188 protein-coding genes, 1 tRNA gene, 2 rRNA genes, 1 other RNA gene, 8 pseudogenes and 1 CRISPR repeat array (2 of these 201 running past the window's edge) are annotated in these 230,686 nt (G+C 64.2%); of the genes and pseudogenes, 98 read left to right on the top strand and 102 right to left on the bottom strand.

Translation table 11 applies throughout. The features are described 5' to 3' along the window. The 18 genes from rnpB to lpxC form a co-directional block, all read left to right on the top strand. Positions 1-249: RNase P RNA component class A (rnpB, locus tag RRU_RS05010), an RNA gene on the top strand (it extends 180 nt beyond the left edge of the window). 314 nt (positions 250-563) lie between these two features. Beyond that, a complete protein-coding gene (locus tag RRU_RS05005; protein ID WP_011388714.1) occupies positions 564-1,031 on the top strand; it encodes a division/cell wall cluster transcriptional repressor MraZ in 468 nt (155 codons plus the stop codon). Next, entirely contained in the window at positions 1,028-2,008 is a 981-nt protein-coding gene (gene rsmH / locus RRU_RS05000; protein WP_011388713.1) for a 16S rRNA (cytosine(1402)-N(4))-methyltransferase RsmH, read from the top strand. The genes RRU_RS05005 and rsmH overlap by 4 nt, the downstream gene beginning before the upstream one ends. After that, entirely contained in the window at positions 2,005-2,475 is a 471-nt protein-coding gene (gene ftsL, locus RRU_RS04995) for a cell division protein FtsL (RefSeq protein WP_011388712.1), read from the top strand. Before rsmH ends, ftsL begins: the two co-directional genes overlap by 4 nt. Continuing rightward, entirely contained in the window at positions 2,472-4,271 is a 1,800-nt protein-coding gene (locus RRU_RS04990; protein WP_011388711.1) for a peptidoglycan D,D-transpeptidase FtsI family protein, read from the top strand. The genes ftsL and RRU_RS04990 overlap by 4 nt, the downstream gene beginning before the upstream one ends. Beyond that, positions 4,258-5,739 (top strand): UDP-N-acetylmuramoyl-L-alanyl-D-glutamate--2,6-diaminopimelate ligase, encoded by a 1,482-nt coding sequence (locus RRU_RS04985; protein WP_011388710.1) that lies wholly within the window; start codon positions 4,258-4,260, stop codon positions 5,737-5,739. Before RRU_RS04990 ends, RRU_RS04985 begins: the two co-directional genes overlap by 14 nt. Beyond that, entirely contained in the window at positions 5,736-7,202 is a 1,467-nt protein-coding gene (locus RRU_RS04980; RefSeq protein WP_011388709.1) for a UDP-N-acetylmuramoyl-tripeptide--D-alanyl-D-alanine ligase, read from the top strand. Before RRU_RS04985 ends, RRU_RS04980 begins: the two co-directional genes overlap by 4 nt. 33 nt (positions 7,203-7,235) lie before the next feature. Then, complete coding sequence (gene mraY, locus RRU_RS04975; RefSeq protein WP_011388708.1) at positions 7,236-8,318, top strand: phospho-N-acetylmuramoyl-pentapeptide-transferase; 1,083 nt, start codon at positions 7,236-7,238, stop codon at positions 8,316-8,318. A 10-nt stretch (positions 8,319-8,328) separates the two neighbouring features. Further along, positions 8,329-9,762, top strand: a complete 1,434-nt coding sequence (gene murD / locus RRU_RS04970) for a UDP-N-acetylmuramoyl-L-alanine--D-glutamate ligase (RefSeq protein ID WP_011388707.1) — start codon at positions 8,329-8,331, stop codon at positions 9,760-9,762. Next, positions 9,759-10,937, top strand: a complete 1,179-nt coding sequence (locus RRU_RS04965; protein ID WP_011388706.1) for an FtsW/RodA/SpoVE family cell cycle protein — start codon at positions 9,759-9,761, stop codon at positions 10,935-10,937. Before murD ends, RRU_RS04965 begins: the two co-directional genes overlap by 4 nt. Next, on the top strand, positions 10,937-12,100 hold the full coding sequence (murG, locus tag RRU_RS04960; protein WP_011388705.1) for an undecaprenyldiphospho-muramoylpentapeptide beta-N-acetylglucosaminyltransferase: 1,164 nt from the start codon (positions 10,937-10,939) through the stop codon (positions 12,098-12,100). Before RRU_RS04965 ends, murG begins: the two co-directional genes overlap by 1 nt. Further along, a complete protein-coding gene (gene murC / locus RRU_RS04955) occupies positions 12,097-13,542 on the top strand; it encodes a UDP-N-acetylmuramate--L-alanine ligase (protein WP_011388704.1) in 1,446 nt (481 codons plus the stop codon). Before murG ends, murC begins: the two co-directional genes overlap by 4 nt. Further along, on the top strand, positions 13,539-14,498 hold the full coding sequence (gene murB, locus RRU_RS04950) for a UDP-N-acetylmuramate dehydrogenase (protein WP_011388703.1): 960 nt from the start codon (positions 13,539-13,541) through the stop codon (positions 14,496-14,498). Before murC ends, murB begins: the two co-directional genes overlap by 4 nt. Beyond that, complete coding sequence (locus tag RRU_RS04945; RefSeq protein WP_011388702.1) at positions 14,495-15,403, top strand: D-alanine--D-alanine ligase; 909 nt, start codon at positions 14,495-14,497, stop codon at positions 15,401-15,403. The genes murB and RRU_RS04945 overlap by 4 nt, the downstream gene beginning before the upstream one ends. Continuing rightward, positions 15,391-16,386 carry a cell division protein FtsQ/DivIB gene (locus tag RRU_RS04940; RefSeq protein ID WP_011388701.1) on the top strand — a complete coding sequence of 332 codons (996 nt, stop codon included), beginning with the start codon at positions 15,391-15,393 and terminating at the stop codon, positions 16,384-16,386. The genes RRU_RS04945 and RRU_RS04940 overlap by 13 nt, the downstream gene beginning before the upstream one ends. Then, on the top strand, positions 16,379-17,701 hold the full coding sequence (gene ftsA, locus RRU_RS04935; RefSeq protein WP_011388700.1) for a cell division protein FtsA: 1,323 nt from the start codon (positions 16,379-16,381) through the stop codon (positions 17,699-17,701). The genes RRU_RS04940 and ftsA overlap by 8 nt, the downstream gene beginning before the upstream one ends. 144 nt (positions 17,702-17,845) lie before the next feature. Next, positions 17,846-19,843: a cell division protein FtsZ gene (gene ftsZ, locus RRU_RS04930; RefSeq protein ID WP_011388699.1), complete on the top strand. Its 1,998-nt coding sequence runs from the start codon at positions 17,846-17,848 to the stop codon at positions 19,841-19,843. A 505-nt stretch (positions 19,844-20,348) separates the two neighbouring features. Next, positions 20,349-21,392 carry a UDP-3-O-acyl-N-acetylglucosamine deacetylase gene (gene lpxC, locus RRU_RS04925; protein ID WP_011388698.1) on the top strand — a complete coding sequence of 348 codons (1,044 nt, stop codon included), beginning with the start codon at positions 20,349-20,351 and terminating at the stop codon, positions 21,390-21,392. Positions 21,393-21,499: 107 nt separating this feature from the next. Here the strand turns inward: lpxC and rnk are convergent, their stop codons facing one another. Further along, positions 21,500-21,910, bottom strand: a complete 411-nt coding sequence (gene rnk / locus RRU_RS04920; protein WP_011388697.1) for a nucleoside diphosphate kinase regulator — start codon at positions 21,908-21,910, stop codon at positions 21,500-21,502. Between the two features lie 347 nt (positions 21,911-22,257). Between rnk and RRU_RS04915 the strand changes: the two genes are divergently transcribed. The 5 genes from RRU_RS04915 (at position 22,258) to RRU_RS04895 (ending at position 29,583) form a co-directional block, all read left to right on the top strand. Next, on the top strand, positions 22,258-23,136 hold the full coding sequence (locus tag RRU_RS04915; RefSeq protein ID WP_011388696.1) for an outer membrane protein assembly factor BamD: 879 nt from the start codon (positions 22,258-22,260) through the stop codon (positions 23,134-23,136). A 13-nt stretch (positions 23,137-23,149) separates the two neighbouring features. Further along, a complete protein-coding gene (gene recN, locus RRU_RS04910) occupies positions 23,150-24,883 on the top strand; it encodes a DNA repair protein RecN (RefSeq protein WP_011388695.1) in 1,734 nt (577 codons plus the stop codon). A gap of 42 nt (positions 24,884-24,925) precedes the next feature. Then, positions 24,926-27,022 (top strand): NAD-dependent DNA ligase LigA, encoded by a 2,097-nt coding sequence (gene ligA / locus RRU_RS04905; RefSeq protein WP_011388694.1) that lies wholly within the window; start codon positions 24,926-24,928, stop codon positions 27,020-27,022. A 215-nt stretch (positions 27,023-27,237) separates the two neighbouring features. After that, entirely contained in the window at positions 27,238-28,191 is a 954-nt protein-coding gene (locus RRU_RS04900) for a glycosyltransferase family 2 protein (RefSeq protein ID WP_011388693.1), read from the top strand. 159 nt (positions 28,192-28,350) lie between these two features. After that, complete coding sequence (locus RRU_RS04895) at positions 28,351-29,583, top strand: Coenzyme F420 hydrogenase/dehydrogenase, beta subunit C-terminal domain (protein WP_011388692.1); 1,233 nt, start codon at positions 28,351-28,353, stop codon at positions 29,581-29,583. On the opposite strand, the gene RRU_RS04890 is transcribed toward RRU_RS04895, so the two are convergent. From RRU_RS04890 to RRU_RS04870, 5 genes are all read right to left on the bottom strand, one after another. Next, complete coding sequence (locus RRU_RS04890) at positions 29,563-30,672, bottom strand: CgeB family protein (RefSeq protein WP_011388691.1); 1,110 nt, start codon at positions 30,670-30,672, stop codon at positions 29,563-29,565. The genes RRU_RS04895 and RRU_RS04890 overlap by 21 nt on opposite strands. Before the next feature lie 13 nt (positions 30,673-30,685). Beyond that, on the bottom strand, positions 30,686-31,678 hold the full coding sequence (locus RRU_RS04885) for an NAD-dependent epimerase/dehydratase family protein (RefSeq protein ID WP_014626066.1): 993 nt from the start codon (positions 31,676-31,678) through the stop codon (positions 30,686-30,688). After that, positions 31,662-33,383 carry a hypothetical protein gene (locus tag RRU_RS04880; RefSeq protein WP_011388689.1) on the bottom strand — a complete coding sequence of 574 codons (1,722 nt, stop codon included), beginning with the start codon at positions 33,381-33,383 and terminating at the stop codon, positions 31,662-31,664. The genes RRU_RS04885 and RRU_RS04880 overlap by 17 nt, the downstream gene beginning before the upstream one ends. Before the next feature lie 12 nt (positions 33,384-33,395). Further along, positions 33,396-34,526 carry a DegT/DnrJ/EryC1/StrS family aminotransferase gene (locus RRU_RS04875; protein WP_011388688.1) on the bottom strand — a complete coding sequence of 377 codons (1,131 nt, stop codon included), beginning with the start codon at positions 34,524-34,526 and terminating at the stop codon, positions 33,396-33,398. Positions 34,527-34,685: 159 nt separating this feature from the next. After that, on the bottom strand, positions 34,686-36,647 hold the full coding sequence (locus RRU_RS04870; RefSeq protein ID WP_011388687.1) for a sigma-54-dependent Fis family transcriptional regulator: 1,962 nt from the start codon (positions 36,645-36,647) through the stop codon (positions 34,686-34,688). 293 nt (positions 36,648-36,940) lie between these two features. Here RRU_RS04870 and adh point away from each other — a divergent pair, with 293 nt between their 5' ends. After that, entirely contained in the window at positions 36,941-38,461 is a 1,521-nt protein-coding gene (adh, locus tag RRU_RS04865) for an aldehyde dehydrogenase (RefSeq protein ID WP_011388686.1), read from the top strand. Positions 38,462-38,514: 53 nt separating this feature from the next. After that, entirely contained in the window at positions 38,515-39,666 is a 1,152-nt protein-coding gene (gene yiaY, locus RRU_RS04860) for an L-threonine dehydrogenase (protein ID WP_011388685.1), read from the top strand. 193 nt (positions 39,667-39,859) lie between these two features. Here yiaY and RRU_RS04855 read toward each other — a convergent pair whose 3' ends face one another. Next, entirely contained in the window at positions 39,860-40,261 is a 402-nt protein-coding gene (locus tag RRU_RS04855) for a DUF6481 family protein (protein WP_011388684.1), read from the bottom strand. A gap of 486 nt (positions 40,262-40,747) precedes the next feature. On the opposite strand from RRU_RS04855, the gene hypA reads away from it, so the two are divergent. Both hypA and RRU_RS04845 read left to right on the top strand, forming a co-directional pair. Continuing rightward, a complete protein-coding gene (gene hypA, locus RRU_RS04850) occupies positions 40,748-41,134 on the top strand; it encodes a hydrogenase maturation nickel metallochaperone HypA (protein ID WP_011388683.1) in 387 nt (128 codons plus the stop codon). 107 nt (positions 41,135-41,241) lie between these two features. Beyond that, positions 41,242-42,243 (top strand): LLM class flavin-dependent oxidoreductase, encoded by a 1,002-nt coding sequence (locus RRU_RS04845; RefSeq protein WP_011388682.1) that lies wholly within the window; start codon positions 41,242-41,244, stop codon positions 42,241-42,243. On the opposite strand, the gene RRU_RS04840 is transcribed toward RRU_RS04845, so the two are convergent. The 3 genes from RRU_RS04840 to RRU_RS04830 form a co-directional block, all read right to left on the bottom strand. After that, positions 42,240-43,541, bottom strand: a complete 1,302-nt coding sequence (locus RRU_RS04840; protein WP_011388681.1) for a glycoside hydrolase family 130 protein — start codon at positions 43,539-43,541, stop codon at positions 42,240-42,242. The two genes, RRU_RS04845 and RRU_RS04840, sit on opposite strands and share 4 nt — an antisense overlap. A 124-nt stretch (positions 43,542-43,665) precedes the next feature. Beyond that, positions 43,666-45,951, bottom strand: a complete 2,286-nt coding sequence (locus RRU_RS04835) for a glycosyltransferase (protein WP_011388680.1) — start codon at positions 45,949-45,951, stop codon at positions 43,666-43,668. Next, a complete protein-coding gene (locus RRU_RS04830) occupies positions 45,948-46,871 on the bottom strand; it encodes a class I mannose-6-phosphate isomerase (RefSeq protein ID WP_011388679.1) in 924 nt (307 codons plus the stop codon). Before RRU_RS04830 ends, RRU_RS04835 begins: the two co-directional genes overlap by 4 nt. Before the next feature lie 885 nt (positions 46,872-47,756). Between RRU_RS04830 and RRU_RS04825 the strand changes: the two genes are divergently transcribed. From RRU_RS04825 to RRU_RS04815, 3 genes are all read left to right on the top strand, one after another. Further along, on the top strand, positions 47,757-48,668 hold the full coding sequence (locus RRU_RS04825) for a hypothetical protein (protein ID WP_011388678.1): 912 nt from the start codon (positions 47,757-47,759) through the stop codon (positions 48,666-48,668). Between the two features lie 360 nt (positions 48,669-49,028). Next, the gene (locus RRU_RS04820; RefSeq protein WP_011388677.1) at positions 49,029-49,412 is read left to right on the top strand and encodes a type II toxin-antitoxin system RelE/ParE family toxin; all 384 of its coding nucleotides are present in this window, start codon (positions 49,029-49,031) and stop codon (positions 49,410-49,412) included. Next, positions 49,396-49,698, top strand: coding sequence for a helix-turn-helix domain-containing protein (locus tag RRU_RS04815; RefSeq protein WP_014626063.1), 303 nt, complete (start codon positions 49,396-49,398; stop codon positions 49,696-49,698). The genes RRU_RS04820 and RRU_RS04815 overlap by 17 nt, the downstream gene beginning before the upstream one ends. Positions 49,699-49,803: 105 nt before the next feature. On the opposite strand, the gene RRU_RS04810 is transcribed toward RRU_RS04815, so the two are convergent. The 19 genes from RRU_RS04810 to RRU_RS04720 all read right to left on the bottom strand — a co-directional run bounded on the left by RRU_RS04810 (position 49,804) and on the right by RRU_RS04720 (position 68,089). Then, the gene (locus RRU_RS04810) at positions 49,804-51,048 is read right to left on the bottom strand and encodes an acetate/propionate family kinase (protein ID WP_011388675.1); all 1,245 of its coding nucleotides are present in this window, start codon (positions 51,046-51,048) and stop codon (positions 49,804-49,806) included. A gap of 341 nt (positions 51,049-51,389) precedes the next feature. Then, positions 51,390-52,460 (bottom strand): response regulator transcription factor, encoded by a 1,071-nt coding sequence (locus tag RRU_RS04805; protein ID WP_011388674.1) that lies wholly within the window; start codon positions 52,458-52,460, stop codon positions 51,390-51,392. Then, positions 52,397-53,728 carry a sensor histidine kinase gene (locus RRU_RS04800; RefSeq protein WP_011388673.1) on the bottom strand — a complete coding sequence of 444 codons (1,332 nt, stop codon included), beginning with the start codon at positions 53,726-53,728 and terminating at the stop codon, positions 52,397-52,399. Before RRU_RS04800 ends, RRU_RS04805 begins: the two co-directional genes overlap by 64 nt. A gap of 61 nt (positions 53,729-53,789) precedes the next feature. Next, positions 53,790-54,941 (bottom strand): methionine adenosyltransferase, encoded by a 1,152-nt coding sequence (metK, locus tag RRU_RS04795; RefSeq protein ID WP_011388672.1) that lies wholly within the window; start codon positions 54,939-54,941, stop codon positions 53,790-53,792. Positions 54,942-54,989: 48 nt separating this feature from the next. After that, the gene (locus RRU_RS04790; RefSeq protein WP_011388671.1) at positions 54,990-55,910 is read right to left on the bottom strand and encodes a glycyl-radical enzyme activating protein; all 921 of its coding nucleotides are present in this window, start codon (positions 55,908-55,910) and stop codon (positions 54,990-54,992) included. A gap of 64 nt (positions 55,911-55,974) precedes the next feature. Continuing rightward, positions 55,975-56,274 carry a BMC domain-containing protein gene (locus tag RRU_RS04785; RefSeq protein ID WP_011388670.1) on the bottom strand — a complete coding sequence of 100 codons (300 nt, stop codon included), beginning with the start codon at positions 56,272-56,274 and terminating at the stop codon, positions 55,975-55,977. A gap of 182 nt (positions 56,275-56,456) precedes the next feature. Further along, complete coding sequence (locus tag RRU_RS04780) at positions 56,457-58,046, bottom strand: aldehyde dehydrogenase family protein (protein WP_011388669.1); 1,590 nt, start codon at positions 58,044-58,046, stop codon at positions 56,457-56,459. After that, positions 58,046-58,567, bottom strand: a complete 522-nt coding sequence (locus RRU_RS04775; RefSeq protein ID WP_011388668.1) for a GlcG/HbpS family heme-binding protein — start codon at positions 58,565-58,567, stop codon at positions 58,046-58,048. Before RRU_RS04775 ends, RRU_RS04780 begins: the two co-directional genes overlap by 1 nt. 10 nt (positions 58,568-58,577) lie before the next feature. Next, positions 58,578-58,847: a microcompartment shell vertex protein GrpN gene (locus tag RRU_RS04770; protein ID WP_011388667.1), complete on the bottom strand. Its 270-nt coding sequence runs from the start codon at positions 58,845-58,847 to the stop codon at positions 58,578-58,580. Between the two features lie 13 nt (positions 58,848-58,860). Next, positions 58,861-59,703, bottom strand: coding sequence for a hypothetical protein (locus RRU_RS04765; RefSeq protein ID WP_011388666.1), 843 nt, complete (start codon positions 59,701-59,703; stop codon positions 58,861-58,863). After that, entirely contained in the window at positions 59,700-60,551 is an 852-nt protein-coding gene (gene eutJ / locus RRU_RS04760; RefSeq protein ID WP_011388665.1) for an ethanolamine utilization protein EutJ, read from the bottom strand. Before eutJ ends, RRU_RS04765 begins: the two co-directional genes overlap by 4 nt. A 40-nt stretch (positions 60,552-60,591) precedes the next feature. Further along, positions 60,592-61,320 (bottom strand): phosphate propanoyltransferase, encoded by a 729-nt coding sequence (locus RRU_RS04755; RefSeq protein ID WP_011388664.1) that lies wholly within the window; start codon positions 61,318-61,320, stop codon positions 60,592-60,594. Positions 61,321-61,412: 92 nt separating this feature from the next. Next, positions 61,413-61,691, bottom strand: a complete 279-nt coding sequence (locus RRU_RS04750; protein WP_011388663.1) for a BMC domain-containing protein — start codon at positions 61,689-61,691, stop codon at positions 61,413-61,415. A gap of 13 nt (positions 61,692-61,704) precedes the next feature. Further along, positions 61,705-62,367 carry a BMC domain-containing protein gene (locus RRU_RS20180; RefSeq protein WP_011388662.1) on the bottom strand — a complete coding sequence of 221 codons (663 nt, stop codon included), beginning with the start codon at positions 62,365-62,367 and terminating at the stop codon, positions 61,705-61,707. Between the two features lie 21 nt (positions 62,368-62,388). Then, positions 62,389-63,231: a propanediol utilization microcompartment protein PduB gene (gene pduB, locus RRU_RS04740; protein ID WP_011388661.1), complete on the bottom strand. Its 843-nt coding sequence runs from the start codon at positions 63,229-63,231 to the stop codon at positions 62,389-62,391. A 30-nt stretch (positions 63,232-63,261) separates the two neighbouring features. After that, a complete protein-coding gene (pduA, locus tag RRU_RS04735) occupies positions 63,262-63,558 on the bottom strand; it encodes a propanediol utilization microcompartment protein PduA (protein ID WP_011388660.1) in 297 nt (98 codons plus the stop codon). A 73-nt stretch (positions 63,559-63,631) separates the two neighbouring features. Further along, a complete protein-coding gene (locus tag RRU_RS04730) occupies positions 63,632-64,771 on the bottom strand; it encodes a 1-propanol dehydrogenase PduQ (RefSeq protein ID WP_014626060.1) in 1,140 nt (379 codons plus the stop codon). A 134-nt stretch (positions 64,772-64,905) separates the two neighbouring features. Continuing rightward, positions 64,906-67,446, bottom strand: coding sequence for a glycyl radical protein (locus RRU_RS04725; protein ID WP_011388658.1), 2,541 nt, complete (start codon positions 67,444-67,446; stop codon positions 64,906-64,908). 67 nt (positions 67,447-67,513) lie between these two features. Beyond that, positions 67,514-68,089, bottom strand: a complete 576-nt coding sequence (locus tag RRU_RS04720) for a DJ-1/PfpI family protein (RefSeq protein WP_011388657.1) — start codon at positions 68,087-68,089, stop codon at positions 67,514-67,516. Positions 68,090-68,628: 539 nt separating this feature from the next. Between RRU_RS04720 and RRU_RS04715 the strand changes: the two genes are divergently transcribed. Genes RRU_RS04715 through RRU_RS04700 form a run of 4 tightly spaced genes read left to right on the top strand, consistent with a single transcriptional unit; the run spans position 68,629 to position 72,567 of the window. Further along, positions 68,629-69,789, top strand: coding sequence for a phosphoribosyltransferase domain-containing protein (locus RRU_RS04715; RefSeq protein ID WP_011388656.1), 1,161 nt, complete (start codon positions 68,629-68,631; stop codon positions 69,787-69,789). Next, positions 69,786-70,550, top strand: a complete 765-nt coding sequence (locus RRU_RS04710; protein ID WP_011388655.1) for a hypothetical protein — start codon at positions 69,786-69,788, stop codon at positions 70,548-70,550. Before RRU_RS04715 ends, RRU_RS04710 begins: the two co-directional genes overlap by 4 nt. Beyond that, positions 70,547-71,641: a cysteine protease StiP family protein gene (locus tag RRU_RS04705; protein ID WP_011388654.1), complete on the top strand. Its 1,095-nt coding sequence runs from the start codon at positions 70,547-70,549 to the stop codon at positions 71,639-71,641. Before RRU_RS04710 ends, RRU_RS04705 begins: the two co-directional genes overlap by 4 nt. After that, positions 71,638-72,567: an HpcH/HpaI aldolase/citrate lyase family protein gene (locus RRU_RS04700; RefSeq protein WP_011388653.1), complete on the top strand. Its 930-nt coding sequence runs from the start codon at positions 71,638-71,640 to the stop codon at positions 72,565-72,567. Before RRU_RS04705 ends, RRU_RS04700 begins: the two co-directional genes overlap by 4 nt. A gap of 30 nt (positions 72,568-72,597) precedes the next feature. Here the strand turns inward: RRU_RS04700 and RRU_RS04695 are convergent, their stop codons facing one another. Together RRU_RS04695 and RRU_RS04690 are read right to left on the bottom strand one after the other, a co-directional pair. Further along, on the bottom strand, positions 72,598-72,822 hold the full coding sequence (locus RRU_RS04695; RefSeq protein WP_011388652.1) for an antitoxin MazE family protein: 225 nt from the start codon (positions 72,820-72,822) through the stop codon (positions 72,598-72,600). 90 nt (positions 72,823-72,912) lie between these two features. Then, the gene (locus RRU_RS04690) at positions 72,913-73,920 is read right to left on the bottom strand and encodes an ATP-grasp domain-containing protein (protein ID WP_011388651.1); all 1,008 of its coding nucleotides are present in this window, start codon (positions 73,918-73,920) and stop codon (positions 72,913-72,915) included. Between the two features lie 275 nt (positions 73,921-74,195). Between RRU_RS04690 and RRU_RS04685 the strand changes: the two genes are divergently transcribed. From RRU_RS04685 to RRU_RS04660, 6 genes are all read left to right on the top strand, one after another. Further along, entirely contained in the window at positions 74,196-74,489 is a 294-nt protein-coding gene (locus tag RRU_RS04685; RefSeq protein WP_237703834.1) for an XRE family transcriptional regulator, read from the top strand. Between the two features lie 315 nt (positions 74,490-74,804). Beyond that, entirely contained in the window at positions 74,805-75,383 is a 579-nt protein-coding gene (locus tag RRU_RS04680) for a TerD family protein (RefSeq protein ID WP_011388649.1), read from the top strand. Between the two features lie 96 nt (positions 75,384-75,479). Continuing rightward, positions 75,480-76,064, top strand: a complete 585-nt coding sequence (locus tag RRU_RS04675; RefSeq protein ID WP_011388648.1) for a TerD family protein — start codon at positions 75,480-75,482, stop codon at positions 76,062-76,064. A 51-nt stretch (positions 76,065-76,115) separates the two neighbouring features. After that, positions 76,116-77,372: a TerD family protein gene (locus RRU_RS04670; protein WP_011388647.1), complete on the top strand. Its 1,257-nt coding sequence runs from the start codon at positions 76,116-76,118 to the stop codon at positions 77,370-77,372. Between the two features lie 32 nt (positions 77,373-77,404). Next, positions 77,405-77,857 (top strand): tellurite resistance TerB family protein, encoded by a 453-nt coding sequence (locus RRU_RS04665; protein WP_011388646.1) that lies wholly within the window; start codon positions 77,405-77,407, stop codon positions 77,855-77,857. 139 nt (positions 77,858-77,996) lie between these two features. Then, positions 77,997-79,013 carry a TerC/Alx family metal homeostasis membrane protein gene (locus RRU_RS04660; RefSeq protein ID WP_011388645.1) on the top strand — a complete coding sequence of 339 codons (1,017 nt, stop codon included), beginning with the start codon at positions 77,997-77,999 and terminating at the stop codon, positions 79,011-79,013. A gap of 86 nt (positions 79,014-79,099) precedes the next feature. On the opposite strand, the gene RRU_RS04655 is transcribed toward RRU_RS04660, so the two are convergent. Further along, positions 79,100-79,462: a hypothetical protein gene (locus tag RRU_RS04655; RefSeq protein ID WP_011388644.1), complete on the bottom strand. Its 363-nt coding sequence runs from the start codon at positions 79,460-79,462 to the stop codon at positions 79,100-79,102. A 192-nt stretch (positions 79,463-79,654) separates the two neighbouring features. Here RRU_RS04655 and RRU_RS04650 point away from each other — a divergent pair, with 192 nt between their 5' ends. From RRU_RS04650 to RRU_RS04640, 3 genes are all read left to right on the top strand, one after another. Beyond that, positions 79,655-80,266, top strand: a complete 612-nt coding sequence (locus RRU_RS04650) for a TetR/AcrR family transcriptional regulator (protein ID WP_011388643.1) — start codon at positions 79,655-79,657, stop codon at positions 80,264-80,266. A gap of 216 nt (positions 80,267-80,482) precedes the next feature. Continuing rightward, positions 80,483-81,679 carry an efflux RND transporter periplasmic adaptor subunit gene (locus RRU_RS04645; RefSeq protein ID WP_011388642.1) on the top strand — a complete coding sequence of 399 codons (1,197 nt, stop codon included), beginning with the start codon at positions 80,483-80,485 and terminating at the stop codon, positions 81,677-81,679. Positions 81,680-81,717: 38 nt separating this feature from the next. Next, entirely contained in the window at positions 81,718-84,876 is a 3,159-nt protein-coding gene (locus tag RRU_RS04640) for an efflux RND transporter permease subunit (RefSeq protein WP_011388641.1), read from the top strand. A 59-nt stretch (positions 84,877-84,935) separates the two neighbouring features. On the opposite strand, the gene RRU_RS04635 is transcribed toward RRU_RS04640, so the two are convergent. From RRU_RS04635 to RRU_RS04600, 8 genes are all read right to left on the bottom strand, one after another. After that, positions 84,936-87,332 (bottom strand): TonB-dependent siderophore receptor, encoded by a 2,397-nt coding sequence (locus RRU_RS04635; protein ID WP_237703833.1) that lies wholly within the window; start codon positions 87,330-87,332, stop codon positions 84,936-84,938. A 107-nt stretch (positions 87,333-87,439) separates the two neighbouring features. Further along, positions 87,440-88,396: a FecR family protein gene (locus RRU_RS04630; RefSeq protein WP_011388639.1), complete on the bottom strand. Its 957-nt coding sequence runs from the start codon at positions 88,394-88,396 to the stop codon at positions 87,440-87,442. A gap of 6 nt (positions 88,397-88,402) precedes the next feature. Further along, complete coding sequence (locus tag RRU_RS04625) at positions 88,403-88,918, bottom strand: sigma-70 family RNA polymerase sigma factor (RefSeq protein WP_011388638.1); 516 nt, start codon at positions 88,916-88,918, stop codon at positions 88,403-88,405. A gap of 136 nt (positions 88,919-89,054) precedes the next feature. Next, positions 89,055-90,833 carry an ABC transporter ATP-binding protein gene (locus tag RRU_RS04620; RefSeq protein WP_011388637.1) on the bottom strand — a complete coding sequence of 593 codons (1,779 nt, stop codon included), beginning with the start codon at positions 90,831-90,833 and terminating at the stop codon, positions 89,055-89,057. Next, a complete protein-coding gene (locus tag RRU_RS04615) occupies positions 90,830-92,599 on the bottom strand; it encodes an ABC transporter ATP-binding protein (protein WP_011388636.1) in 1,770 nt (589 codons plus the stop codon). Before RRU_RS04615 ends, RRU_RS04620 begins: the two co-directional genes overlap by 4 nt. A gap of 44 nt (positions 92,600-92,643) precedes the next feature. Then, positions 92,644-94,626, bottom strand: coding sequence for a TonB-dependent receptor (locus RRU_RS04610; protein WP_242519982.1), 1,983 nt, complete (start codon positions 94,624-94,626; stop codon positions 92,644-92,646). A gap of 214 nt (positions 94,627-94,840) precedes the next feature. Then, positions 94,841-95,884, bottom strand: coding sequence for a helix-turn-helix transcriptional regulator (locus RRU_RS04605; RefSeq protein ID WP_011388634.1), 1,044 nt, complete (start codon positions 95,882-95,884; stop codon positions 94,841-94,843). A 126-nt stretch (positions 95,885-96,010) separates the two neighbouring features. After that, complete coding sequence (locus RRU_RS04600) at positions 96,011-97,633, bottom strand: ABC-F family ATP-binding cassette domain-containing protein (protein ID WP_011388633.1); 1,623 nt, start codon at positions 97,631-97,633, stop codon at positions 96,011-96,013. A 25-nt stretch (positions 97,634-97,658) separates the two neighbouring features. Here RRU_RS04600 and RRU_RS04595 point away from each other — a divergent pair, with 25 nt between their 5' ends. Further along, positions 97,659-98,861 carry an alpha/beta hydrolase family protein gene (locus tag RRU_RS04595; protein ID WP_201215921.1) on the top strand — a complete coding sequence of 401 codons (1,203 nt, stop codon included), beginning with the start codon at positions 97,659-97,661 and terminating at the stop codon, positions 98,859-98,861. A gap of 402 nt (positions 98,862-99,263) precedes the next feature. On the opposite strand, the gene RRU_RS19895 is transcribed toward RRU_RS04595, so the two are convergent. After that, complete coding sequence (locus tag RRU_RS19895; RefSeq protein WP_193384999.1) at positions 99,264-99,728, bottom strand: hypothetical protein; 465 nt, start codon at positions 99,726-99,728, stop codon at positions 99,264-99,266. A gap of 64 nt (positions 99,729-99,792) precedes the next feature. Between RRU_RS19895 and RRU_RS04585 the strand changes: the two genes are divergently transcribed. From RRU_RS04585 to RRU_RS04545, 9 genes are all read left to right on the top strand, one after another. Continuing rightward, complete coding sequence (locus RRU_RS04585) at positions 99,793-100,116, top strand: hypothetical protein (protein WP_011388630.1); 324 nt, start codon at positions 99,793-99,795, stop codon at positions 100,114-100,116. A gap of 82 nt (positions 100,117-100,198) precedes the next feature. Next, positions 100,199-100,501, top strand: coding sequence for a hypothetical protein (locus tag RRU_RS04580; RefSeq protein ID WP_011388629.1), 303 nt, complete (start codon positions 100,199-100,201; stop codon positions 100,499-100,501). Then, positions 100,393-102,093, top strand: coding sequence for a DUF4384 domain-containing protein (locus RRU_RS04575; RefSeq protein ID WP_237703831.1), 1,701 nt, complete (start codon positions 100,393-100,395; stop codon positions 102,091-102,093). The genes RRU_RS04580 and RRU_RS04575 overlap by 109 nt, the downstream gene beginning before the upstream one ends. A gap of 181 nt (positions 102,094-102,274) precedes the next feature. Beyond that, the gene (locus tag RRU_RS04570; RefSeq protein ID WP_242601296.1) at positions 102,275-102,739 is read left to right on the top strand and encodes a hypothetical protein; all 465 of its coding nucleotides are present in this window, start codon (positions 102,275-102,277) and stop codon (positions 102,737-102,739) included. Between the two features lie 25 nt (positions 102,740-102,764). Then, positions 102,765-103,385: a hypothetical protein gene (locus RRU_RS04565; RefSeq protein ID WP_011388626.1), complete on the top strand. Its 621-nt coding sequence runs from the start codon at positions 102,765-102,767 to the stop codon at positions 103,383-103,385. Between the two features lie 71 nt (positions 103,386-103,456). Continuing rightward, the gene (locus RRU_RS04560) at positions 103,457-104,119 is read left to right on the top strand and encodes an OmpA family protein (protein ID WP_011388625.1); all 663 of its coding nucleotides are present in this window, start codon (positions 103,457-103,459) and stop codon (positions 104,117-104,119) included. 166 nt (positions 104,120-104,285) lie between these two features. Beyond that, entirely contained in the window at positions 104,286-105,107 is an 822-nt protein-coding gene (locus RRU_RS04555; RefSeq protein WP_011388624.1) for a hypothetical protein, read from the top strand. Positions 105,108-105,204: 97 nt separating this feature from the next. Beyond that, positions 105,205-108,459, top strand: a complete 3,255-nt coding sequence (locus tag RRU_RS04550) for a caspase family protein (protein ID WP_014626057.1) — start codon at positions 105,205-105,207, stop codon at positions 108,457-108,459. Continuing rightward, positions 108,456-109,931, top strand: coding sequence for a DUF4384 domain-containing protein (locus RRU_RS04545; protein WP_011388622.1), 1,476 nt, complete (start codon positions 108,456-108,458; stop codon positions 109,929-109,931). The genes RRU_RS04550 and RRU_RS04545 overlap by 4 nt, the downstream gene beginning before the upstream one ends. A 46-nt stretch (positions 109,932-109,977) precedes the next feature. On the opposite strand, the gene RRU_RS04540 is transcribed toward RRU_RS04545, so the two are convergent. Both RRU_RS04540 and RRU_RS04535 read right to left on the bottom strand, forming a co-directional pair. After that, positions 109,978-111,219: an MFS transporter gene (locus RRU_RS04540; protein WP_011388621.1), complete on the bottom strand. Its 1,242-nt coding sequence runs from the start codon at positions 111,217-111,219 to the stop codon at positions 109,978-109,980. A gap of 2 nt (positions 111,220-111,221) precedes the next feature. After that, positions 111,222-113,306, bottom strand: a complete 2,085-nt coding sequence (locus RRU_RS04535; protein WP_014626055.1) for a TonB-dependent receptor — start codon at positions 113,304-113,306, stop codon at positions 111,222-111,224. A gap of 451 nt (positions 113,307-113,757) precedes the next feature. Here RRU_RS04535 and RRU_RS04530 point away from each other — a divergent pair, with 451 nt between their 5' ends. Together RRU_RS04530 and RRU_RS04525 are read left to right on the top strand one after the other, a co-directional pair. Then, positions 113,758-115,569 carry an ABC transporter ATP-binding protein gene (locus RRU_RS04530; protein ID WP_011388619.1) on the top strand — a complete coding sequence of 604 codons (1,812 nt, stop codon included), beginning with the start codon at positions 113,758-113,760 and terminating at the stop codon, positions 115,567-115,569. Beyond that, positions 115,553-117,271 carry an ABC transporter ATP-binding protein gene (locus RRU_RS04525; protein WP_014626054.1) on the top strand — a complete coding sequence of 573 codons (1,719 nt, stop codon included), beginning with the start codon at positions 115,553-115,555 and terminating at the stop codon, positions 117,269-117,271. The genes RRU_RS04530 and RRU_RS04525 overlap by 17 nt, the downstream gene beginning before the upstream one ends. Before the next feature lie 21 nt (positions 117,272-117,292). On the opposite strand, the gene RRU_RS04520 is transcribed toward RRU_RS04525, so the two are convergent. Next, the gene (locus RRU_RS04520) at positions 117,293-118,066 is read right to left on the bottom strand and encodes a helix-turn-helix transcriptional regulator (RefSeq protein ID WP_237703830.1); all 774 of its coding nucleotides are present in this window, start codon (positions 118,064-118,066) and stop codon (positions 117,293-117,295) included. 353 nt (positions 118,067-118,419) lie between these two features. On the opposite strand from RRU_RS04520, the gene RRU_RS04515 reads away from it, so the two are divergent. From RRU_RS04515 to RRU_RS04495, 5 genes are all read left to right on the top strand, one after another. Then, positions 118,420-118,893 (top strand): MarR family winged helix-turn-helix transcriptional regulator, encoded by a 474-nt coding sequence (locus RRU_RS04515; protein ID WP_011388616.1) that lies wholly within the window; start codon positions 118,420-118,422, stop codon positions 118,891-118,893. A gap of 66 nt (positions 118,894-118,959) precedes the next feature. After that, the gene (locus RRU_RS04510) at positions 118,960-120,432 is read left to right on the top strand and encodes an efflux transporter outer membrane subunit (RefSeq protein ID WP_011388615.1); all 1,473 of its coding nucleotides are present in this window, start codon (positions 118,960-118,962) and stop codon (positions 120,430-120,432) included. 72 nt (positions 120,433-120,504) lie between these two features. Beyond that, positions 120,505-121,713: an HlyD family efflux transporter periplasmic adaptor subunit gene (locus RRU_RS04505; protein WP_011388614.1), complete on the top strand. Its 1,209-nt coding sequence runs from the start codon at positions 120,505-120,507 to the stop codon at positions 121,711-121,713. Positions 121,714-121,739: 26 nt separating this feature from the next. Further along, a complete protein-coding gene (locus tag RRU_RS04500) occupies positions 121,740-123,287 on the top strand; it encodes a DHA2 family efflux MFS transporter permease subunit (RefSeq protein WP_011388613.1) in 1,548 nt (515 codons plus the stop codon). 478 nt (positions 123,288-123,765) lie between these two features. Then, complete coding sequence (locus RRU_RS04495; protein ID WP_011388612.1) at positions 123,766-124,635, top strand: sulfotransferase domain-containing protein; 870 nt, start codon at positions 123,766-123,768, stop codon at positions 124,633-124,635. Between the two features lie 59 nt (positions 124,636-124,694). On the opposite strand, the gene RRU_RS04490 is transcribed toward RRU_RS04495, so the two are convergent. After that, on the bottom strand, positions 124,695-125,600 hold the full coding sequence (locus RRU_RS04490; RefSeq protein WP_011388611.1) for a hypothetical protein: 906 nt from the start codon (positions 125,598-125,600) through the stop codon (positions 124,695-124,697). A 148-nt stretch (positions 125,601-125,748) separates the two neighbouring features. Here RRU_RS04490 and RRU_RS04485 point away from each other — a divergent pair, with 148 nt between their 5' ends. Further along, positions 125,749-127,683: an asparagine synthetase B family protein gene (locus RRU_RS04485; protein ID WP_011388610.1), complete on the top strand. Its 1,935-nt coding sequence runs from the start codon at positions 125,749-125,751 to the stop codon at positions 127,681-127,683. Positions 127,684-127,705: 22 nt separating this feature from the next. Here RRU_RS04485 and RRU_RS04480 read toward each other — a convergent pair whose 3' ends face one another. After that, positions 127,706-128,560, bottom strand: coding sequence for a sulfotransferase domain-containing protein (locus RRU_RS04480; protein ID WP_207187398.1), 855 nt, complete (start codon positions 128,558-128,560; stop codon positions 127,706-127,708). Positions 128,561-128,704: 144 nt separating this feature from the next. Beyond that, the gene (locus RRU_RS04475) at positions 128,705-129,670 is read right to left on the bottom strand and encodes a hypothetical protein (protein WP_014626051.1); all 966 of its coding nucleotides are present in this window, start codon (positions 129,668-129,670) and stop codon (positions 128,705-128,707) included. Positions 129,671-129,788: 118 nt separating this feature from the next. On the opposite strand from RRU_RS04475, the gene RRU_RS04470 reads away from it, so the two are divergent. Genes RRU_RS04470 through RRU_RS04455 form a run of 4 tightly spaced genes read left to right on the top strand, consistent with a single transcriptional unit; the run spans position 129,789 to position 131,814 of the window. Next, the gene (locus RRU_RS04470; RefSeq protein WP_011388607.1) at positions 129,789-130,076 is read left to right on the top strand and encodes a PqqD family protein; all 288 of its coding nucleotides are present in this window, start codon (positions 129,789-129,791) and stop codon (positions 130,074-130,076) included. Beyond that, positions 130,073-130,507: a lasso peptide biosynthesis B2 protein gene (locus RRU_RS04465; protein WP_014626050.1), complete on the top strand. Its 435-nt coding sequence runs from the start codon at positions 130,073-130,075 to the stop codon at positions 130,505-130,507. Before RRU_RS04470 ends, RRU_RS04465 begins: the two co-directional genes overlap by 4 nt. Before the next feature lie 4 nt (positions 130,508-130,511). After that, positions 130,512-131,450, top strand: a complete 939-nt coding sequence (locus RRU_RS04460; RefSeq protein WP_014626049.1) for an HPr kinase — start codon at positions 130,512-130,514, stop codon at positions 131,448-131,450. 16 nt (positions 131,451-131,466) lie between these two features. Next, on the top strand, positions 131,467-131,814 hold the full coding sequence (locus tag RRU_RS04455) for a hypothetical protein (RefSeq protein WP_011388605.1): 348 nt from the start codon (positions 131,467-131,469) through the stop codon (positions 131,812-131,814). Here the strand turns inward: RRU_RS04455 and RRU_RS04450 are convergent. Beyond that, positions 131,773-132,915: a hypothetical protein gene (locus RRU_RS04450; RefSeq protein ID WP_014626047.1), complete on the bottom strand. Its 1,143-nt coding sequence runs from the start codon at positions 132,913-132,915 to the stop codon at positions 131,773-131,775. The genes RRU_RS04455 and RRU_RS04450 overlap by 42 nt on opposite strands. Before the next feature lie 686 nt (positions 132,916-133,601). Continuing rightward, positions 133,602-133,754, bottom strand: coding sequence for a hypothetical protein (locus tag RRU_RS19980; RefSeq protein ID WP_014626046.1), 153 nt, complete (start codon positions 133,752-133,754; stop codon positions 133,602-133,604). Between the two features lie 127 nt (positions 133,755-133,881). Here RRU_RS19980 and RRU_RS19975 point away from each other — a divergent pair, with 127 nt between their 5' ends. Next, on the top strand, positions 133,882-134,097 hold the full coding sequence (locus RRU_RS19975) for a hypothetical protein (RefSeq protein WP_014626045.1): 216 nt from the start codon (positions 133,882-133,884) through the stop codon (positions 134,095-134,097). Positions 134,098-134,208: 111 nt separating this feature from the next. On the opposite strand, the gene RRU_RS04440 is transcribed toward RRU_RS19975, so the two are convergent. The 10 genes from RRU_RS04440 to RRU_RS04395 all read right to left on the bottom strand — a co-directional run bounded on the left by RRU_RS04440 (position 134,209) and on the right by RRU_RS04395 (position 147,139). Continuing rightward, positions 134,209-135,450 carry a RhtX/FptX family siderophore transporter gene (locus tag RRU_RS04440; protein ID WP_011388603.1) on the bottom strand — a complete coding sequence of 414 codons (1,242 nt, stop codon included), beginning with the start codon at positions 135,448-135,450 and terminating at the stop codon, positions 134,209-134,211. Next, a complete protein-coding gene (locus RRU_RS04435) occupies positions 135,443-136,960 on the bottom strand; it encodes a PepSY-associated TM helix domain-containing protein (RefSeq protein ID WP_011388602.1) in 1,518 nt (505 codons plus the stop codon). The genes RRU_RS04440 and RRU_RS04435 overlap by 8 nt, the downstream gene beginning before the upstream one ends. Continuing rightward, complete coding sequence (locus RRU_RS04430; RefSeq protein ID WP_011388601.1) at positions 136,961-137,245, bottom strand: hypothetical protein; 285 nt, start codon at positions 137,243-137,245, stop codon at positions 136,961-136,963. It abuts the gene before it with no gap. Further along, entirely contained in the window at positions 137,245-139,443 is a 2,199-nt protein-coding gene (locus tag RRU_RS04425) for a TonB-dependent siderophore receptor (protein WP_042440066.1), read from the bottom strand. The genes RRU_RS04430 and RRU_RS04425 overlap by 1 nt, the downstream gene beginning before the upstream one ends. A gap of 109 nt (positions 139,444-139,552) precedes the next feature. After that, complete coding sequence (locus tag RRU_RS04420; protein WP_011388599.1) at positions 139,553-141,262, bottom strand: ABC transporter ATP-binding protein; 1,710 nt, start codon at positions 141,260-141,262, stop codon at positions 139,553-139,555. After that, positions 141,259-142,992 (bottom strand): ABC transporter ATP-binding protein, encoded by a 1,734-nt coding sequence (locus RRU_RS04415; protein WP_011388598.1) that lies wholly within the window; start codon positions 142,990-142,992, stop codon positions 141,259-141,261. Before RRU_RS04415 ends, RRU_RS04420 begins: the two co-directional genes overlap by 4 nt. Beyond that, positions 142,989-143,246 carry a hypothetical protein gene (locus tag RRU_RS04410; RefSeq protein WP_011388597.1) on the bottom strand — a complete coding sequence of 86 codons (258 nt, stop codon included), beginning with the start codon at positions 143,244-143,246 and terminating at the stop codon, positions 142,989-142,991. The genes RRU_RS04415 and RRU_RS04410 overlap by 4 nt, the downstream gene beginning before the upstream one ends. 198 nt (positions 143,247-143,444) lie before the next feature. Further along, positions 143,445-144,272, bottom strand: a complete 828-nt coding sequence (locus RRU_RS04405) for a helix-turn-helix transcriptional regulator (RefSeq protein WP_269147140.1) — start codon at positions 144,270-144,272, stop codon at positions 143,445-143,447. Positions 144,273-144,586: 314 nt separating this feature from the next. Then, entirely contained in the window at positions 144,587-145,906 is a 1,320-nt protein-coding gene (locus RRU_RS04400) for an MFS transporter (RefSeq protein ID WP_011388595.1), read from the bottom strand. A gap of 249 nt (positions 145,907-146,155) precedes the next feature. Then, positions 146,156-147,139: a helix-turn-helix transcriptional regulator gene (locus RRU_RS04395; RefSeq protein WP_011388594.1), complete on the bottom strand. Its 984-nt coding sequence runs from the start codon at positions 147,137-147,139 to the stop codon at positions 146,156-146,158. Between the two features lie 194 nt (positions 147,140-147,333). Between RRU_RS04395 and RRU_RS04390 the strand changes: the two genes are divergently transcribed. From RRU_RS04390 to RRU_RS04380, 3 genes are all read left to right on the top strand, one after another. After that, on the top strand, positions 147,334-149,316 hold the full coding sequence (locus tag RRU_RS04390) for a TonB-dependent receptor (protein WP_014626043.1): 1,983 nt from the start codon (positions 147,334-147,336) through the stop codon (positions 149,314-149,316). A gap of 311 nt (positions 149,317-149,627) precedes the next feature. After that, positions 149,628-152,885 carry a leucine-rich repeat domain-containing protein gene (locus RRU_RS04385; protein WP_011388592.1) on the top strand — a complete coding sequence of 1,086 codons (3,258 nt, stop codon included), beginning with the start codon at positions 149,628-149,630 and terminating at the stop codon, positions 152,883-152,885. Further along, positions 152,878-153,306 carry a hypothetical protein gene (locus RRU_RS04380; RefSeq protein ID WP_011388591.1) on the top strand — a complete coding sequence of 143 codons (429 nt, stop codon included), beginning with the start codon at positions 152,878-152,880 and terminating at the stop codon, positions 153,304-153,306. The genes RRU_RS04385 and RRU_RS04380 overlap by 8 nt, the downstream gene beginning before the upstream one ends. Positions 153,307-153,479: 173 nt before the next feature. On the opposite strand, the pseudogene RRU_RS19970 reads toward RRU_RS04380, so the two are convergent. From RRU_RS19970 to RRU_RS04335, 10 genes and pseudogenes are all read right to left on the bottom strand, one after another. Then, a pseudogene (locus tag RRU_RS19970) lies at positions 153,480-153,671 on the bottom strand (hypothetical protein); the annotation flags it as partial. A 168-nt stretch (positions 153,672-153,839) separates the two neighbouring features. Then, positions 153,840-156,305: direct repeats of the CRISPR family, unit length 32 nt; unit sequence GTTTCGATCCACGCCCCCGTGAAGGGGGCGAC. 204 nt (positions 156,306-156,509) lie between these two features. Next, a complete protein-coding gene (gene cas2, locus RRU_RS04375; protein WP_014626042.1) occupies positions 156,510-156,800 on the bottom strand; it encodes a CRISPR-associated endonuclease Cas2 in 291 nt (96 codons plus the stop codon). Positions 156,801-156,812: 12 nt separating this feature from the next. After that, positions 156,813-157,847: a type I-C CRISPR-associated endonuclease Cas1c gene (gene cas1c / locus RRU_RS04370; RefSeq protein ID WP_011388588.1), complete on the bottom strand. Its 1,035-nt coding sequence runs from the start codon at positions 157,845-157,847 to the stop codon at positions 156,813-156,815. Then, positions 157,844-158,530 carry a CRISPR-associated protein Cas4 gene (cas4, locus tag RRU_RS04365; RefSeq protein ID WP_011388587.1) on the bottom strand — a complete coding sequence of 229 codons (687 nt, stop codon included), beginning with the start codon at positions 158,528-158,530 and terminating at the stop codon, positions 157,844-157,846. The genes cas1c and cas4 overlap by 4 nt, the downstream gene beginning before the upstream one ends. A 20-nt stretch (positions 158,531-158,550) precedes the next feature. Continuing rightward, entirely contained in the window at positions 158,551-159,504 is a 954-nt protein-coding gene (cas7c, locus tag RRU_RS04360; protein WP_011388586.1) for a type I-C CRISPR-associated protein Cas7/Csd2, read from the bottom strand. Then, positions 159,501-161,324 carry a type I-C CRISPR-associated protein Cas8c/Csd1 gene (gene cas8c, locus RRU_RS04355; RefSeq protein WP_011388585.1) on the bottom strand — a complete coding sequence of 608 codons (1,824 nt, stop codon included), beginning with the start codon at positions 161,322-161,324 and terminating at the stop codon, positions 159,501-159,503. Before cas8c ends, cas7c begins: the two co-directional genes overlap by 4 nt. Beyond that, on the bottom strand, positions 161,321-161,986 hold the full coding sequence (gene cas5c, locus RRU_RS04350; protein ID WP_011388584.1) for a type I-C CRISPR-associated protein Cas5c: 666 nt from the start codon (positions 161,984-161,986) through the stop codon (positions 161,321-161,323). Before cas5c ends, cas8c begins: the two co-directional genes overlap by 4 nt. 11 nt (positions 161,987-161,997) lie before the next feature. After that, the gene (locus tag RRU_RS04345; protein ID WP_011388583.1) at positions 161,998-164,256 is read right to left on the bottom strand and encodes a CRISPR-associated helicase/endonuclease Cas3; all 2,259 of its coding nucleotides are present in this window, start codon (positions 164,254-164,256) and stop codon (positions 161,998-162,000) included. A 248-nt stretch (positions 164,257-164,504) separates the two neighbouring features. Continuing rightward, a complete protein-coding gene (locus RRU_RS04340; RefSeq protein ID WP_014626041.1) occupies positions 164,505-164,714 on the bottom strand; it encodes a hypothetical protein in 210 nt (69 codons plus the stop codon). Positions 164,715-164,865: 151 nt separating this feature from the next. Then, a pseudogene (locus tag RRU_RS04335) lies at positions 164,866-165,451 on the bottom strand (transposase); the annotation flags it as partial. 63 nt (positions 165,452-165,514) lie between these two features. Between RRU_RS04335 and RRU_RS04330 the strand changes: the two are divergent. Next, positions 165,515-165,815 (top strand): annotated as a pseudogene (locus tag RRU_RS04330) (transposase); the annotation flags it as partial. 193 nt (positions 165,816-166,008) lie between these two features. On the opposite strand, the gene RRU_RS04325 reads toward RRU_RS04330, so the two are convergent. Next, positions 166,009-166,914 carry a JmjC domain-containing protein gene (locus tag RRU_RS04325; protein WP_011388579.1) on the bottom strand — a complete coding sequence of 302 codons (906 nt, stop codon included), beginning with the start codon at positions 166,912-166,914 and terminating at the stop codon, positions 166,009-166,011. A gap of 218 nt (positions 166,915-167,132) precedes the next feature. On the opposite strand from RRU_RS04325, the gene RRU_RS04320 reads away from it, so the two are divergent. From RRU_RS04320 to RRU_RS04310, 3 genes are read left to right on the top strand one after another with little or no spacing between them, the layout of a single operon-like run. After that, entirely contained in the window at positions 167,133-167,411 is a 279-nt protein-coding gene (locus tag RRU_RS04320; RefSeq protein WP_011388578.1) for a PqqD family peptide modification chaperone, read from the top strand. Then, positions 167,408-167,866, top strand: a complete 459-nt coding sequence (locus RRU_RS04315) for a lasso peptide biosynthesis B2 protein (RefSeq protein ID WP_011388577.1) — start codon at positions 167,408-167,410, stop codon at positions 167,864-167,866. The genes RRU_RS04320 and RRU_RS04315 overlap by 4 nt, the downstream gene beginning before the upstream one ends. Further along, the gene (locus RRU_RS04310) at positions 167,866-168,771 is read left to right on the top strand and encodes an HPr kinase/phosphatase C-terminal domain-containing protein (RefSeq protein ID WP_011388576.1); all 906 of its coding nucleotides are present in this window, start codon (positions 167,866-167,868) and stop codon (positions 168,769-168,771) included. Before RRU_RS04315 ends, RRU_RS04310 begins: the two co-directional genes overlap by 1 nt. Positions 168,772-168,789: 18 nt before the next feature. Here the strand turns inward: RRU_RS04310 and RRU_RS04305 are convergent, their stop codons facing one another. Both RRU_RS04305 and RRU_RS04300 read right to left on the bottom strand, forming a co-directional pair. Further along, positions 168,790-170,751, bottom strand: a complete 1,962-nt coding sequence (locus RRU_RS04305) for an asparagine synthetase B family protein (protein ID WP_011388575.1) — start codon at positions 170,749-170,751, stop codon at positions 168,790-168,792. A 48-nt stretch (positions 170,752-170,799) separates the two neighbouring features. Next, entirely contained in the window at positions 170,800-170,952 is a 153-nt protein-coding gene (locus tag RRU_RS04300) for a hypothetical protein (RefSeq protein ID WP_158308117.1), read from the bottom strand. A 509-nt stretch (positions 170,953-171,461) separates the two neighbouring features. Between RRU_RS04300 and RRU_RS04295 the strand changes: the two are divergent. Beyond that, a pseudogene (locus tag RRU_RS04295) lies at positions 171,462-171,683 on the top strand (transposase family protein); the annotation flags it as partial. 43 nt (positions 171,684-171,726) lie between these two features. Here RRU_RS04295 and RRU_RS04290 read toward each other — a convergent pair. Further along, positions 171,727-172,527: pseudogene (locus RRU_RS04290) on the bottom strand (IS256 family transposase); the annotation flags it as partial. 471 nt (positions 172,528-172,998) lie between these two features. Between RRU_RS04290 and RRU_RS04285 the strand changes: the two are divergent. From RRU_RS04285 to RRU_RS04265, 5 genes and pseudogenes are all read left to right on the top strand, one after another. Beyond that, complete coding sequence (locus tag RRU_RS04285) at positions 172,999-174,756, top strand: relaxase/mobilization nuclease domain-containing protein (RefSeq protein WP_014626034.1); 1,758 nt, start codon at positions 172,999-173,001, stop codon at positions 174,754-174,756. A gap of 126 nt (positions 174,757-174,882) precedes the next feature. Then, positions 174,883-175,254 (top strand): antitoxin Xre/MbcA/ParS toxin-binding domain-containing protein, encoded by a 372-nt coding sequence (locus RRU_RS04280; protein WP_011388571.1) that lies wholly within the window; start codon positions 174,883-174,885, stop codon positions 175,252-175,254. Further along, positions 175,251-175,775, top strand: a complete 525-nt coding sequence (locus RRU_RS04275; RefSeq protein WP_011388570.1) for an RES family NAD+ phosphorylase — start codon at positions 175,251-175,253, stop codon at positions 175,773-175,775. The genes RRU_RS04280 and RRU_RS04275 overlap by 4 nt, the downstream gene beginning before the upstream one ends. Before the next feature lie 225 nt (positions 175,776-176,000). After that, positions 176,001-177,992 (top strand): annotated as a pseudogene (locus RRU_RS04270) (conjugal transfer protein TraG). A 7-nt stretch (positions 177,993-177,999) separates the two neighbouring features. Continuing rightward, positions 178,000-178,470, top strand: coding sequence for a CopG family transcriptional regulator (locus tag RRU_RS04265; protein ID WP_011388569.1), 471 nt, complete (start codon positions 178,000-178,002; stop codon positions 178,468-178,470). A gap of 283 nt (positions 178,471-178,753) precedes the next feature. Here RRU_RS04265 and RRU_RS04260 read toward each other — a convergent pair whose 3' ends face one another. From RRU_RS04260 to RRU_RS04245, 4 genes are read right to left on the bottom strand one after another with little or no spacing between them, the layout of a single operon-like run. Then, the gene (locus RRU_RS04260) at positions 178,754-179,044 is read right to left on the bottom strand and encodes a DCL family protein (protein ID WP_011388568.1); all 291 of its coding nucleotides are present in this window, start codon (positions 179,042-179,044) and stop codon (positions 178,754-178,756) included. A gap of 15 nt (positions 179,045-179,059) precedes the next feature. After that, complete coding sequence (locus tag RRU_RS04255; protein WP_011388567.1) at positions 179,060-181,000, bottom strand: ATP-binding protein; 1,941 nt, start codon at positions 180,998-181,000, stop codon at positions 179,060-179,062. Then, positions 180,987-181,508, bottom strand: a complete 522-nt coding sequence (locus RRU_RS04250) for an ABC-three component system middle component 5 (RefSeq protein ID WP_014626030.1) — start codon at positions 181,506-181,508, stop codon at positions 180,987-180,989. The genes RRU_RS04255 and RRU_RS04250 overlap by 14 nt, the downstream gene beginning before the upstream one ends. Continuing rightward, entirely contained in the window at positions 181,505-182,086 is a 582-nt protein-coding gene (locus RRU_RS04245) for an ABC-three component system protein (RefSeq protein ID WP_014626029.1), read from the bottom strand. Before RRU_RS04245 ends, RRU_RS04250 begins: the two co-directional genes overlap by 4 nt. 656 nt (positions 182,087-182,742) lie before the next feature. Between RRU_RS04245 and trbB the strand changes: the two genes are divergently transcribed. The 6 genes and pseudogenes from trbB to RRU_RS04215 all read left to right on the top strand — a co-directional run bounded on the left by trbB (position 182,743) and on the right by RRU_RS04215 (position 186,361). After that, positions 182,743-183,723: a P-type conjugative transfer ATPase TrbB gene (trbB, locus tag RRU_RS04240; RefSeq protein WP_011388566.1), complete on the top strand. Its 981-nt coding sequence runs from the start codon at positions 182,743-182,745 to the stop codon at positions 183,721-183,723. Further along, positions 183,720-184,052 (top strand): TrbC/VirB2 family protein, encoded by a 333-nt coding sequence (locus RRU_RS04235; RefSeq protein ID WP_011388565.1) that lies wholly within the window; start codon positions 183,720-183,722, stop codon positions 184,050-184,052. The genes trbB and RRU_RS04235 overlap by 4 nt, the downstream gene beginning before the upstream one ends. Next, a complete protein-coding gene (locus tag RRU_RS04230) occupies positions 184,052-184,321 on the top strand; it encodes a VirB3 family type IV secretion system protein (protein ID WP_011388564.1) in 270 nt (89 codons plus the stop codon). The genes RRU_RS04235 and RRU_RS04230 overlap by 1 nt, the downstream gene beginning before the upstream one ends. A 3-nt stretch (positions 184,322-184,324) precedes the next feature. After that, positions 184,325-185,071: pseudogene (locus RRU_RS04225) on the top strand (conjugal transfer protein); the annotation flags it as partial. Further along, positions 185,071-185,346: pseudogene (locus tag RRU_RS04220) on the top strand (TrbG/VirB9 family P-type conjugative transfer protein); the annotation flags it as partial. The pseudogenes RRU_RS04225 and RRU_RS04220, both read left to right, overlap by 1 nt. A gap of 49 nt (positions 185,347-185,395) precedes the next feature. Next, positions 185,396-186,361: a LysR family transcriptional regulator gene (locus tag RRU_RS04215; RefSeq protein ID WP_011388562.1), complete on the top strand. Its 966-nt coding sequence runs from the start codon at positions 185,396-185,398 to the stop codon at positions 186,359-186,361. 193 nt (positions 186,362-186,554) lie between these two features. Here RRU_RS04215 and RRU_RS20200 read toward each other — a convergent pair whose 3' ends face one another. The 6 genes from RRU_RS20200 to RRU_RS04185 form a co-directional block, all read right to left on the bottom strand. After that, positions 186,555-186,620, bottom strand: a complete 66-nt coding sequence (locus RRU_RS20200; protein WP_369012358.1) for an SEC-C metal-binding domain-containing protein — start codon at positions 186,618-186,620, stop codon at positions 186,555-186,557. A gap of 152 nt (positions 186,621-186,772) precedes the next feature. After that, positions 186,773-187,531: an ABC transporter ATP-binding protein gene (locus RRU_RS04205; protein ID WP_011388561.1), complete on the bottom strand. Its 759-nt coding sequence runs from the start codon at positions 187,529-187,531 to the stop codon at positions 186,773-186,775. Beyond that, positions 187,531-188,361, bottom strand: coding sequence for an ABC transporter ATP-binding protein (locus RRU_RS04200; protein ID WP_011388560.1), 831 nt, complete (start codon positions 188,359-188,361; stop codon positions 187,531-187,533). Before RRU_RS04200 ends, RRU_RS04205 begins: the two co-directional genes overlap by 1 nt. A gap of 6 nt (positions 188,362-188,367) precedes the next feature. Further along, positions 188,368-189,258, bottom strand: coding sequence for an ABC transporter permease (locus tag RRU_RS04195; RefSeq protein ID WP_011388559.1), 891 nt, complete (start codon positions 189,256-189,258; stop codon positions 188,368-188,370). Continuing rightward, positions 189,255-190,325 (bottom strand): ABC transporter permease, encoded by a 1,071-nt coding sequence (locus tag RRU_RS04190; RefSeq protein ID WP_011388558.1) that lies wholly within the window; start codon positions 190,323-190,325, stop codon positions 189,255-189,257. The genes RRU_RS04195 and RRU_RS04190 overlap by 4 nt, the downstream gene beginning before the upstream one ends. Positions 190,326-190,328: 3 nt before the next feature. Beyond that, positions 190,329-191,924: an ABC transporter substrate-binding protein gene (locus RRU_RS04185; protein WP_011388557.1), complete on the bottom strand. Its 1,596-nt coding sequence runs from the start codon at positions 191,922-191,924 to the stop codon at positions 190,329-190,331. Positions 191,925-192,185: 261 nt separating this feature from the next. Between RRU_RS04185 and RRU_RS04180 the strand changes: the two genes are divergently transcribed. The 8 genes from RRU_RS04180 to RRU_RS20130 all read left to right on the top strand — a co-directional run bounded on the left by RRU_RS04180 (position 192,186) and on the right by RRU_RS20130 (position 200,580). Then, positions 192,186-192,743: an aminotransferase class I/II-fold pyridoxal phosphate-dependent enzyme gene (locus RRU_RS04180; RefSeq protein ID WP_011388556.1), complete on the top strand. Its 558-nt coding sequence runs from the start codon at positions 192,186-192,188 to the stop codon at positions 192,741-192,743. Positions 192,744-192,747: 4 nt separating this feature from the next. Next, positions 192,748-193,983 carry an MFS transporter gene (locus tag RRU_RS04175; protein WP_011388555.1) on the top strand — a complete coding sequence of 412 codons (1,236 nt, stop codon included), beginning with the start codon at positions 192,748-192,750 and terminating at the stop codon, positions 193,981-193,983. 391 nt (positions 193,984-194,374) lie between these two features. After that, on the top strand, positions 194,375-195,370 hold the full coding sequence (locus RRU_RS04170) for a radical SAM protein (protein ID WP_011388554.1): 996 nt from the start codon (positions 194,375-194,377) through the stop codon (positions 195,368-195,370). Between the two features lie 39 nt (positions 195,371-195,409). Beyond that, positions 195,410-196,285, top strand: a complete 876-nt coding sequence (gene nifH / locus RRU_RS04165; protein WP_011388553.1) for a nitrogenase iron protein — start codon at positions 195,410-195,412, stop codon at positions 196,283-196,285. Between the two features lie 12 nt (positions 196,286-196,297). Then, complete coding sequence (locus RRU_RS04160; protein ID WP_011388552.1) at positions 196,298-197,833, top strand: nitrogenase component 1; 1,536 nt, start codon at positions 196,298-196,300, stop codon at positions 197,831-197,833. A gap of 8 nt (positions 197,834-197,841) precedes the next feature. After that, the gene (locus tag RRU_RS04155; RefSeq protein ID WP_011388551.1) at positions 197,842-199,242 is read left to right on the top strand and encodes a nitrogenase component 1; all 1,401 of its coding nucleotides are present in this window, start codon (positions 197,842-197,844) and stop codon (positions 199,240-199,242) included. A 219-nt stretch (positions 199,243-199,461) separates the two neighbouring features. Further along, positions 199,462-200,328: a serine O-acetyltransferase gene (gene cysE, locus RRU_RS04150; protein ID WP_011388550.1), complete on the top strand. Its 867-nt coding sequence runs from the start codon at positions 199,462-199,464 to the stop codon at positions 200,326-200,328. A gap of 120 nt (positions 200,329-200,448) precedes the next feature. Further along, on the top strand, positions 200,449-200,580 hold the full coding sequence (locus RRU_RS20130) for a hypothetical protein (protein ID WP_014626024.1): 132 nt from the start codon (positions 200,449-200,451) through the stop codon (positions 200,578-200,580). A 57-nt stretch (positions 200,581-200,637) separates the two neighbouring features. Here RRU_RS20130 and RRU_RS04145 read toward each other — a convergent pair whose 3' ends face one another. From RRU_RS04145 to RRU_RS04130, 4 genes are read right to left on the bottom strand one after another with little or no spacing between them, the layout of a single operon-like run. Beyond that, the gene (locus RRU_RS04145) at positions 200,638-201,426 is read right to left on the bottom strand and encodes a MetQ/NlpA family ABC transporter substrate-binding protein (protein WP_011388549.1); all 789 of its coding nucleotides are present in this window, start codon (positions 201,424-201,426) and stop codon (positions 200,638-200,640) included. Between the two features lie 47 nt (positions 201,427-201,473). Next, positions 201,474-202,850: a phenylacetate--CoA ligase gene (locus RRU_RS04140; protein ID WP_011388548.1), complete on the bottom strand. Its 1,377-nt coding sequence runs from the start codon at positions 202,848-202,850 to the stop codon at positions 201,474-201,476. Between the two features lie 26 nt (positions 202,851-202,876). Then, positions 202,877-203,554 carry a methionine ABC transporter permease gene (locus RRU_RS04135; RefSeq protein ID WP_011388547.1) on the bottom strand — a complete coding sequence of 226 codons (678 nt, stop codon included), beginning with the start codon at positions 203,552-203,554 and terminating at the stop codon, positions 202,877-202,879. Further along, the gene (locus RRU_RS04130) at positions 203,523-204,578 is read right to left on the bottom strand and encodes a methionine ABC transporter ATP-binding protein (RefSeq protein ID WP_011388546.1); all 1,056 of its coding nucleotides are present in this window, start codon (positions 204,576-204,578) and stop codon (positions 203,523-203,525) included. Before RRU_RS04130 ends, RRU_RS04135 begins: the two co-directional genes overlap by 32 nt. A 149-nt stretch (positions 204,579-204,727) precedes the next feature. Between RRU_RS04130 and RRU_RS04125 the strand changes: the two genes are divergently transcribed. Both RRU_RS04125 and RRU_RS04120 read left to right on the top strand, forming a co-directional pair. Next, positions 204,728-206,092 carry a pyridoxal-phosphate dependent enzyme gene (locus tag RRU_RS04125; RefSeq protein WP_011388545.1) on the top strand — a complete coding sequence of 455 codons (1,365 nt, stop codon included), beginning with the start codon at positions 204,728-204,730 and terminating at the stop codon, positions 206,090-206,092. Further along, positions 206,089-207,261 carry a trans-sulfuration enzyme family protein gene (locus tag RRU_RS04120; protein WP_011388544.1) on the top strand — a complete coding sequence of 391 codons (1,173 nt, stop codon included), beginning with the start codon at positions 206,089-206,091 and terminating at the stop codon, positions 207,259-207,261. Before RRU_RS04125 ends, RRU_RS04120 begins: the two co-directional genes overlap by 4 nt. A gap of 176 nt (positions 207,262-207,437) precedes the next feature. On the opposite strand, the gene gcvA is transcribed toward RRU_RS04120, so the two are convergent. The 11 genes from gcvA to RRU_RS04065 form a co-directional block, all read right to left on the bottom strand. Further along, a complete protein-coding gene (gene gcvA / locus RRU_RS04115) occupies positions 207,438-208,373 on the bottom strand; it encodes a transcriptional regulator GcvA (RefSeq protein ID WP_011388543.1) in 936 nt (311 codons plus the stop codon). 334 nt (positions 208,374-208,707) lie between these two features. Continuing rightward, positions 208,708-210,027: an O-acetylhomoserine aminocarboxypropyltransferase/cysteine synthase family protein gene (locus tag RRU_RS04110; protein ID WP_014626023.1), complete on the bottom strand. Its 1,320-nt coding sequence runs from the start codon at positions 210,025-210,027 to the stop codon at positions 208,708-208,710. A gap of 207 nt (positions 210,028-210,234) precedes the next feature. Next, entirely contained in the window at positions 210,235-210,792 is a 558-nt protein-coding gene (locus RRU_RS04105) for an RES family NAD+ phosphorylase (protein ID WP_011388541.1), read from the bottom strand. 7 nt (positions 210,793-210,799) lie between these two features. Then, positions 210,800-211,138, bottom strand: coding sequence for an antitoxin Xre/MbcA/ParS toxin-binding domain-containing protein (locus tag RRU_RS04100; protein WP_011388540.1), 339 nt, complete (start codon positions 211,136-211,138; stop codon positions 210,800-210,802). A gap of 137 nt (positions 211,139-211,275) precedes the next feature. After that, complete coding sequence (locus tag RRU_RS04095) at positions 211,276-212,379, bottom strand: amino acid ABC transporter permease (RefSeq protein WP_011388539.1); 1,104 nt, start codon at positions 212,377-212,379, stop codon at positions 211,276-211,278. Then, positions 212,376-213,479: an amino acid ABC transporter permease gene (locus RRU_RS04090; protein ID WP_201216599.1), complete on the bottom strand. Its 1,104-nt coding sequence runs from the start codon at positions 213,477-213,479 to the stop codon at positions 212,376-212,378. The genes RRU_RS04095 and RRU_RS04090 overlap by 4 nt, the downstream gene beginning before the upstream one ends. 63 nt (positions 213,480-213,542) lie before the next feature. Next, entirely contained in the window at positions 213,543-214,595 is a 1,053-nt protein-coding gene (locus tag RRU_RS04085) for an amino acid ABC transporter substrate-binding protein (protein ID WP_011388537.1), read from the bottom strand. A gap of 145 nt (positions 214,596-214,740) precedes the next feature. Further along, the gene (locus RRU_RS04080; protein WP_011388536.1) at positions 214,741-215,547 is read right to left on the bottom strand and encodes a MetQ/NlpA family ABC transporter substrate-binding protein; all 807 of its coding nucleotides are present in this window, start codon (positions 215,545-215,547) and stop codon (positions 214,741-214,743) included. Further along, positions 215,544-216,992, bottom strand: coding sequence for an FAD-binding oxidoreductase (locus RRU_RS04075; protein ID WP_011388535.1), 1,449 nt, complete (start codon positions 216,990-216,992; stop codon positions 215,544-215,546). The genes RRU_RS04080 and RRU_RS04075 overlap by 4 nt, the downstream gene beginning before the upstream one ends. Further along, a complete protein-coding gene (locus tag RRU_RS04070; protein ID WP_011388534.1) occupies positions 216,989-218,164 on the bottom strand; it encodes an aminotransferase in 1,176 nt (391 codons plus the stop codon). Before RRU_RS04070 ends, RRU_RS04075 begins: the two co-directional genes overlap by 4 nt. After that, on the bottom strand, positions 218,161-219,192 hold the full coding sequence (locus RRU_RS04065) for an isopenicillin N synthase family dioxygenase (protein ID WP_011388533.1): 1,032 nt from the start codon (positions 219,190-219,192) through the stop codon (positions 218,161-218,163). The genes RRU_RS04070 and RRU_RS04065 overlap by 4 nt, the downstream gene beginning before the upstream one ends. A 260-nt stretch (positions 219,193-219,452) precedes the next feature. On the opposite strand from RRU_RS04065, the gene RRU_RS04060 reads away from it, so the two are divergent. Genes RRU_RS04060 through RRU_RS04050 form a run of 3 tightly spaced genes read left to right on the top strand, consistent with a single transcriptional unit; the run spans position 219,453 to position 223,594 of the window. Next, positions 219,453-220,769: an O-acetylhomoserine aminocarboxypropyltransferase/cysteine synthase family protein gene (locus RRU_RS04060; protein ID WP_011388532.1), complete on the top strand. Its 1,317-nt coding sequence runs from the start codon at positions 219,453-219,455 to the stop codon at positions 220,767-220,769. 30 nt (positions 220,770-220,799) lie between these two features. Continuing rightward, the gene (locus RRU_RS04055; RefSeq protein ID WP_011388531.1) at positions 220,800-222,263 is read left to right on the top strand and encodes a nitrogenase component 1; all 1,464 of its coding nucleotides are present in this window, start codon (positions 220,800-220,802) and stop codon (positions 222,261-222,263) included. 5 nt (positions 222,264-222,268) lie between these two features. Beyond that, complete coding sequence (locus RRU_RS04050) at positions 222,269-223,594, top strand: nitrogenase component 1 (RefSeq protein WP_011388530.1); 1,326 nt, start codon at positions 222,269-222,271, stop codon at positions 223,592-223,594. A 232-nt stretch (positions 223,595-223,826) separates the two neighbouring features. Here the strand turns inward: RRU_RS04050 and RRU_RS04045 are convergent, their stop codons facing one another. From RRU_RS04045 to RRU_RS04030, 4 genes are all read right to left on the bottom strand, one after another. Continuing rightward, positions 223,827-228,149 (bottom strand): hypothetical protein, encoded by a 4,323-nt coding sequence (locus RRU_RS04045; RefSeq protein ID WP_014626020.1) that lies wholly within the window; start codon positions 228,147-228,149, stop codon positions 223,827-223,829. A gap of 738 nt (positions 228,150-228,887) precedes the next feature. Continuing rightward, a tRNA-Met gene (locus RRU_RS04040) sits at positions 228,888-228,964 on the bottom strand. Between the two features lie 95 nt (positions 228,965-229,059). Further along, positions 229,060-229,174 (bottom strand): 5S ribosomal RNA (gene rrf, locus RRU_RS04035). A 127-nt stretch (positions 229,175-229,301) separates the two neighbouring features. Next, a 23S ribosomal RNA gene (locus RRU_RS04030) occupies positions 229,302-230,686 on the bottom strand; it runs 1,357 nt beyond the window's last position.

Genomic DNA, 230,686 nt, shown 5'->3' with positions numbered 1-230,686 from the left:
GGTGCGGTAAGAGCGCACCGCCTGCCCGGCAACGGGGAGGGCATGGTAAACCCCACCGGGAGCAAGATCGAATAGGGACGGCACGCCCCGGTTTTCCGGGGCAAGCGGCGTTTCCGCGCCGCCGTCCGGGTAGTATCGCGCGAGGCGTCCGGTAACGGGCGTCCCAGATGAATGGCCATCCCCGTCGTCGCGTCCCTTGCGGGATACGGCCGGCGTGGACAGAACCCGGCTTACAGGCCGTCTGGCGGTTCTTTTTCACCCCTTTTGGCCGGGGGACCCGGGGTCCCAGACCCCCATACCGCAGCGCAGCGAGAACATAAAAAGAACAAATAACGGCGCTTGCGAGTCTCTTTCGTCTTTTCCTTTATGCATCAAGCCGCCCTTCGCGAGGCGCCCAATACTTGGTATCGGGCGAATCGCAACTTTTTTGTTCGGCTGTTTCCTGTGCGGTTCCATGCCCGCCCATTGACGCCCATGAATTCCCATGAGATACCATATAGACCCCAGTATTGGTTCGCCCCCCACGCCACCAGCGACGCCAAGGCAGGATCCGGGGAAGTCGGATGTTTCTGGAGGCTGCCGCCGTCATGAAGCCGTTCATCGGCACCTACGAGAACAAGGTCGACAGGAAGGGGCGGGTTTCCGTTCCGGCCAAATTTCGCGCCGTGCTTCAAGCTGCGGAGTACACCACCATCGTCGTTCGCCCCGACCGCGAGCGCGGCTGCATTGAGGGTTATGGCATGGACCGCCTGGAACGATTGTCCGAGGCCACCCCGGATCTCCTCGACGAGGGGACTCAGACGCCGTCGCTTGAGCGCATCTACGACATCTTGTCCGACTCCGAGGAATTGCCCTTCGATCCCACCGGCCGCGTCGTCGTCCCCGCCGATCTGCTGGCCCAGGCCGGAATCGGCGAGACGGCGGTGTTCGTCGGTCTTGGCCGGGTCTTCCAGATCTGGAACCCAACGGCCTTGGAAGCCTCGCGCGGCCGCAAGCCGCGGGCCTCCGCGTCCCAGGGTGCCGGCGCATGAACGCCCTCACCCCCCATTTCCCGGTGATGCTCGACGAGGTGCTAAGCGCCCTCGAGCCCCATGCCGACGGCCTTTATGTCGATGGCACCTTCGGCAACGGCGGGTATAGCCGTGGCCTGCTCGAGCGCGCCGACTGCCGGGTGATCGCCATCGACCGCGATCCGGCCGCCCGCGTGCGCGGCGCCGCCCTGGAAGCCGAGTTCCCCGGCCGCTTCACCCTGCTTTCGGGCTGCTTTGGCGACATGGAACAGCTGCTGGCCGCCGAGGGCATCAGCCGGATCGACGGCGTCGCCCTGGATCTTGGCGTCTCGTCGATGCAGCTCGATCAGGCCGAGCGCGGCTTCAGCTTCCAGAAGGACGGCCCGCTCGACATGCGCATGGGCCAGCAGGGGCAGACGGCGGCCGATCTGGTCAATACCCTCGACGAGGACCGCCTCGCCGATATCCTCTACCACTACGGCGAAGAGCGGAAATCACGCTGGGTCGCCCATGCCATCGTCGAACGCCGCGCCGAGACGCCGTTCTCGCGCACCGCCGATCTGGCCACCGTCATCCGCGGCGTCGTCCGCAAAAGCCGCGATGGCATCGATCCCGCCACCCGCAGCTTCCAGGCGCTGCGCATCGTCGTCAACGACGAGCTGGGCGAGCTTGAACGCGCCCTTGGCGCCAGCGAACGCCTGCTGCGCGCCGGTGGCCGGCTGGTGGTCGTGGCCTTTCATTCGCTTGAGGATCGCATCGTCAAGGCGTTCGTCCGCCAGCGCTGCGGCGAAAGCGAGGGCGTCAGCCGCCACCTGCCCCAGGCCTCGAACGCCGGAGCGGGCAATCCTCCCCCCAGTTTCCAGGCCGTCTCGCGCCGCGCCGTCAAGCCGCTCGACGCCGAGACCCGGGTCAACCCGCGGTCCCGCTCGGCCCGGCTGCGCGCCGTCGAACGCACCGAATTTCCCGCCTGGACGGTTTCCCCCGGAGGTCAGCGATGATCCGCCCCATCCACATCATCTGGGCCGCGTTGATCATGGGCATCGGCACCGCGCTGTTCATGGTCGCCTATGAGGTCGATGCCAAGGAAAAGGAACTGGCCCGCCTCCATGCCGATATCCGCCGGACCACCGAGAGCATGCATGTGCTGCGCGCCGAGTGGAGCTTCCTGAACGATCCGACCCGCCTGGACCGCCTGGCGACCGATCATCTTGGGCTTCAGCCGATCCGCCCCGAGCAGTATGTGACCGTGGCCAGCTTGCCCAACCGTCCCGCCCCCCTGCCCGCGCCCGCGCCAAAGACCGAGCCGCCGGCCCCGGGCAACGTGCCGATGGCCTCGCTTCCCAACGGCGCGACGACGGTGTCGGGACAGGCCCGCGCCGCCGGCGGCGGCCGGGTCACCGTCACCCCCGTGCCCACGGTCAAACCGATCCTGACCAAGCTTGCCAAAGCGGGCGGCGGGCAATGATCGCCCTGCTCAAAAATCGGCGGGAAAAACGCTTCGTCTATCCGGGGGCGGAAATCCGCTTCGACCGCACGGCCGAGCGGGGCCGGGGAGCCGATCTGGAAGGCGTCGTCCACCAGGGCATTGAAACCGGCCGCATGCGGCTGATGGTCGCGGCCTGCCTGTTCGGTTTGGCCTTTTCGGTGATCGGCGGCCGGCTGGTGCAGTTGATGGTCGTGCGCGGTCCGGGCGAGCCGGTGGCGGTGGTCTCGGCCGAGGACACGCCGATCGAAACCCGCATGGCCCGCGCCGACATCGTCGATCGCAATGGTCTGGTGCTGGCGACCAATCTGCCCACGGTCAATCTTTACGCCGATACCCGCGCCATCCCCGAGCGCGACCGCCTGCGCGCCATCGCCGTTCTGCCCACCCTGTTCCCGGAACTGACGGTGGCCGATCTGACGAACAAGATGGTTCCCGGCCGCGCCTTCATCTATCTGCGCCGCAACCTCACGCCGTCGGAACAGCAATCGGTCAACGACCTGGGAATCCCGGGGCTGCATTTCGAACGCTCCGAGCGCCGGGTCTATCCGGCCGGCCGCTTGGTCGCCCATGTCGTCGGCGCCACCGATGTCGATAACAACGGCATCGCCGGTCTGGAAAAGGCCTTCGAAAGCAAGCTGACGAGTTCGGACCTGCCGCTGCGGCTGTCGCTTGACATCCGGGTGCAGCACGCCATTCACCGCGCCCTGCAAGACAGCATCGACCATTTCCAGGCGATCGGCGGCGCCGCCCTGGTGATGGATGTCGAGACCGCCGAGGTGGTGGCGATGGTATCGCTGCCCGACTACGAACCCGAAAAGATCGGCGCGGCCAGCGAGGACGCCCGCTTCAACCGGGCGACGCTCGGCGTGTTCGAAATGGGCTCGACTTTCAAGCTGTTCAACACGGCCCTGGCGCTCGATGCCGGCCTGAAGCTGTCGGAAAGCTTCGACGCCCGCAATCCGATCCGCATTTCGCGCTTCACCATCACCGATTTCCATCCCGAGGGACGCTGGCTCAGCATCCCCGAAATCCTGATGTATTCCTCCAACCTGGGCTCGGCGCGCATGGCGGTGGCGGTGGGAACCGACCGCCAGCGCGAGTTCCTGGGGCGGATGGGGCTGCTTGACGCCATCCCCTTCGAGATCCCCGAGGTCGGCCGGCCGCTGGTTCCCAATCCGTGGCGCGAAGTCAGCACCATGACCATCTCGTTTGGTCACGGGCTGTCGGTCACCCCCTTGCATCTGGTCACCGGCGTTTCCGCCCTGGTCAATGGCGGCCTGCTCCGTCCGCCGACGCTGCTGCTGCGCAGCCCCGAGACCACCCCGGCGGGCAAGCAGGTTCTCACCACGCAAAACAGCACGGCCATGCGCGCCCTGATGCGTCTGGTGGTCGAAGCCGGGTCGGGCAAGAACGCCGACGTCAAAGGTTATTACATCGGCGGCAAGACCGGCTCGGCCGAAAAGGAGGGGGCGAGCGGCGGCTATTCCAAAAGCGCCGTCCGTACCTCGTTCGTCGGCGTCTTTCCGATGACCAAGCCGCGCTACGTGGTGATGGCGATGCTTGATGATCCCAAGGCGGTCAAGGGCACCTATGGCTATCGGACCGCCGGGTGGAACGCCACGCCGACGGTCGGCCGCATGATTGCCGAAATCGCCCCGCTTCTTGGAGTGCAACCCGTGCGCGGCGATCCCGCCGTTCAGTTCGGTCCCCAGCTTGTCCAGCAGGTGGGCCTGCGTTTTGCCGAGCCCGAAGGGGGACGCGGTGTATCTCGATGATCTGATCGGCGCCGTTCCGGCGCGGGCCGCCCTGGGCGGCCACCCTGGCCTGGGCGGCCATCCTGGTTTGGCGATCGCCGGGCTGACGGCCGATTCCCGGGCGGTGGCGCCGGGCTGGCTGTTCGCCGCCCTGCCCGGGGTCAAGGCCGACGGCCGCGCCTTCATCCCCGCCGCCCTCGCGGCCGGGGCGAGCGCCGTTCTGGCGCCCGAGGGAACGGCCCTGCCCCCTGACGCCCCGGCGGCGTTGGTCACCGCGGCCAATCCCCGCCAGGCCTTCGCCCGCATGGCCGCCGCCTTCGCCGGCGCCCAACCGGCCACGGTGGTGGCGGTGACCGGTACCAACGGCAAGACCTCGAGCGTCAGCTTCACCCGTCAGATCTGGGACCGCCTGGGGCGGACGGCGGCCAGCCTGGGGACGCTCGGCGCCGAAAGCGGCGTTTATCGGCGGGCCGGCAGCATGACCACCCCCGATCCGGTGTCTTTGCACAAAATGCTGGCCGAGATGACCGAAGCCGGGGTCGACGCCCTGGCGATGGAGGCCTCGTCCCATGGCCTGGATCAATACCGCCTTGACGGCGTGCGCCTGAGTGCTGCCGCCTTCACCAATCTGACCCGCGACCATCTCGACTATCACCACACCATGGACGCCTATCTGGCGGCCAAGGCCCGGCTGTTTGGCGAGGTTCTGGGGCGCGAGGGTGTGGCCGTGCTCAATGCCGACGATCCGGCGTTCCCCACCCTGGCCGCGCTCTGCCGCGACCGAGGCCAAAGCGTGCTTGATTACGGCCGGAGCGCCAAGACCCTGCGCCTTGCCGGCGTCAGCGCCAAGGCCCATGGCCAGAGCCTGGACCTCGAGCTTTTTGGCCGGCACCATAGCGTGCTGTTGCCCTTGGTCGGCGATTTCCAGGCGATGAACGTGCTCTGCGCCCTGGGACTGGCGATCGCCACCGGCGCGCCGGTCGACGCCGCCGTGGCGACCCTGGCCAGCCTGGAAGGCGTGCCGGGCCGCTTGGAGATGGTGGCGCGGCGGGCCTCGGGCGCCCCGGTCTACGTCGATTACGCCCATACTCCCGACGGTCTGGTCACCGCCTTGCGGGCCCTGCGCCCCCATTGCCGGGGCAAGCTGGTCTGCGTTTTCGGCTGCGGCGGCGACCGCGACCGCGCCAAACGGCCGCTGATGGGCCGCGCCGTGGCCGAGGGCGCCGATGTGGCGATCCTGACCGATGACAATCCGCGCAGCGAGGATCCGGCCGCCATCCGCGCCGAAGCCCGCGTTGGCTGCCCCGACGCGATCGAGATCGACGGCCGCGACGCCGCCATCCGCGCAGGCGTCGCCCTGCTTGGACCAAACGACCTGCTGGTGATCGCCGGCAAGGGCCATGAAACCGGCCAGACCATCGGCACCGTGGTTCATCCCTTCGTCGATGCCGATCACGCCCGCGCCGCCGTTGGGGAGGCCGACGCATGAAAACCTCGCCCCTGCCAGCCGAGCGCGCCACTCCCCTTGTGTTGTGGACCGCCGCCACCGCCGCCGCCGCGCTTGGCATTGCCGCCAGCGGCGCGTGGACGGCGACCGGCGTCTGCATCGACAGCCGCGCCGTCGTCGCCGGCGATCTATTCATCGCCCTGGCCGGCGAACGAACCGATGGCCATGCCCATGTCGAGGCCGCCCTGACTGCCGGAGCCAGCGCCGCCCTGGTCTCGCGCATCCCCGCCGGCATCGCCACCGACCGCCTGCTGGTGGTCGAAGATACCCTCGAGGGTCTGTGGGCCCTGGCCCGGGCCAGCCGCGCCCGCTTCGCCGGCAAGCTGGTCGGCGTGACCGGCAGCCTGGGCAAGACCGGCACCAAGGAGATGCTGACCCAGGCGCTTGGCCGCTTCGGCCGCGTCCATGCGACCGAGGGCAATCTCAACAACCATTTCGGCCTGCCGCTGACCCTGGCCCGCATGCCCGCCGACACCGATCTGGCGGTGATCGAACTGGGGATGAACCATCCGGGCGAATTGGGGCCGCTGGCCCGCCTCGCCCGCCCCCATGTGGCGATCATCACCAATGTCGCCGCCGTCCACCTGGAGTTCTTCGATTCGGTCGAGGCCATCGCCGATGCCAAGGCCGAGATCCTGGAAGGCGTCGAGCCCGGCGGCACCGTCGTCCTCAATCGCGACAACCGCTTCTTCGAACGCCTGCGCCGGGCCGCCGCCGCCCGGGGCATCGATAAGACCCTCAGCTTTGGCAATCACATCGGCGCCGACGCCCGGGTGCTCGACTGCGCCGTCGACGCCAATGGCACGGCGGTCTTCGCCCTGATCGGCGACGACCCCCTGGCTTATCGCATGGCCGTTGAAGGTCGCCATTGGGCGCTCAACAGCCTTGGCGTGCTGGCGGTTGTCCGCGCCCTGGGTCTTGACATCCACAGCGCCGCCAACGGCTTGGCCAATGTGGTCCCGCCGCGCGGCCGGGGCCGGCGCCAAAGCGTCAGCCTGGGTGGGGATGGCGCCATCCAGGTGATCGACGACGCCTATAACGCCAGTCCCGAGAGCGTCATCGCCGCCCTCACCACTTTGTCGATGACCCGCCCGGGGCCCCGCGGCCGGCGCATCGCCGTGCTTGGCGACATGCTCGAGCTGGGTCCCCAGGCCGCGAAGCTTCACGCCGATCTGGCGAAGATCAGCGTGGAACGGGGCATTGATCTGGTTTATACCGCCGGCCCCCTGATGGCGCATCTTCACGACGCGCTGCCCGCCAGTCGGCGCGGCGGCCATGCGCCCGACGCCGATGCCCTGACACCCCTGGTTCTCGCGGCCCTGCGCCCGGGCGACGTGGTGATGGTCAAAGGGTCGAAGGGAAGCCTCGTCAGCAGGACCGTCACGGCCCTGCTGGCTCTCGATCGCCGCGCGGAGGCGGGCCTTTCGGCCGCCGACACGCCCTGATTAACCCCCTGCTGGGAAGCGGAACACCAGGGAATGCTGTACTTCCTGTCCGAACTCACCGCGCAAGTGAGCGCGCTCAACGTCTTCCGGTACCTGACCTTCCGGACGGGCGGCGCGGTGATGACGGCTATGCTCGTCGCCTTCGTCTTTGGCCCCGGCATCATCGAGTGGCTCAAACGCAAGCAAGGCGAAGGCCAGCCGATCCGCAGCGACGGACCGGAAAGCCACCTGACCAAGAAGGGCACGCCGACGATGGGCGGCATCATGATCCTTCTGGGCGTCGGCGTCGCCACCTTGCTGTGGGCCGATCTGTCAAAGGGCTATGTCTGGGCGGTCTTGCTGCTCACCCTGGGCTATGGGGCCATCGGCTTCGCCGATGACTATCTGAAGCTGACCAAGCGCAACACCAAAGGTCTGTCGGGCCGGCTCAAGCTGGTCGCCCAGGTCGGCATGGCGGTGATCGCCGGGCTGTGGATCATGCTGCTCGGCCAGGGCGATCAGGCGAGCAGCCTCGCCCTGCCGTTCTTCAAGGATCTGACCTTCAATCTCGGCTGGTTCTACCTGCCCTTCGCCGCCTTCGTCATGGTCGGCGCCTCCAACGCCGTCAATCTGACCGACGGCCTGGACGGGTTGGCGATCGTGCCGGTGATGATCGCCGCCGGGGTGTTCATGCTGATCGCCTATCTGGTCGGCAACATCATCTTTTCGAACTATCTGCAGATCCAGCATGTGCCGGGCACCGGCGAGCTGGCGGTGTTCTGCGGGGCGATCGTCGGCGCCGCCGTCGGCTTCCTGTGGTTCAACGCCCCGCCGGCCATGGTGTTCATGGGCGATACCGGCTCGCTGGCCCTGGGCGGAGCCCTGGGCGCCGTCTCGGTGGTGACCAAGCATGAGATCGTGCTGGCCATCGTTGGCGGGCTGTTCGTTCTGGAAACCGTTTCGGTGATCGTCCAGGTCGCCTCGTTCAAGCTGACGGGCAAGCGGGTCTTCCGCATGGCGCCGCTGCACCATCATTTCGAAAAGAAGGGCTGGGCCGAGCCCACGGTGGTGATCCGGTTCTGGATCATCGCCATGATCCTGGCCATCGTCGGCCTTTCCACCTTGAAGCTGCGTTAGGAGAAAAGGGGTGGCGAAGCTAATCCCCCTTTACCAGTACGCCGGACAGGACCTGGGCATCATGGGCCTGGGCAAATCGGGAATGGCCACGGCGCGGGCGCTGGCGGGCACGGGAACGCGCGTCCACGCCTGGGACGACAGCCCGATCCTGCGTGACGCCGCCCGCGCCGAGTCCGTTCCGCTGTGCGACCTCACCGACCAGACCAGCCGCACGTCCCCCTGGCCGGCGCTGCAGGGCGTGGTGTGGAGCCCGGGCATTCCCCACACCTTCCCCCAGCCCCATCCGGTGGCGGTGATCGCCCACGAGCGCGGCGTGCCGCTGTTTTGCGACATCGACCTGCTGGCCCGCGCCCGCCAGGACTGCTTCTTCCTGGGCATCACCGGCACCAACGGCAAATCGACGACCACGGCGCTGATCGGCCATATCCTGAAGGCGGCCCGCCACCCGGTGCAGGTCGGCGGCAATCTCGGCACCCCGGCGCTGTCGTTCGAGCCCCTGCCCTTCCATGGCACCTATGTGCTGGAGCTGTCGTCCTATCAGCTCGAACTGGTGCCCTCGCTGTGCTGCGACGTGGCGGTGCTGCTCAACATCACCCCCGATCATCTGGCCCGCCATGGCGGCATGGACGGCTATATCGCCGCCAAGCGTCAGATCTTCCGCTGCGGTCCGCGCCCGGGCGTCGCCGTCGTCTGCATCGACGACGAGCCGTCGCTGGCCATCCATGACGCGCTGTGCCGCGAGAACGGTCGCAAGGTGGTGGCGGTCTCCACCCGCGCCCTGCCGCGCGGCGGCGTTGGCGCCGTCGACGGCCAGTTGGTCGACGCCACCCAGGGCCGGCCGCGCGCCGTCGCCGATCTGACGACGATCGCCACCCTGCCCGGCGCCCACAACTGGCAAAACGCCGCCGCCGCCTATGCCGCCTGCCGCCAGCATGGGATCGACGCCAAGATCATCGTCGAGGCGATGGCCAGCTTCCCCGGCCTGCCCCACCGCCAGGAACTGGTGGCCGAGATCGACGGCGTGCGCTTCATCAACGACAGCAAGGCGACCAATGCCGACGCCGCCGACAAGGCGCTGCGCTGCTATGACACGGTTTATTGGATCGCCGGCGGCCAGCCCAAGGAAGGCGGCATCGTCAGCCTCGAGCCGCATTTCCACCGCATGCGCCAGGCCTATCTGATCGGTCAGGCCGCCCCGGCCTTTGAGCGCACCCTGAAGGGCAAGGTTCCCCTGTCCCAGGTCGGCACCCTGACCCGCGCCGTCACCGAAGCCGCCAAGGCCGCCTGGCGCGACGCCATCCCCGGCGCCGTCGTTTTGCTGTCGCCGGCCTGCGCCTCGTGGGATCAGTTCTCCAGCTTCGAGCATCGCGGCGACATCTTCCGCGAACTCGTCGCCGATCTCGCCCATACCCGGGCCGCCGCCAAGCCGGGGGGCCGCCGATGACCATGCGCGTCGTCACCGCCCCGGCCGAACCGCCCCAGGGGGCAAGCCATGTCGCCCCCTCGTTCACGCGGATGGACACCAGCGTTCTTGGGCGCTGGTGGTGGACGGTCGACCGCCCGATGCTGGGCGCCGTCGCGCTGCTGATCGCCGCCGGGGTGTTCCTGATCCTGGCCGCCGGTCCGCCGGCCGCCGGTCGGATCGGCGCGCAGACCTATCACTTCGTCCAGCGCCAGTTCCTGTTCGTGCCGGTGGCCGGCGTGCTGGTGATCGCCGTTTCCCTGCTGCCGGTGCTGTGGGTGCGGCGCATCGCCGTTTTGCTGTTCGCCCTGTTCATGGTGCTTTTGCTCGGCACGCTGTTTGTCAGCAGCGACATCAAGGGCGCCTCGCGCTGGATCGCCATCGGTCCCTTCGCCCTGCAGCCCTCGGAATTCGTCAAGCCGACCTTCGCCGTGGTCACCGCCTGGATGTTCGCCTCGGCCCGCACCCAGGACCGTTTCCCCGGCAATCTGATCGCCATGCTTCTGATGGCGGTGGTCGGCGCCCTGCTCGTTGCCCAGCCCGATTTCGGCATGACCATGGTCGTCGCCTGCGTCTGGGGAACCCAGTTCTTCCTGGCCGGGCTGTCGCTGGTCTGGGTGGTGCTGTTGGCCGCCGTCGGCATGATCGGCGCCGTCATCGCCTATTTCGCCCTGCCCCATGTGCAAAGCCGCGTCGATCGCTTCCTTGATCCGGCCAGCGGCGACCAGTATCAGATCCGCCAGTCGATGAAGGCCTTCATGGAGGGCGGGTTGTTCGGGCGCGGGCCCGGCGAAGGCCGGGTGAAGGAATTCCTCCCCGACGCCCATACCGACTTCATCTTCGCCGTGGCCGGCGAGGAGTTCGGGCTGTTTTTGTGCCTGACCATCGTCGCCCTCTTCGCCTTTCTCATCATCCGCTCGGCCATCCGCCTGCGCCGCGAACAGAACCTGTTCGTGCTGATCGCCGCCGGCGGCCTGCTGACCCAGCTTGGCTTGCAAGCCTTGATCAACATGGCCTCCAGTCTCAGCCTGATCCCGACCAAGGGCATGACCTTGCCGTTCATCAGCTATGGCGGGTCGTCGCTGCTGTCGACCGCCGTGGCGATGGGCATGGTTCTGGCCCTGACCCGGCGGCGAGCCCATGGGGAGCGCACGTGATGAACGCCTCGATGCCCCGCGACGGCGCCCTGCTGGTCAATGCGCCGCTCCATATCGCCCTGGCGGCCGGCGGAACCGGCGGCCATGTCTTCCCGGCCGAGGCCCTGGCCGGGGAATTGATCCGCCGCGGCCATAAGCTGACGCTGATCACCGACAAGCGCGGCCATGTCTATGGCGGCACCCTGGGTCTGCTCGACACCAAGCGCATCCTGGCCGGTGGCGTCGCCGGGCGGGGCGTGATCGGCCGCCTGCGCGGCATGATCGAACTGGCGATGGGCAGCCTTCAAGCCTATGGCCTGCTGCGCCGGCTGCGCCCCGATGTCGTCGTCGGCTTTGGCGGCTATGCCTCGGTGCCGACCATGCTGGCGGCGATCCGCCTGAAACTGCCCACCGTCGTCCACGAGCAAAACGCCGTGCCCGGCCGGGCCAACCGCCTGCTCGCCGCCCGCGTCAGCCGCTATGCGGTGTCCTTCGCCCGGGCCGAGCGGCCGCGCGGCGCCCGGCCGGTGGTCGTCGGCATGCCGGTGCGGCCCTCGGTTCTGGCCTTGCGCGGCGAAGGCTATGACGCGCCGCGCCCGGGCCTGGACTTCCGCCTGCTGATCACCGGCGGCAGCCAGGGCGCCCGGGTCTTCGCCACCCTGGTTCCCCAGGCCCTGGCCCTGTTGTCGCCCGCCCACCGCGCCCGGTTGCGCGTGACCCAGCAATGCCGGCCCGAGGACATCGAGGCGGTGCGCGCGACCTATGAGGCGCAAGGCATCGACGCCCTGCTCTCGGCCTTCTTCTCCGATCTGCCCGAACGCCTGCGCGACGCCCATCTGGTGATTTGCCGCTCGGGCGCCTCGACGGTCGGCGAACTGGCCGCCCTGGGACGCCCGGCGATCCTGGTGCCCTTTCCCCATGCCATCGACGACCACCAGACCGCCAATGCCCGCGGCCTGGACGAGGTTGGCGGCGGCTGGCTGATGCCCCAAGCGGCCCTGACCCCGCAAGCCCTGGCCGAACGCCTGGGCGAATTGATGGACGATCCCGACGTGCTGGTCCGCGCCGCGCAGTGCGCCCGGGGCGCGGGCGTGCCCGATGCCGCGGTGCGGCTGGCCGATCTGGTGAGCGCGACCGCAGACCATCGGGTGCCCGAGATGCCCCCCAAGGAGATTTCCGCATGAGAGCCCTGCCCCTCGATATCGGCCCCTTGCACTTCGTGGGCATCGGCGGCATCGGCATGAGCGGCATCGCCGAGGTCCTGCATAACCTGGGCTACCGGGTTCAGGGCAGCGACCTGTCCGACAACGCCAACGTCAAGCGCCTGCGTGACCTGGGCATTCCCATCGCCATCGGCCATAAGGCCGCCAATCTGGGCGATGCCCAGGTGGTGGTCATCTCCTCGGCGGTCAAAGCCAGCAATCCCGAGGTCATGGACGCCCGCGCCCGCTTCCTGCCGGTGGTCCGCCGAGCCGAGATGCTGGGCGAGTTGATGCGCCTGAAATGGTCGATCGCCGTGGCCGGCACCCACGGCAAGACCACCACCACCTCGCTGGTCGCCCAGTTGCTCGACGCCGCCGGCCTCGATCCGACGGTGATCAACGGCGGCATCCTCAACGCGCGCGGCACCAACGCCTATCTCGGCACCGGCGAATGGATGGTGGTCGAGGCCGACGAGAGCGACGGCACCTTCACCAAGCTGCCGGCGACGATCTCGCTGGTGACCAACATCGACCCCGAGCACCTGGATTTCTACGGCACCTTCGACAAGGTGCGCGAGGCCTTCCGCGCCTTCATCCACAATCTGCCCTTCTATGGCTTCGCCTGCATGTGCATCGACCATCCCGAGGTGCAGGCGATGATCCCCCAGCTTCAGGACCGCAAGATCATCACCTATGGCCTGTCGCCCCAGGCCGATATTCGCGGCGCCAATGTGACCCTGGGGCCGCGCGGCGCCCGCTTCGACGTGATCTTGACTGACCGCGCCGGCGGCGGCAGCCGGACCATCGAAGGCATCCGCCTGCCGATGTATGGCCGCCACAACGTTCTGAACGCGCTGGGCGCCATCGGCATCGCCGCCGAGATGGGCATCGACGACGCGGTGATCCGCGATGGCCTGTATCACTTCGAAGGGGTCAAGCGCCGCTTCACCCGCACCGGCGATGCCGGCGGGGTGACGGTGATCGATGATTACGGCCACCACCCCGTCGAGATCGCCGCCGTTCTCAAGGCGGCGCGCGACGCCACCGAGCGCGAGGTCATCGCCGTCGTCCAGCCCCACCGCTACAGCCGCCTCAACAGCCTGTTCGAGGATTTCTGCACCTGCTTCAACGATGCCGATCAGGTGGTGGTCGCCGATGTCTATGCCGCCGGCGAGCAACCAATCCCCGGGGCGAGCAAGGAGGCCCTGGCCGAGGGCCTGAAGGTCCACGGCCACAAGAGCGTCCATGTGCTGACCAACGAACAGGCCCTGCCCGAATTGATCGCCCGCATCGCCAAGCCCGGCGATCTGGTGGTCTGCCTGGGGGCGGGCAGCATTTCCACCTGGGCCAACGCCCTGCCCAAGCAGCTTGAGGCGGTTCAGGGCAGGCGCCGTCAGACCACCCTGGCCGGGGGGGCGCCATGATCGCCCTGCGCGCGCCAACCCCGCTGATCGACCGACTGCCCGCCGTGCGCGGACGGCTGAGCGCCGATGTCGCCCTCGCCCCCGTCACCTGGTTTCGCGTCGGCGGTCCGGCCGAGGCGATGTTCAAGCCGGCCGACGCCCAGGATCTGGCCGATTTCCTGGCCGGCCGCCCCCGCGATGTCGCGGTGCGAGTGATCGGCGTCGCCTCGAACCTGTTGGTGCGCGACGGCGGGGTGCCGGGCGTGGTCATCCGCCTGGGCCGGGCCTTCACCGGGGTCGAGGTCGTCGGCGAAACCCTGGTCTGCGGCGCCTCGGCCCTCGACGCCACGGTCGCCAAGGTCGCCGAGGCCGCCGGTCTGGCCGGGCTGGAATTCCTCTCGGGGATTCCGGGAACCCTGGGCGGGGCCCTGCGCATGAACGCCGGCGCCCACTTGCGCGAGATGGCCGATATCGTCGTTTTGGCCACCGCCGTCGATGGCCTTGGCCAGAGCCACACCCTGACCCCGGCCCAGATGGGATTTTCCTATCGCGCCTGCGCCCTTCCCGAGGACTGGATCTTCACCGGCTGCGTCCTGGCCGGCCGGCCCGATGAGCGGGGCGCCATCGCCGCCCGCATGGAGGCCCTGCGCCAAGCCCGCGAGGCCAGCCAGCCGCTGCGGGCGCGCACCGGCGGATCGACCTTCGCCAATCCCGACCCCGACTTGTCGGGGGGACGGCGGGCCTGGGAGTTGATCGACGCCGCCGGTTGCCGGGGCCTGCGGCTGGGCGGCGCCCAGGTCAGCGAAAAGCACTGCAATTTCCTGATCAACACCGGCGAGGCGACGGCGGCGGATCTGGAAGCCCTGGGCGAGACCGTGCGGCGCCGGGTCATGGACACCTCGGGGGTCGCCCTGCGGTGGGAAATCAAGCGAATCGGGATCGGTCTTGACGGCCTTTCCGCGGGAGAAAACGGATGAGTAAGCGCGTGACCGTTCTGATGGGCGGCTTTTCGACCGAGCGTGCGGTGTCGCTAAACAGCGGCGCGGCGGCCGGCGAGGCCTTGCGTCAGGCCGGCTACGCCGTGACCTTGCTCGATGTCGGCCGCGATGTCGCCGCCTTCATCGCCGCCCTCACCCAAACCCGCCCGGATGTGGTGTTCAACGCCCTCCACGGCCGTTTCGGCGAGGACGGCGCCATCCAGGGCATCCTTGACATCATGGCCCTGCCCTATACCCATTCGGGCCGGCTGGCCAGCGCCATCGCCATGGACAAGCCCAGCGCCAAGCTGGTGTTCGAGCGCTTCGCCATCCCCGTCGCCCCCCATGTCGTCGCCGACCGCGCCAGCGTTCTGGCCGAAACCGCCATGGCCCGCCCCTATGTGGTCAAGCCCCTTGATCAGGGGTCGAGCGTCGGGGTGACCATCGTCACCAGCGAAACCAATGATCTGCCGTTTTCGCGCGACGACTGGCCCTATGGCCGTCAGGTGATGGTCGAACGCTTCATCCCCGGCCGCGAACTGACCGTCGGCGTCATGGGCGACAAGGCCCTGGGCGTCACCGAGATCGTCACCGACCACCGCTTCTACGACTACGACGCCAAATACGCCCAGGGCGGTTCGCGCCATATCGTGCCCGCCCCGGTCGCCCCCGAGGTCTTCGCCCAGGCGCAAGAGCTTTCGGTGCTGGCCCATCAGGCCCTGGGATGCCGGGGCGTCAGCCGCGCCGACCTGCGCTTCGACGGCGAAACCTTGTACATGCTCGAGGTCAATACCCAGCCGGGGATGACGGACACCTCGTTGGTCCCCGAGCAGGCCCTTCATGCCGGCATCTCCTTTCCCGATCTGGTCACCTGGCTCGTGGAGACCGCCCAATGCGACGCGTGAGCCAACCACCGCCCCGTCCGCGCCACCGCCGCCGCAGAAGACGCGATGTCCTGCCCTCGCTGCCGCGCGCCAGCATGGTCTTCCTGATCGCCGGCGGCGTCGGCATGGCCTATCTGGCCGCGCGCACCCCGGCCCTGGCCGGGCTGATCGGCCTTGCCCCGCCGCCGGCCCTCGGCGCGCCCGGATCGAGCGTCCCTCCGGCCGGCGCCCGCGATGCCGGCGAAGGCTGGGGCCTGGGCGAAACCGCCCGGGTGCTGACCCGCCAGGGGCTGGTGCTGCGTCAGGTGACCGTCACCGGCCGCGATCTGACGGCCGGCCGCGATATCCTGGGCGCCATCGGCGTTCCCCAGGGCGGCCCCTTGCTGGCGATCGACCCCGAGACGGTGCGCACCCGCCTGGAGGCCCTGCCCTGGGTGGCCAGCGCCCGGGTCGAGCGCCGCCTGCCCGATCAGGTGCATGTGGCGATCACCGAGCGCGAGCCGATGGCGCTATGGCAGCACAATGGCGCCTTCGCCGTCATCGACCGCGAAGGCCGGGCGATCGCGGCCGACCCCGGCCGTTGGCGCACCCTGCCGCTGGTGGTCGGCGCCGGAGCGCCCGGGCATGCCGCCGAACTGCTCAATCTGCTGACCAGCCAGCCCGGGATCGCCGAGCGGGTGAAGGCCGCCACCCTGATCGGCGAGCGCCGCTGGACCCTGCGCCTGGACAGCATCGAAAACGGGCTGGTGGTCCGCCTGCCCGAGGAGGACCCCTCGGCCGCCCTCGACCAGCTCGTCCAGATCGACGCCCGCGATCACCTGCTGTCAAAGAACCTTTCGGTGATCGACATGCGCCTTCCCGGCCGGCTGGTCGTCCGGCTGGCCGAGGATGGGCCGGTCGATCCCGAGGCCGAGATCGCCGGCGGCAAGCCGGCGCGCGGCGCCCCCGCCGGGGGACAAAAACCCCCACCGATAGTTCGAAAGAGCGAGGGACGGGATGCCTAGAGACGCCATCAGCAAAGACACCCCCACCGCGGCCCGGACGCGGCGGAAGGATCACAGGGCGGCCCCGCCCCGACGCCAGCGCGGCGGGTTGATCACCGCCCTTGACGTGGGAACCACCAAGATCGCCTGCTTCATCGCCCGCGAGGAAGAGGACGGCGCGTTGCGCGTGCTCGGCGTCGGCCATCACCGGTCGCGCGGCATGCGCAACGGTCAGGTGGCCAATATGGACGAGGTCGAGCTGTCGGTTCGCGCCGCCGTCGACGCCGCCGAGCAGATGGCCAACGAGCGCATCTCCAGCGTCGTCGTCAACGTCAGCGGCGGCCAGCCCCATTCGACCCGGGTCGAGGTCGAGATGTCGATCGCCGGCCACGAGGTGCGCGGCAATGACGTGCGCCGCATCCAGGCCTATGGCCGGGGCCTGCATACCTCGGCCGACCGCGAGTTGGTCCACTGCATTCCGGTGTCCTACGCCATCGACGGCACCGAGGGCGTGCTCGACCCGCGCGGCATGTTCGGCCAGAGCCTGGGGGTGTCGATCCATCTGGTATCGGCCGCCGCCGGACCGTTGCGCAATCTGTCGACCGTTGTCGAGCGCTGCCACCTCGATATCGAGGACAAGGTGGTCAGCCCCTATGCCTCGGGTCTCGCCTGTCTGGTCGAGGACGAGAAGCAGATGGGGGTGACGGTCATCGACCTCGGCGGCGGCACCACCTCGATCGCCGTTTTCCACGAGGGCCATGTCGTCCACACCGAGATGATCCCGGTGGGCGGACTGCATGTGACCAACGATATCGCCAAGGGCTTGACGACCCCGGTCGCCAATGCCGAACGGCTCAAGACCATTCATGGCAGTTGCTCGGTCTCGCCCGCCGACACCCGCGAGATCCTGCGGGTGCCGCTGGTCGGCGAGGACGACGAGGCGACCGCCAACGAAGTGCCCCGCTCCATGTTGGTGCAGATCATCCGCCCGCGCATCGAAGAGACCTTCGAACTGGTGCGCGGCCGCCTGGAAGCCAGCGGCTTCGACAAGGTCGGCGGACGGCTGGTCGTGCTGACCGGGGGGGGAAGTCAATTGCAGGGGGTTCGCGAGCTGGCCGAGGTCATCCTCGACCGCCAGGTGCGCCCCGGTCGGCCGCAACGGATCCGGGGGCTGGCCGACAGCACCTCGGGACCGGCTTTCGCGACCTGCGCCGGGATGCTGCGCTATGCGGTTCAGCATCAGGTCGAAACCCCCGATACCGATCCGACCGCCGATGAGACGGTCGCGACAGGAGCCCTGGGCCGGTTCGCCCGCTGGTGGAAGGACAACTTCTAACGGTGGCGTCCAGGGCGCCGTAAGAGCGGTGCCGTCGATCCTCGGGAGCGGTGAGACGGTATCGATTTCGTGACTAGGGAGCATGGGCTCCTCCCCGGCTTTTCGCGCCGGAGTGAGTCCCCCAGCGATCCGGAGGCAGACCACATGGCTATCAAGATCACCCTACCCGAGGGACCGGAAACCCCTCACCTCAAGCCCCGCATCACCGTCGTCGGTGTCGGCGGAGCCGGCGGCAACGCCGTCAACAACATGATCGACGCCGAACTGGCGGGCGTTGATTTCGTCGTCGCCAATACGGACGCCCAGGCGTTGTGCCACTCGCGCACCAGCCGCCGCATCCAGCTTGGCACCGAGGCCACCCGCGGCCTGGGCGCCGGCGCCCGTCCCGAGGTGGGCCGCGTGGCCGCCGAAGAGGCGGTCGAGGCGATCGCCGGTGAACTCCAGGGCGCCAATATGGTGTTCATCACCGCCGGCATGGGCGGCGGCACGGGCACCGGCGCCGCTCCGGTGGTCGCCAGCGTCGCCCGCGAGCTGGGAATCCTCACCGTCGGCGTCGTCACCAAGCCCTTCCAGTTCGAAGGCGCCCACCGCATGCGCTTGGCCGAAGCGGGCATCGACGAGCTGGCCCAATTCGTCGATACGCTGATTATCATTCCGAATCAGAATCTATTCCGGGTGGCGAATGAAAAAACCACCTTCGCAGATGCCTTCAAATTGGCCGACGACGTGCTGTATTCGGGCGTGCGCAGCGTCACCGACCTGATGATCAATCCCGGTCTGATCAACCTGGACTTCGCCGACGTCCGCACGGTCATGCAGAACATGGGCCGGGCGATGATGGGCACCGGCGAGGCCGAGGGCGAGCGTCGGGCGCTGGAGGCCGCCGAGGCCGCCATCGCCAATCCGCTGCTCGAGGACACCTCGATGCGCGGCGCGCGCGGCGTGCTGATCAACATCACCGGCGGCACCGATGTGACCTTGTACGAGGTCGACGAGGCGGCCAACCGCATCCGCGACGAAGTGGAAAGCGACGCCCATATCATCTTCGGCTCCAGCCTGGATCCGAGCCTGGATGGCCACATCCGGGTTTCCGTCGTCGCCACCGGCATCAACGCCGAGGACGTGGCCCGGCTGAATGGCAATGACCCGGGTCAGGCGGTGCGCGCCGTGGCCGATCCCCGGCCCGAAGCCCGCATCGTTCCCGAGGTGAAGATCGCCCGCCCGGCCGAGCGCAGCCATGCCGAACGCATCGCCGCCGCGGTTGGCGCCGAGCGCGCCGGCCTGACCGCCGCCAAGGCCGCCCTGGCGGGGCGTCCGCCGCTCGCCGGTCAGCCGGCGGCGGCCTATGCCGCCGAGGGTCACGACGGCGCTCCGGCGATGGTCGGCAAATCGGCCAAGGCCGAGAAGGCGGTCCGCCTGCTCGAGTCCCTGGTTCTCGAAGCCAACGCCAAGAAGGACGCCAAGGCCGCCATCGCCGGTAGCGCGGCGCTGGCCCGCCCCGAACTCCGTCCCGAGCCGCGCCCCGAGCCCCGTCCCCCGGTCATCGCCCCCCGGGGAGCCTTGGCGCCGCGTCTCAGCCGCGACACCTTCATCCCCTCGCCGGCGATGGAAGTGAACGCCCGCGGCACCGCCGCCATGGCCGCCGCCCAGGTGCCGTCCTATGAAACCCGCTCAAGCGACCGCGATGTGTCCCGCGCCGGTCGTCTCGAGGCCCCCGAACCGGAGCATGAGCCGGCCCGTCGCCCGCTGATGAGCCGTGAGGAAGAGCCCATCGCCGCCTATCGCGACGACGACCTCGACCCGGGCGAGGTTTATGTCGATGACGTGGCCTATGATCCCCGCCCGGCCCGGGAGTTCCGTCCCGCCCTGCCGGAAGGGGCCCGCGCCGCCTATCAGGCGCAGATGCGCCGGGCGACCGAGGACCATCCCCGCGAGGAGCCGCGTGCTCCGCGCGTCGAGAAGCCCAGTCTGCTTGCCCGCATCACCGGCCTGGGTGGCCGTTCGGCGGGGCATGAGCACCGCGATGGCAATCCCTTGCTGTCGGCCAAGACGCTCTCCGCCCAGGCCGACGACCGTCCGGTCGCCTCTCAGCCCGATGACCAGTTGGAAATCCCGGCGTTTCTGCGCCGTCAAGCCAACTAATCGTCGGGGGATCCCGACCGCTTAAGGCGGCCCGGATCACCGGTCTTCGGACCGGATCGCTTCTCAAGCTCCCAGGGGGGCCCGCCACTACGGCGGGCCCCGAGAGGGGGCGCGCGGCCAAACCGCTCACCAAAAAAATACGCACGCTCTTGTACCGGCGCGCGCCCCTGGACCAGGGGCGGCGCCGCGCGCGCATGGGCGCCTTGGCGCATAGCGGCGTTCCGCCGCTTGAGAGGATAACGGCGTTCCGCCGTCTGAGAGGATAACGGCGTTCCGCCGCCTGAGAGGATAACGGCGTTCCGCCGCGTCCCAGGGATAGAGCGGCGGTCTCTGCCGCTTCGCAACATATTGCAACAATCATTGATTTGAGCCACTTGGCGCGATTGCTTACAACTTGGCGGGAAGAGAGAACGAGATCCCGGCGAGATCGGGAACCTTCCGTGGGCAGGAGCCCCCACCGCGTCGGCACCGGGTCGACGTTCCAGAGACGAAGAGGCGCACGACCATGGACGGTCTCAATTACGATATCGACACCTCCTTTGAGGACCGCTCTTCGTCCCGCAGTTCCAGCCGCGCCAAAGCCGGCCTTGGCGTGATCGCCAGCGGCATCGCCCGCCAGCACACCTTGAAAACCGCCATCAGTTGCACCGGCGTCGGCGTCCATCGCGGCCGCGAGGCCACCTTGACCCTGCGTCCGGCCCCCGTCGATACGGGCATCGTTTTCAACCGCACCGACATCCTTGATGACAACGCCGCCATCCGCGTCAGCGCCCAGGCGGTGATCGACGGCCGGCTGTGCACGACCATCGCCAACGAGGCCGGCGCCACGGTTTCCACGGTCGAGCACCTGATGGCCGCCTTCGCCGCCCAGGGCATCGACAATGTGATCGTCGATGTCAACGGCCCGGAAGTGCCGATCATGGACGGCAGCGCCGCCCCCTTCGTTTTCCTCATCGATTGCGCCGGGGTGGTCGACCAGGCGCTTCCGCGCAAGGCGATCCGCGTCCGCAAGGCGGTGACCGTGGTCGAAGGCCCGGTTCTCGCCAGCCTGATGCCGGCCGAGCGCGGCCTGTCGGTTGATTTCGAAATCGATTTCGCCGCCCGCGCCATCGGTCGCCAGGGCTGCCACGTCGATCTCACCCCCGACCTGTTCCGCGCCCATATCGCCCGCGCCCGCACCTTCGGCCTGCGCTCCGATGTCGATATGATGCGCGCCGCCGGCCTTGGCCTGGGCGGCTCGCTGGAAAACGCCGTGGTCGTCGACGACGATCTGATCCTCAACGACGAGGGCCTGCGCTACGAAGAGGAATTCGTGCGTCACAAGGCGCTGGACGCCATCGGCGATCTTTATATGGCCGGGGCGCCGATCATCGGCCGCTATCACGGCGTGCGCTCCAGCCACGCCCATAACAACAAGCTGGTCCGCGCCCTGCTGGCCGATCCGGCCAATTACAGCCTGGAAACCGTTGACGAGACCGATCTCGCCGCCCCGGGCCAGGGCCGTTTCGACGGCTGGCGCGATACCGACCGCATCGCCGCCACCGCCTGAGCCCGCCGGGCCGCCCGCCCGGTCTCTCGCCGCTCCGACCGGCCGGTTGGCCGGCCCCGGCCGGGGGCGCCAAAGCCGGACCGGCCGCCGTTCAGCACGATCACCCCTTACTCCGGCTTGCGGACGGCCAGAACGCTGAGATGGCGTTCGTCGCCATCGCGGGTAAGCCAATCGATGGACGCGCCGACCGCCAGCCCGATCAGGGCGACGCCGATCGGCGTCATGATCGAAATCTTCCCCTGATCGATATCGGCCTCGCCGGGATAGACCAAAGTCACCTTGCGCACCCGGCCGGTGCTTTCATCGCGGAAGGTCACTTCCGCTCCCAAAGTCACCACATCGGCCGGCACGCTCTCGCTGGGCAGCACGCGCGCCCGGTCGATCTCGGCCAGCAGACGGCCGGCAAGGTCGGGGGCGCCGGCCAGGGCGCGCAAGGCCAGACCCTGAAGGCGCTCGTGATCGGCATGGTCGATGACGACCGGCGGCGGAACGACGGATTGGCTGGATGATGTCGACATGGCTATCCTCCCAAAGGGCGCGACGGTGGGCGCCTTGGCGGTTACGGATCAATGAGCACGGGAAAAGACAAGCCCCGAACCGGGGAGAACGCGATCGCGCGCCTACCGGGCCCGGGGCATCAAGCCTGCGAGCAGGGGTTCCGCGCGATGGCGCAGACCTCGGCGAGGGGACGAAAGATCGATCATCGGACCACCATGAGCCCTACCCGGGACTTTGTCAAATCGCGCCCCCTTGCCCGACCGGGTCCTCCGCGTGATATAGTGCCGGCCGCCGCGCCGTTGGCGGCACCCTCTAGCCGGGTGTCCGCGATGGCGCCATCCTTCTTCCTCGCCCAGGACGGGAGCCCATGACAGCCGAACGGCCCATCCCCTTCCGGCGCGCTCCGGCCCGGTCGTCCTCGTTCCGCGCCCTGGCCGCCGCCTTTCTTATCGGTGGCGCCCTGGCGCTTTCGGCCTGCTCGAGCAAAAAAGACGAGCCCGAATACGTCGAACGCCCGGTCGAAGAGCTTTATAACGAAGCCGTCGATCTGCTCAACACCTCGAGCTACGCCCTGGCCGCCAAGGCCTTCGACGAGGTCGAGCGCCAGCATCCCTATTCGAGCTGGGCGACCAAGGCGCAGATCATGTCGGCCTATGCCCTTTACGAGAACGAGGCCTATGACGACGCCGTGGTCGCCATCAACCGCTTCATCGAACTTCATCCGGGCAACCGCGACATCGCCTATGCCTATTACCTGCGCGGCCTGTGCTACTACGAACAGATCTCCGATGTGCGCCGCGACCAGCAGATCACCCGTCAGGCCATGTCCAATCTGCGCGACGTGGTGACGCGCTTCCCCGATTCCCCCTATGCCCGCGACGCCCGTCTGAAGATCGATCTGGCCCGCGACCATATCGCCGGCAAGGAGATGAGCGTCGGACGGTTCTATCTGAAACGACAGGATTTTCTGGCGGCGCTCAACCGCTTCCGGGTGGTCGTCGAGCAATACGACCAGACCACCCATGTTCCCGAGGCGCTTTATCGCATGGTCGAAATCAACACCCTTCTTGGCCTTCCCGACGAGGCCAAGCGAGTGGCCGCCGTGCTTGGACACAACTTTCCGGGCAGCGACTGGTATGGTGACGCCTATCGCCTGATCACCGGGGAAAAGGTGCCGTCCGCCACCGAAGGCGCCGAGCCGCCGCCGTCGTCCTCGTGGACCGATTCCCTTACCGGCTGGCTCTGAACGGCACCCCGCCATGCTAAGCGCCCTGTCGATCCGTGACGTGGTTCTGATCGAAAGGCTCGACCTCGCCTTCGGTCCGGGCCTTGGCGTGTTCACCGGCGAAACCGGCGCGGGCAAATCGATCCTGCTCGACAGCCTGTCCCTGGCCCTGGGGGCGCGGGCCGACAGCGCCCTAGTGCGCAAGGGCGCCCCCCAGCTTTCCGTCAGCGCCGAATTCACCCTGGCCGCCGACCACCCGGCCCGCGCCCTGCTCGGCGCCGCCGATCTTGGCGTGGACGGGTCCGAACCCGTGGTGGTGCGCCGGGTGGTCACCGCCGATGGCCGCAGCCGCGCCTATGTCAACGATCAGCCGACCAGTGTCGGCCTGTTGCGCCAACTCGGCCAGTCGATGGTCGAAATCCACGGCCAGTTCGAAAGCCACGGCCTGCTTGATCCGGCCAGCCATCGCGGCGTGCTCGATGGCTTCGCCGGCGCCGACAGCGGCCAGCCCGCCGGCCTGCTTCCCGCCGTCGAGGCCGCCCATGCCACCTGGAAGGCGGCGGTTACGGCCCGTCGGCGCGCCGAGGCCGATCTGGCCCGCGCCCGCGCCGAAGAGGACCTGCTGCGCCATACCGGCACCGAACTCGAAGCCCTGGCGGCGCGGCCGGGCGAGGAAGAGGCCCTGGCCGAAGAACGCGCCCTGTTGATGAACGGCGAGAAGCTGGCCGAGGGCCTGAACGGCGCCCTCGGCGCGCTTAGCCAGCCGCTACCGGTGGAAACGGCGCTGCGTCACGCCATGCGTGCCCTGGAACGGGTGGCGCCGATGGCCGGCCACCGCCTTGACGGGGTGATCGAGGGGCTGGAGCGCGCCAGCGTCGAAGCCGCCGAGGCCCAGGCCCAGCTTCAGGCGGTGATCGGCGCCCTTGATATGGATCCGCGCCGCCTGGAAACCGTGGAGGAACGGCTGTTCGCCCTGCGCGGCCTCGCCCGCAAGCATGGGCTGACCGTTGACGGCCTGCCGGCCCTGCTTGAAGACATCCGCCGGCAAATCGCCACCCTGGAGGGCGACGAGGATCTGCTTGGCGGGCTGCGAAAGGCCGAGGAGAACGCCCGCGCCACTTATGTCGAAGCCGCGCGCGCCCTGTCGCGGGTCCGCCGTCAGGCCGCCGGCGCCCTCGATCGCGCCGTGGCCGCCGAACTGCCGCCGCTCAAGCTGGAGCGCGCCCGCTTCGTTACCACCTTGGAAGACCTGCCCGAGGATCAATGGGGGGCGGCCGGCCTGGACCGCGTGGCCTTCCTGGTCGCCACCAATCCGGGCGGCGATCCCGGGCCGATCCACAAGATCGCCAGCGGCGGCGAACTGGCGCGCTTCATGCTGGCGCTCAAGGTCATCCTGGCCGCCGGCGGCGATGTGCCGACGCTGATCTTCGACGAGGTCGACGCCGGCATCGGCGGCGCCACCGCCGCGGCCGTCGGCGAGCGTCTCGCCCGCCTGGGTCAGGCCGTCCAGGTGCTGGTGGTCACCCATTCGCCCCAGGTCGCGGCCATGGGCCAACGCCATTACCGGGTGTTGAAATCCGATGACGGCAAGGGCGGCTTCGGCACCGGCGTCGACGCGCTGTCGCCAGCCGAGCGCATCGAAGAGGTTGCCCGCATGCTGGCGGGCGCCCACATCACCGATCAGGCCCGCGCCGCCGCCCGCAGCCTGCTGAGCGGACCGGGTACGCGCGCCGCCAAAGCACCGCCCTCCGCCCCCCGCTCGTCCTGACCCCGCCCCCCCGTCGCCCCAGACCAAACCGGACCCCGCGCCATGATTCCCGTCGCCGATCTCACCGAGGCCGAGGCCGCCCGCGAACTCGAACGGCTTGCCGCCGAGATCGCCCGCCACGACCGGCTCTATCACCAGCAGGACGCGCCGGAAATCACCGACGGCGAGTACGACGCCCTGGTACGGCGCAATAACGAGATCGAGGCCGCCTTCCCCGAACTGGTGCGCGGCGACAGCCCCTCGGCCCATGTCGGCGCCGCTCCGGCCGAAGGCTTCGCCAAGGTCACCCACGCCCTGCCGATGCTGTCGCTGGGCAATGTGTTCAGCGACGACGAGGCCCGCGAGTTCGACCAGCGCATCCGCCGCTTCCTCAGCCTGGATGGCGAAACGACGATCAGCTATGTCGCCGAGCCCAAGATCGATGGCCTGTCGTTTTCGGCGCGCTACGAGAACGGCGTCTATCGCCGCGCCGCCACCCGGGGTGATGGCACCACCGGCGAGGACATCACCGCCAATCTGGCGACCCTGACCGATCTGCCCCAGCGCCTGACAGGCGACGGGCCTGTGCCCGAGGTGCTGGAGGTGCGCGGCGAGGTGTTCATGACCAAGGCCGATTTCCGCGCCCTCAACCAACGCCAGATCGACGCCGGCGCCAAGCCCTTCGCCAATCCGCGCAATGCGGCGGCCGGGTCGCTGCGCCAGCTTGATCCCGAAATCACCCGCTCGCGCTCGTTGAGCCTGTTCGCCTATGCCTCTGGCGAGGTCAAGGGGCTGGAGGTGGAGAGCCATCACGCCTTTCTAGAGCGCCTGAAAACCTGGGGGTTCCCGGTCAATCCCCAAACCCGCCCCTGCCAGGGGGTGGAAGACCTGATCGAAGCCACCCACGCGTTGGCTTTGCAACGGGCGGCGCTGGATTATGATATCGACGGCGTCGTCTATAAGGTCGACCGCGTCGATTGGCAAAAGCGCCTGGGCTTCGTCAGCCGCGCCCCGCGCTGGGCGATCGCCCGCAAATTCCCCGCCGAGCGCGCCCAAACCACCGTCAAGGCCATCCAGATCCAGGTCGGCCGCACCGGCACCCTGACCCCGGTCGCCATTCTTGAACCGGTCACCGTCGGCGGCGTCGTCGTTGGCCGGGCGACGCTGCATAACGAGGACGAGATCGCCCGCAAGGATGTGCGCATCGGCGATATGGTCACCATCCAGCGCGCCGGCGATGTCATTCCCCAGGTGGTCGAGGTTCTGCTCGACCAGCGTCCGGCCGATAGCGCGCCCTTTGTCTTCCCCGAGACCTGCCCGGTCTGCGGAAGCCACGCGGTGCGCCAAGAGGGCGAGGTCGCCCGGCGCTGCGCCGGCGGGCTGATCTGCTCGGCCCAGGCAGTCGAGCGCCTCAAGCATTTCGTCTCGCGCGACGCCTTCGATATCGAAGGGCTGGGCGGCAAGCATATCGAGACCTTCCATAATGAGGGCCTGATCACCCAACCGGCCGATATTTTCGCGCTGGAAGCCAAGGACAACGAACCCGGCGCCTTGCAGCACCTGCGCTCGCGCGAGGGCTGGGGGCCGAAATCGGCGGAAAACCTGTTCAAGGCGATCACCGCCCGCAAGACCATCCCCTTGGACCGTTTCATCTACGCCCTGGGCATCCGTCAGGTTGGTCAGGCCACCGCCCGCCTGCTCGCCGGTCATTACGCCAGCTTCGCCGCCTGGCGCAAGGCGATGGACGAGGCGCAAACCGAAGGCTCCGAAGCCTTCGCCGATCTTCAAAACATCGAAAGCATCGGCCCCTCGGTCGCCCGCGACCTTGTCGCCTTTTTTGGCGAAGAGCATAACCGCGCGGCCTTGGACGCCCTGATCGACGCCGGGGTCGAGGTTCTTGATTTCGCCCGCCCCCAGGCGGCCGGCGACAGCCCGCTGGCCGGCAAGACCGTGGTTTTCACCGGCACCCTTGATACCATGAGCCGGGGCGAAGCCAAGGCCCGCGCCCTGGCGCTCGGCGCCAAGGTCACCGGCTCGGTCTCGGCCAAGACCGATTACGTGGTGGTCGGAGCGGACGCCGGATCCAAGGAGAAGAAGGCCCGCGAACTCGGCCTGACCGTCCTCAGCGAGGCCGAGTTCCGGGCGATGAGCGGTGGCTGACCGGCAAGGGGCGGAGGATGTGACATCGCCTTCGCCTGTTCGCATCTTTGCGATAAAAAGACCCTACCCTTAGGTGTAAGATCACCGCCTTCGCCCGCGGGCTTCAAGCGCTCTGAAGCCGAGGGCCCGGGAGTCGCCCTCCCTGGTTGGCATCGTCGGGGGACATGCCAGACCCAGGGGAAGACGCCGTCCCTCGCCGTCGCCAGGGGAGGCGCATGTTGAAATTTTCCGTCATCATTCCGGCCTATAACCGCGAGCCTTTGATCGGGACCACCCTGGACTCGATCTTCAATCAGACGCTGCCGCCCGCCGAGGTCATCGTCGTTGACGATGGGTCGACCGACCGAACCGCCGAGATCGTATCGACATGGCCCAAGTGCACGCTGATCCGCTCGGAAAACGCCGGCGCCGCCGCCGCGCGCCATAAGGGGGTCCTCGCCTCGTCGGGCGACTGGCTGGCCTTCTGCGACAGCGACGACCTATGGCGCCCCGACCATCTGGCCTCGCTCGCCGCCGCCTCCCGCCACGTCCAGGAAAAGGGCATGGTCTTTAGCAATTTTATGCGCGGCGATGGCCAAGTTTGGGAAACGGCGACCAAATTCGACACCGCCCCGACCGACTTCTGGTCAAAATTCAAAAAAATCGATGCCACTCTATCCGTGGCGGAGACTCCGATCTTTCAGGAGGTTCTCCGCTTTCAACCGATCTTCCAATCCTGCACTGCGATGTCGCGGCCTTTCTACACCAAGGTTGGCGGCTATAATGGCGCGTTCGGCCGCTTGCCCAGCGAAGACCTTGAATTCACCTTGCGCTGCGTTCGCCATGCGCCCATCGCCGCCACCTGGGAACCGACGGCCCTGATTCGTCGGCATGCGGGCAACCATTCCAGGGACCAGATGAGACAGCTGACGGGAGAGGTGGCGATCCTCCTCCACGCCCGGGCCAGCATGGAGCTGGCGGTGTCGTGGCGCGAGGAACTTGATCATCAGATCATCGTCCGCTCCGCCGAGGCGATCGACGCGGCCTTTACCCAGAAGCGATGGGAAACGCTCACCGCCATGGCCAAGCATGTTCCCTGGCGCCATCGCTCGGCCAAACAGATCGTGAAGGTGCTTCTTTCCCAAGTCGCCGGCGCTTTCCCCGGCCGGGACCAAAGGGAGCTTGGTTAAACGGGCCCCCCGTCAGGCGGGAGAGGGCGCTTTGGACATCAAGAACAAGCAGGGCGGGCCTGCTTTTCGCGGAAACCACGCCAAACAATCCTCTTTGCCGGCGGTTTGAGCTAAACTGACACCATCGCTTGCCGCTTTTTGCCCGTGGGAGCCCCGCCGATGACCCCTCCGCCCGATGGCGCGACCCCGCCGTCCGAGGTCGCCTTGCCCAGCCGCGATCTGTGTACCGATTGCGGGCTGTCGCGCACCGCCACCCCCAACCGCTGTGGCCGGGCCTGTCAGTTCATCCGTCCCGATTACCCCGGCCAGGAAGCCCGCGTCCATGGCCGCTGCCGCGACCCGGCGCGCGGTGACGAACTGTTTTTCGGCCCCTATCAGCAGATGTATCAGGCGGCCCTTATCCCCCCCAGCCCCGGCGCCCAATGGACCGGGATCACCACCGCCCTGGCCGGGCGGCTTCTGGAAACCCGGACCGTCGATGCGGTTCTGGCGATGGCCGCCGATCCGGCGGACCGCTGGAAACCGCTGCCGGTGATAATCACCCAGGCCGCGGACATGGCCCGCTGCCGGGGCATGCGCATGGGCCATGCGCCGCTGCTGTCGCTGATCGAGCCGGCCATCGCCGCCGGTCACAAGCGCTTGGCGGTGATCGGCCTGCCCTGTCAGGTCCATGCCCTGCGCGCTATCGAGGCCGATCTCGGGCTCGAGCGTTTGCTGGTCATCGGCACGCCATGCTCGGACAACACCACCACCCCGCGTTTCCACGACTTTCTAGGGCTGCTGGCCGATGATCCAGACAGCGTGACCTATCTGGAATTCCGCGCCGATTATCACGTGGAACTGCGCTTCCGCGAGGGCGGCCGCAAACTGATCCCCTTCCTCAAGCTGCCGCTGTCGAAGCTGCCGGCGGATTTCTTCCCGCTGACCTGCAAGACCTGCGTCGATTACACCAATGTCCTGGCCGATATCACGGTGGGCTATATGGCCGGGCGCGGCGAGCAATGGCTGCTGGTGCGCAACGACCGGGGCGCCGACATGCTGGGGCTGCTCGGCGATCGGATAAGGCTGACCGAACCGACCTCGGCGGGCAAGCGCCGGGGCCCGGTGGCTGGCTTCTTAAAGAATGTCGCCCGCGCCGCCGGCGGCATGCCGGTGCGGGCGATGCCCGATTGGGCCCGGCCGCTGGCGGCATGGCTGATGCCCAAGATCGGGCCGCGCGGCCTGGAATTCGCCCGCGCCCGCGTCGAGATGAAGGCCATCGAAACCGTTTTGCACCTGCGCAAGGACCGGCCGCGCCGCCTGCGCACCATGGTTCCCGCCCATGTCTGGGCCCTGGTCGCCCCTTACGGCCTGACGCCCAATGACGGCGAGTCAGGAGATCAGGTCCAATAACGGGCCAACGCGGTTGCGGTAGCTGTGGTCCTTGAGCGTTCTTTCCTGGCCGGCGGCGGCGATCGCCCGTCTTTTATCGGGGTTTTCCTTGAGAGCGATCAGCTTTTTCACGCAATCCTCGGCGTCTTTAAAAACCACGCAGTCGCGATCGGGCTCGAAATAATCGCCGATGTTCTTCTTATCGTCGGTCATCAGCAGGGCGCCAACCCCGGTGACTTCAAAAAGCCGGAGGTTATTGGCGTAATCCCCCGCCGCATCGAGATGAAAATTCAAGACGATCTGGCTGTCGTGGAGGATCTGGTACATCGGCAGGCCATAGACGGCGGGATTGGCCCGGATGCGCAGCCCCGCCGTCTCGATGCCTTCGGGCCACTGCATCTCCCCCCAGAAATCGAGCGGGATTTCTCGGGCGACATCGCGCAGGAAATGGGCCCGGCCGCTATGGCTGGGCGAGACCGAACCGACAAAGGCGACCTCGTGCTGCGGCCCACCTTGCGCCAGATGGGGCAACAGCCGCTCGTCAAAGGCCAGACCGATCATCTCGGCGCGGATCCCCTGATCGCGGAACAATTGCACCTGATGGGGCAGCGACGAAATAATGGCATCGAATTTCTTCAGGCTGTTACGCGGCATCACCGCCGCATGCTGGCCAATCGCCTTGCCGTAAGACCCTTCGACGGAGGTTAGAAAATCATCGTCGAACATGTACAGATTGGCGCAGAGCAAAACATGGGGGCGGAATTTCTTGACCTGCTCGCGGACAATGGCGGTCTGCCAGTTGACCTCTTGATTTTGCCGCAGGATGTAAGTGCCAAAGACCAAGCCATCACTCAGCATCTTGGCCTTATCTAGCAGGTCGTTTTCCACCATCCAGCGCAGTTGCTGGGGCGCGTTATTGGCCGAAACGACCATGACCTCGTGCCCCAAAGCCTCCAGCGCCGGACGCCAAGCGCCGGCGGTATGAAAGAAGCCCTGATCCTGGCCTTCGACCTGTTCGGCGAAGGACTTCGCCGCCAGACCGGGAGAGCGTTCGTTATACAACCAGCTTAAAAAGCCGGGATAAACCGTATCGACAATCAGAAACCGCATTTTCCCGTGCTCTCTACAGATAATAGGAAAGATTGTCCCGGTAATAGTCCAAGGTCCTTTTCGACCCTTCCACGAAACCGACCTTGGGGCTCCACCCGGTCGCCGTTTCGAAAAGCCGATAGTCGGAATAATAATCGCCGATATCTATCTTCTTGCGGTCCTCGGGATAGACGCGGGTTTCATAAGTCGCCCCCGGACGATTGCCGATCACCATCTCGGCCGTCTCGCGCAAAGACAGGATTTCGCTGCCGCCGATGTTATAGGTCTTGCCGTCGCAGGCCGGATCAAGCGTCGAGATCATCAGGGCATCGACCAGATCATCGATATAAGTGTAATCGCGCTTCTGGTCGCCGCCCCACACCTCGAAGGACTGACCTTCCAGCAGTTTGCGAAACCAGATCCCCAGGAAGGTTTGGCGGGCGTCCTTGACCCGCATCCGTGGCCCATAGGTATTGGTCAGCCGCAGCACGGTGGTCCGCAAGCCATAAACCTCGCTATAGAGGATATGGTAGAATTCCCCCGCCGCCTTATTGATGCCGTTCACGTCCACGGGTTTAATCGGATGGCGCTCATCCACCGGCAGATACTGGGGCCGCCCGTAAATCTGGCGGGTCGAGGCGAAAACGATTTTCGTTTCCGGGCAATGGGCCCGACAAACCTCAAGCAGCGACAATTGTGATTTGGCGTTGATTTCCAGATCGGTGAAGGGATCGCTCATCGAATCCATATGGCTGGTCTGACCGGCCAGATTGAAGATGAAATCCTTTCCCGTCACCAGCCACGGCAGGCTGTAGCGATCGCGGACATCGGAGATATTGACCGTCACCTTGTCTTTTATATCGACGATATTATGCATGTTCCCCCCATAGAGGGGATTCATGCTGTCGATCAGGGTGACATAAGCCCCCAGATCAACCAGACGCCGCGCCAGATTGGAGCCGATGAAGCCCAGGCCGCCAATGATGAGGGCGTTTCGTCCCGACAGATCGCTAAACCTCGCCGTCATCGCCCTCGTCCTTTCGTGATGAGCGCTTGCGTAAAAGATAGCTGCGGAAGACGGGTTGCTCGGCCGCCTGATCGATCCCCGCCCCATCGCCGGAGAACAGACGCCGGGCGACCACCAGACCGCAGGCGTCGAACTGCCCAAGAAGATCGGCCTCATTCAAAATCCAGCAGGTGAATACCGAGTCATAGGCGCCCTGCTCGGCGACGAAGCTGGCCTCGGTGCTCAGGGTCGGCTGACGGGCGATCAGCAAGACCCCCTCGGTCGCCGCGCTCAAGCCCGCCAATGTTTTTTGCCAAGCCTCGTCGTAATGCATCGACGCGCTGGCGATCACCAAATCATACCCCTCCGCCAGGGCCTGTTGGTCGTCGTCGACAAAGCGCACGGCGGGGTTCAAGGCGCGGCCAAGCTCACAAAGCAGGGGCATTTCCTTGACCGTATAGAGCATCTCGACCTGCGGGCGCAGTTGGCTCAGGCGCTGGCGCATCATGCCGACATCGCCGCCCCAATCGAGGATCCTCAAGGGCTTGTCGGCGCCGCGCCGACGCAAGGCCTCGTCAAAGGCATCGAGAACGACCAGGGTGTTCAGCTGCTCGGCCGGACTGGCGCCGGCGCTGTCGATGGCCGGGGTGCGGATCAAAGCCTGCCACTGGTCGCGACGCACCTCGACGATGCCCGGGTTCATCCAGCCCGCCGGGGGCGTGGTCGGCCAGCCCGCCGACACTGTGCGCCAGCCCTGGAAAGGCGGGGCGGCCGGGGCCGTCCCCTCGCTGCCAGCCATCGCCGAAGGGCGGTCGGCGCCATAGCGGATATGACTTTTGACCTCGCGTTCCAGACCGTAGCGCACTTTCAGCAGCTGATCGGCCAGCCGCAGGCGCTTGATATAGGGGCGGTAGATCCTGTCGATCAGCGCCGGATGGCGGGCCAGTTGCTCGGCATCAAGCGCGTGGGTCCAGGCGCCGTCCGGCCCTTCCTTCAGGCCGTGGTAATGCCAGAACACCAGCCGCCGATCATTGAGGAACAAAAGGCCGTCGACCTCGGAGAGCACGCAGCCGTTGATATTCCACGAGGCGGCATTGACCCCGGGGTTCTCCAGGCTTTTCAGGCTGGGATAGAGGGCGGGCCATTTGTCGAGATACTTCTGATCGGCGAAGCGGCTGGGTTCGAGCCGGTCATAGCACCACTCCAGGCAGTCGCGCCGGTAATCCTCCAGGCAACGCCTGCCCTCGTCATCATTGCGCCAAGTGATCCAGCCGACATTGAAGCGCCCATAGACCGCCAGATTTTCCCGTTCCGGGGAAAACCGATGCGGCGTGATCGCCACCGAGGCCGGGCCGATATCGTCGAAAATGATTTCAGGATCGGAATAGAAGAAAGTATCGCTGTCGATATAGGTAATCATATCCAAGTCTGGAAATTTATTTAAAACATAGCGCGGGAAACAAGGGGTCGACGTGAAATAATACTCGATCAATGACCGCGTGGGCTTTACCGCATAAAGATCAGGATCAAAAGCCTCCAGATCTTTTAACGTCGTCACATCGATATGCTCGTCGCCCATTTGCTCAAGCGTGTCGGCGCAGGTGTCATCGAAGGCCAAAATATGAAAAATCGCCTCGGGATCGAATTTGTGGATGCTATCCATCAGCACAAGGCCACGGGGCAAATAACGGTGGTCGAAATAGGTACAGTAATGGCGTCCGGTCATGGGGGGATCACCCTAAGGAGAGCGCGAAAAGAAGGCTTTCACCAGATCCGTCACCCGCGCCGCGTCGTCGGGCGGCAGGTGGGGATACATCGGCAAGCTCAGGATATGGCCGGCGACGGCGTCCGTATGGGGAAGATCGGCGTCGCGGGCGAAATCCAGATAGGCGGGTTGGCGGTGGACGGGAACGGGATAATGAACCGCCGTGCCGACGCCGTGGGCCTTTAGAAAATCGGCCAGGGCGTGGCGATCGGCGACGCGGATCACATACTGATGATAGACGGCCGTCCCCGGGGCGGGGCTGACGGGCAAAACAACCTCGGAAACATCGGCCAGATTACGGGAATAAAGATCGGCCAAGGCGCGGCGCTTTTCATTCCTTTCATCCAAACGCTTCAGGAAAACCCGCAAAATCGCCGCCTGCATGGGGTCGAGACGCGAGTTAATGCCCACTTCAAAGCTGACATAGCGCTCTTTCCAGCCATATTGGCGCAGAAAAGCGGCGCGCTCGGCCACGGCCGCATCGGCGGTTACGACCATCCCGCCATCGCCCAGGGCTCCCAGATTCTTCGTCGGATAAAAGCTGAAAGCGCTGGCATCGCCGAAGCTTCCCGCCCTTTGGCCGTTCCAGAGGGCGCCATGGGCCTGGGCGCAATCCTCGACCAGCAGCAGGCCATGGCGGCGACAGACCGCAAGCAACCCTGCGGGCGAGACCATCGACCCATAGAGATGAACCGCCACCACCGCCTTCAGCCGGTCCCCCCCGGGGCCCTGGCGAAAGGCCGCCACTTGCGCCTCGAGGTGGTCGAGATCAAGAAGATAGCTGGCCGGATCGATATCGATCCACAGCGGCCGGGCGCCGGCGGCGATCACCGCGGCGACCGTCGCCACCGCCGTATGCGAGGGCGTCGCCACCACATCCCCCGGACCAACCCCCAGGGCGCGCAGGGCCAGTTCGATCGCATCCGTGCCATTGGCGACCCCCACCCCATGGGCTACGCCACAATAGCGGGCGAACTCGGCCTCGAAGGCTTCGACCTCCGGCCCCAGGATGTACCAGCCGGACTCGAGAACCCGGGCCAGCCCAAGGTCGATCTCGGCCCGGTCCTCAAGAAGAGAGGCTTTCGGAAAAGTCTGAGGAATCATCGCGCGCTCTCCCCTTGCGAGAGCTTTGATACACTAAAGTACGTAGACTGTCAGCAGGGAAGTTGAACAGGTCGGTCCCCCCCTTCTCCCAGGGGACCCGCGCGCGGCAAACCGCCGGACGGGGGGGGATGGCGCACCCCGGTCCGGCGGAGCGGCGGGCTATTTCATGCAGGGACGGGCCGGCCCCATGGGGAGCGGCGCCGGCGGTTTGGCCCAGCCGTTCATCCTGCGGTACAAGGTATTGCGGCTGATGCCCAAACGCCGGGCGGCTTCCGACAGATTGCCGCCGCTGGCCGCCACCATGCGCTCGATCAGGGAATCCGAGGCGGCGCGCAGGGTCGCCGGCCCCGCTCCCGCGTCGGTGTCCACGCCTGACGGGCAGCGCAGTTCCTCGATCAGATCTTCGGGCAGATGGTGCCAGCCCAGGCGGATTTCGCCGGGATCGCGCAGGGCGCAGGCGAAGCGCAGCACATTGGCAAGCTGGCGCAGATTGCCCGGCCAGCCGTGGCCGGCCAGGGCGTCGGCGACATCGGGATCAAGGCCGATGCCGGCGCCGGGTTCCATCGTTTCGATCATGCGCGCGACCAGGGCGGCGAAATCGCGGCGCGCCCGCAAGGGCGGCAGACAGAGGGTCAGGCCGTTGAGGCGGTAATAAAGATCGGCGCGGAAGCGCCCGGCCTCGGCCTCGGCCTTGAGCGGGCGATGGCTGGCCGCGATCAGGGCGAAATCGACGCTAACCGCCTTGCCGCCGCCCAAGGGCACCACCTGCCGGTCCTGGAGCACGCGCAGCAGCCGGCATTGCAGGGCCAGCGGCATATCGCCGATTTCGTCAAGGAACAAGGTCCCGCCCTCGGCCTCGCGGATCCGCCCAGCCGAGCCTTCGCGCCGCGCTCCGGTGAAGGCACCCGGCGCATAGCCGAACAATTCGGCCTCGATCAGATGCTCGGGCAGGGCGGCGCAATTGACGGCGACGAAGGGACGGCCACGGCGGGGGCCGGTGGCATGAAGGGCGGTGGCGAACACCTCCTTGCCCACCCCGGATTCACCTTGCAGCAGCAAGGGGATCGGCTTACCGAGGATCTTGCGCACCCGCTCGATCGCCCCGGCCATCGTCGGATCGCCCGTATCAAGATCGGCCAGGGCATCTTGCACCCGGTCGGGCGCGGGCATCGCCGCCGGCCGCACCACCGCCCGCCAGCCGGGCTCGACGCGCAGGGAGAACCGCCCTCCCCCCGGACAGGCCAAGCCCAGGGTGGTGCCGGGGTGGCGGTGGCCATGATCCAGGATATCGGCCATGCGCAAGGGCAACAGCGCCTCGATCAGCGCCTTGCCGATGTCGCTTGGCGTGATGGCGAGAAAAGCCAGGGCCGCCCGATTGGCGCCGATGACCAGCCCTTCCTCCGACAAGGCGACCATGCCCTCGGCCAGGGTGCCGATGCCATCGGCCTGGGGATGGAAGCGGATCCGATACTCCCCCTCGTGGCGGGCCTCGAACAGCTTGTTCTCGATCATATGGGTGGCGGCGCGCACCAACCCGAAGGTGTGGGGATGGCGGCCGCGCTGCGGGCCGGAGATATCAAGCACGCCCAGCACCCGGCCATCGGGACCGGCGATCGGCGCCGCGGCGCAGGTCAGGAAGCGATTGTGCTCGAAGAAATGCTCGCCGCCATGCACCGCCACCGGCTGGGCCTCGACCAGGGCGGTGCCGATGGCGTTGGTGCCACGGTGGCGTTCATGCCACGAGGCCCCGGGCTTGAGGGCCACCCGTTCGGCGCGTTCGACAAAGGCGGCGTCGCCCAGGGCCTCGATCAGCACGCCGTTGTCATCGGCGAGGATGACGACGCTGTCGGACCCCTTGGTCTGGGCGTGCAGATAATCCATGACCGGGCGGGCGCGCATCAGCAGTTCGCGCCGGCGCTCCACCGCCTGGGCGAGATGGCGGGCGGCCAGATGATCGGCCACGGCGGGCGGGCTGAAGGGAAGCAGCCCGGCCCGCAGGCTGCGCTCCCAGGAATGGGCGACGGTCGGGGCAATCAGTCCGGCCGGCGGAAGACTGCCGCCTTCAAGCAGGTGACGGGCGCGCCGCAGCGCGGTCCCCGGTTGGGTGCTGGCGATATTCATGACGATGATCCTCCCTGGGGCGTCCTGCCTGATGGCGGCGCCCTCGCTCTTACCCCTAGTGTCTATATGCACCTAAGGGGAGAGCGCAAGTAAAACATCGGCGGGTGGCCGGGGTGTCCCGTTTTGGCACACTGTCCCGAAGTGGCGCACGGTAATCTTCTGCGCTCCGAGAAAAAATCATTCCCTTTCAATGGGCTATTACTTGGCACGCCCTGTGCTGAAGGACTTGATGCAACGGTCGGTAACCGCTTGCCAATCCATCAAGGACCTTTATCCCAGGGAGGGACCACAGAATGCTCTATGCCGCCCCCGGTACAGCGGACGCGATCTTCGCCTTCAAGCCGCGCTACGATAATTTCATCGATGGCACCTGGCAGCCGCCGGTGCGGGGAGAGTACTTCGACAATGTGACGCCGATCACCGGCAAGGTGTTTTGCAAGGCCGCCCGGTCGACCGAGGAGGACATCACCCTGGCCCTTGACGCCGCCCATGCCGCGGCCGATCGCTGGGGCCGGACCACGGCGGCCGAACGCGCCCTGATCCTCAACCGCATCGCCGACCGTCTCCAGGACAACCTGGAAACCCTGGCCTATGTCGAGAGCATCGATAACGGCAAGCCGATCCGCGAAACCCTGGCCGCCGACATCCCCCTGGCCATCGATCACTTCCGCTATTTCGCCGCCTGCATCCGCGCCCAGGAAGGCAGCCTGTCGCAAATCGACGAGACGACGATCGCCTATCACTTCAACGAACCTTTGGGGGTCGTCGGCCAGATCATCCCCTGGAACTTCCCGATCCTGATGGCCACCTGGAAACTGGCCCCGGCCCTGGCGGCGGGCAATTGCATCGTCCTCAAGCCGGCCGAGCAGACCCCGATCAGCATTCTGGTTCTGACCGAGTTGATCGCCGATCTGCTGCCGCCGGGCGTGCTCAACGTCGTCAACGGCTTCGGCCTGGAAGCGGGCAAGCCGCTGGCCTCAAGCAAGCGCATCGCCAAGATCGCCTTCACCGGCGAAACCGCCACCGGCCGGCTGATCATGCAATACGCCAGCCAGAACCTGATCCCGGTGACCCTGGAGCTGGGCGGCAAGTCGCCCAACGTGTTCTTCGACGACATCGCCAGCGCCGATGACAGCTTCTTTGACAAGGCGGTCGAAGGCTTCGTCATGTTCGCGCTGAACCAGGGCGAGATCTGCACCTGCCCGTCGCGCGCCCTGATCCACGAATCGCTTTATGACCGCTTCATCGAGCGCGCCCTGGCCCGCGTCGCCGTCATCAAGCAGGGCAGCCCGCTTGATACCGAAACGATGATCGGCGCCCAGGCTTCGACCGAGCAGATGGACAAGATCCTGTCCTACATGGACATCGGCCGCGAGGAGGGGGCGACCGTGCTGGCCGGCGGCGCCCGCGCCGAACTCGGCGGCGAGTTGGACGGCGGCTATTACGTTCAGCCGACCGTGTTCAAGGGCAACAACAGCATGCGCATCTTCCAAGAGGAGATCTTCGGGCCGGTGGTCGCGGTGACCACCTTCAAGGACGAGGACGAGGCGCTGCATCTGGCCAATGACACCCATTACGGCCTGGGTTCGGGGGTGTGGACGCGCGACGGCAACCGCGCCTTCCGCTTCGGTCGCGGCATCAAGGCCGGGCGGGTGTGGACCAATTGCTATCATCTTTATCCGGCCCACGCGGCCTTCGGCGGCTACAAGCAGTCGGGGATCGGTCGGGAAAACCATCACATGATGCTCGACCACTACCAGCAGACCAAGAACCTGCTGGTCAGCTACGACCCCAAAGCCATGGGGTTCTTTTAAGCGATCCGGGACGCTCCCCTTCGCCCATTCTTCCGAGAAAAGGACGAACCATCATGACTCAGACCGCTTTTTTCATCCCCTCGATCAACCTCATGGGGGCGGGCTGCTTGGCCACCGCCGTCAACACCATCAATGAGCGCGGCTTCAAGCGCGCCCTGATCGTCACCGACGCGGTGCTTGAAAAGCTGGGCGTCGCCGGCAAGGTGACCGAGCTGCTTGATGACCATGGCGTGGAAAGCATCGTTTTCGGCGGCGCCCAGCCCAATCCGACGGTGTCGAATGTCGAGGCGGGTCTGGCGATCTTGCGCGAGGCCGAATGCGATTGCGTGATCTCGCTGGGCGGCGGCTCGCCCCATGACTGCGCCAAGGGCATCGCGCTGTGCGCCACCAACGGCGGGGTCATCGGTGATTACGAGGGCGTCGATAAATCGGCCCATCCGCAATTGCCGCTGATCGCCATCAACACCACGGCCGGCACCGCCAGCGAAATGACGCGGTTTTGTATCATCACCGACGAAAGCCGTCTGGTGAAGATGGCGATCGTCGACCGCCACGTCACGCCGATCATGTCGGTCAATGACCCCGAACTGATGATCGGCAAGCCCGCCGCCCTGACCGCCGCCACCGGCATGGACGCCCTGACCCACGCCATCGAAGCCTATGTCTCGATCGCCGCCACGCCGATCACCGACGCCTGCGCCCTGAAGGCGGTGTCGATCATCGCCCGCACCCTGCGCCGGGCGGTGGCCGATGGCGCCGATATCAAGGCCCGCGAGGCCATGTCCTATGCCCAGTTCCTGGCCGGCATGGCCTTCAACAACGCCTCCCTCGGCTTCGTTCACGCCATGGCCCACCAGTTGGGCGGCTTTTATGACCTGCCCCATGGCGTGTGCAACGCCGTGCTGTTGCCCCATGTCGCCGCCTTCAACGCCAGCGTTGCCGGGGCCCGCCTCAAGGATGTCGCCGAGGCGATGGGCGTCGACATCGCCAATCTGTCCGACGATCAGGGGGCGGAGGCCTGCATCGCCGCCATCCGCACCCTAGCCGCCGATATCGGCATTCCCGCCGGCCTTACGGAACTTGGCGTCAAGGACGGCGACGTGCCGACCCTGGCGATCAACGCCCTGAAAGACGCCTGCGGCCTGACCAACCCGCGCCCGGCGACCCAGGCCGAAATCGAGGCGATCTTCCGCGCCGCCGCCTGACCTTTTCGATCCGATCCCCTCAACCTGCCCCGGGGTGCCTCCTGCCCCGGGGATTTTTTTTAGCCCGTTTTTCAACGAGCCGCCAAAGGCTTAAAAAAAACGCCGCCCGCTCCGATAGCGGGCTCGGATCGGGCGGCGGGGTCGATAAGGCGATCGGGGGCGCTGGCCGGCGGGGGCGGCCGGCGGGAACGGCCTACTTGCGGGCCTTGCGCGCCGCATAGCGGGCGTCGCGGGCGGCCTTGCGCTCTTCTTCCAGGGCGATCTGGGCGGCGGCGGCGGCGATCTCGGCCGCCTGACGGGCTTCCTCGTCGGCGATGAGCTGAGCCGCGGCCGCTTCTTCGGCCGCCTTGCGATCGGCGATGGCCTGGGCCTTGGCCGCTTTCTTTTCGGCCTTGCGCTGAAGCTCGCGCTCCTCGCGGGCGGCGGCGGCGGCCTGACGGAGAGCAAGCTGCTCTTGCACCGCCGGATCGTTGACGTCCAGCTTGCTGGGACGCCACTTCTCCAACTGCGCTTTCCTGGCAGCGGCGGCCGAACTAATGCGGTCGCCAAACCCAACAGCACCCTGGGTTTTGCTCTGCTTACCAACCTTTTGCATAGAGTCTCCGTAGTCTGTGAAACCGGTCGCGGGGACACGCCTCTTGAGCCCTGGGGAACGACCGCCCCGCCAGGGAAAGCCGTCTTATGGGATCATGCGACCGGAAAGAAAAAAACACCCTGGCGAAGATATCGTCGGACTGTTGGCTAAAAGGGCGCTTGCGGGATCTCTCCGTTCAATTGGAGAGTCCGCGCGGGGGCCATAGATACAATGGCACTTGTTAGGCGATTTCAGAAGACCCGAGACGGTGATTTTCCGCTCAAGCGCGTCATTTCCCGCCAAGAGATGCTTTTTGGACGCAGAGTCCGGGGGCCACAGGCCCTGATTGCGTTTCCCGCACCCATCGGCACCCCGCCGGCCGGCGATCCGTCCTCGACCATTGCCACCACCGGCCAAGCCCGTTACATCAAGGGTCGGACCATGGGCCTGCCATGCCCCCCCTAGGCGAGGGGCCCGCGCCTTTGCTGGAATAAGGACGCGACGGCCATGCATGAACTGACGGTGGTCGAAGGGCTGATGGGGATTTTGACATCCCACGCCAAGGCCAATGCCATCGCCCGCATCACCAGCGTTCACGTCGTCATCGGCCGCCTACGCGGCCTTGATCGCCGCCAGATCGCCGGCTGCTTTGAAATCCTGGCCGAGGGCACCCTGGCCGAGGGCGCCCGCCTGGATATCGAGGAAATCGGCATCGAAGGCCGCTGCCGCGACTGCGGCCAAACCTTCGCCGTGCCCGGCTTCCAGATCCAATGCCCGACGTGCTCCAGCGTCGCCGTCGATCTGCTCAGCGGCCAGGAGCTCCACATAAAAACCTTCGAAGGCAAAACCCTGGAAGACCTGGGCGTCGAGGAAAGCGCCGCAAGCACGACCTGACCCCGGGCGCCAGCGCCGCCTTCGCCCCATATGGAAGGGCCCCCGCCCGTCCCGCTGATCGGGATCGGGCGCCGGTCTTGTTCCTCGTCGCGTGAAGGCTTTCCCCCATGACCTCGCTCTCGATCCTTGATCTTGTCCGCGTCACCGAGGCGACCGACGCCCGGGGCGCGCTGAACAACGCCCGCGATCTGGCCGCCCATGCCGAAACCTGGGGCTATCGCCGCTTCTGGGTGGCCGAGCACCACAATATGCCCGGCATCGCCAGCGCCGCCACCGCCGTGGTCATCGGCCATATCCTGGAGGGAACCCGCAAGATCCGGGTTGGCGCCGGCGGCGTCATGCTGCCCAATCACGCGCCTTTGATCATCGCCGAACAATTCGGCACCCTGGCCCGGCTTTTCCCCGACCGCGTCGACCTCGGCCTGGGCCGGGCGCCGGGCACCGACCCAACAACGGTGCGCGCCCTGCGCCGCCCGTTCTCGGCCGTCGACAGCTTCCCCAGCGACATCCTGGAACTCCAGGGCTACTTCGCCCCCGCCGCCGCCAACGCCCTGCAGGCCGTTCCCGCCGCCGGAACCAACGTGCCGCTGTGGATCTTGGGATCAAGCACCTATGGGGCGCGGCTGGCGGCCGATTACGGCCTGCCTTACGCCTTCGCCTCGCATTTCGCCCCGGCCGAACTGGGGCTGGCCCTTGATCTCTATCGCCGCGGCTTCAAGCCGTCGGCGCAGTTGGCCCGGCCCCATGTCGCCGTTGGCGTCAATATCATCGCCGCCGACAGCGAGGCCGAGGCGCGGCGACTGGCGACCACCACCCAGATGGCCTTCACCAATTTGCTGCGCGGCACCCGCCAGCTTGGCCAGCCGCCGATCGATGACATCGACCAATACTGGTCGCCGGCGGAAAAGGCCCAGGTCGGCCTTATGCTGGCCTGCTCGATCATCGGCGCCCCCGCCACCCTGCGCGAGGGAATCAAGGCCCTGATCGCCGAGACGGCGGCCGATGAGCTGATCATCGTCTCGGACATCTACGACCACGAGGCCCGCCTGCGCTCGTTCGAGCTGATCGCCGAGGTGGCCGGTCCGTCCGCCCACGGCGCCGGCGGCTAAACGGCTTTCATCATCTCAAGCAGCTTGAGGATCTTGATCGTGGCGAAATTGGAGAAGGTGTCGGACACCGCATAGGGCAAGATGATCTGATCGTTGAAGCGCATGGCCCCACAGGTATAGACGACATTGGGGACATAGCCTTCGCGTTCCGACGGATCGGGACGGACCAAAGGCTCATGCGAGCGCGCCAGAACCCGCGAGGGATCGTCCTTATCCAGCAAGACGGCGCCGATGGTGTATTTGCGCACGGCGCCGACGCCATGGGTCAGCAGCAGCCAGCCCTCCTTCATCTCGATCGGCGAGCCGCAATTGCCGATCTGGACGAATTCCCAGGGGTATTGCGGCCCCAAAATCGGCGTGCCGCCTTCCCAGCGGCGCAAATCGTCGGAATAGATCAGATACAGGTTTTCGTTGTCCTGGCGGGCGATCATGGCGTAGCGGCCGTTGATCTTGCGCGGGAACAACGCCATCCCCTTGTTGTAGGTGGCGGCGCCGCGCATTGGCGACAGGCGGAAGGACATGAAATCGCTGGTCTCGAGCAATTCCGAGCGGATCGCCTTGCCGTTATAGGCGGTATAGGTGGCGTAATAGAGGCTTTTGCCGTTTTCCTTGAATTCGACGAAGCGGGCGTCTTCGATGCCGTTGGACTGGGCGGGGGTGATGGGAAAGATCACCCGCTCGCTCAGATCCTCTTCGGCTTTGAAGACCACCTCGACCGCGTCGCCATCGGGCCCGGTCGTCCAACTGCGCACCCGGGGAATCGCCGCCAGACGGGCGGTGGGGTCGATGGTCACGACGCCATCGGGGGCGATCGATCCGGCCCGGAAGGTCAGCGAGGAAACATGCCCCTCGCCCACCGCCCGCAAGCTGATGATGAAACGACGCCCGCCCTCGGGCGCCCCCGACTGGTCGGGATGGGCAACGATGCTGGGATTGAACAGCGCCGAAGCCTCGAAGGAATACTCATGAAGGAAGTAGGCCCCCACCAACTGGCGCTGCACCGGGCTAACGTCGGGGTGGTTGAAAAGGGCGTTCTCCATCTCTTTGGCCCGGGCCTCGAAGGTCTCCAGCAGGTTGCGGTGGCGCCCTTGAAAATTCTCCAGGACTTCGGCCAGCAGCCCGGCCGCCACCTCCTCGGGCAGGGCGAGGATGCGCTCAAGGATATGGTTGGCCCGGGTCTTGTCGGTCGGGTTCAAATCCCGGGGCTCGGTCGCCGGCTTGAACGAACGCACGACCACCCGCGTCGGATCGGGACGAAGGTAGAGAGCCTGACGGTTTATAAAGACGGTATGGGACAATACGGGCTCCCGGTTGTCGACTTGGATCAAGAGTCCTGGCGATCCGCACCAGATCGCCAGGACGATTGGCGTCCCTCTCAAGCCCCTGTCTGGCAGGAAAAGGCGCCGCTCTCGGCGATCGCCCCTAAAGGCGCCTTGCCCGCAGCGGCAGCAAGGTCGCGCTGTCAATGCCAAGACGGGCGGTGCGCCTGATCTCGGCCAAGCTCAACAGATAGGACAGCACCGACTCGCCGCCGCGATTTTCATTGGGGCGATCGCTGTGCAGACCATCGCGGCAACTGCCGGTTTCCCGGTCGACCAAGGGAACCCCCAGGTCGTTGCGGCCCAGGAACCAGTCGAAGCTGCGCATCGCCTCGATCCGCCATTGGTCATCGCCATCGGCCTGCCAGGCGGCGAGGCAGGCGGCGATCGTCGCCGCCACCTCCAGGGCCTGTTGATCGAAGGGCTTGGGCGGCTGGCGCAGATCGCCGAAGCTGTCCGAGCCAACCGGCCGGAAAAAGCCCGCCGGCGCCGTCTGGATCGTCATCAACCAGCGCAGCGAGCGCAGACCGCCCTCGATATAGGCCGGGGTCCGGGTCGCTCGCCCGGTCACGATCAGCGCCTGGGACAAACGGGCGTTGTCATAGGCCAGCCCCTCTTCGAACCACACCCAATCGGCGCTTTCGACCGCGCCCAGCAGGGCCATCAACCGGTCGGCCAGCAGGCCGCGCAGGCGCAGGGCCTGGGCATCGACCACCCCGGCGGCGCAAAAGGCGTTCAGCCCCAACAGCGTGAAGGCCCAGGCGCGCGGCGAGGTGAAGCCTTCGACGCTGGGCAAAGCCTGGGTAAACAGCGCCGCCGCCCAACGCCGCCGCGAGGCGAGGGCGTCGCTGCGCGCGCATTCGCCCAGGGCCCACAGGGTGCGGCCATGGCTGTCTTCCGAGCCGCGATCTTCCAGCCAGCGCCGCTCGAAGCTGAGGAAATTGCGAAAGCGCTTGGTGTCGGGGTTCCAGGCGTGCTGGACGAAGGCGGCCAAGCGGCTGATCAAGGCCCCAGCCAGCGGTTCCTCGCCCGGGGCATTCAGCGCGCAGGCCAGCAACAGGGCCCGGGCGTTGTCGTCCACGCAATAGCCGTGCGAGCGATCGGGCACCACATGGACGGCGTGCTGGAACAAGCCGGTGTCGTCGCACATCGCCAGGAAATGGCCCAACCGCATTTCGGGGGGGGCGTGAGGGGGGCGCGCCCCGCGGCCGCGCTCGACCGGCGCCGCCTCGTGGACCTGGCGATCCTGGAGAACGGCGGTGAAGACATCGAGATAACGCTCGGCGCTGCGTTGCCAGATCATCGACCGGCTGCCGATATAGGCGCGCTCGGCCATCGCCTCGCGCCGCGCGTCGTCGGTCAACAGGCCGGCGATGGCGAGGCCGATGGCCCCGGCGTCGCCAAAGGGAACCAGAATGCCCCGACCATCGGCCAAAAGCTCGCGGGCATGCCAATAGGGGGTGGAGACCACCGGTTTGCCCAGGCCGAAGCTATAGGCCAGGGTGCCCGAGGTCATCTGCGCCAGATTGAGATAGGGGGTGGCATAGATGTCGCACATCGAAATGAAGCGCAGCAAGGTGTCCTGATCGACGAAGCGATCGAGGAAAACCACGTGGTCTTGCAGACCCAGATCCTGGACGCGGGCCCGCAGGCTGTCGCGATAGGCCTCGCCCTGCTCGCGCACCAGATTGGGGTGGGTGGCGCCCAGAACGACATAAACGGCGTCGGGCCGGCTTTTCACGATCGCCGGCATGGCGTCGATCATCACCTCGATGCCCTTGTTGGGAGACAGCAGGCCAAAGGTCAAGATCACGGCGCGGCCGCTGAAGCCAAGCTCGGCCTTGGCCTTTTCAGAGCCGACGAAGGGGAAATCCGGGATGCCGTGGGCGATCACCTCGATCTTGTCGGCGGGCACCCGATAAACCGTGCGCAAAAGCTCGCGCGCCTTCTGCGCCATGACGATCAGCTTGGCCGACAGGGCGAAAAGACGGTCGAGCACATCGCGCTGGGCGGGCGTGGGCTGGTCGAGCACGGTATGCAAGGTGGTGACGATCGGCATGGTCAAGCGCCCGAGCAGCGCCAGGATGTTTTCGCCGGCCTCGCCGCCGAAGATGCCGAACTCGTGCTGAAGGCAGGCGATATCCACATTGCCGTCGTTGAGCAGATCGGCGGCATGGAGGTAATCCTCCAGCCGGTCCTGATGCACTTCGATCGGCACGCTGGCGGGATAGGCGTAATCCTGGCCGGGATCGGTCATCGCCACGATGAAGGTCTCGATGTCGGCAAAGCGCGTTCCGACCGCCTGTCGCAGATGGGTGGTGAAGGTGGCGATCCCGCAGCGGCGGGGCAAGGAATTGCCGATAAAGGCGATTCGGCTGACGTGGGTCATGGGCGCACCTCCAGGGGAATGATCGGCGTTTCAACGCCCAGGCCGGCAAGATCGCGCAGCAGATCGACCGCGGGCTCGCTTGCCGCATAGGCCACAAGCGCGCTCACCCCGTCGCCACCGGCTTCAAGGGGACAGTCCTCGTTTTCCAGAAAAAGCGCCTGTCCCGGGGCGAGGCCAAGCGCGCCGACCGTGGCGGCGCCGCCAAGACCCAGCAGCCAAGTCTCGGCATCGGCCACCAGACGCCCGCGGGCGAAGGCTGGCAGATCGATGCGTTCAAGCACGAAGAACGGACTGGCGATCAACAGGGTCCGCGCCTGGGTCAGGCGGCGCGGCGGGGTTTGCCGGGGCGCCGGTCCGCAGTGGGCGACGGCCAGAGCGTCGGCCCCATGCAACGGTCGAGCCCGTCCATAATCAAACAGCCGGAAGGTGACATCGCTTCTTTGCTGGATTTCGGCGATCACCAGCCCGGCGCCGATGGCATGGATGGTTCCGGCGGGAACGGAAACCGCCTCGCCGACCCGGACAGTCCGCCAGGACACCAGATCCTTGATCGAGCCATCGGCGATCGCCTCGCCCAGAGCCTCGGGCCGAAGCGGTTTTTTCAGTCCCAGGCCAATCCGGGCGCCGGGGCTTGCCGACAGGATGTACCAGGCTTCGGATTTTCCATGCTCCAGGCCCCTGGCGCGGGCGGAGGCATCATCGGGATGGACCTGGATGGACAGGGGCTCCATCGGAAAAAGCAGTTTGAGCAACAGCTTGGGTAAGGGGTGCGCCAAGGGTTGGGGCGGTCCGCGCGGCGCGCGCTCGAACCACAATTCCCCCACGGGCCCCGAAGGATCGCTAAGCGGGCTCCAGGGCCGCAGATCGCCACTGCCCCACGGCTTGGGGACGATGGTCAGGCCGGCCTGTTCGATCGTCATCGGCTGTGTCTCCGCGCTCTCACGCCTTGGGGAGAGGAAAAAAGGGCCCTCCCCCGGGGACCCGGGCCTGATGCCCGGGCAGCGGCGTTCCCGAAAGGAAAGCACCGTGGAAAACCACAGTAAGAATCCCTTTCAACTCTTTAAATTGGCATGACTCCTCGTCGATCGGAAAAAGCTCAAAGCTTTGTTTTCCGATTATCTCGAAATTCATGTGGCATTTTTATAGGATATCCACAAGCATTTTTCTTATTTTGTTTTCGCGGAACCTTATGAAAGCTTCCATGGACTACCGCATTTATACTTTTAATAATTACGATCTTTGAGGTATTTTTCTAACATTTATCCAAACAGCAAATTTAGTCTCCAACCGATGAGCGCCCCAGGGGGGCGGTGTGATGTGGTGTGACAAGGCGATTCCCCGAACCATGCCCTGGGGTACCCCTATCCCTGTCGGCGACGAGGGGGCCCTGTTCCCCAACCGGGAATAACCGACTCGTTAAGATTAGAACTATTCAATGACAAATTTTTACTCATAAATGGCAATTTTGTCCCGTTGACCGCCCTTCCTTAGACTGGCTATTTCTTCACCATTACTAAGGAATGAGGACACCTTCTTTAGCGAACATCTAGACGGACGATCCTCGGAGTCCACGACCCGGCGTGTCGGCGGCCTGTCGAGGGCAAGGCCGGCCCCACGGGGCTTCCTGCGATGAAGCCCGGTGTATCGCCAGGGCCGTCAAAGGACCGGGGGTTGTGGAGAATGGGCGCGAGGCGGGTGGGCACGGACCGGAGATCGACCTCCCCAAAGGATGGGCGCCGGAGCGTGAAAACAACGGGGCACGGGAATTCCGGGTCTCTGGATCGGGTAACACCCTGGAGGAAACAATGACTGTTATCGGTCTGCTCGCCGCATTCGGTGGCGGGATCTTCGGCGCTGCGATCGGCGCCTTGCCGGCCTTCGAATTCGTCGGCTTCCTAGTGATGATCGGCGTCGCCGTTCAAATCGGCGTTTCTCCCGCCGAGACCAATTTCTTCGGCATTCCCTTTGGCATGTTCGGCCCCCATGTCGGCGGTTTCGCCTCGGGTGTCGCCGCCGCCGCCTATGCGGCCAGCCGGGGCAAGCTTGATAGCGGCCGCAATATCGTGGCCGGCATGATGGGCCTCAACAGTCCCGACGTTCTGCTCGTCGGCGGCGCCTTCGGCATCCTTGGCTATCTCATCCAGTGGGGGTTGGCCCAGGTTCCCAATTTCGGCGCCGGCATTCCCTGGACCGATACGGTGGCCCTGACCGTGGTGATCTCGGCGATCATCGCCCGCCTGCTGTTTGGCAAGACCGGCCTGTTTGGCAAGGCCGAGCCCGGTCGCGCCTTCTATGCGCCGTCCGACAAGGCGAAATGGCTGTCTTTCCAAAGCGAGCCGCTGCAATTGACGGTGATCGGCCTCGGCGTCGGCCTGATGGCGGGCTATCTTGGCGCCACCTATGGCGCGCCGGGCGTGTTCTTGTCCTTCGGCATCGCCGCCGCCAGCTTGATCTTCCTGCAGTTCGGCGTGCTGGTTCCGGTCAGCCATCACATCGCCCTGCCCGCGGCCATCGTTGCGGCCAGTTCGGGCAGCATCGTCTGGGCGGGCATCGCCGGCATCTTGTGCGCCTTCGTCGGCGAGTTCTATGCCCGCACCTTCCTGTCCCACGGCGATACCCACATCGATCCGCCGGCCTGCACCATCGCGACGATGACGCTGATCTTCAATTTCCTGACCTCGGTCGGCTTCTGGACCATCGCCCACATTCCCTTCTAATCCCGACGCCTCAGCCTCCCAAGCGGCGCGTGACGGCCCCCCGGCCGCCCCGCGCCGCTCTTTTTTTGTCTTCACGATGGCTCCAACCCGGTAGGTCCCCGGCCTGGGTCAGAACATGATAAATAAATTTTATCAATAACTTAGACTCCAGCGTCAGAGGCCGGCGCTTTCTGAGTCTTGACCCGGCTTCCTATGCAAGATTCCCCCTGCGCACGGCAAGGTGTTCATGCTCCAATACCGAATGGGAGGACCACTCAATGCAGCGTAACGGACCAGCCTAGGCCACAACGGCATGAGCGGCGACCATGGCGGTTGGGCAGTGGAAACCATGCCCGTATCGGGTATAGTTTGGAGGCCGAGATGACGCGCATCCTCAAGCGGAAGGACTTTGCGCGGTGGCAGGAGGGCGAGAAGCTGCCCGATGCCGCCTTGTGCAAAGCGGTTCAGGAGATGGAAAACGGTCTGATTGACGCGGACTTGGGCGGCCACCTTTACAAGAAGCGGGTGGCGCGTCCCGGCGGCGGAAAGAGTGGCGGCTACCGCACATTGCTCTCGGCCAGAATTGGCAGCCGCTACGCGTTCCTGCATGGATTTCCCAAGAGCGACAAGGCGAACGTGACGCAAGGCGAGAAGAAGGCTCTGCAATTCGCTGGAAAGGTGCTCCTGAACCTGTCTGCGGAAGCCTTGTCCAAGGCGTTGCAATCGGGCGTGTTATTGGAGGTATCTTGTGAGCAAGATCATTGAATCCCTGCGGGACGATCTAGCGGCGCTCCACGAAGCGGGAGCGATCAGCAAGGGGACGATGCGCGAGTTCGACGCGCTCTGCCCACCGCCGGTGCGGGAGTTCAGCGCCGCCGACATCAAGCACCTGCGCGAAGGTCTGAAATTCAGCCAGCCGGTGTTCGCGCGTCATCTGCACACCACCGCTTCGACCGTGCGCAAGTGGGAGCAAGGCGAAACCCATCCCAGCGGGCCGGCCCTCAAGCTGCTCAACGTCATCGCCGACAAGGGCTTACAGGCCATCCTCTGAGGCCCGCGGTGCCATGAAAAAGGGCGGCCCGCCATCGGCGGGTCGCCCTTTTCGTGAGGGGAGAGAGCGGCCGGGCGCGGCGGTTCGGACCGCGCCCGGGGCGGCTTACTCGGCGACGGCGGCGGCCAGATAAACCTCGGCCGGGTCGCGGCCGATGAGGCCGCCGCTCAGGCGCAGGGTATCGAGGGCGATCATCTTCTCCTCGTCGGTGGGAACGACCATGGTCGCCGCCCGCGCGTGCGCCGGGCTGATGATCGCCGCCGCTCCGTTCACCTGATCATTGGCCACGTCATCAAGCTCGACCCCGAGAAACTCCAGGCCGTGGCTGATACGCGAGCGGATATAGGCGCTGTTCTCGCCGATGCCGGCGGTGAAGACCAGGGCGTCGATGCCGTCCATGGCCGCGGCATAGGAGCCGACGAACTTCCGGACCATATAGACGAACATGTCGATGGCCAGGGCGCAGCGGGCATTGCCGGCCACGGCCTGTTCAACAACCTCGCGCATGTCGTTGCTGACGCCCGACACCCCGAGCAGACCGCTTTCCTTGTAGCAGATCGCCTCGATGTCGCTGAGACTCATGTTCAGCTTCTTGTGCATGTAGAAGATCAGGCCCGGATCGAAATCGCCCGAGCGCGTGCCCATCATCACCCCGGAAAACGTGCCAAAGCCGATGCTGGTATCGACCGACCGGCCGCCGCTCACCGCGTCGATGGTAACGCCATTGCCAAGGTGGCAAATGACCATGCGCAGGTCTTCGATCGGCCGGCCCAGGATCTCGGCGGCGCGGGCGCTGACATAGCGGCACGAGGTGCCATGGAAGCCGTAGCGACGGATCTTGTGCTCGGCGTAATAGTGATAGGGCAAGGCGAAGACATGGGCGTGGGGCGGCATCCCCTGATGGAAGGAGGTGTCGAAGACCACGACATGGGGGACATCGGGCAAAAGCCGCCGGGCCTCGCGAATACCCACCAGATTGACCGGATTATGCAAGGGCGCCAGCGGCGTGCACTCTTCAAGCTGGGCGATGACCTCGTCGGTGACCAGAACGGATTCAACGAAGGTATCGCCACCATGCACGGCGCGGTGGCCGATCGCCTCGATCTCGGCGATATCGCCGATCGCCCCCCATTCCGGGTGAAGCAGGTTGGCGATCACCGCCTCCAGGGCGCCGGCATGGTCGGCGCCGGGCAGATCCTGGCGGATTTTGCGGCCGCCGACGCGATGATCGATGGAGGTGCCGGCCTCGCCGATCCTGCTGATGATCCCCTTGGCGGCCACTTCGCCGAGGTCGGGCGTATAGAGCTGATATTTCAGGCTCGAACTGCCGCAGTTGATGGTCAGAATCATGTCACTGTTCCCTCAGTGTACGCGCCTCACCTTCAACGATCAGGCGACCAATACTGATCGGCCGCACAGACCCAAGGATCGTTCGCCAGACTTTTCCAATAAAGATTTCCCTATTCAGGAATACCAAGGAATAGCCAGACGACAACACACCGGTCAACATGACAGATTTGTCCTTTATTGGTAAATTTTTGTCCTTCCTTAGTTTTTAACGACTAGAATTACTTATACAGAAAATCTCAATCGCCGTGGTTTTTATTGACAGCCTTTGCCGCAAAATAAAACCGCGTTAAGGGGAGTCCCTTAACGCGGTGATTTCAACCCGGTGTCCAAAGGCCTGCGCCCTACCCCGTGGCGAGGGCCGCTTCGCGGGGCGGCGGAGCGCCCTGGGCCAGCCGGGATTGCCGGCGGTATTCGGTCGGCGAAACGCCGACCTCCTTTTTGAAGGATTTGCAGAAGTAATTGACGTCGCTATAGGACAATTCCTGGGAAATCGCCGTGATCGGGCGCTCGGTGCCGATCAGGGTTTCCTTGGCAAGCTCGATCCGCCGGGTTGTCAGATAGGAAATGAAGTTGACGTTCAGCGTTTTCTTGAACATCCGGCTTAGATAAGACGGGCTGATATTGGCATACTCCGCCGCGTCTTCCAGGGTGATCCTTTTAGTGAGATTGCGTTCGATATAATTCAGAACCTTCTTCACCGTATTGGACGAATAGCCAAAACGCTCGCCGGTCACATCGAACAGCAGGTCGACGACCCCCAAAAAGGTGCCAAGCGCCTGATAGCCGGTCTGGGCGTCCAGTGGCATGGTTCGCAACTGGCCGATCTGCTGGGTCAGGGCGTCGGGCAGGCGCAGCCCCTTGTCCCGGGCCAGCGCCACCAGCGCCCCGGCGAAATCCAAAATCAGATCGCGGGGGACATGACCGCGCTGGGTGCAGATCCATTCGATATGGCGGCGCACCAGGGTGACGCCTTCCTGATAGCCATCCTGTTCGACCAGATCGGCGATGCGCCCCACCAGTTCCCGGCACTGCCGCCCGGCGCCAAGTTGCCCGATGCACGATTGGATGGTGGTGACCAGCGCCTGGGTGCGGATCGGCTTGAGCAGATATTCATCGACCTTGAGCTGGATCGCCGTCCGCGTCGTTTCAAAGTAATCGTAAGCGGTGGTGATGATGACCTTGGTATCGGCATGGCGGTCGCGCAGATGGCGGATGACCTCCAGGCCGTTCAGATTGGGAATATTGATATCGACCAGCATCAGATCGATCTCGCAGCTGTCGATCAGCGCCACCGCCTCGGTGCCGGTGCGCGCTTCGCCCAGAATGCGGATGCCGTCGATATTCTCGGTTAGAATGGTGCGCAGCGCCTGGCGCTCGAGTTCCTCGTCTTCAACAATGACAATGCCGTACATAGCCGTCTCTCCTCGGCGCAGGCGTTCAGGTGCCGCAGGGATCGAAGTCCAGGGGAAAGCGCATCTCGACGACCGTGCCGCCCCCCCGGAGTGGCTGGGCTTTCGACCGTCAGCCCATAGTCGGGGCCGAAGAAATGGCGCAGACGGCTGTCCACATTGTGCAGGCCGATGCTGGTGCGGCCATGGGGTTCGGCCACTCCGTCCAGCGCGGCGCGCACCAACTCGGGCGAGACGCCATCGCCGTTATCGACCACCCGCAAAATCATGTTCAGGCCGTCATCGCGGGCGGTGATCTCGATCCGCCCATCGGCCTCATGGGGCTCGATGGCGTAGTTGATGCTGTTCTCGACGATCGGGTGAAGAACCATGAAGGGGCACAAGATGCCGTCGTATTTGGCCGGCACATCCATGGTGAAGGTGAAACGGTCGCCCATGCGCACCTTCTGGATATGCAGGTAATTGCGCACATGACCGACCTCGGTCTGCAGCGAGACGATCTGCGACCGGCTTTTCTTGAGCACGTAGCGCATCATGTCGGCGAAGGCGTAGAGCATGTCCTCGGTCTTCGGCGCGTGTTCCTTCAGCGCCAGACGGCCGATGGTGTTAAGGACGTTGAACAGGAAATGCGGATTGACCTGATAGGACAAAGCCTGGAGTTCGGCCTCGCGCAGCGACTTTTCCAGTTCCACCCGACGCTTTGATTCCTCCATCAGCTTCAGGTTCTTGGCGCTCAGTTCCTGGCTGACGGCGTTGGAATAGCTCTCCTCCACCAGATAGGCGGCGAGGTGATAGAGCGTATAGGCGGCCGAACGCAGCTTCACATAGGGGATTTCGGTGATCTTCTCGCGCAGGGCGATCAGATGGGCGTCCTGGCGCCAGGACTCATCGGGCGGCGCGATGTATTCCAAGGTGACCTCGTGGCCCTGGCGCAGGCGGACCTGACCGGAGATCACCGCCCCCAGATACTGGTCGCGCACGATGATCGGCGCGGCGAAATCGACCAGTCCGCAGTGGCATTGATAGATGCTGGGTTCGCCCATCGCCATGGCGCGGCGACCGCCGTCATCGTCGCACTGAAAGCATTGATCGCGCCGCGCCGCCGAGGTTCTGATGGTCTGGCAGAAGGCGGAAAAATTGCTGGGCCGGGTCACGGGGGTGCCGCGCTCGTCGACGATGATCATCGCGATGCCCACGGCGGCGCTGAAATTATCCTGCACCTTCTGCAGCATTTCCACGCTGATCAGATCTTCAAGGCGCAACGCGTTCATTCCCCGCATCCTCTTTTTTGTTTTGGCTCCTCCAGGTCCAGCCCCGTCCGATCAGATCAACTCACAGCCCGCAAACAGCGCGCAAGGCGTCAACACGGTCGGTCTTCTCCCATTGGAAGCCTTTGTTTTCCCTACCAAAATGCCCATATGCCGCCGTCTTGCGAAAGATCGGCCGGCGCAGATCGAGGGCTGCGATCATCCCCGAAACCGAGAAGGGAAAGGTTTCACGGACCGCCGCCGTCAGGCGGTCGACATCGATGGTCTCCGTTCCGAAGGTCTCGACCGAGACCATTTCAGGCAAACGCTCGCCGATGGCATAGGCCAGGGCGACCTCGCAGCGCCGGGCCAGTCCCGCCGCCACCACGTTCTTGGCCGCATAGCGCGCCATATAGGCCGCCGTGCGATCGACCTTGGTCGAATCCTTGCCCGAGAACGCCCCGCCGCCGTGCCGGGCGCAGCCGCCATAGGTATCGACCATTAGCTTGCGGCCGGTCACCCCGGTATCGCCGGCCGGACCGCCGATCACGAAGCGCCCGGTCGGGTTGATCAGCACCCGCGTCTCGGGCTTCAGCCAGCCACCGACCTCGGGATAGATCACCGCTTCGATGATGCCGCGCACCAGGGTTTCCCGGTCCACCCCCTCGTCATGCTGGGTCGAGACGATGACGCTGGTCAGGGCCTCGGGGCGGCCCTCGCCGTCGTAGCGCACCGTCACCTGGGTCTTGCCGTCGGGGCGCAGCCAGGGCAGCACCCCCCCATGGCGGGCCGCCGCCAAACGCAGGGACAAACCATGGGCCATGTGAATGGGGGCGGGCATAAGGCTCGCCGTCTCATCGCAGGCATAGCCGTAGAGCACGCCCTGATCGCCCGCGCCCAATTCGGCGCCGCGCGAGACGCCAAGGTCGATATCGGGGGACTGGGTGCGCAAATTGGTCAGGATGAAGCAGCTCCCGCTGTCGAAGCCAAGGGCCGGATCGGCATAGCCGATATCTTCGATTACCTCCCGTGCCGTGCGCACCGCGTCCAGGCGCGCCGTTGTGGTTATCTCACCGGCGATAAAAACGGTGTTGCCCGAAACCAGGGTCTCCACCGCCACCCGCGCCGCCGGATCCTGCGCCAGACAGGCATCAAGGATGCCGTCGGAAATCTGGTCACAAACCTTGTCGGGGTGGCCTTCCGTAACTGATTCCGAAGTCACGCAATATGCACGCATCCACCCCTCCAAGTCCAATGATTCATCAACGCTAACAGACCAGTATTCTTAGCCGCCGATCACGCAACGCAACCCTAGGCCTTCAACGACACCCTTCAACAATTCCACCGTCTTCTCTGACAATGCCTTGGTGTCACCCATTGGATACTCACGGCCGAGAAGTGCATACTTGTTCTCCCCATACGTGTGATAGGGCAAAAGATGTATGGTATTGACGCCATGCATCAGCTTGGCGAAATGACCGATGGCCTCGATCGCGGCTTGATTGTCGTTGACTCCGGGCACGACGGGCACCCGCACCACGGTATTGGGGGAAAGCTGGGAAATGCGGATGGCGTTCTCGAGGATCAGCCGATTGGCGACGCCGGTCTGGCTCTCGTGCACCCGCGGATCGATCGATTTCAGATCGACCAGGGCGTGATCGACGAAGGGCATGACCTGCTCGACCACCTCTTTGGGGGCGTGGCCGGTGGTTTCCATGGCCGTGGACCACCCCTTGTCCTTGCAGGCCTTGAGCAGTTCCAGCGCGAAGGCCGATTGCACCAGGGGCTCGCCCCCCGACAGGGTGATGCCGCCGCCCGAACGGCGGTAATTGATGGCGTCCTTTTGCAGCTCCTGCATGACCTGCCACACCGTCATGCCCTTGCCCTTCATGGTCAGGGCGCCGGGCAGGCAGACATTGGCGCAGGCGCCGCAGCGCACGCATTTGTCGCGGTCGATGAACTCGGGATTGCTAAACGACAGGGCGCCGGCCTTGCAAACCTCGATACATTTGCCGCAGCCGACGCAGCTCGACTTCTTGTACATCAAGACGGCGTCGAAGCGCTGGGATTCGGGGTTGGAACACCACCGGCAGGCCAAAGGGCAGCCTTTCAGGAAAACGATCGTGCGAATCCCCGGGCCGTCATGAATGGAATACCTCTGGATGTCGAAGACGATCCCTTCTTGGTCGTATTTGATCTCGCTCATGCTGGCGTATCCTCGATTGACGTCTTCTTGGGCGGCGGCCGGAATGATCCTGCGGGCCGCGCTCTCAAAAGGCCTTCGCGTCGTTCTCGATGGCGTGCATGGCCAGACGAACGGCGGAGGTTTCCCCGAAAAAGGCCAGGGTCGAAACATGCTGCGGACAGCTGCCAAACAGCTCGACGGTGAAGACGTTGGACGCCTTGCCGGCGATATCGGCGTAGTAGAACAGGTCCGCGACGGTGGTCTGCATGACGCCGACGGCATCGAACCGCTGTTCGCGCAAGCGCTCGCGCGCCTCGGGCCGCATCCGACGTTCGAGCATGTCGACGACTTCGGGCAGCGGCGCGTTGATGATCCGAATGTTCATGCCGGGGTTCTCCACGACCTGGGAGGGACGCCGCCCGAGGGAGACCGGGGGGAGATGACTCCCTCGGGCGGGGGGACCGGGGCGGGGGCCCCGGTTCATCGTCTTTAGAGCGGCGGACAGGCCTCCGCCCTAAAGAGGGTCTTGGCGGCGCCCGGGGGGACCGGGGCGCCCAATCGCGGCGATCAGCGGATGTTGAGCGCTTCGACCATCACGCATTTTCTTTTGCGCGCGAACGACTTGGCCGAGGTCAGACCCTCGCCGGTGGGGCCGGCGATGGTGAAGGTCGTATAGCCTTCGCCACCCACGCCAAGACCGGCGTAGGACGGGCCGTTCTTCACGAAGATCGTCGTCTGGATCAGCTTGGCCATCTTGGTCAGCTTGCGCACATTGGTCGAATGCATGATGGCGGTGTGGCGGTTGCCGTGCTCGACCTCGATGGCCACGGCGATGGCCTCGTCGACATCGCTCACCCGGACCAGCGGCAGGATCGGCATCATCAGCTCTTCCTGCACGAAGGGATGCTCCTTGGGCACCTCCATCAAGATGACCTTGACGCTGCTATCAACCTCGATGCCGATCTTGTTGAGCAGCCAGACGGCGCTTTTGCCCACGCAGGAGGTTTGCGGACCGCCCTTGGCCGTCAGGACGAGGTCCTGGAGCTTGCGCAGCACGGCGGGGTCGGTGATCTGATAGGCGCCCTGCTTCTTCATCGAAAAGATCAGGTAATCGGCGATCTGGGCGACGGCGATGATCTCTTTTTCGGCGATGCAGGGCAGGTTGTTATCGAAGCTACAGCCGTTGATGATATCGAGGGCGGCCTTTTCGATATCGGCGGTCTCGTCGACGACGACCGGCGGATTGCCCGCGCCGGCGCCGATGGCCTTCTTGCCCGTCGACATCACCGCCTTGACGATCCCCGGACCGCCGGTGGCGACCAGCATGCGGATCTTCGGATGCGCCATCATGGCGTTGGTGTTCTCGACCGAGGGCTTGCTGACGGTGACGACCAGATTGGCCGGGGCGCCCAGGCAGGCCAGCTTCTGATTGATCAGCTTCACGGTCAGCAAGGAAACCTTCGTCGCCCGCGGATGGGGGCTGAAGATCACGCTGTTGCCGGCGGCCAGCATGCCGATGGAATTGCAGATGATGGTTTCGGTGGGATTGGTCGTGGGCGCGACGGCGCCGATGGCGCCAAAGGGCGAGTATTCGACCAGGGTCAGGCCGTCATCGCCGCTGAAGGCCTCGGTGGTCAGATCCTCGGTGCCCGGCGTCTTTTCGGCGGCAAGGCGGTTCTTGATCAGCTTGTGCTCGTAATTGCCCATGCCGGTCTCTTCGGCCGCCATCCGCGAGATCAGCTCCAGGGTGTCTTTTTGCAAGATCACCTCGCGGATGCCGTCGACGAAACGCTGGCGATCGGTCATCGAGCACAGAAGATACTGCTGCTGGGCCAGGACGGCGGCGTCGACGGCGGCGTCCATGGTGTCGAAAACCCCATCGCCGGCCTCGGTCGACGCGGCGGCGCCCGGGACCACGGCCGGCTTGGCGGCCTGGGCACTATAGTCGCCAACCACCTTGGCCACGATCTGGGCGATCTGATCGTCGCTCGACGCCTTGGCGATGCCGCGCGCGATCATCTCGGAAACGCTTCCGGCCGTCGGCGCGGCCGGGGCGACCGGCGCGGCCGGGGCGGGAGCGGCCGCAGACGGGTCGGCGGGAACGCCATAGGCTTCCAGAACCTTTGCCACGGCGGCGGCGATCTGTCCGTCATTCATCACTTCTCTCCTTCAGGGCAGAACCCTGATTCTTCCAGGAACATCCGCAGCGCGTAGGACGCGATCTGCATGTCTTCTTCGACCGTGCCGCCGCTGATGCCGATGGCGCCCGCCAAAGGTCCGCCGCAACGACAGGGAAATCCGCCGCCGAAAATCACCACCCGGCCCTGATTGGTGCTCTGGATGCCGTAAAGCGGCTGTCCGGGCTGGGCCAGCGCCCCAAGATCGTGGGTCGCCGTGCGAAAGGCGGCGGCGGTAAAGGCTTTGTTGATGGCGATATCGATGCTTGCGGGCAGCGTGCCATCCATGCGGTGGACGAGGATCAGCCCGCCGCTGACATCGGCGACGGCGATGACCACGGGAACGGCGATCTCGGCCGCCTTGATCGCCGCCAGGGCGGCCAGCCGCTGGGCGTCTTTCAGCCCCAGGGGGCCAAGGGCGGCGGGCGTTTGGCCGATCTCGGCCAGAACAGTCCGCACCGCGACGGAGATGCGATCGATGTCTTGTGCCGAAGCGTTCACCGCTGCCTCCCTAATTCACGGTTTCAACGGTATCGACGATGCCGACGACGGCGGCGTCGATGACCGAATGGTCTTTGCCGGTGGACTGGCGGGCGGAACTGCCGCACGAGACGATGACGATCTCGCCGTTGCCCGCGCCCACCGTATCGACGACGACCTGGGTCGAGCCGTCGGGGATGAGTTTTTCGGTCAGCCGGGCCACGACGAGCAGCTTCGTTCCCGACAGCGACTCGTTCTTGCTCGTGGACACCACGGTTCCGATGACTTTGCCGAGATACATGTGCCTAGCCCGCCTATGCCTGGATCAGACGAATGTTGCGACTGCGCAGTTCTTCGACGGCGAGCGGGGTCACCAAGACGTTGCGCCCCAGCCGCAGCTCGCTCTCGCGCCACAGCACCGCATCGCTCCGGCTGAAAATCCGCTTCCCGCCCTCCGTCCCGGCAGGGCTTGCCGTCACGATGGGCGCGACCGGCGGGGCGGCGTTGGTGGTAGGGGCAGCCTGGGGTATCAGGGCCGTGGGCGTTCCGCCCAACACAGCCGTGGGCGTTCCGCCCAACACAGCGGCCGCCAGCCGGCCGGCCGGAACCAGACCGATGCCATAGTCGCGCAAGGCCGTGAGGTTGGCGCGCAGCCGCGCCTTATAGGCGTCGTTCACCAGAAACCCCTGAGCCAGGCGGGCCGGATTATCCGGGCAGCAACCGTCAAAGGCGCCGATGATCGGCAGGCCGCGTTCCAAGGCCCGGGTCAGCAATCGCGAGGCCAGACTGTCGCCGATGGCGCCGGCGACCTTGGCCGCCGTGGTGACCGAAAGCGTCGGCACCAGAACCCGGGCGCAGCCGTTGAGCAGGGCGTCGGCGTCGGCGTCGACCTCGGTGTCACAAATCTGGGCGGCGAACTCCCCCAGCCGGTCACTGGTGATAAGGCGGCGGGCCTGGGTGGAGAGCACGAAGCGCAAGGTCCAATCGGCCTCGCGCAAGGCGCGCAGCGCCGCCAGGGCCTTATCGAGGCCAAGATCGGTTCCGGTGAACAGCACCAGGGCGGTTTTCTGACGGGCGCGGAGCTTTTCAACCAAGCGATCGGCCAAACACTCGATCAGCGCCTGGGTGATGATCTCTTCCAGATCCTGGTCGGTCATAACGCCCCCTCCCCCGGCGTGGCGCCGTACATGGCGATGCCCAAGGGGGTGACGAGCAGCGGTTCGGCCGGTTTGACGATGGTCAGGCCGATCTCCTTGCGGAAGACCTGCTCGAACTGATCGAAGGTGCAAGCGCCGCCCACCACATAGACCGTTTCGACGTCATAGCCCTTCAGGCAGCGCTTGACGATCGAGGCCATCTTTTCGACCACTGGCTGAACCACGGCGAAGACATCGCGGGCGGCGGCCGTATCCTTCTTCATGGCCTCGGCCTCTTCGAACGACACGCCATGGGCGCCGGCCAGAACCAGGGTCATATGGGTGCCGCCGGTGGCCTCGTCGTCGGTGAAGACGACTTCGCCGTTCTTCAGGATACTGATGCCGGTGGTGCCGCCGCCGACATCGACGACCGCACCCTCGCGCAAGCCGAGCACCCGCGACGCCGCCGTCGGCTCGTCGCTGACATCGGCGACCTCGAAGCCGGCGGCTTCCACCACATTGGCGATCGCCTTGACGTTGCCAGCCAGAATGCCCGGCGGAATGGCCGTGCCGGCGAAGGTCAGCGGGCACCCAAGGCGGTCTTCGAGCTCCGCCTTCAGGCGACGGACGACGCTGACGGCGCCGACGTAATCAACGACGATGCCGTCGCGAACCACGGTGGAGGGGAACATCGCGCCGGTGACCGGGCGGTTGTTCGCATCGACCACCGACAGCACGATATTGGCCGTACCAAGATCCACGCCGGTCTTCAGCGGACCGGGCGCCCGCTCTTCGGCCGGAAGACAGGTCCCCTCGGCGATCAGCTGGGCGAAGGCCCGTAGCGTCGTATCGGCACTCGTGTGGTTCATGGCGTTCACCCCGTTCGCAAGGCCGCGCGGGCCCTTCGGCTCAAATCTTGCGGATGCGGACCAGATCGTCGTTCTTGAGGCACAGCGCGTTCGCCTCTTCGACGTCGATATGCATCTCATAGGCCGAGGCCTCGGCGGCGCGGACCACCACCTTGCGCAGCACGCCGCCCCGCTCGCCGCCAACTTCGACGTCGACTTCCTCGCCGTTGCGAAGACCAAGCGACGCGGCGGTTTCCGGGGGCATGTGGATGTGGCGCAGGGCGACGATCACGCCGCGATCGCGCGTGACGCTGCCCTGGGGCCCGATGATCTCCACGCCCGGCGTGTCATCAAGGTGGCCCGACATGCGCAGCGGCGGGGTGATGCCCAGCGTGAAGCCATCGGCGACGGAAACCTCGATCTGGGTTTCCTTGCGCAGCGGCCCAAGCACGCGAACCTTGGTCAGGCTGCCCTTGCGCCCCTTGAGTGTCACCGTCTCTTCGGCGGCGAACTGCCCGGGCTGCTTCATGGCCTTTTTGCGGGTCAACTGCGATCCCGGCCCAAACAGCGCGTCCATATCCGTGCGCGACAGGTGGATGTGCCGGTTGGAAACGCCGATCGAAACCAGAAACGGATCGCGTTGGGGGGGCTTGCCAGAGGCGGGAGCCTCGACTGACATATTCGAGGCGGGAGCCTCGACCGACAAACCCGCGCCGGCGATCCCTTGCGCGCTCATCTGGGCGAGCGCCTCGCGGATGATCCGCTCGATGGTGTCGTGTTTCAGTTCCATGATTACCGCCGTCAACACTTCCGAAATACGTCAGAAACCCAAGGAAAATCAGACGGCCCGCCCGGTTTGTCGGGCCGCCCGATTCAAACGCCTTAGCCGAGGTGCGGCAAAATCCGTTCCACGTCCGAATGCGGGCGGGGAATGATGTGCTTGGACACCAAGGTGCCGACCTTCTCGGCGGCGGCCGCGCCGGCGTCGACGGCGGCCTTGACCGCGCCGACATCACCCCGGACCAGGGTGGTCACCAGGCCCGAACCGATCTTCTCGTACCCGATCAGGGTCACGTTGGCCGATTTGGTCATCGCGTCCGCCGCTTCGATGGACCCGATAAGACCCTTGGTCTCGACCATACCCAATGCTTCGCCACTCATCGTCGTTCTCCTGTTAGGCGTCGTGCCTGTTACGCGGTTTGCCGTTGTTGCCAGCCGTGGGGCGGCCGCCCGTCTTGCCCTGACGGGATGGCGACGGAGCGGTCCGCTCCGCGCCGTGCGTCTGCGTCTCGTCCACCGCCGGTTTGACCGGCGTCTCGTCCACCGCCGGCTGGGCCGGCGTCTCGTTCACCACCGGCGGGGCCGGCGTTTCGTCCATCACCGGCGGGGTCGGCACCTCGTCCACCGTCGCCGCGGCCGACGGCGCTTGCGGCGTCGGGACGGGCTGCGGAAGGGGGGTGTCGATCGGCGCCGGGGAGGACGTTGCCGCCGACGGGGAAGCGTCGCCCGTGGGCTCGGCGGCGGGGGCGGAAACCACGCGGGGCGGAACGCCGACCGTATCGCGGTTGACGATCAGGCCGTCGATGCCGGCGGCGGGCCGGGCGATCACCCGGGTGGAAACCACCCGGCCGACCCTGGCCGCCGCCACCGCCGCCGCCGCGATGGCGGCATTGACGGCTCCGACATCGCCTTGGACCTTGACGACCGTCATGCCGTCGCCGCGGGCGAACTCGTAGCCCACCAGCGCGACATTGGCCGATTTGACCGCCGCGTCGGCGGCTTCGATGGCTGCTGCGAGGCCGATCGTCTCGATCAGCCCGAGGCTCAGTTGCGCCATGGTGGTTCCTCCCCTAAGCCGTTAGATGTACGGCGTGGTGGTGGACTTGATCTCGCTGGGATCAAGCGTCGCCAGCAACGTCTTGCCAACGTCGCGCGCGGCGATGACGGCCTGACGCACCGCGCCAGAGTCACCGGTGAACATGAAGATGACCTCGTTGCTGAAGCTCGTGCCGTTGCCCGGCGAAGCGTAGCCGACGGCCTGGACGGTGGCGGCCTTGGCCGCCGTATCGGCGAGCATCACGCCAATGGCCGCCGGAGCGCCGACGGTGATGGCGAAGGCCTGACCGAGCGGAGCGCCAAAGGCTTTGTTCAGCGCCCCACTGGCCCGCGCCGTGTACTGGAATTCCAGATGGCCGGCCGGCGTGCCATAGACATCGCCCATGGTGCGATGCACTTCGTTCAGGGTCACCTCAACGGCCCGACGGGCGTCGGACACGTCTTCCGCGCCGAACAGGATCAAGCAGCCATGACCGGCGCCACCTTCGGTGTCGCGGGCCAGTTCGATCAGCACCACTTCGCTGTTCGTCGCCTTGACGGCTTCGTCGGCGGCGAAGATATGCGGGCCGGCACCGGTGCGGGCGCCGATGATGCCGATGGAGCGGTACTTCGGGTTGATCTTCATCTTTTCGTGGAGCAGCGGATCCACATTGGCGATGACCAAACCAATGGTGTGGCCGATCGCCGTTCCCACGAATTCGGTCAGACCGCAGCCGCCAAGCGCGCCAAACGCCTTGGGAGCTTCCGCAGGGGCCGGCGTGGGCGCGGCGGGGGCCGGCGTGGGCGCGGCGGGGGCCTGGGGCTCGCTGCCGCCCATCTTCTTAATGACTTCGCCAAGGAGTCTTTCGACTAGATCGTCTTTCACGGCAAATCCCTCCTGTCCTGATCGGGGTGCTTATTGGGCCGCCGAAGCGGAGAGGCCGCGCGGCAGGATCTTTTCCACTTCGGTGTGGGGCCGCGGGATGACGTGGACGGACACGACTTCACCGATCTTCGAGGCCGCCACGGCGCCGGCATCCGTCGCCGCCTTCACCGCGCCCACGTCACCGCGAACCATCACGGTCACCAGACCCGAGCCGATCTTCTCGTAGCCCATCAGGACCACGTTCGCCGATTTCACCATGGCGTCGGCCGCTTCGATCGCACCGACCAGTCCTTTGGTTTCCACCATGCCCAAGGCTTCTTGTTGCATCGTTTTTCCCTCGTCTTGTTCTCAAGTGTTCACTGTCGGATCGCTGGTTCCCGCTGGCGGGAAGGCGAGACTCTCAACCGGTAACCGCGCCGATCAGCTCGGCCACGTCGTCCGGGGTAGGCTTTCGCGGATTGCTTGCCGTGCAGCTGTCGGCCAGGGTTCCCTGGACCATCGCCGCGCCGTAACGTGCCACCTCGTCGAGATCGACACCCAGGGCGCGCAGGGTCGGCGGGATGCCGAATTGCGCGTTCAGACGGGATATGGCCTGCGCCAAGCTTTTCACGCCGGCCCGAACACTTGGCCCTTCCAAGCCAAGACGGCGGGCCACTTCCGCATAGCGGGTCGCGGCGGGCAGACAGGGGCCGAACTCGCCCCGAGTGCCGGCGTTGTATTCGATCACCAGCGGCAACAGCATGGCGTTGATCTTGCCGTGGGGAATGTGCAGCCTGCCACCGATGGCGTGGGCCAAACCGTGGTTGAGGCCCAGGCCCGCGGCGCTGAAGGCTATGCCGGCCATGCACGACGCGTTATGCAAAGCGCCGCGCGCCACCACATCATTGCCGTTGGCGAAGGCCGTGGGCAGATGGGCGAAGGCAAGGGCTAGCGCCTTTTCGGCGAAGGCGTCGCTGAAGTCGTTGGCTTCACGCGCCACATAGGCTTCAAGCGCGTGAGTGATCACGTCCATGCCGGTATCGGCCGTAACTTTCGGCGGAACGCTCATCACCAGTTCGGGGTCGAGCAGCGCGATATCGGGGATGATCTCTTCGGAGCGCAGGGGGTGTTTGATCCCCCGCTCCGGCTCGGAAATGATCGCGTAAGACGTCACCTCGGACCCGGTTCCACTGGTCGTCGGCACGGCGATCATCACGATGGAGCGCGACGGCTCCATTTCCCGCAAGGTGGCCAAGATCGCTTTGGCGGCGTCGATGGCCGATCCGCCGCCCAAAGCCAAAATGGCGTCAGGTTTGAAATCGGCGAGGAAACGCGCGCCCTGGGCGATGTTCTGAAGCGGCGGTTCGGGCACCACCTCGCCGAAGACCTTGATCTCACAGGGAGGAAGCTTGGCCCGCACCCGGTCGACCATGCCCGATTTAACCATGAAGGCATCGGTGATGATACCGATCCGCTGCCCGCGAAAGGCCTCCAGGCGGTCGAACATGCCTGGTCCGAAGACGATTTCGGTTTTCAGGAAGAAGCGCTGTAGTCCGGTCATGGCCGCCTGTCTTTCCCGCATTCCTTGGCGAGGTTGGCCCGCCGCCGGGGGAAGGATCCCCGTCTGGCGAAAAACCCCGCTTCTTGGAGGCCGTCCCCCCGGACTGGTCCGGGGGGACGAAACCCGGTTTGCCGCTAGAGGGTCTGCTCGGTGCGGCTGATGATGTCGTCTTGCACTTCCTTGGCGAGGACGACGAACTGCGCGCTGTAGCCGGCGACGCGAACGACCAGGTCGTTATGCTTTTCCGGTTCAAGCTGGGCATCGAGCAGCGTCTGGCGATCGATGACGTTGAACTGGACGTGCATACCCTTGTGGTCGAAGTAGCTGCGGACCAGCGAGGCGAAGTTCTGAAGTCCGGCATCCCCGGCCAGGGCCGACGGCAGGAACTTCTGGTTGTAGAGCGTACCGTTGGAGGCGATGAAGTGGTCGAGCTTGGCCACCGAATTCGCCGCCGCCGTCGGGCCCTTGACGTCCTGACCGGGACGCGGGGAGACGCCATCGGCCAGCGGAGCCTTGGCCAGACGGCCATCGGGCAGAGCCGCCACGTCCTTGCCAAACAGCACGTTCGCCGACACCGGGTAGATACCGGCCTGGAACTGGCCGCCACGCGGGTTGGTGTACTTCTCGACTTCGCGGCAGTAGATCAGGGCGCATTCGCGAGCGACCATGTCGACGTCGTCGATGTCATTGCCGAAGGCCGGGCTGGCATCGAGAAGGCGGCGGATGGCGTCGTATTTGGTCGACGAGCCGCCGGCGGCCGGAGCGGCCTGACCCGACAGGGTGCGGTAGACTTCACCCTTGAGCGCCGAGACATCCATCGAGCCGTTGCTGCTCAGGACCTTGCGGACCGCGGCGAACACCTGCTCCTCGGTGAAATCGCCACCGGCCGACGGAGCGGAGCCACCGACGGGCAGACCGAAGTTGGCGTCGAGCGCTTCCTTCATCTCGGCCAGGGTGATCTTCTTGTCTTCGAAGACGTTCTTCTGGATGGCATAGACCGAGTCACCGGTATCGGCGACGCCGAAGGCCTGGGGACCGGTGAAGTTGTAGATGGCGCCGCCTTCCTGAAGGGACTTGCCGCGACCGATGCAATCGTCGACCAGGGCCGAGACGAAGGGCAGCGGGCAACGCTCGCCATGGGCCAGATCGACGCAGTTGTCGGCTTCGACCAGATAATGGACGAAGTAGGCCATCTGCTTCTGGAAGGCCGCGTAGAGGTCGTCCATGTTGCGGAAGCTGGTGAACTCGCCGGTCACCGGACCAAGCTGCTTGCCGCCGGCCTTGCCGTTGTTGAGGGTGATCTCAAGAACCTTGGCGACGTTGAAGAACGCGGCGTCATGCCAGCCTTCGGTCTTGTGGATGCACTGGGGCTCCACGCAGCCGACGATGCCGTAGTTACGGGCGTCGTGCAGGGTAACGCCGCGGTTCTGCAGGGCCGGAACGATGACTTCGTCGTTGTACATGGCCGGCACGCCAAGGCCCAAGCGGACCACTTCACAGGCGCGGTGCAGGAAATCATCGGGCGTGCCCTGCCAGACGCGGATCGAGAACGACGGCGCGGGCAGACGGACGTGGGCGGTGGCCTCCATGCACATGTAGGAGATTTCGTTGGTCGCATCCAGGCCGCCTTCGGTCTGACCACCAACGCACAGGTTCTGGAACACCGCGTAACCGGCGAAGGCCTGGGCCGACACTTCGTCGCGGGTCTTGTTGACGTCGTTGAGCTTGATCCAGATGCAGTCGACGAGTTCCTGGGCGAAGCCCTTGTCGATGCTCTTGTCGGCGCAAAGGAAGGGATACATGTACTGGTCGAAGCGGCCCGGCGAGATGGAATGGCCGCTGGACTCGATCTGAAGCAGGCACTGAACGAACCAGAAGGACTGGCAGGCCTCATAGAAGGTGGTGGCGCCGTTCTCGGGAACGCGGGCGCAGTTCTGGGCGATCTGAAGCAGCTCAGCCTTGCGGGTCGGGTTGGCTTCGTTCTGCGCCAGTTCCAGGGCCTTCGCCGCATAGCGGTGGGCGAAATTGATGGCCGCCGTATAGGCGATGATCACCGCGTTGTAGAACTGCTGCTTCTTGATGTAGTCCGGGTCCATCCGGTCCATCTTTTCCATGGCCTGGACCACTTCGGTGATGATACCGCGGAAGCCGATCTTCAGAACCTTGCCGTAGTCGACGCAGACATGGCCGACGCCGCCGTAGAAGTAGTTGCCAACGGTGAACACGCCCGAGGCGATGCAATCCTTGGCTTCCTGCGACATATAGGAAGAGGCGAGATCGCTGGTGGTCTTGCCCGGCCAATACAGGAACGCGTCATGCAGTTCCTTGGCGGTTTCCTTGGGGATCAGGAAGGGGTCGGCCAGACGGGTGGCCATGGTGTCGAATTCTTTTTCGACCCAGTCGTAGGAGAATTCCGGGCAGATCTCGGTGGAACGCGGGTTCTTGGTGATGGCGCCGACGATCAACTCGTCGTTGCGGATGGTCACCGGCAGATTGTTGAAGATCTTCTCGGCGGCCTTGGCGCGGCGCAGGATGGCCGGCAGCCCTTCCGTTTCCTTATAGGCTTCCGTGACCAGAACCGCCCGCTCGGACTCGACATAGGGCTTGGCGTTGAGAATTTCGTTCTTCAGCCGCATAACCCGATCGGTCGGCTTGGAGAAACCTTTTTCGATCATGACATCCTCCACATAGGGATTTTTACGGATCCGCTTTTCGCCACCGGGCCTGTACCGGAAAGTCCTGTCAGACCAGAACCCTCACGCCCAGAAGCCGAACGAAGTCGCGCAGAAGGGCCGGGTGTCCCGGCCAAGCGGGCGACGTCGTCAGATTGCCGTCAACCACGGAGTCCTCCGCTTTGACTTCGACATAGATCCCGCCAGCCATCTCCACTTCCGGCTTGACCGCGGGATATGCCGTTACCCTCCTGCCGCGCACCACATCCGCCGCCGTCAGGATCTGCACGCCATGGCAGATCGCCGCCACGGGCAAGGACTTGCCCATGAAGCCGCGCACGATGCTCAGAACCTCGCGGTTCAGCCGCAGGTACTCCGGGGCGCGTCCTCCGGTCAGATACAGCCCCGCGTAGTCTTCCGGATCGCTATCCAGAAACGAGGCGGTCAGCCGAAACAGGTGACCCGGTTTTTCCGTATAAGTCTGGTCGCCCTCAAAATCGTGGATGGCCGTTTTCAGAAGATCGTTCTTCCGTTTACCGGGACAGACTACATCGACCCTCAAACCCAACATCTCCAGGGCTTGGTACGGGACCATAACCTCGTAGTCTTCCGAAAAATCTCCTGCCAACATCAGGATCTTTTTCATAGTCCCCCGCCCCATCCGCTTTTGTTGTTGACCTTGGGCAGAGACTAGTCACCTGGGGCTTTATTGGTCAATTGTACAATTTTGACTTTATATGGTAAAAATTTGTCGTGCTAATGACAGTTCCTTTCTTTGTGGGATCTATAAAATATTTCGCAACGCACCCAAGCCCGCCGGCCCCATCCCCCGGGAACCGGGGGATTTCTGGCGGGCGTCACCCCGGCGGCGAAGGCGTGGAAAAAGGGGGAAGATCGGCGCGGCGGCGGCCTTCCTTAGGCGGCGCCCCCGTCAGGGGCGCCCCTCATCCGCTCCTTGAATGGACAGGGCGGGCTTGATAGCTTAAGGAGAGAACGGATACGGAGGCGAAACGCTATCGTGCTTAGTATCTTTAAAGTAAAATCGTACTTTTTATTACCGTTGCGCCGTCATCGAAATCATATCGATCGCCTATCGCAATAAAACCGTCTCCTTTCGAGATCAAAGATCTGCCCTCATCCCTTTTGCCAAAGCGATCCCGCCGAAGATCGTTGGAGCCACGCCCCATGACGTTCATCGACAGTCCCCTCTCGCAGACGATCGCCCTGGCGGGGGGCGACCTTCATGTCGCGGTGGCGCGCAGCGATCTTCCCCTGGGCGCGCTCTGCGGCTTCGCCAGCCGGCGCAACCCCAAGCGCCCCTTCCTGTTCGTCAGCAAGGTGCTGGGGCGGCATCTGCCCGTCCGCCCCCAGGTGATGAGGATGGTTCACCGCCGGCTGGCGGCGAAGCTGCCGGCAAATCTTCCCGGACCGGTCGTCGCCATCGGCATGGCCGAAACCGCCATCTGCCTGGGACAGGGGGTTTTCGAAGCGTGGCGGGGGGGAAGCGGCCGCGAGGACGGGCTGTTCATCCATTCGACCCGCTACCGGCTGCGTCAGGGGTTGCTGTCGACCTTCGAGGAAAGCCACAGCCACGCCACCAGCCACCTGATCCACCAGCCCGCCGCCGCCCTTGATCGCGCCCTCTGCGCCGCCTGCCGGACCCTGGTGCTCGTCGATGACGAAGCCTCGACCGGTGCGACCTTCGTCGCCCTAGTCGAAGCCAATCGCGCCGCGATGCCCAACCTCGCCCGGATCGTCTGCGTCACCATCACCGACTGGATGGGCGCGGCGAAGCGGGCCGAGATCACGGCGGCCATGCCGGTGCCCACGACCTTCGTCTCCCTTCTGGAAGGCGGCTATACCTTCGAGGCGCGCACCGTCACCCCGCCGGCCATGCCCAATGTCACCGGCGACGGCGCCTTCAAGGACGATCTGATCCCGGTGAACTGGGGGCGCCTTGGCTTGCGCCGCCCCCGGCCGCTACCCGCCGCCGCCCTGGCGATCAGGGCGAAGGCCGGCGAGCGGGTTCTGGTGCTGGGCACCGGCGAATTCGTCTTTCCGCCCTTTCAGCTCGCCCGCCGGCTGTCGGCGATGGGCGCCGATGTCCGGGTGCAGGCGACCACCCGCTCGCCGATCCTGGAAGGCGGCGATATCGACGGCGTGATCGACTTCGCCGACGCCTATGGCGACGGCATTCCCAATTTTCTGTATTCCACCCGTCCGGGAGACTACGACCGCGTTCTGGTCTGCTACGAGACGCCACCATCGACCGCCCAAACGGCCCTGATCGCCGCCCTGGGCGCCGAACCGGTTTTTTTCAATGCCATCGGGGGCCCGCGGACATGAGGCGCGTTGTTTTCGTCGATCTCGACGACACCTTGTTCCAGACGGCGCGCAAAAACCCGGGCGCCCAAACCCTGGCGGCGCTCGACAAGGACGGCAAGCCGCTGTCCTTCCAGTCGACGCGGCAGGTGGCCTTCCTGGAGTGGCTGAGCGCCGACGCCGTGATCGTGCCGGTGACCGGACGCAGCGTCGAGGCCTTCCGGCGGGTGACCCTGCCCCTCGGCCCGCGCGCCATCTGTTCGTTTGGCGGCGTGATCCTGGGCGCCGACGGCCTGCCCCATCCCGAATGGCATCGTCAGATGAGCCAGAAAGCCCAGGCCACGGCCCGGGTGATGGAGCTGCTTGACGATATGGTCGCTCAAGTCCTGGCGCGAACCGGCGTCGATGCCCGCCACCACATCATCCACGATGCCGAACTGGCGCTTTACCTGTCGATCAAGCACAACGGCGGATCGGCCGAGGAAACCGCCCGTCTGGCCCAGGCCCTGGCCCCCGCCGTCCCCGAGGGGTGGACGACGCATCTCAACGGCGCCAACATGGCGCTGTTGCCGCCCTTCCTGGGCAAGCGCGCCGCCGTCGCCTTTTTCCTGGAAACCCAATTGGGCGACGGGCCGCTGCTGACCATCGGCTTTGGCGACAGCCTGACCGACCTGGGCTTCATGTCCTTGTGCGATTACGCCCTCACCCCGTCGCGCTCGCAGATCCTGGGTTTTTTGAACACGACCTGGCCGGCCGTCGCGGCGATGGCGGACAGCGCGGCATGAGCGCCTTTCCCCTCGGCTTCAGCGGCAGCTACGACCCCGCCGACGTGACCTTCCTGTTGACCCCGGTGGTCGTCGATTTCGTCGATGTCGCCGCCAAGGAAGCCCTGATCCAAAGCGGCCGCAAGCACTACTCCGAGATGCTCGCCCGCGAAAAGCCGCCCTCGCCCGAGTATATGGCCGTTTTCCATCAGGCCTTCGCCGCCAATCGCGATCGCGTCGGCCGCGACGTGGCCCGTCTGGCCAAGGCCCTGGCGGCGCGCGGCGAGGACGGCGAGATCGTTCTTGTCAGTCTGGCGCGCGCCGGCACCCCGATCGGCGTGCTGCTGCGCCGCGCCCTCGTCGCCCTTGGGCGGATGGCCGTTCATTACTCGGTCTCGATCATCCGCGACCGGGGCATCGATCCGCTGGCGATGGCGGCGATCCTTGCCCGCCATGATCCGGCGTCGATCGTCTTCGTCGATGGCTGGACCGGCAAGGGGGCGATCGGTGGCGAGCTGGCGCGGGCGATGGCCGGCGACTTCCCCCAATTGACCGGCGCGCCGCTATGCGTCTTGTCGGATCTGGCCGGCGTCGCCACCCTCGCGGCGGGGGACGAGGATTACGTCATCCCCTCGGCGATCCTCAACGGCATCATCTCCGGGCTGATCAGCCGCACGGTTTTGTCAGACGATCTTATCGCGCCGGGGAACTTCCATGGGTGCATGCTCCTTGATGATCTGGCGGATCTGGATTTGAGCCGATGGTATGTGGATGAGCAAATGAACGACGTGCGCGATCACCTTCCACGGGCGAGGGCCGCCGATTGGAGCGCGACGGACCGCGCGCGCGCGGCCGCCATCTCGACCGCCTTCGTCGAAGCCATGATGCAAAGGACGGGGATCACCGATAGAAACCGCGTCAAGCCGGGCATCGGAGAAGCCACCCGCGCCCTGCTTCGCCGCATGCCCGAACGGCTGTTCCTGCGCGATCCCCAAGACGGCGATGTCGGCCACCTGGTGGCTTTGGCGTCAAGCAAGGGCATCGCCGTGGAGACCCTGGCCGATCTTCCCTATAGCGCCTGCGCCATTATCAAGACCCTGGGTGACGCATGACCGAACAGATCTCCGCCTTGCGGCTTGGCGCCAGCCTTTATGTGCCGGCCACCCGCTCCGACCTCGCGGCCATCGCCAATGGCCATCGCCATCCCTTCTTGAAATCGGTGATCCTGTGCACCGAGGACAGCATCCTGGCCGAACAGGTCGATGCCGCCCTGGTCAATCTGGCCGAATGCCTGACCAAATTGGAGGACGGCCGCCCCCTGGTGTTCATCCGCCCGCGCAATATCGAGGTGCTGGGTAGGATCCTGGCGATGAAGGGGATCGAGCGGATCGACGGCTTCGTCCTGCCCAAGACCACGCCGGACTCGATGATCGCCTGCGCCACCCTGGTGCCGCCCCGCTTCATGCTGATGCCGACCCTGGAGACCCTCGACGTATTCGACGCCACGGCCCTGCGCGATCTCAGAACCGTTCTGTCGGGCCCCGGCCTGAAGAACCGCATCCTGGCGCTGCGCATCGGCGGCAACGACATCCTCAATCTTCTGGGCATCCGCCGGCGCGCCGGAAAAACCATCTATGACACGGCGGCGGGTCCGGTGATGGCGGCGCTGGTGGCGGCCTTCCGCCCCTTCGGCTTCGCCCTGACCGCGCCGGTCTTCGAGGATTTCGGCGATCTCGCCACCTTGCGCGAAGAGGTCTCCCGCGACCTCGACCACGGTCTGGTCGGCAAGGCCGCCATCCATCCCTTCCAGGTCGGGCAGATCGAACGCCAGTACCGGGTCGCCGAAGAAGACCTGGAAATCGCCAACCGGGTGCTGGCCGTCGATGCCCCGGCGGTGTTCCAGGTCGATCAGATCATGTGCGAACCCGCCACCCATTCCCAATGGGCCCGCGCCACCGTCGACCGCGCCCGGATCTATGGCGTCGAAGGCAAGGCCGACAGCCTGACCACCCTCGACAGACGCCTCGTGGCTTCGTAAAGGCGCTCTTTTAGCGCCAACACGAGCGCCTCACGCCTTCGCCTCGTCGTCCAGATCCAGCAGAGCCGCATCCAGGAAGCCCAGGAGATCGGTGTCGCTCGCGTCAGCCTCCGCGACGATCTGGCACTGGCGGCGAACCTCCTCGGCGAAGCCGGGGCGGCTGGTGTCGGGAACCCAGATTTGGATCGGACGCAGACCGGCCGCCCGCAAGGCCTCCCGGCGCTTGCGAACCCGTTCGACGACTGGTTTGGACATGGGGGCCTCCCCTATCACAGAGTCACATGTCACATCGTTACGAAACGCGAGACGGTCAACGCTAATCCCCCTTCCGCCGCGACGAAAGCATCACACCTGAAGGCAGCCCTGGATGGGGGCCACCCGGAGGCCGGCCTTGGCCGGGGGTACATCCTGGGGGCCGGCCATGCCCAGGGTCAGCAGGATGTTCCAATAGGGCAAGGCGACGCCCGACTGGCAACTGTAGATCAGGCCGCCCGACATCCGGCTGTTGATCTCGAGCAAATAGGGTATGCCGTCGCCCTCGCGGGTTTGCAGGTTGAACACGCCATCAAGGCCATAGCGACGGGTCAGCAGGGCGGCCATATCGATCGAGGGGCCGGTGGTTTCCAGCACTTGATGGCTCCCCACCTTCACCCGCGAAACGGCGCGCACCAGCGTGCCGCGACAGGCCAGAACATCGACGCTGCGTTCCACCCCGGGCAGATAGGTCATGACCATCATGTCGCGATCTTGGGACGACCCGGCCAGGGCCTCGCGGAAGGCGGCAAAGGAGGTGCGGAACCCATCGCCCGACAAGATCCGCTTCAATTCGCAGCCCTCGCGCTCAAGAATGCGAAAGCCGGCGGCGTAAACGCCGACGCTCGGCTTGACGCAAAGCTGCGCCGCTTCGCCGCCCAGCTCGGCGCAGGCCAGATCGAACTCCTCCAGGCCGCGAAACAGCCGATAGGGCGGAACCGCCACCCCGCTGCCGATCAGATCGTCATAAAAGGCGTGCTTTTGATCAACGAGGTCCATCACCGCCGGCTCGGCCATGATCGACAGCCGCACCCCGGCCGCCTCGAAGGCCGCCCGCTGGCGACCGATGACCTGGCGGCGGCGCTGGGGCACGAACAAATCGACCCCCCGGGCCCGGCACTGCTCCAGGCACCACGCGCCATAGGCGTCATCCTCCAGCCCGGCGGGTTCGACGAAAAACGTATCGGCGGCCTTGCCGACGGCGTTGGTCTCATCGCTATGGCTGGCCAGCAAACCAAAAGCCCCCGCATGGTCGGCGGCGCGAATAATCGTCAGGGCATCGTAAGTGTTTGACAGCCCCCGGTTGAACCAAACTTTCATACTCTTTCCCTTACACTCGCGCCGGCGCCGCTCGGCCGCCAAGGGACCGCGAGCGACACCGGAAAGGACCCAAGGCCAGTGCGCGTGTCAAGGCGGCTGGAGCATGCAGCGGCGGGAGTCTCACAAAACACCCTTCAGATATTCCCTCCAAGGAATAGTATCTTTCTATGCGATGAGTTCGGTGACCGACGATCTTTAGGGCGAGCATCTGGCCGAGTTGGAAAAGGAGAAAGACAATGGCCGGTAGGCATTCCTTCGCGGAGCTTCGCGGCCGCATGACGCCCGAGGCGCGCGCGGCGGCGGAAGCCAAGGCCGTGGGGCTTGAGGCGGAAATGGACCTTGCCGAGGTGCGGCGGGCGATGAAGCTGTCGCAGGAGGAAATCGGCCAGACGCTCCAGATCAATCAAGGATCGGTCGCAAAGATCGAAAAGCGCGCCGACATGTATGTCAGCACTTTGCGGCGCTTCATTGAGGCGATGGGCGGTGAGCTGGAAATCATCGCTCGCTTCCCCGACCACTCGGTCAAGATCAGGAGTTTTTCCGATTTGTCGGAAAAGGGAAACCCCTGAATTCCCCGGCGCGCAAGCAAGACGACACCATGGCCGCAGGATCTTTGATGGCAGTCCCGGCTTTTTTAGCGTTTGTCGCGATCCCGCCGTAAATATGCCCGCTTTATCCTTGATTCTCCCTGTATGGACAAAGGGTTACACTTTGGGGTCAAGGGATGGTCGCGGTGCGAGAACACCGTGACGGGGGCTTTACGCCCCCGACGATCCCCAGCGTTGGTAGCCTTGTGTGCTCGCCTGGGCGCCCTTAGATAAGGGGGCCGATGGGCAAGAACTGTTTTGTTCTGGTTTTCATCAACAATGATAACGGAGATTCCAATGGCTGTGTCCCTGTCGAAAGGCGGCAACGTTTCCTTGAGCAAGGAGGCTCCCGGTCTTACCGCCATCAATGTTGGTCTGGGTTGGGATGCCCGCGTTACCGACGGTTCCGCCTTCGATCTCGATGCCTCGGCCTTCCTGTTGAATGAAGCCGGCAAGATCCGCTCCGACGCCGACTTCATTTTCTACAACAACAAGACCTCCTCCGACGGCTCGGTCGTCCATCAGGGCGACAACCAGTCGGGCGCCGGCGAGGGTGATGACGAGACCGTGGCGATCGATCTGACCAAGGTGCCCGCCGACGTGCAGAAGGTGGCCTTCTCGGTGACCATCCACGAAGCCGACGCCCGCAAGCAGAATTTCGGTCAGGTGACCAACGCCTTCATCCGCGTCGTCAATCAGGCCGATGGCAAGGAGATCACCCGCTACGACCTGTCGGAAGACTATTCGACCGAAACCGCGATGATCTTTGGCGAGTTGTACCGCAACGGCGCCGACTGGAAGTTCAAGGCCATCGGCCAGGGCTTCGCCGGCGGCCTTGGCCCCTTGGCCAAGAATTTCGGCGTCAACATCGGCTAAGGCCGGCAAGGCCGGATTTCCGATCGTCGAGAAAACGGCAAATCCCTTGTGCGACACGAGGATCGGGCGGGGATTTGCCTTCAAAGGAGGATTGTCATGGGCGTATCGCTGACCAAAGGCCAGAAGGTAAGTCTTTCCAAGGACGGCGCCGGCCTGACCCGTATTTTCATGGGCCTGGGCTGGGACGCCGCCAAGAAGGGCGGCTTGCTTGGCGGCCTGTTTGGCGGCGGCGGTGGGGACATCGATCTCGATGCCTCCTGCCTTGTTTTCGATGACGCCGGCCAGCCCGTCGACCAGATCTGGTTCCGCCAGCTTAGCGGCGTGAACGGCGCGATCGTCCATACCGGCGATAACGTCACCGGGGCGGGCGACGGCGATGACGAAACGATCAAGGTCGATCTGTCCAGGCTTCCCGCCAGCGTCAAATCCCTGGTTTTCGTCGTCAATTCCTTCCGCGGCCAGACCTTCGACAAGGTCGCCAACGCCAAATGCCGGGTGGTCGATGACACCTCCGGGGTTGAATTGGCGTCGTTCACCCTCAGCGAGGCCGGGTCCCATACCGGTCTTGTGATGGCCAAAATCTACCGCCACAATGACGAGTGGAAAATCCATGCCATCGGTGAAAAGACCGTCGGCAAGACCTTCCACGACATGATGCCGGCGATTCAGGGCACGCTTTAAGCGGCCATCGAACCGGGACGCGCTTCAGGCGTCCAGCGAAAAGGGGGACGGATGACCGTCGTCACATTGACTCCGGGGGCGAATACCACCATCGCCGACTGCGCTCAGATCATGGTCGCCGTCGGCTGGGATCCCAAATCACCGCCCGGCATGGAAATCGACGCCTCGGCCTTCATCATCAAGGCCGATGGCAAGGTGGTGAACGACGAACACTTCGTGTTCTATGGCGCCCAGGCCTCGCCCGATGGCTCGGTGCGCTTCGTCGCCTCGCCGATGGCCGGCAATCCGGGCGATGTCCAGGCTTTCGGCATCGATCTCGCCAAGCTTGCCGGCACAATCGACGCCATCGACATCTGCGTCACCATCCACGAGGGGCAGGCGCGGCGCCAAAGCTTCGCCAGCCTGAAGGGGGTTTTCGCCCGCATCCTGGATCTGGCGACCAACCGGGAAATCGCCCGCTTCGATCTCCAAACCGCCGGAATGGCCGAAACCGCCATCACCCTTGGCAAGGTCTATCGGCGCAACGACCAGTGGAAGGTCCGCGCCGTGGGTCAGGGCTTCGCCGGTGGTCTGGCGCCGCTCGCCCGTCAATACGGCGTCGATGTCGCCGAGGATCCGCCCGCCCCCGCCCCAAGCAAGCCGGCCGCTCCCCCTCCGCCGCCCCCTCCTCCGGCGGCCAAGCCGATCAGCCTGTCGAAGGTGACGCTGGAAAAGCGCGGGCAATCGATCTCGCTGGAAAAAAAGGCCGATGCCGGGTTCGGCGAGATCATCTTCAATCTGAACTGGAACCAGCGCCCCCCGCAAAAAAGCGGCGGGTTCTTCGGCGGATTGTTGGGCGCCAACAAGGCGACCGACCTTGACCTCGGCTGCTTGTGGGAGATGGAGGGCAGCGGCCAGAAGGGGGTGATCCAGGCCCTGGGCGAAGCCTGGGGCGATTACGCCCGCGAACCGTTCATCCGCCATGCCGGCGACGACCGCACCGGCGCCATGGCCCAGGGCGAGAACATCAAGATCAACGGCGACCGGCTGTCGCAGATCAAACGCATCCTGGTCTTCGCCTTCATCTATGACGGCGCCCCCAACTGGGCGGCGGCCGATGGCGTGGCGACCGTGAAGATCCCCGGCCAGCCCGACATTGAGGTGCGGCTCGACAACCCGGCCTCCGGCCAGGGGATGTGCGCCATCGCCCTGATCGAAAAGGACGGGGGCAAGTTGAAGGTGACCAAGGAAGAGCGCTATTTCCGCGGTCACAAGGACATGGACGAAACCTATCGCTGGGGCCTCCGCTGGGTCTCCGGCTCGAAATAGCGCCCCATTCAAAATAGCTAAGGGAACAAAAAATGGCTTTCACCGACTGGCTGAAGAAAAACGTCACGGATGCCAGAGACACGATCAACACCGAGATCACCAAGTTCAAGTCGAAAGACCTGCTTGAAGCGGTGGTCGCCGGCTGTGCTCTTGTCGCTTATGCGGACAATACCGTGTCGCCGGAAGAGAAGCAGAAGATGATGGGCTATCTGAAAACCTCAGACCAGCTCAAGGTCTTCGATCAGAACGATGTCATCAAGATCTTCCAGAAATACATCGAGAAGTTCGAATTCGATGTCGCCATCGGCACCGGCGAGGTGATGCAGGCGGTGGGCAAGTTCCGCGACAAGCCCCAGGGCCAGCTTATCGTCCGTGTCTGCTGCGCCATCGCCGCCGCCGACGGCACCTTCGACGACAAGGAACAGGCGGTGGTCCGCCGCATGTGCTCGGAGCTTGGCCTCAACCCGGCCGACTTCAGCCTCTGACCCTTTAACGATTGACCTGGACCGGCTCGCCGGCCGGCCGCCCCCCGTGGCGTGCCGACCGGCGAGCCGCCCGTTTGGGCGTATTGCGGCAAGCCAATAGGGGACTTGCCGGACCTCTATCCTGACTCAAGGATCTGTCGTGGCCCACTTCGGCTTTCCCATCGAAACAATCATCATCTTTTTCACCGTGATCGGCTTCTCGGTCTTCATCGACCTTTTCGCCCATCGCCATGCGAAAGAGATCTCCGTTCGCGACGCCAGCTTGTGGTCGTGCTTCTGGATCGGGCTGGCCCTGGCCTTCTTTGCCTATCTGTGGCTGCGCTTCGACAAGACCTGGGCCGACCTTTATCTGGCCGGGTACGCCCTGGAAAAATCGCTGTCGATCGATAATTTGATCGTCTTCATGGCGATCTTCGCCTCGTTCGGGATCAAGGGGGTGCTTCAGCACCGTATTCTGTACTGGGGGATCATCGGCGCCCTGGTTTTCCGCGCCATCTTCGTCGCGGTCGGCACCGGTCTGTTCGCCCTCGCCCCCTGGGTCGGCTTTATCTTCGCCGCCATCGTCGCCTGGTCGGGCTGGAAAATGCTGACCTCGGGCGGTGACAACGAGGAGATCACCGATTACTCCGAGCACTGGTCGGTCAAGATCACGGCGCGCCTGATGCCGGTGTTCCCCCGCCTTTATGCCGAGCGCTTCTTCGTCAACCGGGCGATCGTCGCCGATCTGGCGAAGTCCGATCCCACCCTCAAGCTGGCCAAGAACGCCGCCGTTTTCGCCACCCCGGCCTTTCTTTGCCTGATGGCGATCGAAACATCGGACGTGATGTTCGCCTTTGATTCGGTGCCGGCCGTTATCGCCGTGACCCAGGAACCCCTGCTGGTTTACGCGGCGATGATCTTCGCCGTCCTTGGCCTGAGGTCGTTGTACTTCGTGCTCGCCGCGATGACCAAATACCTCGTCCACCTGGAAAAGGCGGTCATCGTCCTGCTGTTCTTCATCGCCGCCAAACTGACGCTGCAGTCGGGCGAGCATGTCTTCGGCTGGGACTTCCTCCATATCAGCCCCAACGTCAGCCTGCTGATCGTTCTGGGCACTCTGGCCGCCGGCGTGATCGCCTCGTTCATCTGGCCGGCCAAAGAAGAAAAGGCCGAGTGACGGACCCGTTCGGCCCTGTGATCGCACGGAAAAGGCCACCTTCGGGTGGCCTTTTTCATGGCAGCCCTCGGCGAGGCGGCCTTCCGTCAATCGATGCAGATCGTCGGGCCGGCCTTGCCCTTCTCAACCCGGGCATGGCAGCCAAACGAGGTGTCCTCGGCTTGGCAGGCGCCGGTGACCGGGGTCCCGGGCAAGATGGCGTTATTGCCTGCAAGGCGACAGTCCCCGGCGCACTGCGCGCCATCGTCACAGGCCTTGCCGGCATCGGGATAAGGGGTGACGCAGCGCGGGGTCTGCATCCGGCCAACGGGCTTCATCTGGCCGCCCCCGGCCTGACAGGCGGCGGCTTGCGGGCCGGGTCGGGAGGCGGGCGCTTTCTCGTCGATGTCGGCGCATCCGGCCAGCAGGAAAACGCCTAGGGCGGCGAGGGCGGCGGTGAGGAACGGCATGATCGGTCTCCACGCCAAGGGGCGGAGGGAAACAACCTCACCCCGCCGGGTCTGGCCGGCAAGGATAGGCCAATCGCCGCGTCGTGGGTAGCCAGCGCGGCGAGGCGCCGCTCTTCCCGGCCTCCCGCCACTTGACTGTTTAGTCAACTCGTCCTAATTATGTCAGACCATGAGGCATGGAAGGAGCCGTCGATGGGGCGACCCGCATCGGATACCAGGCAGAAACTGATCGATACCGCGCTCGAGCTGATGTGGACCAACAGCTATGGGACGGTCAGTGTCGATGACATCTGCAAGGCCGCCGATGTGAAGAAGGGCAGCTTCTATCACTTCTTTCCCTCCAAGGTGGATTTGTCGATCGCCGCCATGGAGCAATCCCACCACGAGTTGGAAGAGACCTACGACAAGATCTTTTCCCCCGCCGTGCCGCCGATCGAACGCTTCATGCGCATGGCCGATTGCGTGATCGCCCTGCAGGCCGAGGTGGCCGAGAAATACGGCCATGTCTGCGGCTGTCCCTGCGCCTCGCTGGGCTCCGAGATGGCCGGCCAGGAAGATGGAATCCGCGCCAAATTCGAAGACCTCGCCCACCGCAAGGAGCGTTATTACGAGAATGCCCTGCGCGATATGGTCGGCGATGGCCTGCTGGCGCCAACCACCGATGTGAAGGTGTTGGCCCAGGAGATCTATACCTATCTGGTGGGCCAAATGATGATCGCCCGCATCCAGAACGACCTCGCCCCGCTGAAGCGCGATCTCAAGCGCGGCTTAGCGCGGCTTCTGGGCGTGGTGGAGCCGGCCTGATCCCGTCGCCCGCCTCCCCGGGGCGGGGAAGCCAAAGCGCCGGTCTTTGTAAAGCATTCTTAGACGCGGGGGTTTGGCCCCCGGGACCACCGTCGTTGTCGCCGTTTTGGCGGCTTTTTTTGACCTCAAACTAAACTGACCGGTCAATTAATCGGGTATGGCACCCGATACCGGTCCCGATCCCGTCCTTTTCCCGGTGCTTGCAGGAGATCCGCAATGACCAAGGGTTCCCGTTTCGTCAAAGGTCGCGCCGTCCTGCTGGGCACGGTTGGCCTGATCCTTCTCGCCGGCGGCGTCGGCGTCGTTCTTGACCGGGGCGTCGGGGTGCCGGCCCAGGCCCAAGCCCCGGCCCAGGCGCCGCGGGTCGGCGTCCAAACCCTCACCCCGCGACAGGTTCAGGTCTGGTCGTCGTTCTCCGGACGCCTGCGCGCCGTCGATCTGGCCGAGATCCGTCCCGAGGTCGGCGGCCGCCTCACCGAGGTCCGTTTCCGCGACGGTCAGACCGTCGCCGTCGGCGATGTGCTGTTCGTCATCGATCCCGCCCCTTACGAAGCGGCGATGGCCAAGGCCGAGGCCTCTTTGACCTCGGCGCGGACCAATGCGGCCTTTGCCCGGACCGAGCTTAACCGGGCCGTTAGCCTGGTGAAGACCCAGACCATCGCCCAGCGCCTGTATGACGAACGCGCCAATGCCAACCGCCTCGCCCAGGCCGCCGTTCTGGTGGCCGAGGCCGAGGTCAAGCGGGCGCGGATCGATCTGGATCATACCCGGGTCAAGGCGCCGATCGCCGGCCGGGTCAGCCGGGCCGAAATTACCGTGGGCAATGTGGTTCAGCCCGGAGCCGGCGCGCCGCTTCTCACCTCCATCGTCTCCAACGACGGCCTTTATGCCGACTTCGAGGTCGACGAGCAGACCTATATGTCGGGCATCCGGGCGCGCGGTCCCTCGCGCGATCAGGAAAACCGCATCCCGGTTCAGATCACCGCCCAGGGCGACGAGGCCCATCCCTATGGCGGCACCATCCATAGCTTCGATAATCGCATCGACAGCGCCACGGGCACCATCCGGGCGCGGGCGTTGCTGGCCAATGAGGACGGCGCCTTGATGCCGGGCATGTTCGTCTCGGTCAAGGTGGCCAGCGGCGGCGGGGCGGGCGCCCTGATGGTGCAGGAACGGGCCATCGGCAACGACCAGAGCAAGAAGTTCGTCTATGTCGTCGGCGAGGACGCCAAGGTCGCCTACCGCGAGGTCGACCTCGGGGCGCGGGTCGAGGGCGAGCGCATCGTGCTTTCGGGGTTGCGGGCCGGTGAGCGGGTGATCGTCGATGGCCTGCAACAGGTCCGCCCGACGATGACCGTCGAGATCAAGGAAGCTGGGCTTGAGACCGCGTCACGCGCCCTGGCGGCGAAGTGATCTCTTTTCGTTGACCGCGCGCCCGGAAAGGCCCCGCCATGTCGCTCTCCAAATTCTTCATCGATCGTCCGATCTTCGCCGGCGTGATCTCGACGGTCATCTTGTTGGCGGGTCTGATCTCGATGGTTTTGCTGCCGATCTCGGAATACCCCGAGGTCGTGCCGCCGTCGGTCATCGTCAAGGCGCAGTTCCCCGGCGCCAATCCCAAGGTCATCGCCCAAACGGTGGCGACGCCGCTTGAAGAGCAGATCAACGGCGTCGAGGACATGCTGTACATGTCGTCGCAGGCGGCGAGCGATGGCACGATGACCCTGACCATCAGCTTCAAGCTGGGCACCGATCCCGATCTGGCGACCCAATTGGTTCAAAACCGGGTCAATCAGGCGCTGACCCGCCTGCCCGAGGTCACCCGGCAATTGGGGGTGACGACGGTCAAAAGCTCGCCCGATCTGACGATGGTGGTCCATCTCACCTCGCCCAACGAACGCTATGACATGCTGTATTTGCGCAATTACGCCCTGCTCAACGTCAAGGACCAATTGGCCAAGATCCAGGGCATCGGCAGCGTGCAGTTGTTCGGCTCGGGCGATTACGCCATGCGCATCTGGCTTGATCCGCAGAAGGTGGCCGAGCGCGGCATGACGGCGACCGAGGTGATCGCCGCCATTCGCCGCCAGAACGTTCAGGTCGCCGCCGGTGTTATCGGCGGGCCGCCCTATGGCACGGGCGTCGCGGTGCAAGTGCCGGTCAATGCCCAGGGCCGGCTGACCGATGCCGATGAGTTTCGCGAGATCATCATCAAACGCGACGGCGGCGTCGTCACCCGCTTGAAGGACGTGGCGCGCATCGATTTGGACGCCGCCCAATACGGCCTGCGCTCGCTGCTTGACAACAAGCCGGCGGTGGCCATTCCGGTCTTCCAGGCGCCGGGCTCCAACGCCATCGAGATTTCCAATCAAGTCCGCGCCACCATGGCCGAACTGAAGAAGAGCTTCCCCGAGGGGCTTGATTACGCCATCGCCTATGATCCCACGGTGTTCGTGCGCGGCTCGATCGAGGCGGTGGTGCATACCCTGCTCGAAGCGGTGGCCCTGGTGGTGATCGTCGTGATCTTGTTCCTCCAGACGTGGCGGGCTTCGATCATCCCGCTGTTGGCGGTGCCGATCTCGATCATCGGCACCTTCGCGGTCATGCATCTGTTCGGCTTTTCGATCAACGCCCTGTCGCTATTCGGCTTGGTTCTGGCCATCGGCATCGTCGTTGACGACGCCATCGTCGTCGTCGAGAACGTCGAACGCAATATCGAGAACGGCCTGTCGCCGCGCGACGCCACCCTCAAGGCGATGCGCGAAGTCACCGGCCCGATCATCGCCATCGCCCTGGTCCTCTGCGCGGTTTTCGTTCCCATCGCCTTCATCAGCGGGCTGACCGGCCAGTTCTACCGGCAATTCGCCCTGACCATCGCCTTTTCCACGGTGATTTCGGCCTTCAACTCGCTGACCCTGTCGCCGGCCCTGGCCGTCACCCTGCTGAGAGGAGAAGGCGCGCCCAAGGACGCCCTGACGCGCGGCATGGACCGGGTGCTCGGCCCCTTCTTCCGCGGCTTCAACCGGGTGTTCCATGCCAGCTCCCATGGCTATGGCCGGGGGGTGGGCGGCATCCTTGGCCGTAAATCCCTGGCCATGCTGGTTTATGTCGGGCTGTTGGGAGCGACCTATCTGGGGTTCGCCCAGGTGCCGCCCGGCTTCGTGCCCAGCCAAGATAAGCAGTATCTGGTCGGCTTTGCCCAATTGCCCGAAGGGGCGACGCTTGATCGCACCGAGAGCGTCATCCGCGCCATGTCCGACATCGCCTTGCGCGACCCCGGCGTGGAAAGCGCCATCGCCTTTCCCGGGTTGTCGATCAACGGCTTCATCAACAGCCCCTCGGCCGGGGTCGTCTTCGTCACCCTCAAACCCTTTGAACAGCGCGAAAGCGCCGAGCTGTCGGGCTTTGCCATCTCCCAGCGCCTGCAGCAGCGCTACGCCGGCGTGAGCGAGGCCTTCATCGCCATCTTCCCGCCGCCGCCGGTGCAGGGCCTGGGCACCATCGGCGGCTTCAAACTGCAAGTCGAGGACCGCACCGATCAGGGCTACGAGGCCCTGGACCAGACGATGAAGGCGGTACTGGCCAAGGCGGCGACCACCCCGGAACTGGCGGGGGTGTTTTCCAGCTACAAGATCGGCACCCCCGAACTTTACGCCGATCTTGACCGCACCAAGGCCGCCCAGCTTGGCGTCGATGTCCAAGAGGTCTTCGATACCATGCAGATCTATCTGGGCTCGCTTTACGTCAACGACTTCAACAAGTTCGGACGAACCTACCAAGTGATCGCCCAGGCCGACGGCGCCTTTCGCTCCAAGCCCGATGATATCTTGAGGTTACAGACGAGGAATTTCGACGGGCGGATGGTGCCCTTGGGCGCCGTCGTCACCCTGTCGGATACCAGCGGTCCCGATAGCGCCATGCGCTACAACGCCTTCCGCTCGGCCGATCTCAACGGCGGTCCGGCGCCGGGCTATTCGACCGGACAGGCGCAAGGGGCGATGACCAAGCTCCTGGCCGAGACCCTGCCCAAGGGCATGGACTTCGAGTGGACGGAACTGACCTACCAGCAGATCCTGGCGGGCAATACGACGATGATGGTCTTCCCGCTGTGCGTTCTGCTGGTCTTCCTGGTGCTGGCGGCGCAATACGAAAGCCTGTTCCTGCCCTTGGCCATCATCCTGATCGTGCCGCTTTGCCTGCTCTCGGCGATCACCGGGGTTTGGCTGACCGGGGGCGACAACAACATGTTCACCCAGATCGGCCTGTTCGTGCTGATCGGGCTGGCCTGCAAGAACGCCATCTTGATCGTCGAATTCGCCCGCGAGCTTGAAATCGACGGCCAGGACACCGTCCCGGCGGCCATCGAGGCGGCGCGGCTGCGCTTGCGGCCGATCCTGATGACCTCGATCGCCTTCATCATGGGCGTCGTGCCGCTGGTGATCTCCTCGGGCGCCGGCGCCGAAATGCGCCACGCCATGGGTATCGCCGTGTTCTCGGGGATGCTGGGCGTCACCGTCTTCGGCCTGTTCCTCACCCCGGTTTTCTATGTGCTGATGCGGAGCCTGGAAAAGCGCGTCACCGGCACACAGAAAGTCCACCATCACGTTTAAGCGTCCTCCCCCGGCTCCGAGGCGGCAAGGCCTCGGCGCCGGGCTTGGGCTTTTCGCGCTTAGAAGCTGCGAGTCAGGCGGGCGGTGATCGTCAAAGGTTCGTTCAGGTAACAGACCCGGCCATGGGCTTGGTTGTTGCACGAATATTCGATATCGCGATCGAGGATGTTCTTCACGTTCATCGACATCTTCCAATCCTTCACAGCATAGCGGACCATCGCCTCGTCGATGATCTGCGGCCCGGTTGACAGATCGTCGGCAGAACTTGTCGTCTTGCCGATGAAGCGCAGGCCGCCGCCCAATCCCAGACCGGCCAATGGGCCATTCTGAACGGTGTAATCCGCCCACAACGACGCGGTATGGATCGGGGTGGCGGCCTGCTGACGTCCGACCTCGCCGGCGATGGTGCTTTTCGTAACCTCGATCGGATTATAGGTATAAGCGGCGACGGCGTTCAGCCCCGCGGCCAAGCCCATGGTCAACCCGACCTCGACGCCCTGCGAGGTCACCTCGCCGGTCTGCACGCTGCAGCGGCTGCCCTCGCACAGGTGGGTCGGATCGGGGTCGGTGGTCAGAACGTTCTGCTTGACCAGATCGAACACCGCCACCGTCGCCATGATATTGGTACCCGGCGGCTCGTATTTCACGCCAACCTCATACTGGCGGCCGGTGGTCGGCTCGAAGCGCGCTCCCCCCCAGCCACTGCCCGATTGCGGCTCGAAGGATTCGGCGTAGCTGGCATAGGGAACCAACCCGAAATCCGTTTTATAGGCCACCCCCAAGCGGCCGGTGAAGGTGCTTTCATAGTCGCTGGCGCCAGCCCAGCCGGCCAGATCCTGACGTCCGCCCAGTTGGAATACCCAGTGCTCGCCAATCTCGATCTGGTCTTGGGCATATAGGCCAGCCGAGCGGACATCACCCTTGCTGAAGGAATCGGCTTTGGCCACATTGTAGGTGCCATAGACGGGATTGATCAGGCTGATCCCGTTATCGCTGGCCATTCCGAACAGCTCGTCCCTGTCCTGGTTGAGGTAATCGATGCCGCCGAGAAGGGTGTGGTGGGTTGAAAACAGCGACAGCTTTTTCTGGACATGGGCATCCACCGTATAAACCGAGGCGTCTTGCTTATAGGCATAATTGCCGCGATCGATGGTGGTTCCGCCCTCTTCAATGGCGCCCGGCCACGTCTGATGGTAGGTCAGATTAACCTTTGAATAGCGCGCCGATAAATTGACCTTCAAAGACTCGTCGACCGCATGCTCCGCCTGCAAGGTCAGATGATTTTGTTCCTGATGATAGCTGTCGTAATCGGGCTCGCCCAGATAGGTGGACGGATCGACCGTTCCCGCCGCTGAGCGGTAGCTCTGCCGGGGCCACCAGCCGCGACTGTCGTCTTCCTGATAAACGGCCGACAGGGTGACAAAGGTTTCGTCCCTCGGCGTCCAGGTCAGCGAGGGCGCGAAAACCTTGCGGTCGTTGCGGTCGTGATCGATGCCGTTCAGGCCGTCACTGTCTTGCAGGGCGGCGCTGAAGCGGTAGAGCCAGTGCCCCTCGTCGTCCAAGGGGCCGGTGATATCGCCTTCGGCCCGTTTCCAATCAAAAGAGCCATATTCGATCGTCGCCTCTCCCTGCTGGGTGTCTTGCGGGCGTTTGCTCACCGCGTTGACCAAGCCGCCGGGCTCGTTCTGCCCATAGAGAACCGAGGCGGGGCCGCGCAAGATCTCGACCCGCTCCAGAAGATAGGAATCGATCTTCTGCCAGCTTTGACCGCTGACCTTCATGCCGTCGCGGTAAAAGGTGGTGGTGACGGGAAAGCCCCTCATCTGATACCAGGAACTGCGGGTATCGCCGGTCGCGCCATAGCTGAGAGCAACGCCGGGCGTATATTTGATGGCGTCTTCCAGGGTCTGGACGTTGCGCGTCTCCATCTCCTCGGCGCCAACCACGGTGATGCTCTGGGGCGTGTCCAAAATAGCGGTGTCGGTCTTGGTGGCGGTGGCGCTGCGCTTGGCCACATAGCCGCCAACGGGGCCATAGGCGCTTTCCGCCCTGCCCTCCACCCGCAGCGGGTCCAGCGTCACCACGCCATCGACCTCGGCCTTGGACAGCACTACCGTTTTGGCGTCGGTCCTGCGCCACGTCACGCCCGTTCCGCTCAAGAGTTGGGCCAAAGCCGCCTCGGGCGTCATGCGACCGCTGACACCCGGGGTGGATTTTCCAGCCAGAATCGGCGGATCGACCGAAACCTGCCACCCCGATTGCCGACCAAACGCCACGACCGCGCCGTCCAAGGACTGGGCGGCGATCTTGAACGCCACCCCCTCGCTAACCTCGGCGCCCTGCCGCCCGGCCGGCTGGTCGGCGGCCTGAACCGGACCGCCAAGGACGGGAAGCGCAACCAGGGCCGTACCGGCCATCAACACCCCGCGAATGATCCCCTGCATCGTCTGCCCCACGCTCTTATCCCTCTTTCCAACACATCACACGCTAATGCGTGTTACTCGCACCCTGGAAAGGAGACGAAGCTGGGCGGGGTATCCTCTCACGCTTCGGCAATTTTTTTTTAAGGCGGGGAAACCACCAGCAAATAGGGGGTCAACCGCCGCACCGTTCCGCCAAAGGGGCTAACCAAGGCGCGCAAGGCCCGTTCGGGATCCTCGAGATCATAGACACCGGTCACCGGGGTCTCGCCGAGGGCGGCATCGGTCAGCACGATCACCCCGGAATACTGGCGGCGAAGGGCCTCGATCACCGCCGAAAGCCGCTGGTTGTCGCTGACCAGCCGCCCCTGGCGCCACGCCGCCACATCGGCCGGATCAACGGCGGCGCGGCGGATTTCGCCCATCGCCGGATCGACGCTCACCTTCTCGCCGGGAACAAGGCGCTCGCTCCGCCCCTGGTAATCAACCCTCACCCCGCCCTCGGCCACCGCCACCGTCACCCGACCGTCATCAAGGGCGACATCGAAGGCGGTTCCGGTGACGGTGACCGACACCCCGCCGCCGCTGACCACGAAGGGACGGGTCCGGTCGGGGGCGACCTGAAAAAACGCCTGCCCCTTCAGCAAGGTGACCGCCCGTCCGGCCTCGGAAATCCGGGTGCTGAGCGCGCTGTCGGCGGCAAGGGCGACCCGTGATCCATCGCGCAACGACACCGTCGCGCTTTCGCCGCTGCCGGTCAGATGATCGGCTTGCCAAAGCAGACGCAGCGGCGACAGCACGACGAAGGCGGCCAAGCAGGCGGCCAGGGCCAGGGCGACAAGGGGTTTGGACGGCCGCTTGCGGCGCGGCGGTCGGCACAGCGGCCGGGGCGGCGCGGCGAAGACGGGAGCAAGGGCCCCGGTGGCGCCCCAGGTCGCGCAGGCCAAACGCCAAGCCTCGCCATGGCGGGGATCAGCGGCCAGCCAAGCCTCGAAATCGGCGCGGGGGGGCGGCTCCCCCAGGGCTCCTTGCTGGCGAAAGACCCAGTCGGAGGCCTGTTCAAGAACGCTGGCGGGAAGCGAATGATCGGCGGGGATCATGGCGCCTTACCCTTGCGCGCCCTGCAGGCGCCCCATCACGTGGACCATGGCGTCGCGGGCCAAACGGTGGGCGGTGGCCGGGGAAACCTCCAGGTGCTGGGCGATCTGCTGGAACGACAAGCCTTCGAACCGCTGCAACTCAAAAGCCCGGCGATTGCGCTCGGGCAGTTCGGACAAAGCCGCAGCGACAAGGCGCAGATGGTCGCGCCCCAAGGCGATCTCCTCGGGTGAAGGGGCCTGACGGTCGGGGTCGGACAGGATCTCGCCGGCCTCGTTGCGGCGCTCCTCGGCACTCAGCCGACGCAGGCAATCCACAGCGGTGTTGCGGACGACGCGGTAAAGATAGGCCAGAGGCTGGCGCACCCCCTCGCCCCCCGGCGCCCGCCCGGCGAACCGCAGCCAAGCCTCTTGCACCACGTCTTCGGCCTGGGCGCGATCGCCAAGGATGCCGCTGGCATAGGTGACCAGCGCGCCGCGATGGGACAGGTAAAGAGAGAGAGCCTCGTCGTTGGGCTGAGACACCGCACGATCCAAATAAGACGCATTAGCATATCCCTCTACCCGCAACAGGTCGATCCGTGCAATGAAAAAGCCCAAGCAACCGCCGGCCTTGGGGAAAACATCGTCGCGGGCCGATGAAGGGAGCCCCCCCTTCGCCTCAGGCGGGGGCCTTCGCATCTCGCCCACACCACCCCGGGGCCTGTTCCAGAGCGACCCAGGATTGATGATAGAAGCCCTCTGCGGCGATCAACGCGTCATGGTCGCCCCGTTCGATAATTCGGCCTTGGTCGAGCACCAAGATCTGGTCGGCCCCCTTGATCGTCCACAACCGGTGGGCGACGACCAGGACCGTCCGCCCGCGCACCAACTCGCTCATGGCCTCCTGGACGAGGTGTTCGTTTTCGACGTCCAGGGCCGAGGTCGCCTCGTCGAAAAGCAAAATGGGGCAATCGCGCAAGAACAGTCGCGCCAGAGCGAGTCTTTGACGCTCCCCGCCGGAAAGCGTCGCTCCGGCATTGACGAGAAGGGTGTCATACCCCTGGGGCATGGCCTTGATGAACCCGTCGCAGCGGGCGGCGCGGGCCGCCCGCTCCACCTCCGCGTCGGTTGCCTGCGGCCGCACGAGACGAATGTTGTCGCGCGCCGACAGACTGAAAAGAACCACCGTCTGCGAGACGATGCCGACAAGGTTGGAAAAAGCGTGCCTTGAAAGCGAAGACAGATCCACGCCGCCCACGGTGACCCGACCTTTGGTGGGGGTCCAATGCCGGCTCAACAGACGCAGCGCCGTGGTCTTGCCGGCCCCGGTTCCCCCGACGAGGGCGGTGATGGTCCCCGGAGCCAAAACGAAGCTTAAACCATCCAGAATCGGCGCCTCGCCCCCATGGGCGAAGCCCACCTCCTCGAACCGTACCGTCCTATCCGAAGGCGCGGGCGAGGTCCCCTCGGCTTCCACCGGGGTCGCGAGCAGATCAAGCAATCGCCCGGCGGAACCAACCATTTGCTGAAGGATCGAAGAGAAGTCGACCAGATCGCGAATGGGATCCGTCAAGCGCAAGCAAACAAAAACAAAGAAAAGGAATCCAAAAGGATCCATCCATCCCAGGGACAAGAAGAGGATCGCCAGGGAAATCACCATGGCGCATCCCACCGCCACGATGAGCGGCACCAGGATCGCCGCCACCACATAGCGCGCGGTCAAAGCCTTGCTTGTCTTGCGCGCCCCCTCGATCGCCTCGCCAAGGCGAAGGGATCGGCGCGCGCCCAGACCGAAGCTGCGAATGACATGGATGCCCGAAAGAAATTCCAGCGTCCGGCTATTCAGGGTCGCCATCGCCTCGGCCCGCGCCGCCGTCGCCTTTTCCTGAAACCGCTCGCCCACCGCCAGACCACCAATCCCCAGGGCGATGGTTGCCCCTAGGACCAGCCCAAGGCGCCAATCCGCCCACAGGGCGGCGACCACCGCGGCGAGGGAAAGCCCCACCAGGGACACCAAGCGGGGCAGAATAAGGCCGGGAAACTGCTCGATCTGGGTCACATCGCTCATGAACACATGGGTGAGTCGTCCAGAATCCTTGCCCTGGAAGAAGGCGCCGGGAAGTGTCATCAGGTGCTCGGCGACGGCAAGCCGCAGACGCGCCGTCATTGTGTACCCCGCCCTCTGCCCCAGATCCGTCGCCAGACGGACAAGCGCCCAACGCCCTCCATAGGCCGCGACCAGCACGCCGGTCAGCCAAAGAGGCCCCTGCCCTTCAAGGGGCGATGCGAAGAGCCCGGGCATCCCACTTGGCGCGCCCAGGGCGGCGGCGATGATGATCATCAACACGCCATAGGGAACGAGCGATACCAGCGTTTCCGCCAAACGCGCCAGAATAGCACCAAGAAACGCCCGGTCCCAGGAACCGGTCCGAACCAGCAGGCCGATAAGGCGGATCATCGGTTATTCTCCCCGGTCGAAAATCTCCACTCCAGATTGCGCCGCTGAAGATCCCACAGGCGGGCATAATCGGGACAGCGGTCAAGAAGCCGCTCGTGCCCCCCCTCGCCCATAACCCGCCCGGCCTGAACGAAAACGATGTGATCGGCCTGTCGGGTAGAGTCCAGGCGATGGGAGACCACCACCACGGTTTTTGGTCCGATAATCGCCTGGATCGCCTTTTGCAGGTCCGCCTCGTGCCGGGCATCCAGAAACGACGTCGCCTCGTCGAGCAGCAGCAAGGGAGATCCCGCGAGCAGGGCTCGCGCCAGGGCCAGCCTTTGACGCTGCCCGCCGCTCAACCGCTGCCCGCCCTCGCCAAGGCGGGTTTCATAGCTTTCCGGCAGGGCCTTTTCGATAAAGGACGCGCAGAGAGCCTGACCGGCGGCGGCGCGCACCTCCTCGTCGGTCGCCTCGGGTCGGCCGGCGCGGATATTGGCCGCCACCGTGTCGTCAAACAAAAACGCCTCCTGGGAGACCAGGGCGACATGGCGGGAAAGCTGGTCCACCGCTAAGCTGGAAAGATCGATACCTCCCAGGTGGATGCGCCCCGCCGTCGGGTCCCAGGACCGGTTCAAAAGACGCAGGATCGAGCTTTTTCCCGCACCGGACGGTCCAACGATGGCGGTCAGCCTTCCTTGGGGAACCGAGAAGGACACGTCCTCCAGGACCTCGCTTTCACCTAAGGAAAGCGAGACGCCGAAGAACCGCGCCGCCTCTCCGATCGGGGCGGAGCCGGCAAGCATCCCCCCGCTCCCGCCCGACACTTCGGGGCGGGCGAGCATGTCGCGGATCCGTTTTTCCGCGCCATTGACCTGATGGGTGATCTCTCCATAGATCGGAAGCTTGGCCAAAGGCCCACCGATCCCGGTCGCGACGAAAAGCCCAACGACCAGGACCGGAAAGGACATATCGCCCTGGGTATAGAAGACCAGAACCAGCGGGATCACGGCCAAAGGCGCCGCGCCGACCAAGACGCAATAAAGGCTCCAGGGCGGTCCCCAAAGACGATACCATTCTTGGGCAAACGCCTTGAAATCCTCGACCCGCCGCCGCAAAACCTCGGCGACCAGCCCACCCGAGCGCGCATGTCGGATCTCCTCGATCCCACGAACGAATTCCACGGCGGCGGCGTTGACCTCGCCAATCTTGCGGAAGTAAACGCCAATCCGCTGGCCATGGCCTTGCAAGGTTCGCCGCTGGACCCAAACAAGGAACGGCACCACCGCGAGGCAAGCAAGGGCCAGCCGCCAATCGATCACCATCAAGGCGATCACGGTCAAAGTGGGAACGCTGATGCAGGCCACCATATCGGGCAACTGGTGACTAAGAAACAGCTCCAGGGTTTCCACGTCATCGGTCATCATCCGCTTCATGCTGCCCGCGGGCACACGGGTAAGCGTGTCCAGCGGCAGGCGAAGCATTTTGGCAACCAGCCTCTCGCGCAACTCGGCAAGAACATCAAAGGCGCCATCATGGGCCAGGGCCGTGGCGAGCCCATGGGCCAAAGGCGCCGTCACGAGAGAGGCGATCAGGGCGACGGCCAAAGCCGGGGTATGGCCCGCTGAGAGCGTTTCTCCCTCGCCGACGATCCAGGCCGCAAGAAAGAACGGCGCAAGACCAAGCGCCGCCCCCAGGCTGGCCAGCAAGCAAGCGCCGATGAACCGCCCGCGCCGTCCCGCCGTCAGGGCAAGCAACCGCCCCGCCCCACCTTCATCTGCCGTCATGACAAATTCCTTTGTGTTTATCGGGGGGAAAGAGAGGCGCGCGATCAGAAGGCCCAACTGGCCCGCATGCCCACGGTGCGTCCCTGACCGGCGGTGCTATAGGTCGTGGCCCCGGCCGAATAGGAGTAAGTCCGATAGCCTTGGTCGGCGATGTTATCGGCAAACACCGCGACCTTGATCCCCGTGTCCGTCGCCAGGTTGACCGACAGATCGAGAACCGGATAGCCATCCTGCTTCAGGCTATTGGACGGATCGAAATAGCTGGCCGACACATAGCGCCCCGCGCCGCGCAGGCTGATCTCGCCCGGAAAAGACGAAAGAGGCAGGGTATATTCGATGGCGGCGTTGAGGGTGTAGTCGGGCGCATAAGGAAGCGTTTTGCCATCGTAGTCCTCACCGGTCACCGGATCGGTCGAGGATACGAAGACGGACCGGCCAAAGGTCCCACCAAGCGTGACCTGAACCGAGTCCAGGGGACGGGCCGTCACATCGACTTCCAGGCCATAGCTGCGGGAATCCCCCAGATTGCGCAGGGCCTGCAATCCGGTCATGGAATCGGCGGTAACGTAGATCTGCTTGTTCTCGGCTTCGATCAGATAGGCCGAGGCATTGACCCATAGGCGATCCTCGACAACCGTTCCATGCCAGCCCAGCTCATAATTGGTCGAGGTTTCGTTATCAAAGGCCTGCCGATCAGCCGCCGACATCACCGCGTGATTGAAGCCGCCGGGCTTATAGCCGCGGCTGATCAAACCATAAACCCGGTTGTCTTCATTGATTTGCCAGCCAAGGGCCAGCTTCATCGACACATTATGGAAATCGGCCGAATTCTCGAAATCCAGGGCCGGATAGAAACTGGCCCCCTGGCGGGTGAAGTCGATTTCCGAGGTATCATAGGAATACCTCAAACCACCGGTCACATCCAAAACCGGAGTCAGGGCTTGGGTCATCTCGCCAAAAAGCGCATAAGACCTGGAGGCCACCGCGTTTTCGGATGGACCTTGGTAGGTGTAATATTGCGCGGTTTTGCGGGTGAAATCCGTGTCTTTGAAAAAGGCCCCGACCACGCCATCCAAGGGGCCATCCTTGTCCCCGAAGGCATAACGGACCTCCTGCGACAGGGTGGTCTGGAATTCCGGCTGCTCCATGGCATAGGCGAAGCGCTCGAGCGAACGATCCTGATAGGAGGTGAGGCTCGATAAGGTCCCGCGGTCGAATTCATAACTGGCGTTCACGGACCCGGTCGTCACTTTGCGAGTATATTCGGGAATTCCGTAAAGGGCGCTGCTATAAACCAGCTTATGGGGATCCTCGACGGGGATCTCCTCATTGGACACCAGATGGTCATACTGTCCGGCCGCCGTGATATCCCAGGGGCTTCCCGTGGGGGCATAGCGCAACTGGCCGCGAACCATGCCGCCCTTCGAGCTATCGATATCGTCCTTTCCCGTAAGGGTATCGTCGATCCGGCCGAACGCCTGAGACCATTTTGCCGACAGGCCGCCATACAGCGCGTCCCGCACCACCGGTCCGGCAAGCGATGTCTCGGTTTCACCACCAGCCGTGCTCACCATGCCGCCGACCATGCCCTTGACCGCGTTGTCGGGCTTGCGCGAAACGATATTGATCACGCCCGCATAGGCGTTTCCGCCATAAAGCGTTCCCTGGGGGCCTCGCAGAAGCTCGACCCGCTCGACGTTCACCAACTCTTGGGTGAAAAAGGTGGAATCCTGGGGCACGCCGTCCACGTAGACCTGAATGGACGGATTGTAGAAATCGGGCGAATTCACCCCTCTCAGGCTGAAGTTCGCATAGCTACGACTACCGCGCGATTGAATCATCAGCCCCGGAAAGACGCGTTCCAGATCCGCAACGGTGGTTACATGAGCTTTTTCAAGGTCTTTCCCGTCGCGCACCAGAACGGAACCATCGACCTCATTTATTTTTTGATCCCGTTTATTCGCCGTGATCGTCAGCGACTCCAGTTCTATAACCTTTTTCCTGGCATCGATATCCTCGCTATCCATCTCCTGAGCCTGCGACGGGCCGATCCCGCCAAAGGAGATCGCAGCCACAATGGCCATCATGGGGGAGACAATCCCAACGGAGGGAACTCGTGCCTTGCGCGCTGACCGCATCATTCCTCGCCCTTTCCTCGGCTAAACCGCTCTGGAAGTATGGCAATCTGGAAAACGGCACTAACGCGATCCGCCCACCCAAGGCGGAGATCGGGATTAATTGCTAATAAGTCTCGTTATCTTTTTTGGGCCCCGGGGCCCCGTCCTCCGCATAGCGGCTCGGCGAGACGCCAAAATAGCGACGGAACACCTTGGCGAAATGGGCGGGATTGGAATACCCCACACTCAAAGCCACGCCCGTTACCGAGTCCTCGCCCTGTTTCAGGCGATGCGAGGCGGCTCGCATGCGCCAATCCTGGAGATAAGCATAGATCGAATTGTCGTAAATCTGGCGAAAGCCGGCTTTCAACTTGTTTTCATTCATACCGACGTGGCGGGCGAGGTCTTTGATTTTCCACGTCTTATCCAGATCGCCGATAAGAAGTTCGCGGGCCTGCCCGATCTTCTTATGATCCCGCCTGGAAAGAGCCGTCTTCGTCGGCTCCGTTTGCGACTGGCCGCCGCCCGACGCCGGCGTGGAAAGGACGACGGAGATCAGTTCCAGAATCTTGGCTTCAAGGAACAGGCGTTCGCCGTCCGTCGCTCCTTCGGTCGCCAGGATCTGCGAGGCGAGAGGCCTCAAGGCCGGGGACAGGGGGCGCATGACCAGATCCACCCCTCTGGACAAAAGCAACGGATCCCCGCCCCCAGAACAGAGGGCGGCGAAGCCTCCCTTGCTGGCGAGGTGATCCAGATAAAGCCCGCTGAACCGCACAGCAAGAGATCGGATCACCGCGCCGGCGGGGATGAAAAACTCGGCGACCACCGCAGAGGAGGTGACTTGCAGGGAAACGGTATTGGGTTTGAAGGGATACCGCTCCGTACTTCCGGAAACGACGGAATAGCCTTCGGCCGCGAACAGGATCTCAAGATGCATGGCCGGCCCCACTTCGCGCTTCCCGCGCAAATCGGTTAAAGCCTGTCCCTCACGCATGCTAAGAAGCAATCCCGGCCGCAACGGCAACAAGACGGTACGACCGCTAAAAACCGGTTGTAAGCCGCCCTCGCGACAGAAGCGTTCCCGGTACAGGGGATAGGGGGACAGGGACTCGTTGTCGCTTGGCCACCAGCCGGTGACGTCTCCACCAACGCTTTCTTGCACAGACATCGCATCCCTCCCCTTCCATCGCCCCAGTCCAGGCGAGGGGCGATGGCAAGGCCGATAGCACACTTAGCGTCGATTTGCTATTGCAAGTCATTTGCAATTAAAGCTCCCGACGCCAGAAGCGCTTTATCAGGGATGCAGTCCCGGCGCCTCCTGGCCGGTGCGCGCCACGTACTCCGTATAGCCGCCGTCGTATTGGTGGATGCCCTCTGGGGTCAGCTCCAGCACCCGGTTGGACAGCGTCGCCAGGAAATGGCGGTCGTGGGAGACGAACAGCATGGTGCCGTCGTAATCGGCCAAAGCCGTGATCAGCATTTCCTTGGTGTCGAGATCAAGGTGGTTGGTCGGCTCGTCGAGCACCAGGAAGTTGGGCGGGTTGAACAGCAGGGTCGCCATCACCAGCCGGGCCTTTTCGCCGCCCGACAGCACGCGGCATTTCTTTTCCACGTCATCGCCGGAGAACCCGAAACAGCCGGCCAGCGCCCGCAGCGACCCCTGGCCGGCCTGGGGGAACGCGCTTTCCAGGGATTCAAACACCGTGTTGTCGCCATCGAGCACTTCCATGGCGTGCTGGGAGAAATAGCCCATTTTGACACTGCCGCCGACGCTGACGCTGCCGCTGTCGGGGGTGGTCGCCCCGGCCACCAGTTTCAACAGCGTCGATTTGCCCGCGCCGTTGACGCCCATGACGCACCAGCGCTCTTTGCGGCGGATCTTGAAGTCGAACCCCTGGTAGATCGCCCGGGCGCCATAGCCCTTGGACACCTCGCGCAAGACCACGACATCCTCGCCCGAGCGCGGCGCCTGCGGGAAATCGAAGGAAACGCTTTGGCGGCGCCGGGGCGGCTCGAAGCGCTCGATCTTATCAAGCTTCTTCACCCGGCTTTGCACCTGACTGGCGTGGGAGGCCCGGGCCTTGAAGCGTTCGATGAACTTCAATTCCTTGGCCAGCATGGCCTGCTGGCGTTCGAACTGGGCCTGCTGCTGCTTTTCGTTCAAGGCCCGCTGGCGTTCGTAAAAGGCGTAATCCCCCGAGTAGCTGGTCAAGGCTCCGCCATCGATCTCGATGATCTTGGTGACGATGCGGTTGAGGAACTCGCGGTCATGGGAGGTCATCAGCAGGGCGCCTTCATAGCCCTTCAGGAAGTCCTCCAGCCAGATCAGGCTTTCAAGGTCAAGGTGGTTGCTCGGCTCGTCAAGAAGCATGGCGTCGGGGCGCATCAGCAGGATGCGGCCAAGCGCCACCCGCATCTTCCAGCCGCCCGACAGCGCGCCGACGTCGCTGTCCATCATCTCCTGGCTGAAGCTGAGCCCGGCCAGCACTTCGCGCGCCCGCCCCTCCAACTCATAGCCGCCCAGTTCCTCGAAGCGCGCCTGCACCTCGCCATAGCGTTCGATGATGGTGTCCATGTCGTCGGCGCGCCCGGGATCGGCCATGGCGGCTTCCAGAACGGCCAATTCGCTGGCCACGGCGCTAACCGGCCCGGCCCCATCCATCACCTCGGCGACCGCCGTGCGGCCGGCCATCTCGCCGACATCCTGGTTGAAATAGCCGATCGAGACCTGCTTCTCGACCGCCACCTGCCCCTCGTCGGGCGCCTCCTCGCCGGTGATCATGCGAAACAGCGTGGTCTTGCCCGCCCCGTTCGGACCGACGAGACCAATTTTCTCACCCCGGTTGAGCGCGGCGGAGGCCTCGAAAAAAAGAATGCGGTGGCTGGTCTGCTTGGTGATGGTTTCAAGACGAATCATGGGCGATCGGGATCCTGGACGCTGTTTGACCCCTTATGCCACAGGAGGAGCGGCGCGCCAGAGTCCTTATCTCGTTGCCAAGGCCATCGTCCCCGATTACGCCCTCGACGCGTCCTCGATCGCCTTTAGGACCTCCGCCGACATCGACATCCGCTATAAAAACGCCCGTTCAGTCCCGCCGGAGGTCACCATGCCGAAACTTGGTCTCACCGCATTCCTGCTTGCCGCCTTTTCCATCTCCACCGCGCAAGCTGCCGACACCATCGGTTTCAAGGAGGCAGCGCTGCCGGATGTCGGCGGCGACCGGCCGCTGCACGTCAGCATCTGGTATCCGACCAATGACGTCGCCCCGATCGGGGAGGTGGGCGAAAACCGTGTCTTTGTTGGCTTGCCCGCCATCAGGGATGCCAAGCCGGTCGGCGACGCGCACCCGCTTGTCGTTTTGTCCCACGGCTATTGGGGCAGCTGGCGAAATCTCAATTGGCTGGCCGGAGAGCTCGCCCATCGGGGATATGTCGTGGCGGCGCCGGACCATCCGGGAACGACGACGTTTGACAAATCCCCCGCCCAGGCGGCCAGGCTATGGGAACGCCCGCATGACCTCGGCCGGGTGATCGACGCGCTGACAAAGGATCCCGGCTTGGCGGGGACGATCATCGCCGACCGCATAGCCGCCATCGGCCATTCGCTCGGTGGGTGGACGGTCGTCTCCCTAGGCGGCGCGCGCTTCAGCTCGGACCAGTTCGACAACGACTGCAAGGCGCGGCCGAACCCGCGCACCTGCGGCCTCGGCCCCGGACTGGGCATCGAACCGGGACAACACGGCCGATTGGAGGGCGATCTGCGCGACGCTCGAGTGGCCGCGATCGTCTCGCTCGACGTCGGACTTGCCCGTGGCTTCACGCCGGAAAGCCTCGCCACCTTCCCCGTGCCGGCGCTGATCATCGGGGCGGGCGTCGATATCGGCGACCTTCCGGCCAAGCTCGAGTCCGGCTATCTGGCCGCCCACCTGCCGAAGGCCACCGCCCGTTACGTCGAAATTCCCGACGCCATGCATTTCAGCTTCATGCAGCTCTGCAAGCCCGGGGCGGTCGAGCTGATCGAGCAGGATTCGCCCGGTGAAGGCATCGTCTGCAAGGATGGCGAAACGCGCGACCGGCAAGCCATTCACCAGCAACTGGTCGAGATGATCACCGCCTTCCTGGCACAGGCGATTCCTGCGAAATAGGCTCGGCCGGTCGGACACGATCTGGCGCGTCACCGCAGATGAACCGCTGGGAAGAACGGAGCGCCCCACCTTTCGATCTTTGCCGTCACGTCCCGCAAGGTCGCGGCAAAACGCCAAGCCCCCGCGCGCAGGAAGCCGACATTGCCGGGCTCGGCGCAGGCTGCGAAGACGCATAGATCTTCGGGAAACATTGGTCGAGCGGCATACCGCGATCGCCCTGACGGCGCCCCCTCAACGGACGCGCTCCGGGAGCACCCTAAAAACCATAGGGATCTCATAAAATTATCCCCATGGGTGGTGTGATCCATATTTTTCCATCTTGACTTTTCTACATACCCCAACAACAATTAAAAGGTTATTGAATACCTTTAATACACCAAAAAGGGTGTATGCCCTCTTATTTCAACGCCGTAGAAACAAAAGAACATAGGTCTTATGAAAAAGACCCATGATCAGCCATCGCTCGCTAATTAAACTATTTTCCAGTTCCGGTTTTTTCCTTGTTTTTCTTAAAAAGCCTTCACAGAGGCGAAACATAAGGAGGTATTCACCGTGAATAAAACACTTTCCGTGATGGCCTTTTGTGGTGCGATGGCCCTCGCCGCGACGGCCCAGGCCCAACAGTCCGGCGGCGTGAAAATCGGCGGCGATGTCGATATGCAGACGAAAGTAGATACCGCGGTCAATGCCGCCGTCGGCAAGGAATCCCTGGCCAAACAGCAGATTGGCGGGGTTCAAGGCAATGTCGATATCGGGGGCGACCTGACCCAGAAAACCGACGTGGGAACGGCGGTGAACGCCGCCGTCGGGAATAAATCCAGGGCTTGCCAGAACATTGGCGGCATCAGCAGCGACGCGACCTGCCAATAAAAAGCGTCCCGGGGGGCGACCGTCGCCGTCCGGGATCCGCTTTCAGAAAAAAGGGGCGGCCATGGGCAAAACCTGGGGATGTCTTTTGGTGATGACCAGCCTGGGGCTGGCCCTGACGAGTCCGACGCCCGGAACGGCCCAGGAGTCGGGGGGGGTGCGGGTTGGCGGAAACGTCACCATCAACGCCACGGCGAATTCCCTCAGCAATCAGGCGAGCCAAGGATCCACGGCGGTGATCAACGTCGGCACCGTCGGCCAGGGAACGGCCGTCAAAGGCGACATCGAGATCAATGCCCGGGTGAACAACGTTTCCAACCGGGCGGACAGCGATTCGTGCAGCGAGGTCAATGTGGGCACCGTGGGCCAAAGCGCCTGCGGCCGTTGACGCCATCAAAGGACGTATGGGCAAAGGACGTATGGGCAAGGGGCTTGGGGACCAACGGGCTTAGGGACAAGGGGACTGGGCGATGAAGCAGGGTCTTATCGGGGCGATGGGAGTGGTTCTTCTTCTAGGGGCGGCCGAGGCCAGGGCCCAGGATCTCAATCAGCGGGTCGGCGCCGACCCCGGTCTTCAGGCCAAAACCAATCAGCTGTACACCAAGGCCGGCAACCAGTCGGCCCGCAAGGGCGAGGGGCTGATCGACAACGACATCATATCGGATTGCCCGACGGCGACCCTTGGCGCGACCGAGACCGACTCGCGGCGTTCCTCTTTACGCGAAACCAACGAGACCGTCATCCGCGGCGACGTGATCTATCGCTGCAAATAAACAGGCGCGTTTTGATGACCAAGTCAGGGGGAAATGTGATGAGCCTGCGTTGGGAGGGTCGTTCCCTCGTGTGTTCCGTTTTGGCCGGAGCCCTGGTTCTGGCGGGCTGTCAAACCATGTCGAACCCACAAACCGCCTCCGTCGTCGCCCAGCCCGACACCCCCGTCGTCAAAAACATGACGAGCTTTACCAACGCGTTGCGGTGCATGGACGATCTGTTTCTCGCCTACGGCAAGCGCGACATCATCATCACCTCCGATGGCCTCCCCGATCAAACCGGGGAGGTTAGGGCGGGAACCAAGGAGATGATGATCAGCGCCTTGTCCAAGATGACGGCCAAAAGCAATGCCTTTCGCTTTGTCGATGTGGAAAGAAGCGGCGACGCCGTTTTCTATTTCAATCAAATCCTCACCAATCATGATACACAGCGGAAATCTTTTCCAAGCTATTACATTCGCGGAGCCTTTACACAGGTCGATCGCGGAATACTCCAAGACAACCAGGGCATCGGCGTCGCCTTTGATTTCGTCTCGTTGGGATACGAACAAGATCAATTGGTTTCCCTGATCTCCATGGACCTCAACATGGGGAAAACCACCGACCTGGAAATCCTTCCGGGGATCTCGTCGACCAACACCATCGCCACGGTGAAAAGCGGACGGGGCGCGGAAGTGGAAGGCTTGGTGCCCAAGGCGAACATCTACCTGAACTTCAGCAATGATCGGGCGCAAGGAACCCACGCGGCGGCGCGAACCCTGGTGGAACTGGGGCTGATCGAACTCCTGGGCAAGTTCACCCGGGTTCCCTATTGGCGCTGCCTGGAGATCGAGTCCACCAATCCGGAAATGATGGCGCAGATTCGCGACTGGTATGACCAGATGAGCCCGGCCGATCGCGTCCGCCTAACGGCATCGGCTTTGCGCGGCATCGGTTATTACCAGGGCGCCGACACCACCGAAACGAACCGCGCGCTGGTGGACGCCATCAACCGCTATAAGGCGGAAAAGGACTTGATCGCCAACGGCCGCATCGATTTCGATCTCTATTACCGCTTCATCGCCGACGATATGGCCCGGCGCGGCCCCAGCGGTGGACAACCCCTTCAAGCCCCCCCCGTCTCGCCCAGCCTCATGGCCTCGGACAGCGAAACGGCCGGATATGATCCCCTCGGCTTGACCCTTACCCCTGTCACCCCCTCCCGGGGAAGCTTCCGGGCGGGGGACTCTCTGGCCATCGACGTCAGCGTCTCCCAGACCGCCAATCTTTATTGTTACTACCAGGCCAGCGATGGAACGATCGCCCGCGTCTTCCCCAATCGCTTTGACTCGAACCCCACCATCAAGCCCGGACTTCCTCAGCGCATCCCGACGAAGGGCCGCTTCTCTATTGTGCTCGACAAGACGGGAACGGAAGAAAACGTCGCCTGCGTCGCCACGCAGTCGCCTTATCAAAACAAAAAGATCCCCTCCGTCCTGCTTCAGCCCGATCTACAGCCCCTTAAAGAGAGTTCCCTTGGTGATATTATTTATCAACACCAAGGACTCGACAAAATGAAGACCAGTATTCAAACCGTGACGATCGCCGTTCAGTAACCCCATTCCGGAGGCGAAAATGTCCCGGCTCGTCGCTTTCTCGACCATAGCGTTTCTCCTCCTGGGGGGAGACCTGGTCGAGGGCCAGGAAAGCCAGGTGAAGACCACCCCATCCCCGACGCCCGGGCCCGCGCCGGCTTTGGGGGGAGGAGGCGCCTTTCCCGTTGAGAACGGCCTTATCGTGCTGAGGGCAAACCGGCTTTCAAAGCGGGGGGAGGCGGCAAGCCCCCCTCCGCTGGGGCCCCTCGATCCCCCCCCGACCAGGAACGCCAGCCTTTCGCGTCGGCGGGCGGGCGACGGCCTGGAGCGCGCCTCGCCCACGCTGTCCCTGGCCCAACCCGATCAGGTGATCATCCGCACCATCGATCCCACGGGCCCCCTCCTCCCCGGGGGGCGGGGAGCCCTTCAGCTTTGGTGGGAGGATAGCGATCCCGCCTCCGAGAACCGGGCCCGGGCGGCCTATGGCCTGAGCCGGGGCAAGGTCGGCGCGAAAGACCCCGACGAGGGGGAGGAGACGTTTTTCCTCGACGATTGGGGGCTTGGCCGTCCGGCGACCCGGGTCACCATTTCAAAGACGAGATCGGGCCGGCCCTGCGTCACCCTTGGCGTGCCTCACCCGATGGACAAGGCCTGCGGAAGACCGTGACCCTCGCCTATGAGGAGGACTGGGAATGAAGACCCTTATCATCGCCACGGCCGTCCTTACGCTGGGCTGCCTGTCGTCGACCAGCGCGCCGTTGGCCCAGGAGTCGGGCGGGGTGCGCATTAACGCCCATGCCAACACCATCTCGAACACGGCATCGGGAGGAAGCACCGCCGTGACGACGGTGGGCGGGACCACCGGCGGCAATACGAGGATCGACGCCCAGGTTCGCGGCTCGGTGACCACCACGGCCAGCGGCGGTCATCGGGCGACCACCTCCATCGGTGTCGCCGATGGGAACGCCGACATCGATGTTTCCGTCCAAGGCGATGTCGTAACCAGCGGCCGCGGGCGCGACGCGAGCACCTATATCGGCGCCACCACCTCCGGCGTTGGCCGCGCGGCGGACACCAGCGTCAGTGTCAGTGGCGATGTCCACGTAGAGGGAGGGGATCTTGTTATTGGCGGCAACATGGCCTGCAAGGGATATCGCGACAACAAATGCTGCATAGAATTCCATGCCAACAAATGCGTCATCAGCAAAGTTCCTGAAAACCCCGAGTTTGGTTGCCCCCCCGGTTATTTTTTTACGGTGGGATGGTGCCGATTGTATTCGGATTTAACCGAACACTCCTATAGCGGCCGCTAGAACCATTGGATGATTTGACTTTATTTGTTCACGGAAAATCAAGTCACCGACCTTGAAAAGGACCGTTCCCGATGAAGAAAACCGCCACCCGGATCGTTAAGCTCGTTGGCTTTTCTCTTGTCGTGGCGACGCCCCCTTCCACGGTCAAAGCGGAAGACGTGCTTTTATATCGCAGCGTTCCCAGCGTCGATGAATTGCGCGATGTCTTGGTCCATTCCCAAAAGCCCCTCAGCAAGGCCATCGTTTTTAGCACCCCGTCCGAGGACGCTTCCCCGCAAACGGCACCCGCCGCCGCCCCGGCGGCGGCGTCTTCGACAAGCAAACCCGGCCGTCCTCCGGCCGTTCCCGCCAGCGCGGCTCATCACGCCCTCCCGGCGGCGGCAAGCGACACCCCAAAGCGCAAAACAGTGGGCCTCCCCATCCTGTTTGAAATCAACTCGGCGGAAATCCTGGTCAAATCCTTGCCCTATCTCAACCAGATCGGGACCCTTCTTCGCGAGGAAAGCGCCCTGATCTTGGTCATCGAAGGGCATACCGACGCCAACGGACCCTCCGACTATAATCTCGCCCTTTCCCGGAAACGGGCGGAGGCGGTCGCCGACTATCTCATCGGGTCTTTCGCTATCCCCCCCGCGCGCCTCAGAACCGAGGGAAAAGGCGAAAGCGCCCTCTTGCGGCCCTCGTCCCCCACCCATCCCGACAATCGGAGAGTCCAGTTCTACGCCGGAAGCTGACGCAAGCCCTCTCGTAAAGCGGGCTTTTCCGTATTAAAATACCACTAAGCGCATCCGTGGGGCTTCCCTCTTTCTTTACGACCAGACCAACCAGACCTCTCGTCCAGAAAACCTATCGGAATAAACAGCCGCCATTTTTTAATAGGTCTTAAGGAGGAAACAGGCCGTGATCTTTATTAAAAAGCCTTCACTCAAAGCCCTCTCCTGCGCCTCCATCCTTTTTGCCCTGAGCGGGTGTGTCCCACCCAACCAATTTGGCGAAGACTACTCCCGGGACGTCTGCAAAACAAAACGGGACGAACTCATCGCTCTTGATAACCATTTCTCAAGCAACATGGTCGCCGGGGGGATTATCGGTACTTTGGCCGGGGCCGGCTTGGGCGCCGCGGCGGCGGCGGCGACGAATGGGGATATCATTACGGCAACGCTGATCGGCGCCGCGGCGGGTATGGCCGTGGGGGCCGGGTCCGCCTATTGGAACGAGCTTTCCAAGCAGCACGGAGAGGGGGAGCTGCTGCTTTTCTCTTTGCTCGGCGATATGCGGCGCGACGAGGAAAAGGTGACCAAGGCCCAGATAGCCCTCGACAACCTGATGAGCTGCCGCCGGACCGAAGCCGCCCAGGTCCACGCCGATTACAGGGCCAAGCGCATCTCCGCCCAGGAGGCCAAGACCCGCATGGAGGCCATCCGCCGCCGAGCGGAAAAAGATGTCTCCGTCGCCAAGGACATCAATAAAGGCGTTCAGGATCGGCGCGGAAGTTACGAATACGCCTTTGAACAATCCAAGAAAATTAAAACAAAAAACAAAAAAGATAAGAAAAAAATTGAGAAAACCTACACGTCAATGGACAAATATTGCGGAAGCTACAACACGTCCGTTCAAGTGGCCGAGACATCTCTTAACACTGAGTTCAAAGCTGACGGCTTCACCTCATCCTATCTGATTTATCCGGACTCCACACCGAATACGCAGATTTCTTGCCGTTGAACCGTCGGCCCTAGCAAGGACGCGGGAAGCAATGCAGAGGGGGTCACAAACAGCGTCCGGCCGGCTTGGCGAAGGGAAGACGCTTGGACAGGGAAGGATGCGATGGGTAGCCCTGACCCTGCTGTTTTTGTCGTTCTTGGCGACGGCGCACGGCGCGCGATGCCAGGAGAGCGGTCTGCCGGACCAGCCTTTTTTACGCTTCGAGACCGGGATGCACACGGCGCCGGTGACCGATCTGGCGGTTGGCGCCGCGGGCACCCTGATCGCCACGGCCTCGCTTGATAAAAGCCTGCGCCTTTGGGACGGACAGAGCGGGCGCCTTTTGGGCGGCGTTCCCGTGCCCCAAGGGGACGGGCTCGAAGGAAGCCTTTATACGGTGAGCCTGTCTCCCGATGGGAGCAAGGCCCTGGTGGCGGGGTACACGGCGCAAAGCTGGGATGGCAGCCCCTCCCTTTACCTGATCGACGTGAAGGCCCAGAAGCTCCAATTCCGCATCAAAGGCCTGCCCGCCGTCGTCACCAGTTTGCGGCACCGCTCCGACGGCAAGGTCTTCGCCGCCGGTTTCGCCGCCGGGGCCGGTATCCGCGTGTGGGACGCGCTGACCGGCCGGACCCTGGCCGAGGACAAGGCCTTTCAGGACGCCACCGTGTCTTCCCTGGCCTTCGCCGCCGACGGCCGGCTTGCCGTCTCCAGTTCCGACGGCTTTGTGCGTTTATACGCCGCGGATTTCCGCCTTTTGGCCCGTGTTTCCGTCAGAAAAACCGGAACGCCCTTCGGTTTGGCTTTTTCCCCCGATGGTCGAACCCTCGCCATAGGATATCGCTCGGCGGCCCTTGTGGACCTGCGCGACGGCCTGACCCTGGCCGCCGGCACCATCCTTTCCGTACCGCCCGGCGAGACGGGGGAAACTCCCCTTGTCACCTGGACGACCGTGGCCGGCGAGAGCGTTCTCGTCGCCGGCGGCACCCGCGCCGACACCGACCAGCGAACTCTTTTGCTTGCCTACGCCCCCCAAAAGCGCAAGTGGTCGGTCCTTGGAACGGTGGGACACGACACGGTGACGGCTCTCGCCCCCCATCCGGACGGGGGCGTCGTGTATGGAACGGCCGATCCGTCTTGGGGAATGATGGGGAGGGGAACGGCCGAGGCGCCGCTGCCGGCCATCCACCACGAGGCCGGCATCGCCGATTTCCGCGATGTCGCCTCCGGCTTTTTCGCCGTGACCCCCGAAGGGACCCTCCTGGAGGTCGGTATCGCCAAGGGAGGACAGACGCCCTGGACGATCGATCTTTCCCGGGGCTTGGTTCGCCCGGGGCCGGCCGGACAAGAGACCGTTCGCGCCACGGCCAGCCCCGGTCTGGCTGACTGGCGCAACGGCCGCGCCCCCCTTCTGGGGAAAATCCCCCTGGTCCTCGAGCCGGCGGAGACGGCCCGTAGCCAAGCTTTGCTTCCCGATGGCAAGCGCTTCATCCTTGGCGCCGAATTCTCCCTGCGTCTATACGACGAGACCGGACGCCTGCTTGACCGCCTGATCACCCCCGCCCCGGTCTGGGGGGTTCTTCCCGTTCCAAACCTCCCCCTCGTCGTTGCCGCCCTGGGGGACGGAACCCTGCGTTGGTATCATGTTACCTTGGAAAACGGGCTGCGCGAGCAAGGCGCCTTTTTCCTTCACCCCGCCTCCAACCGCTGGGTGGCCTGGACGCCGGAGGGCTTTTTCGCCCATTCCGACAGTGGCGGGCAGACCATGGTGGGCTACCTGTTCAACGTGGCCAAAGCGCAATCCCCGACCTTGGTGGATTTCGCCCAGATGTATCGTCTGTTCCATAAGCCGGGTCTGGTCTGGCCGGCGTTGATCGATCCGATCGGCGCGCGGCGGGGACTGGATCTCGCGCTCGCCCAGATCGGAGATATCCGCTCGGTTCTGGGGATGGCGCCGCCCCCCTCCGTCGCCCTGGCGCAGGTCTGCCCCAAGGAAAACACCCCCGTCACCCGCGGCTTTCATGTGATTGAGACCACCCCGCCCCCGCCATCGGTGGGCGGGAGCGACGAGACCGACCCTTGTTTCGCCCCCGCCGCCCTAGCCCGCCAAGCGGGTTCGTCCGATGCGATTCACGGCAAGGACGCGGCGGTTCTTTCGGTCATGACCCTGGCTTCGACCCAAAAGGAGGTGGCTTTGCGGTTTGATGTCGAGGATCGCGGCGGCGGCCTGGAACTGGTCGACGTTCTGGTCAACGGGCTCAACGTGGGGCGGAAGCGGGCTTTCGAAAAGCGGGTCGCCGCCCCCCCTTCGCCGCCTTCGGCTTCGGCGCCTTCGGCCGCGCCCCCGTCCGTCGCCGAGCCGTCCGCTGCCTCCTCCCCCAAGACCACGGCCATCGCGGCGGCCATCGCCCCCGCGCAGCCGGCGGACCCCGCGCAGACAGCGGATACGGAAGACTTTCCCTTCCCCGCGCCCCCCTTGAGATTCGAGCGGGCCGTCACCCTGAATGAGGGGATCAACCGGGTCGAGATCCGGGCCTATGGACAAAACGGGGTCTACGGCCGCACGGCTTTTGATCTCGTGGTCCCGCCCCCACCGCTGGAGAAGGCCCCTCCCTCACCAGCCCCCGCCCCCCACAGCCGACTTGTCGTGCTGGCCGTTGGCATCAACGACTATGCCGGCGCCAGCAATGATCTCCAATATGCCGTAGCCGACGCCAGAACCTTCGCGACCACCGTTCGGCGTCAAGCGCTGGGCGTTTATGAGGAGATCCGGGTTATCGAGCTTTATGATGCCCAGGCCGAGCGTCCCGCCCTGGAAGCCCATTTGGCCCAGCTCGCCGATGAAACCCGGCCCGAGGACAGCCTGCTTCTTTATTTCTCCGGACATGGCGAGGTCGACGAACAGGGACTCTATCGCTTCCTGACCCCGCTCGCCTATACCACGCCCGAGGAGCGCGGGCTTGACGCGAACCGTTTGGTGGAGTTGCTCGGCGATATTCCGGCGCAACGCAAAATGTTGTTCCTCGATACCTGTCACTCCGGCGCTTTCGACATTGAAGAGGTTTCGGGAAACCTGTTCAACGAAACGGGGCAATTCATCCTGTCCGCGGCCGAGGCCTCGGAAACCGCCGCGGATGTGCTGCCCGGCACCCAAAACGGGGTATTCGCGGTCGCCGTCATGCAAGGCTTGGAACGCGATGCCGCCCTGCGCAGCGGAACCACCGTAAGCGCCCTCACCTTGGGGGAATGGGTCCGCCTGCGGGTGCCCGTCCTGGCGCAAGAACGCCGCCTGGGCGCCCAACACGCCGTGTTCAAGGGCAATAACACCATGGCCTTTCCCCTCACCCATATCCTGGAAGAGCCACAACCATGAGCCGGCGTTCCGCATTCTGGCGTTGTTTGCGAAAATCCGGCCCCACGGTGCTTGCTTTGGGGGCGGTCCTCATCCTTGGGGTCTGTCCCGCCAGCGCGGGAAATCGGGCTCTTCTCATCGCGATCGATGATTACGAGGGCGATGACTACGATCTTTTGCCCGGCTCCTCGCGCAAGGATCAGAATGATATCCAGAGCCTCGCCCTGCAAAAACTGGGCTTCGCCGCTTCCGACATCCGCCATTTGACCAATGAGCAAGCCACCCGCGATGCCATCCTGGCCGCCCTTGACGCGCTTATTGAAGAAACCGCGCCGGGCGACAAGGTTTTGCTGCAGTTCTCCGGCCACGGGACGCAGATCAAGGACGATAGCGGCGACGAACCCGATCACTACGACGAGGCGCTGGTCCCCTGGGATATCGGGACCGACCCCTTGGGCCATTTGATCCGCGATGACCTTCTGGAACCCCGGATCGCCGCCCTACGGGGCCGGGACGTTCTGGTCATCATCGATTCCTGCAATTCCGGTTCGGCGACCCGTGGTTTCTCGCGCGAAGGCCTCCGCCGCAACGCGCCCGGCCTTTTCGCCGCCCGGCGCGACGCGACCCCGGGTGCCGGCGCCACGTCCCCCGCCTTCCTTCCCCAGGACGCCGCCGAAACCTTCATAGACGTTCCGACACGCTCCGGGATGCGGGTCTGGTCGGCGGTCGCCGCCTCCGAGGTGGCCATGGTCGACCGCGACGCCCATCAAGGGGTCTTCACCCGTCTGTTGATGGAAGCCGTCGTGGCCCGTAAGGCCGACATCAACGGCAACGGCATCATCAGCAACGCGGAGGTCCTCAGCTTTATCCGAGAGCAGTCCCAAGCCTATTGCCAAAAGGAACGCGAGTGCACCTCTCTCACCCCAACCCTTGAAGCCTCGGGGGAGGCGATGCATCGGGATTTCAGCACGGGGCGGCAAGACGGGGAAATAGCCGGCATCGCCTTGGATGCCCTGGGAAAACCGGAAAGCTCCGCGGTTCAGGTCACGCTCACCCCCGCCAGCCCCGTCCGCCTGGGAAGCACCGTGTCTTTTTCCATAACCAGCCCTGTCGAGGGATATCTGGTGGTTTTCGATATCAATGCGGCGCGGCAGATCACCCAGTTGTTCCCCAACCTCTATTCCGAGAAGCGCGGGAAGGACCATCATCAAGTCCGCTCGGGAGAGACGATCACCATTCCCGACGCCTCTTACGGATTTTCCTTCCAGGCTGAGGAGCCTCTCGGCGCCGGCGTGATCATGGCCGTCGTCACTTCGGATGAGGTCTCCCTGTCCTCCCTCACCGCCCGTCACCGGGGCTTTAAGGTCGTGGAAGATCCCGTGGCTTATGTCGACTCCCTCTCGGCTCCCCTTCAGCAAGCCCTGACCAACCAAATGGCCGGTCGTCCGGTAAAGTGGACCTATGGACTCCTGCCCTATTCCATTCAACCCTAAAGGGAATGCCCTGGCGTTCCGGACCAGACCGCGACGGCGATTTGCTTCAATAGCCGTCGGTTAGAGCGGTGGGCGTGAAACCCGGGTTACGCAGGCGCACGACCATCGCCAGCAAAGCCAGCGCCAGGATCAGGCCGATGACCAGGGCGGCGGCATAGCCGGCCCGGGCCGCCAGAGCCGTGGTCGCCGCCATCACCACGATCTCGCCCAGCGTCTGCAATCCCTGGAAGGCCGAATAATCGGTGCCGGGCTGCCGGCCGCGCTGGGCGAAACCCATCAGCAGCGTATACGACGCCACCGTGCACACGCCGATTCCCAGACCGCTTGCCGTCGCCAGCCCCCAGACCGCGCCCAGACTGGCCAAAGACGGATCCATCGCTAAAACCGCCCACAGCAGGGAGCTGATGCCGACCAGCCCGCCGCCCAACACCAGGGTCGAAAGGGCGCCAAAGCGCACCACCATCACTCCGGCGATGGCGCAGCCGGCGACGATCATCAGCGTATTGCCCGTTCCCGACAGGGTGCCGACCGCGTCCAGGGACCAGCCGGCATCGATCAGGAACAGCTTCGCCACCCCGAAGGAAACCGCCCCGCCCATGGTGGCGCACATCCCCAAAGCCAGCAGCGGCAAGGCGCCCGGCCGGCGGAAGAAGGCCCGTAACGAAGCTGGTTCGGGCGTCCCCCCTTGCGGCGGATCGGGCTCGCGCCACAGGGCGACGGGAAGGCCGCAGAGCAAAACCATCGCCGCCAGTCCCAAAAGCGTCGGCAGATGACCAAGCGCGCCGATCCCGACCATCGCCAAAGGTCCCCCCGCCAGCATGCCGATCATGAAGCCGGCGACCTGGACGGTGTTGACATGGGCGAGCCCGGTTCCATGCAGGCGTTCCGAGGCCAGGCCATCGGTGGCGATATCCTGGGTGGCGCTGACCAGCGACGCCACGGCGACCAGCGCCAGCAAGGCCGGCGCATTGCCGGCGGTGAAGGGCAGGACCGCCATCCCCGCCAGACTGAGGGCCAGGGCCGTTTGCATCGGCAAAATCCAGCTCCGACGGCGGCCAAGGCGAGCCGACCAGTGGTTCTCGACCAGCGAAGCCCAGAGCACCTTGAACACCCAGGGCAAACTGGCCAGCGGCACCAGCGAGATCAGCTCAAGCGAGGCCCCGCCGTCGCGCAGCAGCACGGGATAGGCCTGGAAGGCCAGCCCCACCGGCAGCCCCTGCACCAGATACAGGCAGCCGATCATCACCAGAAGCTTGCGCCCTTGGAAGGGCTTGGCGGTCGTGTCCATGCTCACCACCGCGCCGTCACGGTCATGCCGAAGGTTCGCGGATCGCCGGCGATGCCGCCATAGGTGCCGCCGCCCAGATCGAAGGCACGGGTGGCGTAATCGGCATCGAGGGCGTTCTTGACCCACAAGGCCACCTCGTAGCTTTCGCCCTGATAACCGGTCTTCAGATTGAGCAGGCCATAGGGCCGTTCCTTCTGGGTATTGGCCGAATTAAAGTAAACCTCGCCCGTGCCCAACCAGTCGGCATGGGCATAAAGGCCATTCTCAAAGCTGTAATCCGCGCCAAGGCTATAGGTATAGGCCGGGGCGTTCGGCGGACGCTTCCCCGAGAAATCCGTGCCGTTGTCCTCATATTTGGTGAAATGGGCGTCGTTCCAGCCGGCCCCGGCTTTCAGCAACAAGGCCTTGGTGGCTTTCCAAGCCAGCTCCAGTTCCACGCCCCGGCTGACGCTTTGGCCGGCGTTGGAAATATTGGACTGCGAAAGGATCAATTCCTCGACCTGCTGGTCGGTCCAGTCGATCCAGAACAAGGACAGCTTGGTCGACAGCGTGTTGTCCAAAGCGGTGTGTTTGACGCCGATTTCATAGTTCCGGGTGTATTCGGCGTCGTATTTCTCGTTCCCCGGATCAGCCAAGTTATTGAAGCCGCCGGCCTTATAGCCGCCGGAATAGGTGGCATAGGTTAGCAGAGTGGGAAACGGCTTGTATTCCAGGCCGACCTTGGGCAGCCAAGCGTGAAAGGTCATATCCTGATCCACGCCGGTATCGCGCCCCATGGCCGCCCAGGTCTGCTGGCTTTCGACGTCCTTGCGTTCATGGTCATAGCGCAGACCGGTGATCAGCGAGAGGCTGTCGATCAGCGGCCAAGTGACCTGACCGAAGGCCGCCATATTGCGGGTGTCGGTCGTCGTGCGGACCGACTGGACGCCCATTCCCATGCCGGTCATGGTCATATCGATATCATTGTGGTCGGTCTGATCGAAGTAATAGACGCCGCCCACCCAGCGCGGCCCGCTGGCGCCTTCCGGAGAACTCAGGCGCAGTTCCTGGGTGAAGCGGGAATAATCCACGCCGGTCCGCAGGCGCATCAGATCAAGGGCGCTGCCATCGACGTCATAGGTCGTGTCCTTGTTTTCATAGCCATAGGCCGAGATCGAGGTCACCGTGACGGCGGGCGCCTCATAGACCGCCCGAACGTTGCCGCCGTGAACATCGCTGTCGTTCGAGCCGATGTAATTGGACGAGACCTTGTGGGAGTCCTCGCGTAAGGCGCTGAGGGGGGCGATGTTGGTCGAGCCTTCCCGATAGCGCGCCCCGTCATAGGTGGCGATCACGTCCCAGGCCTGCTGGGGTTGCCAGCGAACCTTGAAACGGGCGTTCACATTGGTGGCATCGTCCACGTCATCGGCGCCGTCGGGCTCACGGGTGAAATAGCCATCGCTGTCGAGAAACTGCACCGCCGCGCGATAAGACCAATCTTCGCTTCCCAAAGGCCCGCCGGTGATGCCGCTGATCGTTTTTCGGTTGTAATTGCCGATCCCCACCGACACCTGCCCTTCCTGATGGGGTTCGGGATCGCGGGTGATGATAGTGACGGCGCCGGCCTCGGTGTTGCGGCCGTAAAGGGTGGATTGGGGACCGCGCAACACCTCGACCCGGTCGATATCAAGCAACTCCATGTCGACGTTGCGGTAATGAACCCCATCAACGAAAAAGCCCACCGGCTGCTCGGCCTCCATGAAGGGCGTGACGCCGCGCATCGACAGGAAAGCGACACTGGCGTGCTGTCCGGCCTTGGTCATATACATGTTGGGAACTTGGCGAACGATGTCGATGGTGTCCTTGGCGGCGGAGCGTTCAAGGTCCTCGCCCGTGACCACGGTCATACTGACCGGCGTATCCTGATCGGTGGAGGTCATCTTTTCGGCGGTGACGGTCACCGGCTGAAGTTGGTAGACCTCGCCGCTCCCCGCCACCTGGACCTCTTGGGCGGTTTCCTTGCGGTCGTCGGCCACAGCCACCGTCGCGCCGACCATCTGGGCTACGGCAAGGCTTAGGACGGCGGGCAGCGCCCGACGGCGATTCATCTCAGACACCACGTTCCAAACTCCCCCGGACAAAAACCGACCACGCATCCGCTGCTCAATGATGCGACTGAGAGGCATAATTACATGCCCTCTCCCCGTCTCCCCGAGACGGGTCGGCAAATACCCCAAACGGGATCTTTTAGGGCGGTGAGCGGGGACTCCGCTCCCCGCTCACTGACCTAAGGTTCTGACAGACAAGCAAATCCCGCCCCGCCGAAGGGGCGCCCTCGCGGACCGCCGGAAATAATCCCGAAAGGAGCAGTGGCCGACCCGATCCGGGGAGCCCCGCCGGTCGGCGCCGTATAAGAAAGCCGGTCACCGGGGTTCTAGGGCGGCTTGCGGGACATCCACTCCCCTCACGCCGCCCCAAGAGGCTGACAGGGAAGCAAATCGTCGTCGCGATCGGGTCGGGATCGCTCGGGGATCGGTTCTAACGGGGATGGAGCGGGGGATGACGGACGGCACAAGCGCTCGCAACGCCATACCGGCGCGTCCCATCCTCTGGCGGCTGCTTTTCCCCGAAAGGCACAGGCTGGCCCTGGCCCTGGCGATCACCCTGCTGGCCGCCCTCGCCGAACTGCCGCCCTATGCCTTGCTCAGTCAGTCGATCGGCCTCGCGCTGACCGGGACGGCCTCCGGCGGCGATCTGCTGGGCTTGGCGGGATGGATGGGGGCGGCCCTTCTTATCAAATTTCTGCTCTATAGCCTCGCCTATTATCTCAGCCACGTCGCCGCTTACCGGCTGCTCGCCGACATCCGCCAGACCCTGGTCCGTCGCCTTGCCGTCGCCCCCCTGATCTGGCTCCAGCGGCACAGTTCGGGGGATCTGAAAAAGATCGTGCTCCAGGACGTGGAGCGGCTGGAGCAATTCATCGCCCACCACACGGTGGAATGTCTGGCGGCCCTCGCCAGTCCGGTTTTCGTCGCCCTGGTCCTCGCCTGGATCGATTGGCGCCTTGCCGCCGCCGCCCTGCTGACGCTGCCCCTGGCCGCCACCCTCCAGGCGCTGTTGATGCGCGGCCTGGGCCCGCGCATCGAGGACTATGGCCGCACCATCGGCGCGCTGAACGGAGCGACCGTCGAATACATCCGCAATGCGCCGGTCATGAAGGCCTTTTGCCAGAACGCCCGCTCCTTCGAGCACATGCGCGATCTGTTGGCGCGCTATCACGCCATGATCACGGCGATGACGCGGAAAACGGTGCCCGGCTGGTCGGCGTTCATGGTTCTGCTCGGGGCCAATATCGTTTTTCTTCTGCCTTTTGGTTTGTGGCTCCACCGCCAGCACGCCCTTGAGCTGACCGAGGTCATCCTGGCCGTGATGCTGGGAAGCGGCATGCTCAAGCCGCTGTTCAAGGTCGCCCATTTCTCCTCCGAGATCGGCGAGATCCTGGCCGGGGTCCGCCGTCTCGCCCCTTTGCTGGCCTTTCAGCCGACCGCGCCGGCGGCCGTGGCGCCAGCGCCCGCGGCGGCGGCCGATAGCGCCTTTGCCGACGCCATCACCTTTGATCGGGTGTCGTTCTCCTATGGCGCGCGGACCATTTTGCAAGACGTGAGCTTTACCCTGAAGGCGGGCGGCTTCACCGCCCTGGTCGGACCATCGGGCGCGGGAAAAAGCACCATCGCCCATCTCATGGGGGGGCTGGTCCTCGCCGATCGCGGCGACATCCGCGTGGGTGCGGTCAGTTTGTCCTCGTTGAGCGAGGCCGGGCGCGCCGGGCTGATCGGCGTGGCAAGCCAGGATAGCTTTCTGTTCGCCGGCACGCTGATGGACAACCTGCGCCTGGGCCGCCCCGAGGCCGGCGCAGACATGGTTCGCCACGCCGCGCGCATCGCCCAGGCGGAGGATTTCATCGCCGCCCTGCCCGAGGGCTACGCCACCACCCTGGGCGAGCGCGGCACCCGCCTGTCCGGCGGCGAGCGCCAGCGCATCGCCCTCGCCCGCGCCCTGATCAGCCAAACCCCCGTGCTCGTGCTCGACGAGGCGACGGCCTTCGCCGACGGCCGCACGGAACGACGGTTCTATCAGGCGCTGCGCGCGGCCTATCCCGACCAGACGCTGCTGGTCATCGCCCACCGCCTGACCGCCATCGCCCAAGCCGATCAGATTTTGGTTCTTGAGGACGGCCGCGTGATCGACGGCGGCCGCCACGCCGATCTGCTCGAGCGCTGCCCGCTTTATCAAACCCTCTGGCGGCGCCAGTTCGACAGCGAGACCTGGTCCATCCGCCCCAAGGGGACCGCCGATGCCGCCCATTCTTGAAGCCTTGAACCGGGTCATCGCCACCAGCGGCCGGCCAAAGGGCGCGCTGTGGCGCGGCCTGGGCTTGCGGGTGCTTGAACGGATTTTCGCCATCACCCCCTTTTTCCTCGGCTCCCTATGGCTGGCCGACGCCGTCTCCGGCAGGGAACCGGCGTTGTCGCTGCCCCTGCTCGGGATGTGTCTCGCCGCCCTGCTCGCCGGTCAGATGCTGTGTTCCTATCTGGGGCAGATGGCCTGTTTCCTTGGTGCCTATGATCTGATGATCGGCTACCGGGAACAGGTGATCGACCATATCGGCCGCCTGCCCTTGGGCGTCTTGCAAAAGCGGCGGATCGGGCACCTAGCGGCCATCGTCACCGACGACGTGAAGCGCGTGGAAGAGATCTTCACCCATGTCGCCATCGACCTAGTGGCGGCGGCCAGCGCCCCTTTGCTGTTCCTGGCCGTGCTGACCTGGGTGGACTGGCGGTTGTCGCTGGCGCTGATGGTGACTTTGCCCATGGCGATCATCGGCCTGAATGCCGCCAGGGGGTTTTTCCTGGCCAGGGGCCGGACCAAGCAGACCCTGGTCCAGGAGACCTCGGGGCTGATCGTGGAATTCGTCACCGGCCTGAAAACCCTGCGGCTTTTCAACCAAACCGCGCCCTGGCTCGATCGTCTGGACCGGCGCTTCGCCGCCCTTCGCGAGATCAGCTTGGGGGTGGAGGCCTGGGGTGGCGGGTCGATCCAGCTGTATCGGCTTTGCCTTGAAGGCGGGCTGGTAAGCCTGTTGCTGACCGCCGGTTGGTTGGCGAACCGCGGCGCGCTCGATCCTTTGGCCTGGGTGCTGTTCGCCCTGGTCGCCGGCAAGCTTCTCGAGCCACTGCTCGACGCCGCCGCGTTTCTGACCGAACTGCGCTTGATGGTGCTGGCCGAGGGCCGGATCGCGGCCTTACGGGCCGAGCCGCTTTTGCCCGAGGGAACGGCGACGCTCGCCGCCGCCGGCGAGGTCGCCTTCCAGAACGTGAGCTTCCGCTATGACGACGCCTGGGTGCTGCGCGACGTGTCCTTCCGGGTGGGGGCGGGAACCATGACCGCCATCGTCGGCCCCTCGGGGTCGGGCAAAACCACGTTGCTGCACCTGCTGGCCCGCTTCTTCGACCCCCAGGCCGGAGCGGTGACGATCGCCGGCCGGGACATCCGAACGCTCGACACGCAAGATCTTTACCGGCACCTGGGCTTCGTCTTCCAGGACGTTCAATTGTTCGACGGAACCCTTCTGGAAAACCTGCTCATCGGCCGCCCCGGAGCGGACGAGGCGGCGGTGGCGGCGGCCTGCACGGCGGCCTATTGCGACCCCTTCCTCGCGCGCCTGCCCGATGGCTTGGCCAGCCGCATCGGCGAGAACGGCCAGCGTCTGTCGGGGGGCGAGCGTCAGCGCCTGTCCATCGCCCGCGCCATCCTCAAAGATGCCCCCATTCTGCTGCTCGACGAGGCGACGGCCTCGGTGGATCCGGCCGCCCAATATGAAATCCAGCGCGCCCTGTCGCATCTGGCCCAAGGCCGGACGGTGATCATGGTGGCCCACCGGCTGCACACCATTCGCCATGCGGACCAGATCCTGGTCCTTGACCAGGGACGGATCCTTGAACAGGGCCGCCATGACGACCTCCTCGCCCAGGCCGGCCTTTATGCCGCGCTGTGGCGGGAACAAAGCCGCTAAGCGGTCGCCCGGCTTATCGGATCACCCGAGGGCGCCCCGGCGGGCTTCGCGGGGCAGGATGCCGAACTGCTTGCGGAAGGCCGCGCCGAAATGGCTGACATTGCTATAGCCCAGCATCATGGCGGTTTCCGTCACCCCATGGTGCTGGAGCAGCAGCCGCGCCCGATCCATGCGTTCGCGTTGGAATAGCCCATAGACGCTATGACCGAAAACCGTCTTGAACCCACGCTTGAGCTTGAGCTGGTTCAGGCCGGTCTCCCGGGCCAGTTCGGCGATCGTCGGCGGGGCGCTGAGATCTTGAAGCAACCGCTCCCGCGCCGCCAGCAGCAGCTTGCGCTCCCGCAAGGGCACCGCTTCGCCATCCTCGGCGGACCGATAGGACGCGAGGTGCCAGGCGAGGAATTCGAGGGTGGCGGCATGGATCAGCAGGGGCGGCGCCTGCCCCTCGTCCATGAGCCAGGCGAGGCGGGCGGCGGCATCGCGGACACGGCGGTCGTTCGCCTTGTGATGCACGCAAAAACCCCGGTGGATATCGTCGCCGATGCGATCGTACTGGGGTCCCGCCAGCGCCGCCAGGGTTTCGGGCGTCACCATCAGTTCGATGGTGCGATAGGGCCCGGAAAACGACAAATGAAAGCGCTCCTCCGGGGCGTAGCTGGTCAGCAAGGCCCCGGGCTCCAAACGGAACGCGCCACCGCCAAAGGTCACATCGACCATTCCCTGGAACAAACAACTAAAATGAATAAAGGGCCGGTCGTTATAGGCGGTGGCCTCAAAGGCCGAAGGAAGAGACATCAAGGACACCATCATCCCCGTCTGCAGCGAAACGGGTTTGACCTCCACCTCCAACGGCATCCCCGTCACGGCGGGCCGATCCGTGAAAAAATCAGAGGAGCGAAGTTCGCGCATGGGAGCCCTCCGGGCTGTTCGAGATACTGCTCTTGCGCTCTCCCACCGCGGTTCCTTTCCGTTAGATGCAGAAGAAATTAATTCTTACTATCAATTCCAGGGCGATGGAATGCCCTCCGTCACCGCCGCGCCACGCCAAGACGGTTTTTAACTCCCCAAGGCGGGAAGGCGGAAAAATCGCTCCTTGACAGGCAGCCTCGGCCACGACACTCTCTGCCTAGGCAGCCATTGAGAGCCCCATGTCCCCGTCAGATGCCCCCCTCCCCCCGATCTATACGGCCGAGACTTATGATGCGGCGCGCAATATCGCCCGCCATCTGATCGATATCGGTACCGAGCTGCGCGCGGCGATCGACCGTCGGTCGATCCCCCTGGGCATCAGCGGGCCGCAATGGGTCGTGCTGGTTCGCATCGCCAGTGGCGTCGACACCAGTGCCGCCGAGTTATGCCGGACGATCGGTTATGACAGCGGATCGATGACCCGGATGCTCGACCGCCTGGAAAAGCGGGGATTGATCTATCGCCGCCGCAGCATCGAGGATCGGCGGGTGGTCCGGCTCTCTTTGACCGACCTGGGCAAGGAGTTGTATCCCCAGCTCACGCCCATCGCCATCGAGACCCTGAACCACGTCCTCAAGGGCTTCACGCCCGAGGAGGCCGATATCCTGATGGGCCTCCTCGATCGCATCCTGGCCAATGCCAATACCGCATGACCTTTTTTTATTCATACGACTGCCTAGGCAGTAACAGTTAAGGCAACCTTTAGAGGGCGCGAAGCGATGAACATGGCATTCCTGGTCGCACCGTCGCTGATCGCGCTGATCCTGGGCGGCTGCGCCCCGTGGGACGGGATCGACCGCCAGTCGGCGATGACCGACGCCAAGACCCTGGCCCTGTCCGCGCCCTCCGATCCCATTCCCGAAGTCGCCCCCTGGCCGGAGGGGGAGTGGTGGCGCGGCTATCATGACGCGCAGTTAAACCAGTTGATTGGCGAAGCCCTGGCCGGCAATCCCTCCCTCAAGGTCGCCCAGGCGCGCCTCCGCCGCGCTGGCGCCCTGGCCGGTCTGGCCGAGGCCGCGCTCTCCCCTCACCTTGATGGCGGGGCGTCGATCATTGATCAGCGGTTCAATGAGGGCGGCCTCTATCCCGACTCCTTGGCCGGCAAGGTCAAGACCGAGAACAAGATCGCCCTGGAGGGCGCCTATACCCTCGACCTGTGGGGGGGCCGCGAGGCCGAGTACCGATCCGCCCTGGGGGAGCTCCGCGCCAGCGAGATCGACGCCCAGGCCGCCCGACTCGACCTCGCCGCCGCGATCGCCCAAAGCTACGCCCGCTTGGCCGCGGCCTTCGACCAACGCGACATCAGCCACGAGGTGCTGCGCCAGAAACAGGAGATCCAGGCCCTGACCGCCCGACAAGTGCGGTCCGGATTGGTCACCGAGGTCGAAACCCGTCAGGCCGATGCCGCCATCGCCGCCGCCCGGGCCGATATCGCCGGCGACGAGGAACGCATCAGCTTGCTGCGGCGCGATCTGGCTGTTTTGACCGGCGCCGGTCCCGACCGTGGCGCGGCCATCACCCGCCCCGGCCTGAGCATGAGGGCGGGTGTCGGCCTGCCCTCGACCCTGCCGGCGGATCTGATCGGCCGCCGTCCCGATATCGTCGCCCATCGCTGGCGGATCGAGGCGGCGACGCGGAGCATCGACGCCGCCAAGGCCCGATTTTATCCCAATGTCGATCTGACGGCCTTCCTGGGCTTCAAGTCGATCGGGCTGGCCAACTTCATGACGGCGGGCAGCTTCATGGCCGGCGCCGGACCGGCGATCACCTTGCCGATCTTCGATGCCGGGCGGTTGCGGAGTCAGTTGGCCGAGGCGAACGCCACCCTCGACATCACCGTCGAACTCTACAACGGCGCCGTCCTCGAGGCGCTGCGCGACATCGTCGGGTCTCTCACCTCCTGGCGGGCCAATCAGGCGCGGTTGGCGGAGAAAAGCCTCGCGGTGGCCTCTTTGGAGGAAGCCTATCGTCTGGCCCTGCTGCGCTACCGCGAGGGACTGGCCAACTACCTAACGGTTTTGTCGGCCGAAACCGCGCTGATCGCCGAGCGCCGCCAGGAAGCGGAGTTCCGCAATCGCCAATACGGCCTTTCGATCGCGCTGGCCCATGCCCTGGGGGGCGGCTTCGCCCCCCAGGGTCCGCCGCCGTCTCGGGCGGCGAGCGGGGACCCCGCTCCCCGCGCACCGCTCTAAGACCTTGATAGTTAAGCAAATCATCGTCGCACTCTGCTTCAAAGCGCTCTAACGATCCCAAGGACGCCCGCGATGACCGAGCCCCCCTCCCTCCCCTCTTCCGATGACAGCGACCGGCGACGCCGGACCTTGTTGATGTCCGCCGCCGCCCTGACGTTCATCGCCCTGGGCGCCGCCTATGGGATTTACTGGTGGACGACGGCCCGCTTCGACATGTCCACCGACAACGCCTATGTCGCGGGCAATATCATCCAGGTCTCGCCCCAGATCGCCGGCACGGTGACGGCGGTCCATGCCGACGATACGGATTTCGTCGAAGCCGGACAGATGCTGGTCACCATCGACCCGACCGACGCCCGTCTGGCCCTTGATCAGGCGGAAGCGACTTTGGCCGAAACGGTGCGCCAGGTTCGCGCCCTGTTCAGCCAGGATGGCGTTCTGGCGGCAACGGTCCTGGCCCAGGAAACCACCCTGGCCCGGCTGCGCGAGGATTTCGCCCGCCGTCAAAGACTGGCCAACACCGGCGCCGTTTCGGCCGAAGAGGTCAAACACGCCCGTGACGCGGTGACGCAGGCCTCGGCGCACTTGGCCGGCGCCCGCAAGCAGCAGGAAGCCAACCGCGTGCTGATCGACATGACCGGCCTAACCAGCCATCCCCGCGTCGCCCGGGCCGCGGCCCAAGTGCGCGAAGCCTATGTGGCGTGGCGGCGCACCGTGGTTCCGGCGCCGGTGTCGGGTCAGGTCGCCCGCCGCGCCGTTCAGGTCGGCCAACGAACCACCCCCGGCACGCCCTTGATGGCGATCATTCCGCTCGACGAGGTTTGGGTCGACGCGAATTTCAAGGAAGGCCAATTGGGAGCGATGCGCCTCGGCCAACCCGTCCTGCTCACCGCCGACATCTATGGCGACGACATTGTCTATCGCGGCACGGTGGCCGGACTGGCGGCGGGAACCGGGGCGGCCTTTTCGCTGCTGCCGGCCCAGAACGCCACCGGCAACTGGATCAAGGTGGTCCAGCGCGTTCCGGTTCGCATCGCCCTTGATCCCCGGGATCTGGCCCAGCGTCCGCTGCGGGTCGGGCTTTCGATGGAGGCCCACGTCTCGATCAGGGATCAAAGCGGTCCGCAGATGGCGACGGGCCGGCAAAAGGACATCGTCGCCCGGACCGACGTCTTCGCCGACCTCGACCACGACGCCGAGGCGCTGATCAAGGACCTGATCGCCCGGAACATGCGGACGGAGCCGGACCTCGCGCCGGCGCCGATAACCGCCGACCGGTGAGATCGGCCCCCAAGGGAGACGCCCCCATGCCCCCTCCGTCCTTTCCGCCCCTGACCGGCAACCGGCTGGTCCTCGCCACCATCGCCTTGTCGCTGGCCACTTTCATGAACGTGCTCGACACCACCATCGCCAATGTGGCCCTGACCACCATTGCCGGCGATCTTGGCGTCAGCGTCAGCCAGGGAACCTGGATCATCACCTCGTTTGGCGTCTCCAACGCCATCGCCGTGCCGCTGACCGGCTGGCTGGTCGGGCGGATCGGACAATTGCGGCTGTTCTTATCGGCGGTGGTGTTGTTCGTCGTGCTGTCGCTGTTGTGCGGGTTATCGACCAATCTGGAATCCCTGCTGGCGTTCCGTTGCCTTCAGGGGCTGGTCGCCGGACCGATGGTGCCGCTGTCCCAGGCGCTGTTGCTGCAATGCTATCCCAAGGCCAAGGCCGGGATGGCGATTGCCCTGTGGTCGATGACAACGACGGTGGCGCCGGTGATGGGGCCGGTTCTCGGCGGCTGGCTGACCGACAACGTGTCCTGGCCGTGGATCTTCTACATCAATGGTCCAATCGGCCTGATCGCGGCGTGGCTCACCTTCGTCACCCTGAAAGGACGCGAGAGCGCCACCCGCACCCTGCCGATCGACACCATCGGCTTGGCTCTTCTGGTGCTGTGGGTCGGCGCGACGCAGATCATGCTCGACAAGGGCAAGGAACTCGACTGGTTCAATTCCTCGACCATCATGGCGCTGGCGATCATCGCCGTCGTCACCTTCACGTTCTTCCTGATCTGGGAATTGACCCAAAAGCATCCGATCGTCGATCTGACCTTGTTCAAGGGCCGCAACTTCACCACCGGAACCATCGCCATCACCCTGGGCTATGCGGTTTTCTTCGGAAATCTGGTGGTCATCCCGATGTGGTTGCAAAGCGTCATGGGGTATACGGCCACCTGGGCCGGGCTGGTCACCGCGCCGATCGGATTTTTCTCGCTTCTCTTGTCGCCTTTGATCGGCCGCACCATTCACAAGGTCGATCCCCGACTGTTCGCCAGCTTCGCCTTCTTCATTTTCGCCGTCTGCAGCTTCTGGCGCTCAACCTTCAGCCCCGATGTCGCCCTGTGGGACATCGCCGCCAGCCATTTGCTGCAAGGCTTCGCCATGGCGACGTTTTTCATCGCCCTGACCACGGTGATCCTGTCGGGGCTGGATCAGCAGCGCATTCCCGCCGCCTCGGGCCTTTACAACTTCATGCGGATCATGGCCGGCTCGTTCGCCGCCTCGGTGTGGACCACCCTGTGGGAGAATGGCGCGACCCGGCACCACGCCTATCTAACCGAAAGCGTCACCGCCTATTCCGCGCCGACCGCCCATTTTGAAGCCGGCCTGGGAGCCCTTGGACTGACCACCGGCCAAATCTACGGCATCATCAACGCGGAAATCGGCCGCCAGTCCCTGATTTTGTCGATCACCGACCTGTTCTGGCTGTCGGGTCTGTTGTTCCTGGTCCTGATCGGCCTGATCTGGCTGTCCCATCCGGTTCGCCGGGAAACACGCCCCGCCAAGGACGATCGAAACCGCTAAAGACTAGGCGCGCAACCGGAGGAAAACCACCCAAGGAATAAGAGCGTTTAAGGGGCAGATCCTGAAAAGCCAATATTTTCTCAATGGTTTACTTCGTTCTTTCCCGACCCGGTGATTTCTTCGAGACTTGACTTGTCCGCCCTGCCTCATACTGTCACAAGTCGTCTCTTATCCCCTCGCGCCGGAGCCTTTGGCCATGCCCGTCCCCCAAGACCCCGCCTCCCCCCCCTCTTCGTCCTCTCCCCGCAAACCCTGGACGGCGCCCAAACTCGAGTCCGTTGACGTCGCGGAACGAACCAACAAGAAAACGCTCTCGCCCAGCGATGGCTCGGGAACCCATGACATGTTCTCCTGAGGGGACCAGAGCCCCTGACCCTGACGCATCGCCCGGCCGGGACGGTGGTCACGAAGGGGAGGAAGGGGCCGCGTTTCAAAAGCGCGGCGACTGGACGTCGACGCCCTGACGCCAAGGACGGCATTGCCTAGAGAGCTGTGGTCGAGGACCCCATGCCAAGCAGCGCGCCGAACCGGCATCGTCTGGCTGGCCTCTTACCCCAAATCGGGCAACACCTGGATGCGGCTGTTCCTCGCCGCTCTGACGCGCGTACCCGATCTGGCGACGATGGCGGGAACGCCCGGGGGCGCTACCGCGCGGTCGGTCCTGCAACGGGCCCTCGATATCTCCTTCGATGGCCTCTCCCCGGCGGAAGTGGAGTCGTTACGGCCCCTGGCCTACCGCCACCTCGCCGCCCGCACCACCGGCGCGCCGCGGGTGCTGAAAGTCCATGACCAATACCGCGATACGCCCGCCGGCGCCCCCTTGTTCCCGCCCGAGGCGACGGCGGGCTGCCTCCATCTGGTCCGTGACCCTCGCGACCTTTGTCTATCCCTGGCGGCGCATGGGACGGTGACGATCGACCGGGCCATCGCGATCATGGCCGATGCCGATTACGCCCCCGCCGCCGACACAAAGGGGGTCGCCGAAACCTGGGGCTCATGGTCGGACCACGCGCGGGGGTGGCTCGCCGCCAAGATACCCCGATTGACGGTGCGCTATGAGGATTTGCTCGCAGCCCCCGCCGCCACCTTCACCGCGGCGGCCCGCTTCTGTGGCCTTGACGCGCCGGCCGAAACGGTGGCCGAAGCGCTGCGCCGCACCCGCTTTGATCACTTGGTGGCCCAGGAGACGACAGGCGGCTTTGTGGAGCGGCCCGCCACCCTGTCGCGTTTTTTCCGCATCGGCCGCGCCGGCCAGTGGCGCGAGGCGCTGTCAGCGGCCCAGGTGGCGCGGATCGAGCGCGATCACGGCGCCGTCATGGCGGACCTTGGTTATCCGATCGAGTTCTAGGATCGCGATCGTGAAGCGGCTCATCGTCGCACTCCGCCCCGAACCGCTTTGGATCGGCGCTAAAAAACACCCTCCCCGCGCAGAAGGGTGATCAGGGCCCCCGCCTGGGCTTCCGGTGTTCCCAAGGACGGGCCATAGGGCACCACCAGCACGCGGGCCGCCGCCGCCAGGGCGGTCATGGCGGCCAACCGCGAGGGTTCGCCAAGCAGCGTCCGGGTCAGCTCGGCCGCGCGGGCGAGGCTCATCACCGTCTCAAAAGCCCGCGCTCCCTGGCGCCTTTGGGGATCCATCGGACGGACGGCCGGCCGCAGCGAGACCACGGCGCGCACCGGCAAAGGGCGCGGCTCGTACACCCCGGCGCAGCCAAGCGCCGCCCGCCCCCCCGGCCCCAGGGCGCTTGGCCGGCCCAGGCCCGGCGAGGGCGCGGCCTCCGGCCAAACCGACAGGGTCGGGGCGGCGGGCAGGACCAGCGGATGGACCCGATCCGTCCCATCCACGACGCAGCAGCGATCGGCCATCAGCCGCGCGCCCAAAGCCACCAAAGCCAGGGCCAGGGTCGTGCGGCCGACGGCGGGAGGGCCGGCCAGCAGCACGGCCCCCTCGGCCATGGCAACGCAGCCGGCGTCCAGCGGCACCAAGCCCCATTGACAGGCCTGAAGCGGCAGGGGCAGGTCGCAGAGAAACCCCGGCAGTCGGGCCGGGTCCGTGTCCCCCTCGACGGCCGCGACAATCCGCCCGCGCACCATCAGGAAGCGGGCGAGACCGGGAATCCGGTGCAGCACCGCCCCCGAGCGATCAATCCAGGTGAGCGGACGCCGACAGACCGGATCGGCCATGACCTCGGGGACCGCCCCGGTTTCCACGACAACCGGACGACCGAAGGCCGGGCCGCTGGCCGGTGCCAATCCCGGACAGGGAAAACGCGCCTCGATATCCAGGCCGAGTGTATGGTATGAAAAATGCATAGACTGGCCACTCTATCAGCCGGGCGTGGTCTCTCCCTTGCCGGAGAAGGGCCGGACGCCGTTTTTTTAGCATTCTTATCCCCGGGCCGGCACAGCGAAAGACATAGATGGCGGTGAAGCCCGGGCTGCCTTGAGAGGAAAGGGTGGCATGGCTGCTTTTTGCGGGGTCGTCCGCATGGACGACGAACCGGCCGACGCCGATGAGGCCGCCTCCATGGCCGGGGCTTTCGCCGCCGCGCCCGGCGGCCGGCCGACCCTGCGCCGGGATCGGGCCGGAGCCTTCGCCGCCGTCTCGCTGCCGCTGACCCCGGAAGACCGCTTCGATCGCCAGCCGTGGACGGGCCGCGACGGGCGGATCACCCTTCTTTTCGACGGACGGCTTGATGACCGCGCCGGCTTGATCGACCGCCTGGGGCTCGACGGCAAACGCGCCGAGGGCATGGCCGACGGAGCGCTGGTGGCGGCAGCCTATGAGCGGTGGGGCACGGCGATCCTGGCCGGCCTCGCCGGCTTTTGGGTTCTGGCCGTCTGGGACGCGGCGGCCCGACGGCTGGTGCTGGCCCGCGATCCGATGGGCGGGCGGTCGCTGTTTTATCACAGGCAAGGGCCGGTCATCACATTCGCCGCCAGCACCCTGGCGCTGCTGCGCCTGCCGCGCGTCGAGCGGGTCTTGGACGAGACCGTGCTCGGCGACTTGCTGATGCTGACCATGGGGGAACGCGACCGCACCTTTTATCGCGACATCAGCCGGGTCCCCAGCGCCCATCTGGTGGTCTGCACGCCGGAGGGGACGGTGATCGACCCGTTCTGGCACCCCCCCGTCGGCGGCGAACTGCGCTTGCCGCGCGACGAGGATTACGTGGAGGCGGCGCGCGAATTGCTGGAGCGGGCGGTGCGCGCCAATCTGCGCAGCCTGCGCCCGGTCGCCGTGCTCGGAAGCGGCGGCCTTGATTCGGCGGGCGTCGCCGCCACCGCGGCGCGGCTGCTGGCGCCCAGGCCCTTGCCGCTGTATTGCCGGGTGCCGCCGACGGACTGGAGCGGACCGGAGCTGTCCACCAGCTACCCGGACGAGCGGCCCAAGCTCGCCGCCCTCGCCGCCCTCCACCCCAATCTGCGGGTGATGAGCGTCGAACAGGCCGGCCCCCATCGCTTTGATGAAGACCAGACCTGCCTGTTTCAGCGCTATGGTCTGGCCGCCCGCGCCGCCGATAACATCGGCTGGCTGCTTGGCGCCGTCGATCAGGCCCGCGCCGCCGGGCATCGGGTCTTGCTGACCGGCGACTACGGCAACACCACCTTGAGCGCCCCGGGGCGCGGGGCGCCGATGGCCCTGTTGCGTCAGGGCCGGCTGATGGCGCTGGCGCGGGAACTCGCCGGCTGGCGCCGGCAGCGCGGCTGGTCGTGGCCCAAGGTGGCGCGCGAAACGCTGCTCTACCGCATACCCGGGTTGAGCCCCCTGCGATCCTTGGGGAGAAACCCGGGAAGTTGGCGCAGCTGGACCCTTACCCGCCCCGAGGCCGTGCGCGCTCTTGGCCTTGAAGCGCGGGCAAGGGCGGCCGGCGCGCCCGGCTTCCCCATGCCGACCACCACCCCAGCCGCCTCACGGGCCTTGATTTTGGAGCGCTACGGGCGGCTGCGCGGCGATCTCGCGGCGCAAACCACGGCCGTGGACGGCTTCGAGCTACGCTCCCCCCTCGCCTATCTGCCCTTGGTCGAATTCACGCTGCGGGTGCCCTCCCCCCAGTTCTGCCGCGACGGTCGGTTGCGCTGGCTGGCCCGCCGAACCCTGGCCGACCGCCTGCCGCCAGAAATCCTTATGGAAGACAGGCTCGGCGCGCAACATCCCGAATGGTTTGATACGCTGTCGAGCCTGCGCGAAAGCTATCAGGCCGACCTGCCGCGCCTTGCCAAATCCCCTTTGGTCGCGACTTTGCTGGATCTGGAACGGGCCGGACATCTATTGGACTCTTGGCCAGACATCGCCCGGGACGCTGCGCCACGGCACCATGACCATGCCCTCGCCCTGGTTCGCGGCCTGCATGTCGCCCGTTTCGTCCGGTGGAATGAAGGGGGCAATGACTAGGCCGGTGGCCGGTCTGCCGTGATCAGCCGAGGGCGTATCCCAAACGCGTCATCACCTCGCCATGGTCGCGCTCGATGCGGCGCGCCTGTTCGGCCGTCAGACCGTCCCGCCAGCCCCCGGCACGCCCGACGCGGAAGTGGCTGCGACCATCGCCGCGAAAGGCGAAGCCCTCGTTTTGATCCCGCGCCTTCAGGCGGTCAAAGCGCGTCTCCTCGACCGCCCTGCCGATCCGCTCGGCGCTGGCGGGAAGGCCGGCGAAGACCGCCATGCGGGTGAATTCCCCCAGCGGATCGGCCAAAAGATCCTCGTATCGAACCAGCAGGCGGGGAACCTCCTCGGCCGCCAGCCAGCTCCGGCAATGGCCGCTCCAATCGAGCAGCGTGATCGGCACCTGCGGTCCGGCCGGCCCATCGGGATCGAAGACCAACCGGTACTCGGGATCGGCCATCCGCGAGATCGCCTGATCCTGGTCGCAATCGAAGAATTCGGCGAAGGAGACGGCGATGTCGCGCGGATCGCGGACCAGATGGATGGCGCGCGCCGTCGCCGCCGCCGAAAGCAGGGGCTCGCCCGCCGAGGTTCGCACCCAGGCGTCATGGGTGCGGAACAGGCTTGGCCTGGAAAGCAGGCGGGCTTCGGCCTCCAGGCGGCGCGGCTTCAAGACAACCGCCTCCTCGGGCGTGAAATCGGCAAGCTTGATCCCCAGCGCGGTATCGAACCCCATCAGGCCGAAATCGACCGGAACGCGCAAGATCTGGTCCCTTATGCTTGCCGCGTCGGCCTTCTCGGCCAGCAGATGGGCCACGAACAAGCGCATCCAGGTGCTGCCCGACTTGGGATAGGCGGCAATCCAGATCAGGTTTCGCATATCGGACATGGTCGGCCCGCCAACAGGTTGAACGCCGGATAACGCGGCGCCCACCCCCGCATCCTCTGGCTTTATGGCTTCTGCGTCGAGGGCGATGATTGGGACAGCGGCCGCATCGCCCTGCGGAGGCCAAAGGCCTGACCCGCGCCGCGATCACCGCCCAAGCCGGTCGGCAAGCTCCTCGACCGCGTCGGCGAGACCACCCAATTGGCCGAGGTCCCGCCGCCGGACAAGCCTGAATACGGAGACATGGCTCAGCAGCCCCAGGCAGCGGGCGGCATGGTCGGCCACCAAGCCAAGGGGGGCGATCAGGCGCCGCCGGAAGGTATGGGCGCCGAGCACCGTGGCCGCGACATGGGGGGCGCAAGGGCGCACCAGCGGGCGCTCTTCGGTACCGTCGGCCAATTCGATCACCGCGACCAAAGGCGCGGGGCCGACCTGCCACGGCGCCCCGCCCTTTTCGACCAGATTCTTCGCCGCTCCGGGAAACCCCACCGCCGTTCCGTCGGTTAGCCCGACGGCGGCCATCGAGTCGGGCGACAGGCGGAAGCGCGGGGGGCCGGGCCAGGCCTGGGGAACGCCGTTGGCGGCCGGAGCGACGGCGGTCACGTCATCGGCCAAAGGCCGCCACCCGCGTTCCCGCAGCATGGCCGCCAGGGTCGATTTCCCGTCCCCACGGCGGGCGACCAGGGCGATGGCGCCCCCCGTCGCCGGATGGACGAGACAACTGGCGTGGAGGGGCGGCAGTCGGCAAAGGTGGAGAACGGCGCTGATAAGAGTGCCGCAAAAGTATTGGGCCAACAGATGCGGGTCGAGAGCGGGATCGAAATCCAACGTCACCCCCGATACCCGGTCGACCAGGGCGCGGCCGTGCGCTCCGAACGAGAACAAAACCCGGTTCGGACCGACCCACATGCCCATGCCGATGGACACCGCCGCCTCGGCGACCGGGGGCGGGGCAAGCGGGGCCACGGTCACGGCGACCTGCGCCAGGGCCGGCCCTCCCGGATCGGCGGCAACCAGCGGCAAAGGGTGGCCTAGGGCGAAGCGGACGCCCGACACCAGATAGGGATGGAGACGGTTTCCTTGGGTCTGGCCTTGATCGGTGAGCAGGGGCATTCTATCCGGGTAGGCCATAGAGGACCGAGGGTGAAAACGGCGGCGATCATAGACACCCACCCTTGCGAATGCTAGAAATTTGCAAAGTGCGGGCCTTTTATACGGGACGAAACGGGGCATGACCGAGATTTCCTCCACCACGACCGTGTCACGCGATCCGGATCTGCTGTTCTCGGCGGTGAATCGCGAGTTGGTCATTTTTCAGATCAAGCAGGGCTCTTATTTTTCACTAGACGAGATCGGCGCCGATATCTGGCGGCGCATCGAGGCGCCGGTGACGGTTTCGGCGTTGTGTGACGCTTTGGCGACCGACTATGCGGCCGACCGCGCGACCATCGAGCGCGATGTGCGCGCCCTGTTCGCCGAGATGATCGCCGCCGAACTGATCGACCTGCGCCAGCCGTGAGCCCGCCCGCCAAACGCCCGGCGGATTGGCTGCGCGCCCTCGAGGCCCTGGCCCTGCTGATCGCGGCGCGGCTGGCGCTGTCGGTCTTGCCCGTTGGGCTGATCTTCCGCTCCCTACGCCTGACGATGGCGCCGGCGGGCGCCTTCGACGACCGGGCTCCGCCGGCCGCCCGCCCTATCGGATTGGCCATCGACCGGGCGGCTCGCCGCTTGCCCGGCGAGACCCGGTGTCTTCCTCGGGCCCTGGCGGGGGCGCTGATGCTGCGCCGCCGCCGCCTGCAAGCAACGGTGGTTCTCGGCGTCCGCTCAAAGGACGGGCTGCTGAAGGCCCATGCGTGGTTGCTCAGCGCCGGGGCGCCGGTGCTTGGCGCGGCCAATGCCCAGGTCTTCGTTCCGCTTGCCGCCTTCAGCGGCGGCCTTGGCGAAGGCTAAGGAGATGACCGGCGCGACGGTGTTTGGCGATGTGTCGGGCTGGCGCTATCGCGGCGCCCTGGTTCCCCCGGGCGCGGTGGCGGTCGATGGCGCCGACGACGCCGATATCACGGTGACCCTGGGACCGCCGGCCGCCGCCCCCCCAGAGACCGGGCCCGGCCATCCGGTTTGGCGGCGGGCGGAGGATGGGCGGACGCTGTTGTCTCTGCCCGGGATCGGGCGCTTCCATATCGAGGGGGGCGACCGGGTCGGGATCGAGGCCGCCGAGGGTGCCGACCCCGTCACCCTGGGCTTGCTGCTGGGCGGGCCGGTATTGGCGGCGCTGCTGCGTCAGCGGGGCCTGCTCCCCCTGGATGGGGCGGCGCTGGGGGTGGAGGGCGGCGCCCTGCTGATCGTCGGCGCCTCCGGCTTGGGCAAATCCTCGCTCGCCGCCACCCTCGCCCTCCGGGGATGGCCAGTCCTCGCCGATGGCGTGCTGGCGGTGGCGCCGACGGCCCCCCAGGCCCGGTTGCTGCGCGGGGCGCCGCGCCTGCGCCTGTGGAAACGCTCGGCCCGGGCGCTCGGCCTTGATCTGGCGCGATGCCCGCAGCCGCGACCGGGCGTGGACCGCTTCGACACGGCCTGGAGCGGCGGCGCGCCCGGCCCCTGGCCGATCAAGGGGCTGGCCATCGTGCTCAATCGCGCGCCCTCGCCGCGGTGCGAAGCGCTGTCACCGGGACGGGCGGCGGCCTGCTTGGCCCGGGCGCTATGGAGCCGCCCGGCCTATGACGGCGATCGGGCGGGAGCGGCGGCGCTGATGGCGGATCTGGCCGGACTGGCGTCCTTAACGCCCTGCTGGCTGCTGACCCCGGGCGAAACCCTGGACACCCTGGCCGCCACCGCCGATGTGCTAAACAGCCGATCAAGGGCCGCCCCCCTCCAGACGCGGACACCCGCCGAATAGACCAGCGCGCCCTTAAATGGGGGCAGACCGCTTTTCCTTCCCTTTTTCTCTCTTCATGGATGTGACAGAGGTCAGCGTCATCGACCGGGGGCGGCGCTATCGCGCGGACGATCCGTTTACCACCAAGCGCACCCATCGGGTCTGGTCGGGGGGTGTCGGCGATACCGACCTAAACCCGGCGCAGGCCGCGCGGCGGGTGGTGGATAAGATGGACGACGTCATCCTGGCGTATCTGCTGGGCATAGGCGAACCCCGGCACATCGGCGATCGCCCCGTTCATCCACCCTATGAGGACGGCCAGCAAGCAGCCTTACAACGATGCTCAGAAATCCATATTGGCTGCGTCATCAATTTGTCTCGATAAATGCTCGATAAACCCTCTCATTTCGTCGCGGTTCAGCATCGCTCTGTGATAAGTACCGTCCATGACGTAAGTGAGAACACAAGGGAATCCCGTTTCTAGGTACAGCTTCGCCGGTTCTCTGCTTCCGGACCAAAGCCGACCCAGAAAGCTATCAATTCGGGCATAGTCACGTTCCCAATCCCTGGGACGATACGTTCCAAATGAAAACTCCGAGCGAGCGTGCTGATCCAATATCTTCAACGGCACCGCACCTACACGCGAATGAAATTGAAATGTTGAACCGTCTTTCCCAAAGGAGCCGTGGGCGACATAATTCCGTAGCTGAACTCTCAAGTCCAAAATGTCATCAAATGATGACTTATCTTTGATATCTGAGAGATCTAAAATCAACTTGCACTTCTCTCCAAACTCCTGCCTCAGAAGCTCTGCGATTTCTTTTCCGGTGCTTAGCTTACCCATGAGGACAGCTATGTGTACGAGGGCTTGCTCGCACCATCCAAAGAAAGCGTCCACGGCCGCTTCATGTAGCCAAATTGATTGGTTTTTAAACTTATAGGCCGGATAAGATACTGAGGTCCAATTGCCAAAACTGCTTTCTCCCTTCTCAACTACGACGTTGTCTTTTTCAGCTACAAACCTCCCCATCAATGCTTCACTTTGTTCTTTCAAAAAGATGTACTTATCCCAAAGCTGAGGGCATTTCGATATTAGATTCAAATCAGAGGAGCAGGAGGCTGTTTCTGCTCTCCAGAGGTAGTACGGCTTCGCAGCCTTGATTCCTCTCTTTATCGCAGCATAGACCTCCGCTGCATTTCCGCCCTCGGAATATTCGATTTTCATTCCAAATTTTGCATAGACAATAGAGTAGCGAAACCCCTCAAACCCAACCGGGATGATGTAGGCGACCTTCTCACCCGGCCCCCAATACTTGAAGTCGAGAAGATCCACGAGCAGTAAAAAGATGAGATAATATTCGTGATGAGGTATTCCTTTAAATACAGCCCTACTTCCTGATCCTTGGTCGTCGGGCTGGGGCTTCTTTAAAGGTGTGATTGCCCGAAAGACGTTTTCGCGCGTTTTGTCCAATGAAAATGTGCCCATGCGATCGTGTCCCCGGATGTGGTGTAGGAGCGCTGCCAGGATGGCCCCGTAGGGCGGCGTAGCCGACCGGAAGGGCTGTCCTGGCAGGGGCGATCATCGTGGATCTTCGGTAAAGTTTGGCCACCTCACCACTTCCCCAACCAAGGGGGACCACGATGACCGACGAGATGATGGCACTGCGCACGATGTTGGAAAAGGGGCCTCCGTAATGGGCCTTCTGGTGTCACCCCCCGAGAGTTGTCTCGTCGCCGTCTCACGCTTCCGTCCGTGGTCGGCACGTGGCCGCCACACCATGCTATCAGAGGGAATCCGTGAGCCGATCTGACCCGCGTGCTCCAGGGCACAACTCCCTTTGCGGCTTCAACGGACTCCGCGTCCCGGCGACGGGACCTCGGAAGGCGGCAGAGGTCGTCCGCTCGAGGCCATCTGGGGTCTGACCCCTTTTTTGCCTTTTTTGCGTGATCAGACGGTCCTCATCGCTGGCGATCAGAGGCCCCAGCCGCCCCGCCGCCATCGATCGCCCGCCCCCTGCGACGACATCGCGACCCCTTTTCTTTGGCCACATTTTCTACGGGTTCGAAGGGCCGGGGGCCCTTCGCGGAGAGGGGCGAGAGGTGGAGCCTCTTGGCATAACGTCGGCCACGGCACGACGCGACGCCGATGAGCGGAGCGACGCGGCCGGGTCCTCACCAGGACCGGTCATAGGCGAGATAGCGGGTGATATACTCCTCGAAGGTCCAGAGGTTGTCGTACCAACGATAGCGCATCTCGGGATGCCAGAAGGCCAGCCCGGCGGCTTCGGCGACATAGGGGTGGATGGGGACCTGCAGCGGTCCCATCGGCGGCAAATCCGCCGCCCTTGCCCCCGCCGCGGCTCGCCACCCAGGAAAGCCTGGGCCGCCCGATAAAGGCGGGAGGCGAGAACGCCCAGGCCGTCGGGAGTGATATGGCCGCTCGTCCAAAAAAATGACGGCGGCGGACGACGTCGAGCACATAGTCGCCGATGGCGACGTCGCAGGCTTGGTCACGCGCGATGATCCACTGCTCCTCTTGGGCGAGTTTGCCGGCCATATCGGGCATGGCGACCATCGAGCGATGCAGATACTCCTTGAAGGCGGCCCCGGAGACAGCCTGTTTCCGATGTTCACCGTTATCGCCCATCGCGACCGGTCCGGGCGATGAGTGTCCCCGCGATCGAGCCAACGCACGTCCCCAAGCCGACACCCCGGCTTTCTAGCATGTCGCCCGCGTAAAGGGGGCGACGAGCCGCAGAACCACTCAGCCGGCAGCCTGCTAGAACTCCTCGGCGGTCGCCATGGTGGCCCGCCGTTCCCGTCGCCTCAGACGCAGGGCGACGGTCAAGGCCAGAATCGCCAGCAGGCAGCCCCCAAGAAAAGCGCCGCCGTAGCCGAGCCGCGCGGTCACGGCGACCAGGGAGGAGGAGGCCAGCAGTTCCCCCAGATCGCGGGTGCTCTGAACGGCGGTGATGTCGGTCCCCGCCTGGTCGCCCTGACCGGCGAGGCGCATCGCCTCCGTCAGGATCGCCACCGAAGTGATGCCGGTGGACAGGGAGCCGAGCACGATACACACCCAAACCACGCCCTCGGTCACGCTCAGCCATTGGACCGCCTGAAGAGACCAGAGACATCCCGACACCCCGGCGAAGAAGACGCCGACACCGAATCCCCGCCACAACCCGATCCGTTTCACCAGCCAGACGCCACCTCCACAGCCGAGGAGGATGGTGATCATCCCTCCGCTCATGCCGAGCCGGCCGATGTCCTCAAGCGCCCAGCCGGCGTCGGTGAGAAACAGCTTGGACAAACCGAAGCCCGACACCGCGGTCATCGCCGACAGCAAGGCCAACAGCAGAAGCGAGGGGGCCATCGGCCGGCGAATGAATCCCCACAAGCTGGCTCCCGCGGGCGCCGCGTCCGCGCGCCCCCTCGGGGCGTCCGGGGGCAGGAGACCGACGAACACCAAGCTCGCCAAAGGAACGCAAAACAGGGTCAGAAAAGCGATGGTCTGCCCGAAATGCCCCACCAGGATCAGGTTTCCGGCGCCGCCGGCGAAGAAGCCGATCATCACCCCCGCGACTTGAATCGCGTTGACCTTGGTCAGCAGATCCCCCGCGAAATGCTCGGCGGCCATGCCGTCGGTGGCGATATCCTGGGTGGCGCTGGCCAGGGAGGCTACCGCCATCAGGCCGACCACCCAGCCGGCCGAGGCCACGCCGACGCCAACCAGCGCGAGGCCAAGCAGGCAGGCCAGAACCACGCCCTGCATCGGCAGGATCCAGCTCCGCCGTCGCCCCAGGCGCGCGGTCCAATGGTTATCCACCCAGGACGCCCAGAGGAACTTGACCACCCAGGGCAGACCCACCAAAGGCAGGAAGGCCAGCGCCCGCAAGGACGCGCCATCATGCCGCAACAGGGTCGGCAGGGCGTCCATGGCGATCCCGATGGGAAGGCCCTGGGACACGTACAGCAAGGCCAGGGTGACGACCAAGCGGCGATGGCGAAGCAGTTCAAGCATTCTGGTCTCCAATGCGACCGGGAAGCGGAGGATGGGGGGCGGAGGACCGGGCCAAACCCCAGGACAGGCGGCAAAACAGCGCGCCGCAGAGCAAGAGCGTCAGGTCCACCGCCAGCGATGACCAAGACCCGGCTCCAAGCCAAGCCCGCACATGCAATCCGACGGCGAGCAGACAGGCGCCGCCGGCCAAGCCCAGATACGGCGACAGAAAAGACCGGCGACGGAGCGGCAGGACCGACAACAGCAAGACCCCGCCCCAAACCCACCAGAACAGGCGCCCCGCCCCGTCCTCCCCCGCCGACGCCGGGGGTATCGCCTGGACGAAGCACAGCAGCGCCCCAGAGGCGACGACGAGGCCGCCGCAGACGCCTTCGACCAGACGCGGCACAACGACGCAAGACCATGTGGCGACCGCTTGGCGACGCAGGCCCCAAAGGTGCAGGCCGCCAGCGCAGAGCAGGCAGGCGAGCACGCCCGTCGTCAGATGCAGGCCGCGCAGCCAGGACGACCAGCCGCCGCCCACCCAGGCGTAATCGGCGAAATGAAGCGGCTGAACGGCGATGAAGGCCCGCGTCCAGGGGCCATGATCGGTGGCGCTTCTGGCCGCCAGCAAGGTCCCATCGGCGACCCGGTAGAGATGGCTCTCAAACAGCGCGGTGCTGGGGAGCCCACGGGTGATGCCGCCGATCTCGATGGTCGCCGCGTCGTCCTCCCCATGACTGATCTTCACCCGTCGAGCCGTGAACTGCGGAAAATCTCGGGCGTCCCGCTCCAGAATCCGCTCCAGATCAAGGCCCCCCACCAGGGGACGACCGGACGCGGCCGGTGGCGGCGGACCGAGCAGATCGGCGAACACCTGACTTGGTTGCCCGGGATAGGCCACCCGCGACAGCGTCACGGTTCCCAGGGCGCCGAGACCACTGAGCGCGCCGGTCAGCGCGAACAGCATCAGCCAGGGAAAGATCCAGCTTCCGATCACCCCATGCCAGTCAAGGACGCCCGCGCGCGCCCCGTGGGTCCGTCGCGGGCTCCAGGGCAGGCGCCAGCGGCGACCGAGGAGCACAAGCCCGCTCACGCAAACGATGAACAGCGCGATGCCGAACAGGCTGACCAGAATCCGCCCGGGAAAGCCGAGGAAGGCGCTCTTGTGCAGATCCTTGAGAATAGTCAGGGCCGCTCTCTCGGGCAGCGGCAGGCCGGTGAGCGGATCCAAGCTCAGGGAGCAGGGTCCCCGCCCCTGACAAAACCCGATCCCCTCCCCTTCGGACACCGGCAGGGTCAGACTGACGTCGTCGACGGCCATCCCCCGCTCCCGGGCCCGGTCCAGAAGCTCGCCGATGGACAGGCCCGCCCCCCCTCCGTCGGCAAGCGGCGGCCGCGCCCAGGTTTGCAGGGCCTCGGCCCCCAGGCTCCAGCATCCGCTGAACAACACCACGAACAGCAGAACGCCCAACACGGCGCCCGCCCCACCGTGCACCTCCGCCAACAGGCGCCGAAAGGCCGGTTTCATTCAGCTTCCCCGACCCAGCGACAACGCCAGAAGCGATGTCAAGGGAACCAGGCAGACGGCGAGCCGCCCCAGCACATGCCGGAGATCGGGCGCCAGCAAGGAGACCAGCAGGAGTATCAGGCCGACCACCAGACCGACGAACACCCCCGCGTACAGCCGCTCCAGCGGAGCGGCGAGCCAAGCCTGCCCGGCCAGCAGCCACGCGACCTGGACGGCCGCGATGATGCTGCCCGTCAGCGCCAGGGGCAGTCGCCACCCCCAGCGCCGGGCGATCCGTTCGACCATCAGAAGGTTGCCCGCACGCCAAACGTGACGCTGCGCGGCTCTCCGTAACGATTGCTCCAATTCGGGCTGAACAGTTCCTGATAGTACTTTTCGTTGGAGATGTTTTTGACATTCAAAGACGCCGTCACGGTCGGCATGATGCGATAGGCGAGCCGCAAATCCATCGTGACATAGGGGCTTTGCTTCATCGTGATTGAATTCGATGTCTTGGTGATCTCACTTTGCGCGTTAAGACCGGCCCCGACACTCCAACGCTTTTCCTCCCAAGGAAGGGTGTAATTTGTCCAAAGCTTAAACATATGGTGGGGTGTCGTTGTCGAAAATTCGTCCCCTTGATTGTTTGGATCTTCCAGATACTTGGTGTCCGTATAGGTATATCCGGCGGAAACGTCCCAATCTGGCATCACCTTGCCGTTCACCTCCAATTCAACGCCTTGGCTGCGCACTTTGCCGCCATTGATGTAATAGGTGGTCCGCCCAACACTGGGGTGATCGGGATCTTCCACGGCCCGGTTACTTTGCTCGATTCGGAAAAGGGCGGCCGAAACATTGAGCCGATCCTCGTAAAGGGCCCCCTTGATACCGACTTCATAGCTCCGGCCTTCGATTGGATCCAAAATACCCCCATCGTAGGTCAGCGAGGTCTGCGGCTGAAACACGCTGGTGTAGCCCGCATAAGCCGACCAATCGTCCGCGAAATCCCAGATCAATCCGCTATAGGGAATCCACTGAAGCCCCGTGCTGTAGGAGGAGGTCAAGGTGTCCTGCTGCCAGCCGCTGAAGCGCGACCCGAGCACCAGGGTCAAGGGATCGGCGATGGAAAACCGCCCCATCGCATAAAAACCCGCCTCCCTTGTGTCGCTGTCGCTGGTGGTGTCGTAACGGGACACTCCGGGCTCGGGGACACTGGACGGATCCCAGGTGTAGACATTCACGGGCCGGGCGATATTTGTCTCGAATGTGCCGGTGTCGACCTTGTGTTGACGCCTGTTGGAATTGAGACCAAACAGCGCGTGGTGGTCCTTGCCAAGCAGCTTGAACGGACCATTGGCGTGCAGATCGACGCTGCGGTTCTCGTCGTGGAAACGGTAGGCGCCCGGCATCAGGATCGCCCCATTCCCGGTCTCGGCATCGATATTCGATCCGTAGAGCGCGCCGTATTTCAGATCAGAGGATGATTTCTCGTATTCCAGACTGAGCTTGGAGGTCCATCCCCCTCCCCATTGATGCTCCAGGGCCCCGAAGGCGCGCACAGTCCGCCAGTCGTTGGCGCTCCAATCCGTGTTCAGATAGCGCGACCGTGAAAGACCTAGATCCGAGCCATCCGCGGCCATCGGCACGCCGGCGATATTGGGGACCGCATCAATAGCTTGATACTGCCCTCCGAGGGTCAGCAGCGTGGTGTCGGAGAGGTCGGCCTCGATGACGCCATAAGCCAGACCGGTTTTCTGCTCGGCCTCGTCGTAGAAATAGCCCTTTTTCTCGTAGGCGCCGACCAACCGGCCGCGCACCGCGCCGTTTTCGATGAGCGGTCCGCCGAGGTCGGCCTCACCACGGTAAGTGTCCCAACTGCCGCCGCTCAAATCGACACTGGACTGAAAGGTGTCGGTCGGTTTCTTGCGAACAAGGTTGATGGTCGCCGCGGGATTCCCCGAGCCATGCAACATCCCGTTCGACCCCCTCAGAATTTCAACCCTGTCATAGACCGCCATATCCTGGGGCGAGGACGCCTGATAGCCGATCCCCACGGGCGACCCGTCGATTTCAAAGGAATCCGCCTGAAACCCGCGAACGTAATATTGCGTTGTCAGCTGTTGATAGGGCTGAACGGTAACCCCCGTGGCCTTCTCCATGACGTCGTCCAGATCCGTCAGGTTTTGTTGCTCCATCCGCTGACGGTCGATGACGCTCACCGATTGGGGGATTTCGCGCATTTCCAGGGGCATCTTGGACAAGGTCGCCCCCCTCAGGGATTGGCTTCCATAAACTTTCGTGTCTTCGACAAGAAGAGGCGGCAGAGTCTCCACCTGACTTTGATCCGAGGTGACCTCCGAAGACTTGCTCACCTCCGATCCCGCCTCCTCCTCGGCCATCGCCCTGGGACTTGGCATCAATACGCCACCCGCCACCAACAACCCGAGACAGGCACTCGTCACATCGATTTTCACAAATGCCGCTTTTGTTGTCGCCTTAACCACGGTCCATACCCCCTCAATATCGTGAATGCTTCTTATTATCATAGAAAAATCAGGGGTGCTTTCGCGTGCGGAACTACAACTATCGCTGCCGTGTCGGTTGAGACGTTTTTTACACCTCGCAGGTCACCGCGCCGCCGGCGAACCGGGCATACCAATCGTCCCGTCGGCTCAACGCGTCATGACGACCACGCAGGCGCAGGCGCCCCTTGTCGAGGACCAACACCTGATCGGCCATCCGGGCAACCGCCGGGTTATGGGTCACGACCAGGACCGTCCGGGAGCCGCGCGACGCCGCAAGGCTGTGGATCACCCGCCTTTCCGAGAAGGCATCCAGACTGGCGGTCGGTTCATCGAGCAGCAGCAAAGGGGCCGGGGAGAGAAAGGCGCGGGCGAGGCACAGGCGTTGTCTTTGCCCTCCCGAGAGCAGCGCCCCTCCCGGACCGACCTCCGTCTCCCAGCCATCGGGCCAGCGTTCAATGTCATCTAGCAGGGATGCCAACTCCGCCGCGCTCCGCAGGTCGGCCGGACTGGCATCGGTCCGGGCCATGCGCAGATTCCAGGCGACCGTGCCATGAAACAGGCCACTTTCCTGGAAGACGAGGTTGCGCCGCGCCGCCAGGGTCTTTTCATCAAGCTTTCGCGCGTCCACCCCGCCCAGGAATACCGCACCCCGATCGGGGTCGTGGAGACGGCCGAGCAGGGCCAGCAAGCTGCTCTTGCCCGCGCCGGTCGGTCCGACGATCACGGAGAGGGTCCCGGGGTCCAGGGTCAAGGAGATGTCGGTGAGCAGGGCCCGACCGTCGTCGGCGTCCCATCCCAATGCCTCGGCGCGCAAGCCGCAATCCCGCGGCTGTTCTCCCCGCTCCGGGCTTTCCAGGGGCGGCAGGGACAGCACCCGAAGCACCGTGTCGAGCGCCCGCGCGGAGCCGCGCAGCGCCTGATCGAGAGGGGTGAGTTGGGTCAAGGGCTCGATGAAGCGCGCCAATAAAACCAACAGGGCCAGCAGACGGGCGCCGTCGAGCGACTGATGGGTTACCATCCAAGCGCCGCCCAAAAGACCGAGAAGGCAAAGCGCCTGCACCGCGAGGGAAAAAGCCAGCCCCACCGGCAAACCTCGGGCCAGCAAACGTCGCGTGCTCGCCTGAAGGTCCTCAAGCGCGCGCTCGAGATCCCGCCGCGCCGGCCCAGCCCGGCCCGATGCGCGCAGCAGGGCCTGATGTTGCGCGAAGGTTTGGATCTGCCTGGCGAAGGCTCGCTCCGCGCCCGCCCGGGCGGCCTCGTCTTCCAGGGTGCGTCGTCCACTCCAGCGCATCAAGATCGCCAGCAGCAGACCGGCCAACAGCAACGCGGCGGCGATGCGCCCATCCAGGAAGAACAGACCAAGAACAACACAGGTCGGCGTCACCACGGCGCTCACCAAGGGGCCCAACAGATGCGCCGGCATGCCCATGCTCTGGAGCACCGGCCCCCGCAAAAGCCCCTCAGGCGCCGCGACCTTGCGCAGGGCGGGCGGCGCCAGACGGGGCAGATGGCTGACCAAGCGACGCACCAAGCCGAACGCCAAGCGTCCCCCGGCGAGATACCCGCGTCGCGCGGCCAAATACAAGATCAGGGCGTGCAGCACCGTGGCGGCGACCAGGAAAGACAGCCACCGCCAGGGCACCTCGCCTTCGGTGACCCAGGTTTCCAGCAGCGGGACCAGCAGCAAACCGCAAGCCGCGTCCAACACCGCCGCCCCGCCGGCCCACAGGGCGGCTTGGCGGATTTCATAACGACAGTCGACCGGCAATGACCGGAAGCGGTCCAAGAGCGTCTTCATGCCGCCTCTCCCTCGGCGCGGCGCTGGTCCCGCCAGAGGTCCGCGTAGAGCCCCCCCGACGACAGCAGGTGGGCGTGGGTGCCCTGGGCCACGAACCGCCCCTCGTGGCACACCACAATTCGGTCGGCGTCGCTCACCTCCGACAGGCGGTGGCAGACGATCAGACGGGTGCGCCCGGCCAGCCGCTCGCGCACGGCTCGGTGAAGGGCCTGGGCCGTTTGCGGGTCGGTCGCCGAGGTGGGCTCGTCCAGCAGGAAAAGACGGGCCGACGACAGCAGGGCGCGGGCCAGGGCGAGGCGTTGCACTTCACCGCCCGACAGTTTGACGTCGCGACCCGACAGGCTGTCGTATCCCCGGGGCAGCGCCATGATGGCGTCGTCCAAGCGGGCGTCCCGCGCGGCTTGGCGGATGTCTTCGAACTTGGCCTCGGGACAGAGGAGCGCGATGTTCTCCCTCAAGGAGAGGTCGAGCGCCACGGCCTGTTGCGTCAGCATGACGATATGGCGGTGACGGACCGCGTCGGGGAGGTCCCTCAAGGGCACGCCACCAACGAGGATGGTTCCGGCCTGGGGGTCCATATGGCGGGCGAGAACATGCAGCATCGTGCTTTTTCCCGAACCGGACGGACCCACCAGGGCGTTGAGCCCCCCCTCGGCCAAATCCAGATCCACGCCCTTGAGAACCTCCCGGTCTGGATAGGAGAAGCGCAGGCCGCGCACGACGACCGACCCGTCGCGCGGGATCTGACCTGCCCGCCCCTCGGACAGGGGCGGCAGGTCGCAGACGGCCTGCAACCGCTCGGCCGCGGCCCGCGCGCCCATCAGGGCATCGGCGCCATGGCCCATCGCCTGTATCGGCGCCGCCATCGCCCGGGTCAGGAGAAGAAAGGCGCAGAGCGGCCCGACGGCCAGCGGCATGCCAAGCACCGCCAACGCCATCGCCCCAAGCAGAACCCAGGCCATCAGCCAGGGCCCTCCGAGCACGAGTTCGATCAGGGCCGCCACATGTCCGACCCGTTTCACCCAGGCGGAAAAGGCGCTCTCGAATCCCTTGGCGGACAGCTCGACGCCGCGCTGGACTCCCGCTCCGGGGTATTGTCGGGCCAGGGGCAGATTTTGGGCGAATTCGCCATAATCCACGGACAGCCGTTCGAGCGCGGCGTCGCGCCGGGTCCCCTCGTCCCGATAGGCTGGCGAGCGCAACAGGGCGAACCCGGCCGCCGCCGCCGCCAAGGGCACCAAACAAAAAACCAGCAAGGCCGGCTGCAGCCAAGCCAGACAGAGCAGCGCAGCGAAGGGAACGACCACAAGGGAGCTGAGATCGGTGGGCGCGTGGGCGACGAGTTGATGCAACGCCCGCACGTCCTGATCAGCCAAACGGGCGACACCGTCCTGGCCCTGCCGGGAAAACCAGTCCAGCGGGGCGCGCTCCAGGTGGGTTAGCAACCGCCGGCGCAGATCGCCGCACAGATCGGCGTCCACCCCATGCGCCAGATGGACCGCCAGGGCCTGACTGACCAGCCAAACAACCATCGTCGCCGCGACCAGTCCCGGAATCGCCCCCATCGGCGCCCCCTCGGCCCCGGCGCCGCCCGTCACCAGGGTGTCGGCCCACCAGGACACCAACACCCAGGGCAGCAGGGACGCCAGACCCGCCACGGCGCGCAACCCCATGGCCAACGCCATGCGCCACCGATAGGGTTTGAGCAACTCCCACAGCACCGGCGTCATGGCATCGCCTCCTGGCCGCGCTCTAGGGCGGCCGGAGCCAGACCGCCGCGCCGAGACGGATCGGCGAAGGCCACGCCGTGAGTCCGCAGGCGGTCCCGCGCATACGTCAAGCCGAGCGGATCACGGTCATATCCCGGAAGATCGTCGTCATCGGACAAGGCCTGGACCTCGTCCAACGGTTTGCCAAGCAGGATGGCGCCTTGCCCCGCCAGCCAGGACCGCATTGCGGAACGGGCCTCACGATGCTGATCCATGCGAACTCCCTGATCTGGAAATCAAGCGTTCGCCAAGGCTAGATGGAAATGACAATCACCAGCAACATCAACACCCTGGCGCTGCTTTCGCTCGCCGGAGCATTTCTTTCGCTCGGAGGCAATCAAAGAGGACGACAGCGATAATCCGCGCGCCGCGCTGTGCGCGGGCGGCCCCGCGACCGGCGGCGCGGACCGAGGTCAGCGTATATCCCGGGGCGATAGGCCGTAGCGCTTGCGGAACGCGGTGGCGAAATGGGCGGGACTATACCCCACCAAGTGAGCGACGGTTGAAACGTTGGCTTCCTCGTCGCAGAGCATGCGATGGGCCTCGCGCAGGCGGTATTCCTGGAGATAGCAGAACACGCTGGTCCCAAACACCTTGCGGAATCCAAGGGTCAACTTGCGCCGATTCATGCCCACCCGCAGCGCCAGTTGATCCAGGGTCGGCGGCTCCCGCAGAGCCTCCACGAGGATGGCCCGGGCGGCATGGATGCGCTCCACCTCGGCGCTGGTAATGCTCTCGTCGCTCCCCGTCGCCGGGGCGCCCGACAGGGTCTGGACGCTGAGCGCCGCCAGTTCCAAGGCCTTTCCGCCCAGATAGAAATCCCGGATGGGGCCGTCCATCTGACATGTGGCGATCTGGGAGGCCAGAGCCTGTATCGCCTTGGTCGCCGGACAACTGATCATCAGGGGATCCTCCCCCCGTCGTGGTCGAAGCGAGTCCGGCAACCAGCCCAGACGCCCCTCCAGATCGTCGTCGAACAGCTGCAGCATGGTGTAGCGCAAGGGCCGAGCCGTGTCATAGACCTGGGCGGAGGTGAAATCGCCGGCGTTGGCGATGGTACAAAGCATCGGCCCTTCGATCAGATGCTCGGGCTGCCCCGGTACCCGACACCGCAACCGGCCACTTTGCACCAGAATGAGCCGCACCCCCCGTTCCAGCGGCTCCTCGTACCAGTCCTCAGTGTCGGAGCAATAGGTTCCCGCCATCAACGTCATCTGCGGGTCGATACAAGACACGTCCATCCGACTTTCCGGCTTTACCACGATGCCCGCGGTCTTGGGGGGCGTTATGATGGTAATACTCATCGGTCGTTCCTACGCTCTAAGCGTCGTCGCCTTGACGACAGTCTCTGTGGATACATGCGGCAAGGCCCCCCGCGTCCAGACAAGCGCGGCCGTTTCCACCCATCAAAAGAAAATTCCCCCCGATCCAACGACCGGAGCCTGAACAATTCGCAATGCCGGAAATGATATTAATTATCGTTTGCGTTATTGCAACGCTGAATGTGCGGCGCAGCGGGGGCGGACCTCGTTGAGGGGGCGTGCCGGCATGGTCGTCATATCTCTTCTCTCCTCAGGTCCAGATCCGGGGACCGCGCCGAGGGCTCCGCCCGCCATCCGTGCCAGTAGCCCAGGGCGTGCACGCGCGCGGCGACGCCAAGCGTCGACATCCCGGCGAAGGCCGCCGCCACCGCGAAACAGGCGCCGTACCCCCAGATCCCGGCCAGCCAGCCCCCCAACACCCCGCCCACCAAAGAGATCAGGGCATTCGCGCATTGGAAAACCGTGAAATCGACCCCCGCCTGTTTCGGCGAGGACAGGCCCATCAGGGCGCTGTACGAGGTCAGCAGCCCGCAGGCCATCAACATGAACTTCAGCCCCACCAGCACGGTGAGAAGCCGGAAATCCGCCTCTGCCGCCAGGGCAAGAGCACTCAAGACCAGCGCCTGCATGCCATAGGCCAGAAAGACCGCCTTCCAGGCGCCCAGCCATCGCACGAACAAGGCACCGGCGACGGTTCCGGCCAAGCCGGCGACGACGGTGAAGCCACCGAACATCCAACCGATCAGTTCCAGACTGGCGCCGCGGTCGATCAGCAAGGGACCGACCATCACCGTCGCGGTTCTCACCCCGGCCTCCAGGCAGGTGATGGCCATGATGCCAACCCAGACCTCCTGCCGCCGCAATGCGAACCCCAGGCTGGGACGATGATCCGCTTCCGCCAGACTCCGCCGCTGTTCCCGAAAGGCCACCAGTGGACCGCTCAGCAAAACGAGCAGAGCACTCGTGCACAACAACGCCGCGCTCAGCCCCCACCGGGCGCAGATGACAAGAAACAGGCTGGTCCCCAATAGGAGGCCGATATACGCCCCACCGACCTGGGCGGCGTTTCCCAAGGGGCGCGTTTTCGCGTCCAAATGATCCACAACCATGCCGTCGCTGGCCACATCCACACTGGCGGCCAGCACAGCGGTTGCCATCAAGGCCAAGAAGACATCGACGCTCAAAAAGCCTTCCAGCGATGCCCCCCAGTGAAGAAACGCCAGTCCAGCAAAGACGGCCGCCAACAAACCCTGCCCGCAGAGGATGATCGCCTTGGAGCGGCGGCGCGGATCACCAGCGGGAAGCCGCAGCCGCTCGATGGCCGGAGCCCACAAGACCTTCAACACCCAAGGCACCATGAACACCGCGCTCATCCCGAGCAGTTCCAGCGGCACCCCCGCCTCTCGAAGCAGGGTTGGCAGGGATTGCATGGCGATCATGGAAACCATGGTCTGGGAGACGTAGACGCCGCCGACAGCAAGGACCAAGCCCAGCACGGATGAAGCGTATCCCGACGTCGTCCGGGACCGGTGGGCCAGCGTGGTTCGTCTCATTGAAACACCCCTTGGGAACACAACCGCCTATAATCGACCTGGGATTTTACGCGCGAATAATAGGCGGTCGCAAAAATACCGCCGTCAATACGGTGAATGCAAACCACCGCTTCTGGTTTGAATTTCCTTCTTCTTTCAGGGCTGTGGTCAGAGAGGGCCGGGGTCACGCCGGGCCGGGTCGCTCACAGACTCCTGGCGGCGATCGAACAGATCTCTCCCGCTCCCAGGCCATCCCCGGTTCCGCCGGCGTCACGCGTCGGCGTGCTGTTTTGCCCAGATCTGCGGGGACATCCCGCTGTGGTCCTTGAAGGCCTTGCTGAAGTGGCTAAGGCTGGAAAACCCGATGGCATAGGCCGTTTCCGTCACGCTCATGCCTCGACCCAGCATGGCCATGGCGGCCGCCATCCGCATCGCCCGCAGGTGCGTATGAACGGAGGCGCCGACGACTTGGCGGAATCCGGCCTGAAGCTTTTTCTCGCTCAGGCCGACGCGGCAGGCCAGCCGGGCGGTGGTCCACGTCTCCCCGTAGCACTCCTCAAGCAGATGCAAGGCCAAAACAACCCGTTTCCGATCACGAAGCGGCAGGCTTTCCGCCACCCCGGACGCCATGTCCCGTAAGACGACCGCAAGCAGCTCCAGGGCCTTCGCCCGCAGATACACCGTGCGGATCGGATCGTCGAACCCGTCGCTCGCCAGAATTTCGGTAGCGACCCGCCGGGCCGCCGTCGAGGTCGGGCCCTGCCGCACAATCGCACCATCCCAGGCGGCCGCCGCCCCGCCCCCCCTGATCGGCGGCGGTGCGGCGATCGCCAGCGCATGGAGGATCGGCAGAAAAGCATCGGCGCCGTACCGCACGTCAACCAGCCGGAAAGCGCCCGTGCGGGGTAGGGTGTCCTGTCCGGCCACGGGGCGGGCGACCGCGTGCAGCACCGTGGTGCCCGCGCGCAGAGTCAGGGGCGGGCCGTTCTGGGGCAGGATTTCCAGCTTCCCGTCCAACAGCACGCCAATGCAGACCAGGGGCGGGATTTCGCCCTTCAGCTGCCACTCCGTCTCCGACGGGCCGGTCCAAACCCGGATTGTGATGTCTTCGCGCCCTGCCAGCGGGTCCGCTCCGCCGGGAAGCGGCGGGACACCCCTAGCGACAGCGGGGCTAGGCGCCCGCCGATCGTCCCGCCCAACGAGGATCGGGCGCGGGGTGTCGATACCAAGGTGCGGCGCGGCCAGATCCCTCATTTTTTGTCCCGAATCCACAAATTCTGCCGGGCCATCGTTAGACACCCGACCTCCAGACATGCGATTGAGACGCGATAGCATGTCTGTGAGCGCGCTGTCCACGCGAAGCGCCGACCCCATGCGGCCTTTTGGAATTCGGATGTTGGGAACAGGAGACGGTGATGCGAGGACCTTTGTGCGCCGGTGGGGCGCTTATGCTGCTGACCATGGCCCCGCCGACGATGGCTGAGGAGGCGACGGCAGACAATGCCGAGCCCTCGGCGGGCGTCATCACGCTTGATCTATTGACCGTAACCGCAAACAAACGCCGCCAAACCGAATTCGACGTTGCCGGCGCCGTCAGTGTCGCAACGGGGGATGACCTGGAACGGGACGGGATCACCCAAACCGATCGTCTGGACGCGGTGTTCCCGGAGTTGCAGTCCATGGGGCGCAGCTCGCGTGTTTACAACAATTTCACCCTGCGCGGCCTTTCGTCGGCCGACTTCTACGGACCGGCCGTCGGGCTCAATGTGGACGGCGTTCCCCAATTGCCCCATACCTACGCCCAAAGCCTGCGAAACGCCGAGCGTGTCGAACTGGTGAAAGGGCCGCAAGGGGCCGTCTACGGACGGGGAGCCCTGGGCGGGGTCATCAACGTGGAAACCGCCCTTCCCGGAGAGGAGCCGGAGGCCTGGACCGACCTCCAGGTCTTCGGCGGCGGCCACCGGGCTTCCGCCGGCGCCAGCAGCGGCCAATGGCGGGGATGGGCCATCCAGGGCATGGCCAACGACGCCGTGGCGGGCGGATCCTTGGACGACCCGTTACGCGGGCTCAAAAACGTCGACGAAAGCCGCGACACCGGCGGCCGGGTATCGTTACACTACCTGCCGTCGGAAGTGCCCTTGCAGGCGCGCCTGAAGCTTGGGACCCAGCGCTACCGCTCTGAAGAAGAGTATTACGTGCCGCTCGACACTCTGTCGCGAAAGCGTGTCAACCCCGTCGTCGAGACGCCGAAGCTGAACCGCCGCATCGACGACGTCAGCCTGGACGCCACCTACGACCTCACGGACAAATGGTCGATCACCGGCCTTGTCTCCTATCAGCGCATGGATCTGGACCGCACCTTCGGTACCTATGGCATCGACACCAAGGAATTCCAAGACAGCCTATACGGCGAATTGCGAGCGGCCTACGAAAGCGAGAGCACATCCCTTCTGTTCGGCTACAACGGCCAAAAGCAACACTATAAATATGAGGACCTGGATTATGGTAGCGGCGTCGGCGACATGGGCGGCCCCATGTCGGACAACACCATGGTCACGCATGCGGTGTTCACCGACGGAACCTATCGGTTCTTGCCCCATTGGGAACTGAGTGCGGGCGCCCGTGTCGCCTGGGAGAAGGCGGAGTCCCTCATGACCATCCCCGGCGCGCCCGGATCAAACGTCGATCATAAAAACGACGCCACGTTCTGGGCCGTCACCCCCCATGCCGCCCTTGCCTATCTTCTCACCGACGAACACCGGTTGTGGGCCGGCGTGGGACGCGGATATAAGCCGGGCGGCTTCAACAAGGCCGGGACCAGTTCCCTGGATACGGCGGCCTATGATTCCGAGACCGCCCTCAGTGTCGAGGGGGGATGGAAGTATCGATCCACCACTGGCACGCGGCGGGCCGAGGTTACGCTTTACGACATCGAAAGCCAGAACGTTCAGGGGTATTCGGGTCCGGCCGGACTGGAAACCCTGGGCAATATGGGCGATGCCCGCAGCCTGGGGATTGAGGTCAACACCGCCTTCGTCGTGTTCGAGGATCACGAGATTTCGCTGGGGGGCATGGCGAACCGCAGCTCTTTCACCGACGGTCCCTATAAGGGCAACACGGTCCCCTATGCCCCCGCTTACAGCTTTCGGGCGTCCTGGACCAGTTATCTCGGCAACCGGGGCCAGTGGCAGCCCAGCGCAACCGTTCGCCATGTCGGCGAACATTACTTCGACACAGACAACACGCTTCGCCAAGGCTCCTACACGGTGCTGGATGCCTCGCTGAATTACGAAACCGATTTCGGCGTGACGGTCGGTGTCTACGGCAATAACCTGACCGATACGCTCTACCAAGTATACGCCAACCGCTCTGTTGGGGCTCAGTTGGGCGCTCCGCGGGAAGTCGGTCTCCATCTGACCGCACGATTCTGACGGCGCGTCTCGAAGCCGCTCCGGGTGCGGCACCGTGGTCGGCGGGGTGGTCGGGGTTTGCTCTATAATCCTTGGGCCTGCCCCGCAAGGCCGCTTGTGTGCACCAAGCGCGCCCCCCGGGCGGCCCGTGATCAGACGGTCCTCATCGCCGGTTCAACCCTCTTTTGTGAAGGCTTCAATCTTGGATCGATCACCGTGGCGGCAGGAACGCGCGACAAATCAATGCGACCCCAGGTAGACAAACTCCCGATAGGGTTTATCATCAAGTTTTCCTGACACCCTTTGCGGGGCATACCCAAGAAGGGGATCTTTTGACGCCTTTTTTTATCAAGCGCGAGCCGCCCTTGAAGACAGGTATCGAACCCCACCAATCAGACGCGGAGCAGGCCTTCCGCGAGGCGGAGATACGGATCGCGGCGTGGCGGCCCGACGGAGCGCTTGATCTGGCCATTGACGGCCTGGAGCGGATTCCCGATAGCATCAGGGAACTTGCGGAGCTGACCGCTCTCCGTCTCACATGCTGGGATAGGGCGCGCGGAAGTTTTATAAGCGCCCGGCTTGTCACCGACCTCACGCCCCTGACTGGCCTCGAAAACCTCCAGGGATTGTTTCTCAGCTACACTGCGGTCACCGACCTCACGCCCCTAACTGGCATCAAAAGCCTCCAGAGCCTCATTCTCAGCGAAACGCAGGTCACCGACCTCACGCCCCTGGCTGGCCTCAAGAACCTCCAGAGCATCAATCTCAGCGCAACGCAGATCACCGACCTCGCCCCCCTGGCTGGCCTCGAAAACCTCCAAAACCTCACTCTTAGCTACACTACGGTCACCGACCTCGCGCCCCTGGCTGGCCTCGAAAACCTCCAGCACCTCATTCTCCTCGGAACGCGGGTCATCGACCTCACGCCCCTAGCTGGTCTCAAAAGCCTCCAAAGCCTTGATCTCAGCGGAACCCGAGTCACCAACATCGCACCCCTGGTTGGCCTCAAAAGCCTCCAAAGCCTTGATCTCAGACGAACCCGAGTCACCGACATCGCACCCCTAGTTGGCCTCAAAAGCCTCAAAAGCCTCCAAAGCCTTAATCTCAGCCGAACCCCGGTCACCGACCTCGCCCCCCTGGCTGGCCTCGAAAACCTCCAAAACCTCACTCTCAGCTACACTACGGTCACCGACCTCGCGCCCCTGGCTGGCCTCGAAAACCTCCAAAACATCGATCTCGGCGGAACAGAAGTCATAGACCTCGCCCCCCTGGCTGGCCTCGAAAACCTCCAAAACATCGATCTCGGCGGAACAGAAGTCATAGACCTCGCCCCCCTGGCTGGCCTCGAAAACCTCCAAAACCTCACTCTCAGCTACACTACGGTCACCGACCTCGCCCCCCTGGCTGGCCTCGAAAACCTCCAGAGCATCGACTGCTCCGGCTGTCGGATCACCTCCGTCCCCGATGGGCTTTTTGACAGTCCGGCTCTGCGCTGGGTCATCTGCAGCGAGGGAGCTTTGGCAGACATCCCGGCCGAGGCTCTGTCGCAGGGCGGGGCAGACAACTGCCTCCCCCACATTCGCGCCCATCTGCGGGACCTCGAACAGGGCGCTGAACGGATGCGTGATGCGAAGATGCTGGTGCTGGGCAACGGCCGCGTGGGCAAGACCCAGGTGTGTCGCCAGTTGCTTGGCGCGCCGTTCGAGGAGAATGCCGATTCAACCCATGCCATCGCCGTGCGATCCTTCAAACGGATAGCCCCAGACGGAGACACCTTCCGCATCCAGCTTTGGGACTTCGGCGGCCAGGACATCTACCACGGCACCCACACCCTGTTCATGCGCAGCCGGGGCATCTATCTGATCGCCTGGACGCCGGAACAGGAGGACAACGACACCCACACCTGGAACGGCCAAACCTTCCGCAATCACACCCTGCCCTATTGGCTGGCCCAGGTGGCCGCCTTCGGCGGGCATCAAAGACCGCTGATGGTGGTGCAGACCCAGGCGGACACGGCACACGACCGCCGCCCCCTTTCCCCAGCGGCGCGGGAGAAAGCCGAGGCGTTCGAGACGTGGTTTGAGCTTGATTACAGCGCCAAAACCGGCCGCCGCCAAGCGAGCTTGATGGATACCGTCGCCGACTGCTATGCGGTGATCGAACAGCCGCTGATCGGCGTGGTCCGGGCCAGGGTGAAGCGCGCCCTGGAGGATCTGATCACCGCCGGTGCCCCGCGCACCCTGACGCTGGCGGCCTTCCGCGACCTCTGCACCAAGGCGGGTGGCGTCGCCGATCCCGCCCTATTCCTTGAAACGCTGCACAACGCCGGCACCCTATTCCACCGGGCCGGATTTTTCGACGATGACATCATCCTGGATCAAGAATGGGCGATCCGGGCCATCTACAGCGTGTTCGAGCGCAACAGCAGCACCTACGCCATCATCGGATCCTTGGGCGGTCGCTTCACCAGATCCCTGTTGGGGCGGACCCTGTGGGATAAAGATTACACCCGGGCAGAGCAAGATTTGTTCCTGTCGATGATGCGATCCTGCGGCATCTGTTTCGAAAACCGCCCCGGTGACGCTGACGCGGGCTTGGAAGCCGACTACATCGCCCCGGACCTGTTGCCAGATCGGCTGAGCGATTGCCGTTGGAAAGGGGATGGTGCCGAGCAGAGACAGGATCGCCACTACTCCCACCTGCCAAGCGCCTTGATCCGCGGCGTCCTCTGCGCCATCGGTCAGCAAGCGGGATCCCAGGCGGATTACTGGCGGCACGGCCTCTGGCTCACCGATAACCAAACGAAAAGCGAGGGGCTGATCACCAGCGACGAACCCAATGGCGTCCTGACCTTGTTCACCCGCCGAGGCAACGCCGGCGACCTGCTGAAAACCCTGATCGAGATCGTCGCCCGCGAGGAAGACCGCCTGGGCCTGAAGCCGACGCGGGTAACCGGCGCCCCCACCCCACGCGCCCATCGACCCGACAGGCCAGACGACCCTGCGGACCCGGCCGGAAAACTCGACCCAAAACGACCGCCGCGCCAGGAAACAGAGTGGTTCTTTTCCTACGCCAGGGACTCCGAGAAAGCCAACGGCGCCCCCGTGGCCCGATTCTGCGAAGCGGTGAGGCAAAAAACCGGGATCACCGTGCGCCGCGATGTCGAGGAACTGGGTTACGGTGATGAGATCAAGGCTTTCATGAGCCAACTCGCCAAGGGCGACCGCATATTTATTTGGATCACCGACGCCTATCTGACGTCACCCTCCTGCATGTTCGAGATTCATGAAATATGGAGAGAGTGCAAGAAGAACCAGGACGCCTTCGAGAAGCGGGTAACGGTGGTTCTTGATGGTGTTTTCATTCGCCATGAAACGGACCTGAAGCGATACAGGGATTTCTGGCGCGGAGAGCTGGATGCGGTCGAGGACCGATTCAAAGCATCTGAAAACCCTGTTGAGGTGGCAAAAGATTTCACGCACATCAAGAAAATCGTGGCCACCACCGACGAAATCCTGATTTTCGTCCGAGACAAGATCCGCTACGCGAGTATTGAAGACATGTGGAACAGGGAGTTTCCCGATGGCTGACGAACGGGACGAACGGCTCGCGCATCTGGGCATGATTCAGGCGGTCATCACCCGCATGGCTGAGGAAAGTGCCCGCATGAAGCAGTTCGCGCTGGCAGCCATCGGAGTGCTGGCCTCGACGGCCGCCGGCACACACTCCGCCGCTTTGGCCTATGTGGCGGGGGCGCTGTCGGTCATTTTTTGGCTGCTCGATGCGCGCTATTTGCAACAGGAGCGCTGGTACCGCGCCCTCTTTGATCAAATCCGCGCCGACACAGGCCCCACCGATTTTTGCATGGCACCGAACGCGCAGATCCGCCAGCGACACGCCTTGATAGACACGCTGCGCGGTTGGTCAGTGGCACCGCTCTACGGAACCCTGGTGATCATCGCCCTGCTGGTTGCGCAAACCGTGGGCACCTTAGCCACCCCGACATCATAAGGGGAACCGGGGATTGAGCGCGGAGCAGGCCTGCCGCGAGGCGGAGATACGGATCGTGATCGCGATAGCCTCGTTGTTTCACGCAGTATGGCTGCCAACGAACGTCAACCCCGCCTTTCGCCGAATCCTCAGCTTAGCCAATGTATTGTCGAAGCAATGCGCAGCCTGACTTCTCAAAAAGGCCATCGCCGATTAGTAAAAATTAGCCTTTTATTATGACCGACGGGCGCATTTACGCTTCCGATTGTTATGATACGCCATGGTTGAGCGACGAGTTTATTCCATGCCTCGCAGCAGTGGTCGATGATGTTGCCGTGGGATGTGAAGGCGCGGTTGGAGAGCCAGTTGTCGCGCATGAACTGCCAGCAGCAACTGCGGCACAGCCACCGACGCAGACCACCGCTATTTGACATCGTAAACCAGAGATCACTCCGGCCAAGCCTCCCGGAGATCAAATGGGGATACCGCTGTTACACCACGCAACGGGACACGATCCGACGCCCTTCCCATCCCGAGTTTCGGGGCGACACATTGTTTCGATCCACGCCCCCGTGAAGGGGGCGACCTGCGCCGCTTATTTATTTCATACTGCGGGTCGAGTTTCGATCCACGCCCCCGTGAAGGGGGCGACAGCCGGCGCGTAGCGTCCTTGACGGCGAGCACCCGTTTCGATCCACGCCCCCGTGAAGGGGGCGACGGGCCTTTCGGCGTGCAATGAGGACAAGCCCTCGGTTTCGATCCACGCCCCCGTGAAGGGGGCGACTCGCGGACCAGATCCGGCGGGTTGGCCTAAATCTGTTTCGATCCACGCCCCCGTGAAGGGGGCGACGCGTGATCTTCAGCCGGCGGATGACCCGTGACGAGTTTCGATCCACGCCCCCGTGAAGGGGGCGACTCGCGGACCAGATCCGGCGGGTTGGCCTAAATCTGTTTCGATCCACGCCCCCGTGAAGGGGGCGACGCGTGATCTTCAGCCGGCGGATGACCCGTGACGAGTTTCGATCCACGCCCCCGTGAAGGGGGCGACATCGCGCCACCACCGGCCATGGCGCGGGCCAGGTTTCGATCCACGCCCCCGTGAAGGGGGCGACACGCGGCGTGGATCTCGTCGAAAACATCGATCTTGTTTCGATCCACGCCCCCGTGAAGGGGGCGACAAGGTAATCCATTGGATACCGCCGGCTAATGTGGTTTCGATCCACGCCCCCGTGAAGGGGGCGACGGCGCCGAAACGACATTTCGTCTTGGCCGACGGAGTTTCGATCCACGCCCCCGTGAAGGGGGCGACTTGAGACATACTTGACGATCGCCTTTGTTGATCGTTTCGATCCACGCCCCCGTGAAGGGGGCGACGCTGTCGAGTACCTGGGGATCTTTGATATGCGAGTTTCGATCCACGCCCCCGTGAAGGGGGCGACGCCAAGTCGCATACCGGCGCGCTAAAAGCGGTCGTTTCGATCCACGCCCCCGTGAAGGGGGCGACAAGCCGGGACGGTCGAGGCAGAGCAACTGCGCCAGTTTCGATCCACGCCCCCGTGAAGGGGGCGACCGTGACTTGGCGTAGCTTGGCCCCGGAAAAAGAGTTTCGATCCACGCCCCCGTGAAGGGGGCGACGGCGAGGGCGTCATAGGTCACCGTGGCCGTTGTGTTTCGATCCACGCCCCCGTGAAGGGGGCGACATGCCGATGAAGGCCACGATCATCCAGCGGATGGTTTCGATCCACGCCCCCGTGAAGGGGGCGACAGCACCGCGCCGGGGAGGGGAGGAGGGCGGGGCCGGTTTCGATCCACGCCCCCGTGAAGGGGGCGACCGTCTTCCGGCGATTCGTCCTCGCCGTCATCCTCGTTTCGATCCACGCCCCCGTGAAGGGGGCGACACCAGATACGGATTGTCGCTGACCCGGCTCCGGATGTTTCGATCCACGCCCCCGTGAAGGGGGCGACGAGCCGGCTATCGTGGTTTGGCCAAGATGGGTGGGTTTCGATCCACGCCCCCGTGAAGGGGGCGACGTATCCGCCTCGGGGTCGATGTAGACCGAGAACGGTTTCGATCCACGCCCCCGTGAAGGGGGCGACTCCTGTCCGCCGGCGTCGGCATCGAGCACGCCTTGTTTCGATCCACGCCCCCGTGAAGGGGGCGACGGGAACCTTGCCCACCTTCTTAAGGGCGAGGGTACGTTTCGATCCACGCCCCCGTGAAGGGGGCGACAACGTCGACCGCGTCGATAGCACCGAGGCCCAAGAGTTTCGATCCACGCCCCCGTGAAGGGGGCGACTGTCCACGTTAGCTCCAGGCCTCTCTGGCGGGCGTTTCGATCCACGCCCCCGTGAAGGGGGCGACGCCCATGGGTGGTGGCGGGCGGGGCGGGCAAGGTTTCGATCCACGCCCCCGTGAAGGGGGCGACGACAGGCCAAGGGCGTCTGCATTTTGATGCAGTAAGTTTCGATCCACGCCCCCGTGAAGGGGGCGACGACGGGGGACCTTTTGCAGCCCCTCAATCTCCCGTTTCGATCCACGCCCCCGTGAAGGGGGCGACTTTTTGGCGCTGGCCAGCGCCACGGATATTTGCAGTTTCGATCCACGCCCCCGTGAAGGGGGCGACTCGTGGTGCCCGAAGCCCTCCGCCAACTCGGTATGGTTTCGATCCACGCCCCCGTGAAGGGGGCGACCCGAGGAGCAAACAGCCCTGCGTCGGGAGATCGAGGTTTCGATCCACGCCCCCGTGAAGGGGGCGACGGCGGTGGCCAAGGCGATCAACGGCGTCGTGCCCGTTTCGATCCACGCCCCCGTGAAGGGGGCGACACGCCGGGAGGTCTCGCGCGACTGGCCCCTGGATGTTTCGATCCACGCCCCCGTGAAGGGGGCGACCCGGCCAAGGCGCCCGCGCCCGCGATCGACGCGTTTCGATCCACGCCCCCGTGAAGGGGGCGACATCCGTATTTCTTTTATCGTTATTGTATTTAGCTGTTTCGATCCACGCCCCCGTGAAGGGGGCGACTCCGGCATTGATAGCATAGTGGTTTAATTGACCAAAGTCGGTTGGAAGCGCGAAGGGGTAGCGGGAGGGGGGTGTTTTGGGCGAGGTTAAACCATCGCCCGTTTTGTTGTTATTGATTCCCAATATCTTAGGGCAAGCGCGATCCTGCCGGGGACTTGGCGCAGGCTTGGGGTTCGCGCTGGGCGGCGGCCGTTTCGGCGACGGTCAGAGGATCAGCGGACCATGGAGATCGACGGCCGGTTTCGCTCCGACATGGTCGACCCGCCGCTGCCAGTTCGCTCCCAGATCATAATAGCGCAGGCTATCAAGGGCGGGATCGATGATGGCTTCCAGCCGGGCTTTCAGGGCGACCCAGCGCGCCGGATCGACCTCGACCTCGAAAACCGAGTTCTGAACGCGCTGGCCATAATCCTGGCAGGCCTTGGCGACCTGTCGCAGCCGGCGCCGCCCGCCCGGCTCCACCGTGTTCACGTCATAGGTCACAAGAATCATCATCGGGAGAGGATCCTACTTCCAGAACCACGGCGGATAGGCGTCAAGATCCCCGCGCAGGTGGCGGGCAAGCATCTGGGCCTGAAGATAGGGCACAAGGCCAAGCGGGGCGCTTTCCTCAAGAAAGGGATGGCGCCGTTCCTGTTTCTTGCGCTCCTGCCAAGCGCTTAGCACCGTCTTGCGCGCCTCGTCGGTCAAAAGAACGGCGCCGCCGTCCAGGCGCTGGAAATCCGTCGCCCGAAGCTGACGGCGATTGATCAAGGACAACGCCAAGCGATCAACCAGAACCGGCCGCAATTCTTCCATCAGATCAAGGGCGAGGCTCGGGCGGCCCGGGCGATCGCGGTGCAGAAATCCCACGGCGGGATCAAGTCCGACACTTTCGCAAGCACTGCGGCAATCGTGGGTCAACAGGGTATATAGAAACGACAGCAGGGCATTCGTCGGATCGAGCGGCGGACGGCGCGAGCGACCACGAAAGGCGAAATCGCCATCGGGAGAGCGGATCAACTGGCCAAAAACCCCGAAATAAAGGCTGGCCGCCTCGCCTTCGGCGCCGCGCAGGTGGTCGGCATCCTCGGCCGAGGCGCCGACCTTGCGCAGGATATGGGCCATGCGATCGATGGCGTCTTTCACCGCCAAGGCTTCGGCCGCCGGAAAATCGGCACCGTGATCGCGCAGCGCCCGCAGCAGAACCGCCCGCTGATTGGAGACTTTGCCCAAGATCAGGCTTTTGACGATATCCTCGGGCGCCTCGGAGGCTTTGTATTGGGCGCGGCGCAGCAGCACATTGCCGGCGACCGGCCCCTCGACCCGCGCCTGAAAACGACCAACCCGGTCCAACAGCACGATGGTGATGCCATGGGCGGCGCAAGCCCCCATTAGCCCGGGCGAAACATAGGTGCCGCCAAAAACCACCACAGAGCCCACCATATGCAAGGGAACCCGGCCCTTTTGCACGCCGTCAAGCTCGGCGACCAGATTTTCACCGTCCTTGCGCAACCCCGTTCCCTCGGTGGTGACGTAAACGGTGTTCAACAGCTTTTTCATGCCCCGGTCCCCTCTTCGTCAGACAGCAGCGACGCCAAGGTTCGCTGCCGCCAGGACCGCGCCGGTTTGGCCGTGGCTTTTGGTCGGCAGAGATCGATCAGCGAGCAGCCCCGGCAGCGGTCGGCGCGAAACAGCGCCGGCGGTGTTTTCAACGTGGTGAAAACACCGCGCAACTCCTCGATCGTCCGCACCGTCAGATCGCGCAAAGGCGGGTCGAAAGGCACGACGACCCGGCGCTTGGTTTCGCCGTAGTACAGCGCCCCCTCGGGCACCGCCTGCCCGGTCATCTCCTCCAGGCACAAGCCCTGGGCGCAAAGCTGCACCTCGTCGGCGGGGTGAAGCTTGGCTTTTCCGCGCTTGTATTCCACGGGATAGGGCGTTTCCGTACCATCGGCTTCGCCGCGGAACTCGACCAGATCGCCAACGCCGGCGATCCCTAGGCTTTTTGCCGCCAGCGGCAGGGCCATGACCCGCCGGGTGCCGCGGATCTTGCGGCCGCCCATCTTGTCGGCCGTGATGTGCAGCACGTGTCCTTCGGCGGTGAAGCGGTTTTCCTCCCACAGCCGTTCCAGATGAATCAGCGCCGCCTGACGCAGGCAATAAACCGCATGCTGCAGGGCCGAAAGCGGAATGGGCTCGCCCTGCCATCCCGCCTCGTCCTTGGGTTGATCCCCCTCGGCCATAGCCACCGGACACCCTTCGCCTAAAGGCGCTCGATGATCTCGACGCCTTCGGGAAGCCCTTCGCGACCGATAGTCACCCGGTAATCGCCGAAACTGCGCGCCGGCGGCCGATTATCGATGGCCGGATCGTCAACGGCGCGAACCTCGCCATCGATCACCCGCCCCACGGTGACGCGATCGAACAGGCTATGGGCCGGAGCGTTACCCAGGGCATTGGCATGGCGGAAAACGATCAGCTTGCGCACAGCCATCTCGCCGCGCGCCGCCGAGCGGTCGTGTTCGAACATCTGTTCCACCGCCTCAAGCAGCAGATCCAGATCGCCCTCGTCAAACCCCGTCCGCTCGGCCAGCTTGGCCGAGATGAAACCATGAGCCCGGTACAAGCCATAGGGGATGATGTGCTTGCGGCCCATGGTGCGGTTTTCGGTCCGCTCGTCGCCCTCCTGCCCTTCCCGCTGGGCGGTCTTTTCCTTTTCGTTGGTCGCCGCCATGCGGGTGATCGAGATCTCCAGGGGCACGATCGGTTCGATCGATCGGGCAAAGGAAAACTGCACGGGTCCGCGAACTTGACCACAGTTGATCCCGGTGCTCATCACCGCGCCGAAGGTCCGCACATCGAAAAAATTCGCGCACATGAAGGCGCGCAGGGCCTTGGCCTCGTCATCGTTCTGCGGGTTGAGCTTGGCCTCCTTGGCGGCTTTTTCCTTGTCGGGGCGCAGGGCGACATAGGCCTTGCGGTGCTGATCATTCAGGATGGCGCCTTCCTGCACATAGATATGGAAGCCGCTGTCCTCGCCCTTGGCCAATTCAACATAGTTGCGGATCTTGCGCTTCAGGCAGACATCCGACACCAGACCGTGGTTGGTCTCGGGATCAAGGCGTGGCGTATTGCCGGCATCGGGATCGCCATTGGGATTGCCATTGGTGACATCGAACAGAACGACGAAATCATGACGCTGTGTCAGGGCACTCATTGGGCTGTTTCCTCGGTTGCGGAGGCGTTTTCGGCGGCGGACGCGGCGGCTTTTTCTTTGGCCTTTTTTTCTTTGGCTCTCTGAATCGCCTCGGCGCGCCTGCGGCTTATGTCCGCGTATTGATGGTAATAACCAAGACCAAACAAAGCCTGCTGCTCGGTCGAGAACGCGACAGGAAAAGGATCTTCCCCTGGAGAAAGCACTTCCGTAATCGCGGTGATTGCTCCCTCCAAGGTATTCTTCAAACCGGGCTTGTCCTTACCGATCTTGGAGAGATGATTGGCCGCCCCGTTGGCAAGTATTTTGAATATGCGGCGTGGCTGGGCCGAGGCGGAGCCATAGAACTTGTCCTTGATCGTCGCATTGACGTGATACCCCAAAGCCGCCCTTTGGATATCTTCGTAAACCGCGAACAAGCGGCCAAGCAGATAGCCCTTATTGGTATTCTCCGGGTCAAGCGCCACGGGAGCCTCCTTGCAAGCCAGATTTCGGATCAACAGGGCCCTGAGCAGGGCGACGCGCAGCGGCGAGACGGTTTTATCGCTGCGCAGGCGCATCAGAAGGGTCGAGAGCAGCGTTTGCGGATACCGCGTGCCGGTGAGAATAGCCCGCAGATAAGCCCCGGCCAGATTGGGCGGCACGTTCTCGCGTTTGCCCAATACGGCGGTTTCCAGCAAGACCTTCCACAGCGGCGGATAAGCATCGCGCAGCGACGGCTCGATACGGGTTTCCTCGGCATAGCGCTGGTAGTTTTTTGCCAGAACACCGAAGTCGTCTTCGAACCAAAAGCGCACCGACACCCGCGCCGCGTTGGGCGCCAACCCCAGAACATAAAACCTCACGCCCTCGGCTAGGCGTGGCGCGGCATCGCTTAGCGCCATGCCCGTACGCATCTTTTCCAAGATCGCCCCGACCTCGCCCGCCTGCTTGTCTTCATCGATGCTGTCGATCATGGCCAGGAAGGAGTTTTCGGCAAGGCTGGCGGTTTCGGCGTCAGAGGCATCGGCCCAAAACACCGTCGAGGCGTCGCCGATCTGGATGCGATGACCACTATCAGATGCCAGAAACTGGTTGAGCACGGCGGTATAGGCGGAGGCCACGACCTCCGACACCGGAGCGTTATCGCCCTGCTCGTGTCCATAGGAGTCAAAGGACTCCTTGTTATAAGAGATCAGCGATACGCCCGAGGATTGGCCCCCCCATACCCCTTTGATGGCGGGATGCAAACGGGCGATCGGCGCTTTTTCACCGCTGACCAGACAAACCGCTCGGGGGCGATCCGTCGCCGCCAACTGCCGCGCCCACAGGCTCCGCGCCGCCTCCCTATCGTGGAGATAAACGTCGCGCAGCCGCTCGCTTTCCAGGGCGAAGATGACATTCTGGTCCTTCATCTCCTCGGGCCAGCCCAGGGTGTCGAAATGATCGGGGGTCCAGGCCTGAAGAAAGGTCAGCAAAGCCCTCAGGCCCGGATCTTCGCTGCCGACCAAAGCGCTTTGGTGAGAGGTGACGAAGGCCGCGTGTTCCTCGGCAAGGCGCTTGCCCGCTCCGGCGGAGACGCCAAGGACATAGGAGGTCTTGTCCCACAGGAAATTGGGCGCGATCCCCGAGGTGCGTTTGACCGGCAGCGGCACCGCCATCGGCCGCCCTACCCGCTTTTTCCCAGCACCCTGGCGCAAATCAATCGGCGGCCCGGCGAGGGCGCCGTCGTCAGTCAGGGAAATCAGGAAACCTATATTTTGGGTGGAATAACCGAAGGCGGGAACCTCGTGGCGCTCGGCAAGGCGGTCATAGGCGCGGGTCAGCGCGGCAAGGAGGCTCATCGGCGGATCTCCGCCGATGACGGAGCCGGCACCCGCACGACGCCCCGGTCCATCCGCGCCCGGAAAAACATCGACGACCGGTCGCCCGCGTGATCGATATCCCACAGCATGAACCCCAGATCCTCGCTGCGGTTGACAGCCGCCGGGATTGGCCGATCGCCGTCGATCAATTCGAACCGTGCCGGAAACTCCCGCGTGCCCAAGCATGGCTGGTGGAAGCACTGCCCCTTGCGGGCCCGGCGGGTGAAGATATCCAGATGTTTGCCCGGATTATCCTCGGGTCCGGCCTTGTCGGTCAGGGTGAAATGGGCCTCGATGACATAGGCGACATCGACAAGCAGCGTGGTGGCGCGCTGTTGGCGGTCCTCATCGGCGAGCAGCGCCAGACCGTCCAGGGTGCCTTTGGTCATCGCCGATTTGACCTTGCCGGCGGGCACCTTGCCGCCAACCTCGTTGCGGCGCAGGGTTTGGAAGCGGATGGGCTTGAGCACGTGGATGGCGTCGATCACCCAGGTGATCGCCGGCTTCCAATGGATGGCTTCCAAGATGCCGCGCGCCGCCGAAGGCGTCATCACATCATAGGAAACCCGCTCGGCCTTCATTTCCGGCCGGGTGAAACAGGCGTGATCACCCGAAACCAGCAGCTTGATGCCATGCGACATGAGGAATCCTTTTAGAAGATGGACTGCTCCAGATCCAGATACCCGGCGTCTTCCCACAGCAAGCCGGTGTCGTCGCGATACAGGCTGTCGGCGGTCAGCACGGCGAATTGATCGCCAAAGCTCCGCTCTTCGGCGAAACGCACATGGCCGTTGGTGATTAGCGCCATGCGGGCGGGGGGCGGAACCTGAACCAGATAGGGCTGAAGAAGCCGCGCCACCTGACCGGCCCGCGCGTCCGGCCGCCCCAACAGGGCAAGGGCCGCACGGGCCTGGGCGTCGCGCCCGATGATCACCGGCGCCATGCCGCTGTCGATCATCCGAAAATCCTCGGCCACCCGTTTGTAGTTGAGGGTGCCGCCAGAGCGATCCCAAGCGAAGGCCTTGAGGATCTTGTGTTCATCCAGCCCCGGGCCCTTGCTCCAATAGACCTCGCGGAAATAGTCCTCAAGGGCGGCTGGGCTGAAGGGATTGGCGTGGTTCTGGGCGATGCGACCATAGGCCGCCGCCAGTTGGGCGACGGCGGCGGGCGGCTTATGGTCAGCGGCCCGAAAGACCGTGACGATGCTGTCTTCAACCGGCCGCCGGCCCTCGCGATTGCACCGCCCCGCCGCCTGGGCGATTTGATCAAGCCCGCCCTCGGCCCGCCAGACCCGTGGGAAATCCACATCGACCCCGGCTTCCACCAAGGAGGTGGCGATCAGCCGGCAGGGCAAGCCCCGGTCCAGGCGCTGGCGAACATCGTCCAAAATGGCGCGGCGGTGGGCGCCATAGTGGCGGGTGCTCAGGTGAACCACCCCCTCCAGGCCGGCCTCGACCGCCCGCCGATAAAGCGCCAGGGCATGCTTGCGCGTATTGACGATGACTAGGGCTTGGGGAGGATCGGCAAGGTCGGTTACCACGTCCTCATCGCTCAGCACCCCGGCTTGACGCAGGGTGACGCGAACCAGCCGGGCGGCCAGGGCGCCGGGATCGGGGGCGAGTTCGCGGCCCGCCAAATCAAGCCCCATGTCATCGCCGGCGGCGAAGCGGCGGCGATCAAGCGCCGGCTGGGTGGCCGTACACAGCACGACCGAGGCCTTGTAGTTGCGCGTCAGTTCATCGATAGCGGCGACGCAGGGCTTGAGCAGGGGCAGCGGCAGGGTTTGCGCCTCGTCGAGAACGATGACGCTGCGCGCGATGGAATGCAGCTTGCGACAGCGGGCCGGGCGATTGGCGAACAGGCTTTCGAAAAGCTGGACAGTGGTGGTGAGAATGAGGGGCGCGGCCCAATCCTCCATCGCCAGACGCAGTTTATCGCGCTGCTGGGGTGGCTCGCGGCGCGCCTTCTCCTCGGCCTCGATGGCGCTGTGGTGTTCAAGGATCACCCCCTCGCCCAAGACATCGCGAAAGACCGCCGCCGTCTGGTCAAGGATCGAGGTAAAGGGAATGGCGAAGATGATCCGCTCCAACCCATGGCGCTTGGCGTGATCGAGGGCGAAGCCAAGCGAGGCCAGGGTCTTACCGCCGCCCGTGGGCACGGTCAGGGTAAACAACCCTTCGCTCATCGCCGCCCGGGCCCGCGCCTGGGCCAGGACATCCTGACGCAGAAGAGTGACCGCCGAGACGGGCTCTCCCGCCAGCGGGGCCTTTGTCGCCATATGGTCGTTGAAGCGGGCGATCAGCCGATCGATGATCGCCGGCAAAAGCGGCCACAGCCGATCACTCCGCGTTCCTGCCTCCCTCTCATAAAAGGCCTCGGTGTCTTTGAAATCGGCATCGACCAGACAGGAAAAGATCATTCGCCCGAGAAAGGCCAGTTGAAAGGGCAAGCGCTCTTTAGAGGGATGGGGCGTTAAAGACGGCGCGAGCCCCTGGGGGGCGACAGCGATTTCGTCGCGCCAGACCGGGTCAAGCCCGGATAGATCTGCCTTCAGACGATCGGCCAGCCCCTGCCAGTCGGGCAAGCCACCGTGATGGCCGGCGATGACATAGGAGAGGATCTCCCCCAGGGTCCGATCCCATCGATCGGAACTTCCCGCCAGCAGGGCCCGCACCGTAATAGCCCCGGCCGTCGCGTGATCAACCCGCTCCGGCGCGCCCTCAAGCCGGGCCTGAAAGGCGCGACAGTATTTCCCAAGATCATGAAGCAGGCCGGCCAGCCGGGCGGCCTTTTCCGCCCCAAACGACTGGGCGAAGCCCGCAGCCAGATGTCCGGTTGCGAAAGCGTGATCCGCCGCCGGCTGCCAACGGGTCTTGTCACCTCCGGTTTCCAGGCTATGGGCATAGTACATTCGACGAAAACACCGTTTACACGACTAGAAAACCATTGGTAGTTTTCTTTTTACTTTAACAATCAAAGTACCCTCCCCGTTTACCCCCATCAATAGAAAAAATCGCTGGAGCAGCTTTTCGCGATACCTTCGGCGGGGAAGGGAATGGTTCCTGACTTACCCCATGACTGGCATCCGCCCGGCTACCCTTGGTCACAGAGGTGCAGGCTTAGCGATCCCGCCGAGCAACAACAGCCCGAGCTTAAAGATCAAAGTCCGGGCAATCGCCACTCTTTGGCGTTGCTCCTCGAAAGCCGATGGAGATCGTGGTAACGCAACTCGGCGGCCACCCCGACATCGGCCAAAGCCTCGGCGATCCGCCCGCCCTCACAAGTCAGACCATGGATCTCCAGCGGCTCGGCCAGACGGGTCTCAATAGTCTTGCGCGGGTGCAGCGAGCCATAACGCGATAGTATCATACCGACCAGCGATGGGCCGGGCCGCCACAGCCCAAGGGATCGTGTCCCGTTGCGTGGTGTAACAGCGAGATCGCCGTTTGATCTCCGGGAGGCTTGGCCGGAGTGATCAAGCCGCCGCGACGGGCGGCAAGCATGAGAGGGGATCATAGAGCTATGGCGGAATCTGGGTGATGGGGCTGATCAGACGGCGGTTTGTGACGCGGGCTTCGACGCTCTCGACACCGTCGACGAATTTGATCCCGCTGATGACCTTGGGCAATTGATTTTCGCCCTTGAGGCGGCGCCAAGTTTTGGCGGCGGCCATGACCAGCTTGAAGACCATCAGCTTGGCGGCGGTCGGCGACAGAGCCCCCTTGGTTCGAACGGTGCGATAGCGGACGGTGGCAAAGACGCTTTCAATGGGATTGGTCGTGCGCAAATGCACCCAATGTTCGGCTGGGAAGTCGTAGAAAGCCAGTAGGGGCTTCCGGTCCTTTTTCCAGGCATTCGACAGCCTTGGGATATTTGGCGCCGTACTTGGCGGCGAAGACGTCGGCGGCTTTCTCCGCCGCCGCGCGATCAGGCGACATCCAGATCTCGGCGAGGTCCTTCTTCATGCTGGGTTGGACGGATTTGGCCGCCTTGTTCAGAACGTTGCCGGTCTTGTGCAGCCAGCAACGCTGGTGGCGGGTCGTGGGAAACACCTCGTCCATCGCCTTCCAGAAGCCGAGTGCGCCATCACCGACGGCGAGGTCCGGAGGGCCTGTCAGGAATTTCGTGTACGGGCGGGCATAATGGGTAAAAAGGAGATGCCCTATGTCCCGACGCTCGGCCAGAGTTGGCGGCGCGCCTGGGCCGAGGTGATCCCTCTTCGCCTTCCCCGACGAGGTCCGCCGGATCGTCTATACCACGAATGCCATTGAGGCTTTGAACGCGAAGCTCAGGCGCGCCGTCCGCGCCAGGGGGCATTTCCCCAGCGACGAGGCCGCCACCAAGCTGCTCTACCTGATCTTGAACCGCTCCGAGAAAGAGTGGAAAATGCCGCCCCGTGAGGGATCCATGGCCAAGGCCCAGTTCGCCGTCATCTTTGGCGACCGCTTCATTCGAGCCATGGTGGCGTAATGTTCAACCGCCCGCCCGCACACGAAATTCCTGACAGGCCCGGCGTCGGTGGATTTGTTCGGCATGCCGGGCGCTGACCAGTCCGCGAAAAGGGAAGAAAGCCGTTCTACAGGGCCGCACTACCACCTGCCAACCCGGTCATCGCCTCGCTGCACCAACACCTAGCTATACGGAACCTGACGAAACAGCCAGCCTACCGCCCATCGTCCGCTTTTTTATCTGCGCCCAACAGGTCGGCACGCACCGGCCGCTGTTTCTGAGCAAGCCAAGCGCGGGTCAGGGCGGCAACATCCATGTCCTGGACCAGCCGGATCAGCGCCTCCTTCAACCGGGCATCCTGCTGCTGAAGGTCGGTTTCCCCGTCGCCCACATACAGCCGCGCCGCCAATTCCGGATCGGTCGTCTCCCATCGCGGCTGAACCATTTTCAGCAGGTCAGCGCCGCAGGGGCGCGTAATCAGCGCACCCAGATGCAGGGATGGCTCCAGGGGAACACATTGATGATAAAGGCCGGCTGGCACGAACAGCATGTCGCCCCCCTGCATCACGAACTCATCCGTGACCGTATCAGGCACGGACATTGTACGCTTGCGCCAAGGCCCCTCAACCGGAGTTCCCAATATTTTCCAGTGCTTGCGCCCCGCGACCTGCACAATGATGAGATCCCGGTCATCATAATGGGGGGGCAGGCCGCACACCGTGCCAAAGGAGCCGATGGCATCGATGGTGACCACGGCCCCCAGGGCCTGCTCCAACTTGACGGCCTCTTCCCAGAAATAGCCCGATGAACTGTCCAGACCGTTGAAGATGGTGGTGATGCCCTGGGTCAGCAAAGGCCGCAGGGCTTTCCGGTCCAACCGCCCTTTCCCGTCGATCAGGCCGAATCGACTGGGTTCAACGGGCCGTCCATTCATGAAAAAACGGAAAAGCTCGGGACGGGTATATTCCCGGTTCAGGAAATCCTCCAGCCATCCCCATGACATAAGGTCAGCGCTTTCGGGGAATGCGGCTGGTATATGGCGTAGTTGGCGTTTGGAAAACTGTTCATTCCATTCGGATACAGATAGTATCGAAAATATTTTCTCCGAAAAACTTGTCATAATCTTTATCCTTTGTCAGTTTACCATATTTTTAATCTATTTTATATTATTCCATCAATACTGTATTTCACTGAAAATCGTCATATACGCCCCCTGCTCTCCGTCCAGCATCCGCATTGGAGCGGGTTGGTTCTTTTATGCCAGGGCTTTATCCGATAACAATAGGTTGCAGCCCCGTCAACGGACAGGGTGATAAGGGTGGTTGAAGGTGCTTGGAGATGGTGACAATCGACACCGTGCTGGTTCGGACCGATCATTGTCTGGTCAGTGAGATCGACAATGAGCTGGTGATGATGGATGTGCAGAGCGGTCATTATTTCACACTGGATGCGATCGGCAACAATATCTGGAACCGGCTTGAACAGCCGGTACGGGTGGGTGATCTCTGCGTGATCCTGGAACAGGCCTACGCCGCCCCGCTGGATGTGATCACGGCAGATGTGCTGCGTCTTCTGGACAGCATGGCCGGCGAGGGGCTGGTGAAAGTCGCGGCGTGAACAGGGCCGGTTCCCTCCGCCGGCTGCGCAGCCGGTTGTTCTGGCTGGAAGCGGTGCTGGCGCTGTGCATTGCCTGGTTGCTGGTGTTCCGCCTGCCTTTCCGCCTGCTGGCCCGCCTGTTCGGCGGGATCGCGGATCCCGGTCCGGCGCTGGCCGGATCCGATCCGCAGCCGGCCCCGGTCCTGGCACGGGCGCGGGGTGTCGGACAAGGCGTCGACGCCATGTCCGTCCGCCTGCCCTGGCACAGCACCTGTCTGGTCCGCTGCGTGGCGGGGCGGATGATGCTGACACGCCGGGGCATCGCCGGGCATATCCTGTTCGGCGTCGATCGGCGCGGTGGAACCCTGACGGCCCATGCCTGGCTGGTGACGGGTGGGGAACCTGTCATTGGCGGGGCGGAGGCCACCGGTTTCACACCCAATGCCTGCCTCTATGCCCGGCCAAGGATCCTTTGATGCATCATTACCGGGTCAGCGGCTGGACCCTGGCGACAGAAATCCCGCTGCCGCATCTTTTTCCCTGCTCTGCGCCGGCGGGCGAAGCGGCGGCAGACATCACCTTGCGCCAGGGCCCGGTGCCGCCGCCACCGGTGCCGCTGCGGCTGGACCGGGACGGAATCCAGGTGGGTGCCGATGGCCATACCGTGATCGACATCCCGAATTGCGTGCGCATCGGGCTGACGGGCGGACGTGACATCATGGTCGATCCCGCACCAGGGGCGTCCTGGCCCGAGATCCAGACTTGGCTGCTGGGCCCTGGCCTGGGGGTGATCTGCCATCAGCGCGGGGTGCTGCCCCTGCATGCCTGTGCCATCCGGACCGGGAAGGGCGGGCTGGCCATCGTTGGCAATAGCGGGGCTGGCAAGTCCACCACGGCCACGGCTCTGGTCCAGAGGGGGCACCGGCTGCTGGGGGATGACGTGCTGGTCGTCGATCCGGACACAGGTCTGGCGCAGCCCTGCTTTCCCATGGTCAAACTTTGGGACAGCAGCCGCAGCGCCCTGGACATCGGCCAGGAGGGACAGCAGTCCGTGGGAGGCAAGATCGGCAAATGGCATATGCCGATGCTGGCCGCCTTTGATCCCGTCCCCCGACCGCTGTCCGCCATCGTGCATCTGCGGGCCGATCCGGCGGCCCGGCGGCCCGTCCTGACCCGCTGGCCCCGGCCCCATGCGGCGGCGGTTCTGGACGCCATGACCTACCGGGTTTATCTGGCCGACGCCCTGCATGGACGTCGGCATGTCCTGTCGGCGGCAACGCGGCTGGCGGCGCACGTACCCGTCTGGGAACTGGTCCGCACGGCCGATTTTGCCGATCTGGCCGAGATGCTGGACATGCTGGAAGGGCTGGCGGGTGCCTGAGGGAACCGAAAACACAGGTCAGCCGTTGCCGCCTTCCACCATGCGGATGAAGCGCCCCATGGACAGGCCACGCAGCAGGGCCAGACGATAGGCCATGGCGCCGTCCGGGCTTGTAAACCGCTCTGCCGGTATCTGTTCGGGCGGGGTCGCCGGGTCGGGCAGATCGGCCACCAGTCGGCACAGCCGGTCGAGATCGAGAACGCGCGACGCCATGGGGGATGATCGAAGCCGCTCCAGCTCCGCCGCCATCGCGTCACGGCTGGCCACCATCTTTTCGTACCAGTCCGCCGCCTGTACACCCCGGATGCGGCGGTTCAGCATGGTATCGGGCAGCAAACCCGCCATGGCGTCGCGAAACAGCGAGGCGCGCCGACCGTCCCGGATGAAAAAGCCCTCGGGAATCGTCAGGCAGAAATCCAGCAGCCGTCGGTCGGCGGTCGGATCGCGGATATCGATGCCATGTTCGGCCAAGCTGGCATGGTGGTAAACGCCCGGGTCGGCAAGACGTATCATGAACAGGCGCGCGGTCCGGCTGTCGCTGAATCTGGGGGGGAAAGAGCCCCGGGCGGCCGCCAGCCCGTCCATGTCCATGGAAGCCGCGAAGGCCGGGGACAGGGCCGTATGGGCGAAAACACCAGGACTGTTCCGGTGCCGCAGCCGGCGAACCCAATCCGGCAGATAGGGGCCAAGGGCCGCCGAGGCCACCGTGCGCCACCCGGCCCCTTCCCGCGTCAGACCACGCGCCAGGATGGCCAATTGCCACCAGCGGCCCTGCCGGAACAGCCGGGCAAGATGAATCTGGCCCTCGAAACTGGCTGTCAGATTGCCCATGGCACCGATCAGCAGAACCTTGATGCCGCTGCGGGCCGCCGTCTCTTCGATGACCCGCGCCCAGCCCAGGTTGCAGATATTGAGGAACGGTGTCTCCAGATAGGGCAATGTCCGTTCCAGGTCCCGCAGCGGGCCGTCCGGACCCGCGTGGATGATGCGATGCTCGATGTTGCTGAAACGGCGGGCCACCTCGCCGGCGACCCCGGATTCATCAATCACACGGGCGGAGGGGTAAGGGCCGGTGAAACCGTCGCGCGGGGCGCCCGTGAAGGCGGTCAGGCCTTTTGCCTGGGCCGACAGTTCCCGGGCGGCCAGGGCCGTGACGGAGGCGCTGTCGAACCCGGCGCTCAGATGGCTGCCGATGCCCCCACCGGGCCGCACGCGCAGACAGGCGCGCACCGCCTGGGTATAAAGCCGGCCGAACTCCTCCACATGCTCCCGGTAATCCCCCGACCGGGCCGGTTCCCTGAACTGGCCCGGCCAATATTGCACCAGCCGCCGCCGCTCGCCCTGAACCAGCAGATAATGGCCCGGCGGCACCCGTGACAGGTCACGGTAAAGGGTCCGTGTTCCTTCCTGCGGGAGCAGGGCCACATAGGCCCCCAGTTCGGTTGCATCCAGGGCATTGGAAAATTCACCCAGGGCGAACAGCCCCTTCGGCATGGACGCAAAGGCGAACAGGCCGGGCCGGTGGGCGAAGAACAGAGGCCGGCCACCATAATGATCCCGGGCCAGCAGCAGACGCTGTTCCTGGTCATCCCACAGGGCAAAGGCGAAATCGCCGGTCAGCCGACCCACACAGTCCGGCCCCCAGCGGCGGTAGGCGGCCAGGATCAGGGCCGCATCGGAACAGCGTTCCCCCTCCCCGACTGCCCAACCGAAGCCAAGCGCCAGTTCAGCGGCATTGTCGATGCGGGCATCCGCCACCACACAGATACGCCGATCCCCATCCCACAGGGGCTGGCGGTCGATCATATCCGTATCGGTGATGTGGGATTGCCGACAGGTCAGGGCCAGACCGGCTGCGGCGATGTCACTGATTCCAGCCCGGGCCGGGCCGTAGGCGGCAAGAGCCGCCCCCATACGCGGGACACGCTCGGCTGTATGAACAACACCATCATCCTGCCAGAGGCCGGCAATGGCCGTCATGGGCGCAGCCTCTCGGCTTTGCGGACCGGATGAGGAACCGTCAACGGATCAGGACGTAGACCCCTGGCCCCAGTTGCCATCAGGAGAAGCAAGGCCACTGAAGCTCACGCGTGTCTCGGTGTTGATGACCAGACGCTGCAATTCCGGGGCCTTCCATTCGGCCTTGGACTGCTGATCCGGCTGGGTGCTGGTGTTGTCCATGATGGGCCTGTTGGAAGTTTAAAAGCTTGATGACCGCACGCCAAGGCTGGGGTCGACTGGTAAAGTCCTCTGACTATGGCAAGCCCGCCATGATGCCGTCAAGATCATTCGTGGCTGGCCAGCAGATCTCATTTTGATGAAAACGGGCTTTTCGGCGGGCTCGGGATGTGATTCAAGCTGTGGATGGACGGGCTTGAAGGGTACATAACGGCGCTGCGGGATCGTTGCGCCGTGCTGCCGGACCGACGGACGGGCAGTAACGGGCGCTACACGATGGCGGACATCGGGTTGGCGGCCTTTTCCATGTTCTTCATGCAAAGCCCGTCGTTCCTGGCGCACCAGCGGAGCTTGGCCGAAGGGCCGGGGCGCGGGCGGTCGAACGCCCACACGCTGTTCGGGATGACCGCCCTCCCCAGCCAGAGCAATCGCTTCAGGTTAACGGCGGTCCTCCTTTCCAAGAGGTGTGGTTTTCTGATTCCTGCAAGGCTCCTTGGCTTTGGGGGCCGACCATGGCGTCGCGTTCGATGTTGGATCACTTTTCGGCGTTGAAGGATCCCCGCCAGTCGTGGCGGGTGGTGTATCCTCTGCCGGAAATCCCGCTGCTGGTTTTGTGCGCGACCTTGAGCGGAATGGAAGATTTTGTGGAGATCCGGCTATGGGGCGACCTTCGGCTTGAGTTTTTGCGGAGATTTCTGCCCTACGAGCGCGGTCTTCCCGCCCACGACACGTTGAAGGGCCTGTCAGGAATTTCGTGTACGGGCGAGCGGTTGAACCTTACGCCCCCACGGCTCGAATGAAGCGGTCGCCAAAGATGACGGCGAACTGGGCCTTGGCCATGGATCCCTCACGGGGCGGCGTTTTCCACTCTTTCTCTGAGCGGTTCAAGATCAGGCAGAGCAGTTTGGTGGCGGCCTCGTCGCTGGGGAAATGCCCCCTGACGCGGACGGCCCGCCTGAGCTTTGCGTTCAAGGCCTCAATCATTACCCGCAGCCAAAATGTGGCGCCCTCGTTCTGTTCCAGCCATAGGCCGAGCACGTCCTTGGCGCCATCGGCGCGCACGCCCAGCGCGATGTGGATCGCCTTGTTGCGAACCATGCCTTCGTCGCGGATCTTCACCCGGATCGCGTCGAAGAAGACGAGCGGGTAAACCGGGTCCAGCGGCCGCTGCTGCCATGCCGCGATCTCGTCGAGCACCGCATCCGTCACCGTGCTGATCAGGTCGGGCGAGACGTCAATACCGTACAACTCCTGGAGATGCCCGGTGATCTCGCGCGTGCTCATGCCGCGCGCGTACATCGACACGATCTTTTCGTCAAAACCGGGAAAGCGGCGCTGATCCTTGGCGATCATCTGCGGATCGAAGCTCGACTGACGGTCGCGCGGCACGTCGATGGCAAGGCTGCCGGTGTCCGTCATCACCGTCTTTCGGCCGTAGCCGTTGCGCGTGTTGCCGGCCCCATTCTCGCCGGCGAGAGGATAGTCCATATCCGCGTTCAAGGCGCGTTCGGTCAGCGCCTTCTTCAGCGCATCAAGCAGGCCTCCCTGCTCAAAGGCCGCGCTGGCATCGCCGCCCGCCTACAATGCCGACCCGCCCTCACCGGCATCATCCCGATGCGATCTTGGACCACGGCGCCGTTATTCGTTGTGCAAGCCGACCGCATGTTGGCTGCCGTCCCGGGGCATCCCACCTGTCCGTCACCCGACACGCCGATGGCGGGGCCAGTGCGCGATCTTTCCGTCTTCCGACCGCATTCAGACGGCCTGTTCGTCGCTCTTTCCCGTGCCGCGCCGCCCGATGACCCTGCCCGCACGCTGGCGCGTCCTGGCGGGCGACCGGAAAGAAACAGCGGTCAGGCGGGGGACGGGGAAGATCACGACGACTGGACGGCGAGATAAAAGCGGGCTCGCCACATGACCCGCAAGTCCTTAACAGGACTTGGGTTCTGGCGTGCCGGTCGGTCGGTCGGCGTGCCGCCTCCAGGATTTTCCGCAATGGTTTCAAAGGCGTTTTCGGCACCCCCCTCCTCCCTGTCCTGGAAGGCGGCGATGAGCAAGGATGACAATGACTTTCACGTCCGCCCGGGGCGCATCCGTTCAGGCCGCTCGCCGCAGGCGAAGAGCGTCCTCAACCAAGTACTGCGCGCCGCCCGCAAGGCCGGTCCCAGCCCCGGCAAGATCGGCGGCCCCAAGCATGGCCCTGGGTACGGCCGCTCCGGCTTCGGCCGGGGCCGGCTCAGTTTCAGCCGCACCCGCTTGTTCAGCCCGGCCCGGCGCGTTGTCGTCAAGGCGCGCGTCGTCCGTCACCAGGGCAAGTCCTTTCGCTCGGCGCCGCTCACCGCCCACCTGTCCTATCTGAAACGCGAAGGCGTCAGCCGGGACGGGGAAAAGGGCATCCTGTTCGACGCCGGATCGGACCGCGCCGACGAGGCCGCCTTCGCCGAGCGCTGCCGGGATGACCGCCATCATTTCCGCTTCATCGTTTCCCCCGAGGACGCAGGCGAGATGACCGACCTCAAGGCGTTCACCCGCGACCTCGCCCGGCAAATGGAAGCCGACCTCGGCACCAAGCTGGACTGGGTGGCCGTCGATCACTGGAACACCGACAATCCGCACGTCCATCTGCTGGTGCGCGGGGTCGATGACACCGGGGCCGATCTGGTCATCTCGCGCGACTATATCAGCCACGGCCTGCGCTCGCGGGCCGAGGATCTGGTGTCGATCGAACTCGGGCCGCGCCCCGAGCACGTCCTCCGCCATGCCCTGGAAAAGGAAATCACCGCCGAGCGCTGGACCCGCCTCGACGTCGAGATCCGCTTCGCCGCCGACGAGTTGGGATACATCGACCTGCGGCCCGACACTCCCGGCGCCAACGACCCCGAGATCCGCCGCCTGATGATCGGCCGGCTCCAGCACCTGGAGACGATGGGGCTGGCCAGCCAGGGCCGTCCCGGTGAATGGAGCGTGGCGCTGGAGGCCGAGCGGCAGTTGCGCGACCTCGGCCTGCGCGGCGACATCATCAAGACCATGCACCGCGCTTTCACCGAACGCGGCGAGGATCGCGGTATCGCCGATTACGTCATCGACGATTGTAGCACCCCGATCATCGGCCGCCTCGTCGATCGGGGCCTGCATGACGAGCTGACCGGCGAAGCCTATGCCGTGATCGACGGCGTCGACGGACGCGCCCACCATGTCCGCTTCCACGGGATCGAGGCGTTTGAGCAGTCTCCCCCGCTCGGCGGCATCGTCGAGGTGCGGCGCTTCGGCGGCACAGACGACCCACGCCCGACGCTGGTCCTGGCGCCCCGCTCCGACGTCGACCTCAAGGCGCAGGTCACCGCCCCGGGCGCCACTTGGCTCGATCACCGTCTGATTGAGCGCGAGCCGATGCCGCTCTCCCTGGGGGGGGTCGGCGCCGATGTGCGCGCGGCGATGGCGGCACGCACCGAACATCTGATCGAACAAGGTCTGGCCCGGCGTCAGAATCAGCGTGTCATTTTTCAGCGTGACCTGCTGGCCACGCTGCAGCGGCGCGAATTGGACGCGGTGGGCGCCGAGCATGCCGGCAAGACCGGACTGTCCTACCAGACGGCAGAGGCCGGCGAGCATGTAGCCGGCCTCTACCGCCAGCGCCTGATGCTGTCCTCCGGTCGCTTCGCCATGATCGATAACGGGCTCGGCTTCCAGCTCGTGCCCTGGTCGCGCGAGATCGAGAAGAAGCTCGGCCAGCAGCTCACCGGCATCGCCAAAAGCGGCGGCGGCATCGAATGGGGCATCGGGCGGAAACGCGACCTCGGGATTTAGCGTCACATGAGGACGATGGGGCAAACGGGCGCCCGTCCGGAACAGGCGGAGAGCGCACAGAGACCTTGGCATTGGCCGCCCTGGAGTGCATATTGAGTGCATTGTCGTTGCGAGAGGCAATCCGCCATGAGCCCCCTGTTTTCAGAACCCCTGGCTGAGCGATTCCGCGAAGCGAATACTCCCTATCTCTCGCCCGCCAAGGTGAGTGAGCTTTTCGGCTTCCGCGTCCAGGAACTGGCCGGGCGCGCGCACGTGCATCGCAATACCCCCACCGCACGCCCGCAGACACCGCAGTTGCAGCAATACCTGCAAAACATGGTGCGGGTGCTGACCGTGGCGACCGAGATGACCGGCGACGAGGGGCGTGCGGTTTTCCTCCTCCGCAATGAACCGCTCCGGGCCTTCGGCTACAAGACCGCCGATACCTTGGTCCAAGAGGGCCGCGCCGACGCGGTCATCGCCTACCTGGAATCGCTGACCGGCGGCGCCGCCGGATGATTGTCCGGACTCTGGGAACCGAACTGCCCGAGGCCTACTACAGAGTCATCACCCCTGAATATGCCGGCACCCCCAAGTCGGGCAGGGGAGCGGCCCGACGTGGTGGCCGGTTCAACCGCCCCCAACAGGAAGCACTCTATCTGTCGGCCAACGACGTAACCGCACTGGCGGAGTACAAGCAGGACAATCCTTGGCTCCGCCCCGGCACGATCTGTACCTTCTTTGTCGCCGGACTGCACGTAGCCGACCTCAGCGACGGCTTCGACCCGGCGCACTGGCCCAGCCTGTGGGCGGATTTTACCATCGACTGGCGGGCGGAGTGGTTTGACAAGGGGATCGAACCGCCAACTTGGTATATGGCCGACGACGTGGTGAGTGCTGACTTGGACGGCATCCTCTTTCCCTCCCAGGCCTTGTCTGGGGGTGTCAATCTCGTGATCTACCGCAGCTCCGAGCGACCGGAAACGCAATTGAGCGTCTACGACCCGGATAGACAGCTAAAGAAAATCACGCTTCGGTAGATACCTGACACAATTTATTCTTTTTGGAGCATTACCAACAGACCAGAGGGGCTTCGTCCGCCCTTTTCGCGCGAGCCACCGATCATCGTCCAGCCGAGCCCACGCATTCCGTTTTCCTGTCTTTGCGCGCCCCGCTATCCGGTCCTGCCCCGCCCCGCTGACACCTCTTGCATGCGCCGTTGCGACCGGCCGAACTCCTCCCTGTCTGTCGCAGAGGAGGTGATCATGTCGGCGACCAAGATTCTTTGGGGTCAGATCATCGCCGTTCTGCTGATCGTGCTGGCCACCACCTGGGGGGCCACGGAATGGACCGCTTGGCGGCTCGGCTTCCAGGCGCAGCTCGGCACCCCCTGGTTCACCCTGCTCGGCTGGCCGGTCTACCATCCGCCGATCTTCTTCTGGTGGTGGTACGCCTACGATGCCTACGCTCCGGATATCTTCACCGAGGGCGGAACTATCGCCGCGTCGGGTGGCATTCTTTCGGTCATCGTGGCGATCGGCCTGTCGGTGTGGCGGGCGCGCGAGATCAAGAAGGCCGAGACCTACGGCTCCGCCCGCTGGGCCGATCGGAACGAGGTGAAAGCCGCCGGCCTGCTCGGCCCCGATGGCGTGGTCCTGGGACGGCTGGGGCGGGACTATCTGCGCCATAACGGGCCGGAGCATGTGCTGTGCTTCGCCCCCACCCGCTCTGGCAAAGGCGTCGGCTTGGTGGTGCCGTCGCTGCTGACTTGGCCCGGCTCGGCCATCGTCCACGACATCAAGGGCGAGAACTGGCAGATCACCGCCGGCTTCCGCGCCCGCCACGGCCGGGTTTTGCTGTTCGACCCCACCAATCCGCGCTCCGCCGCCTACAACCCGCTGTTGGAGGTGCGGCGCGGCACCTGGGAGGTCCGCGATGTGCAGAACGTCGCCGACGTGTTGGTCGATCCGGAAGGCTCGCTCGACAAGCGGAACCACTGGGAAAAAACCAGCCACGCGCTGCTGGTCGGCGCCATCCTGCACGTCCTCTATGCCGAGGCGAACAAGACCCTGGCCGGCGTCGCCGCCTTTCTCTCCGATCCGAAATAGTCCATCGAAAAGACTTTGCGGACGATGATGACCACCCGGCACCTCGGCAAGGCCGGGCCGCATCCGGTGGTGGCGTCGACGGCGCGAGAGCTTCTCAACAAATCGGACAACGAACGGTCCGGCGTGCTCTCCACCGCCATGTCGTTCCTCGGGCTCTACCGCGACCCGGTGGTGGCCGAGGTGACCCGCCATTGCGACTGGCGCATCGCCGATCTGGTCGCCGACACCAGGCCGGCCACCCTTTACCTGATGGTGCCCCCCTCGGACATTTCCAGGACCAAGCCGCTGATCCGCCTGATCCTCAACCAGATCGGCCGTCGCCTCACCGAGGACCTGCATGCCAAAGACCGGCGCCACCGCCTGCTGATGATGCTCGACGAGTTCCCGGCCCTAGGACGCTTGGACTTCTTTGAATCGGCGCTAGCCTTCATGGCCGGCTACGGGATCAAGGCGTTCCTCATCGCCCAGTCGCTCAATCAGATCGAGCGCGCCTATGGACCGAACAACGCCATCCTCGACAACTGCCACGTCCGGGTCAGTTTCGCCACCAACGACGAGCGCACCGCCAAGCGCATGTCCGACGCGCTGGGTACCGCGACCGAGATGAAAGCGATGAAGAACTATGCCGGCAGCCGGCTGTCGCCCTGGCTCGGGCATCTGATGGTGTCGCGCTCCGAGACCGCCCGGCCGCTGCTCACTCCCGGCGAGATCATGCAGCTTCCGCCCACCGATGAGATCGTCATGGTGTCCGGCGCCCCGCCGGTCCGGGCCAGAAAGGCCCGCTATTACGAGGACCGCCGCTTCACCGCGCGCAGGCTACCGCCTCCCGATCCCCAGGCCTGCGGCCCGTCATTGCGCAGCGACGGCTGGTCGTCGCTTCCCCCGCGCCAGCCCGATCCCAGCCTCGTCGTAGACATCGAGAGGGCGGACCAGGACAAGGCCAACAGCGGCCTGCGCCGGGAACCCGACCTGCCCGACCACCTCGATATCGCCCCCAAGCCCCGGGAACCGAAGCCGGTAAACGAGTTTGCCGGGATGCAGGACGAGACACCGGAAGACGCCGCCCGCCAGCGCCAGCTCCTGCGCCAACAGAGGCGGGGCGTGGCCCGTCAGGCCGCTCTCGACCCCGCCAACGATCTTGGATTGTGAGGCCCCCATGCGCGACCGGATGAACGTCTATTTCCCGCCGGCGATGGTGCGCGAGATCGGGGAATTGGCCGATCGCCGCAAGCTCTCCCGCTCGGCGATCGTCGAGGCGGCCGTCGCCTCCTTCCTTTCGCCCGACGGCGCCGACCGGCGGGAGGCGGCCTTCACCCGCCGCCTCGACCGCCTATCCCGGCAGGTTCAGCGGCTGGAGCGCGATCTCGGCATCACCGCCGAGACGCTGGCGCTGTTCGTCCGCTTCTGGCTGACCATCACCCCGCCCTTGCCCGAAGACGCCCAGGCCAGCGCCCAGATCAAGGGACGGAGACGCTACGAGAATTTCGTCGAGACCCTAGGGCGACGCCTGCAGAAGGGCCAAAGCTTCCTGCGCGAGATCCCCGACGACATCACCCCGGCACCGCAAGAGCCAAACTCCGAAGACGGAGCCGGCATGTCCCCCACAGACGATCTTGGTGATGCCTGAGCCCAATGGCAGCTGAGCGCCTCTTAACGGTCGTTCCGAGGGTTGGCGCCGTTTTTCATAAGCGGATGTCGTGCTGAAATAACTGTGTTTGTCAGGAGATTGGAGGGAACCTTGGTGATGTCGGGGAGTTAAGTGGATTGTCTCCGGAACCGGAGCCCCCTTTGGCCGCGACAATCATCCGTTTGTTCGTGAACAAGTCGGTTCGACTGTCACGAGGCTGGGAGGGGATGCTGGAAGCTGGCCAATTTAGCCAGCCCAAACCGGGCTCAGCCCGGCCGTTCCGTTAAACACACTTTTTGTAGGAGAACCGTTCTTCCGAGCCATCGGTCCGCAATATCCAGAAGCACTGTGTCCCATAGTCGGCCGACCGCACTTCAAAGTTACGTACACCCGGCCCAATTTTCGAAGTGGCATCGGGATGACGTTTCAATGCTTCCACGAGAAATGCCCCATCAACGGTACTCACTATGTCACCCGGGCGATAGCGATTGAGCATGACCTTCATGAAAGCTAACGCATCCGCCTTGCGAGCGAATTCGTGACCAGCAATCTCAATGGGTTGCGCTTTCGCCATCAAAGTCTCCTCGGATCATCCCACGCCATCGGTCTTGCGCGGAAGGAATGCCAGCGTGCCTTGCTGCAGCGTGGAATATTTCCCGACGAAAAGCTCGGCTCTGATGCTTGGCCATGGCATGGCCGTTGCGAGAATTATCTGGTGTTCGGCTGGAGCCTGGTCGGAAATCTCAATCACTTGCTTCTGGAAGTTATGGCTTCGCGCTTGCTCGATTCCTTTGTCTTCTGTTATGTCAATCATAAGAAATCTTGGATGACGAAACGGCTGATCATACAGGGCTGCCTTGAGAAAGCCGACGAGAAACGCAGTCTTAAGAACAACGCGAGAGCTGGCCGAGAAATAGGTGTGATCATCTACCGTGATTGTATTTTTTCCGAACGAAAAATGCACGTGTTCAGGATTCTCAAATGAGTCCTGACGTTTCAAATCGCCTCGTAATATCTCGATAATATTTCTTTCGATGCGGGACTTTGCCGTCCGGAGGCGGTCCGTCTGGCTGAGTTGCAATCCGCTGATGCGAGTGCCCAGCGCCTGGATGTCTTGATCAAGCTGCGACTTTTTGGCAGTGAGATCACCGATTTTGTTCGCAAGCCTAACTTGTGACTCGATATCTTCAATTGATTTATCGACGTATCCGAGCTTCCGTTGCAGCTCCCCGATCTCTTCTCGGACTTTTGATGTTGGCCGAGAAGTCAGATTGGCTAGTTCTTTCGCCTTCTGCCGCCACGTTATTTGTAGGATGTTCAGTTGTTCATGGAACGCCTTGAGGCGCCCTTCACGGATGTCTTGCAAGCGCTCGGACTGTTTTATCTGTATCGCCAGCTCATTGATGATGCCAACTACGCGATCTTGGGCGCGCTCCGTGTCCAGCGGCGCCTTACAGAGGTGGCAGGCATCAACCGTATGGTCATGCTCAACAACCTCAGCATAGCAGGCGGGACAGGTTCCAAACCGCACTGTGCCGACCACCTCAGCAGCAAGATTGGCATCGCGCAACGCATCAAGCCTCGAGTGCAAGGTTTTGATAAACGCCGCGGAGTCAGCAATCTCGAACTCGACGGCGTCCACTTCGGCTTGCTTCTGGCGGATATCCGACTGCAGCTTCTGCACTTGTTTATAAAGTTCTTTTTGAGCCTGAAGCGTGATCTTGTCGGATGACTGGCTTGAGTAAAATGCCTCCTCAGCGACTGTGAGTTGAGATGAAAGGCTATCGCGTTCGCTAATCAAACTTTCTCGGCGCTGCTCGATCCATGCAAGGGTCATGCTCTCATCGCCGCCGCCAATGACCCTGAAAATGCTTCGCAACTCGGCGGAAACCTCAGTGAATTCGCGCTCTTTAGCGCGCTTCAGTTGCTGTAGCTCATAAATTTCGGTGTCAAACGCTCCACACAGAAGGTTGCCAACAGCCTCGCGTAGGTTCTCTGGGTCGTAACCTTCAAATCGGAAAAGGCTTTCGGTCGGAGAAAGCTGATCCGCATATAGAAGCCGGAGAATTTGGTGGATAGTGATGCTGGATGTACCTTCCACGGCAACGTCCGGCATCTCAAGAAGTCTAAAAATTGCTTGGGAGAAACTCTCCTGATTCTTTGAGCGAGCATACGGGTAACGGCACCAAGCCTCAATCGGGGCCAGAACGGCATCCTCGTAGCGGCCGCCAAAAATTTCCATTGCCGACTGTGATGAGACATCGATTTGGCGACGAAGAACCGCCGGATTGCCGTTAAACTCCGCCTCCAGCCATACATGCTCACTCAGTAGAGCGTGCTCACTCCAGGCTGAGCGCTCCAGATCGCCACCCAGCCCGAAGAAAATGAAGTTCATGATTGTAGATTTGCCCGAGGAATTATCGCCCCGGATCACGTTCACGCCCGTATGAAACGCCTCATCATATAAGACTGAAGTTCCTCGCTTCACGACGAGGCGTTTAACGATAAGACAGGGGTTATATCGAATCATATCGATACTCCAAGAGCCCTGTTCGATCCTTCAGTCCATCGCGCCCCCCGAGGGGGTAACGGGCCTTAATCTGACACAGGATTTCTACAATATCCTTCATACCGTTGTTGAGTTCGGAACAGCGCGCAATCACCCTCTCCGGAAGCATTTCCGCCGTGAACTGAATTTCATTGAACTGCCAGGCAGACGAAGCAACGTGCCCGCTGCGCACGAGGCTAGTTACTGCGGCTCTCTGAAAAGGCTCCATTCGAGCAAAGAGGGCGCTATCATCTGGCATTGTGCCGTACGGCGCTTGGCTTTCGTAAGATTTGCTTACCTTTCTCCAGCCCACATCGTCCGAGAAAAACTTCATTGCTTGGAGTCGAAATGGGAAAATGAGGTAAAAATCCAGTATGCGCAAAGTGTCAAACGGCAACCTTCCGCTGATATCACACGCTAGGCGCAACCTCAGGAATCGGAAGGCGGCATGATAAGGATCAAATGCCTCGTTATAGGTAAGCTGCGTCATGGCGCCACCGTAGGATGGTGCCACTTGATAAAGCATTGCTCAGCAAGCCAGTAAACCATTCCTTGAACGATATTGTGGTTTACCGAGATCAGTTCTCCGCCGCACTCATCAACGATTGGGTTTACAATTCGGTCGATCACGAGCGCGTTGATTTCCTCAGGAGTCCTCTGGGGTATTTGCCGGTAAATCACTTGAGTGAATTCGTTCTCGGCGCGGGCGAGGATGTGAACAAATATCTGCTGAGCAGATGAATACAGAGACCATCGCTCTAGGAGCTTGGCGAACATCTCCTTCTTCTCGATGGCATCATCATAATAATCCAGGCGCCCACTTGCCCTTAGTTTAGCCTCAAGTCCATTGATTCCATCTGTGGTGCGGCGAGTATGGTATCGAGCCAGTTCGTCAATCGTGATTTGGGTCTGCTCATTGCACTCATATTGCTGCTTAAGCTTGAGAAGCAGCTTTTCGACAACACTCTTTCTCGCCTCGAAGTGGTTGTAATCGCGTCCAGCAATGTTGCCCCCTGCTTGGGCGCCTTGCTGGTTGGATATCGTGGCTTCTTGGGTTGCGATGTTCATGCGTGTGCGTAATGCCGTTTGTAAGCTAGCGCTTATCCCGGCCTACGATGTCTCCGCCGGCCCGTGCACCAGATTGATCTGTCGCAGTGCCGTTGCGATCAGCTCGCACGTTTTTGGTGAGCTGGAGGGTTACCAGAGCTCCGCCAAGCGCACCCGTGAGCAAGCCCCCTAGAAAATTCCAAAGATCGAATTCCATGCGTTCCACCCAAGTTCGACTTCTGGTGGAGTTTGCCAGATGCTTTACCAGCTCGCAACGATCAAGGTGGCGCATATGGCGGTCATTTTCCACTTGCCAGAGACGCCTTTGAAGCTTGGCGAAGGCAGCTTGTAGTCGCCACGTCAACTGGATGTTCTTGGGGTTACGGCGATACTGCACTTAATTTTAAAGTCCGCTCTACCCGGCCTTTTCTCCCAAAAACCGCCCGTCCGCTCCCGGCCCAATTTTGCCATAGAAAGACCTCGACGCAAGCACCCCCGCCGGCCCGAGGCAGGCGGGTATGACCGTGCTGGGTTCATCGAGTCCGCCGATCCCCTGTCCTTGCGCGCCATGACCCTACTACGCCCATGACCTTGTTGCGGCGGGATAATTTCTGCTTCTTCTAATGATCCTCGTTGCCGGTCCCGAAGGAAGGGATCGGCCCTGAACGGGGATCATTATGACCGTTGCCGCCACCCGGTCCGAAGCCTTTGTTCGCAGCGCGCGCATGCTGCGCACGGCGCTGGGGCCGGCCATTGCCGCCTTCCTGGAAGACCCCACCATCGTCGAGGTGATGCTCAACCCCGATGGCCGACTGTGGGTGGATCGGCTGTCGGGCGGGCTCGCGGATAGCGGCGCCACCCTGTCGCCGGCCGATGGCGAACGGATCGTTCGGCTGGTGGCGCATCATGTCGGCGCCGAAGTTCACGCCAACAGCCCTCGCGTTTCCACCGAACTCCCCGAGACCGGCGAGCGCTTCGAGGGCCTGCTTCCGCCCGTCGTGGCGGCCCCGGCTTTCGCCATCCGCAAACCGGCGGTGGCGGTGTTCACCTTCGACGACTACGTCGTCGCCGGCATCATGACGGCGGAGCAGGCGGCTGTGTTGCGCCACGCCGTGGCCACCCGCCGCAATATCCTGGTGGCCGGCGGCACCTCGACCGGCAAGACCACGCTGACCAACGCCCTGCTCACCGAGGTCGCCAAGACCACCGACCGCGTAGTGTTGATCGAGGACACCCGCGAACTGCAATGTCGGACCCAAAACTTGGTGGCATTGCGCACCAAGGAAGGGATCGCCTCGCTTTCCGATCTCGTCCGCTCCTCCCTTCGTCTGCGTCCCGACCGCATCCCCATTGGCGAGGTACGCGGCGCCGAGGCCCTCGATCTGCTCAAGGCCTGGGGCACCGGCCATCCCGGCGGCATCGGCACCATCCATGCCGGCACCGCGCTCGGCGCGCTGCGCCGCCTCGAACAACTCATCCAGGAGGCGGTGATCACCGTGCCCAAAGCCCTGATCGCCGAGACCATCACCGTCGTCGCCGTGTTGGCCGGACGGGGGCGACAGCGCCGCCTTATCGAACTGGCCGAAATCGCCGGCCTTGAGCCCGCCAGCGGTGATTACCGCGTTATCGCCGCCACGTTGCCCGGAGAAGCCCCATGACCCGATTTGCTCTTCGCACGCGCCGTCATCTGGCGACAGTCGGCTCTATCACCGTCATGACCCTGGCCCTGGCTCCAGCCGCTTATGCCTCCGGCTCGTCGATGCCCTGGGAGACGCCGCTGGAGCAGATCCTCGACTCCGTCCAAGGGCCGGTGGCCAAGATCATCTCGGTGATCATCATCACCGTGACCGGCCTGACGCTGGCGTTCGGTGAGACCTCGGGCGGATTCCGCCGGCTGATACAGATCGTCTTCGGCCTGTCGATCGCCTTCGCCGCCAGCTCGTTTTTCCTGTCGTTCTTCTCGTTTTCCGGCGGAGCGCTGGTGTGATGGCGGGCACCGACCCCATCGACGGCTTCAGCGTTCCGGTCCACCGGGCGCTGACCGAGCCGATCTTGTTGGGCGGGGCGCCACGCACCCTGGCCATCGCCAACGCCACCCTGGCCGCCGCCATCGCGCTGGGTCTGCGGCTATGGATTCCCGGATTGGTTCTTTGGCTGCTCGGCCATGGCGCCGCCGTCTGGGCCGCCAAGCACGACGCCCAGTTCGTCGAGGTGATCCGCAGGCATCTCCGTTACCCCGCCTATTTGCGAGCGTAACCGATGCTAAACCTCGCCGAATACCGCGGCCATCCGGCTGGCCTCGCCGATTTCCTGCCCTGGGCGGCCTTGGTGGCGCCGGGTGTCGTCCTCAACAAGGACGGCAGTTTCCAACGCTCGGCGCGGTTCCGCGGGCCGGATCTTGAGTCCGCCACCCCCGCCGAGTTGGTCGGCGTCACCGCCCGGGTCAACAACGCGCTACGCCGCCTGGGCTCCGGCTGGGCGCTGTTCGTCGAGGCCGACCGTCTGCCAGCCACCGATTACCCGGAGAGCGCATTCCCGGACCCGGCCTCCGCCTTGGTCGATCTCGAACGCCAGGACGGCTTCGAGCAGGCCGGCATTCATTTCGAAAGCCGCTTTTTCCTGACCATCTTGTGGCTGCCACCGGCCGAGAAGGTCGGTCGGGCCGAGGGATGGCTTTACGAGGGAAAGTCCAAGACCGGTGTCGATCCCTGGGAACTGCTGCGCGGCTTCCTCGACCGCACCGACCGGATCTTGCACTTGGTCGAAGGCTTCGTTCCCGAAGTGGCGTGGCTCGACGACGGCGAGACCCTGACCTATTTACATTCAACCGTTTCCACCAAGCGGCAGAAGGTCCGAGTGCCCGAGATCCCGATGGTTCTCGACACCCTGCTGGCCGATCAGCCGCTGACCGGCGGACTGGAGCCACGGCTGGGCAAGGCCCATCTGCGCCCCCTGACGGTGGTCGGGTTCCCCACCGCCACCCATCCCGGCATTCTCGACGACCTCATCAAGTCTACACCGCTCCCGGACAAGTGACCGATGTCGCCCTGCAGGAGGGCGAACAACTGGTCGGCTCCGGTCCAGTGGCCGCCGGGGACACCGTGCGCTGGATCATCGGCGATACCGAGAGCGGTACCGGCGCCACCAAGAGGATCCACATCCTGGTCAAGCCGACCCGACCCAGCCTGCAAACCAACGTGGTGATCAATACCGACCGGCGGACCTATCTGCTGGAATTGCACGCGACAGCCAGGACCTACATGGCTTCCGTCTCCTGGCAGTGTAATTGCCGTAGCCGAGCACGGAAGCTTCCGGCGCGCGGCGGGGGCGATGGGTATCCGGGTTTCGACGATCAGCCGCTGCATCGGGCATCTGGAGGATGAGATCGGCGTCGCTCTGTTCCTCCGCCGCCCCAATGGCGTGACACTCACCTTCGCCGGCGAGCAGTTCCTGGTTCGGGCGCGTCGAGCGATGACGGAAGTCAGGCATGCGATCTGCGAGGCCGGAATTGCGGGCACAGGGCGGAACGGGTTCGTCCGCCTCGGCCTTCTGTCGTCGCTGGCCGCTCCGTTCCCGGCCATGCTGATAAAAATCTACTGTGCGGCCTACCCCGGTGTGCGGATCCTCTATAGCGAAGGCGGCGCGGCCGATCATAGAGCGGCCCTCCAACACCACCGGCTTGACCTGGCTTTTCTGCCCCATCCGGAAAAGGCGGAGGGATGCGACGCCTTGGGCCTTTGGGAAGAGCGCCTTTTTGCGGCGATGGCCCAGGACGATCCTCTCACGAGGCACGATGTCGTCACATGGGACGATCTGCGGGAACGCCATTTCATCTTCAGCGAGGTGCCGCCGGGACCCGAACTCCTGGATTACTTGACCGAACGCCTCGTGGGATTCGGATTTCTGCTCAAAGCCGACTTGCTAACCGTCTACCGGGATACGGTGATGCGGGTTATCGCCAACGGTTCCGACGTGACCGTGATTGGCGAGGCGAGAGTCTCGCACCCGATTCAGGGGGTAGCATGTCGACCCATCACCGGCGAAAGCCTGTTCTTTCACGCGGTGTGGCTGCCAACGAACGACAACCCCGCCTTTCGCCGCTTCCTCAGCTTGGCCAAGGTATTATCGAAACAATGTTCGGTCTGCGAGTTGAAAGAGGGACTTGCCGGACCTTCGGGCGAAGATCACAGCGTGATGGATGAAACGAGCGCCAGCTTGGAACGAAAATCGCGTCTCCTCAAAATCGTGTCGGAACGATGCGCCACCTGCCTTCTCAAAAAGGCCATCGCCGATTAGAGTGCACGCGCCCCCAGTCGCGCCCCCGATTTCGTTTCTGATTTGCCCTACTCAGCGGAAAAACTTGACGGAGTGGCCACCGATTTTGCGACAGGACTTTCCCGCTGGCGCTTCCACGACGATCTGAAAGCTTTGGATTCCACAAAGCAAAAAACCGCTGATTTTGATCTGGAATCAACGGCTTAATATCTAGTTACGGGAGCAGGCAATGTTTGAACTTTTTGCCTGATCCGCAGGGGTATCGTTCATCGCGCCCGATCTTGCGCCGGGCGGGTTGTGCCGGGGTGTGTCGAATGCGCTTCCGAAACGGTAAGCAGGGCTCACGCCCTACGAATTCGTCTGCAAAACCTGGTTAACCGAACCGGCTCGTTTCAGCCTCGATCCGCACCACCAATTTCTGGGACTAAACATCTAGCGATAGGCCCGGGGGTGGCTTGCGGCGATCAGGGCGCGGGCCTCGGCGGTCGCGACCAGACCCGAGGCGAGGGAGTCGCGGTCGATCTCCTCGCACAGGCGGCCTTTGGCCAGAACCAGGATGCGCTCGCACAGGCGGGCGACCACCGGTAGATTGTGGCTGATCAACACGCTGGTGAAGCCATGCTCGGCCCGCAGCCGGTCGAGAAGGTCAAGGATATCGGCCTGCACCGTCACATCGAGCGCCGAGGTCGGCTCGTCGAGCAACAGCAGCCGGGGCTTGAGGATCAAGGCCCGGGCGATCGCCACCCTTTGGCGCTGCCCCCCCGACAGCTGATGGGGATAGCGGTAACGCAGTTCGGCGGCCAACCCAACATCGGCCAAGGCCTCGGCGATCCGCCCGACCCCATAGGCCAGACCATGGATTTCCAGCGGCTCGGCCAGATGGGTTTCGATGGTCTTGCGCGGGTGCAGCGAGCCATAGGGATCTTGAAAGACCATCTGCACCAACCTGGCGAAGGCCTTGCGGTCGCGATGGGGCGCCAGCGGTTGGCCGTCGATGCGGATCTCCCCACGCCAGCCGTCGATCAGGCCGACAAGGGCGCGTACCAGGGTGGTCTTGCCCGATCCCGATTCCCCAACCAGCCCCAGGCAGCCGCCCGGCTCGACATCGAAGGACAGGGGGTGCAGGGCCACCGCCTTGCCAAAGCGCACCGAAAGATCGCGCACATGAAGCAATACCCCCGCCGCCGCCATCACCGCCCCCCCAGGGCGGCGGAACTCCTGTCGCGGGGCACCGGCAGCCGGGGCACCGCCGCCAGCAACCGCCGGCTATAGGGATGGCGGACGCGCGACAGATCGCCCGCCCGGCAGCTCTCAACGATTTCCCCCTGGTTCATCACCAAGATGCGATCACAAAAGGCGGCGACCAGATCCAGGTCATGGCTGATGAGAACCAACCCCATGCCGCGCGCCGAAACCAGATCATGAAGGGTTTCAAGGACATGCCCAGTCGTGGTCGAATCCAGCGCCGAGGTCGGCTCGTCGGCGAACAACAAGGCGGGCCCCGGCGCCAGCATCATGGCGATCATCACCCTTTGCCCCATCCCCCCCGACAACTGGTGGGGATAGCGATCATAGGTGGCGCGCGGATCGGCGATCTTGACCATCGCCAGGGCGTCGAGCGCCAGGGCCCGCGCCTCGCGCCGACCATGGCCGCCGACAAGGCGATAGCTTTCGGCGATTTGGCGGCCGACGCTGATCACCGGATTCAAGCCAAAACGGGGGTCTTGCGGCACCATCGACAGACGGCGGCCCAGAAGCCCCGCCCGCCTTGCCTTGGGCATCGTCCGCAGATCGGCCCCCTCGAAGGTCAATCCCTCGACGCTGACCCGGGCCTGGGGGGGAAGACTATCGAGGATCGCCCGGGCGACGGTTGATTTGCCCGAACCGGACTCGCCGACGATGCCAAGCTTTTCGCGTCCCACCGAGAACGAGACCCCGCGCAGGGCGGCGGCAAGGCCGTGACGGGTTGGAAAGTCCACCGATAGGGTTCGCACATCGAGCAAAGGGCTGAGAGTATTCATGACCGGTCATTCCTTTGGATCAAGAACCTCGCTGACGCCGTCGCCAAGCAGGTTGAAGGCAAAGCTGACGATGAAGATCGCCACGCCGGGCAGGGTCGCCACCCACCACTGATCCATCAGGAAGGTGCGGCCGGCGGCGACCATCGCCCCCCATTCCGGCGAGGGCGGCTGAGCCCCCAGCCCCAGGAATCCAAGGCTGGCGGCGATCAAAATCATGCCGGCGAGATCAAGACTGAGCCGGGTCAGGGCGGCGGGCAGCACCAGGGGCAGGATATCGAAGCTCAGCAGACGCAGCGCCGAGGCGCCCTGCAGCCGGGTGGCGGCGACGAAATCGGCCTGTTTCAAACGGCGCGTTTCGGCCCGCACCAGTCGGGCGAGCGGCGGCCAGGCGGTCAGGGCGATGGCGATCACCGCGTTCACCAGCCCGGGCCCCAGGGCGGCGGCCAAGGCCAGAGCGAGCACCAGCAGCGGAAACGACAAGAAGACGTCGGTCGTACGCATCAGCACGGCATCGACGATCCCGCCGAAAAACCCAGCGACCATGCCGATGATCAGGCTGACCGGCAGCACGGTCAGGGCGGCGATGGTGACGATCGACAAGGTGATCGGCGTTCCGCACAGAACCCGGCTGAAGATATCGCGGCCAAGATGGTCCGTTCCCAGCCAATGCGCCGCCGAGGGCGGGCGCAATCGCTGCGACAGGTCCTGAACGAGCGGATCATAGGGGGCGAGGGCCGGGGCGAAGACCGCCACCACCCCCAGCGCGATGACGACGGCCAGACCGCCGCACACCAGCCGATTGCCCAGAAGCGCCACGCCCCCGCGCGCCAGCGCCCCCCACCGCGCCTGCCGCCGCGAAGCCGGTGTCTCGGTGAACAACCACGCTGACAGGGTCATCGCACCCTCGGATCGGCCAGAATGGAGAAAAGATCGGCCAGCAGATTTAGGCCGATAAACAAAACGCCAACCACCAGCGTCCCGCCCAGAACCGCCGTGAGATCGGCGTTGAACAGCGACTGGGTGATGTAAAGGCCCAGCCCCGGCCAGGCGAAGATCGTTTCGGTCAGCACCGCCCCTTCCAGCAGCGAGGCATAGGACAAGGTGATGATGGTGATGATGGGGACCAGGGCGTTGGGAAAGGCGTGGCCCCAGATCACCCGCCGCCGGCCGAGGCCTTTGACCCGGGCGGTAAGGATGTAGTCCTGGCTGAGCTCGGCCAGCATCGCCGCCCGGGTCATCCGCGCGATCACCGCCGCCGCGTAATAGCCGAGAATGGCCGCGGGCAGGATCAAGTGGCGCAAGGCGTCGAGGAAGGCCTCGGGCGAGCGGGCGAGAACGGTATCGACAAGCATCAACCCGGTGACGGCGGGGATATCCTGATAGAGGATATCGATGCGGCCCGGACCGGCGACCCAATCGAGCTTGGCGTAAAACACCACCAGACCAACGATGCCAAGCCAGAAGATCGGCACGGAATAGCCCACCAGGGTGACCAGCCTTAGAACATGGTCGGGCCATGCGCCCTTATGGGTCGCGGCGACAACGCCGCCGGGCACGCCAAAGACGACCCCGAAAAAAATGGCCAGACTGGCCAGCTCAAACGTCGCCGGAAAAAACTGGGCGATATCGGCCAGCACCGGTTGCCCGGTCAGGGTCGAGCGGCCGAGATTGCCGCGCAAGATTTCGCCGGCATAAACCGCGAACTGCCGCCAGAGCGGCAGATCAAGGCCAAGCCGCTGGCGGGCGGCGGCGTAGGTGGCGGCGCTGGCGCGATCGCCAAGCAGGGCGAGCAGCGGATCGATCGGCGTCAGCCGGCCGATGAGGAAGGTCACCAGCAAGAGGCCGAGAAGGGTGATGGCGACCTGCCCGGCCAGCCCCAATCCCCGCGCCCCGCCGCGCGCGACCCGGGCCGAGGGAAAGCCGCCGGTGACGGCGGCTCCCCCCTGATCGAACGGACCGGCCATGGCCTAATCTTTCCGAATGCGGGCATAAACCAGCGTATCGCCGGTTGGTCCCGAGTCGAAGCCGGTGACCTCTTGGCGTCCGGCGGTCTGGTCGACCTTCTGGAAGAGCACGACGATCGGCGAGTCGGTCTGGATTTCGCGTTGCAAGGCGAGATAGGCGGCCTTGCGCTTCTCGGTATCGATCTCCAGCACCGCCTTGTCCGTCTCGCGGGTCAGCTCCGGGATATCCCACGACGCCCGCCACGCCAGGGTCTTCGACTTGGCGCTATCGGAATTATCCGTATTGCGCGTGAAATAATCCGTCGAGGAATGGGGGTCGAGGTAATCGGGTTCCCAGGTGATGATCACGATATCGTGCGCCCTCGCCCGGTATTTGGTCAGCAACTGCTTGCGATCGCTCTGGATGATCTCAAGGGTGATGCCAGCCTGGGCGAAGGTCGATTGCAGGGACTGGGCGATATCGGAGGCCGGTGGGGAATTGGCGCTGTCGATGGTGATCTTGAAGCCGTCGGCCACCCCGGCTTCGGCGAGCAGGGCCTTGGCCTTGGCCACGTCGAGGCGGAAGGGGGTTTCGTCGAGCGAGCCGAAGGTTCCCTTGCCGATGATCGCCTGATGAACCTCGACCCGTCCCTTCAAAACCGTCTCGGCCAGACCCTTGTAATCGACCAGCCAGCGGATCGCCTCGCGCACCTTGGGTTTGGCCAGCTCGGGGTTTTTCAGGTTGAGGTTCAGGTAATAGACCGTCTGCTTCGGATCGGTCCAGATATGGAAGTTTTTTTTGCCTTCCAAGGTGGCGATCTGATCGGGCGTGAGGTCGCGGGCGATATCGACATCGCCCTTTTCAAGCAGCAACCGCTGGCTCGATGGATCGGGAATATGGCGGACGATCACCCGCTTCAAGGGGACCTCGCCAAGGTAATACTTGGGGTTGGCCTCAAAGCTTAGCGCCTGCTTGGGCTTCCACTCGATCAGGCGATAGGCCCCCGTCCCCGCCGCGGTGGTCTTCAGCCACTCCGACCCCAGATCACTATCTTTGGCGTGGGCCAAGGCTTCCTCGGCGTCGACCACCGAGGCGACGGTGGCGGTCAGGGAATTGATCACCAGACTGGGCGCCCGTTCCTCGGGAAGGGTCAGCCGCAGCGTATCGTCGGAGGGAGCCTGGATCAGGTCTTTGACGTTGTCCTTGGTCCAGCCGAACTGGGTCAGGATGAACGCCGGGGTCTTTTCCAAGATAACGGCGCGTTGCAAGGAAAAGGCGGCGTCCTGGGCGCGCAGCGGACGGCCCGAGGGGAAGGTCAGACCCGGACGGATCTTGAAGGTGAAGACCTTGCCATCCTCGCTGACCGTCCAGCTTTCGGCCGCTCCGCCGACCAGCGTGCCGAAATCCCCCGGCGCGAAGGTCACAAGGCGGGTGTAAAGATTGTTAAGGGTCTCTCCGCCGACGCTTTCGAAGTTTTCCGCCGGATCGAGCGAGATGATCTCGTCGATGTTACGGGCGAAAACCAAGGTGTCTTTTGGCGTACCGGCGACGGCGAAAGACGCCGGCGCCATCAACAAAGCGGCCGAAGCCGCGAGCAACACCCACCGCATGGTTCCCATTTTCCCCTCCGGTGCGGCCCCCAAGGGCGCGCGGTTGAGCGGACCGGCCAACGGGGACGGCCCGCAAACGTGCCAAGGATCCTCGAAGACGGGCGCACCGGACCACAACCGGCGCGCGCTCCAAAAACGTACACAATGACTATCAACATACTAGACAAAAGAAAAGAGGTCTGTCACAACAAAAACAACACGAGGACTCGTTTTCACCCTTTCAACGGGTCCCCCGCCTCCTCAGCAACACCCGACCCGGTCGAGGTTCCCATGCCAGAGAGCGCGCACGACAGTCCCCTCCGTCCCCCCGCCGTTCCCCCCTTGCGCGAGCCCCCCTCCGGGCAAGCCGTGGCCGTCATCGGCGCCGGAACCATGGGCCGGGGCATCGCCGCTCCGCAGGCCATTGTCGACGCCGTGCGCTCCTACGCCCCGGCCTTCGTTTTCAGCACCTCCAGCCCGGCCCCGGTGGTGGCGGCGGCTTTGGCCGCCCTGACCTATAACACCCGCCACCCCGAGCTGCGCCGACGCCTGCTCGACCGCGTCGCCGAAGTGAAGGCCGGCTTTAAGCGGCTGGGCATTCCCTTGGTTTCCGATGACAGCCACGTTCTGCCGGTTCTGGTCGGCGATCCCCATCGTTGCAAGGAGATAAGCCGCAGGTTGCTCGATGACTTCGGCATCTATGTCCAACCGGTCAACGCCCCGACGGTTCCCGAAGGCACCGAGCGCTTGCGAGTCACACCGACCGCCGCCCATAGCGGGGACGACGTGAAGGCCTTGCTGTCGGCCTTCGACAAAGTCTGGAACACGGTGACACCAGGAGTCGCATGAAACCATGACCTCTCTTTCCCATACCGAGCCCGTGAACAAACCGCTGCTCTGGGTCCTTGGGCTTGGCACCTTCGCCATCGGCACCGATGCCTTCATCGTCGCCGGCGTTCTACGCGAGATCGCCGACGACTTCGCGGTGTCGGGAGCCGCGGCGGGGCAGTTGATCACCCTTTTCGCCGTCTCCTACGCCGTGTTCGCCCCCGTCAGCGCCTGGCTTCTCGGCGGATGGGGGCGGCGACGATCGCTGCTTTTCGCCCTCGGCGTCTTCGCGCTCGGCAATATCGTCTCGGCGGCGGCGCCCTCTTTCGCCCTCCTCGCCCTCAGCCGGATCATCGCCGCCTTCGGCGCGGCCAGCTACACCCCCCAGGCGGTGGCCGTCGCCGCGCAGCTTGTGCCGCCCGAGCGCAAGGGCTGGGCGTTGTCCATCGTGTATGGCGGCATGACGGTGGCGACGGCGCTGGGCATTCCCTTTGGCACCCTGATCGGCCAGACCCTGGGTTGGCGGGCGACGTTCATCGGCGTCGTCGGCCTTGGCCTGCTGACCCTGGCCGGTCTGGCCGTGCTGCTGCCCGCCCTGGCCGCGCCGGGCATCCATACCTTGCGCGAGCGCTTCGCCGCCGTTTCCCGCCCCGCCGTTCTCGCGCCCCTTGGCATCACCTTCCTGGCGGTGCTGTCGGAACATACGGTCTACAGCTACATCAGCCTGATCCTGGCCGACACCCTGTGGGACGGCCTGCCGGTTCTTCCCATCGCCCTGGTGTTTTTCGGGATCGGCGCGGTGGCCGGCAACGCCGCGTCGGGATATGGCAGCGATCGGTTTGGCACCCGCAGCGTGCTGATCTTCGCCATCAGCGCGCAGACGGCGGCCCTTCTTGGCGTCAGCCTCGTTCAGCCGTCGCCGCTGCTGTCGTGCCTTGTCTTGCTGGTCTGGGGGATGGCCGGTTGGATGTATTTGGTGCCGATCCAGCACCGGCTGCTCGGGCTGTCCAAAACCTATGGCAGCTTCACGGTGTCGCTCAACAGCTCGGTGCTCTACCTGGGCATCGGCGGCGGCGGCGCCCTGGGCGGGCTGTTCATCACGCTTTTTGGCCCGGCCAGTCTCGGCTTCCTTGGCTTCGCCCTCGGCCTCCTCGCCCTGGCGCTCGCCCTCACCGCCTATGAGGCGGGCGATCGCGACCAGCCCCCCTCGCCGCCCCTGGCCAATGAGCCAGTCCCCCTGTCGCCGGCAAAGGATCGATGATGAGCCCTCCTCGCCCCTTTCAGGCGCAGGCGGCGATATCGGTGGCTTCGATGGGATCAACCATGGATCGGTCCTTTGCGAAGCGCGGCGTTCGGGTCGTCGCCCAGCCGGCGCGCCCCCCGCCCCGGGGATTTTTCCTTTTTTCCAAAGCGCCCCTCCCTTAACCCACGCTAAATAACCCCTGAAGAAATAGTAATTTGATTCACGCTCGGTTTCGCGAAAAGATCGTTCGGTAACATATTCAACAAAGCAAAGCTGTTAGCAGAAGATCTTTTTTGTCTTCTGACAAAACAGGATGCTTTCCGGGTCTGGCCCAGGCCAGACTATCACGGACACACCCTCACAAGACCGTGAGTCCGCTTTTTCTGTTTCCGCCAAGGAGACGGCTTTCATGACGGTTCCTGCTTATCCTTCCCGCCAGCCTGCGGCCGGCGGAGTTTCATCTTGCGGTGGCGCGGGGGGCGGCTGCGGGGACAGGACGGCGTGCGACGGCGGCGACGGCGGTCGCGCCACCGCCCCGGTGGTCGCCCTGCGCGGTCGCCATCCCTGCTTCGACCCCGCCCCCCAGGCCCATGCCCGGGCCGGGCGGCTGCATCTGCCGGTCAGCCCGGCCTGCAATATCACCTGCCAGTTCTGCGCCCGGGATTTCAACGCCTCCGACCGCCGCCCCGGCGTGGCGCGCCGGCTTCTCAAGCCCGAGCAAGCCCTTGACGTGGTGCGCCGGGCGCTGCGGCTCTGCCCGGAAATCTCGGTCGTCGGCATCGCCGGCCCCGGTGACACTTTGGCGACCAATCACGCCATCGACACCTTCGCCCTGATCCATGCGGACTTTCCGACGCTGATCAACTGCCTGTCGACCAATGGCCTGCGCCTGCCCGATCGCGCCAAGGAGCTGGCCGCCGTTGGTGTTCAGACCCTGACCGTCACCGTCAATGCCGTCGCCCCGGAGATCCAGGCGGTGATTTCGCCGGTGATCGCCGATCGCGGCAAGCGGCTGGAGGGTATCGAGGCGGCCCGCGTGCTGATCGCCAACCAGCTTGAGGGCATCGCCAAGGCGGTGGCTCTCGGCATGGTGGTCAAGGTCAATTGCGTGCTGATCCCCGGGGTCAACGACGATCACATCGGCGCCGTCGCCCAAAAAGTGGCGGCCGCCGGCGCCTCGTTGTTCAACATCATCGCCTTGATCCCCACCCATAACCTCGCCCATCTCCCCGCCCCCAGCCCGGCCCTGCTGGCCCGGGCCCAGCGCGAGGCCGGACGCCACATCAGCGTCTTTACCCATTGTCAGCGCTGCCGCGCCGATGCCGCCGGCGTGCCCGGCGTCAGCGATATCGCCGACCTGCTTTACGACCGGCGTCTTGACGCCACGACCTTTTCCCACGGCTAGCCCCCCTTTGGGCGAGCCCGTGTCAGGACGGAGAGAACCATGGCCAAAAGTCCCAAACAAATCGCCATCTATGGCAAAGGTGGCATCGGCAAATCGACCACCACCTCGAATATCAGCGCCGCCCTGGCCGAGGCCGGCTACAAGGTGATGCAGTTCGGCTGCGACCCCAAAAGCGATTCGACCAATACCCTGCGCGGCGGCGATTACATCCCCTCGGTGCTCGACCTGCTGCGCGAGAACGCCCGCGTCGATGCCCATGAGGCGATCTTCCAGGGCTTTGGCGGCATCTATTGCGTTGAAGCCGGTGGTCCGGCGCCAGGCGTCGGCTGCGCCGGTCGCGGCATCATCACCGCCGTCGAACTGCTCAAGCAGCAGAACGTCTTCGAAGAGCTCGATCTTGATTACGTGATCTTCGACGTGCTGGGCGACGTGGTCTGCGGCGGCTTCGCCGTGCCGATCCGTGAAGGCATCGCCGAACATGTCTTCACCGTGTCGTCGTCGGATTTCATGGCGATCTATGCCGCGAACAATCTGTTCAAGGGCATTCAGAAGTACTCCAACGCCGGGGGCGCCCTGCTTGGCGGGGTGATCGCCAATTCGATCAACACCGATTTCCACCGGGACATCATCGACGATTTCGTCGCCCGCACCCAGACCCAGGTCGTCCAATACGTGCCGCGCTCGCTGACCGTCACCCAGGCCGAACTGCAGGGCCGCACGACGATCGAGGCGGCGCCCGAGTCCGCCCAGGCCGAGATCTATCGGACCCTGGCGCGCAGCATCGCCGACCATACGGACTCGAAGGTGCCGACCCCGCTTAACGCCCAAGAGCTGCGCGACTGGTCGGCATCCTGGGCCAACCAATTGATCGAGATCGAACGGGCGAGCCAGCCGATTCCCGCCCTGGCCTCATAACGGAGCGGCTCCATGCCCATCAATCTCAAGACATCGGTGGTCGAGAGCCGCGAACAGCGGCTGGGCACCATCATCGCCTGGGACGGCAAGGCCTCTGACCTGTCCAAGGAATCGGCCTATGCGCGCAGCGAGGGCTGCGGCAGCGCCTGCGGCGCCAAGGCCCGCCGGGTCTGCGAGATGCGCAGCCCGTTCAGCCAGGGCTCGGTCTGTAGCGAACAGATGGTCGAATGCCAAGCCGGCAACGTGCGCGGCGCCGTGCTGGTCCAGCATTCGCCGATCGGCTGCGGCGCCGGTCAGGTGATCTATAATTCGATCTTCCGCAATGGTCTGGCGATCCGCGGCCTGCCGGTGGAGAACCTCCATCTGATCAGCACCAACCTGCGCGAACGCGACATGGTCTATGGCGGGCTCGACAAGCTCGAACGCACCATCCGCGACGCCTGGGAGCGCCATCACCCCCAGGCCATTTTCATCGCCACCTCCTGCCCGACGGCGATCATTGGCGACGACATCGAAAGCGTCGCTTCGCAGCTTGAAGCCGAGTTCGGCATACCGGTCATACCGCTGCACTGCGAGGGCTTCAAATCCAAGCATTGGAGCACCGGCTTCGACGCCACCCAGCACGGCATCTTGCGCCAGATCGTCCGCAAAAATCCCGAGCGCAAGCAGGAAGACCTGGTCAACGTCATCAATCTGTGGGGATCGGATGTCTTTGGCCCGATGCTCGGCGAATTGGGTTTGCGGGTGAACTACGTCGTCGATCTCGCCACCGTCGAGGATCTGGCCCAGATGTCGGAGGCGGCGGCAACCGTCGGCTTCTGCTACACGCTGTCGACCTATATGGCCGCCGCCCTGGAACAGGAATTCGGCGTTCCCGAGGTCAAGGCGCCCATGCCCTATGGCTTCGCCGGCACCGACGCCTGGCTGCGCGAGATCGCCCGCGTCACCCACCGCGAGGAGCAGGCCGAGGCCTATATCGCCCGCGAGCACGCCCGGGTGAAGCCACAGCTTGAGGCCCTGCGCGAGAAGCTCAAGGGCATCAAGGGCTTCGTCTCCACCGGCTCGGCCTATGCCCATGGCATGATCCAGGTGCTGCGCGAACTGGGCGTCACCGTCGACGGCTCGTTGGTCTTCCACCACGATCCGGTCTACGACAGCCAGGATCCGCGTCAGGATTCCCTTGCCCATCTGGTCGACAACTATGGCGACGTCGGCCATTTCAGCGTCGGCAATCGCCAGCAGTTCCAGTTCTACGGCCTGCTTCAGCGGGTGAAGCCCGATTTCATCATCATCCGCCACAACGGGTTGGCGCCGCTGGCCTCGCGCCTGGGCATCCCGGCCATTCCGCTGGGCGATGAACATATCGCCGTGGGCTATCAGGGCATCTTGAACCTGGGTGAATCCATCCTCGATGTGCTGGCCCACCGCAAGTTCCACGAAGACATCGCCGCCCATGTCCGCCTGCCCTATCGCCAGGACTGGCTGGCCCGCGATCCCTTCGATCTGGCCCGGCAAAGCGCCGGCCAGCCGCGCCGTCCCGCAGAGTGAGCCCCGTCATGCCCGATGCAGAGTCCCGTTCCCAGGTCACGGCGAAGGCCGCGCCACCACCCGCCCCCAAGACCAATTCGATCGAACAGGTGCGCTATATCTGTTCGATCGGCGCCATGCACAGCGCCTCGGCTATCCCACGGGTGATCCCGATCACCCATTGCGGCCCGGGCTGCGCCGACAAGCAGTTCATGAACGTCGCCTTCTATAATGGCTTCCAGGGCGGCGGCTATGGCGGCGGAGCGGTGGTGCCGAGCACCAACGCCACCGAGCGCGAGGTGGTCTTCGGCGGCGCCGAGCGCCTGGACGAATTGATCGGCGCCTCGCTGCAGGTGCTTGACGCCGACCTGTTCGTGGTGCTGACCGGCTGTATTCCCGATCTGGTCGGCGATGACATCGGCTCGGTGGTCGGCCCCTATCAGAAGCGCGGCGTGCCGATCGTCTATGCCGAGACTGGCGGCTTTCGCGGCAATAACTTCACCGGCCACGAACTGGTGACCAAGGCGATCATCGACCAGTTCGTTGGCGATTACGATGCGGAGCGCGACGGGGCCCGCGAGCCCCATACGGTCAATGTCTGGTCACTGCTGCCCTACCACAACACCTTCTGGCGCGGTGATTTGACCGAGATCAAGCGGCTGCTCGAAGGCATCGGCCTTAAGGTCAATATCCTGTTCGGCCCGCAATCGGCCGGGGTGGCGGAATGGAAGGCCATCCCGCGCGCCGGCTTTAATCTGGTGCTCTCGCCCTGGCTGGGGCTGGACACGGCGCGCCATTTGGACCGCAAATACGGCCAGCCGACCCTGCATCGACCGATCATCCCGATCGGCGCCAAGGAAACCGGCGCCTTCCTGCGCGAGGTGGCGGCTTTCGCCGGCCTCGACAGCGCGGTGGTCGAGGCCTTCATCACCGCCGAAGAAGCCGTTTATTACCGCTATCTGGAGGACTTCACCGATTTCTACGCGGAGTACTGGTGGGGTCTGCCGGCCAAATTCGCCGTCATCGGCGACAGCGCCTATAATCTGGCCTTGACCAAATTCCTGGTAAACCAGTTGGGCCTGATACCGGGGCTGCAGATCATCACCGACAATCCGCCCGAGGAGGTGCGCGAGGATATCCGCGCCCATTACCACGCGATCGCCGATGACGTGGCCACCGATGTCTCTTTTGAAGAAGACAGCTACACCATCCACCAAAAGATCCGCGCCACCGATTTCGGCCACAAGGCGCCGATCCTGTTTGGCACCACCTGGGAACGCGACCTTGCCAAGGAATTGAAGGGGGCGATCGTCGAGGTCGGCTTCCCGGCATCCTATGAAGTCGTGCTGTCGCGCAGCTATCTTGGCTACCGGGGCGCCCTGACTTTGCTGGAAAAAATCTACACAACCACCGTCAGCGCAAGCGCTTGAAATCCAAATATTTTGTGGGGAATGGCGGCATCCGGGCGGAAGGCCGCCATTTTCAATACCCTTAAGGATAGCTAAATCGACGATTTAGATGTTCTGAATTGATTGACCACCCCATCGGCCAGACAGTCGGCAAGCGCACTGGAGGGGTGTTCCCCAGCGCCCTTTCTCCACCGCCGGATTTCCCCCTAGCCATACCGTCGCCTCAAGGAGGGACAGAGGATGCGCTCAACCCTTGGACGACTGACCGTCATCGCCGGCACGGGGGGCGATGGGGTGCCACCGAGTGAAGGCTTTCTCGACGCCCTGTGGCTGCGCCTGCGCCAGGAAGCGCGCGAGGCCTATGCCCATGCCCCGATGCTGGCGCCGCTGTTCGTCGAGTCCATCCTCAATCAGCCAACCCTGGAGGCCGCCGCCTTTCACCGCATCGCTGCCCGCCTGAAAAACGATTTGGTCGGCCTGGGCATCATCATCGATGCCTTCAACCGCGCGGTCGAGGCCATGCCCGAGATTGCCCAGGACCTGCGCACCGATATCGCCGCCGTTGTCGAACGTGATCCGGCCTGCGCGCGCTTCATCGAGCCCTTCTTGTATTTCAAGGGCTTCCACGCCATCCAGACCCACCGTTTGGCCCATTGGCTGTGGCATCACGACGAACGCGACTTCGCCCTTTATCTGCAAAGCCGCTCGTCGGATGTTTTTCAAACCGACATCCACCCCGCCGCCCGCTTCGGCCGCGGCATTTTCCTTGATCACGCCACCGGCCTTGTCGTCGGTGAAACGGCGGTGGTCGAAAACGACGTCTGCCTGTTGCAGAACGTGACGCTGGGCGGCACCGGCAAGGACAGCGGCGACCGTCACCCCAAGGTTCGCCAGGGGGCGATGATCGGCGCCGGGGCCAAGATCCTCGGCAATATCGAAATCGGCGCCAGCGCCCGGGTCGCCGCCGGATCGGTGGTGCTGCGCTCGGTCGAAGCCGGAACCACCGTGGCCGGCGTCCCCGCCAAGCTCATCACCCGCGCCGCCGCGCCAACCGAAGACCAGATCCTCAACGACCTGCTTTATGAGTCGTTCGCCTATACCATCTGAAAGCCGGCGCGGCCGCTCCGGCTGAGGAGCCGCACACTAACCCTTATCGTCTATTGACATTGTAGCCTGATAGAGTACCGTCGGACCCAGGTGCCTGAAACAGACAGGGAGGGTCCTTTCATGCGCGCGGAACCCTTGGCCGCCTTCGCCTTCTGGGCGTTGTTGCTGGTCTTGCTGATACCCCTGATGCATCGCGGCGACGACGGATTGGGGCCCTGGCGGGCCCAGGCCGGCGCCCAGCTTTCCCGGTAAATCAAAGGGCCCGGACGCCACCCCGTCCGGGCCCTTTTCCTTTTGGCCGAAGTCGCCTCACCACGTCGGAATGATCGTGCCGTCGAAGCGCTTGAGGATGAAGTCCTTCACCTCGGGGCTGCGGTAAAGGGCGATGTATTTCAAGATCCTGGGATCGTCCTTATGGGCGCTTTGGGCGACGAACCACAGCCCCCAGGGCGTATCGGCGCCTTCCAGAACCAGGGCTTGCTTAGGGCTGAGGCCACCGGCCACCGCGTAATTCAACGTCACCGCCGCCAGATCGACATCATCAAGCGAACGCGGCAATTGGGCGGCGTCGATTTCCTTGATCTTCAGGTGCTTGGGATTGGCGATCACCTCGGCCGGAGTCGCGGTGATGCCGGCCTTGGGATCGATGGTGAGCAACCCGGCCTGCTGGAGCAGCAACAGGGCGCGCGAGCCATTGGCCGGATCATTGGGGATGGCCACCTGGGCGCCGTCCTTCAGATCAGCCACCGATTTCAAACCCTTGGAATAAAGCCCAAGCGGCACGACGATGCTTTTCTCGATCGGCACCAGATCATAGCCCCGCGTCTTGATCTGATTGTCGAGATAGGGCTTGTGCTGGAAATTGTTGAAATCGATATCACCCTGGGCCAGCGCCGCGTTGGGCAAGGTGTAATCGGCGAATTCAACCACCTTGACTGGCCCGCCGCCCTGCTTCTGATAGAGATCGGCGACGTATTCAAGGATCTCGGCATAAGGCCCGGTGGAAACGCCCACCTTCAACGGTTCGGCGGCCAGGGCGGCCGATCCCCCCGCGGCAAGGGCGAGCGCCACCAGGGCGCCCCTGAAAAACGGCTTCATGGCTTTTTCTCCAAAGGTTTTTTAGGGAGAAACGGGAATGGCCGGGCTCAGGCCGTCCACACCCCGGTACGGCGGTCGTCGATGCGCTTGGCCTTATGGGTGGCGCGCGGCAGGCTGTCGGGGGCGAGAACGACCACCCGCGCCCCCACCCCGGTCACCGCCTTGATCTGGCCGCGCAGCCGCGCCGCCAGAGCTTCGGGCGGGGTATTGAGGCCGGCCCGATGTTCGACTTCGACGCTCAAGGCATCGAGGTGGTCGACGCGCTCGACCACCAGACGGTATTCGCCGGTGAAGTCATGGTCCTTGCGAACGATGGCCTCGATATCGCTGGGGAAGATGTTGACGCCACGAATGATCAGCATGTCATCGACCCGGCCGTGGACGCCGAGCAACCGCTTCGAGGTCCGACCGCAGGCGCAGGGTTCACTGGTGAACGACACGATATCGCCCACACGGAAGCGGATCAGCGGCCGCGCCCGCTTGCGCAGGGTGGTCAGCACCAGTTCGCCGCGCTCGCCCTCGGCCACCGGCTCGCCGGTCAGCGGATCGAGCACCTCGACCAGGATATGATCCTCGGCCCAATGCAGGCCCTGGCGCTCCTCGCACATGCCCGCGCAGGCGCCGAAGATGTCGGACAGCCCGTAATAGTCGTAAACCCGCGCCCCCCATAGCGCCTCGATGCGGGCGCGGGTCTCGGGGATCGAGCCGCCGGGCTCGCCGGCGACGAAGATCCGCCGCACCGCCAGATCGCGTCGGGGATCGATCCCCTCCTTCGCGGCGGTTTCGCCCAGGTACCAGGCATAGGACGGCGTCGTCCACATCGCCGTCGCCTGGAACTGGCGGAGGATGGCGAGCAGCCGATCCGAGGGCACGGTTCCGGCGTGGATCGACAGCGCCCCCAGCTTCTGGGCGCCAAGCACGCAGGGGCCGCCGACGAACAGCGAGAAGTTCAAGGAATGGGCGTAGCGATCGCTCGGACGCAGGCCCGAAGCCCAGAACAAGCGGGCCTCGAAATCGATCCAGTCGTCGAAATCCCCGGCGGTGAAGGGCGAAAGCGTCGGCACGCCGGTCGACCCCGAAGAGGCCGAGACATAGACCACCTCGTCTTCGGGAACGGCGGCCAGATCGCCGAGCAACGGCACCGCTTGCTGGCGGGCGCGCAACACGCCCTTGTCAAGCAACGGGAAGCGCCGCAGGTCATCAAGGCTGCGCACATCATCGGGATGGACGCGGGCGGCATCGAAGCGCGCCCGATAATAGGGGGCGTTGCCATAGGCATAGCGCAGGTGGGCCTGGAGAAGACGCAGGCTTTGGGCATCCCATTCGGCCCGCGAGCGGGTTTCGATCTCGGGAGCCCAATAGCGGCGCTCGGAGGCCAGGGACGGCGCCTTCGGCGCGAGGACGGGGGCGTGGGCTGTGGACATGGCGGGGCTCCCGAAAATGGGGGGGTCTAAAGACGCGGACCTTGGCGGACCACCCGCTTGTTGAGGCGAGTGGCCAAGCGGTCGCCGGCGGCCTGAACGACCGTGACCAGGGCGATCAGCACCACGACCACGGCGACCATCACCTCGGCCTGGAAGCGCTGATAGCCATAGCGGATGCCCAGATCGCCCAGGCCGCCGCCGCCAACCGCCCCGGCCATCGCCGAATAGCCGATCAGGCTGACCACGGTGATCGTCAACCCGGCGGTGATCCCGGGCATGGCCTCGGGCAACATCACCTTGGTGATGATCTGGCCGGGCGAGGCCCCCATCGCCTGGGCGGCTTCGACCAGACCGGTATCGACCTCGCGCAGCGAGGCTTCCACCAAACGGGCGACGAAGGGCACGGCGGCGATGACCAGCGGCACTGTGGCCGCCGCCGTGCCGATCGAGGTGCCAACGATCAGCCGGGTCAGCGGGATGATCGCCACCATCAAGATGATGAAGGGGGTCGAGCGGGTGGCGTTGACGATGGCGCCGGCGACCTTGTTAAACAGCGGCCGTTCCAGGATCTGCCCCTTGCCGGTAACCAGCAGCAAAACCCCCAAGGGCACGCCGAACACCGTGGCCAGCAGGCTTGAGGCCCCGACCATGATCAGCGTCTCGGACAGTGACTCAAGCAGTGACTGGATCAGGTGTGGCGACATGGCCAAGAACCTCCACGCTCAGGTTTTTCTGGGAGAGATACGCGAGGGCGGCGTGCCGGGCCGACTCGGTGCCGGCGGCTTCGACCACCAGCGTGCCGTAGGGCAGGCCTTGGATGTAGTCGATGTGGCCATAGAGGATGTTGAAGCTGAGGCCGAAGCGCCGCACCATCTCCGACACCACAGGGTCGTTGGCCGAGGGCCCGGTGAAGGTGATCCGCCAGATCACCGGCCCGCCCTCCAACCGGGTGGTGGCCAGACGCGGCACCAGCACCTCGGGCAGATCCCGGTTCAGCACCTCGTGGACGAAGGCCCGGGTCACGGCGTGCTGGGGATCGGTGAAGACATCGAACACCCGCCCCTGTTCGACCACCCGTCCGTGGTCGAGCACCGCCACCCGGTCGGCGATATCCTTGATCACATGCATCTCGTGGGTGATCAGCACGATGGTCAGGCCAAGGCGGCGGTTGATGTCCTTGAGCAGGGCGAGGATCGATTTGGTGGTTTCGGGATCAAGCGCCGAGGTCGCCTCGTCGCAGAGCAGGACCGAGGGCTTGGAGGCCAAAGCCCGGGCGATCCCCACCCGTTGCTTCTGACCCCCCGACAGTTCGGCCGGATAGGCCTCGCCCTTGTCGGTCAACCCGACCAGATCAAGCAGTTCGGCGACCCTTCGCCGGATCACCGGCCCGGGTAGGCCGACCAGTTCCAGCGGCAAGGCGATGTTGTCGGCCGCCGTGCGCGACGACAGCACATTGAAATGCTGGAAGATCATGCCGATGTCGCGCCGGGCCTGACGCAGGGACCGCTCGTCAAAGCTGGTCAATTCGCGTCCGCCCACCCACACCCGGCCGCCGGTTGGCCGTTCGAGCAGATTGAGACAGCGCACCAAGGTGCTTTTGCCCGCCCCCGAACGGCCGATGACGCCGAACACCTCGCTTTTGGCGATCTCAAGATCGATGCCGCGCAGAACCTCGATCGCGCCAAAGGGGCCGGAAAACGCCTTGGTCAAAGCTTCGGTAACGATCACGGGCGGTCCTCCTGCAAGCCGGAACAGACAACCGAAAGGGGCGTTGGACCACCGTCCATCCCTCAAGGCGCGGATTTAAGACTATTGAGCCTTGACGGCCGCGGTCAAGGGGCATTACCTTTTAGTTGATAGATTTTATGGAGTTATAAATGACAGCCCCCGTCGATCTCCTCGCCCAGATCGGTCACACGCCGATCGTCCGCCTCGATCACCTCGATACCGGGCCCTGTTCGCTGTTTGTGAAGCTTGAAAGCCAGAACCCCTCGGGTTCGATCAAAGACCGCATCGCCGTGTCGATGATCGATGCCGCCGAACGCGATGGCCGGTTGAAGCCCAAGGGCAGGATCGTCGAGGCGACGGCGGGCAACACCGGCCTTGCCCTGGCCCTGGTGGCGGCGCGCCGCGGCTACCATTTGACCCTGGTCATCCCCGATAAGATGAGCCGGGAAAAGATCGCCCATGTGCGGGCGATGGGGGCCGAGGTGGTGCTGACGCGCTCGGATATCGGCAAGGGCCATCCGGCCTATTACCAGGATCTGGCCCAGCGCATCGCCGACGAGACCGGGGCCTTCTTCACCGATCAGTTCAACAATCCCGACAATCCGATCGCCCATGAAACCGGCACCGGCCCCGAGATCTGGGAGCAGATGGACGGCCGGGTCGACGCCGTGGTCGCCGGCGTCGGATCGGGCGGCACCCTGACCGGGTTGTCGCGGTTTTTCGCCCGTGTCTCGCCGCAGACCGATATCGTTCTGGCCGATCCCAAGGGCTCGATCCTGGCCGATTACGTGACATCGGGGCGGATCGGCGCGGCGGGATCCTGGCTGGTCGAAGGCATCGGCGAGGATTTCGTGCCGCCGGTCTCGGATCTGTCGCGGGTGACCCACGCCTATACCATTCCCGACGGCGAAAGCTTCGCCACGGCGCGCGGCGTGCTGCGCCAGGAAGGGCTGCTGATCGGCTCGTCCTCGGGCACCTTGCTGGCCGCGGCCTTGCGCTATTGCCGCGAACAGACCAGCCCGAAGCGGGTGGTCAGCTTCGTCTGCGACAGTGGCAATAAATACCTATCAAAGATGTATAATGATTTCTGGATGGCCGATCAGGGTCTGTCCAACCGTCCGCGCTTTGGCGATCTGCGCGACTTGATCGCGCGGCGCCAGGACGAGGGCGCGGTGGTCTCCGTCGCCCCCGGCGATACCCTGGCCATCGCCTATCAGCGCATGAAGCTTTACGACGTTTCCCAATTGCCCGTTCTCGACGGGACCCGCTGCGTCGGGTTGATCGACGAATCGGACGTTTTGCTCAGCCTGCGCGAGCGCGGCGGGCTGTTCGACGTCGCCGTCAGCGCGGCGATGTCGACCGATTTGGAAACCGTTGGTCCCGACGCCGACGCCGACCACCTTGTCGGGCTGTTCGATCGCGGACGCGTCGCCATCGTTGTCGATGACAGCGGTTTCCTCGGGCTGATCACCCGCATCGATTTCCTGAACCATCTAAGGGGCAAAGCCGCATGAGCGCGTCCATCATCACCACCACCAAGGGCTTCGCCACCTGGGCCGTCCACGCCGGCCATGGCGCCGATGCGACCACCGGCGCGGTCATGACGCCGATCTACGCCACCTCAACCTTCGCCCAATCCTCGCCGGGCAAGCATACGGGGTGGGAATACGCTCGCTCGGGCAATCCGACCCGCGCCGCCTTTGAACGCGCCGTCGCCGAATTGGAAGGCGGCACCAACGGCTATGCCTTCGCCTCCGGCCTCGCCGCCGAGGCGACCATTCTCGATCTGCTCGACCACGGCGCCCATATCATCGCCGGCGACGACCTGTACGGCGGATCCTGGCGATTGTTTGAAAAGGTGCGGGCGCGCTCGGCCGGCTTGACGGTCAGCTATGTCGATCCCAGCGACCTTGGCGCCGTGGCCCAGGCGATCACCCCGCAGACCAAGCTGATCTGGATCGAAACGCCAAGCAATCCGCTGCTCAAGATCGCCGACCTCGCGGCTTTGGCCGCCTTGGCCAAGGAGCATGGCCTGCGCACGGTGGTCGATTCGACCTTCGCCACGCCGTGGATCCAGCGCCCCCTTGATCTTGGCATCGATATCGTCGTCCATTCGGCGACCAAATACCTGAACGGTCATTCCGACGTGATCGCCGGGGTGGTGGTGGTCAAGGATCCCGATCTCGCCAGCCAGTTGGGCTTCCTGCAAAACGCCACCGGCGCCGTGCTCGATCCCTTCGCCGCCTTCCTGGCCCTGCGCGGCCTGAAGACCCTGGCCCTGCGCATGGACCGCCATTCGGCCAATGGCTTGGCCGTCGCCCATGCCCTGGAAGGCCGGGCCAAGGTTCGCCGCGTGCTTTATCCCGGCCTCGCCAGCCACCCCCAGCACGCACTGGCCCGCCAGCAGATGCGCGCCTTCGGCGGCATGCTCACCCTGGATCTCGAGAGCGATCTGGCCGGAACCGTGCGCTTCCTGGAAGCCTTGAAACTGTTCACCCTGGCCGAAAGCCTGGGCGGCGTGGAAAGCCTAGCCGGCCATCCGGTGACCATGAGCCACGGATCGATCCCGGTCGAACGCCGGACGGCCCTTGGCATCACCGACACCCTGGTCCGCCTGTCGGTCGGCATCGAAGACGCCGGCGATCTGATCGCCGATCTCGATCAGGCGCTGGCCGTCGTCTGAGCCTCCCCGACCAAGACAAAAGCCCCCCGGGACCGATCCTCCCGGGGGGCTTTTCGTTAGGGCAAATCCCGAGCGATCTGAGCCAGAGTGCGACGACGATTTGCTCCCCTATCAAGATCCTAGACCGGCGTGCCTGAACCAGATTTCAAGGACGCCGGTCTAGGCCTCGGCGCGGATCATTCGGCGGCTTCGCCGAGCAGCCAGTCGCGGAACAGCCGGACCTCGGGGCGCACCAGGGCCTGGGGGGTGGAGACCACCCAATAGGCGAAGCGCAGCGCGTGGTTTTCGGCGAAAGGTCGGGCGAGGCGGCCGCTTTCCAGATCGGCGCGCGCCAGGAACCCCTTGGCCAGGGCGACGCCCAGGCCCTGGGCCGCGGCTTCGAGGACCATCGACGACTGGTTGAAGCGCGGGCCATTGGCCGCCGGCAGATCGGCAAATCCCGCCGCCGTCAGCCACATCGTCCAATCCGGGCAGACATCGCGTTCGGCCGGATTGTCGTCATGGATCAGCACATGGTGGCGCAGATCGACGACCTTGCGGATCGGCTGGGCGCCGCTTAACAGCGCCGGGGCGCAGACGGGAAAGACTTCCTCCTCGCGCAGCAGTTCCACAGTCAGACCGGGATAGCGCCCGGCGCCGAAGCGCACCGCCAGATCGACCGGCTCGCGGGCGAAATCCATCAGCTCCATGCCGGCCATGACATGAACGTCGATCCCTTCATTGGCGCGGATGAACAGACCCAGGCGCGGCACCAGCCATTTCTCGGCAAAGGACGGCGTGACCGCCACCCGCACCACCGGCCGGGCATCGGCGGCCGGCCGCATCTCGGTGATCGCCTGCACCAGCCGATCGAAAGCCTCGCTCAAGCCCGGCTGCAAAGCGCGCCCGGCATCGGTCAACGCCAGCGACCGGCCATGGCGGCGCAGCAGGGCGGTTCCCAGCGTATCTTCAAGCTGGCGGATCTGCTGGCTGACCGCCGCCGGCGTCACCGATAATTCGTCGGCGGCATTGGTCACGCTCAGGTGACGGGCGACCGCCTCGAAGGTGCGCAAGGCGGTCAGTGGCGGCAGACGGCGCCGGATGGTCGGCAGAGTATCGTCGCGCGGCATCATTCGTCTCCCCTCGGCCCAGGATGAAGGCCTTTCGCTCTCCCTTAAAAATAACAATATCTACAGATTTAGTATACAAAAACCCTTGCGGGTATCCCCCCTCTATAATCGCTCTTGGCCATCGCCCCAAAAAAAGGCTGCCCGATCCGACATGGGGTCCGGATCGGGCAGTGAGTTTACGGAGGCGGATATGGGAAAACCGTCGGGGTTTTTAAGGCCCCATTCCGTGACAATTAGATCAAACTTTATGAATTCGTGCCAAAAGAGCGGCGAACCGGCCGGCGCCGGGGAAAGCAAGGGCCGCCCGCCCCCGCTCCCCCCCGAACGCCGCGCGAGCTCAGGCCTTGTCGAGGGCCTGGGACAGGTCTTCGATGATGTCGGCGGGATGTTCGATGCCGATCGACAGCCGCACATAGCCCGGGGTGACCCCGGTCAGCAGTTGATCCTCCTCGGACAACTGGGAATGGGTGGTGGTCGCCGGGTGGATGGCCAGCGAGCGGGCATCGCCGATATTGGCGACGTGGTAGAACAGGCGCAGGCTTTCGATGAAGGCCCGCCCGGCCTCGGCCCCGCCATGGAGTTCAAAGCCGACCAAACCGCCGTAGCCGCCGGTCAGATAGGCGTCGGCCCGACGGCGAAGCTCGCCGGTCTGCAGGCCGGGATAGATGACCCGGGCGATCTTGGGATGATCCTTGAGGAAGGTCGCCACCTTCAGGGCGTTCTCGTTGTGCTGGCGGATGCGCAGCGGCAGGGTTTCCAGACCCTGGATCAACTGAAAGACCGCCAGCGGCGAGATCGCCGCGCCCACGTCGCGCAGCAGCTTGACCCGGGCGCGGATGATATAGGCCACCGGCCCCAGCGGCTTGGTCGCCTCGGTCCATACCGCGCCGTGATAGCTTTCATCGGGCTCGGTCAGGGTCGGGAAGCGGTCGGGGAAATCCTCCCAGGGGAAGGTGCCGCTATCGATGATGACGCCGCCGATGGTGGTGCCATGGCCGCCGATGTATTTGGTCGTCGAATAAACAACCACCGCCGCGCCATGGTCGAAGGGCCGGGCGATCAGCGGCGCGGCCGTGTTATCAACGATCAGCGGCACGCCCAGCGAGCGGCCGATATCGGCGACCTCGCGGATCGGGAAGACATTGAGCTTGGGGTTGGGCAGGGTCTCGGCGTAATAGGCCCGGGTGCGCTCGTCGGTCGCCTTGCGGAAATTCTCGGGATCGGTCGGATCGACGAAGCGGACCTCGATGCCGAACTGCTTGAAGGTGCTGGCAAACAGCGCCCAGGTGCCGCCGTAGAGATCGGTCGAGGAGACGATGTTGTCGCCGGCCTGGGCGAGGTTGAGCACGGCGAAGGTCGAAGCCGCCTGCCCCGAGGAAACCGCCAGGGCCGCCACCCCGCCTTCGATGGCGGCGATGCGCTGTTCAAAGGCGTCGGTGGTCGGATTGGTCAGCCGGCTATAGATATTGCCCAATTCCTGCAAGGCGAAAAGCCGCGCCGCCTGCCCGGTGTTTTCGAACTGATAGGACGTGGTTTGATAGATCGGCACGGCCACCGACCCGGTGGTCGGATCAGCCCGATAGGTGCCCCCGTGCAACGCCAGGGTTTCGGGATTCTTGAGGCCGGTCAAAGGCCGGATAGTGGACTGAGCGGTCATGTCGATCATCCGTCGCTATGGGGAATCGGAACGCCCGATTGCTTGACCCAACAATTAACACGAGACGGCTGATGATAAGATCAAATACTACAGTTAGAATTTGTGTTTATTCTTAACCCTGGCGCAAGAAACTCTAAACCAGCCAATCCGCGGCGGACGACGCGACTCCCGATAGGGCGTGGGGCGATCAACACCCCCATGCAAACCCTATTCTCGGCGTTTTTCCCGACGCGCCGATCGCCAGCTTTCCCAGTCCACCGGTTCGGACTCGAGAACGGCAAGAGCCTCGGGAGCGACGCGATCCATGAACAGAATCAAGTTTTGGCAGCCCCATCTCGCGCTCGGGGCCAAGATGGCGTCGAAGCCAAGGAAGAAGGCCGCATCGGCGATATCCTGGCTGCGCTCATAGCGCAACGCGCCATAGTGCTCGGGGGGAATCCCCAAAGTCGCCACCATGGACAAATCCGCCAAATTCAGGGTTCTCCGGGTTTTCACCGAGAGACGATGTAAGACGGAGTGAAGCTTTGAAGGAAAAACAGGCTGGCGGCTTAAATGAAAATGAACCTCCGCCAAGGCCCCTTCGCGCTCCAGCGAGGTATAGAGCACATCAAAGGTGCCCGGGTCCCACCTCGCCTTGGAGGACGCCCCTTCAAGGACGCTGCGCCCGGCACGCGCGATACGCCAGACCTCCCCCTCGAACGCGACGCCGATGTGGGCCCCCACGGCGTCGAGAAGGTCAATGTCACGGGCGCGCCGATCGGCCATTACGAGGTCAGATGTAAGATCCGGCGTCGAGGCGCTCGATCACCGCGAGCACGTCTTCGGTGCGATCGCCGTTGATCAGATCGATCGCCCGCTCGCCGTTCAAAAGGGGATGGTGGGAATGTAACCACAACCGCGTTTCATCGGCCGTGTAGAAGTCCGACAATCGCTCGACGACATAGCGGAGATCGGCGATCACCGTCTGGGTTCGTATCGTGGGAGAGCCTTTGCCATGGGACCAACGCGAGACCGTCGCGGTCGAGACATCAACGATATTGGCGATGTCCCTGCCCTGAAGACCACCCCGTGAGCGAAGGTCATCAAGAATGCGAGAAACGGCGGTGCTCATTGCGATTCCCTTCCGGCCGACCCGCTCGATCCTGCGGTAGAACCCGATCTTCTGGCACTTGGGCCATTCTCTCCCGAAAGCAAGATTACCAGATCGTTTCACGGTGGATAATTCGTGAAACCAATGCCCGCCGCCGCTCAGTACCCTTGGCCCCTTGCCAGGTAGCGTTCCAGCCACAGGCTGTAGCGCGAGGCGGCGAAGCAGAGCGCGAAGTATAGCGTCGCCACCAGGCAGAAGCCCTCGGTATAAAAGCCCAGCCAATCGGGATCGGTGGCCGCCAGCTTCGAGGCGCTCAACAGGTCGTGGATGCCGATGACGGCGACCAGGGTGGTATCCTGAAGGATGCCGATCGCCAGGGTGACGATCGAGGGGATGACCAACCGCAGCGCCTGGGGCAGCACCACCAACCGCATGGTCAAGCCATAGCCCAGGCCAAGCGAGCGGGCGGCCTCGTATTGTCCGGGCGGGATGGCCTGGAGGCCGGCGCGGATGATCTCGGCGAGATAGCTGGCGGTGAACAGCAAGATCGCGCCCTGGGCGCGCAGCAGCTTGTCGATCGCCGTGCCAGCGGGCAGCATCAGGGGAACCAGCAAAATCGCCCCATACAACACGGTGATCAGCGGCACGCCGCGCACCCCTTCGATGACGCAGACCGCCATTAGGCGAAACAGCCGGAACCGCGAGCGCCGGGCCAGGGCCAGCACCACCGCCAGCGGAAAGGCCCCGCCCATCGCCACCGTGGTCAGCAGCAAGGTCAACGGCAGGCCGCCCCATTGATCGGTGCCGACCCGCAGACCGGAAAACACCCCGGCCATCACCAGCACGGCAAGCAGCGGCACCAGGATCCAGGCGACCAGCAGGTTTCGCCCCCACAGCCGGGGCAGGCCACTGGCCACCAGCAGCGCGCCGAGCAGCAGCGAGGCCAGGGCCGGCGCGCCCTGGGCCGCCGCCGGATAAAGCCCAAACAGGATGAACCGGGTCTTCTCGGCCAGGAAGGCCCAGCAGGCGCCCGAACGCGCGGCGCAGGCCTCGGCCGGTCCGCTCCACACCGCGTCGATCACCGCCCATCGCACCAAAGGCGGCACCACCCAGGCGAGGACGGCGAGAACCAGCAAGGTGAGCAACGTATTGCCAAGCGAGCCAAACAATCCCTCGCGCCAGCGCGCCCAGCCCGACAGGCTGGTATCGGGCGCCCGCCGGGGCGGCGCCGGGCTGTCCAGGGTATCGGCGATCAGGGTCATCGGCCCAGACTCAAACGATGGTTGTAGAAATTCAGCGCCGCCGAGACCGTCAGGCTGATGGTCAGATACACCGCCATCATCAGGGCGATCGCCTCGAACACATGACCGGTCTGATTGGCCGAGGTATTGACGACGCTGACCAGATCGGGAAAGCCGATGGCCACCGCCAGACTGGAATTCTTGGTCAGGCTGAGGTAGCTCGAGGTCATCAGGGGGATGACGACGCGCAGGGCCTGGGGCAGCACGACGAGGCGCAGCGTGCGCCCCCGCGTCAAGCCCAGCGACCGCGCCGCCTCCCACTGGCCTTCCGGCACCGCTTCGATGCCGCTGCGGACGATTTCGCAGATGACGGCGCTGGCGTTGATCACCAGCCCGACAAGAAGGGCCAGGAATTCCGGCGACAGGACCCAGCCGCCAGTGATGTTGAAGCCGCCAAGCCGGGGCGGCTCGACGGAGACCGCCCCCCCGAGGCACAGTGCCAGAACGCCGAGCAGCAAGACCGCCACCGCCCCCAGAAGGGCGGTTTTGGCCGCCCGCTCCATCGGGCCGTGGCGCCGCTCATGGACCAGGATCCGCACCACGCCGGCCAGCGCGCCGCCGCCCAGCAGCAGCAGGGAAAATACCGCCGCGCCGTCCATCGCCAGAGCCGGCATATAAAGGCCGCGATTGGTCAGGAACACGCCGGTCAGCGGTTCGAAGGCCTGACGCGGCCCGGGAAGGGCGTGGATGGTGGCGCTCCAGAAGAAAAGCTGAAGCAGCAGCGGCGTATTGCGGATGACCTCGACATAAAGCTGAACGGCGCGCGAGATCAGCAGATTGGCCGACAGCCGGCCGATGCCCAGGGCGACGCCCAGAAGGGTGGCCAGCAGGCAGCCGATGATCGACACCAGGGCGGTATTGAGGATCCCCACCCCCAGGGCCCGGGCATAGCTGTCACCCGAGGTATAGGCCACCAGGGATTCGCCGATCTCGAAATTCGCCGGGTGGTCGAGATAGCCAAAGCCGACCGTGATGCCAAGCCGCCCAAGGTTGTCGACCGTATTCGCCCCCAGGACCGAGAACAGGGCGAAGACGCCGAGCAACACCGCGAGTTGGGACAAGGGCCGCTCGCCCCACCAAGCGGCCAATATCCAGGTTATCTTGCGACCGAGGGCGCGCATGGATCAGCGGAACGGCGGCGAATACAGCAAGCCGCCTTGGGTCCAGGGCTGGTTATAGCCCCGTTCGAAGCCGAGCTTGCTGGCCTTGCCGACCGAGCGTTCGAACACCTCGCCGTAATTGCCCAGGGCCTTGATGATGTTATAGGCGAATTTGGCATCGAGGCCGGTGGCCTCGGCCAGACTGGGATCAACGCCCAGGAAGCGGCGGATGCTCGGATTATCGCTGCCAAGGAAGCTGTCGATAGTGGCCTGGGTGATGCCCAATTCCTCGGCCTCGATCAGGGCGTAGACCGTCCAGTTGACGATTTCCAGCCAGCGGTCATCGCCATAGCGGATGGCCGGAGCCAGCGGTTCCTTGGAGATGCGCTCGGGCAGCAGCACATAATCGGCGGCATTGGGCAGCAAGGTGCGGCGGATCGCCAGATCGGAGCTGTCCTGGGTCAGCACGTCGCAGCGTCCCGACGCAAAGGCCTTGAGGAACTCGTTGGACTCCTCGATCACCACCGGCTTGAACGAGATTTTATGCTGGCGGAAGAAGTCGGCGATGTTCAACTCGCCCGTCGTACCCGTCTGCACGCAGACGGTGGCGCCATCAAGCTCGCTGCCCTTGGTGATCCCCAGCTTCTTGGGCACCAGCAATCCCTGGCCGTCGTAGAAGACCACCGGGCCGAAATGGAAGCCCAGCTTGGTCGCCCGGGTGATGGTCTGGGTCACGCCCGACAGCAAGATATCGAATTCGCCCGATTGCAGGGCCGGCAGGCGTTGCTGGGGCGAGGAATTGACGAATTCGGCCTTCTCGGGATCATTGAACACCGTCACCGCCAGGGCGCGGCCGATATCGATGAAAAAGCCCTGCCAGCGACCGGCGCTGTCAGGCGCCGAAAAGCCCGGAGAATTTCCGCCGACGCCGATCTTGATGACCCCGCGCGCCTTGATGGCGTCCAGGGTCTCGCCAGCCTCGGCCGAGGAGGAAAATCCCAGCCCGCATAAGGCCAGGGCGGCGGCGAGACCGGCGGCTTGGGCCTTGAAAGCGATTTTTTTCAACTGCTTGACCATTGTTCACCTGTGTTTCCTGGGACGGGACGCGTGTTAGGAAACCGCGATACCGGGCTTAGGCCGGGACCGACGAAAAAAGATATTTACCCGATCGTACAACTAGAATTTTTGTCTAAAAAAAACCCGCCGAACCGCCGCTCCGCCCCTACCAGCCGGCAAGAATATTGCCGTGGAAGGTGGTGGCGACGAAGGCCTTGACCTCGGGGGAGAGAAACGACTGGCGCAGAACCTTGGCCCAGGGTTGATCGGCATCCTGGCGGCGAACGGCGATCAGGCAGAAGTATTGCGACAGATCGCCTTCGCGCAGCAGCGAATCCCGCAAAGGATCAAGGCCGGTGGCCAGGGCGTAATTGGTGTTGATGACGGCGAGATCGACATCGTCAAGCGAGCGCGGCACCTGGGTCGCTTCCAGCTCCAGAATCCGCAGGTTCTTGGGGTTGCTGTCGATATCGAAGACCGTCGAGGCGAAGCCCAGGCCGGGCTTGAGGGTCAGCAGGCCCCCGGCCTCCAGCAGCTTGAGCGCCCGGCCGCCATTGGTCGGATCATTGGGGATGGATACCTTGGCCTTTTGCGGCAGGTCGCCAAGGGCGGCGACGCGCTTGGAATAGGCCGCCATCGGCAGCAGCACGGTCTTGGCGATCGACACCAGATCATAGCCGCGATCCTTGATCTGGCCTTCAAGATAGGGACCATGCTGAAAAGCGTTGGCCTCCAGCTCCCCTTCATTGGTGGCGGCGTTGATCAAGGTGCCGTCGCTGAATTCGATCACCTTGACCTCAAGCCCCTGGGCGCGGGCCACCGGCACCACAGCCTCGGCGATCTGGGCATGGGGGCCGGGGGTGACGCCCAGGCGGATGGTTTGCGCTAGGCAAGGGCCAAGGCCAAGGACCAGCAGCGCCCCAGCCAAGGCCACGCGAAGGGCGGGTACTCGCACGATCTTCGCCATCCTCATGGAAAAACGCTCCTCGTCTCGCGGGGGGAATCGACGGCATCGGGAAAGATCTTGCCCGGATTGAGCAGGCCGTGGGGATCGAGCGTCGCCTTGAGGCCGCGCATCAGGGCGATCGCCGGGGCGCCATGCTCGGCTTCCAGGGTGTCGCGCTTGCCCAGGCCGATCCCATGCTCGCCGGTGGCGGTTCCATCCACCGCCAGGGCGCGCTCGACCATGCGCCGGGTCAGGCGTTGAACGGTCGTGGTCTCGTCGGGGCGTTCGGGATCAATCAGGAAGACGCAATGGAAATTACCGTCGCCGACATGGCCGAACAGGAAAGCCGGGATCGGGCAATCGGCCAGATCGGCCCGGGTGGCGGCGATGATCCCGGGCAGGGCGCTGATCGGCACGCAGACATCGGTCGGCCAGGACCGCGACCCCGGACGGTCGCGCCGGGCCCAGCCGAGGGCGAGGCGGCGCGCCTCCCAGAGTTTGGCGCTGTCCTCGGCGCTCGCCGCCCAGCGGAACAGGCTGGCGCCGCCCTCCTCGGCGATCTCGGCGACGCCGCGGGCGACATCGGCCGCCGCCGCGGCGCTGCCGTGAACCTCGATCAACAGGCTGGGCAGGACCGGCGTATCGATCTTGCCGTGGCGAACGAAAACCTCGACCACCGCCTGATCCAGGAACTCGACCCGGCCGATCGCCACCCCGGCCTGAAGCAGCGCGGTGACGGTGGCGACCGCCGCCTCGGGGGTGGGAAAGGCGGCGATGGCGGTCATCGCCGTCTCGGGGATCGGATGCAGGCGCAGCGTCACCTCGGTGATGATCCCCAAAGTGCCCTCGCTGCCCACGAACAGCCTCGTCAGGTCATAGCCGGCCGAGGATTTGCGGGCGCGGCCGCCGGTGCGCACCACCTGACCGTCGGCCAGCACCACCGTCAGCCCCAGAACGTTTTCGCGCATGGTGCCAAAGCGCACGGCGTTGGTGCCGCTGGCCCGGGTCGCCGCCATGCCGCCGAAACTGGCGTCGGCGCCGGGATCGATGGGAAAGAACAAGCCGGTGTCGCGCAACAGGGCGTTCAGGGTCTGGCGGCGAACCCCGGCCTGGACGGTGGCGTCCATATCCCCGGCATGGATGGCCAGAACCTGATCCATCCGCCCAAGATCGATCGAAACCCCACCGAAGGTCGCTTGCACCGCCCCTTCCAGGCCACTGCCGGCGCCAAAGGGCACCATGGGTAGGCGATGGGCGTGGCAAAGGCGGGCGATGGCGGCGACCTCGGCGGTGGTTTCGGGGAAGACCACCGCGTCGGGCAGGGCCGGGGCATGGTGGGATTCGTCGTGGGAATGGTGCTCACGCAAGGCCAAAGCCGTGCTCAGCCGCGCGCCAAGCAGCGTCGACAGCTCCGCCAGGGCCGCCGCCAGCCCGCTTGCCGGAGGCCGGGAGCGGGCGATGACCCCGCTCATGATGCCCGCCTCCAGCGCTGACCACCGCGCCAGGCGACCAGCCGGGCGATGCCGCCTTCCAGGGTCTCCAGGCGTTTGGCAAAGCAGAAGCGGACCAGCGGCCGCCGGCCGGCGGGGGTGAAAAAGCCGCTTAGTGGGATGGCGGTCACCCCGGCCTCTTCAACCAGCCGCCGGCAGAAGCCCACGTCGTCCTCGGCCCCATCGGTGCCGGCCAGCAGGAAATAGGTGCCCTGGCAGCCCAGAACCTCGAAGCCGGCCTCGGTCAGCCCGCGCGACAGAAGGTCGCGCCGGGTCCGCAAGGTGGCGCGCAGTCCATCGAAATAGCCGTCCGCCAGCCGCAGCCCATGGGCGACGGCGGTTTGCAGGAAGGGCGGCGTGGAAAAGGTGGTGACCTGATGGGCGCGCGCCACCGGCGCCAGCAAGGCCGCATCGCCGCTGACATAGCCGATCTTCCAGCCGGTGACCGAAAAGGTCTTGCCCGCCGATCCGATGCGCAGGCAGCGCGCGCGCACCCCCGGCCGGGTCATCAAAGGCAGAGGAGCGCGGTCCTCAAAGGTCAGATGCTCGTAAACCTCGTCGCAGATCGCCACCAGATCATGGGCGATCAGCAGTTCGGCGATGAAATCAAGCTCTGGGCCATCGAAGACCTTGCCGCAGGGGTTCATCGGCGTGTTGAGAACGATCGCCCGGGTGCGCGGGGTGATCGCCGCCGCCAGGGCGGCGCGCGGCAGGGTCCAATCGGGGGCGCTCAAAGCCACACCCACCGCCACCGCCCCGGCGCGGCGGATCTGGGCTTGATAGCAGTCGAAGGCCGGCTGCAAGACGATCACCTCGTCGCCGGCATTGAGCAGGCCGAGAAAACAGGCGGCCAGCGCCTCGGTCGCCCCCGAGGTCACCAAAACCTCGCGGGTCGGATCGGTCGCCAGCCCCCAGAAACGCTCGTTGGCCTCGGCCACCGCCTGACGCAGCGCCGGAACGCCCCAGGCCGAGGGGTATTGGTGGGGGCCATCGCGCAAGGCCCGCGCCGCCGCCTCGATCACCTCGGGCGGCTCCAGGGCCTCGGGAAAGCCCTGGCCGAGGTTGATCGCCCCGTGCTCGTGGGCCAGTTGCGACATCGTCTCGAAGACCGAAGCCCCGGCGGCGGCGAAAATGGCGTTGCCGGGGGGGATCATGACGGGCCATCCGGGCCAAGAAGATCGGCGTAATGGCGCCGCGCCACATCGGGGTGGGAGCGCAACCGGCCCTTCAGACGGTTCTCGCCGACATCAAGGAACAAAGGATTATCCGGGTCGCGCTCCGGTCCCGTCGCCAGGGCCGCCAGATCGGGCGGCAAATCAAGCAACGGCACCTTCGATCCCAGGCGGGCGCCAAGGAAAAAGGCGATCGACAACCGATCGCTGTCGGCGGGTGGCGAGACCACGCGATGGACGGTGGCCTTCAAATAGCCATTGGTCGCCAGTTCCAGAAGCTCGCCAATGTTGACGGCGAAGGTGCCGGGACGTGGCGGCACATCGACCCAATGCCCCTCGCGCTCGATCTGAAGACCGCCGCGATCGCGCTGAAGCACGAAGGTCAGCAGGCCGCTGTCCTTATGCGGCCCCACCCCCTGATCGCCCTCGCCCGCCGCCCGCCCGGGATAGCGGATGATCTTGAGCAACTGGTCGGGGCCGCCCTCGTAAAGATCGGCGAAGAAATCGGCGCGTTCGCCCAGAGCGAGGGCTATGCGTTCAAGCAAGGCCAGGGCGACAGCGGTCAGCTCGGCCTGAAGGCGCAAGACCGCCGCCCGCAAATCGGGCAGGGCCGCTGGCCACTGGTTGGGTCCCTGCAAACGGGCCCAGGCCGGGGTATCGGGCCCCTGGGGCAGCAGCGGCCGCTCCGAGCCGATATCAAGCTGTTCGCGCCAATCGGGGGCGCCGCGCGTCAGTTCCGCCCCCACCCGCGTATAGCCGTGGAAATGGGGCGAATTGACCATGTCGATGGCGCGCTTCTCGTCCTCGGGCAGGGCGAAGAAGCGCCGTGACAGAGCCTCGACCTGATCGATCACCGACGGATCAATGCCATGCCCCTCCAGATAGAAGGCTCCGGGATCGCGCGCCGCCTGGCGCAGGGTCGCCAGAAACTCGTCCCGGCGCGCCGCCTCGCCCTCGCCCGCCTTCAGGGAAAGCACCGGCGGTCCCTGTCGCGCTCCATCCCAACCCATGGTCACCTCCGCTCGCTTCGCGGCTCCACCCAAAGCGGTAAAACCCCGTATCCCTCCATAGCATCCGAGCGGCCGCCCTTAAAACGGCAAATCAAATGAAACGTGACTTCAGATAATCTAAACATCAGAGTACGGTTTTATTTTTATTGGTTTCTTTAAATATAACTAAACAAAAATTCTATTTTTTCTACATGGAAATCCTGGCGAAAACCTCCTCCCATAGGGTGATGTTCTGCCCACCCGTCACCGGAGGATTGACCATGACCGTTGATGTCGCCCCGCCGAAGGCCGCCCAATACCATCAGGACACCCTGGCCCTTCATGGCGGGTCGTATCGGGCCGACCCAACCACCGGGGCGGTGGCGGTGCCGATCTATCAAACGACCTCTTATCAGGTTCACGACACCGCCCACGCGGCGCGGTTGGCCGGGCTGGAGGAGATCGGCTTCGCCTATACCCGTATCGGCAATCCAACCCAGGACGCCTTTGAACAAAGGCTGGCCGCCCTGGAAGGCGGGGTGGCGGCCCTGGCCCTGGCCTCGGGTCAAGCGGCCTCGGCGATCGCTGTGCTGACCCTGGCCCAGGCCGGCGATAATATCGTCACCTCGACCGATCTTTACGGCGGCACCTGGAATTTGTTCGCCAATACCCTGCGCACGCTGGGGATCGAGGCGCGCTTCGTCGATCCGGCCGATCCCGAGGCCTTCCGCCGCGCCACCGACGCGCGGACCCGCCTCTACTATGGCGAGACCCTGCCCAATCCGAAGCTGACGGTTTTCCCGATCGCCGAGGTCGCCGCCATCGGCCGCTCGCTTGGCGTGCCGCTGATCATCGATAATACGGCGACGCCGCTGATCGCCCGGCCCTTCGACCATGGGGCGGCGGTGGTCGTCTATTCCACCACCAAATACATCGGCGGCCATGGCACCACCATCGGCGGGGCGATCATCGATGGCGGCACCTTCCCCTGGGCCGACCACGCCGAGCGCCATGCCCTGCTGACCGGCCCCGAGCCCAGCTATCACAATGCCAGCTGGACCGATCTGGCCGCCCCCTTCGGCCCGCTCGCCTATATCCTGCGCGCCCGCGCCGGGGTATTGCGCGATCTTGGCGCCAGCATCGCCCCGGTCAGCGCCTTCAACCTGATCCAGGGGCTGGAAACCCTGCCGCTGCGTCTGGCCCGCCATAACGCCAACGCCATCAAGGTCGCCGATTATCTGGCCAGCCATCCCAAGGTCAGCTCGGTAACCTTTCCCGGGTTGCAAAGCGGCGAGGCCCGGCGGCGGGCCGATGCCTATCTCAAGGGCGGCTATGGCGGGCTGATCGGCTTTGAGTTGGCCGGTGGCGAGGAAGCCGGGCGGCGGTTCATCGAAGCCCTGCGGCTGTTCTACCACGTCTTCAATATCGGCGACGCCCGCTCGCTGGCGATCCATCCGGCGACCACCACCCATTCCCAGCTCTCGCCCGAAGACCAGCGCGCCACCGGCGTCACCCCGGGCTTCGTGCGGCTGTCGATCGGCATCGAGCATCCCGACGACATCATCGGCGACATCGCCCAAGCCTTGGATCTGGTTTGATTTTCTTTCCGCTTTAAGGAGGCGTCCCTGGTGACAAAGATCGAAAAGCCGCTCCAGCCGGTCGAAATCCGCGAACGACGGCTGGGCTCGATCACCGGCTATAGCGGCACCGCCGGCGATCTGGTCGCCCGCTCGCGCGACGGCTCGCTCGCCAACCGCGAGCGCAGCTTCCAGCAGGCCAGCATGTGCGCGGGGCTCTGCGCCACGCTCAATCTGACGCTGATCGAAGACGCGGTGGTGATCAACCACGCCCCGGTCGGCTGCGCCGGCGATTTCGCCCAGCTCAACCGCTGCCGGCGGCGCGGCCAGGGCAAGCGCGCCATGGAGGTGACCAACGCCCGCCTGCTGTCGACCGCCCTGACCGAACACGACACCATTTTCGGCGGGGCGCAAAAGCTGGCCGAGACCATCGATCAGGCGGTGGCGCGCTATCACCCGCGCGCCATCTTCGTCACCGCCTCCTGCGCCTCGGGCATCGTCGGCGAGGATATCGACAGCGTGGTCACCGAGGCCGAGGAGCGCCATGCCATTCCGGTGGTCGCCATTGATTGCGTCGGCTTCCGCACCCAGGTTTGGGCCACCGGCTTCGACATGGCCTATGACGCGCTGTTGCGCAAGATCGTCAAACCGGCCGTCACCAAGCGCCCCGAGGTGGTCAATATCGTCTGCTTCAGCGGCAAGAAGGCCTATTTTTCCGAACTGCTGGAGCCCTTGGGTCTGGTCGCCAACCCGATCGTTCAGTTCCTGACCGTCGCCGAGATCGAAACGCTGTCGGAAGCCGGGGCGACGGCCCATATGTGCCCGACGCTGGGCACCTGGCTCGGCGCCGGGTTGGAACGGCGCTTCGGCGTGCCCGAGGTCAAAGCCCCGCCGCCCTATGGACTGGCCGGCACCGACCACTGGCTGCGCGCCCTGGCCGCGCTCACCGGGCGGAGCGATCGGGTCGAGGCCTATATCGCCGCCGAACGCGCCGCCATCGCCCCCGACTTGGCCGACTTGCGCGCCCAACTGGCTGGACGCACCGCCTTCGTCGCCGCCGGATCGGCCCAGGGCCATAGCTTCATGACCGTGCTGCGCGACCTGGGGATCGACGTCATCGGCGGCTGCGCCCTGCACCATGATCCGGTGCTTGATCATGGCCATCAGGAGGAAGACACCCTGGCCCATGCCACCCGCGACAAGGCCGAGGTGCCCTATGGGGTGTGCAACAAGCAATCCTTCGAGCTGATCAATCTCGTCGGCAAGCTCAAGCCCGATATCTTGCTGATCCGCCATCCCGGGCTTGTCGTCTGGGGGGCCAAGCTTGGCATCCCGACGCTGTATGTCGAAGACGAGCACGCCGGCATCGGCTATCGCGGCCTGATCCGCTATGGCCGCAAGATCGCCGATTGGATCGCCAACCCGGTTCTCGAACGCACCCTGGCCCGGCGCTCCCCCCTGCCCTTCACGCCGTGGTGGCTCGATCAGTCGCCCTATCAATTCCTGGAGTCTTAAAGACCGTGACCGCTCTCGTCGAACAGCCCCGCCAGTTGTGCGCGCTTGGTGGCCAGCAATCGGTCTGCGCCATCGAACGCGCCATTCCCATCGTCCATGCCGGCCCCGGCTGCGCCATCAAGCTCCATTGCGGCCTGTCGGAAGCCAATGGCTATCAGGGCTCGGGCTATAGCGGCGGCGCCGCCGTCGTCAGCACCAACAGCGGAGAACGCGAGGTGGTGTTTGGCGGCGAGGAGTCCTTGCGCAAGGTGATCGCGGGCGCGCTAAAGGTGATGGACGGCGATCTGTTCGTCGTGCTCACCGGCTGCACCAGCGAACTGATCGGTGACGACAGCGCGCGCGTGGTCGCCGAATTCCGCGCCAAGGGCGCTCCCATCGTCCATGCCGCCACCGGCGGCTTCCGCGGCTCCAATCTTCTTGGTCATGACACCGTGGCCAAGGCGATCATCGATCAACTGCTTGACCCCGCGCCGCAGACCGTGCCGGGTCTGGTCAATGTCTGGGCCAGCGTGCCCTATCAAGATCCGTTCTGGCGCGGCAATCTCCAAGCCATCCGCGCCCTGCTCGCCAGCCTGGGCCTGACGGTCAATATCCTGTTTGGGCCGGGATCGGGCGGTCTGGCGGCCTGGAAGCAGATCCCGGCGGCGCAGTTTAATCTGGTCTTGTCGTCCTGGACCGGACTGGCGCCGGCCCAGGCCCTGGAAAAGCGCTTCGGCACGCCCTGGTTGCATTATCCGGTGCTGCCGATCGGCGCCCTGGAAACCGGCCGCTTCCTGCGCGCCGTCGCCGCTTTCGCCGGCCTTGCCCCGGCCAGGGCGGAAACCGTCATCGCCGCTCAGGAAACGATCTATTACGATCATTACCAGCGGCTGGCCGAATTTCTGCTGGAAGCGCGCTGCGATCTGCCCGCGCGCTTCGTCACCGTGACCGACAGCTTTCAGGGATTGGGCATCGCCCGGCTGCTGACCAACGAATTCGGCATCCTGCCCGGCCCGCAATTCGTGACCGACACCCCGCCCGAGGCCCTGCGCCCGGCGATCATCGAGGGGTACGCCAGCCTTGCCGACAAGATCGGCGCCTCGGTGCACTTCACCGAGGATGGCGAGGTCATTCGCCAGACCCTGCGCGCCGCCCATCACCGCTTCGGAGCGCCGATGGTCTTTGGCAGCGCCTGGGACCGCGAGATCACCCAGGATTTGGGCGGCCTGCATCTCAGCGTCGCCGCCCCGGCCTCGGACCGTTTCGTGCTGGGCTGCAGCTATGTCGGCTACGACGGCGCCCTACGGCTGTTGGAAGACGCCATCACCCACAAACTCCAGCAAGCAGCCTGATCCCCCCAGCGCCCCCGCATCGGGCGGCCGGCGCTGTGCGGTCGCCCGGTGTGGGGCCAGGGGTGATGCGGGTGATGACCTCGTCGAGAGAGGCGACAAGCGTAAATTTAATATTTAATATAGAATAACTGTTTTATTTCAATCTATGATACCAACCGGAAATTACGAGAGTAAGGTCGGCTCAAAATACAGCAGACGGCTAAAAGTGATCATAAAAGGCTCATTACTGTATCTAACGCCAGGGCCATTGAATGTGCGTCGTGATCTTGGTGCCGCAGAAGTACTCCTTCGATGCCTTTGCCCTTTCATCGGTCGCCGCACATAGCTCTTCCCACGACAGCATCCAGTGGACCCGCCACAGTTCCGGAAGATCCCCCCAGACCTTGTCAACTCTGCGGCTTGCCCACACAAGCGCACGCCGATCGGCGCAGCGAAGGAACAGCCGGTAGTACCCAAACGCCCGATCACGGTCGCGTTCAGTCAAAAAAGCTTCTAACCAGTGCTGCGCCCATCCATTTTGGCAGTAAAGGCGCTGAGCTTCGTCGTAAACATCGGCCAACCAGCCCGGTCCGGGTGGAACCGCTAGTGTGGTTGCCCAGAGATTTTCTGCGCCTGGGGTGGCGTTGAGCAACCCGGCCAACCATAAGCCCCTTGCTATCGACCCGGCCGATGGTCCAGCGAGTTCGCGCTGAATGCGTTCAATCAGCCAGATTTCTCGATCACTCTTAATAACTACGGCGGCGATCTGTCCAAAATCCTCATCCGTCTTGGCGGCGTCGCAGACGTGATGGCGAAGTTCGCTCACCAGCTCGGAGTCCGGCGCTTCAAAAGGAAGAAATTTGTATGCACTGGATTTAAAAATTCCGCTCTCATTCTCCTTTCTCATTGACTGCCATAGAGCTGCTCCATCGTCTGGTCTGTAGCGAAAAAGAGCTCTACACAGATCAATATAGAGGAAATCACCGCATAACAAACGGAAGCGCACCCTGCTTGTTCCATGGATGATTGGTCGAAGCCAATTGATTACCTTTTCACCTTGCCGCTCGACCAACCTATCAATCGGCTCGCGGAGGATAAAGTGGCGTTGTGGATAAACCTTTGACGGTGATTGGCCAAACAGGTCGTCATGGATCATCCGTTTTACAACTTCGGCGAACGCGTCGAGATCATCTTCGGTTGCACCATCGCGGATCGCCAGATATCCCCAGGCCTGAGGATCGATCCGACTACGGAGCACATCAGCCGGAAGATGGCTGGCCGCCTTGATCAGTGCGAGTGAACCATCGATCGCCTCTTCCCTATTCATTCCCTCGGTGTGAAGCCACCCGCTGTCGGCGACCGCTACGGCCAATTCCGGTTGATTAGAATTCGCAGCAACCTCAAGTGCAAGTTGGCGCACCTTATCGTCCTTGTGGCGAAACAACGGCGCCAGCGTGGGATATCCGCGCGGTAGGGCATCAAGCGAAACATGGCTGAGATACCAGAGCCAGCCCCGCAACTGACGCACAGGCGCGTCTGGAAACAAGTATTCGGCCACTCTGTCGAAGTCTGCCTCCGTTGGTTGGTTCAAGACGACCGCGTGCTTCCGATCGAAGTTCGAGCCATAGGAGCATTCACAAAAAAATGCAATCTGTTGCTGCGCTGTTTTTCCCGCCAACGCCGCCAGTTGCAGCTCGCTGCCGACGCCTTCCCCATCCTCGTCATTGGCAAGTGAGGATCTTACCACCTCCGACACCTGGGCGCATGCCGACGTATCGAGCAAGAACAGATTAGCCGAGGTTTTGTCAGCGAGTTTCTTTAGGCCCTCTTGATCTCGACCACCCACGCATTCGAACGTGCGGCGTACCAGCGCTCCAAGAGCCTCTGGCGCCCAACGTGCGAGTGCCGCCTCGGCCTGCTCTAGCGCGATATCCTGATCCGTTTGACCGAATATCGCCCAGAGCTGGCTGGCGTCGGTTGCGTCGACCAAGGCCGCTAGTGCAGCGGCATCCTGGTCGGACAATTCGCACTCGGGATTCGTTGCGTGCGGAGAGAGATCGCCCGCCGCCCATAGAGTGGTTTCTCTGCTTCGGCATCGTTCCTGATTCCAACGTAGAAAGCCTCCGTCATCAACAGTAACCGTGCTGGACCTCTCCCGACGCTTAGACACCTCCCGTGTCAGTGCTTTGGCGCGACTGGCGGCATGGGGTGTCGCAAACGCGGCCAGGAGCCGCCAGGCTGCATCCTTAGCGACATGATTGTTGAAGGCTAGCAGTTGGTCGGCTTCTCGCTGGACGGCCGCGTTCACAGCCGCGTCCCCATCTCGGCCCGCCAGTCGCAAAACCCACTCCACCTGTTCGGCCTGGGGTCGTCCGTTCATAATCGAGCGGCTCACCGCCCACGGCGTCAGTGCCGGAACAATCAACGCACAAGGAAGGTAGGAGAGGATTCCGATCACCCGGCAGGCTAACCAAGACACATCGCCGTCAATGCCGCTTCGAATCGGGATTGATGAACCGAAAGAACCCAGCGTAGCCCCCCTCATGGCCGCATCCCACGAGATGCGACGGTCCCGTGTGCGGGCACATCGCTCGGCGACACCGTCCGCCGCCGGGTCGTAACCTATGACCATTTTTTCAATGGGGTCGCCCCAGTGGGTTCCCAACCAAGTTGAGCACCACACCAGAATCCGCTCATGTACCCGCGGCCATCTTTCCGCCGCACTGGCGAAGCCTTTGATTAAGATCTCATCGAGATGGAAACCACTGTGCCGGTGTAGCCATTCATCTTCTGCGAGGGCGAAAAAGACAGATATGTCTTGGGTCAGTAGGCGGTAGAATGCTGCAAAATCTACTTGTCTAAAATTCTGTCGCCGGCACCAAGCCTCAAGCAGTATCCGCCGCAGCGATGTCGAGCAGGCGGAATCGTGCAGTGCGATGGTTACAGCGGCACGCAGAAAATCTACCGCCAGATCTTGCCCCTTCAAAGGTTCAAAGAATTGGGCGATCTGATCGTTCAAACCGGCTGGGGGAACGTCACGTAGATGATCGACAAGGCCCAGCGCCAAAGCGAATGGTACGAGATCTTTATTTAGGCGAAAGCGGTTAGCTTTGCCATGAATTGGTGACATCCATAGACCGGCAACGATTTCACTGACGGTGGCGTCGAGGACATCACGTGGTCGATCACTGTCGGCGCTGAGAGTATCTGTGATGTTCCGGCGTGTGATCGACAGGTCGAGATCGGCTCCGCTCAAAAGCCGCGCATGAAGTTGTCGTCCGACACCCGCGATGTATTCGCGAAAGGCGATGTCGTCTACCAGTTTCATTCCCTTACGATCCATCCGATCACTCCAGTCTAAGTAGATCAGACGTTCCCGTGTGATATCGCCACTATCTGCCATCGCTACGTGGTGGCGAATAGCCAACGTGCTCAACCTGGGAATCTTCATCAAGGGAATCAGCTCTGGCGCGAACATATCCCTGGTCATTCCATGGAGTTCGAGGAGATTATTCAATTCCTCATCGCTAAACCCTACAACATCACACTTTTGGGGTGGGGGCTGGACTCTACCAACGCTGTGTTTGACCTGTTCCCAATGATCCGGGCGGTCGGTTATTATGATCGCCGCTTTTCCGCGCCAGGGCTCTGCCGCAAAACGGGCCAGAATTTCGTCCCATTTGGTAAAGGACCAATGTTCATTCAAACCATCGATTACCAGAAGGAAGCGCGGAGTCGTGGTGTGCGCCTTTAACCACAAACCGACTCTCCGTTTCCAGAACACGTCATCCCGGAGGCCTGTCCGCCGAGCTAGCAAGCTGGCCACCAAGCCCTCAATGTCGGCTTCACCAATCTCAGTGGCTGGTACCACAAGAGGCAGAGGCAACCCGCTCCCATCGCTTCCGGCGCGCTCATGCCACCATGCGAACGGTGCCCATGATTTACCAACCCCTTCTTCGCCGACCATTGCGAAAGGCGCTTTTCCGGGATCTGCCCACCATTCATCCAAGGCCCCCACCAACCATGGCCGTGGCACAAGGCGAACTTCAGAATCGAGGAGGTTGGCCCACCCTTTTAGGTCCGCCAAAGCGAGATTGCGATTGGAAAAGGTTCGCCGCAGCCAATCGGCCATTGCGAAGCGCGCGCTACTCCACCCCATGTCGGGCCGTATCAGTTCTTGGATCAGGCGCTCCTTCGCGCACTCAAACTGCGGATGCGATTGCATCTGATCTAGACAAGAATTTATGGCTTCACGCTGCGCGGGTTCAATCAGATCTAACAGAGCCTCCGGAACCAAAGCACATAGCACTGCCAACTGCGGCGCAATGGTGGCAGAATCCGGCCAGTCGATAGTAGCGACCCCGATACCTTTGGTGCTACCGAATGCGATCAGCGCGTCTCGGTCGTTGGCATTGATCTCTCGCGTTGCCCCAAAGACCATAATATCAAGGTCGGGTCGCCGTTCTACCGCCTCCCCAATCTTATACTTGAGTTCATCGAGCCTAATCCTCGTGGGACCATAGCGCTTCGCCTCGATGGCGATGGTCGGCCCGTCATCATAGGGGGCGCTCGCCATATCACTGCCGCCTTGCGCGCCACCTCCCTTCGCAAGGCTAAGTCGCCGGCCGATGAGTTTCGCGACCGAGTCGCGCAAAAGTCCTTCGAACCCGTTCTCGCCAGCGGCCGGAAGTTTGGAAAGGCAGTCCCGCAAATGTGAAAGTGGATCGGTTCGTCGAGGCATTGGGTGGCGCTCAAGTGGATGGGTGATAATATTGCCATCTTTCAGGCGGAGTGTGATCGGTATATTTCTAATCTTAAGCTTTCACATCCGCTCAGAAATCACCTGATATGAGCATATCACGTGTAATACCAAGCTGCGTTGATCGGAACCGATCAGCGGAGGTCCTCAGCGGCAAGTGGGGCGCTTCTGCGCCACGAGGCGCGCGGCCCCTTGGGCCTAACCAGACTGCATGAGTTTCACTCAATGCAGTCTGGTATAAACTCGTCGATCAACCATGGCGCATCATGACAATCGGACGACGCAAATGGGCCCGTCGGTCATAATCAATGCAGGTTGGTATCAGTGGGTTGTTTCAGCCCACTGACAGGCCCCACAGGGCTGTGTATCAAAGATACGCTGATCCGTCTCAAAGCCCGCTTGGCCGCTACTGGTTGCCTTGACCTGGGTTCACCTGGGCAAAGGCACGGTCTTTGGCCTGGGGCAGCCGCTAATAGAAGCCCTATAGGGCGCAGGCGGTCTATAGTCATGCGAAAAAGGCGTCAGCTTTTCAGCCAACGCCTTTTTCGTATTGTCTGGTTGCGGGGGCAGGATTTGAACCTGCGGCCTTCAGGTTATGAGCCTGACGAGCTACCGGGCTGCTCCACCCCGCGATAAAGGGAGACGGGCCGTTTGAGCTGACATTGTATGAGGGATTTTCTGAACCTGCTGTGGTGTTTTGTTGTGCCCTTTAGGGGTCGTTTGGAAGGCCTGGCGGCGACCTACTCTCCCACGCCTTAAGACGCAGTACCATTGGCGCAGGGCTCTTTCACGGCCGAGTTCGGGATGGGATCGGGTGTTTCGAGCCCGCAATGACCACCAGGCCATCGAAACGGCCCCTTTGGGGTACGGGTAATGTGTTGTGTATTGGTTCGTTCTGGCGTTGGGTTCTTCGAAGATTTGCTGAAGGTGCGCATTGGGCCCAAAGTCTGGGCTGACCGCTGCGCGTGGTCAATCAAGCCGATCGGACGATTAGTACCGGTTAGCTTCACGCATTACTGCGCTTCCACACCCGGCCTATCAACGTGGTGGTCTTCCACGGTCCTGATAGGGATACCTGGTTTTGAGGGAGGCTTCCCGCTTAGATGCTTTCAGCGGTTATCCCGTCCATACTTAGCTACCCAGCGGTGCCACTGGCGTGACAACTGGTACACCAGAGGTATGTCCATCCCGGTCCTCTCGTACTAGGGACAGCTCCTCTCAAGTATCCTACACCCACGGTAGATAGGGACCGAACTGTCTCACGACGTTCTAAACCCAGCTCACGTACCACTTTAATCGGCGAACAGCCGAACCCTTGGGACCTGCTCCAGCCCCAGGATGTGATGAGCCGACATCGAGGTGCCAAACACTGCCGTCGATGTGGACTCTTGGGCAGTATCAGCCTGTTATCCCCAGAGTACCTTTTATCCGTTGAGCGATGGCCCTTCCACGCGGGACCACCGGATCACTATGACCGTCTTTCGACTCTGCTCGAACTGTCGCTCTCGCAGTCAGGCGGGCTTTTGCCATTGCACTCATCAGCCGATTTCCGACCGGCCTGAGCCCACCATCGCGCGCCTCCGTTACTCTTTGGGAGGCGACCGCCCCAGTCAAACTACCCACCACGCAGGGTCCCGGACCCGGATCACGGGCCGCGGTTAGACATCAGGAGACGGAAGGGCGGTATTTCAAGGGTGGCTCCACACAAGCTGGCGCCTATGCTTCAAAGCCTCCCGCCTATCCTACACATCCATCGCCTAATGCCACTGCGAAGTTGTAGTAAAGGTTCATGGGGTCTTTCCGTCTGGCCGTGGGAACTCCGCATCTTCACGGAGAATTCAATTTCGCTGAGTTGGTGTTGGAGACAGCGGGGAAGTCGTTACGCCATTCGTGCAGGTCGGAACTTACCCGACAAGGAATTTCGCTACCTTAGGACCGTTATAGTTACGGCCGCCGTTTACCGGGGCTTCGATTCAAAGCTTGCACCTCTCCTCTTAACCTTCCGGCACCGGGCAGGCGTCAGACCCTATACGTCGTCTTGCGACTTCGCAGAGCCCTGTGTTTTTAGTAAACAGTCGCCACCCCCTGGTCTGTGCCCCCCCATGATGGTTGCCCACCACGAGGGCCCCCTTCTCCCGAAGTTACGGGGGCAATTTGCCTAGTTCCTTCAACACCATTCTCTCAAGCGCCTTGGTATACTCTACCAGCCCACCTGTGTCGGTTTGGGGTACGGTTCATACGTGAGGTTATTTCCCGGCCTTTCCTGCCTGCCCCTCCAATCCGATAAGGAGGAACAACGTCCGAAAGGCGTCACATCTCACGAGTTCAGGAATATTAACCTGATTCCCATCGTC

Origin of the sequence: Rhodospirillum rubrum ATCC 11170 (genome assembly GCF_000013085.1) — a bacterium.
Lineage (GTDB): Bacteria > Pseudomonadota > Alphaproteobacteria > Rhodospirillales > Rhodospirillaceae > Rhodospirillum > Rhodospirillum rubrum.
Note: the sequence above shows the minus strand (reverse complement) of the source record. Positions and strands in the feature narration are given on the sequence as shown.

Bases quoted from the DNA above. Each gene is read 5' to 3' on its own strand.
- adh (WP_011388686.1), top strand. From the start codon at position 36,941: ATGCTCTATGCCGCCCCCGGTACAGCGGACGCGATCTTCGCCTTCAAG.
- RRU_RS04255 (WP_011388567.1), bottom strand. From the start codon at position 181,000: ATGATTCGATATAACCCCTGTCTTATCGTTAAACGCCTCGTCGTGAAG.
- RRU_RS04235 (WP_011388565.1), top strand. From the start codon at position 183,720: ATGACCCGATTTGCTCTTCGCACGCGCCGTCATCTGGCGACAGTCGGC.
- pduA (WP_011388660.1), bottom strand. From the start codon at position 63,558: ATGCAACAAGAAGCCTTGGGCATGGTGGAAACCAAAGGACTGGTCGGT.
- RRU_RS04065 (WP_011388533.1), bottom strand. From the start codon at position 219,192: ATGGGTTGGGATGGAGCGCGACAGGGACCGCCGGTGCTTTCCCTGAAG.
- RRU_RS04345 (WP_011388583.1), bottom strand. From the start codon at position 164,256: ATGTACTATGCCCATAGCCTGGAAACCGGAGGTGACAAGACCCGTTGG.
- RRU_RS04070 (WP_011388534.1), bottom strand. From the start codon at position 218,164: ATGATCCCCCCCGGCAACGCCATTTTCGCCGCCGCCGGGGCTTCGGTC.
- RRU_RS04430 (WP_011388601.1), bottom strand. From the start codon at position 137,245: ATGGTCGAACGGATCGCCCGGCGCTGGGGGTGGCGACTGCCCCTGGCG.
- RRU_RS04125 (WP_011388545.1), top strand. From the start codon at position 204,728: ATGACAGCCCCCGTCGATCTCCTCGCCCAGATCGGTCACACGCCGATC.
- RRU_RS04140 (WP_011388548.1), bottom strand. From the start codon at position 202,850: ATGTCCACAGCCCACGCCCCCGTCCTCGCGCCGAAGGCGCCGTCCCTG.
- cas5c (WP_011388584.1), bottom strand. From the start codon at position 161,986: ATGTCGCATGGCATCAAGCTGCTGGTTTCGGGTGATCACGCCTGTTTC.
- RRU_RS04205 (WP_011388561.1), bottom strand. From the start codon at position 187,531: ATGGCGGCGGCGGGGGTATTGCTTCATGTGCGCGATCTTTCGGTGCGC.
- rnk (WP_011388697.1), bottom strand. From the start codon at position 21,910: ATGTCGACATCATCCAGCCAATCCGTCGTTCCGCCGCCGGTCGTCATC.
- cas7c (WP_011388586.1), bottom strand. From the start codon at position 159,504: ATGAGTGCCCTGACACAGCGTCATGATTTCGTCGTTCTGTTCGATGTC.
- RRU_RS04755 (WP_011388664.1), bottom strand. From the start codon at position 61,320: ATGGAACTGAAACACGACACCATCGAGCGGATCATCCGCGAGGCGCTC.
- trbB (WP_011388566.1), top strand. From the start codon at position 182,743: ATGACCGTTGCCGCCACCCGGTCCGAAGCCTTTGTTCGCAGCGCGCGC.
- rsmH (WP_011388713.1), top strand. From the start codon at position 1,028: ATGAACGCCCTCACCCCCCATTTCCCGGTGATGCTCGACGAGGTGCTA.
- hypA (WP_011388683.1), top strand. From the start codon at position 40,748: ATGCATGAACTGACGGTGGTCGAAGGGCTGATGGGGATTTTGACATCC.
- murG (WP_011388705.1), top strand. From the start codon at position 10,937: ATGAACGCCTCGATGCCCCGCGACGGCGCCCTGCTGGTCAATGCGCCG.
- RRU_RS04325 (WP_011388579.1), bottom strand. From the start codon at position 166,914: ATGACAAGTTTTTCGGAGAAAATATTTTCGATACTATCTGTATCCGAA.
- RRU_RS04620 (WP_011388637.1), bottom strand. From the start codon at position 90,833: ATGATCCGCCTTATCGGCCTGCTGGTTCGGACCGGTTCCTGGGACCGG.
- RRU_RS04895 (WP_011388692.1), top strand. From the start codon at position 28,351: ATGACCCCTCCGCCCGATGGCGCGACCCCGCCGTCCGAGGTCGCCTTG.
- RRU_RS04725 (WP_011388658.1), bottom strand. From the start codon at position 67,446: ATGATCGAAAAAGGTTTCTCCAAGCCGACCGATCGGGTTATGCGGCTG.
- RRU_RS04640 (WP_011388641.1), top strand. From the start codon at position 81,718: ATGTCGCTCTCCAAATTCTTCATCGATCGTCCGATCTTCGCCGGCGTG.
- ftsZ (WP_011388699.1), top strand. From the start codon at position 17,846: ATGGCTATCAAGATCACCCTACCCGAGGGACCGGAAACCCCTCACCTC.
- RRU_RS04770 (WP_011388667.1), bottom strand. From the start codon at position 58,847: ATGTATCTCGGCAAAGTCATCGGAACCGTGGTGTCCACGAGCAAGAAC.
- RRU_RS04195 (WP_011388559.1), bottom strand. From the start codon at position 189,258: ATGACCCTGTCAGCGTGGTTGTTCACCGAGACACCGGCTTCGCGGCGG.
- RRU_RS04470 (WP_011388607.1), top strand. From the start codon at position 129,789: ATGACCGAGATTTCCTCCACCACGACCGTGTCACGCGATCCGGATCTG.
- RRU_RS04965 (WP_011388706.1), top strand. From the start codon at position 9,759: ATGACCATGCGCGTCGTCACCGCCCCGGCCGAACCGCCCCAGGGGGCA.
- RRU_RS04380 (WP_011388591.1), top strand. From the start codon at position 152,878: ATGGCTGACGAACGGGACGAACGGCTCGCGCATCTGGGCATGATTCAG.
- RRU_RS04915 (WP_011388696.1), top strand. From the start codon at position 22,258: ATGACAGCCGAACGGCCCATCCCCTTCCGGCGCGCTCCGGCCCGGTCG.
- RRU_RS20130 (WP_014626024.1), top strand. From the start codon at position 200,449: ATGCGCGCGGAACCCTTGGCCGCCTTCGCCTTCTGGGCGTTGTTGCTG.
- RRU_RS04485 (WP_011388610.1), top strand. From the start codon at position 125,749: ATGGCTGCTTTTTGCGGGGTCGTCCGCATGGACGACGAACCGGCCGAC.
- RRU_RS04810 (WP_011388675.1), bottom strand. From the start codon at position 51,048: ATGATTCTGACCATCAACTGCGGCAGTTCGAGCCTGAAATATCAGCTC.
- RRU_RS04670 (WP_011388647.1), top strand. From the start codon at position 76,116: ATGACCGTCGTCACATTGACTCCGGGGGCGAATACCACCATCGCCGAC.
- RRU_RS04610 (WP_242519982.1), bottom strand. From the start codon at position 94,626: ATGGATAGCGAGGATATCGATGCCAGGAAAAAGGTTATAGAACTGGAG.
- RRU_RS04505 (WP_011388614.1), top strand. From the start codon at position 120,505: ATGACCGAGCCCCCCTCCCTCCCCTCTTCCGATGACAGCGACCGGCGA.
- RRU_RS04170 (WP_011388554.1), top strand. From the start codon at position 194,375: ATGACGGTTCCTGCTTATCCTTCCCGCCAGCCTGCGGCCGGCGGAGTT.
- RRU_RS04245 (WP_014626029.1), bottom strand. From the start codon at position 182,086: ATGAACATCGCAACCCAAGAAGCCACGATATCCAACCAGCAAGGCGCC.
- RRU_RS04550 (WP_014626057.1), top strand. From the start codon at position 105,205: ATGCGATGGGTAGCCCTGACCCTGCTGTTTTTGTCGTTCTTGGCGACG.
- RRU_RS04875 (WP_011388688.1), bottom strand. From the start codon at position 34,526: ATGATTCCTCAGACTTTTCCGAAAGCCTCTCTTCTTGAGGACCGGGCC.
- RRU_RS04310 (WP_011388576.1), top strand. From the start codon at position 167,866: ATGCATCATTACCGGGTCAGCGGCTGGACCCTGGCGACAGAAATCCCG.
- nifH (WP_011388553.1), top strand. From the start codon at position 195,410: ATGGCCAAAAGTCCCAAACAAATCGCCATCTATGGCAAAGGTGGCATC.
- RRU_RS04720 (WP_011388657.1), bottom strand. From the start codon at position 68,089: ATGAAAAAGATCCTGATGTTGGCAGGAGATTTTTCGGAAGACTACGAG.
- RRU_RS04410 (WP_011388597.1), bottom strand. From the start codon at position 143,246: ATGGATCAGCATCGTGAGGCCCGTTCCGCAATGCGGTCCTGGCTGGCG.
- RRU_RS04580 (WP_011388629.1), top strand. From the start codon at position 100,199: ATGAAGCAGGGTCTTATCGGGGCGATGGGAGTGGTTCTTCTTCTAGGG.
- RRU_RS04400 (WP_011388595.1), bottom strand. From the start codon at position 145,906: ATGAGACGAACCACGCTGGCCCACCGGTCCCGGACGACGTCGGGATAC.
- RRU_RS04650 (WP_011388643.1), top strand. From the start codon at position 79,655: ATGGGGCGACCCGCATCGGATACCAGGCAGAAACTGATCGATACCGCG.
- RRU_RS04490 (WP_011388611.1), bottom strand. From the start codon at position 125,600: ATGCATTTTTCATACCATACACTCGGCCTGGATATCGAGGCGCGTTTT.
- RRU_RS04715 (WP_011388656.1), top strand. From the start codon at position 68,629: ATGACGTTCATCGACAGTCCCCTCTCGCAGACGATCGCCCTGGCGGGG.
- RRU_RS04565 (WP_011388626.1), top strand. From the start codon at position 102,765: ATGAAGACCCTTATCATCGCCACGGCCGTCCTTACGCTGGGCTGCCTG.
- eutJ (WP_011388665.1), bottom strand. From the start codon at position 60,551: ATGAACCACACGAGTGCCGATACGACGCTACGGGCCTTCGCCCAGCTG.
- RRU_RS04630 (WP_011388639.1), bottom strand. From the start codon at position 88,396: ATGATCCCCGCCGATCATTCGCTTCCCGCCAGCGTTCTTGAACAGGCC.
- RRU_RS04585 (WP_011388630.1), top strand. From the start codon at position 99,793: ATGGGCAAAACCTGGGGATGTCTTTTGGTGATGACCAGCCTGGGGCTG.
- RRU_RS04275 (WP_011388570.1), top strand. From the start codon at position 175,251: ATGATTGTCCGGACTCTGGGAACCGAACTGCCCGAGGCCTACTACAGA.
- RRU_RS04780 (WP_011388669.1), bottom strand. From the start codon at position 58,046: ATGAATGACGGACAGATCGCCGCCGCCGTGGCAAAGGTTCTGGAAGCC.
- cas4 (WP_011388587.1), bottom strand. From the start codon at position 158,530: ATGGCCGAGGGGGATCAACCCAAGGACGAGGCGGGATGGCAGGGCGAG.
- murC (WP_011388704.1), top strand. From the start codon at position 12,097: ATGAGAGCCCTGCCCCTCGATATCGGCCCCTTGCACTTCGTGGGCATC.
- RRU_RS04990 (WP_011388711.1), top strand. From the start codon at position 2,472: ATGATCGCCCTGCTCAAAAATCGGCGGGAAAAACGCTTCGTCTATCCG.
- RRU_RS04175 (WP_011388555.1), top strand. From the start codon at position 192,748: ATGACCTCTCTTTCCCATACCGAGCCCGTGAACAAACCGCTGCTCTGG.
- ftsL (WP_011388712.1), top strand. From the start codon at position 2,005: ATGATCCGCCCCATCCACATCATCTGGGCCGCGTTGATCATGGGCATC.
- RRU_RS04390 (WP_014626043.1), top strand. From the start codon at position 147,334: ATGCTGCTGACCATGGCCCCGCCGACGATGGCTGAGGAGGCGACGGCA.
- RRU_RS04215 (WP_011388562.1), top strand. From the start codon at position 185,396: ATGGGTATCCGGGTTTCGACGATCAGCCGCTGCATCGGGCATCTGGAG.
- RRU_RS04475 (WP_014626051.1), bottom strand. From the start codon at position 129,670: ATGCCCCTGCTCACCGATCAAGGCCAGACCCAAGGAAACCGTCTCCAT.
- RRU_RS04230 (WP_011388564.1), top strand. From the start codon at position 184,052: ATGGCGGGCACCGACCCCATCGACGGCTTCAGCGTTCCGGTCCACCGG.
- RRU_RS04880 (WP_011388689.1), bottom strand. From the start codon at position 33,383: ATGACCGGACGCCATTACTGTACCTATTTCGACCACCGTTATTTGCCC.
- RRU_RS04655 (WP_011388644.1), bottom strand. From the start codon at position 79,462: ATGCCGTTCCTCACCGCCGCCCTCGCCGCCCTAGGCGTTTTCCTGCTG.
- RRU_RS04765 (WP_011388666.1), bottom strand. From the start codon at position 59,703: ATGACCGACCAGGATCTGGAAGAGATCATCACCCAGGCGCTGATCGAG.
- RRU_RS04160 (WP_011388552.1), top strand. From the start codon at position 196,298: ATGCCCATCAATCTCAAGACATCGGTGGTCGAGAGCCGCGAACAGCGG.
- RRU_RS04545 (WP_011388622.1), top strand. From the start codon at position 108,456: ATGAGCCGGCGTTCCGCATTCTGGCGTTGTTTGCGAAAATCCGGCCCC.
- RRU_RS04320 (WP_011388578.1), top strand. From the start codon at position 167,133: ATGGTGACAATCGACACCGTGCTGGTTCGGACCGATCATTGTCTGGTC.
- RRU_RS04080 (WP_011388536.1), bottom strand. From the start codon at position 215,547: ATGAGGATGGCGAAGATCGTGCGAGTACCCGCCCTTCGCGTGGCCTTG.
- RRU_RS04605 (WP_011388634.1), bottom strand. From the start codon at position 95,884: ATGTCTGTGCAAGAAAGCGTTGGTGGAGACGTCACCGGCTGGTGGCCA.
- RRU_RS04250 (WP_014626030.1), bottom strand. From the start codon at position 181,508: ATGACGCAGCTTACCTATAACGAGGCATTTGATCCTTATCATGCCGCC.
- RRU_RS04480 (WP_207187398.1), bottom strand. From the start codon at position 128,560: ATGTCCGATATGCGAAACCTGATCTGGATTGCCGCCTATCCCAAGTCG.
- RRU_RS04540 (WP_011388621.1), bottom strand. From the start codon at position 111,219: ATGGACACGACCGCCAAGCCCTTCCAAGGGCGCAAGCTTCTGGTGATG.
- RRU_RS04450 (WP_014626047.1), bottom strand. From the start codon at position 132,915: ATGGGCACATTTTCATTGGACAAAACGCGCGAAAACGTCTTTCGGGCA.
- gcvA (WP_011388543.1), bottom strand. From the start codon at position 208,373: ATGATGCCGCGCGACGATACTCTGCCGACCATCCGGCGCCGTCTGCCG.
- RRU_RS04200 (WP_011388560.1), bottom strand. From the start codon at position 188,361: ATGAATACTCTCAGCCCTTTGCTCGATGTGCGAACCCTATCGGTGGAC.
- ligA (WP_011388694.1), top strand. From the start codon at position 24,926: ATGATTCCCGTCGCCGATCTCACCGAGGCCGAGGCCGCCCGCGAACTC.
- RRU_RS04790 (WP_011388671.1), bottom strand. From the start codon at position 55,910: ATGAGCGAGATCAAATACGACCAAGAAGGGATCGTCTTCGACATCCAG.
- RRU_RS04060 (WP_011388532.1), top strand. From the start codon at position 219,453: ATGACCGTTGATGTCGCCCCGCCGAAGGCCGCCCAATACCATCAGGAC.
- RRU_RS04185 (WP_011388557.1), bottom strand. From the start codon at position 191,924: ATGGGAACCATGCGGTGGGTGTTGCTCGCGGCTTCGGCCGCTTTGTTG.
- RRU_RS04805 (WP_011388674.1), bottom strand. From the start codon at position 52,460: ATGTACGGCATTGTCATTGTTGAAGACGAGGAACTCGAGCGCCAGGCG.
- murB (WP_011388703.1), top strand. From the start codon at position 13,539: ATGATCGCCCTGCGCGCGCCAACCCCGCTGATCGACCGACTGCCCGCC.
- RRU_RS04500 (WP_011388613.1), top strand. From the start codon at position 121,740: ATGCCCCCTCCGTCCTTTCCGCCCCTGACCGGCAACCGGCTGGTCCTC.
- recN (WP_011388695.1), top strand. From the start codon at position 23,150: ATGCTAAGCGCCCTGTCGATCCGTGACGTGGTTCTGATCGAAAGGCTC.
- RRU_RS04120 (WP_011388544.1), top strand. From the start codon at position 206,089: ATGAGCGCGTCCATCATCACCACCACCAAGGGCTTCGCCACCTGGGCC.
- RRU_RS04300 (WP_158308117.1), bottom strand. From the start codon at position 170,952: ATGGACAACACCAGCACCCAGCCGGATCAGCAGTCCAAGGCCGAATGG.
- RRU_RS04645 (WP_011388642.1), top strand. From the start codon at position 80,483: ATGACCAAGGGTTCCCGTTTCGTCAAAGGTCGCGCCGTCCTGCTGGGC.
- RRU_RS04415 (WP_011388598.1), bottom strand. From the start codon at position 142,992: ATGACGCCGGTGCTGTGGGAGTTGCTCAAACCCTATCGGTGGCGCATG.
- RRU_RS04280 (WP_011388571.1), top strand. From the start codon at position 174,883: ATGAGCCCCCTGTTTTCAGAACCCCTGGCTGAGCGATTCCGCGAAGCG.
- yiaY (WP_011388685.1), top strand. From the start codon at position 38,515: ATGACTCAGACCGCTTTTTTCATCCCCTCGATCAACCTCATGGGGGCG.
- RRU_RS04305 (WP_011388575.1), bottom strand. From the start codon at position 170,751: ATGACGGCCATTGCCGGCCTCTGGCAGGATGATGGTGTTGTTCATACA.
- RRU_RS04530 (WP_011388619.1), top strand. From the start codon at position 113,758: ATGACGGACGGCACAAGCGCTCGCAACGCCATACCGGCGCGTCCCATC.
- RRU_RS04675 (WP_011388648.1), top strand. From the start codon at position 75,480: ATGGGCGTATCGCTGACCAAAGGCCAGAAGGTAAGTCTTTCCAAGGAC.
- RRU_RS04440 (WP_011388603.1), bottom strand. From the start codon at position 135,450: ATGCTTGAACTGCTTCGCCATCGCCGCTTGGTCGTCACCCTGGCCTTG.
- lpxC (WP_011388698.1), top strand. From the start codon at position 20,349: ATGGACGGTCTCAATTACGATATCGACACCTCCTTTGAGGACCGCTCT.
- RRU_RS04535 (WP_014626055.1), bottom strand. From the start codon at position 113,306: ATGAATCGCCGTCGGGCGCTGCCCGCCGTCCTAAGCCTTGCCGTAGCC.
- RRU_RS04685 (WP_237703834.1), top strand. From the start codon at position 74,196: ATGACGCCCGAGGCGCGCGCGGCGGCGGAAGCCAAGGCCGTGGGGCTT.
- cysE (WP_011388550.1), top strand. From the start codon at position 199,462: ATGCGCTCAACCCTTGGACGACTGACCGTCATCGCCGGCACGGGGGGC.
- cas1c (WP_011388588.1), bottom strand. From the start codon at position 157,847: ATGAAAAAGCTGTTGAACACCGTTTACGTCACCACCGAGGGAACGGGG.
- RRU_RS04520 (WP_237703830.1), bottom strand. From the start codon at position 118,066: ATGTCTCTTCCTTCGGCCTTTGAGGCCACCGCCTATAACGACCGGCCC.
- RRU_RS04825 (WP_011388678.1), top strand. From the start codon at position 47,757: ATGACTGTTATCGGTCTGCTCGCCGCATTCGGTGGCGGGATCTTCGGC.
- RRU_RS04460 (WP_014626049.1), top strand. From the start codon at position 130,512: ATGACCGGCGCGACGGTGTTTGGCGATGTGTCGGGCTGGCGCTATCGC.
- RRU_RS04285 (WP_014626034.1), top strand. From the start codon at position 172,999: ATGAGCAAGGATGACAATGACTTTCACGTCCGCCCGGGGCGCATCCGT.
- RRU_RS04665 (WP_011388646.1), top strand. From the start codon at position 77,405: ATGGCTTTCACCGACTGGCTGAAGAAAAACGTCACGGATGCCAGAGAC.
- RRU_RS04885 (WP_014626066.1), bottom strand. From the start codon at position 31,678: ATGACGGCGAGGTTTAGCGATCTGTCGGGACGAAACGCCCTCATCATT.
- RRU_RS19975 (WP_014626045.1), top strand. From the start codon at position 133,882: ATGACGGCGGCGGACGACGTCGAGCACATAGTCGCCGATGGCGACGTC.
- RRU_RS04615 (WP_011388636.1), bottom strand. From the start codon at position 92,599: ATGACGGCAGATGAAGGTGGGGCGGGGCGGTTGCTTGCCCTGACGGCG.
- RRU_RS04600 (WP_011388633.1), bottom strand. From the start codon at position 97,633: ATGATTCGTCTTGAAACCATCACCAAGCAGACCAGCCACCGCATTCTT.
- RRU_RS04700 (WP_011388653.1), top strand. From the start codon at position 71,638: ATGACCGAACAGATCTCCGCCTTGCGGCTTGGCGCCAGCCTTTATGTG.
- RRU_RS04265 (WP_011388569.1), top strand. From the start codon at position 178,000: ATGCGCGACCGGATGAACGTCTATTTCCCGCCGGCGATGGTGCGCGAG.
- RRU_RS04945 (WP_011388702.1), top strand. From the start codon at position 14,495: ATGAGTAAGCGCGTGACCGTTCTGATGGGCGGCTTTTCGACCGAGCGT.
- cas2 (WP_014626042.1), bottom strand. From the start codon at position 156,800: ATGATGATTCTTGTGACCTATGACGTGAACACGGTGGAGCCGGGCGGG.
- RRU_RS04870 (WP_011388687.1), bottom strand. From the start codon at position 36,647: ATGAATATCGCCAGCACCCAACCGGGGACCGCGCTGCGGCGCGCCCGT.
- RRU_RS04515 (WP_011388616.1), top strand. From the start codon at position 118,420: ATGTCCCCGTCAGATGCCCCCCTCCCCCCGATCTATACGGCCGAGACT.
- RRU_RS04835 (WP_011388680.1), bottom strand. From the start codon at position 45,951: ATGACCCACGTCAGCCGAATCGCCTTTATCGGCAATTCCTTGCCCCGC.
- RRU_RS04510 (WP_011388615.1), top strand. From the start codon at position 118,960: ATGAACATGGCATTCCTGGTCGCACCGTCGCTGATCGCGCTGATCCTG.
- RRU_RS04695 (WP_011388652.1), bottom strand. From the start codon at position 72,822: ATGTCCAAACCAGTCGTCGAACGGGTTCGCAAGCGCCGGGAGGCCTTG.
- RRU_RS04890 (WP_011388691.1), bottom strand. From the start codon at position 30,672: ATGCGGTTTCTGATTGTCGATACGGTTTATCCCGGCTTTTTAAGCTGG.
- RRU_RS04525 (WP_014626054.1), top strand. From the start codon at position 115,553: ATGCCGCCCATTCTTGAAGCCTTGAACCGGGTCATCGCCACCAGCGGC.
- RRU_RS04845 (WP_011388682.1), top strand. From the start codon at position 41,242: ATGACCTCGCTCTCGATCCTTGATCTTGTCCGCGTCACCGAGGCGACC.
- RRU_RS04800 (WP_011388673.1), bottom strand. From the start codon at position 53,728: ATGAACGCGTTGCGCCTTGAAGATCTGATCAGCGTGGAAATGCTGCAG.
- mraY (WP_011388708.1), top strand. From the start codon at position 7,236: ATGCTGTACTTCCTGTCCGAACTCACCGCGCAAGTGAGCGCGCTCAAC.
- RRU_RS04705 (WP_011388654.1), top strand. From the start codon at position 70,547: ATGAGCGCCTTTCCCCTCGGCTTCAGCGGCAGCTACGACCCCGCCGAC.
- RRU_RS20180 (WP_011388662.1), bottom strand. From the start codon at position 62,367: ATGGCGCAACTGAGCCTCGGGCTGATCGAGACGATCGGCCTCGCAGCA.
- RRU_RS04680 (WP_011388649.1), top strand. From the start codon at position 74,805: ATGGCTGTGTCCCTGTCGAAAGGCGGCAACGTTTCCTTGAGCAAGGAG.
- RRU_RS04710 (WP_011388655.1), top strand. From the start codon at position 69,786: ATGAGGCGCGTTGTTTTCGTCGATCTCGACGACACCTTGTTCCAGACG.
- RRU_RS04690 (WP_011388651.1), bottom strand. From the start codon at position 73,920: ATGAAAGTTTGGTTCAACCGGGGGCTGTCAAACACTTACGATGCCCTG.
- RRU_RS04980 (WP_011388709.1), top strand. From the start codon at position 5,736: ATGAAAACCTCGCCCCTGCCAGCCGAGCGCGCCACTCCCCTTGTGTTG.
- RRU_RS04180 (WP_011388556.1), top strand. From the start codon at position 192,186: ATGCCAGAGAGCGCGCACGACAGTCCCCTCCGTCCCCCCGCCGTTCCC.
- RRU_RS04730 (WP_014626060.1), bottom strand. From the start codon at position 64,771: ATGACCGGACTACAGCGCTTCTTCCTGAAAACCGAAATCGTCTTCGGA.
- ftsA (WP_011388700.1), top strand. From the start codon at position 16,379: ATGCCTAGAGACGCCATCAGCAAAGACACCCCCACCGCGGCCCGGACG.
- RRU_RS04750 (WP_011388663.1), bottom strand. From the start codon at position 61,691: ATGAGTGGCGAAGCATTGGGTATGGTCGAGACCAAGGGTCTTATCGGG.
- RRU_RS04340 (WP_014626041.1), bottom strand. From the start codon at position 164,714: ATGATACTATCGCGTTATGGCTCGCTGCACCCGCGCAAGACTATTGAG.
- RRU_RS04100 (WP_011388540.1), bottom strand. From the start codon at position 211,138: ATGAGCACCGCCGTTTCTCGCATTCTTGATGACCTTCGCTCACGGGGT.
- RRU_RS04135 (WP_011388547.1), bottom strand. From the start codon at position 203,554: ATGTCGCCACACCTGATCCAGTCACTGCTTGAGTCACTGTCCGAGACG.
- RRU_RS04260 (WP_011388568.1), bottom strand. From the start codon at position 179,044: ATGGCGAAAGCGCAACCCATTGAGATTGCTGGTCACGAATTCGCTCGC.
- RRU_RS04830 (WP_011388679.1), bottom strand. From the start codon at position 46,871: ATGACGATCGAACAGGCCGGCCTGACCATCGTCCCCAAGCCGTGGGGC.
- metK (WP_011388672.1), bottom strand. From the start codon at position 54,941: ATGCGTGCATATTGCGTGACTTCGGAATCAGTTACGGAAGGCCACCCC.
- RRU_RS04405 (WP_269147140.1), bottom strand. From the start codon at position 144,272: ATGGACGTGTCTTGTATCGACCCGCAGATGACGTTGATGGCGGGAACC.
- RRU_RS04110 (WP_014626023.1), bottom strand. From the start codon at position 210,027: ATGACCGCTCAGTCCACTATCCGGCCTTTGACCGGCCTCAAGAATCCC.
- RRU_RS04075 (WP_011388535.1), bottom strand. From the start codon at position 216,992: ATGAGCGGGGTCATCGCCCGCTCCCGGCCTCCGGCAAGCGGGCTGGCG.
- RRU_RS19980 (WP_014626046.1), bottom strand. From the start codon at position 133,754: ATGGGACCGCTGCAGGTCCCCATCCACCCCTATGTCGCCGAAGCCGCC.
- RRU_RS04395 (WP_011388594.1), bottom strand. From the start codon at position 147,139: ATGAGGGATCTGGCCGCGCCGCACCTTGGTATCGACACCCCGCGCCCG.
- RRU_RS04820 (WP_011388677.1), top strand. From the start codon at position 49,029: ATGACGCGCATCCTCAAGCGGAAGGACTTTGCGCGGTGGCAGGAGGGC.
- RRU_RS04560 (WP_011388625.1), top strand. From the start codon at position 103,457: ATGAAGAAAACCGCCACCCGGATCGTTAAGCTCGTTGGCTTTTCTCTT.
- RRU_RS04155 (WP_011388551.1), top strand. From the start codon at position 197,842: ATGCCCGATGCAGAGTCCCGTTCCCAGGTCACGGCGAAGGCCGCGCCA.
- RRU_RS04785 (WP_011388670.1), bottom strand. From the start codon at position 56,274: ATGAACATTCGGATCATCAACGCGCCGCTGCCCGAAGTCGTCGACATG.
- RRU_RS04105 (WP_011388541.1), bottom strand. From the start codon at position 210,792: ATGGCCGATCGGCGCGCCCGTGACATTGACCTTCTCGACGCCGTGGGG.
- cas8c (WP_011388585.1), bottom strand. From the start codon at position 161,324: ATGAGCCTCCTTGCCGCGCTGACCCGCGCCTATGACCGCCTTGCCGAG.
- RRU_RS04085 (WP_011388537.1), bottom strand. From the start codon at position 214,595: ATGGTCAAGCAGTTGAAAAAAATCGCTTTCAAGGCCCAAGCCGCCGGT.
- RRU_RS04045 (WP_014626020.1), bottom strand. From the start codon at position 228,149: ATGGCGAGCGCCCCCTATGATGACGGGCCGACCATCGCCATCGAGGCG.
- RRU_RS04095 (WP_011388539.1), bottom strand. From the start codon at position 212,379: ATGACCCTGATCGCCGATACCCTGGACAGCCCGGCGCCGCCCCGGCGG.
- RRU_RS04190 (WP_011388558.1), bottom strand. From the start codon at position 190,325: ATGGCCGGTCCGTTCGATCAGGGGGGAGCCGCCGTCACCGGCGGCTTT.
- RRU_RS04455 (WP_011388605.1), top strand. From the start codon at position 131,467: ATGGGGGCAGACCGCTTTTCCTTCCCTTTTTCTCTCTTCATGGATGTG.
- RRU_RS04145 (WP_011388549.1), bottom strand. From the start codon at position 201,426: ATGAAGCCGTTTTTCAGGGGCGCCCTGGTGGCGCTCGCCCTTGCCGCG.
- RRU_RS04435 (WP_011388602.1), bottom strand. From the start codon at position 136,960: ATGAAACCGGCCTTTCGGCGCCTGTTGGCGGAGGTGCACGGTGGGGCG.
- RRU_RS04940 (WP_011388701.1), top strand. From the start codon at position 15,391: ATGCGACGCGTGAGCCAACCACCGCCCCGTCCGCGCCACCGCCGCCGC.
- RRU_RS05005 (WP_011388714.1), top strand. From the start codon at position 564: ATGTTTCTGGAGGCTGCCGCCGTCATGAAGCCGTTCATCGGCACCTAC.
- RRU_RS04855 (WP_011388684.1), bottom strand. From the start codon at position 40,261: ATGCAAAAGGTTGGTAAGCAGAGCAAAACCCAGGGTGCTGTTGGGTTT.
- RRU_RS04420 (WP_011388599.1), bottom strand. From the start codon at position 141,262: ATGAAGACGCTCTTGGACCGCTTCCGGTCATTGCCGGTCGACTGTCGT.
- RRU_RS04900 (WP_011388693.1), top strand. From the start codon at position 27,238: ATGTTGAAATTTTCCGTCATCATTCCGGCCTATAACCGCGAGCCTTTG.